This window comes from Martinezella sp. CNPSo 3959, assembly GCF_057784355.1.
On record NZ_JBXSOV010000006.1, the window covers coordinates 114,070 to 288,438 of the forward strand.

Below are 174,369 nucleotides of genomic sequence, written 5' to 3' on the forward strand. Positions count from 1 at the left end.
CGTCACCGCGGCGGGCTCCGACGAGGCACGCCTTCTCTCGCTCGCCGCCAGCCTGGAGCGCGGCTCCGAACACCCGCTCGCCGAAGCCATCGTTGCCGGCGCCGAGGAACGCGGTGCGCGCTTCGTCGAGATCTCCGGCTTCTCTGCGGTGACCGGCAAGGGCGTGGAGGGCCGCGCCGGCGAAACCGCGATCGCGCTCGGCAATGCCGCGATGATGTCCGATCTCGGCGTTTCGACCGCTGCCCTGAAAGCCGAGACGGAGCGCCTGCGCAGCGAGGGCAAGACCGTCATGTTCGTCGCCATCGACAGGAAGCTGGCCGGCCTCGTCGCCGTCGCCGACCGGATCAAGCCGACCACAGCCGCCGCCATCAAGGCACTGCATGAAAGCGGCCTGACGATCGTCATGGCGACCGGCGACAACGGCAAGACCGCCGCTGCCGTCGCCAGCGAGCTCGGCATCGACGAGGTGCGCGCGGACATGCTGCCGGAAGGCAAGAAGGCGCTGATCGACGAGTTGCGGGCCAAGGGCCGCATCGTTGCCATGGCGGGCGACGGCGTCAATGATGCTCCCGCGCTGGCATCGGCCGATGTCGGCATCGCCATGGGCACGGGCGCCGATGTCGCCATGGAAAGCGCCGGGATCACGCTGGTCAAGGGCGATCTCAACGGCATCGTCCGCGCCCGCCATCTCTCGGAAGCGACGATCCGCAACATCAAGCAGAACCTTGCCTTCGCCTTCGGCTACAATGCCCTCGGCGTGCCGCTGGCGGCCGGCGTGCTCTATCCGATCTTCGGCCTGCTGCTGTCGCCGATGATTGCGGCCGCCGCGATGAGCCTGTCGTCAGTCTCGGTGATCGGCAATGCACTGAGGCTGAGATTGGCGAAATAGCGTGATGCCGGGAAACTGGACACAGCAAATGGCCGATGCCAGTATCCATATCCGAGACAAGATAACGGATCTGGCATGAGTAGGGATCGATTTCAGCTGAAGCGCCGGAGCGATGATTTGGTCTATACGTTTCATCGCAAACAGCTGTCCGATGGAAGGATCGGCTACCGGCGTGAGGATGCCGATCTCTGGATCAGGTTTCAAGTTGGCTTCGGTTGGGGCACTTGGGATGATGAAGACGGAGCCTTGCTCGGCAGGCCGTGGAACGTGCCGTTTCCGGAACAAGACGCCGATTATCCACCTGAAGGCGAGTGGGTGAGCAAGAAGGGTTCGAAATCCTACGTCTACGAACTGGTCTATGTTTGACGGTATGGAGAGGGCATGCAACGCGGCCCCTCACCCCAGCCCTCTCCCCGCTAGCGGGGAGAGGGAGTTTTAGTTGATAGCCTACGATCTTTCACGCAAATTCGCCGCCTCGCGCGGTCGTCCCTTCTCCCCGCATGAGCGGGGAGAAGGCTAGGATGAGGGGCCACGCCCATACGTGCGGCATCGGCAGACGCACCTGACTTGCCCGAATTCGCTTACCCAACCCGCTCCACAGCAATCGCCGTTGCCTCGCCACCGCCGATGCAGAGCGCGGCAACACCACGCCGTGCCCCCTGGCGCTCCAGCGCATGCAGCAGCGTCACGATCAGCCGCGCGCCTGTAGCGCCGATGGGATGGCCGAGCGCGCAAGCACCGCCGTTGATATTGAGCCGGTCACGGGCAATGCCGAGCTCCTTTGCGGCCGCCATGGCGACGACGGCGAAGGCCTCGTTGATTTCGAAAAGATCGACATCGCCGATCTTCCAGCCGCTCTTGTCGAGCACCTTGCGGATCGCCGGGATCGGCGCGGTCGTATACCAGGCAGGCTCCTGAGAATGCGTGGCGTGCGCCTTGATTTCGGCAAGAATGGGCAATCCCTCGCGCTCGGCAAGCGAACGGCGCGTCAGGATGAGCGCGGCCGCACCGTCGGCATTGGCCGAGGCGCTGGCAGCCGTAATCGTGCCATCCTTGCGGAAGGCCGGCTTGAGCGTCGGGATCTTTTCAGGCGAAACCTTTTGCGGATGCTCATCCTTGGCGATTGTGACCGGGCCACCCTTGCCACTCACCGAGATCGGCGTGATTTCCGCTTCGAAAGCGCCGGTCTCGAGCGCGTTGCGAGCGCGCGACAACGTTTCGACCGCGTAAGCATCCTGATCGTCGCGGCTGAACTGATAGGCCTCGACCGCCAGCTCGCCGAAATCGCCCATGGAGCGACCCTTCTCATAGGCATCTTCCAGCCCGTCCAGCATCATGTGATCGAAGATGCGGTCATGGCCCATGCGATAGCCGCCGCGCGCCTTGGCGAGCAGATAGGGCGCATTCGACATGGATTCCATGCCGCCGGCGACCGCGATGGAGGCCGAGCCGGCGAGAAGGAGGTCATGTGCCAGCATGGTCGCCTTCATACCCGAACCGCAGACCTTGTTGATGGTGGTGGCGCCGACGGCATCCGGAAGGCCAGCCCCGCGCGCAGCTTGCCGGGCCGGCGCCTGCCCTTGCCCGGCAGGCAGGACGCAGCCGAACAGAACCTCATCCACTCTCTCGGCAGAAAGTCCGGCGCGCTCCAGCGCAGCACGGATGACATGCGCACCGAGCTCGGGTGCCTGCAGGGGCGAAAGATCCCCCTGGAAACGACCGAGCGGCGTGCGCGTGGCGGAAACGATGACAACGGGATCGATAGCGGGCATGACATCTCCTCACGATCAAGCAAACAGCTTGATGTCATTGCTAGCATGTTAGATGATGTTCGTCATCTAAATATCGATGCACACGGAACACAAGCAGGCAACAGATCCGATTGCCCTCAAACCAGACAGGCTCTAAGGATATCCGCAAAGATTCAAAGGATATCTCATGCCGCTTTACATCAAGGACGACGCCATCGACCGATTGGCGCGCCGCTATCAGGCGTTGACCAAGGCCACGACCAAGACGGAAGCCGTTCGGCTTGCCCTGCAGAAGGCGCTGGATGAGGAGCTGACCAAACCAGCCCTTGCCGATGTCGCCGTCGCCTTTTGCCGCAATCTCAAGCAGAAAGCCACCGCCAAGGGCGCCGGCACTCGCGCGACCGGAGAAGCCTGATGTTCATCGACGCTTCGGTGCTGTCAGCAATGATGACAGACGAGGAAGAGGCACACGCCTTTGCCATCCGCATGCAGCCGGCAACGGCACGCATGACCTCGCCGCTTGTCGCAGCGAATGCCGCGATCCTGGTCTCTGATGCTTTGGGATTGTCGCCGACCGAGGCAGGCGAAGCTGTCCGCACGTTTCTGCAGCTCATGAATATTCAGCTGCTCGCTGTGCCGCCTCGTGCCGCAGCTCTCGCGATCGAGGCTTATGAGCGCTATGGCCAAGGCGGCCAGACGGCTCGCCTCAGCCTTGACGATTGCATGACCTATGCCTGCGCTCGCTATTATCGCCAACCGCTATTGTCGAAAAGCGACCGCTTCAAGCAGACGGATATCGAGCTGGCCTAGAGCATGTCGCGTAAAAGTGTGCAGCAGTTTTGCGACGACGACATGCACAAAATCAAAGACCTAAAGCGTGAGAAGCGAATCTGAAAGATCGCGACCCGCTTTAGGTCAGCTCGAGCCATTACGCCATTACGGGCAAAGCGAAGCGGAGCCTGCACTATAGGTGCTCGAACGAGCACCGACGGAGTTAGGGGCAGCGGCGCATTGCAGGCGGGAAATGGAGTCGCCGGCACGAATCGGACCGGTCACCGACGGATCGGTGTTGATCGTGCCGTCCGGAAGGATCGCGTCCTTCGAATGGTCGACGCTGCCGACATCGGCCTGGAACGCCTCGACATTGACGCGCTTGGGGTGATGCTTGTGCACCTGCTCGGCCATGGCGGCACTGGATACGCCGACGACGAGAGCGGAGATAGCGAGGGTTCTGAGCAGCATGGGACTGCCTCCTGTGGGAGTTGACGCGAGTTTCATATGGGAACCGGCAGGCCATTTTACAGCGGCTTGCCTGTCAATATCATTAAGAATTTGAAGGTTTTGATCAGGTCTTCACTTTGTGGCGGGATACCTCTGCGCCGGCATCGTGCGGCAGGCTGATAAAACGCAATGCGGAGATGCCACCGATAAGGCCAATGATGAGGAAAGCCCAGCGAAAATCGATAAGCGAGAGCGTTTCCCCACCATGAATCGTGCGCGAGAGATTGAGAACGACGGCAGCGACGGCGACGCCCAGCAGCAGCGAAACCTGCTGCAGCATGCTCGACAATGTGGAAGCGGAGCTGCGCTGCGCGGCATGGATATCGACAAACCCCAGCGTATTCAGCGCCGTGAAGTTCATCGACCGCGACAGGCCGGCGATGAATAGCAGGCAATATATCAACGGATCTGGTGTCGAGGGAGACAGAAACGCGCATCCGGCAATGCTGGCCGACGAGATCAGCCCGTTGACGACGAGCACGTTGCGGAAGCCGAAGATCCTTAACATCTGCGTAGTGATCGCCTTCATGCCGAGATTGCCTGCGAAATAGAACAGCAGATAGGTGCCCGCGTCGATCGCCGTACGGCCGAAGCCGACCTGGAAGAGCAGCGGGATCAGGAAAGGCGTCGCGTTGATCGCCACACGGCTCGCCGTACCGGCGGAAAGCGTCGACATGGCGAAGGTCTGGATCTTGAAGGCGGAGAGATCGAGCAAGGGCGCATCGGCTGTCATGAAATGCCGGGTGGCGATGACGGAGAAAACCGCACCTGCAGCGATCAACCCAATGCTGAGCGCCAGCCCCGTCGTGCCCTGCACCACGAATTCGAGGCCGGCAAGCAGGAAGGTCAGCCCCGCCGCCGATTGCAGAAAGCCGATAAAATCGAGCCGCGCGACCTTTTCCTCCCGCGGATCCGGCACGAAGCGCAGAACGAGGCCGAGCCCGATGATGCCGATCGGGATATTGATCAGGAAGTTCCAATGCCAGCTGAGATAGGTGGTGATGAAGCTGCCGAGCACCGGACCGATGACCGGAGCGGTCAGCGCCGGCCAGGTGATCATCGACATCGCATGCACCAGATCGGATTTGCGAGCATTCTTCAGCACGATGATGCGTCCCACCGGCGTCATCAGCGCGCTGCCGATGCCCTGAACGGCACGGGCAATGATGAACTCGGTCAAATTGCCCGAGAGGCCGCAAAACAGCGACGCCACGGTGAAGATGGCAATGGATGCCAAGAACACCCGCCGGGCGCCATAGCGATCGCCAGCCCAGCCGGCGAGCGGCACGAAAGCCGCCATGGTGAGCAGATAGACCGTGATGCCGATGCTCATCGAGACCGGCTCGACGCCGAAACTTACCGCCATCTGCGGCAACGAGGTGGTGATGATCGTCCCGTCCAGAAACTGCATGAAAAAGGAAACGGCGACGACAAAGGCGATGATGCGGGACTGCCGACCGAAACTTGCTTTGGAGGGCTCTTCTATAGTCCGGGCAACGGTCATGAGACGAATTTCACTGAATGGCGTTCAAGGGAGCCGGTACTTCGGCGGCAATGATATGATCATTGAATACGCCCATGATGGTGGCTTGCAAAGCCACAAACCCGGCTGGCGCCACGAAAAATTGACACGGTGACATAAGAACTGCGGTTCGAGATAGCCAATCCAAGGCTCCTCACCCGCAGCGCTCCGGAAGCGTCAATCGTCCGAGTAGCGCTGCTCCCGCCATGGATCGCCGTACATGTGATAGCCGTTCTTCTCCCAGAAGCCGGCCCTGTCGGCGCCGATGAACTCGATACGGTTCAGCCACTTGGCGCTCTTCCAGAAATAGAGATGCGGCACGACGAGACGCATCGGGCCGCCATGTTCGCCGGTCAGAGGCTGACCTTCCCAGGCGGTCGCCAGGATCGCATCCTCGGCCGCGAAATCCGCAAGCGGCAGGTTGGTGGTATAGCCGTCATAGCTCGTCAGCAACACGTGATGCGCCTCTTCCGTGGGCATCGCGAGATCGAGGAGATCGCGCGTCGAAACGCCTTCCCAGCGATTGTCGTAGCGCGACCAGGTCGTCACGCAATGGATATCGCTGATGCGGGTGCTTTGCTCGATCGTCTGGAAAGCCGCCCAATCCAAGCTGAGCCGCTTTTCCACGAAGCCGATCACATCGAGCCGCCAGCTGGATAGCGAAATCTGCGGCTGTACGCCGAGATCCAGCACCGGCCAGTTCTTGACGAGATGCTGCCCCGGCGGCAGCCGCTCTGCCTCGGGCCGGCTGACATGCCCCGTCAGAAACTTGCCCTCCGCCGCCCAGCGGCGCTTGGAAGTCGTGAGCTTGCTATCGGCGGGGATCTGGTTGTCGCTCATGCCGGCTATCCTCTCTCTGCTGAGTAGAAATAGGATAATCGGTACGGGTTCATGTCAAGCCGAAGAACATCTCATAGCCGGCTATATTGCCTTAATGGTAATCCAGAACAGCTGCGCCTTGCCCGAAATGGACCGCTCTGCGACGTCACCCTCCGAGAAAAGCAGGCAATCGCCTGCGTTAAGCGCCGTCCCATCGATTTCAGCATCGCCGCGATGGCAAAGGACAAGGGTCGTCCCAGCCTCGAAGGCGACTTTGCTATTCCCATCGACCAAAACGCGCCTCACCGAATGCGTGAAATGCCCCCGCCGCGTCATCACATTGAGATCCGTAATCGTCCCGTCGATCAAGGTCGCCGAAGTCGACGCGTCGGCAGCAAAGGGCAGCGGCTCGCTCGCCTGCGTCAAGCGCTCGGGCGCACGCCCCTCGATGAAGAGGGTCATGCCTTCGCCATCAAGGATAGATAGCGTACGATCTATACCCGGAAAAACCGAAAACGGCCCGTCCGTCGCAACGGTTGCCATGCTGACGCGCCAGTCGAAGTCAGCAAGCCCGGTGCCCTCTGGCGAAACGGCGATCTCCACCGTTTCTCCGCCGCCGTTTTTCCACGGCATGCGACGGTGACTATCGCTGCGGAGAAGCGTGATTTTCGGCATTGCCATCTGTTTTTGTCCCCTCATTGCAATTCGTTTTAGAGTAAACTAAGTTTAGTGGACTAAGTCCATTCGGAGCCTGCTATGGAAACCGTCAACATTCATGAGGCGAAAACGCACTTGTCGCGGCTGATCGAAAAAGCCGCCAAGGGCGAAGCTTTCATCATCGCCAAGGCGGGCAAGCCGATGGTGAAGGTTGTGCCTCTTGAAGAAAAGGAGGCACCGAAGAAGCGCCGCATCGGTTTCATGGATGGCGAGATCATGGTTCCCGAAGATTTCGACACGATGATGGCCGATGAAATCGAAGAGATGTTTCATGGTAATCTCAATGATTTCAAAAGCATCAAAGGTCGATGAGATTTCTCCTGGACACGCATATTCTGCTCTGGGCGACGGCTGCTTCTCAGCGACTGCCGGAAAAAGCCCGCGACTTGATTGAAGACCTAGACAATAGAATTGCATTTTCGACCGCCAGTATATGGGAGGTGGCGATCAAGGCAGGGTTGGCGCGCCCCGACTTTGCGATTGATGCCCGCAGGCTCTACGAAAATCTGCTCGAAAACGGATATGAAGAATTACCCGTTTTCGGACAGCACGCGGCCGCGATCGCGGATCTGCCCGATATTCACAAAGACCCCTTTGATCGAATTCTTGTCGCCCAAGCCTTCGTTGAAGGTATTTCCCTGATCACCGCCGACAAGACCGTCGCAAGCTACGGCGGTCTTGTGCGGCTGGTGTAGGCCCTAGTTCCCCAGGATGGCCGGCAGGCGCAGGCCCTGCTGCTTAGCCCAGTCGAGTGCGATGTCGTAGCCGGCATCAGCGTGGCGCATGACGCCGGTTGCCGGGTCGTTCCAGAGAACCCGCTCCAGGCGCTTGGCCGCATCATCCGTGCCATCGGCGCAGATGACCATGCCGGAGTGCTGGCTGAAGCCCATGCCGACGCCGCCGCCATGGTGCAATGATACCCAGGTGGCACCCGATGCGGTGTTGAGCAGAGCGTTGAGCAGCGGCCAGTCGGAAACGGCATCCGAACCGTCCTTCATGGCTTCCGTCTCGCGGTTCGGCGAGGCGACCGAACCGGAATCGAGGTGGTCGCGGCCGATGACGACGGGAGCCTTCAGCTCGCCGTTCCTGACCATTTCGTTGAAGGCGAGGCCGAGGCGGTGGCGATCGCCGAGGCCAACCCAGCAAATGCGTGCCGGCAGGCCCTGGAAGGCGATGCGCTCACGCGCCATGTCCAGCCAGTTGTGCAGGTGCTTGTTGTCGGGCAGCAACTCCTTCACCTTGGCGTCGGTCTTGTAGATATCCTCCGGATCGCCCGAAAGAGCGGCCCAGCGGAACGGACCGATGCCGCGGCAGAAGAGCGGACGGATATAGGCCGGCACGAAGCCCGGGAAAGCGAAGGCGTTTTCAAAACCCTCTTCCTTGGCGACCTGACGGATGTTGTTGCCGTAATCGAGCGTCGGCACGCCGGCATCCCAGAAGGCGACCATGGCTTCGACATGCACCTTCATCGAGGCGCGGGCGGCGGCTTCGACGGCCTTCGGATCGCTCTCGCGTTTGGCCCGGTGTTCGGCCACCGTCCAGCCAATCGGCAGATAGCCGTTCAGTGGATCGTGGGCAGAGGTCTGGTCGGTGACGATATCCGGGCGCGGACCACCGGCCTTCATACGCTTCACGAGTTCCGGGAAGATTTCGGCGGCATTGCCGAGCAGACCGACAGACTTGGCTTCGCCGGCCTTCGTCCACTTGTCGATCAGGGCAAGTGCTTCATCCAGCGTCTTTGCCTTCTCGTCGACATAGCGGGTGCGCAGGCGGAAATCGATGCGGGTTTCGTCGGATTCGACGGCGAGGCAGCAGGCGCCGGCCATGACAGCCGCCAGCGGCTGCGCGCCGCCCATGCCACCGAGGCCGCCGGTCAGTATCCACTTGCCCTTCAGGTTGCCGTTATAGTGCTGGCGGCCGGCTTCGACGAAGGTCTCATAGGTGCCCTGCACGATGCCCTGTGTGCCGATGTAGATCCACGAGCCGGCCGTCATCTGGCCATACATGGCAAGGCCCTTCTTATCCAGCTCGTTGAAGTGATCCCAGGTCGCCCAATGCGGCACGAGGTTGGAGTTGGCGATCAGCACGCGCGGCGCGTCCTTGTGGGTGCGGAACACGGCGACCGGCTTACCGGACTGCACGAGCAGCGTCTCGTCTTCGTTGAGCGTCTTCAGCGTCGCAGCGATACGGTCGAAATCGTCCCAGGTGCGGGCGGCGCGGCCGATGCCGCCATAGACGACCAGCTCGTTCGGGTTCTCCGCAACGTCCGGGTCGAGGTTGTTCATCAGCATGCGCAGCGGCGCCTCGGTCAGCCAGCTCTTGGCGTTGAGCTCCGGACCACGAGGCGCGCGGATTTCGCGGATATTATGGCGTGGGTTGGTCATGTCACATCTCCAAGGAGGGCAGGATGTCGGTTGAAATCGAGGCATTAAGGGCGCCGGAGCCGACGAGGTCCGCGGCGGCCTTCAAGTCATTTGCCATGTAGCGGTCCTCTTCGAGCGACGGCACCGCGGCGCGGATCGAAGCAATGGCAAGGGTCAGTTCCGGGCTGGTCGCCAGCGGCGCGCGCAGCTCGACGCCTTGGGCAGCGGTCAGCGCTTCGATGCCGATAATGGCAAAGAGGTTTTCGGTCATCTGCAGCAGGCGACGGGCACCATGGCAGGCCATGGAGACGTGGTCTTCCTGGTTCGCCGAGGTCGGTGTGGAATCGACCGAGGCCGGATGCGACATCTGCTTGTTTTCAGACATCAGCGCGGCGGACGTCACTTCGGCGATCATCAGGCCGGAGTTCAAGCCCGGCTTCTTGGCAAGGAACGCCGGCAGGCCGTAGCTGAGCGCGGGATCGACGAGCAGCGCGATGCGGCGCTGTGCGATCGCGCCGATTTCGCAGACGGCGATGGCGATCTGGTCGGCGGCGAAGGCGACGGGCTCGGCATGAAAATTGCCGCCGGAAACGACGGAATTGTCCGAAAGCACGAGCGGATTGTCTGTCACGGCATTGGCTTCGATTTCGAGCGTGCGGCCGACGGAACGCAGAAGATCAAGGCAGGCGCCATCGACCTGCGGCTGGCAGCGGATGCAATAGGGGTCCTGCACACGCTCGTCGCCTTCGATATGGCTTTCGCGGATCACTGAGCCGGCCAGCAGGCCGCGAAGGGCGGCGGCGGTATCGATCTGGCCCTTATGACCGCGCAGCGTATGGATATCCGGATGGAACGGGGCGGAAGAGCCCATGGCCGCATCCGTCGACATCGCTCCGGTGATGAGAGCGGCCTGTGCGGCACGATGGGCGCGGAAGAGACCGGCAAGCGCCAGCGCGGTCGACACCTGCGTGCCGTTGATCAGCGCCAGCCCTTCTTTGGCAGCAAGCACGACCGGCTTCAGACCTGCCTTTTCGAGCGCTGCCGCGCCAGAGAGCTGCTCACCGGCATGGAAGGCCTCGCCATGACCCATCATGACAGCGGTCATATGCGCGAGCGGCGCCAGATCACCGGAAGCGCCAACCGAGCCCTTTTCGGGGATGACGGGCACGACGCCCTTTTCAAGCATGCCTTCGATCAGCCGTACCAGCTCCAGCCGCACGCCGGATGCGCCGCGGCCGAGCGAAATAAGCTTCAGCGACATGATGAGGCGAACGACGTTCTCAGGGAGCGGTTGGCCGACGCCGCAGCAATGCGAGAGGATGAGATTACGCTGCAGCGTCGCGACATCGGCACTGTCGATCTTGATCGACGCCAGTTTGCCGAAGCCGGTATTGATACCGTAGACCGGCGCGTTGCCGGCAGCGATCTCCGCGATGCGGGCCGCGGCCTTGGCAATGCCGGCATCAAAGGACGCATCGAGCTTCGCCGGCTCACCGCTCCAATAGATCGTCGCGAGCTGTTGCAGCGAGACGGAACCCGGATGGAGAACGACAGTCATCGGTTGAACCTCTTTCCCTTGAAAACATGTGCATGGAGGGGATTGAAGCCGATGCGGTAGACAAGCTCCGCCAGACTTTCGACATCCCAGATGGCAAAATCGGCCGACTTGCCGGCCTCGAGCGTGCCGGTTTCTGACAGCAGACCAAGGGCGCGGGCGCCTTCGCGCGTCGCGCCGGCAATGCATTCCTCGACCGTCAGGCGGAAAAGGGTGGCAGCCATGTTCATGGTCAAAAGCAGCGAGGTCAGCGGCGAAGTACCGGGATTGGAATCCGTGGCAATCGCGATCGAAACGCCCGTATCACGCAGGTCCTGAACCGGCGGCTTCTGCTTCTCGTTGATGGCATAGAAGGCACCTGGCAGCAGCACGGCAACCGTGCCAGCCGCAGCCATCGCCTTGACGCCATCCTCATCGAGATATTCGACGTGATCGGCTGATAAAGCACCATAGGAGGCGGCAAGCTTGGCACCGCCGAGATTGGAAAGCTGCTCCGCATGCAGCTTCACCGGAATGCCGAGCGCCTTGGCGAGATCGAAGACGCGGGCGATTTCCGCCGTCGAAAAGGCTATGCCTTCGCAGAAGCCATCAACAGCATCGACAAGACCTTCGGCATGCGCCTGTTTCAAGCCGGGCAGCACGACATCAGTAATATAATCGCCGTTGCGGCCCTTGTACTCCACCGGCGTCGCGTGCGCGCCGAGATAGGAGGTGACGACGCGAACTGGGCGAACTTCGCCGAGCTTGCGTGCGGCCCGCAGCATCTTCAATTCGGATTCAATGTTGAGGCCGTAGCCCGACTTCACCTCGATCGTCGTTACGCCTTCGGACAGCAGCGTGTCGAGGCGCGGCAAGGCAGCAGCAATAAGCTCATCCACTGATAGCGCCCGCGTCGCGTTGACGGAGGAAACGATGCCGCCGCCGGCACGGGCGATTTCTTCGTAGCTCGCGCCTTCCAGCCGCATCTCGAATTCGCGGGCGCGATTGCCGCCATAGACGATATGCGTGTGGCAATCGACGAGGCCGGGGGTCACCCAGCGCCCTTCGAGATCGATGATTTCAGCGCCTGATGTATCAGGCAGATCGGCTTCACCGCCGACAAAGACGATACGGCCGCCCTTGGTCAGGATCGCGCCCTTCTCGATCGTGCCGAGCCGAGCCTCGCCCTCTTTCAAGGTCGCAAGGCGAGCATTGCGCCAGACGCGGGTTGCGCCGTCACTTGCCTTACCATCTTCGGAAAATTTGTTCCCACCCATCAGCTTTACGCCTTTCCTCGTTGGCTCATAATGTATATACATAATCGAAAGGCTGACAAGAGGGATTTTGGACTCTGCGTCCGAAAGGAAAGGGTGAGACCATGACGAGACTTCATGCACGCACGGCTTTGCTTGCCGACGGATGGCACGAGAATGTGCGATTGACCCTCGAAGACGGCCGCATCGCCGAGATCGCGACCGATGTCGCTCCCGAAGACGGTGATGACAGGCAGGATGTTCTGGTTCCGGCGATGCCGAACCTGCACAGCCACGCCTTCCAGCGCGCCATGGCCGGCCTTGCCGAAGTCCGCGGCCCGGCCAACGACAGCTTCTGGAGCTGGCGCACCGTCATGTACAAGTTCGCCCTGTCGATGACCCCGGATCATGTCGAGGCCGTCGCCGCGCAGCTCTATATGGAAATGCTGGAAGCCGGCTTCTCCCGCGTCGGCGAATTCCACTATCTGCACCATGACAAGGACGGCAGGCATTATGCCAATATCGCCGAACTGGCCGAGCGCATCGGCGCCGCCAGCACTGAGACCGGCATCGCGCTGACTCTTCTACCCGTCTTCTATGCCCATTCCGGCTTCGGCGGCGCCGCTCCCATCGAGGGCCAGCGCCGCTTCATTAATTCGATCGAGAGCTTCGAGGCGCTGATGGCCGGCTGCCGTACGGTCACCAGCCGCCTCCCCGGCGCCGAACTCGGAATCGCGCCGCACAGCCTGCGCGCCGTGACACCGGAAGAGCTGGCCAAACTCGTGCCGATCGCCGGCGACGGACCGATCCATATCCACGTCGCCGAGCAGGTGAAAGAAGTGGAGGACTGCATCGCCTGGTCGGGTGCCCGCCCGGTGCAATGGCTGCTCGACAACGCTCCTGTGAACGAGCGCTGGTGCCTGATCCACGCCACGCACATGACTGAGGATGAAACTCGGCGCATGGCTAGGAGCGGCGCAGTCGCCGGCCTTTGCCCGATCACCGAGGCCAATCTCGGCGATGGCGTCTTTGCAGCACCGCTCTTCCTCGAAGAAGGCGGCCGCTACGGCGTCGGCTCGGATTCCAATATTCTGATCTCCATGCCTGAGGAGTTGCGGCAGCTCGAATATTCGCAGCGCCTGGCGCTGCGTGCCCGCAACGTCATCGCCACGACCGGCGGTTCGACCGCCCGCATGCTGTTCGACGGCGCGCTGGCGGGTGGCGGTGCGGCTCTGAAGGCGCCGGCCGGTCTTGCCGTCGGCAACCATGCCGACATCGTTTCGCTCGATGTGAGTGCAGTGCCTTATCTCTCCGGCGACCGTATTCTCGATCACTGGACTTTTGCCGACGGCGTCAAGGTCGTTGGCGTCTGGGCGCTGGGCCGCAAGCAGGTCGAAGGCGGCCGCCATCGCAAGAGAGAGGAAATTTCGGCGCGATTCCGCCAGGCTATGGCCGAGCTGATCGCTTAAAAGCCGCTTTTCCTCCCCTAAATTGGCCCCTAAATAACCTGCGGGAGATCCCATGTCTCACACGGAACAGACGGACGGTATGACCACAGGCAAAGAGGCGACCCTCCATCAGCGCATTCTCAGCGATATTGAGGGCCGGATCGTCTCCGGCGCCTGGCCTCCAGGGCATCGCATTCCATTCGAGATGGACCTGGCGGAACACTATGACTGCTCGCGCATGACGGTAAACAAGGTGCTGACACAGCTTGCGCGCGCCGGCCTGATCGAGCGGCGAAAGCGCTCGGGCAGCTTCGTCACGCATCCACAAGCGCAATCCGCCGTGCTTGAGATTCACGACATCAAGTCCGAGGTCCTATCACTCAATCTGCCCTATTCGCACCGGCTGATAAAGCTTGCCGAACGACGCGGACGGCCGGAGGACGCGCGCAGGCTGCAGTTCGTCGGCTCCATACCGGTGATGGAGATCACCTGCATCCACTATGCCGGTCCGCGCCCCTTCTGCCTGGAAAATCGCGTCATCAATCTCGATGCGGTGCCGGAAGCGGCGAAGGCAGACTTCGAGACATTGCCGCCAGGCCCCTGGCTGCTCAACCAGGTGCCGTGGAGTACCGCCGAACATCAGATCCGCGCCATATCGGCCGAAAGCGACGCCGCCGCCAATCTCGATATCCAAAAAGGGACGGCGTGCCTCGTCGTCGAACGGCGCACCTGGAGCGCCGCCGGCCCGATCACCCACGTTCGCCTGACCTATCCCGGTGATCGCCATAGCCTCGTGGCGCGCTTTACACCGGCAAGCTGACAGTTGCCCGCCCCGATTAAGGACGCTGCGGCGACTCTGTCGGCGGCGGAATGAGGCTGTCGGATTGACGGACAGGCGGAGCGGGATCGACCAGCAGGATACTGAGCGCAATCAGAACCAGTGCCAGAATCAGCAGGATTCCGATCAGAAGCGGGCGAATCGCGGTCATTTCGTTCTCCAATCTCCCCAGCCCAGCGCCAAGCGCGATAGGGAATTCGAGATAACCAGCGCAGTCTAACGGTAAACGTTAAGCAATGCTTGATGTTCTGCGAAAAAATGGGCCTTTTCCCGGAATTTCTGCCCACGCCGGACGAGACGGCAATCTCACGCTTGTTTGAATGGTGAGTGATGGAAGCGGCGCATAGGATCGCGATATCGATGGCTTCGAAGCCGTTCCGCGGCTTCCGTCGATCAATTCCAACCTTCTCATCAAGCACGACCGGCGCATCGCTCGGCCGATATCTCAAGGGAGACTCCACCCATGGATCGCAAACGTCTGATCGCGGCTGCGCTGACGCTCTCCGTCGCCACGCTTGCCGCGTTTCAAAGCGCCGAGGCCGCCGAGCGGGTAAGGGTGCGCGGCACCGTGGAAAGCCTCGATGGCGACACGCTCAAGGTCAAGTCCCGCGACGGCAAGGACATTACTGTTGCACTGAAATCCGGCTGGAACGTCGGTGGCGTCATCAAGGCCGCAGTCAGCGACATCAAGCCCGGCGATTTCGTCGGCATCGCCTCGCAGCCGACCGATAGCGGCATCAATGGCGCGATCGAAGTTGTCATCTTCCCGGCCTCGATGAAGGGAACGGGCGAAGGCGACCGCCCTTGGGATTCAGCGCCGAACAGCTCGATGACCAACGCCACGGTCGCCAATGCCGTGACCTCGGTCAACGGCCCGACATTGACGCTCACCTACAAGGGCGGCGAACGCAAGATCAATATCCCGGATGGCACGCCCGTCGTGACGCTGACGTCAGCAACGAAAACCGATCTGAAGCCCGGCGCCGGCGTCTTCATCACAGGCGAGCAAACCGGCGAGACCGCAGTCTCCGCCGACCGCGTTGCCGTCGGCCTCAACGGCACCGTACCGCCGATGTGATGGATTGGCGGCGGGCTAGATAACGACCCTCAGCCGATCGAGCAAGGCACAATCCGAATTCCGCATATCCCGGCTGAGGACGAGCATCAACAGCGTGTTCGCCATCACGATCCTTTTTTAGTTTTTCGATCGCAAAGATCGAAACACAATCGCACCATCAACGACGCCGCCGCCTACCCCATTCGATATTCGATGGAGGGCCTGCTGCTGGATGACGGCGATCAGACAATTCTTGGCTCGTCGATGTCGGTGAACGCCTGAATAGGCTGCCTTTTTGGGCTCTATTGCGCTGCGAAAATGACCGCCGATAGGCCATCCCCCAAAAGGCAAAAAAATGCAAACCCGATTGAAATATAGCCTATTGCATAATTCTTATATCGGTCGTATTTGTTTAGTAGCATCATAGCCCGATCCTCCCGGAGCCCCGCATGACGCAAGTTCAAGAAGCTGCAGCACAGCGGCAAGCATGGCGATTTGCCGGCCGCGATGAAGACGATCGTCCGAGCCTTCCCGAAGTCAATGCCACCGTCAGGGTTCCTCATGGCGGCAGCTGGATTCGGCGCCTGATCGCTTTCGTCGGTCCAGGCTATATGATTTCCGTCGGCTATATGGACCCCGGCAACTGGGCGACCGATCTCGCCGGCGGCGCGCAATTCGGCTATACGCTTCTCACCGTCATCATGCTGTCGAACCTGATGGCGATCCTTTTACAGGCGCTTTCGGCGAGATTAGGCATAGCCACCGGCCGCGATCTCGCACAGGCCTGTCGCGATCACTATCCGCGGCCGGTCAATCTGGCATTGTGGTTTGCCTGCGAACTCGCCATCATCGCCTGCGATCTCGCCGAGGTCATCGGCACGGCGATCGCATTGCAGCTGCTTTTCGGAATTCCGCTGATCGGCGGCGCATTGATCACCGCGCTGGACGCCTTTCTATTGCTGCTGCTGATGAGCAAGGGTTTCCGTTATCTCGAAGCGTTCGTCATCGCGCTGCTGATCGTCATTGCCACCTGTTTCGCCATCCAGATCGTCGCGGCCGCACCGCCGGTGGCAGCGATCCTCCAAGGCTTCATTCCCTCGCCGGAAATCGTCACCAATCACGAGATGCTCTACATCGCCATGGGCATTATCGGCGCGACGGTCATGCCGCATAATCTCTATCTGCACTCCTCCATCGTGCAGACCCGCGCCTACAAGCGCACGGACGAGGGTCGCCGCGATGCGATCAAATGGGCAACGATCGACAGCACGGTCGCCCTCATGCTGGCGCTCTTCGTCAATGCCGCGATCCTGATCGTCGCAGCCGCCGCCTTCCATACCAGCGGCCATTCCGACGTGGCCGAGATCGGCCAGGCCTACGAGCTGCTGTCGCCGCTACTCGGCCTCGGCATCGCTTCCACGTTATTTGCCGTCGCGCTGCTCGCCTCCGGTCTCAACTCCACCGTTACGGCGACGCTTGCCGGCCAGATCGTGATGGAAGGCTTTCTCAGGCTCAGGATTCCGCATTGGGCAAGACGGCTTTTGACGCGCGGCCTCGCAATTATTCCGGTTGTGTTCGTCACCGCTATTTATGGTGAAAAAGGCACTGCAAACCTGCTTGTTCTGAGCCAGGTCGTTCTCTCCATGCAACTGCCCTTTGCCGTCATTCCTCTGGTTCAATTCGTCACGAATCGCGAGAAAATGGGCAGTTTCGTCATATCGAGAAGCGTCGCCGTTCTCTCGTGGGTAGTCGCCGCGATCATCCTGGCGCTGAACTTCAAACTGCTCTACGACACCATCTTCGGTTGACGAATCACCCGGAACGCGCAAATCTCGCCCCTGTGGACGATCACGGCAATTAACTGACTCGTAATATTTGCCTAGATTTCGCCATGATTTGCCCTAGTTTGGGCCCACCGCAATCTGCAGGGTTCCTCACTTCATGGCCGAAAGTCCATTGCGCGTTCAATTTCCTGCAGAAGCCGCCATCCAGGCGCGGCCGCATCATGATTTTCACATTCCATTCCTGCCGCGCTCCGCGCATCTTCGCCATCTGATCGTCATCGGCCTCGCCGGCACCGCATCCTTCGGCCTGCTCGCCACTGTGCTCTATCCCTTGCTGGCCCGTAACACGATCGAGCGTGCAACGCCGGTGCGCACCGCTCAGCTCGCGCGCTCTCAGCCAGCCATGCGCAAAGCCGGCCGGCTGGCCGCGAAACAGCGTTTCGATGGCGCCCGTTTTGCGCAGGTGGCGGAAAAACTATCCAGCGGCGAAACCCGCATCTTCACCTATCATCGCACGACGCTGGTCTTCAAATCCGACGAAGCTGCCCTGGCGCGCGCAAGCGCCATCAATGCCTCCTATGGCGCAGAGCGTGCCGACAGCGAGCTATTTTCGCCCCCGTCGCTTTCGGATATCCGCCATGGCATCTATCCGCAGACAACACATTATGATGCCGTGCGCCGCTCTCGTTTTCCGGTTCGCGGCGTGCCGCTGAACGTCAGCGTAGCGCGCGCGACGACCGGTGAAGCCGGCCGCGAGTTCCACAGGCTCGTCTCCATGCCGAAGGATAAGCAGGATCTTCAGGATATCCTGGCGTCTGCGGGCCTCGGCAGCGACGCCGGCGACGAACTGCAGCGCGCGCTGGAAACCGATACGGTCTCCCCTGGCGACAGCCTGGAACTGCTGCTTGAGAAAAAAGGACCTAATGCCCGCCCGAAGCTGATCATGGCGCGCCTCAGCGGCGACAAGACGCGGGAGCGCGTCGTTGCCCGCGACGATGCCAACGGCTTCGTTCCGATGGCCAATGACAGGCTCTTTTCCACCCTCTACAGCGAAAGCCAGGCCGACGCTCCGTCTTCGACGGAGGTTGCCGCTGTTGATCTGAAAGGTGTCGACGAAAGCGATGAGCGGGCAGTCAGCGACAAGCTCGAAAGAGCCGGCCTGACCAAGGAATATGCCTCGCAGCTCATCAAGCTTGCCAAGGCCAAAGGCATTTCTCTCACCAGTATCGACGATGCTCCCGACAGCGTCGATCTGCTCTTCCGCAAGGCGGACGACGGCCGCAGTGAGCTGATGTTCATCGAATTCCACGCCGATGGCGACACGCATCGCTTCTATCTGCACAAAAACGACGGCGAAGGCCCTTCGGAATTCTACGACGAGCGTGGCCGTTCGATTGCCAAAGTGCTCGTGCATCGGCCCGTGCCGAACGGCACGCTCGGTGATGGCTTTGCCTGGCGAATCCACCCGATCCTGGGCGTGAAGAAATTCCACAATGGAGTCGATTTCCGCGCACCGATGGGCAGCCCCATCCAGGCCGGCGGCGACGGTGTCGTCGAGAAGATTTCCTGGGAAACCGGCTACGGCAAATATGTCCGCATCCGCCACGATGGCGGTTACGAAACCACTTATGCCCATATTTCGGCAACGCCGCCGGATCTGCGCGTCGGCCAGCGCGTCACCCAGGGCCAGACCATCGCCTATGTCGGCTCGACGGGCTACTCCACCGGCCCGCATCTCTATTACGAGCTGCGCGTCAACGGCCGTTACGAAAACCCGCTGACTGCGCAATTGCCTGCCGGCACCAATCTGACGGGCAAGTCGCTCGACAGCCTGCGTTCTCAGGTCAATCATGTCGAGAACATCATGAGCTATCTCGACGTTCCGCCCGCTGCCCACGGCAATGCGCCCACCGCCTTCGCCAACTTCGAGCAAGGCCCGAGCTTCGGGCCGAATTCAGGGCCAAACCTGGGACCAAGCTTCGGGCCGAACCATTTCGGCGCACCCTCTCCTTAAACAGACTAAAAAGCCGGCGCAGACGACTCCTTCCGATTCCGTCGGTCGGCAATAGCGCCTTGATGCCGAATACGGTAACAATCGTCCGGTACTTCGCCATGGAGAAGACGCTGCCGCGCACTATTTTTACCGCAGGGCCGGATATCGTCACGTGGCAATCCGTAAGGAGCAGACATTGGCGCGCAAGCCGTTGCCGGAACCGAGGAATATCGCGCCAAGCGAAAGCAGGCGTCTGCGCGCCGATGCGCGGCGCAACTATGACAAGCTGATCGAAGTAGCAGCACAAGCCTTCGCCAGCCACGGCACCGCCGCCTCCCTCGAAGACATAGCTCGCCGCGCGGATGTCGGGATCGGTACGCTCTATCGCCATTTTCCAAGCCGGGAACATCTGGTCGAAGCGGTTTATCGTCACGAGGTCGAAGCACTGTGCGATGCCGCGGAAGAGCTCTCGCGCGAGCGCGCACCGGATGAAGCTCTGGAAGAGTGGATGAACCGCTTCGTCGGTTATATCGCCACAAAAAGGGGGATGGCCGATAGCCTGCGCATCCTTCTCAGCAGCAACTCCAAGCTCTTTGCCGACAGTTACGGCCAGGTGCCGGTCGTGCTCTCGGGCCTGATTGATCGCGCGGTCGCCGCCGGTACGATCCGTGCCGATGTCGACAGTACCGACGTGCTGCAGGCATTGTCCGGCACCTATTCCATGCCCAATTCACCGGAATGGTACGACCGGTCCCGCCGCCTCGTGCGTCTGCTGATGGATGGGTTGCGTTGGGGTGCCCCGAAAATACGAGTGTCGCAAAAGACCTGACAATCGGCAGGATGCTTCCTATATGCATTTGAACTGAGAACGTCAGGTGAATCTGGTTCTGCCGCAGCTTATGTGGCTGGCCCCTCACCCTAGCCCTCTCCCCGCTAGCGGGGAGAGGGGACGACAGCGCAAAACACACGCTGCTCCATTGGGGCGGAAGCGCCTTAATCACCGTAAAGCCCCCTCTCCCCGCGACGCGGGGAGAGGGTTGGGGTGAGGGGCCGTGCACGAAGCCGCGGCAGAATTAAACTCCGCCGACTGCCATCAAAGCTGAGGAGAGCAGGAATGTCCGAAAGACCAGTCAAGATCCCCGGTCCGGATCATCCGATTACGATTGAGGACAAGCAGGCGCATGTCATCGTCTCCGTCGCCGGCAAGGTGATCGCCGATACGCATGAGGCGTTGTCGCTCAAGGAAGCATCCTATCCGGCCGTCATCTATATCCCGCGCAAGGATGTCGATATGTCGTTGCTGGAAAGGACCAGCCACGAAACCTATTGCCCCTACAAGGGTGAATGCTCCTATTACAGCATCCCGGCCGGCGGCGAGCGCTCGGTGAATGCCATCTGGACTTACGAAAACCCCTATGCATCCGTCAGCCGGATCAAGGACTACATGGCCTTCTATCCGGATCGCGTCGATTCGATCGACGTGAAGGCTTAAAGAGCAAGACCACTCGCGGCATCGAAGACGTAGACCTGGTCCGGGCTCACGGAGACATTCAGCGGTTGGCCATAACGCACCGGTGCCTCGCCATCGACGACGGCCGTCACCTGCTCTCCGGCGAGGTCGAAGAGCACATGCGTCTGCGCGCCGGTGGGCTCGACGAGCAGCGTCTGCCCGGTGAGCGGCGAACCGCCATTGGCAAGGCTCAGATGCTCGGGCCTTAAACCAACCTTCACGCTTTGGCCCGCCTTCACCTTGCGCTCCTCGGCAATGCGGATCGGCGTGCTGTCCTTCAGCCGCACGGCTGGCGAGCCCTCGACGCCCTCGACCACGCCGTCGAGGAAATTCATGGCCGGCGAGCCGATGAAGCCGGCGACGAAGAGGTTGGCCGGCTTGCGGTAAAGCTCGATCGGCGTGCCCTGCTGCTCGATCCGACCCTGGTTCAGCACCACGATACGGTCGGCCAGCGTCATCGCCTCGATCTGATCGTGTGTGACATAGATCGAGGTGGTCTGCACCTTCTGATGCAGCGCCTTGATTTCCGAACGCATTTGCACGCGCAGCTTCGCATCGAGGTTGGAAAGCGGCTCGTCGAACAGGAAGACGGCCGGGTTGCGCACGATGGCCCGGCCCATGGCGACGCGCTGGCGCTGGCCACCGGAAAGCTGCGCCGGCTTGCGGTCGAGCAGCTTGGTGAGATCGAGCATTCGCGCCGCTTCATTGACCCGCTGTTCGATGACCGGCTTGGTCTCGCCCGAGAGCTTCAGATTGAAGCCCATATTCTCGGCAACCGTCATGTGCGGGTAGAGCGCATAGGACTGGAAGACCATGGCGATGTTGCGCTCGCGCGGCGTCATGGCGTTGACCACCTGCCCGCCGATCGACACGTCGCCATCGGTAATCTCTTCCAGCCCGGCGATCATCCGCAGCAGCGTGGACTTGCCGCAGCCGGAGGGACCGACGAGCGCGATGAACTCGCCATCCTCGATCGACAGCGAGATATCGTGGATGACGGTCAGCGCCCCATAGGCCTTGTGGATGTTGTGCAGTTCGACGGATGCCATGTTGTTTGCGCTCCAGTAAGGCTCAGGATTTCACAGCGCCGGCGGTAAGGCCGGCAATGATGTGCTTCTGCGCCAGGAAGAAGACGATGACGGTGGGCAGGATGGTCAGCGTGATGAAGGCGAGCACCAGCTCCCATTCCGTGCCGAATTCGCCGCTATAGACCATCATGCCGAGCGGCCAGGGATAGATCGAATCCGAGTTCAGCATGATCAGCGGCAGGATGTAGCTGTTCCAGCTGCCGACGAAGGAGATGATGCTGACGGTCGCGATGATCGGCCGCGAAAGCGGCAGCGAGATATGCCAGAAGAAGCGGATATAGCCGCAGCCATCGACAAAAGCCGCCTGGAACAATTCTTCCGGGAGGTTTCGAAAATAGTTCCGGAAGAGCAGAATGCTCATGCCGAGGCCGAAAGCCACCTGCGGCAGCACCACGCCCCAATAGGTGTTAAGCAAACCGAGATCGCGGATGCGGATGAAGAGCGGCAGGATGGCGGTGGCGGCCGGGAACATCAGGCCAATGAGGAAATAATTGAGCAGGAAGTTCGAGCCGAAGAATTTTACATGCGCGAAGGCAAAGGCCGCCATGGCCGAGACGGACAGCGTCAGGAACACGGTGAGTACGGCGATGATCAAGGAATTCATCATCTGCCGCCAGTAGCGGTCGCCGAACAGGATGCCGGTATAATTCTCGAAATGCCACTCTGCCGGCAGGCCGAACGGATTTGTACGGAGATCGCCGAGGGTCTTGAAGCCGCCGAGCGCGGTCGTCAGCAGCGGGATCAGCACGATCGCGGCAATGATGGTCAGCGACACATAGAGATAGATCTTCGTGCCGGTGGTCAGTCGAACGGATGAGGCCAGATCAGTCATTGCGCATAAATATCCGTTTGTAGCCAAAGGCGAGGGTGACGCAGATCACGAACAGCACGACGCCGACGGCGCTGCCGAGGCCGACCTGCATGCGGGTGACGCCGAAATTGTAGAGGAAGGTCACCATCGTCTGGGTCGAGTTGAACGGGCCGCCGCCGGTGAGCGGCATGATCATGTCGAAGAGCTGCAGCGAACCGACGACCGCGAAGAAGACGGAAAGACGAAGCGTTGAGCCTAAGAGCGGCAGCGTCACGTAGCGGAATTTCTGCCAGCCGGTGGCACCATCGATTTCGGCTGCCTCCAAGACGCTCTTGTCGAGGGATTGCATGCCAGCGATGAACAGCATCATGTGAAAGCCGAAATATTTCCAGACGATCACGCCGAGCACGGCATACATCGCGAGATCCTTGTCGGCGAGCACATAGGGTGTCGGCGTGCCGAGGAAATGCGCGATCGCGGCGAACAGACCGTAATCGCCGTCATAGACGAAGCGCCAGATCAGGCCGGCGGCCACTTCGGCCAGCACATAGGGCAGAAAGAAGATCAGCCGGAAGAGCACGACGCCGCGAATGCGATGCGCCAGCATCGTCGCGAGCCAAATGGCAAGCGGCACCTGGACCGCAATCGACACGACGATGATCAAAGCATTGTTCTTGAGCGACGTCAGGAAAGCGCCGTTCTTGAAAAGAACCTGGAAATTGCGCAGCCCCACAAACTCCGTCGGCGGACCATAGCCGTTCCAGCGATAGAGGCTGTACCAGGCCGCTTCCCCCATCGGCAGGATGACGAAGATGGTGAAGAGCAGCAGCGCCGGCGGCAGAAACAGCAGGATGACGGGGAGGCGACCACGCGCAGCCGGCGATTTTCGCTTCGTTGCGGGTCTCGCTCTCGCGACGGAGGGCATGGCGGTCGTGGCGCTGACATCGGTCATGGGCAGTCTCGACAGTTGCAGTTCAAAGAAGAACCGGCGCCGGCACAAGGGAGAGGCCGGCGCCGGATGGCGCTAGAGCTGGTCCTGCTCGAAAGCGTCCTGGACCTGCTGCGCGCCATCCTTCGGCGAAATCTGGCCGGAGACGATGCCGACGGCCACATCGTTGACGACGCGGCCGACCGAGGGGCCGAGATCCTGGTCGAAGAAGTTCTGATGCCAGGTCGAATGCGCCAGCTGGTCGGCAGCCTCGTGCATCAGCGGACCCTTGACGCCGTCCTCAGCGCCGACGGCGACCGGGATAATCATGCCCGCCTGCGCCATGGCGCGCTCGTTTTCGGCATTGGTGAGATAGGCGAGGAAATCAAGCGCCTCGGGCGGAGCCTTCTTGGTGACGGCCCAGCCATTCAGGCCCCCGAGTGTATCGGTAGCAAGACCTGCCCCGCCGGTCACGGCCGGGAAAGCGAAGCGGCCGATATTGTCATTCGCCAGACCCTTGCCGTCGCCGGAATTGGTGCGCTGGTTGGCGACCGTATTTTCGAAGCCGAGGATCATCGCGGCCTTGCCATCGCCGAAGACGCCGAGCGCCTGCGGCCAGGTGGTGCCGAGATAGCCGGGCTGGAAGGGTTCGAGCTTGCCAAGCTCGGCAAGCTGTTCGCCGGCCTTGATGATCGCCGGATCGTTGAAACCATTACCCTTGCCATTCTTGGCGTCGTTGAAGACCTGCTGACCGCCGTCGCGCATCACCAGATAGCTCCAGTAGAAATGGATCGGCCACTTTTCGCCGCCACCGCCGGCGATCGGCGCGATGCCAGCAGCCTTGATCTTCTTGACCGCGGCCAGATAATCGTCCCAGGTCTTGATGGCGCCGGCATCGACGCCTGCCTTGGCGAACAAGGCCTTGTTATAGAAGAAGGAAACCGTGCCGAGCTTATAGGGCACGGCGCTGATCTTGTTATCGAAGGTCAGGCCCTTGACGGCTGCCTGATTGTAGCTCTTCAGCCAGGCGCCGTCCTTGGCGTTCATCGCCGCAGTCAGGTCCAGCAGCGTGCCCGTCGCCTGCTGCTGCTTGAGCACCCCGCCGCCCCAGCTGAAGAAGAAATCGGGAGCGTCCTTCGATTGCAGGAGCGTCGGCAGCTTCGCCTTGAAGGCTTCATTGGCCAGGAACTGCATCTCGATCTTCGTGCCGGGATGCTTGGCCTCATATTGATCCGCGATCTTGCGCCAGACCGCGACATAGTTCGGATCGGTTTCCAGATGCAGCCATTTGACAACGGTGTCGGCGGCAGCGCCCGTTGCGCCGGCGAGAATCGCCAGTCCGGTCGTCGCGGCAACAGCAGCAATGCGAAGGGCTTTGGCCCCACGTAGATGGATCATGATTTTCTCCTCCCAAGGGAACCAAGAGCCTCACTATTTTTTCCCTTATGCGGAATAATTCAACGGAGCTTTGCTAAAATGTCAACCGCCTTCGTTAAATTTTCGGCAGATTGCCTGCGAAATGGCTTGACATTGGGCAATGGCCATAGGTTATTTAATTCGCATTCCGTTAAAAATACCAGGCCGCCAGCCGAGCGGGTCCGTCATTCGGCGTCAATCTCATGAAAACAGCAGACCCCGAGCTTATGCGGGCGATAAACCGCTTCAATGTGCTGGATACGATCCGGCGGGCGGGCTCCATCGCGCGGATCGAAATCAGCGACCGCACCCAGCTTTCGACCACGACAGTCTCGGCAATTACAGCCTCGCTGCTGGATGACGGGCTGATTCTGGCCCGCACGGAAGGCGACTTGCGGGAGGCGGCCAGCCGCGGCCGACCCCGCGTCATGCTGGAACTCAATCCCGATGCCGCGCGCGTCGTCGGCGCGAAAATTGCCGCCAATCGCATGGTCTTCGTCGTGACGGACTTTTGCGGCGAGGTTCTTTCGACATTGACGCTGGCGCTGCGCGTCGACCGGCAGCCGATCGGTGTCATCGCCGATCTCATCGAGGATGGCGTGCGCCGCTGCGTCGTCGATGCCAATCTGGCGCTCGACGAAATCGATTCCGTCTGCCTCGGTCTACCCGGCGTCGTCGAGCACCGCACCGGCCATATCCGCACCAGTCCGATCTTCCGCGAGACGGGCGTCGATTTCGCCAAGGAAATGTCGGAGCGGCTGGGCGTGACCACCATCGTCGAAAGCGATGCGCATGCCATCACGCTCGCGCATCATTGGTTCGGCAAGGCGAGAGACCTCGACGACATGGTGCTGGTATCGCTGGAGCAGACGCTGGGTCTCGGCGTGCTGCATGGAGGCCAGCTGTTTCGCGGCGCCGGCGGCCTAAGCCACAATCTCGGCGACCTCGTGCTTGGCATAGGCTCGCAAGGCACCGTCAGATTGGCGAGCCTTGCCGGCGAAAGCGCCATTCTCGGCGATCAGCCAGGCGGCGGTCGCTTTGCCGAAGCCATCCGCCTCGGCCGTGGAATGGCGCACGCCAAGACGCTGATCGATGCTGAAGACACGTCGCTGATCAGCGCGGCAATCCGTGCCGGCGAAGCCTGCGGCATGGCGCTCGCCAACATCGTCACGCTGTTTGCTCCGCCGCGCGTCATTCTTGTGGGATCAAGCCTGGCGCTCGGCCAACCCTTCCTCGACAGCCTGCGGGAGGCCTATTCGCTGGCCATTCCGCCATCGATCAAGGGCGTGACCGAACTCGTTTTCGACCAATCGACCGACGAGACCTGGGCGCAGGGCGCCGCGGTCGTCGCACTGCGCGAACTCTACGAATCGCCCTGGGGAACAACGGGACCGGCACCGGCTCTCTGATTTCGCGGGACAGCACAGACAATTCATCTGGAGGAATCTTATGAACAAGGTCGGCATCGGCATCATCGGCTGCGGGAACATTTCCGGCGCCTATCTCACTGCCATGAAATCCTTTCCCATTCTCGACATCAAAGGTGTGGCCGACCTCAATCGCGAGCTCGCGGAGGCAAAGGCTGCCGAATTCGGCCTGAAGGCGGTCGATATCGCCACCCTTCTGGCGGACCCCTCGATCGAGATCATCGTCAACCTGACCATTCCGAAAGCACATGTCGCCGTCGGCCTGCAAGCGCTCGAAGCCGGCAAACACACCTATTCGGAAAAGCCGCTGGGCATCAATTTCGCCGAGGGCAAGACGCTTGCGGATGCTGCTGCGGCCAAGGGTCTGCGTATCGGCGCTGCCCCCGATACCTTCCTCGGCGGCGGCCACCAGACGGCGCGCGCCATCATCGACGAGGGTGCGATCGGCATCCCGGTCGGCGGCACCGCTACATTCATGTGTCCCGGCCATGAACGCTGGCATCCGAATCCGGCTTTCTATTACGAAGTCGGCGGCGGCCCGATGCTCGATATGGGTCCCTATTACATCACCGATCTCGTCAACCTGCTCGGCCCTGTCTCCCAGGTCGCCGGCTTTGCCGTCACGCCGCGCAAGGAACGCATCATCACCAGCGAACCGCGCAATGGCGAGCACATCCCCGTGCATGTGCCAACGCATGTTGCCGGCGTCATGGCCTTTGTGAGTGGCGCGGTCGTCCAGATCGGCATGAGCTTCGATGTCGCCGGCCACAAGCACGTGCCGCTCGAAGTCTACGGCACCGAAGGGACGCTGATCGTGCCTGATCCGAACCGTTTTGGCGGCCCGGTGGAGTTTCTGAAGAAGGGCGGTGAATTTGCCGAGCGCGAGATCACCGCGCCCTATGCGGACGGCAATTACCGCTCGCTCGGTGTCGCCGACATGGCGCACGCCATCCGCTCGAACCGTCCGCACCGCGTCAATGGCAGCCTCGCGCTGCATGTGCTCGAAGTCATGGAAGCCTTCCAGACGGCCTCCGACACCGGGCGCACGGTCGCCATCACGACGCAAACGGAGCGTCCGGCCCCTCTGTCCGAATCCCTGGTGGATGGGCAGATCGGCCGCTAACCAAGTAATTTCAGGAGGATTATCATGCGTGAAGCACTTATCGTCTGGGGCGGCTGGAGCGGCCATGAACCGCAGGAATGCGCCCATATCATCCGCGACATGCTGGAAGAGGACGGCTTCAAGGTCTATCTCGAAAACAGCACTGAGGCCTTTGCCGACCCTTCGATCCACGATCTCAGCCTGATCGTGCCGATCGTTACTATGTCGAAGATCGAGAAGGAGGAGGTGAAGAACCTCGCCGATGCGATCGAAAGCGGCGTCGGCATAGCCGGCTATCATGGCGGCGCAGGCGATAGTTTCCGCGAAAGCGTTGAGTATCAGTTCATCATCGGCGGCCAATGGGTCGCCCATCCCGGCAACATCATCGACTACACGGTCAATATCACCCGCCCGGACGATCCGATCATGGAGGGGATTACCGATTTTCCCTACACGTCGGAGCAATATTACATGCATGTCGACCCGTCGAACGAGGTGCTGGCGACCACGACTTTCACCGGCGACCATGCCTACTGGATCGACGGCGTCGTCATGCCGGTCGCCTGGAAGCGCAAATACGGCAAGGGCCGCGTCTTCTATTCCTCGCTCGGCCACCAGGCCAAGGAATTCGATGTGCCGCAGATGAAAACCATCTTCCGCCGCGGCGCCAATTGGGCGGCACGCTGACGACAGGCTTCCCGCCCGGAAGAACCGCCTCCTTGGATGCCTTTCCGCTTTTCTTCGAATCGCGAAAACGCTCTATCTCTTTGTTTCATGACGCATTCCGGACGGAAAACCGCTGCGCACTTTTCCTGGAAATGCTCTGGATCAGGATCTGACACCGTCCGCAGCACCTTGCCGCGGACGGTTTCCATATTTGGAAACCACCTTTATGGTCGCGTCTTGCGCATACGTACGAGAATTGGCCAGAAACCGGAGTTTCCGAACATATGCTTCATCATATTTCCCTCGGCGTCTCCAACATCGAGCGATCGGCGCGATTCTACGACGCGGTCGTTGCTCCGCTCGGATACCGCCGCGTTTGGGAGGATCTCAGACCGGGAGAACCTGGTCAGGCCGTTGGCTATGGCATTGCCGATGGCGAAGACAAGCTGGCGCTGAAGTTTTGCCCGCAAGATCAGCGGCCGCCTGGTCCGGGGTTTCATCTGGCTTTGGCAGCCCCAAGCAGACAAGCCGTTTCTGATTTTCACAAGGCGGCTGTCGAACACGGTGGAACGGACAACGGTGCCCCCGGCCTTCGGCCCGACTATGGACCGCATTATTTTGCGGCTTTCGTGATCGATCCCGACGGCCACCACATCGAAGCCGTCTTCAATTCTCCCGTTTGATCGCAAGAGGCAGGCACCTTGCCACCCTGGTCCGAACTGGTAGAATACTGCCTGCACGCCACAAACTCTTGTGCTGCTTGCGCTTTTTTGCTGCCATGGAGGATGGATGGATCAAGGCGCCATGGAAGCAACAAATACCTCGACCGTCAGCTACGGCATCGAACCGGGGTTGCGTTTCGCCTCCCTGCTCGACGGCCATGGCGGCTGCAGGCGGCAGCTCAATATGGACCAGGTCTGCGCCTGGAATCCCGCCGAGGGCGTCATCTGGCTGCATCTCGAACGCGACCATCCCGCCGCCGCCGACTGGATCGCCCATAAAAGCGGTCTCGATCCTTTTGTCATCGAAGCTCTGCTGGAGGAAGAATCCCGCCCGCGCGTCGAGCCGGTAGGCGACGGGCTGCTGATCATCCTGCGCGGCGTCTGCGCGACCTCGCCTGATGGCGCGACGCAGAAGCCCGCGGATATAGACTTGGTGCCCCTGCATCTATGGATCGACGCGAACCGCATCATATCGCTGCGCGACAGCGGCCACTACATCACGGCACTGCGCGATATCCGCCTGTCATTGGAGAAGAAGAAGGGGCCGCAGCGCTCTGGCGATCTGCTCGCCCTCATCGGCGACAAGCTGGTGCGCGATCTCGAACCGGTGCTTGACGCCATGGACGAAGAGGTGGACGAGCTCGACGAGCTGATCTTTCACGGCGAAGCCGGCCAGGTGCGCGAACGGCTGAAGCTGCTGCGCCGGCGCGCCGTGCAGCTTCGCCGCTATCTCGCCCCGCAGCGCGACGCGCTGAACCGTATCGAGCATGACGACGCACCCTGGCTTGCCGAACGCGACAAGCTGCGCATGCGCGAGGTCATCGACAAGCTGATGCGCTACATCGAATATCTCGACGCCATCCGCGACCGTACCAGCATCCTGCATGACGACCTCTCGACCGTCATCAGCGAGCGCATCGCCCGCAACTCCAACCGCCTAGCCGCCCTTGCCGCCCTGCTCCTGCCGCCGAGCGTGGTGGCCGGGCTCTTCGGCATGAATGTCGGCGGCATTCCCGGCGTCAACGACACCTGGGCCTTCATCATCATCGTCGCCTTCGTCACGATCACCTCGATCGCGACGCTCTGGGTGCTCAAACGTATCAACTGGCTTTAGGTCCGGCAATTTCGGCTACGCGCGGCGAAAAGGCGACCCTTTCGAATGGTGGAAACACCGCTCCCTCCGGCAATTCGCCCGACCGCCACGCGGACAAGGCGACGAAAGAAGCTCGAAACCATCGGTTTGTTTTTCGCGATCGACGCAAGGATTTCAGGCATTTCCAATCCCGATCAATCGCTTACCGATTTTGCCCCGCCCGCGGAAATATCGTCCTTCGACCTGGCTTTCGGCGGGCAATCGGGACTCGCCTAATTTTCGTTTGACATTCCTTTAGCTTCATTTATCGTCATTATAGTTTCGGTTTTAGCTTGAGGAGTAGAAACCGAAACAGGGGGAGAGATCATTGTCCAAAGCTCGAAACGACAAGACAGACGGCATCGATTGCGCCGCAGGCCGCAATCCTTTCGAGCAGGCTTGCCGTATCCTTGCACGACGAATGGAGCTTTCCGCTTTGCATGGTGCGAAGCCTATCGATGATGATCGCCTGCGGCGCGAATCGCCCGCACGCGGCTCGCCGCAATTCGCGTCTGTGCGACTACTTAATTCTTATCAATTTGTTGAAAACGCATGGCATTCTGCCCCTATGCCGATCTTGGCCGAAGGCACCGCTTCGTGACGCAGCCGATCGCCATTCAATGGGCAAAAAACAGGCCTTGCGGCCAGCAGTCCGTCGCGGCTCCGGCATGTGGCGTGTAGAAGGAGCCTATCGTGCTTGAACTCAGAAACGTGTCGAAGTCGGTGGGCGGCGAGACGCATATCGCAGAAACGAACCTGACGCTGCAGCGCGGCACGCTGAATGTGCTGCTCGGGCCGACGCTTTCGGGCAAGACCTCGCTGATGCGGCTGATGGCCGGGCTCGACAAGCCGACCACGGGCACGATCCATGTCGATGGGAAAGATGTCACCGGCCTGCAGGTGCAGCGCCGCAACGTCGCCATGGTCTACCAGCAATTCATCAACTATCCCGCGATGACCGTCTACGACAATATCGCCTCGCCGATGCGGCTGAGCGGCAAAAGCGCGGCGTCCATCGACAAGGAAGTAAAAAAGGCAGCCGATCTTTTGCGGCTTGGTCCCTTCCTTGATCGCCTCCCCTTGAGCCTTTCCGGCGGCCAGCAACAGCGTACGGCCCTTGCCCGCGCCATCGTCAAGAATGCTGGCCTCGTGCTGCTCGACGAGCCGCTCGCCAATCTCGACTACAAGCTGCGCGAGGAACTACGCGCCGAATTGCCGAAGATCTTCGCTGAATCCGGCGCGATTTTCGTCTACGCCACCACCGAACCTTCCGAGGCGCTGCTTCTGGGAGGTAACACCGCGGCCCTGGCAGAAGGCCGCATCACGCAATTCGGATCGACGATCGATGTCTTCCGCAATCCTCGCGACCTGATTACCGCGACCACTTTTGCCGATCCGCCGCTGAACACGATGACGCTCGATAAGCGCGGCCGGGAATTCGTGCTCGACAGCAACATCCGCCTGCCCGTACCGAGGGGTTTGGAGGACCGGACGGATGGCCGCTACACGATCGCCTTCCAGCCGCATCATCTGGCGCTTGCGCCGCAGACGCCGGAGGCGGTCGCTGCCCCGGCACGGGTGATGGTGAGCGAGATCACGGGCTCGGAGAGCTTCATCCATATCGATTTTGCCGGCCAGCGCTGGGTAATGCTGACCCAGGGCGTGCAGGATATCGATGTCGACGATGCGATCGACGTCTATATAGACCCGCGCCACATCATGGTCTTCGACGCCGATGGTGCCGCCGTCACTCCCGCCCTGCAACAAGCCGCCTGAGGAGGGACTATGGCCCGCATCGATCTCGACCACATCCGGCACGCCTACAACGACCACCCGAAATCCGACGCCGACTATGCGCTGAAGGAAGTCAATCACAGCTGGGAAGACGGCAGCGCCTACGCTCTGCTCGGCCCCTCGGGCTGCGGCAAGACCACGCTTCTCAACATCGTTTCCGGTCTGGTACAGGCTTCCGAAGGCCGCATCCTCTTCGACGGCAAGGACGTGACCCGGCTGTCGACCCAGGAACGCAACATCGCCCAGGTCTTCCAGTTCCCGGTCGTCTACGACACGATGACCGTCTACGACAATCTCGCCTTCCCACTGCGCAACCGGCATGTTCCGGAGGCCGAAGTGAAGCGCAAGGTCGATGAAATCATCGAGATGATCGGCCTTTCCGACAGCGCCCACCGCAAGGCGCGCGGTCTGACCGCCGACGCCAAACAGAAGATCTCGCTCGGCCGCGGCCTCGTGCGCTCCGACGTCAACGCCATCCTCTTCGACGAGCCGCTGACCGTCATCGACCCGCACATGAAATGGGTGCTGCGCTCGCAGCTGAAGCAACTGCACCGCCGCTTCGGCTTCACCATGGTCTATGTCACCCACGACCAGACGGAAGCGTTGACCTTCGCCGACAAGGTCGTGGTCATGTACAATGGCGAAGTGGTGCAGATCGGCACGCCGAACGACCTTTTCGAGCGTCCGCGCCACACCTTCGTCGGCTATTTCATCGGCTCGCCCGGCATGAATGTCATGCCCGTCGAAATCGAAGGCAGCAGCGCGCGCATCGGCAACCGCACGATCACACTGCCCGGCGCGCCTAAAGAGAAGCGGTTCGGCCGTTCCGAGCTCGGCATCCGCCCCGAATTCGTCCGCATCGGCCGCGAAGGCATGCCCGCCACCGTCACCAAGGTCGAGGATCTCGGCCGCCGCAAGGTGGTCCGCGCCAAGCTCGACGGCCAGGATATCGTCGCCGTGATCGGCGAGGACCAGACGGTGCCGGCCGAGCCGCACATCGCCTTCGATCCGGCCGGCATCAATATCTACGCCGACTCCTGGCGCATCGAGATGGGAGCCTGATGATGGACAAGACCTGGAACAACAAAGCCTGGTTCATGCTCATTCCGGTTCTGCTGCTGGTCGGCTTTTCCGCCGTCATTCCGCTGATGACGGTCGTGAACTATTCGGTGCAGGACACGTTCGGCAACAACGTCTTCTTCTGGGCGGGCACACAATGGTTTGAAGAGATCCTCCATTCCGGGCGTTTCTGGGATTCGATGATCCGCAACCTGATCTTCTCCTTCGTCATCCTGGCGATCGAGGTGCCGCTCGGCATCTTCATTGCGCTCAACATGCCGAAGAAGGGCATCGGCGTTCCCGTCTGCCTCGTGCTAATGGCCTTGCCTCTGCTGATCCCGTGGAACGTCGTCGGCACGATCTGGCAGGTCTTCGGTCGTAGTGACATCGGGCTGATGGGCTACGTCCTCGTCAATCTCGGCATCGACTACAACTATGTCTCCGATCCGGCAGACGCCTGGGCCACGATCATCATCATGGACGTCTGGCATTGGACAAGCCTCGTCGTGCTGCTGTGCTATGCCGGCCTCGCCTCCATTCCCGACGCCTTCTACCAGGCCGCCAAGATCGACGGCGCCTCGCGCTGGTCCGTCTTCCGCTACATCCAACTGCCGAAGATGAACCGCGTCCTGCTGATCGCCGTGCTGCTGCGCTTCATGGATAGCTTCATGATCTATACCGAACCTTTCGTCGTGACAGGCGGCGGCCCCGGCAACTCCACCACCTTCCTGTCGATCGACCTCGTGAAGATAGCGCTCGGCCAGTTCGACCTCGGCCCGGCCGCAGCCATGTCGCTGGTCTACTTCCTGATCGTGCTGCTGCTGTCCTGGGTCTTCTATACCGTCATGACCAATTACGATGCGGGAGCAAGCCGATGAGCGGCAAACCCCTTACCACCACGGCCGATGGCGCCGCGATGCACAAGATGGCCGCCTCGGATGCCGCCGCAAATGCGATTGTTGCGACGGGCACGCAAGTTGCCCGCCGTCACGGCGAAAAAGGCCGATGGTCCTGGCTTGTGCCGACGCTCTACATCGTCTTCCTGCTGCTGCCGATCTATTGGCTCGTCAATATGAGCTTCAAGACCAATGAGGAAATCATTGGCGGCCTGACCCTCTATCCGCACCAGCCGACGCTGCGCAATTATGCGATCATCTTCACGGATCCGTCCTGGTACAAGGGCTATATCAACTCCATCACCTATGTCGTCATGAACATGGTGATCTCGGTCGCCTGCGCGCTTCCCGCAGCCTACGCCTTCTCGCGCTACCGCTTCCTCGGCGACAAGCATGTCTTCTTCTGGCTGCTGACGAACCGAATGGCACCGCCGGCGGTCTTTGCGCTCCCCTTCTTCCAGCTCTATTCGGCCTTCGGCCTGATCGATACTCATATCGCCGTGGCGCTGGCGCACTGCCTGTTCAACGTGCCGCTGGCGGTCTGGATCCTCGAAGGCTTCATGTCCGGAGTGCCGAAGGAGATCGACGAAACCGCTTATATCGACGGCTATTCATTCCCGCGCTTCTTCATCAAGATCTTCATTCCCCTGATCGCAAGCGGCATCGGCGTCGCAGCCTTCTTCTGCTTCATGTTCTCCTGGGTGGAATTGCTGATCGCCCGCACCTTGACGACGACCGACGCCAAGCCGATCGCCGCCATCATGACGCGCACGGTCTCGGCCGCCGGCATGGACTGGGGCCTGCTTGCCGCCGCCGGCGTGCTCACCTTGGTTCCCGGCGCCCTCGTCATCTATTTCGTCCGCAACTACATCGCCAAGGGTTTCGCGCTCGGCCGCGTCTGAAGGAAAACCGCCATGAATACAGACTTTTCCTGGATGGCCTGGACACTGCCGACGGCGCTGTTTTTCGCGACGATATTGCTGCTTTTGATCGGCATGGCGGTCTGGGAATATTTTTCGCCCGGCGGCAATCCGCGCCTCGGCATTCTGCGCTTCGAAACGACGCGCGGCGACCGGCTGTTCATTTCGCTGCTCGGCGCCGCCTTCATCCATCTTGCTTGGCTGGGCCTGGGAGGCCCCAGCCTGTGGTGGGCTCTTGCTCTTTCCGTGGTCTACGCCGTCGGTGTCTTCCGTCTGGTCTGACGCGGAAATTCAACCCGTTACCGCCCCGTTGCCCATCCGGTCATACGGAGCAGTAAGGCAAATCGATACAGACGGCCGGAAATCCGGCTGGCTGACAATGCACTCGCAACCTGTAGGGAGGAATATATGCGACGGCATCTCTTGACGACAACGGCAGTTGCCTTGCTGGCCCTGGCCGGCACAGCCAACGCTGGCATGAACGAAGCCAAGACATTCCTGGACAAGGAGATCGGCGATCTCTCGACGCTCTCGCGCGCCGACCAGGAAAAGGAAATGCAATGGTTTATCGATGCGGCCAAGCCTTTCCAGGGCATGGAAATCAAAGTCGTGTCGGAAACGCTGACGACGCATCAGTATGAATCGCAGGTTCTCGCGCCGGCCTTCACTGCCATAACAGGCATCAAGGTCACCCACGACGTCATCCAGGAAGGCGACGTTGTCGAGAAGATCCAGACGCAGATGCAGACCGGCCAGAACCTCTATGACGGCTGGGTCAACGATTCCGACCTGATCGGCACGCATTGGCGCTACAAACAGGTGCGCAACCTGACCGACTGGATGGCTGGCGAGGGCAAGGACGTCACCAATCCGGGCATCGATATCGCCGATTTCATCGGCACCAGCTTTACGACTGCTCCGGACAAGAAGCTTTACCAGCTTCCCGACCAGCAGTTCGCCAACCTCTACTGGTTCCGTTACGACTGGTTCAACGACCCGAAGAACAAGGCCGATTTCAAGGCCAAGTATGGCTACGAGCTCGGCGTGCCGGTCAACTGGTCGGCCTATGAAGATATCGCCCAGTTCTTCACCGGTCGCGATGTCAACGGCAAGAAGGTCTTCGGCCATATGGACTATGGCAAGAAGGACCCGTCGCTCGGCTGGCGCTTCACCGATGCCTGGCTTTCCATGGCCGGCAACGGCGACAAGGGCCTCCCGAACGGCCTGCCGGTCGATGAATGGGGCATCAAGGTCGATGCCAATTCGCGTCCTGTCGGCTCCTGCGTCGCCCGCGGCGGCGATACCAACGGACCGGCCGCCGTCTATTCGATCCAGAAATATCTCGATTGGTTGAAGGCTTATGCTCCGGCGGAAGCACAGGGCATGACCTTCTCGGAATCCGGCCCGGTTCCGTCGCAAGGCAATATCGCCCAGCAGATCTTCTGGTACACGGCCTTCACCGCCGACATGGTCAAGCCCGGCCTGCCGGTCATGAATTCGGATGGCACGCCGAAGTGGCGCATGGCACCGTCTCCGCATGGCGTCTATTGGAAGGACGGCATGAAGCTCGGCTACCAGGATGTCGGTTCCTGGACGCTGATGAAATCGACTCCTGTCGATCGCGCCAAGGCCGCATGGCTCTATGCGCAGTTCGTCACCTCGAAGACGGTGGACGTGAAGAAGAGCCATGTCGGCCTCACCTTCATCCGCGAATCCACCATCCGCGACAAGAGCTTCACCAAGCGTGCACCGGAACTCGGCGGCCTTATCGAGTTCTATCGCTCACCGGCGCGTGTCCAATGGTCGCCGACCGGCACCAACGTTCCTGACTATCCGAAGCTCGCACAGCTCTGGTGGCAGGCGATCGGCGATGCCGCATCGGGTGCCAAGGATGCTCAAGGAGCCATGGATGCTCTCTGCGCCGATCAGGAAAAGGTGATGCAGCGCATCGAACGCGCGGGCGTTCAGGGCGACATCGGCCCGAAGCTCGCCGAAGAACACGATCTTGCCTATTGGAACGCCGATGCCGTGAAGAACGGTCATCTCGCTCCGCAGCTGAAGGTCGCCAGCGAAAAGGAAAAGCCGGTCACCGTCAACTACGACGAGCTGGTCAAGAGCTGGGCCGACGCGAAGAAATAAGTCGGGTACATAACGCGAAATGGGTGCCGGGGCTCGAAAGAGCTCCGGCATTTTTTCGTGGGGATGAAAGTTTCGCAAAAATAATGATGCGATGACTGTCACAGGCTTGACACATTTCCCGCGAGCACGAACTATCCTTATCCGGATCATGATGTCGACGCACATCAGAACCCATTGATATATTTCATGGATTTCTGCATAAGGAGAACAGCGTGAGAAACGGATATTTTGGGCACAGGACGCTCATCACCGCCATTGGCCTTGCTGCCGCCCTGCCGGCTCTCAGTGCCGATCTGCCGGCACCATCGCCAGACGACAATCTCAATGCCGTTCTTTGGGACCAGACATCGGTCGAGGCGCAGGCCAACGCGCTCGGCGCCTATACGCTCGGCCGTATCAGGCTCGATGAAGCCCTGGCCGACAAGGATTGGACCGCAGCTCCGGTCGAGCAAACAGGTAATTTCCAGGACTTTCCGCCCGCCATCATCCTCGATGTCGACGACACCATTCTTAACACCTCGCCCTATCAGGCGCGTAACATCACGGCAGGCACCAGCTTCAAGCCGGACACCTGGACGCAATATGTGAATGCCCAGCAGGACAAGCCGATCGCAGGCGCGGTGGAATTTACCCAATACGCGGCTTCGAAGGGCGTGAAGGTCTTCTACGTCACCAACCGCACCGCCGATGAGGAAGGTCCGACCGTCGAGGAAATGAAGCGCTTCGGTTTTCCGATGGGCGACAATGTCGACACGTTCCTGAGCGCCAAGGAGCAGCCGGACTGGGGTTCGGCCAAAGGCACGCGCCGCGCCTTCATCGCCAAGAACTATCGCATTCTCCTGATGTTTGGCGACAATTTCGGCGACTTCACGGACGACTACAAGGGGACCGTCGAGGAGCGCCAGAAAGTCTTCGAAGCCAACAAGGCGCATTTCGGCCACGACTGGATCGCCATCGCCAACCCGACCTATGGCTCATTCGAAAGCGCACCCTACAAGGGCGATTACAAGCTGCCGCCGGAAGAACAGCGCCGGATGAAGCAGGATGCACTGAAGGCCTGGGATGGGAAGTGACAGCAGAATTCTAGGAGGGGCAACACCCCCTCTGTCACTTCGTGACATCTCCCCCACAAGGGGGGAGATCGGTAACTCGTGGGCACGCTTTATCTCAAAGAAACATCGAATCTGCTGAAATTGCCGTTTATTGTTTTACGAGTGACGCGCGGCAAGCTCCCAACGATCTCCCCCCCATGTGGGGGAGATGTCCCGAAAGGGAGAGAGGGGGGTAGCAGCGGGTGCGGCATATAACAAAGCCCCTATAAACTCCAATCAGCTCTTCCGCTTCAACTTTGTCGCACCTTCTTCCACCAGCCTCTTCGCCGCCTCAGCCACCGTGATCTTGCCGAAGGCGAGTTGATCGGCGACAGGGCGGGCGACGTTCACGTCGAATTCCTGGGAGCCGAGCGGCGCCGGCACGGGATAGGTGCCGACCTGATCCTTCAATAGCTCGATATAGTGCACCGTCTGCTGTTCCACCGGATTGAGCGTTGGCAGGATGGCGGCCCGAACGGCAGGCGACATCGGCACGCCGCGCTCGACACCGAGGATCTTGCCGGCATCGATATCATTGACGAAGAAATTGATGAATTTCGCCGCCGCTTCGCCGTTCTTGCTGGTGGCGCCGACACTCCAGATCAGCGCCGGACGATAGTAATGGCCGGACGGGCCATCCTTCTTTTCGCGCGGCAGCATCGTAACGGCGAGCTTGCTCTTGACAACAAGCTGGTAGCCGACGAGCTGGTTGGAATAGGCCATGCCGATCGCCGATTTTCCAAGCGCCAGACAGTTGCTTTCGATGACGTTCTGGTCGAGCGTCTGCACATCGGCGGAGACCGTGCCGCCGCGTTTGCGCAGCTCTTCCCAGTAGTTGTACCATTCCTTAGCGTCGTCGACACTGAAGCCGAGACCGCCGTCTTCCGTAAAGAGGCTCTTGCCGCGCTGACGCAGCCAGACGTCGAGGACATAATTGTAGCGCGCGCCATACGGCCCGCCCCAATAGCCGCGCTTGCCGGCAGCCTTTGTCATTTCCACCGCGAGATCGGCATATTCGGCCCATGTCGTCGTCGGACCGGGCGGCGTCAGGCCGGTCTTCTTGAACATGTCCTCGTCATAGAACATCGCGAAAGAATTCAGCCCGAGGCCGACGCCATAAAGCTTGTTGTCGACCGTGGTCAACTTCAACACGTCCTTGCCGAAGCTGTCGATATTCAGCGTCGAGGGCACAAACTGGTCGAGCGGCATGCATGCGCCGCGTTTCGAATAATCCGAGATCGTGCTCGGCTCGAGCTGGAAAACGTCCGCGATGTTCTGGCTGGCCATTCCCGTGGCGAGCTTGGCCCAGTAGCCGTCGCCGCTGATGCTCTCGCCGATGACGGACAAATCAGGATTCTTACTGTGAAACAGTTCGGCAACCGCGACGGTACGCTTGCCGCGATCGGGCGAGCCCCACCACATCGCCCGGAGCTGCGTGGCATCGGCAAAGGCGGGCATTGCGCCTCCCCCGAAGGCAATGCCGGCCGCGGTCCCCGTGGCTCCGATCATGAAAGAACGACGATTCATGCGCATGAGATTCCTCCTTCTCTTGCGTTGCCATCCGCGGCGATCTCCCCGACGCCTTCAGCGGACAAGTCAGCGTGACGATATGCAACTTCATTGCACTGTGCAATAAAAAATCTTTCTGTTGCAAATTTGCATAATTTTGCATAGCGTTTGCGATATGAACGATATTCGCTCCAAACGCATCAGGCAGGCTGACATCGCCGCTGCCGCCGGTGTCTCCGTCTCGACGGTGTCGCGGGTCCTCACCAATGAACCCGGCATCAGCGACACGATCCGTCAGCACATTTTCAAGGTGGCGAGCGATCTCGGTTATCCACTGAAGACCGCAGCCGAGACGGCGGCCGGCGGCTTGGCATTGATCGCCAGCGACAGCGTCACAGGCGGGTTGAGCGTCTTCTATGAAGGCATTTTGGAGGGTCTTCGTGCAGGCGCTGCCGAGCGCGGCATGCGCTTCGATATCCGCCTCATCCGCGAGGCAAGGACCGAGCCGGAACTGGTGAAGGAATATCTGCAGACCGCGGGTGCCGAGGGCCTCTTTCTCGTCGGCATCGACCCATCGGAAGAGCTCTGCCGGTGGCTCGAAGCCAGCGGCACGCCGACCGTGCTCGTCAACGGCACCGATCCGAAGCTGCGCTTTGACGGCGTTTCACCCTCGAATTTCTTCGGCGCTTATAACGCAACCCGACGTCTGCTCGATGCCGGCCACCGCCGCATCCTGCACCTGACCGGCTCGCATCGCCAGACGATCCGCGAGCGCATCCGCGGCTTCGAGGCAGCGATCGCTTCGGTGGAAGGCGCTGAAGGCCGCATCGTACCAATGAATTTCAGGGGCAGCTCCAGCCACGAAGCCCAGGACAAGACCGCCGAGATCCTTGCGGCAGACAAAGGCTATACCGCCGCCTTCTGCATGAACGATTTCATCGCCGTCGGCGTGCTCGACGCCGTCATTGAAGCCGGCCTGCGGGTGCCGGAGGATTTCGCCATCGTCGGTTTCGACGATCTTCCCTGCGCCCTGATGACCAATCCTCGGCTGGCAACCATGCGCGTCGACCGCCCAGCGCTCGGACGCGAGGCCATCGCCCTGATGATCGCGCGCTTCCGCGACCGCGATGCGCCGGCCCGCCACATCTGTCACGGCGTCCAGCCGATCGCCGGCGGCACGCTGCCACCCGAAACCTGAAATTCAATCCACTGCGGAAACGATCGAGAAAGCCGAACCGATGATCTATGACCCCGCCAGCTCCAATCCGCTTGCCGGCAACCCGTTGAAAACCCTCCCGGACATGCGCCGCGCGCTGAACGATCTGTTCGATCCGCTGCTGCCTTATTTTTCCGAGGGTAACGCGCGCGTCCGGATCGATGCCGCCGGCGCTCATTTCGACCGCGCAGCCGCCGATCTCGAAGGTTTCGCCCGCCCGCTCTGGGGCTTGGCGCCGCTCGGCGCTGGTGGTGGTGATTTCCGCCATTGGGACCGCTATGCCGAAGGCCTCGCCAATGGCGTCGACCCGCAACATCCGGAATATTGGGGCACGATTAATGGCCGCGACCAGCGCATGGTCGAGCTGGCTGCCCTCGGCTTCGCGCTAGCTCTCGTGCCGGAAAAGATCTGGGAGCCGCTCGATCAACGCGCCCGCGGCAATCTGATTGCCTATCTCAAGCACGCCCGCACCTTCGATTATGCCGACAACAACTGGAAGTTCTTCCGCATCTTCGTCGATATTGCGCTCGATCGGCTCGGCGCGACCTTCGACCGCAGCCTGACGGAAACCTACCTCAACGAGCTGGACGGCTTCTATATCGCTGACGGCTGGTATCGCGACGGCAATGTCCGCCGCATCGATCACTACATTCCCTTCGCCATGCATTTCTATGGGCTGATCTATTCCAAGCTGGTGGATGATGATCGCGCCGAGCGCTACCGCGAGCGTGCAGCGCTCTTCGCCAGGGATTTCCGCCATTGGTTCGCGCCCGATGGCGCCACGATCCCGTTCGGCCGCAGCCTGACCTATCGCTTCGCCTGCGCCGGCTTCTGGTCGGCGCTCGCCTTTGCCGATGTCGAGGCGCTGCCATGGGGCGAGATCAAGGGCCTGTGCCTCCGGCACCTGCGCTGGTGGGCCGACAAGCCGATCGCCCATCGCGATGGCACCCTGCCGATCGGCTTTGCCTATCCCAACCTGCTGATGTCGGAGAACTATAATTCCGCCGGCTCACCCTATTGGGCTTTCAAGGCCTTCCTGCCCTTGGCGCTGCCTGAAACGCATCCATTCTGGACAGCCGAAGAAAAGGCTCCGGAAAATGAGCCGGCTATCATCCCGCAAAAGCATCCCGGCATGGTTTTGCTGCGCAGCAAGGATGATGTCGTGGCACTTTCCTCCGGCCAGGAAAACCAGCAGATGCGCTTCGGCGCCGAGAAATATTCGAAATTCGCCTATTCCGCACGCTACGGCTTCAGCGTCGAAAGCGACGAGCGCGTCTTTACCGGCGGCGCCTTCGACAGCATGCTCGCCTTCAGCGACGACGGCCTGCACTACCGCGTCCGTGAAACCAATGAAGAGGCGAAACTTGCCGGCGATACGCTCTATGCCAAATGGTCTCCCTATCCGGATGTGACGGTGGAGACCTGGCTGGTGCCGGCCGCGCCCTGGCACATCCGCCTGCACAAGATCATCACGCCGCGACCGCTGCAGACGGCCGAAGGCGGCTTTGCCATCGCACGGCGGGATTTCGAGGCCGACACGCTCTCCTCCACGACCGGTGCCGCCTATGCCATCGGCGAAGAGGATTTTAGCGGCATTCTCGACCTCGGCTCGACGATCGCACGCGAAGGTATCGCGCAGAAGGCGCCGCCGAATACCAATCTTATCGTCTCGAAGACCTTGGTGCCGCAGTTGCGCGGCCCGATTCCGATGGGCGAGACCGTTCTCGTCTCCGCCGTGCTTGCGGCGAAAGATCCATCAGCCATTGATCACGCCTGGAGCAAGCCGCCGGCCAAACCCGATATCGATGCGCTGCGCGCACTCATCAAGAACAAGGGCATCACGGTCAGCGCCATCGAGGCACCGGGTCGCCTGCCATGACGCCATCCCTCTCCAACCGCCCGGCCATCGCCTTTGCCATGCTGCCGTCGCGCACGCAGCATGTCCTTCCGAACGCACTTATTCAGCGCCTTAGAACAATCGGCCGCGTGCTCGATGCCGCACCGATGCAAAGTTTCGACGACGAGCGTGCGGCCAAACTGCTCGCGGAAACCGAAATCCTGATCACCGGCTGGGGTTCGCCGGCGATCGATGCCGCCGCGCTGGCGCAGGCGCCGCATCTGAAGCTGGTGGTGCACGCTGCCGGCACAGTGAAAGGCCTGCTCGGCGACAGCCTCTTCGATCGCGGCATCCTCGTCAGCCATGCCGCCCAGGCCAATGCCCTGCCGGTCGCCGAATTCACGCTGGCCGCCATCATCTTTGCCGGCAAGAAAGTCTTTCAGTTTCGTGATCTCTATGTCGCCGATCGCAACCGCAATCGGACGATACCGATGCACGCCGAGGCCATCGGCAATTATGGACGCACCATCGGCATCATCGGCGCCTCGCGGATCGGCCGGCGGGTGATCGAGCTGCTTGCTCCCTTCAATTACCGCATCCTGCTCTATGACCCGATGGTCGATGCGGCCGAAGCGACACGTCTCGGCGTCGAAAAGGCCGAACTGGACGCGCTTATGGCATCGGCCGACATCGTCTCGCTGCATGCGCCCTCGCTGCCCTCCACACGCCATATGATCGACGCCCGCCGCCTGTCGCTGATGAAGGATGGAGCGACGTTCATCAATACGGCACGCGGCGCGCTGGTCGACGAAGCCGCCCTGATCGCTGTGCTGAAGACCGGCCGGATCGACGCAATTATCGATGTCACCGATCCGGAAATTCCGGAGGCCGCATCGGCCTTCTACGACCTTCCGAACGTCTTCCTGACGCCGCATATTGCCGGTGCCGTCGGGCTGGAGCGGACCCGCCTTGGTGAGATGGCGGTGGATGAAGCCACCCGCTTTATCGAGGGCAAGCCGCTGCTCTATGAAATCCGCCGCGAGGATATGGCGCTGATGGCGTGACGCGGCGCAGCAAAACCATGAAAACACCCTGAAATCGCCCCATTTCGGCACAGGCAAACAACCCGTTTTTAATCATTCCGCGCTAGCAATCTCATAAGCGTGGGTCCGCCAAAAGCTCCGTTTCGAACTTTTGGAAAGGATCATGCGCCGGCAGGTTGTTGCTGCGTATCTCGTGCCACTGAAAGACGCACGGCGCAGCAATGAAGAGGTTCTAGTAATGCGTACCCGCGTCCTTTCCATTCTGGCCGTAATGCTGCTTGGCGTGCTGGCAGGCTGTGCCACCGCACCGTCGCGCACGCGCAACATCTGCGCGATCTTCGACCAGCGCGATGGCTGGTTCAACAACTGGCAGCGAGCTGCCGAACGCACGGAACGCAAATATGGCGTGCCGGTGCCGATCCTAATGGCGACGATCTATACCGAATCCGGCTTCCGGCCCCGCGCCCGTCCGCCGCGGCGCTATTTGCTCGGCTTCATTCCCTGGAAGCGCCCGACGACGGCTTACGGCTATTCACAGGCGCTTGACGGCACGTGGGACAAGTACAAGCGCGAGACAGGCAACTGGACGGCAAGCCGCACCAATTTCGCCGACGCCATCGACTTCGTTGGCTGGTATCATTACCAGACCCATCTGCAGACGGGCGTGGCCCTGAATAATTCCTACGATCTCTATCTCGCTTATTACTCAGGCCCGAAGGGCTACCTACAGGGATCGTGGCGCGGCAATTCGACCGCTCTCGCCGGCGCCAAGCGCTTCAACGGTATGACACGGATCTACGCTCAGCAACTGCCGAGCTGCAGCTGATCTCAAAACGAGAAGCTCAACGCCGCGGCCTTAAGGCCGCGGCTCCAGCAAATTCAACCCGCCATCCTCGCCCCAGATGTCGGCCACGGATACCTGCTGACCTGTACGGCTGCTCTGCAGCGCGGCAATGCCACAGAGGACCGACATCGCTCCTGCCCGCGAGCCGGCGCGCTGCTTGAGCTCGTCGTTCGGACCGGAGCGCAGGAGCATGTTACGCAGCCGGTCGTCGCCGCCATAGTGCCCGCCTGAGGAGTGCGGCACCCATATCCGCTCGACATCGCCGAAATTCTTCATGACGACGATCTCGTCCGCCGGCGGTGTCGTCCAGTTCTGCTTCTCATACTGCCGGAGCTCGATACGCCCCTTGTGACCGTTGAAGGCGATATGATGGCCTTCGATCGGCATATAGGTATTAAGGGAATAGGAGACATTGACGCCGTTGCGATAGCGGATGGAAGCAACCATCGTATCCGGAATATCGATATCCTCGCGAAAGACGCAGGCATCACGGACATAGCCATCGACGGTCGACGGATCCTCATAGAGGCTTTCGAGCAGCGGCGTCTCGCTGATGTCGAGATAATAGTCGCACTCGTCCTTGTACCGACAGCTTCGACAGCGCTCGCCGCGGAACGGACCCTTGCGGCCGTAATGCTTGAGATCGGCAAAGGCGGCGACCGTTTCCGGATCGGAATCCAGATACCAGTTCAAAAGGTCGAAATGATGCGTCGCCTTATGAACGAAGAGGCTACCGGAATTTTCGACGTAAGCATGCCAGCGGCGGAAGTAATCGGCACCATGGCTGGTGTCGAGATACCAATGGAAGTCGACAGAGGTGACATCGCCGATGACGCCCGAATTGATCAGCTCCTTGATCTTCGCAGCGGTCGGCGCAAAGCGATAGTTGAAGGAGATATCCAGCCGTTTGCCGGTGCGCGCCTCGGCATTGAGGATGCGCTTGATCTTATCGACGGTCGTCGTCATCGGCTTCTCGCTGATAACATCGGCGCCGGCCTCCATCGCCTTGACGATCAGATCGTCATGGGTGGAATCGCGGGTGCAGACGATGACGAGATCCGGCTTTTCCGTCCGCAGCAATTCGTCGAAGTCGGTATAGATAGGCACCGATGCGCTGATATAGTCGAGCGCCCGCTTCGCCCGCATGGCATTGAGATCGCAGACCGCGACGAGTTCGACCTCGTTGCTCCAGCGCTCCACAAGATCCTTGCCCCACATGGTCGCGCCACGATTTCCCGTGCCGACCAGAACGTAACGTTTCCTCGATGACTGCATCTGCTCCTCCACAATCTGCAAACAGCGATGATAGGCCCTGAGGCCTGAATTTACCTGGGTGAGGGGACAGGCACGAGGACCGGACAGCGACATGAAACCCTCGTGACCATGGCCAAAATCCTACGTCGGCGACCTCTCCATTGCCGTCCAGTCTGGCGCGACCGACGAACCGAGACCGATCGCACGGATAACCGAGCCGATCGCAAGCTGCCCCGCTTCGATCCGCAATCGTGTGCGGCCATTGCTGACGCGGTAGAGATCGGAATGCGCCCCGGCGAAATCAGCCTGCTCCGCCTCCGGCGCGCCGGCCATGCCGTCGACGTAGTGATGACCGTTGCGTTCGATATGCGTCATGCCGATGAGGGAAGCGAGCGCCAGATCCTGCTGCACGGCAAGGCCGCCCTGCGTCGTCAGGTCCTCCGCCGACATGAAATAGGGAATACCGTCCTCGGCGCTCCATTTGGCGACGCGGGCACGGTTCAATAGCGAGCGATAGAAACCCTTGCAGGATTTCGAGGATATGCCGGTATAGCCGAGCCCCCTCGCCGTAACGAAGGCATCGATATCGGCATCGGATTCGTCGATTTCCACCGGCTTGAAGGCAGCCAGCGCCTTCACCGGCTTCTCGAAAGCGTGGGCGCGGGCGATCGGCTGCTCGACAAACAGGATCGAGGAGGCGAAGGGCGCGAGCCTCGGCTCCTCCTTCACCCGGGTGAGCAGATCGGCAACCGCTTCGGCAGATGAAAATTGTTCGTTGCCATCGAGAGTCACTGAATAGCGGGGCACCTTGGCATCGATAACGGCAGCGATGCGGCAGAGACGATCGATATCGGCCTCGGGCGCTCCCGAAACCTTGACCTTGAAGAAGGTCAGGCCATAGGCGTCGATCGCCTCTTCGAAAGTCTCCGGCAGACCGTCATTCAGACGCTCGCTTGCCGGAATATCGCCTGATACGATGGCATCGACCAGACCGACCGTATGGCGGGCGGCAAGGCGTGCGGCCGGTTCCAGGGTCGAAAGGAAACCTGAGAGATCGAAGCCCGATAGATCGCGCGCGGTGGAGGCATCGATACCGATGCGGTTCGCCTTGATTGCTCTCGCGACCGTCAGCCCTTCCAGCCGGCAGAGCGCGTCGAGAACAGCCCGGTTTGCAAGCGCCAGGCCGAAGGATGCGACAAGCCCGTTCAGTTTCTCAGCCGCTGCTTGCGCATGATGCGAGGCCTCGACCGCGGCATGCAGGCCAAAAGCTGTTCCCGCACCCGCGCCTCTCAGGGAATCGAGCGCCAGAGCCAGCGAACGTCGCAGCTGATTTTCATTGTCGGCGTTAGAAAGCTCGGGCGATTTGTCGAACCATTTCGGCACCATCAGCTCGGCCGCCATGCCCTCGGCTGACCGTCCCTGTGCATCTTCGATGCGCACGCGCAGAAAAATCTGCCGCGCCTCCCGCAGGGTCGCCGCCCCGAAACGGAAGGGAAGCCGCAGCTTGACCGGGCGCTCGAATGTCTCGGCCTCGACAAGCCTGATTTTCAATGGATCGGTCATGATGCTGGTCGGCTCCTGTTATGGGTCAGGCAAGTCTATTCGTGTACGCATTGCATGCATGGCCCCTCACCCCAGCCCTCTCCCCGCAAGCGGGGAGAGGGAGTCTTCCAGTCTATATCCAGCCCGAAATTGAGATAGCGAGTTGGTTTGCTCTGTCGCCCCCTCTCGCCGTTTCAACGGGAAGAGGGCTGGGGTGAGGGGCTATTCAGTTCATTGCAGAAGCAGTTTACCGCAAGCCAATCGCATCGCCCTGTGGCAGGGGATAATCGTGTCGGTACGACAGACTTCATGATTTTCCTCCATGCCCGATTCCCTCCAGAATCAGGAAAAGCAAACGCTTGGTCGGCCGAGCAATGTAACCATATGGTTACAAGATCGCGCGTTACCTCCGGCCTTGTCAATCGCCTTTTGAAAATTTCTCGAAACCGCCGCACTGCCAAGCACTATGCGCGGATCGAAGCGAGCGTGACGGCAACGATGTGCTCACCCCACTCATTCAGCGCATCCGGGGCCGTCAGCTTGCGTGCAAAAATCGTCGACAGCGTATGGCGGTTCGACAGATAGAAGAAACCGAGCGCCGCGATCGTGAGATAAACGGATATCGGATCGACTGCCCGCCGGAAAATGCCGAGCGCCTCCCCGCGACGCAGCACATCGGAAAGCTCGTCGATCAGATGCGAATGCATGGCCGAGATTCTATCGGAGCGCTGCAGATAATGCGCGTGATGCAGGTTTTCGGTGGCAAGCAGGCTCAAAAACTCAGGATGCGCTAGGAAATGCCGCCAGGTGAACAAGGCCAGCTCCCGCATCCCCTCCTCTGGATGACGATGCGCCAGATCCAGCTGCTTTTCGGCATTGCGGATTGTCGCATAGCTCGCCTCCAGCACCGCGAGATAGAGCCCCTCCTTGTCGCCGAAATAGTGATAGAGCATCCGCTTATTGGTCTGTGCCCGCGCTGCGATCGCATCCACCCGGGCGCCGCCGAAACCATGCGCGGCAAATTCTTCCGTCGCCGCGTCCAGGATCGTGGCATGGGTGCGCTGCGGATTGCGCGATGCTTTTCTCGACCGCTTGTCCATGGTCTTGCCGGCATCCGCTTGTGCTTTATTTTCAGTCTCTTGTCTCGCCCTGCCCGCCATGGACGATCTCCTTCCGAATGGTAGCATTAGCGACGGACGCTGCCTGTTCCGGCATGCATCGTTTTGATTGCCGCGCGATTGGCGCTTGACAGCGGTCGCGTTTCTATCCAACTTGTAACCAAATAGTTATATCATGCAAAGCAGTTCGTAAATCATCGGTTCGCTGGGGAGGAGACCAGGATGACGTTGACGATCGACCGCCGGCAGTTGCTTGCCGGCATGGCAGCCACACTTGCTTTCAGCAGTATCGGACTTTCCCGCGCCAATGCGGCAACCGCCATGCGCCTTCTTTGGTGGGGGTCGAAGGAGCGCAGCGACCGGACATTTGCAGCGGTAAAGGCCTATCAGGCCAAGAACCCGGATATCACCATCGCCGGCGAATCCTTCGGCTGGGACAGCTATTGGACGCGCCTCGCCACCCAGACCGGGGGCGGCAATGCGCCCGACCTCATCCAGATGGATTATCGCTACATCTTCGAATATGCCCGCCGCGGCGCGCTGCTCGACATGACGCCCTATTTCGGCAAGAGCTTGAAGATCGAGGATTTCGGCCCGGCGAACATCGATTCCGGCAAGGTGGACAACAAGATTTACGGCGTCAGCCTCGGCGTGAACTCCTCGATGGTCGTCGTCAATATGGCCGCGTGGGACCAAGCCGGCGTCGAGCCGCCGCGTGACGGTATGACATGGGAGCAGCTCGGCGATGCCTGCGCCAAGGTCACGGCTGCCAAGAAGCGCCGCGGCTTTTACGGCACGGCGGACGCAAGTGGCGGCGAACCGGCTTTCGAATGCTGGCTGCGCCAGCGCGGCAAGGCGCTCTATACGGCCGACGGCAAGCTGGCTTTCGAGGCCAAGGACGCAACCGAATGGTTCGACTTCTGGGGCCATATGCGAGAGATCGGCGCTTGCACGCCAGCCGACGTTCAGGCGCTGGACCAGCAGACCCTCGAAACCGACATGCTCGTGACCAAGAAGGCAGCGGTCAGCTACGCCCATTCCAACCAGTTCGTCGCCATTCAGGGCCTGGTCAAGGAGAAGCTCGACCTAGTCGCCTATCCGAGCAACCCGGGCAGCAAGCCCGGTCAGTATCTGAAGCCGTCGATGCTGATGTCGGTTTCGGCAACATCCCAGAACAAGGATGCCGCCGTCGCCTTCGTCAACTACCTGGTCGAAGACCCGGAAGGCACGAAGGCACTCGGAGTCGAGCGCGGCGTTCCGCCTTCAAAAAAGATCCGCGATCTCCTGACGCCGGATCTGGATCCCGTTAGTAAACAGGTGGTCGATTATATCGGCCGGTTGACGCCGCATGTCGGCCCACTGCCGCCATCCCCGCCGAACGGCGCTGGCGAGAATGCATTCCTGCTGAAGAAGATCGCCGAGGAGGTGGCCTTCGGCAAAACCAGCGCACAGGACGCTGGCACCAAGTTCACCGAACAGGCAGCAGCAAACATCACGCGAGGCTGACACCGTGGGTACAAACAGCAAGAGCGTTGCCGGCGGCTTGACCGTCGGCGCGCGCGCGCCGTTGCGCGTGGAAACCGCCTATAAGGCGCCGAGCGCATTCGCGCGGAACGCACCCGGCTATCTCTTCCTTCTGCCGTGGTTCATCGGCTTCTTCGGACTGACCCTCGGCCCGGCGATCGCCTCGCTCTATCTCTCCTTCACCGATTACAATCTGCTGCAGTCGCCAAACCTCGTCGGTATGGAGAACTACGTGCGGATCGCGACGGCCGACGACAAATTTCTGTCGTCGATGAAGGTGACGCTGTTCTACGTCGTCTGTTCGGTGCCGCTGAAGCTCGCCTTCGCGCTGCTGGTGGCGCTGCTGCTCAACCGCGGCATCAAGGGCCTCCCGGTCTATCGCGCCATCTTCTACCTGCCGTCGCTGCTCGGCTCCAGCGTCGCGATCGCCGTGCTGTGGCGGCAGATCTTCGATGCCGACGGCATCGTCAACACCCTGCTTTGGTACGCCTTCGGCATCAACGGGCCGAGCTGGATCTCCAATCCCGATTATTCGCTCCATACGCTCATCATTCTGGCCATCTGGCAGTTCGGCTCGCCGATGATCATCTTCCTCGCCGGCCTGCGCCAGATCCCGACCGATCTCTACGAGGCCGCCAGCCTCGACGGCGCCTCCAAGGCGCGAATCTTCTTCAAGATCACCCTGCCGCTTTTGACACCGGTGATCTTCTTCAATGCCGTGGTCCAGACGATCGATGCCTTCAAGGCCTTCACGCCGGCCTATGTGATTTCCTCCGGCACGGGCGGGCCGATCGATTCGACGCTGTTCTATACGCTCTACCTCTACCAGGAAGCCTTCGGCTATTTCCGCATGGGATATGCCTCGGCGCTGGCCTGGATCCTTGTGATCATCATCGCAATCTTCACCGCCTTCTCCTTCCTCTCCGCTCGTTATTGGGTCCACTACGATGACTGACGCGAAGCTCACCCATTTTGCCGAGGACATGAAACCCCCGCGCGAGCGCCCGTGGTTCTTCTCCATCCTCATCCACGCCGCTCTCATCGCCGCGTCGATCGTGATGCTCTATCCGCTGCTGTGGATGCTCTCAGGCTCGATCAAGGACCAGAACGAGATCTTCGGCACGGCCTCGCTGATCCCCTCGCAATTCGACTTCAGCTCCTATGCCCGCGGCTGGTTCGGCGGCCAGGTTACCTTCGGCAAATTCGTCTGGAATTCAGCCCTCATCGCCGTGCTGTCGGTCATCGGCAACGTGATTTCCTGCTCGCTGGCGGCCTACGCCTTCGCGCGGTTGAACTTCTGGGGCAAGAATTTCTGGTTCGCGCTGATGCTGGGCACGCTGATGCTGCCCTATCACGTCACGCTGATCCCGCAATATATTCTCTTCCTGAAGCTCGGCTGGGTGAAGACCATGCTGCCACTCGTCGTGCCGAAATTCCTCGCCGTCGACGCCTTCTTCATCTTCCTGATGGTGCAGTTCTTCCGCGGCATTCCCCGCGAGCTGGACGAGGCGGCCATGATGGATGGCTGCAGCCCATGGCGCATCTACTGGCGCATCATGTTGCCTCTGTCGCTTCCGGTTCTGGCAACGGCCGCCATCTTCTCCTTCATCTGGACCTGGGACGATTTCTTCGGGCCGCTGATCTATCTCTCCGATATCAATACCTACACAGTGCAACTCGGCTTGCGCTCCTTCGTGGATTCCACCGGAAGTTCCGACTGGAGCAGCCTGTTTGCCATGTCGAGCCTGTCGCTGATCCCGGTCTTTCTGATCTTCCTCTTCTTCCAGAGGCTATTGATCGACGGCATCGCGACCGCCGGCCTCAAACGCTGATTATGAACCCAGCAGTCCCGAATACCCAAGATTTGGGGCTGCGAACCAACAAACCCACGAAAGGAAATGTCGCATGAGCGCGCTGCGCTTCGCCGCCATCGGCCTCAATCACGATCATATCTACGGGCAGGTCAACGTTATGCTGCGGGCCGGCGCCGAACTCGTCGCCTTCCACGCAGTGGAAGACGATCTTGCCGCTGTCTTCGCCGAGCGTTTCCCGCAGGCACGACGCGTTGTCGACAAAAGGGAAATCCTCGAGGACAGCTCCATCGCGCTGATCGTCAGCGCCGCGATTTCCAGCGAGCGCGCCGGCCTTGCCATCGAGGCCATGCGCCACGGCAAGGACGTGATGCTCGACAAGCCCGGCATGGTGACGCTGGATCAGCTGGCAGACGTCAAAAAGGTACAGGCCGAGACCAAGCGTATCGTCTCCATCCTTTACTCCGAGCACTTCGAAACGGCATCGACAGTCAAGGCCGGTGAGCTGGTCAAGGCCGGCGCCATCGGCAAGGTCATTCACACGACGGGCCTCGGACCGCACCGTCTGCGCAAGCCGACCCGGCCGGACTGGTTCTTCGACCGCAAGCGCTATGGCGGCATCATCGCCGACATCGCCTCGCATCAATGCGAGCAGTTCTTGTTTTTCGCTAACTCGCTCGAAGCAGAGGTCTTGTCGGCCACAGTGTCCAATCGCGCCAATCCGGAAACACCGGGCCTGCAGGACTATGGCGATTTCCATGTGAGGACGCCTGATGTGACGGGCTATGTCCGTGTCGACTGGTTCACGCCGGACGGGCTTTCCACCTGGGGCGACGGCCGCTTGTTCATCGTCGGCACGGAAGGGACGATCGAGCTGCGCAAATATATCGACGTCGCCGGCCGGCCCGGCACCGACCACCTTTTCCTCACCGACCGCAAGGGCATGCAGCATATCGATTGCAGCGGAGTGGAGCTGCCCTATGGCCGCCAGCTCGTAGCCGACATAAGAGACCGCACCGAAACGGCCATGGGCCAGGAACATTGCTTCAAGGCCATGGAGTTGGCGCTGAAGGCGCAGGCGCTCGCCGAGGCAACATCCCTCAAGAACATTCAGAGGTAATTGCGACATGTCCGACATCAAGAAAGTCGCGATCATCGGCCTCGGCATCGGCCGCTCCCACATTGTCGAAGGCTATCTGCCGCATCCGGACCGTTTCGAGGTCGCCGTTCTCTGCGATCTCAACGACGAACGCCTGAACACGGTCGGCGATGAATTCGGCATCGCGAGACGCCTCAAGGATTTCTCCGAAGTCCTCAACATGCCCGATATCGACATCATCGATATCTGTACGCCGCCCGGCTCGCATTTCCAGCTGATCATGCAGGCGCTTGCCGCCGGCAAGCATGTAGTCTGCGAAAAGCCGCTCGTGGGATCGCTGGCCGATGTCGATGCGGTCATCGAGGCCGAAAAGACGGCCAAAGGGCGGCTAATGCCGATTTTCCAGTATCGCTATGGCGACGGTATCCAGAAGGCCAAGCGCATCATCGCTTCAGGCATCGCTGGCAAGGCCTATGTAGCGACGTCCGAGACGCATTGGGTGCGCGGCGCCGACTATTATGCGGTCCCCTGGCGCGGTAAGTGGGACACCGAACTCGGCGGCGTTCTGATGACGCACTCCATCCATCTGCACGATATGCTCACTTATCTAATGGGGCCGATCGCGGGCCTCTTCGGCCGCGTCGCCACCCGCGTCAACGATATCGAGGTCGAGGATTGCGCCAGCGCCAGCCTGCTGATGGAAAACGGTGCACTCGCCACCATCAGCGCGACGCTCGGCTCGCAGGAGCAGATCAGCCGCCTGCGCCTCGCCTTCGAAAACGTCCTGATCGAAAGCAACCACGAGCCCTACAGCCCCGGCCAGGACCCCTGGAAGATCATTCCCGCCAATGACGAGATCGGCGCGAAGATCGATGCGCTGCTCGCCGACTGGTCGCCGATCCCCAACCGTTTCAACACGCAGATGAGGCTGTTCCACGACGCGCTGGTGTCCGGCGGACCGCTGCCGGTAACCACAGTCGATGCCCGCCAGGCGCTGGAACTGGTCACCGCATTCTATGAATCGTCGGAAACCCGCACCGAAGTCCGCTTCCCTGTCGGGCCGGAAGCCAAGAAATACAAGAGCTGGAGGCCGTCATGAACGTTGCCTCGCGAGCCATCGGAACCAAGAAGGAGGAAGCGCCCATGGCGACAAGCGTATCGCTGCAGAAGGTTATCAAGCGCTATGGCGAGCTTCAGGTGGTTCACGGGATCGACCTCGAAATCGAGCCGGGGGAATTCACCGTCTTCGTTGGTCCCTCCGGCTGCGGCAAGTCCACGCTGCTACGCATGATCGCCGGGCTGGAGCCGATTTCCGGCGGCGGGCTCTATCTCGACGGCAGCCGCATGAACGATGTACCCGCTTCCAAGCGCGGCATCGCCATGGTCTTCCAGTCCTATGCGCTCTATCCGCATATGACCGTCTACAAGAACCTCGCCTTCGGCCTCGAAACCGCGGGCATGAAGAAGCAGGACATCCAGCCGCGCGTCGAAAAGGCGGCCGAGATCCTGCAGATCAAGCAGCTGCTGCAACGCAAGCCGAAGCAGCTTTCCGGCGGCCAGCGCCAGCGCGTCGCCATCGGCCGCGCCATCGTGCGCGAGCCCAACATCTTCCTCTTCGACGAGCCGCTCTCGAACCTCGATGCCGAACTGCGCGTGCAGATGCGCGTCGAGATTGCCCGCCTGCACCAGCGGCTCGGCAATACCATGATCTACGTCACCCACGACCAGACCGAAGCCATGACCATGGCCGACAAGATCGTCGTGCTCAATGGCGGCAAGATCGAGCAGGTCGGCGCTCCCCTTGACCTCTACAACAGGCCGAAGAACAAATTCGTTGCCGGCTTCATCGGCTCGCCGAAAATGAACTTTCTCGATGCGAAGATCGTCGCTTCCGACGACGGCTCCGCCGTCATCGATCTCGCCGGCCAGACCGTACGCCTGCCGCGCCGGCTCGGTGGTCTCCAGCCCGGACAGCCCGTGACACTTGGCGCGCGCCCGGAACATTTGAACGTCGGCGATCGCGGCTTAGGGCTCGGCAATGCCCGCGTCGATCTCGTCGAGCACCTCGGCGGGCAGACAATCCTCTACGTCACACTGCATGGCGGCCAGGCACTGACGGTCGCGCTCGAAGATCAGCAGGCGATCCGCGCCGGCGAAACAGTCAGCATCCACATCGATCCCGAGCGTTGCCATTTGTTCGGGCCGGATGGGATGACTTTGTAGGAGCATCTTGAAGCAGGTGGGGCCTATCTCGCCCCTGGCGGGCGAGATAGTAAAAACTTGGGATTAGGCGCGGGCTCGTCCCTCGTCTAATTCTTAGTTTTTACAAGAGCGGGGTAGGCATGGACGCAATCAGTGTCCAGTTTATTGGTGCAAGAAGCGGACCCCCTCTCTTGCAATTTCAATGGCTTAGAAATTGCGCTGAGCTTTTGAGCACGCTGAGCCTCCGGTGTCGCAATTCCTAAACCAGTGAAATTGCTTTCTCGCCCGCCAGGGGCGAGATGCCCCCCTCACACCTCAACGACCCGCTGGCTGCCGATAGCGCGGATTTGCCCGGATGGAATGACATCGGCCGGAACGCCTTCCCGCCTATACAGGCGAAGCCGCCGGCTGCCCGGCGCAAGATGGAACCAGTCATCCTCCGCCCGATAGGCTTCCAGATCGATCTGCACCGATTGCGCCAACCGGTCGGTGCTCAGATCAAGGAACCAGTCCTCGCCCTCCTGCACCGCCGACGCCGTGATTTCGGCATCGTGGAACGCCTTGGTGCGCCCAAGCGGGAAGTAAAAAGCCTGGGCGATAACAGCGCCGGTCGCCGAGGCTGTCAGCCGCGCGACCGTGACATCATGCGATGGCGGTCCGAAGCGGAAAGCGTATGTCGTGTCGAAGAAGGCGCCGAAAAGTTCAGTGCAGGCTATCTTTTGCTTACCGCGCGCTTCGAGCGTCAGATCACGGCCCCCGCCGACGACGATCTGACGGCCATCGCGCAAGCAGGAGACCTCGACGGTCAGATCGAGCGCCGCATCGCTCTCGTTGATGACATGCACATCGAGGCCGTTCGTGCCTTCATCCATGAGCAGCACCTGCACCGGCCGGAAGGCTCGGCGCAGCCCGTACCAGACCGGCTTCGGCTCCCCCGTCGAATCGATCACGCCCCAACCGGCGCCGGGAAGCAGGTCCTGCAGCGTCCAGACAAGCGCACCGTTGCAACTGGAACCTTGGCGGCGCCACTCCGCATAGGTCTCCTCGACGACTTCGCCGGTCACCGCGCGTGAAAGGTTGAGATAAAGATCGGGATCTTCGCGCCGAAGCTTGTTGGGCTCGAAACCGTAGAGTTCCTGAAGATAATGATCGCGCACATCCTCGAAATCCCAGGATGCGCCGCGATCACGCGGCACGCGCTCTTTCCATAGTGGGCTATGGACTGCCGGAACCGGCAGGTGCTGGCCGAGCGTGCGGGCTTGCGGCACGTGCGCGAAGGCCAGGCTCTCGGCGGCGAAGCGAACATCGGCGCGGCGGCCATCGGCGAGCGGCCGCATATAGGCGCCGACGCCATAATAATGCGTGACGCCGGCATTCGGTGAAAACGGCATCGGCCGGCCCGACGGCGAATTGACGACATAGGGTACATCCGGCCGTAGCGATTGCACCAGCGGCGGGATGATTTCCTCGACGATAGGACTTTTCCAGAACTGCTCGGGCAGGCCCATCATGGCTGCCTGCTGGTGGATCTCGCTGCCACCGCAAAGGATAGCCAGTGAGGGCGACAGCCGGGTACCGCTGAGAAGCTGCGAAACCTCCGTCTCGACATGGGCATTGAACGCCTTGTCGTTCTTCGGATAGTCGAAATTGGCAAACATGAAATCCTGCCAGACCATCAGGCCAAGTTCGTCGCACAGACGGTAGAACTCCGGCGTCTCGTAAGCCATGGTGCCGCCGATGCGGATCATGTTCATGCCGGCCTCGGCCGCCAGCCGCAGCCAACTCTCGTAATCCTCGCGATCGCCGGGCAGGCGCACGATATCCGCCGTGGTCCAGACCGCGCCGCGGCAAAAGATCCGCTCGCCGTTGACGATCAAAGCGAAATCCTGTCCTTCGGCGCCACGATCGACCGACAGCCGGCGAAAACCGGTCTGCCCCAGCGCGCGCTCGACGCCATTGACGACGAGGGTGACGTCATGGAGTTGCGGAACGCCATGCGTATGCGGCCACCAGGGCGCCACATCGGGAATTTTCAGGATAGCGGTATAGCGGCCGGCACCGGCCTTCTCGAAAGCCTGTTCAGCATCGCCGCACCGTAGTGTCAGCTGTTCGATATCACCTTCAATCGAAAGCGAGGCATAGAGCCTGCCCTCGCCATTCTCGAGCAGCTCCGGCCGCAAGGAGAGATCGCGGATCACAGGAGCACCGGGACGCAGCAGCGAAATCGACCGCCACGGGCCGACGGCCTGAACCTCAGGGCACCAGCCGGGCATATGGCCGAGCAGCGTCGTACGCACCATCCGCAAGCCCTGTGGCGTGATCATCTGGGGCCGCCAACGGGCGCGTGGGCCGGGTTCCAAAAGCTTCGGCTCCAGCGCACGGAAGCAGAGAGCCAGTTCGTCACCGCCAAGCAAGGTGACATCGACGTCGTGAGCCTCGAACATGCTTTCGGACACAAGGATTTGCTGGCCGTTGAGGAAGACTTCGCAAAGCGTCGCGAGCCCCTCGAGCCGCAAGACCGCCTCACCGGCGCCAGCATCCACCAGACGGCAGATGTACCAGGCATCGCGGTCATGAAGAGGCTGCGGCTTCGTCCGGTCGAAGCGTCCGGCCTTTTCCAGGGCTTCCGCCACCGTGCCGGGCACGGGCGCCGGGATAAAGCCGGACGTCAGCGGCACATCGGAGGGCGAGAGGCAGGTGCCCGCCTCCGTCAATACCAGATTCCATCCCTCGCTCAGCCGCATTCCACCGCCGAGATCCGCCAAGCGCCCGCCCATGACATTTTTCGAGGGATTGCCCCCCGCCCCAATATGTTCAGAAATAACCCAGCCGCATGGCGATCCAACGGAAGCCGATTAGAGCTTCCGTTCGAGCTTGCTCACCATGAAATCCCACGCATCTGCGGCAGGATCAAGCGCCGTCCGCAGCGGCTCGAATTTCTTGCGCGTAATGGCCCGGGCCAGCTGGAACTGCACCGACTTCGCCGTCTCGGAAATTTTCCGTGCCTCGGCTGCCGCATCGGACAAATCGGCTGAAAGCCAGTCGAAATGGCTGCCGGCAAGCTCGAAATTGGCGCCGAGCTGACGCAGCGTGTTGAAGGCATACTTATGGAAGAAGCCGAAAGGCCGTTCGGCGACCGCTTCCACCTGCGCCGGGAAGACTTCCGCGAAGGCGCGGATCGGATTGGCCAGCGGACGACGGCGGAAATGGAAAGACAGAAGCTGTCGGGCCGTCTGACGGATCGCAGCCTCACCCGGTGCCTTCTCCGGAAATTTCGCAAATTCCGTATAGGGCAGGAAGGGCAGATCCTCATCCGTCAGATGCAGCTGGAAGAGCCCGTCGAAGTCCTCGCCCGACAACTGGAAGAACCCGCCATTGTGGAAGTAGTCGAGCGTGCGGCCCTGCATGTCGAGCCGGTTGATCGCCACCGTCGTCTTGCCGTGTTCGCGGCGATAGCCGACCCCTTGAGTATCCGGCATGAAGAAGGAATCCATCTCCACCAGGCAGAGCCGGCCGCGGCCGATCTGCTCGGCAACATGGTTCTGAACCTTGTCGTAGATCGCAAGCTCGGTGCAGCGCACGCCATAGAGCGCTTCCAGATCCTCGAGCGGCACCTTGAAGAAGGTGAACTGATCGCCCTCGAAATCCTGTGTCAGCGTAAAGCCGAGCATGGCTTCCGGCGGCAGCTTCAGGCTCGAAAGAACCTCGATCCAGAGATCGATGTAGCAGTTGGTCTCGGGCCACATGCGCTCACTGTCGTGCAACGCATGTGGCTTGTAGACGGCGGGATCCAGTCCCTGAAACACGGCAGCCATGGGTGCGATCAGCCCCAAAGCGTCTTGCGCACGCTCTCGGGCCATTCCCTAGTGTCGAGACCGTGGGTGTGGAACAGCGCCAGCGCGATGCGCTCCAGGCCGAAGCCGACGCAGGCCGTATGCACGACGCGGCCATCGGCAAAATTCAGGCCCCATTTCGTGCCAAAGGCATCCTGATGATAGTTGAAGCTCATGCAGGCTGTGGGATTGGCGACGGAGGTGATCGGAATCAACAGCTCGAACTTCAGGTTCTGGTCGCGCTGGTTGTTGGCGAGCATCTTGCCGGCGCGACCGAAGAACGGATCGTTGGCGACATCGATGGTTACATCGAGACCGACGGCCTTCATCATCTCGACACCGCGATCCATCCAGCTCTGGCGGAAATCCGTCACATGCTTTTCGCTGCCCATGCAGACATATTCGCGCATGCGGAACAGCTGCTGGCGGGCCGGGTCCTTCGAGGGCTCATGTCGGAAGCAATAGGACTGCAGATCGTAAAGCGCGCCGTTTTCCGGAATGGCACCGCGCTTGGCAACCGTCGGATAGAGCGGATAGCAAGCCGCCGGCGTCAGCACGATATCGGTCGCCTGCTGGTCTTTCGTCCAGTCGTCGCCGACTTCCATGCACTTCAGCAGGCTCATATGGTCGAGCTCGTTGCCGCAGAAGCTGTGCACCGTGCCGGCCAGTTGCGGGAAGCTCTTCATATAGCCGCTTGTCTCAAAGAAGGCGCGGTTCATGCCGGGCGGAAAACGGATGGCTTCGGCGCCATCGGCGCCGCCGAACGTGTCGATCAAGCGCTCGAAAGCGGAAATCACGTCTTCGAACTGGCCGCTGCGGCCATAGAGACCATCAACGCCGGTGTCGATCAGCAGGCCAGAATCGAAAAGGCGGTCGAGAAACGATGTTTGCATATCCATGACGGTTACCCCAACAGGCTGGTATCTTGTTTGTGGACGAGCAGCATGGTCGACGTATTGCCGAGAATGCGGTCATTCGAGATCATCAATTGCGCCGAGTGCGCATCGCGCAGGTGGCGGCCGAGGCTGTAGGGCGTACCGTTCTTGTACCCCATGATGCCGCAGATGAGCATTGCGTGGTTAATGATCGGCAGGATCATCTCCGACGACGCGATCTTGACGTTGTTCATCGCCACGGCGAAGGCCATCGACGACAGGCGGTCCGCATCGAGCTTCGCCTCTTCATAGGCCTTCAGCCCGGCAACCACATTGGATTTCACCATCTGCAGCATGCTGGAGGCTTCGGCGAGGCGCAGCGCGCCGGGCGGCTGTACGCCAGGAGACTTGCGAGCGGCGGCTCGCACGAACGCCTGCGCGCGGGAAACCGCGTCGGCGGCAATGCCGTACCACACGCCGCTCCAAAGCAGGTGCGAGCTTGCGAGCATCGACTGTGCAGCGATCTCGGCAAACGGCTTTGGCAGGATCTGCTTGGCCGGAGCTTTACCTTTGAACAGGAAACCGTCGGAACAGGTGCCACGCATGCCGAGCGTGTTCCACTCGACGGTGCGCTTGATGTCGTATTGATCTTTCAGGAAGCAGGTCAGCACCTGATCGGAGGACGCCGCCTCGGCATGGCTGCGCGAGGTGATCAGAATGGCGTCGGCATGGGCGCCATAGGAAATAACTGTCGCATCCTTTTCGAGGGTGCAGGTATCGCCTTCGACATTGATGGCGCAGATGCTGTTGCGTAGATTGCCGCCGATCCCGCCCTCGGTCGTCGCCGACGCAAGCAGCAGCTGTTCCCTGGCGATGCGGCGCATGAAGTCGCGGTGCCAATCGCTATCGACGCCGTGCTCGACCAGGCTCGAAAGCTTGATCTGATGCATGGCGAAGACCATGGCGCTGGCCGCGCAAGCCTGACCGAGGATCGAGCAAAGCTCGGCGATTTCGGTCATCGACGCGCCTTCGCCGCCGAGATCGGCGGGGATCTGGATGGAGAGCAGCTTTTCGGCGCGCATCGCGTCGACGGCTTCGCGCGGGAAACGGCCCTCGGCATCGACGGCATCGGCGTGTTGGCTGGCGATCGCTGCGACGCGGGCGGCGCGCACCGCCGCTCCCTCGCCCGTCCCAACCTCGAGTAGAGCGACCGCCGCAGTCATCAGGCGACCTTTCTGCTGTCCAGGATCATGCCGACGGTTCTTTCGATCGCGGCGATGCTGGCGAAGGACTTGCGGTTCAGCAGGTTGTCGGGAAATTCGATGTCGAAGGCTTCCTCGATGCCGAGCATCAGCTGCACGGAAGCGAAGGAAGACAGCCCCGTCGCATAAAGATCAGCGTCATCTTCGATCTGATCGATAGCAACGGGAAGCGTACCGAACTTGGCCAGCAAATCGCGAATCGTCTTGTTCATAGTCTAGTCCCTTCTGGCAATGGCAAGCATAACCGCAGTTACGCAGTCTTATTCTTCGCCGAGAAGTAACAGGCAAAATAGAAAATTCCGCTAAGCGACGTGGTAAATGAAAACAACTTATACTTGGTGGGAAAGTGCTATATTCTAGACTTTTCCGATTGAAATTCACCAAACGTTAGTCATCTAAATCGCGGCCCGCGCATTAATATTATGTATTCCTGTTATAAAGGCGTGGCGCTTTTTTGGAAAGCCGCAGGTCTCACGTCGGTTAACGTGCCAAAATTCGTCACAACGTTTGCGCTAGAAATACAATCCCAATCGGAGCGCCGGCAAAAGTATAGACCCTTTGTAACGAGTGCTAACCTTCCGGCGGATAGATGTGGTCACCGCCCCTGTAATCCGAAATCGAATAGCAACCCTCGCCCAGTTCGCGAACCGCGCTTCGACCGATGTCGACCTTGCCGTAGCCGCCGGGAATATCGAGAATGTAGGTCGGCTGGCAAAGGCCGGAAATCCGGCCGCGCAGGCTTGCTACGATTGCCTGCCCTTCGGCGATCGTGAGGCGGAAGTGGCTGGTGCCGGGCGCAAGGTCCGGATGATGCAGATAATATGGCTTCACCCGCGTTTCGACAAAAGCCCTCATCAGCGCCGCCAGCACCTCCGGATCGTCATTGACGCCCTTCAACAGAACCGACTGGCTGATAAGCACGATTCCCGCATCGACCAGCCGGCCGCAGGCAGCGCGCGCCTCCTCCGTCATCTCCCGCGGATGATTGGCATGCAGCGCTACATAGATGATCTTACCGCTCGCCTTCAGTGCCGCAATCAGCGCCGCATCGACCCGCAAAGGATCTACGACGGGGATGCGGGTATGGAAGCGGACGATCTTCACATGCTCGATATCGGCAAGCTGCCCGAGAATCTCTTCCAGGCGCCGCGGTGAAAGCACCAGCGGATCGCCGCCGGTCAGAATGACCTCCCAGATCTCCTTGTGCTCGCGGATATAGGCAAAGGCGCCGTCAAGCGCAGCGCCATCCAGCGTCCCGAGCCCCTGCGGTCCGACCATCTCGCGGCGGAAGCAAAAACGGCAATAGACCGGGCAGATATGCACGGCCTTCAGAAGCACACGGTCGGGATAGCGGTGGACGATGCCCTCGACCGGGCTATGCGCGTGATCGCCGATCGGATCGGCGCGCTCCTCGGGCATGACGACGAGTTCCGCCGGATCAGGCACGAACTGCCGGGCAATGGGATCGGCGGGGTTTTCGGCGTCGATCAGTCGCGTCACGGTCGGCGTCAGGGCGACGGCATAGCGCTCCGCCACGGCTTCGAGCGCCACTGCCTGATCGGCGTCGATCAGCCCGGCGCGCTCAAGTTCGCCGATAGTCCGGATTGGGCGCATCACGTTCATGCGTCATACTCCGCGACCGGCGCCCACAGCACCTGCTCGATCCGCGAAGCGCCGGTTGCCAACATCACGAGCCGGTCGAAGCCCAGCGCAATACCGCTTGCGTCAGGCATGACGGCAAGCGCCTGCAGAAAATCCTCGTCCAGCGGATAGGTCTCGCCATAGACGCGCTGCTTTTCCGCCATCTCGATCTCGAAGCGGCGCCGCTGCTCCTCGGCATTGGTAAGCTCGCCAAAGGCATTGGCAAGCTCAACGCCGCAGGCATAGAGCTCGAAACGCTCGGCAACGCGGTGGTCGGCTGCCGACGGCCGGGCAAGGGCTGCCTCGGAAACGGGATATTCGTCAAGAATGGTCACACGCCCGAAGCCGAGATTGGGTTCGATCTTCTCGACCAGCACCCGGCTGAAAAGATCCTGCCAAAGATCGTCGTCGGCAACGCGGATGCCAGCCTGCCGCATATCCGCCGCCAAGCGCTCGCGATCCGTCGATCCGTCGAGACCGATGGACGCAAAGAGATCGATGCCGGCATAACGTTCGAAAGCGGCTGCGACGCTGATGCGCTCGGGCTGGAGGAACGGATCGGTTTCTGCACCGCGGTAGCTGAATTTCTTCGCCCCGACCGTCTCGGCCGCAAGCCCCAGGATTGCGGCGCAATCGGCCATCAGGGCCTCGTAGCTCTCGCCTGCCCGGTACCATTCCAGCATGGTGAATTCCGGATGATGCAGCGGCCCGCGCTCACGGTTGCGATAGACATGGGCAAAGCAGGCGATGCGCTCCTCGCCCGCCGCTAGTAGCTTCTTGCAAGCAAATTCCGGTGAGGTGTGCAGATAGAGGGGCAGCGTTTTGCCATCCGTCGTCACTGCCTCGGTCGTGAAAGCATGCAGATGGGCCTCGTTGCCGGGTGACACCTGCAGCGTTGCCGTATCGACCTCGATGAAGTCGTTGCGCGCAAAGAAAACACGCAAGGCAGCCTGAATGGCATTGCGGCCGATGAGGAACGGCCGCCGGTCCGCATGGACATTGCGGGTCCACCAGGGGGACGCTTTGCTCGTCTTCGGCTTCATTCCTAGCTTTCTTCCGCGCACCTGCCACGTTGGGGGGTGGCAATTTCCATTGATTTAGGGTAGTTGCGCCCCCAAGCAAACAATTGCTGCGTCTCGGAGAGCATTCAGACAGTCCCTCTACGACGCAAAACGCAGCGTTACAAGGAAGTCTTATGGTCAAGGTCATCGCCTCTTCGGTCCGCAAGGGCAACGTTCTCGACGTCGACGGCAAGCTCTACGTCGTTCTCACCGCTCAGAACTTTCATCCGGGCAAGGGTACGCCGGTTACCCAGGTCGACATGCGCCGCATCGTCGACGGCGTGAAGGTCTCCGAGCGTTGGCGCACGACCGAACAGGTCGAGCGCGCCTTCGTCGAAGACGTGAACTTCCAGTACCTCTATGAAGACGGCGAAGGCTTCCACTTCATGAACCCGGCCACCTACGACCAGGTCGTGGTCGATGTCGAAACCATGGGCGACCAGAAGGCCTATCTCCAGGAAGGCATGACCTGCATCCTGTCGATCCACGAAGGCATCCCACTCGCGATCGAACTGCCGCGCCATGTCACGCTCGAAATCAGCGAGACAGAGCCGGTCGTGAAGGGCCAGACGGCATCCTCTTCCTACAAGCCTGCCATACTGTCGAACGGCATCCGCACCCTGGTGCCGCCGCACATTACCGCCGGCACCCGCGTCGTCATCGCCACGGAAGACAATTCCTACGTCGAGCGCGCCAAGGACTGAGCTTCAAGCTCATAGCTTGCATGAAGAACGCCTCGTCCTCGCGACGGGGCGTTTTGCGTTTTGGGCGGTTGAAGCCAGAGGATCGCATGAAGATGGATCCCACTGTCTTAGGGAGCACTGGCCTTTTTCTCGCCCGCCCGCATTGCGCTGGCAGCTTCGGGAGGCGTTTGCATATCGGTACTGTGCTCATGCGGAGCGAGGGACTGCAGATGCAGGATGCGCGGCGACATGGAGTTCATAAAGGCATCGGAGCGGCCGATGTAGATCAGGGTCGCACCCTCCAGTTCAGTGAGCATAGCGAACGCCTTCGCCTGAACTTCAGCCTCGAGCCCTTCCATGGCATCGTCGAAGACGATCCATTTCGGCTTCGCGAGCAGCAGATGCGCAAAGCCGACAGCCTTCTGCTCTTCGGTATCGAGCAATCGATCCCAGCGGGCCTGCGTATCGAGACGGCTCTTCAGCCGGCCGAGCCCCACCTTGTCGATGACGGCCTCGACAGCGGCATCGTCGTAGGCGTCCGGATCATCCGGAAAACAGATTGCCTCCCTGAGCGTGCCGGTCGGCACATAGGGCGTATGTGGCACGAAGAGCATGTCGTCCATCGGCGGCAGGCTGACCGTGCCCGAGCCGCTGTACCACTGGTGCGCCAGCACCTCGAACAGCAGCCTGCGGTTTACGCCGTGATCGCCATTGATCATCACATGCTCGCCGGCATTGATGGTGACCGTCCCCTCCGCGATCCGGAAGCCGTTTTCGGTCGCATCGTCGCTGGTCTTCGTCGAAATCTCCAGATCGGTCCAAACCATCGTCCCAGGTGCCGCTTTCTCAAAGACGAGGGTGTGCGGCATCGGCGTCTTGTCGTCCATCTCCGTCAGCGCCTTACGGAAATCGGTCACGCGCATCAGCGTCGCGCGCCATTCGGCGATCGGGCCGAAATTGGCGACATACCAGCGCAGCGCCGAATTGACCTGATTGAAGGCGCCGACCGCAACCATCAGCTGACCGAAGGTCAAGCCTCCGGAGAAATAGGCGGGCGCGGCAACGAGGATCGGAATGATCAGCACCAGCCAGCCATAGCCGGCCGATACCCAGGTGAGATTGGTATTGGCGATGGCAAGCTGCCGGATGACGGCAAGCACGGCCGATATATCGAGATTGATCCGCCGGCGTTCGTTCTCTTCGCCGCCGGCAATCGTGATCGCCGGCATATGCTCGTTGGCATGCATGAGCGCAAAGCGCAGCTCGGCCTCTTTCGAATAGCGATCCGCATTCAGCCGCACGAGGCGGCGGCCGACGAATTGGCTGAGGAACGATGCCGATCCGGCATAGAGGATTGCCGCCCAGACCATGTAGCCGGGGATGGCAAAACTCATGCCGTTGACTTTGAATACCATGCCGCTGGAAAGCTCCCAGAGCACGCCGATAAAGCTCAGCAGCAGGATCGTCGCCTGCACCAGACCGATGGCGAGCCCGGTCGTGCTTTCCGCGAGGTTGCGGGCATCTTCATGCAGACGCTGGTCGGGATTGACGCCGATCAGGCCGGAAGAGGCGAGACGAAGCGCGCGCTTCGCCTGAAGCCACTGATTGACGAGATCACGCGCCAGACCCTCGCGCATGTACAGCGCGGTCATCTGGTTGAGCCAGGCCTGGATGACGTTGAGGACCAGAAGCGAACCGGCGATGATGCCGAAGACGCCGAGCTGATGGAAGAAAGCGGTAATATCGCGCCTTGCCAGCGAATCGTAAAAGGGCGCGTTCCAATTGTTGAGCAGCACCTGAACATAGGCCGTGACGAGAATGATTGCGAAAAGCGCGACGACAAGGATAATGAGCCTGATGCGGACCGGCGAATTCCAGAACGCGGAAAACATCATCCTCAACCGAAAGAAGAGGCTCAAATCGTATCCGACCTGCTCGTTCCCCTGCCCATTCGGCTTGGCTTGCGTATCAACTGCCATCAGCACTTCCCTGCCACGCGTCCCGTCAGTTAATCATGAGCCGCCCTCATGTCCACCCTTGCAATAGATCGGTGGGATCACATTCCTATATACACGGTTTCGCGTCTTGAACCGAATAAGGCCAGCAATTAGCTTGCGCTTGAAAGATTGAGAAAGCCTTCCGATGCAATTTCAGGGAACTGCCGACTATATTGCCGACAAGGATCTGATGGTCGCCGTCAATGCTGCCATAAGGCTGGAGCGTCCGCTTCTCGTAAAGGGCGAACCCGGTACGGGCAAGACCGAACTCGCACGCCAGGTGGCCACCGCGCTCGGCCTTGACCTGATCGAGTGGAATGTCAAATCGACGACGAAGGCCCAGCAGGGTCTCTACGAATATGATGCGGTTTCGCGCCTGCGCGACAGCCAGCTCGGCGACATCAGAGTTCATGATGTCAGCAACTATATCCGTCAGGGCAAGCTTTGGCAGGCCTTCACCTCGCCGACGAAGTGCGTGCTGCTGATCGACGAGATCGACAAGGCCGATATCGAATTCCCGAACGATCTCCTGCAGGAACTCGACCGCATGGAATTCCATGTCTACGAGACCGGTGAGACGATCCGGGCCGCCGTCCGCCCGATCGTCATCATCACCTCGAACAACGAGAAGGAGCTGCCGGACGCCTTCCTGCGCCGCTGTTTCTTTCATTATATCCGCTTCCCAGACATGGAGACGCTGACGCGCATCGTCGAGGTGCACTATCCCGGCATCAAGCAGACGCTCGTCCATGCGGCACTGACGCAATTCTTCGAAATCCGCGACGTGCCGGGCTTGAAGAAGAAGCCCTCGACCTCGGAAGCGCTCGACTGGATCCGCCTGCTGGTCGCAGACGATATCGAGCCGGAAACATTGCGCGCCGATGCGAAGAACGTATTGCCGAAACTCCATGGTGCGCTTCTGAAGAACGAGCAGGATGTGCACCTCTTCGAGCGGCTGGCCTTCATGGCGCGTGGGCAGGGTAGATAATGCAACCCGATGCCGTAAAGGTTTTGATCTATGCCGTTCGGGATGGGCATCTGCTGGTATTCGATGAGCCAGACTTCCCCGCCGTCCAGCTCCAGATTCCTGGTGGCACTGTCGAATCCGGTGAGGACATTGTAGCGGCCGCAGCGCGCGAATTTGAGGAGGAGACCGGTTTTGCGCCGCGCGAACTCCATCCGCTTGGCGTCCACGACTACCGTTTCGAAAAGAACGGCCGCGATTACTATCACCAACGGCACTATTTCCGCTGCGGTATCTCCGAGCGAGCGCCTGCCACTTGGCTCCACCACGAAATGACGCCTTTCGACGGTGGCGACCCGATCGGCTTCCGCTTCTTCTGGCTACCGATCGAGACCGCCAGCCAGCGCCTCGGTTATGGCATGGAAGCTCTCATTAAACATCTGTAGGCCGTATCGCGCCTCTGGACTCAACCCACCGACTTCCATCGACGCTTGTCCCCATTGACCCGCCGAGATGACAGGTCTATTGAATTTCCCTCGTGGTGATTTGGCCGGCCGGCTTGCAGCCACGTTAAATAAGTCGCTAAAGGGCCGCGTGCGGACCGGTAGCGATTCATCGCGGCCGGTTTTTTTGTATTTGGCGAGTGAAAAGATGCCCATCAAGATTCCCGATACGCTCCCCGCGTTTGAAACCCTTCAGAACGAAGGTGTGCGGGTGATGACCGAAACGGTGGCGTTCCGTCAGGATATCCGCCCTCTTCAGATCGGGCTTCTCAACCTCATGCCGAACAAGATCAAGACCGAGGTCCAGATGGCGCGCCTGGTCGGCGCATCGCCGCTGCAGGTGGAGTTTTCCCTGGTGCGTGTTGGCGCGCACAAGGCCAAGAACACCTCCGAAGAGCATCTCCTCGCCTTTTACCAAACGTGGGAAGAGGTGAAGCACCGCAAGTTCGACGGCTTCATCATCACGGGTGCGCCGATCGAGCTGCTGGAATATGAGGACGTCACCTATTGGAACGAGATGCAGGAGATCTTGGACTGGACGACGACCAACGTCCATTCGACGATGAACGTCTGCTGGGGCGCGATGGCGGCGATCTATCATTTCCACAAGGTGCCGAAATACACGCTGAAGGAAAAGGCTTTCGGCGTCTATCGTCACCAGAACCTGAAGCCCTCCTCGGTCTATCTCAACGGCTTCTCCGACGATTTCGCCATTCCGGTGTCGCGCTGGACCGAAGTGCGCCGCGCCGATATCGAAAAGGTGCCTGGCCTGCAGATCCTGATGGATTCGAGCGAGATGGGCGTCTGCCTCGTGCATGAGCAGGCTTGTAACCGGCTCTACATGTTCAATCACGTGGAGTATGATTCCACCTCGCTGGCGGATGAGTATTTCCGCGATGTGAATGCGGGCGTGCCGATCAAGATGCCGCACAACTATTTCCCGCACAACGATCCGGAAATTCCTCCGCAGAACCGGTGGCGCAGCCACGCGCATCTGTTCTTCGGCAACTGGATCAACGAGATCTACCAGACCACGCCATATGATCTGGAGGAGATCGGTCAGGAAAGGACTTGAGGCTTGTTCATTCCCTTCTTCCTGAAGCTAAGGCAAGCGAAGGTTCCGGTGACGCTCCGGGAATTCCTGTCGCTGCTTGAAGGAATGGAAGAAGGGATTGCTGATTACGACGTCGAGGCCTTCTACTATCTGGCGCGCGCGACGCTGATCAAGGACGAGCGCTTCATCGACCGTTTCGACCAGGTCTTCGCCGATTACTTTCGTGGCGTCGAGGCGATCGCCAGCAATGCCGATGGAGAAGCGGTGGAGCCGACCGCCATTCCTGAAGAATGGCTGCGCAAGCTCGCCGAGCGGCATCTGACGGAAGAGGAAAGACGGCAGATCGAGGCACTCGGCGGCTTCGACAAGCTGATGGAGACGCTGCGCGAGCTGCTGGCCGAGCAGAAGGGCGGGCATCAGGGCGGCTCGAAATGGATCGGCACGGCGGGCACCTCGCCCTTCGGCGCCTACGGCTATAACCCCGAAGGCGTGCGCATCGGCCAGGAAACCTCGCGCAATCGCCGCGCGGTAAAAGTCTGGGACCGGCGCGACTTCAAGAACCTCGATGACGGCGTAGAGCTTGGCACCCGCAATATCAAGGTGGCGCTGAAGCGCCTGCGCCGCTGGGTTCGCGAGGGGGCAGCCGAGGAACTGGATCTTTCCGGCACCATCCGCTCCACCGCCGAGCATGGCTATCTCGATGTCCAGACACGGCCGGAGCGCCGCAACGCCGTCAAACTTCTGATGTTCTTCGATGTCGGCGGCTCGATGGACGACCATATCCGCGTCGTGGAGGAACTCTTCTCCGCCGCCCGCGCGGAGTTCCGCCACATGGAGTATTTCTACTTTCACAACTGCCTCTACGAGGGCGTGTGGAAGGACAATCGTCGCCGGCGCGTCGATATCACGGCGACGACCGATCTCATCCGCACCTTCGGCCCCGACTACCGTGTCGTCTTCGTCGGCGACGCATCTATGAGCCCCTATGAGATCTCTCAGCCGGGCGGCTCGGTGGAGCATTGGAACAAGGAGACCGGCGAGACCTGGCTCGCCCGAATGACCGGCCATTTCCGCAAATGCATCTGGATCAATCCGGTGCCGGAAAACTATTGGGGCCATACGACCTCCATTTCCCTCATCCGCCGCCTGATGAACGACCGCATGTACCCGCTGACGCTCGGCGGGCTGGAAAAGGCGACAAGGGAATTGTCGCGCTGAGGCTGGATCAGTCTGGGTTTTGCAATGGTCAGGCGCGCACTGTTCTGCCGCGCCCTCGTGCCTGGCCCCTCACCCCAACCCTCTCCCCGCTTGCGGGAAGAGGGAGTTCGACAGTGCCTCAAACTCTCTTCGCAATCCGAGTGGTCAATCCGGCTGGCTCGGTCGTCCCCTCTCCCCGCAAGCGGGGAGAGGGCTAGGGTGAGGGGCCGTTACAGAATCGACCCGCTCTGTCATAGGCATTGCATACTTCCGGCGCAGCGTAGTGTCTCTAAAGCCAAACGGAGCCTTGATCCCCCGCTGCTCACCTCTAAATTTCGCCATCGAACTGGTTGCGGAACGGCGCGAATGGAGGCAGGGTCTGGCCTCGCATACTCAAAAGCAATGGATGAGCTGATATGACGGAAAGCACTTTGCAGCGGGAACATTTTGGGACGACGGCGAATGGAGATACCGTTTATCGCGTCAAGATCGTCGGTGGCGGCCTGACCGCCCATATCATGTCCTGGGGGGCAGTCATCCAGGATCTGCGCCTCGACGGCCACGAGCCCTCGCTTCTGCTCGGCTTCGACAATTTCGCCGATTATCCGGCCCATTCCTCCTATTTCGGCGCCACGCCCGGCCGCTGCGCCAACCGCATCGGCGCTGGCCGCTTCACGCTCGACGGCAAGCAGTATCAGCTGGAGCTCAATGAAAAGGGCGTCACCCATCTGCATGGCGGCAAGGACAATATCGCCAAGCGCAACTGGACCATCGTCGAGCACGATACCGACCGTGTCGTCCTGAAGATTGTCGACCCCGATGGCCGCGCCGGCTATCCCGGCAATTGCACGATCCAGGCAACCTATTGGGTGCATGGCAATGGCGAATTGTCGGTCACCTACGAATCGACCACCGATCAGCCCACTCTCGCCAATGTCTGCCAGCACGCCTATTTCAACCTCGACGGCCGCGACGATGCGCTCGGTCACGACATCATGATCGCCGCCGATCACTACACACCGACGGACGACAAACAGATACCGACAGGGGAAATCCGCTCTGTCGAAGGCACTGCCTTCGATTTCCGCGAGATGTCGCCGATGAAGCGTTTCGAAGGAAGTGATCAGGCGCTCTACGATCATAATTTCTGCCTCTCCAGCGAGCGCACCGCCAAACGCTCCGTCGTGCTCGCCCGCAGCGTCAATTCCGGCGTATCGCTTGAGGTCCGCACCACCGAGCCCGGCGTGCAGTTCTATGCCGGCTTCAAGCTCGATGTGCCGGTTCCCGGTCATGACGGCCGCAAGATCGGCCCGTTTGCCGGCTTCTGCCTGGAAACGCAGGTTTGGCCCGATGCCATCAACCATGAAGGCTTCCCCAATGCCGTGCTCCGCCCGGGCGAGGTATTGCGGCAGGAAACGGATTACATTTTCACGAAGAACTAAGCCGGGCACGCCCTGCTCACACTAATCGGCCGGGCGTCCAAAGCGCCCGGCCGATTCTTTTTTGCACTGCGGACAGATTCATCTTGTGAATTGGTTCTAAATAGGTTCTATATGACGACCATGGATAGAACCAGTTTGATCGCCGAATTGAACAATCGCGGCCTCAGCGACGGGACTGGGAGCGGGCCGCTGTACAAGCGCCTAGCACAAGCGCTGACGGGTCTGATCCAAGAGGGCCTGCTGAAACCGGGCACGGCACTTCCGGGCGAACGCGACCTCGCCAGCGCACTGGAAATCGGCCGCATCACGGTCAGAACCGCCTATCGCGACCTGCTCACTTCAGGCGTCATCGAATCCCGCCACGGCAGCGGCACCTTCGTCTCGCAGCATGTGGAGCGCATCGAGCAGCCGCTCTGGCGCCTCTCCTCCTTTTCCGCAGATATGCGCTCTCGCGGCCGCGAACCGGCAGCACGCATTCTGTCCCGCACCGTCAGCGCGCCCGCGCCGGAGGAATCCTTCCTGCTGGGCCTCGGCCTTGATGAACCCGTGTTGCGGCTCGATCGACTGCGCCTGGCTGATGGCCAGCCGCTCGCCATCGAGCGCGCCGTCGTTCCCATCAAATTCCTGGGTGAGGAGGCCATATCCGAGGGGTCGCTTTACGACGCCCTGGCCGCCAAAGGCTTCAAGCCCGTCCGCGCCCAGCAGAGGCTGACCGCCGTGACGCTCGACCCGACCTCCGCCTCGATCCTGACCGTGAAGGCCGGAGCGCCCGCGCTTCTGATCGAGCGCGTTTCCCGCCTCGCGGACCAGCGCGTCGTTGAATATACCCGCTCGCATTACCGCGGCGATGCCTATGATTTTGTTGCTGAATTGAGAATTGGAGATGACCTATGAGCGAGACCCAATCCCTGATGCTGACGGAAGCCGGCCAATCGCCTGAGGTGGTTGCGACGCTGCTTGAAAAGGAAAAGCCTGCTTTTGCCGAGATCGCGAAGCTCTTCTCGACCGGTCGCCCGTCGCTGATCACGACGGCCGCGCGCGGCTCGTCCGACCACGCCGCCACCTTCTTCAAATATCTCTTCGAAATCTCCTGCGGCATCCCGGTCGCTTCCGTCGGCCCGTCGATCGCCTCCGTTTATGGCGCTCCGCTGCACCTGAAGGGCGGCATTCACTTCACGGTCTCCCAGTCCGGCGGCAGCCCCGATATCATCGCCATGCAGGCCGCCGCCAAGAAGGGCGGCGCCACCACGATCGCCGTCGTCAACGTCACCGACAGCCCGCTCGCCAAGGAGGCCGACATCGTGCTCGGCCTGAACGCCGGCAAGGAACAGAGCGTCGCCGCGACCAAATCCTTCATCGCCTCGGTTGCCGCTCTTGCCGGCGTCACGGCTGCAGTGTCGCAGGATAAGGCGCTGATCGATGGTCTCGCCAAGCTGCCGAAGGCGCTTGCTGCGACCTCGGGCATCGACGGCAAGGCGGCCGAAGATGTGCTCTTCGATGCCTCCTCGCTCTATACCGGCGGCCGCGGTCCGGCTTTCGCCATTGCGCTCGAAGCGGCCTTGAAGGCGAAGGAAACCGCCGGCCTTCATGCCGAAGCCTTTTCGCTGGCGGAGCTCATGCACGGCCCGATGCGCCTCGTGCAGCCGGGCTTCCCCATCGTCGCCTTCTCGCCCGATGATGCAGCCTTCGCCAACAATGCCCAGGCCTTGGAACGGCTTCAGAAGCTCGGCGCCACCGCCGTCTCCTTCTCGACCGCGCCGCTCGCCGGCATCAATCTGCGCATGCCAACGACAGGCAACGGCCTGCTCGACCCGCTCGTGTCGCTGCTGTGCTACTATCGCCTCATCGAGTCGGTGACCCGCCGCAAGGGCTTCGACCCGGATAAGCCGGCTAATCTTCTCAAGGTAACGGAGACCATGTGATGGACTACAAGGTCTTTACCGGCGCCCGCATCTTCGATGGCGACCGGTTTCACGAGGATAGCGCGTTGGTGATCGGCAATGGCCGTATCCATGCCATCACCGGCATCAACGATGTGCCCGATAATGCCGAAACCATTCAGCTGAAAGGCGGCGTTCTCTCTCCGGGCTTCATCGACGCGCAGGTCAACGGCGGCGGCGGCCGCATGCTGAATGACGAGCCCTCGCCCGCGTCCATGTACATGATCGCCGAGGGGCATCGCCCCTACGGCACGACGTCGGTGCTGCCGACGCTCATCACCGATGTCGCAGCCGCAACGACGGCCGCGATCGAAGCGGCCATCGAAGCCGTGAAAGCCAATCGCGGCGTCGCCGGCCTGCATCTGGAAGGCCCGCATCTGGCGCCTGCCCGCAAGGGTGCGCATCTGGCCGAATTGATGCGTCCGGTCGACGACAGCGACGTCAAGACTTTCATCCGCGCCCGCGAAGCGATCGGCACGCTGCTGGTCACCATGGCGGCCGAGCAGGTGACGGAGCGACAGGTGCAGGCGCTCGCCGAAGGCGGCGTCATCGTCAGCATCGGCCATAGCGATTGCACGGCTGAAGCCGCCGATGCGCGCTTCGATGCCGGCGCCCGCGGCGTTACCCACCTTTTCAATGCCATGAGCCAGATGGGCCATCGTGCGCCCGGCCTCGTCGGTGCAGCGATCGACCATCCCGCCCCCTGGTGCGGCATCATCGCAGATGGTCATCACGTCGAGCCGACGGCGCTCAGGGTTGCACTGCGCGCGAAACGCGGCGAAGGTCGTCTGTTCTTCGTCACCGATGCCATGTCGCTGGTCGGCACCGACCTGCCGAGTTTCACGCTGAACGGCCGCACGGTCTATCGCACCAAGGGCGGCTATTGCTCCAAGCTGACGCTCGATGATGGTACGCTGGCGGGTTCCGATGTCGATATGGCCTCCACGATCCGCTATGGCGTCAATATTCTCGAGCTGCCGCTGGCGGAAGCTCTGCGCATGGCGACCTCCTACCCCGCCCGCTTCCTGCGGCTTGCCGATCGCGGCCATTTGGCGCCGGGAATGCGTGCCGATCTCGTTCACATCAACGACGGCATCGAAGTCACGGAAACATGGATCTCAGGTCAAGCTTCGGCCTGACACAGCATATGAGGAAGCTCGGCATGAGCGCAGTCACGGACAGCTATTTCTCCGCTCTCATTGGTCGGTTGGAGACCCTGCGCGAAACGCTGGCGGAGCCCATGTCCACAGCTTCGGCTGCTATCTGTGCCGCCGCACGCGCCGACCGCCGCGTCTATGTCTTCGGCACCGGCCACTCGCATATGCTGGCCGAAGAGGTGCATTATCGCGCCGGCGGCCTCGCCTTCACCATTCCCGTGCTCGTGGGCTCCGCCATGCTGCATGAAGGCGCCGTTATCAGTTCGGTCTATGAACGCACCGAAGGCCTTATCCGCCCGGTCTTCGAGCGCTACGGCATGCAGCCGGGCGATGTGCTGATCATAGCCTCCAATTCCGGCGTCAACGCAGCACCGATCGAGGCGGCGGACTATGGCCGCGAGATCGGCGCAACGGTCATCGCCATCACATCGCTCGCCTATTCGGCCGCCATCGCCAATGGACGTAGAAAGCTCGCCGATATCGCCAATATCGTGCTGGACAACGGGCTGCCGCCCGGGGACGCGATGATCGAGCTGCCGGGAACGGAGCTGAAGGTCGGGCCGGCCTCAACAGCCGTCGGCGCCACGGTGCTGAACGCCATCTTCGCCGATGTCGCCGCCGAACTCTGTAAGGATGGCAATCCGCCCGTCTACCTCAGCGCCAACATGCCAGGCGCCAAGGAAACCAATCAGCGCCTGGTCAAGAAATATAGACCGCGCAATCCGCATCTCTAAAGCAATCAGCGAAAAAGCATCGAACGGCTTTGCGTCTGGCATTGCCTGAAAGCAGCCAGATAAAGAGGCCGAGCGGTTCCCGTGAAACGCTCGGCCTCTCCTCTGTTAGATATCATTGTGCTGCGGCATCTGTGGCCGAGGGCTCCTGCGCGGCTTCCGCCTGCTTGCGCCGCCTGCGCAGGACGACATAGAAGACCGGCGTCAGGAACAGGCCGAACAGCGTCACGCCGAGCATGCCGGAGAAAACGGCCGTACCGAGCGACTGACGCATTTCGGCGCCGGGACCGGTGGCGATCATCAGTGGCACGACGCCGAAGATGAAGGCGAAGGCCGTCATCAGGATCGGGCGCAGACGCAGATGACTGGCCTCGATAGCCGCCTCCACCGCACTCTTTCCCTCGGCCTGTGCCTGCCGGGCAAACTCGACGATCAGGATTGCGTTCTTGGCCGCAAGACCGATCAGCACGATCAGCCCGATCTGCGTCAGGATGTTGTTGTCCATCCCTCGCAGATACACGCCGATCAATGCCGCCAGAACCGCCAGCGGCACGATGAGGATGATCGCAAGCGGCAGGATCCAGCTTTCATACTGCGCCGACAGTGCCAGGAAGACAAAGATGACCGACAAAGCGAAGATGTAGATCGCCGTATTGCCGGTATGCTTTTCCTGATAGGCGAGTTCGGTCCATTCGAAGGTCGTGCCCGAGGGCAAGAGGTTCTTGGCCAGCCCCTCCATGGTGTCGAGTGCCGTACCCGTGGAAACCCCCAGGCCCGGATTGCCCTGCAGGGGGACCGAGACATACATATTGTAGCGCTGGACGAGCGCCGGCCCGGTCGTATCGCGGATATCGACCAGCGTGCCGAGCGGCACCAGCGCGCCCGTTGCCGAGCGTACCTTCAGCGCCAGAATATCCTCGCGATCCATGCGATATTGCTGGTCTGCCTGCGCCCGCACCTGGTAGACGCGGCCGAAGGCGTTGAAGTCGTTGACATAGGACGTGCCGAGGTTGATCGACAGCGTCTCGAAGATATTCGGGATCGGCACATTGAGTGCGCGCGCCTTGTCACGGTCGATCGCCAGGAAATATTGCGGGCTGTTGGCGGAGAAAGTGGTGAAGACGCCGCTGACACCCTTGTTCTGTGCGGCAACGCCCATCATCTGATAGGCGAGCGGCAGGATGCGGCGCATGTCCGGATTTTCCCGGTCCATGATCTGCATCTTGAAGCCGCCGGAATTGCCGACGCCGCGGATCGAAGGCGGCGGAATGGCGATGATGAAGGCTTCCTGGATACCCTGGAGGCTGCCGAAGAGCTGGCCGATAATCTTGGTCGCCGTATCTCCTGTTTTCAACCGTTCCTCGAATGGCTTGAACGGCGTGAAGATGACACCCGAATTCGAGGCATTGGTGAAAGTCGCACCGTTGAAACCCGCGAAGGCGACGGCATTGGCGATACCAGGCGTCTTGCTGATGATATCGGTCGCCTTCTGGATGACGGCATTGGTGCGCGCAAGCGACGCGCCGTCAGGCAGTTGCACAACGACAATGGCATAGCCCTGATCCATGGTTGGAACGAAGCCTTGCGGGACGATCCTGCCCATATACCAGGTTCCCGCCAGCAGCCCCGCGAAGACGAGAAGTGCACAGGCCAGCGCCGCCCAGGTTGTCACAAGGTGCCGGATGATCCACGAATAGCCGCTGCTCATCCGCTCGAAGCCGCGGTTGAACCCGTCACCCAAGGCGCGGCCGAACCGCGCGAAGACATTGTTGGATTTCTCATGACTGTGGGGGCGCAACACGATCGCGGCGATCGCCGGCGAGAGCGTCAGCGAGTTCAGGCACGAAATCGCCGTCGCGACCGAAATCGTCACTGCGAACTGCCGGTAGAATTGGCCTGAGATGCCGGGGATAAAGGCTGTCGGCACGAAGACGGCGATCAGCACCAGCGAGATTGCCAGAACCGCCGTACCCACCTCGTTCATCGTCACATGCGACGCCTCTTTTGGCGTCATGCCGAGCGCGAGGTTTCGCTCGACATTCTCAACGACGACGATCGCGTCATCGACGACAATGCCGATGGCAAGCACCAGGCCGAACAGCGTCAGCATGTTCAGCGAGAAGCCGAAGGCGAGCAGGAAGGCGAAGGTGCCGATCAGCGATACCGGTATGGCGACGATTGGAATGATCGCCGTCCGCCAGGACTGCAGGAAGACCAGCACGACGATGGCAACGAGGATAGCTGCCTCGAAGATCGTCTTGTAGACCTCGTGGATGGATTCGGCGATGAACTCCGTTGGGTTATAGATGATGCGATATTCGAGCCCCTGCGGGAAATCCTGCGCCAGGCTTTCCATCGTCTTTTGAATATCGGCAGCGGCATCGAGCGCGTTCGTGCCCGGGCGAGCGAAGACGCCGAGCGCCACCGCCGGGCTGCCATTCAGATAGCTGTTTGTGACATAGTCCTGCGCGCCGAGCTCGATGCGAGCGACATCCTGCAGCTGCACGAGACGACCGTTGCCCGTCGCCTTCACGATGACGTAGCGGAATTGCCGCGCATCGGAAAAACGCCCCTGCGTGGTGACGGTATATTGGAAGGCGTTGGTGCCGGATACCGGTGGCCCGCCAATCGTACCGCCGGAAACCTGAACGTTCTGATCGCGAAGCGCCTGAACGATGTCGCCGGCAGTCATGCCGTAGGCGGCGAGCTTTTCCGGATCCAGCCAGATGCGCAGCGAATATTGGCGCTCGCCGAAGAGCTGGACGTCACCGACGCCATCGAGACGAACGAGAAGATCGCGGATGCGCGTACGGGCATAGTTGGAAATATAGAGCTGGTCGTAGCGATTGTTCGGCGAGAGGAGATGCACGACCATCATCAGGTCGGGCGAGCTCTTGACCGTCGTGATGCCGATGCGGCGGACATCATCGGGCAGTCGCGGTTCGGCAATGGCGACGCGGTTCTGCACCAGCACCTGTGCCTTGTCGAGATCGGTGCCGAGCTTGAAGGTGATCGTCAGCGCCATGGAGCCGTCGGCGCTGGAATAGGAGGACATATAGAGCATGTCCTCGACGCCGTTGATTTCCTGCTCGATCGGCGTCGCCACCGTATCGGCAATCGTCTGTGCGTCAGCGCCCGGATAGGAGGTACGCACGACGATGGTCGGCGGCGCGACTTCGGGATATTGCGCCACCGGCAGCTGGAAATAGGCGATGCCGCCAACGATCAGCAGCACGATAGATAGGACCGATGCAAAGATCGGCCGATCGACGAAGAAGTGGGAAAACCTCATTGGCTGGTCCCCTGTGCATCGGCCTGGGCTGGCGGCTCATCATTCGTCGCCTGCTGCGGCAGTTCGATCAGCTGCGGCGTTACCTTGACGCCTGGGCGGATGCGTATCAGTCCGTTGACGACGATCGTCTCGTCACCGGTCATGCCATCGCGGATGACGCGATAGCCATAGAGCTTCGGCCCGAGACGCACGGATTTCGGCGTGATGTTGCCTGCGGTATCGACGGTATAGACGACGCGTTGGTTTTGATCCGAACCAATCGCTTCATCCGGCACTAGAATCGCCTTGTAGCTGTTGGATCCCTGCACCTGAACACGTCCGAAAAGGCCGGGCTGCAGAATAAGATTGGGATTGGGGAAGCGGGCACGGACGCGGATGGTTCCGGTCTCGTTATCGACGCGGTTTTCGGCGAAGTCGAGCTTGCCCTTGAACGGCTTCTGCTTGGAATCGGCAATCGTAACAGTCACATCGAGACCGCCGCCGCCCTGCTGCAGAGCACTGCCATTCTTGCGGGCCTCATCGGCGTAGGAAAGCAGCCGGCGCTCATCGACATCGAAATAGAAGTCGATGGGATCGAGCGACACGATGGTCGTCAGCACTGTCTGATCGGCCTGCACGAGGTTGCCGACCGAGATCAGGCGTCGGTCGATGCGGCCGCTGAGCGGCGCGGTAATCCTGGTGAAATCCATGTCCAGATTGGCGCGATCGACCGTCGCCTGAGCACCGCGCACATTCGCCTGCGCCGAAATGAGATCGCGGCGTCGGTCATCGAGCGTCGAAGCCGATTGGCTGCCCGTCGTCGACAGGGATTCCGCCCGCTTGTATTGCGCATCTGCAAGCGTCAGGGACGATTTTGCCACTTCCAGCGCCGCCGTCGCCTCGTTCAGCGTGGTGATGAAGGGCCGCTGGTCGATGACAAAAAGCAGATCTCCCTGCTTGACGATAGCGCCATCCTGGAAATGCACCTCCTGCAGGTAACCGCCAACCCGCGAGCGCACGGACACCTCATCGACTGCCTGAAAGCGCCCGATGAACTCGTCGCTATCGACGACATCGCGAACCACAGGCTTGGCGACAGTAACAGGGGGCGCCGGCGGCGCACCTTGCGCAAGTGCCTGGGCACTCGAGAAAACGACAATAGCACAGCTCAACAAGACGGCACGCGGCAGCATCGGCATGAAGCCCCCCTTGAAAAACCGCATGCGGCAGTAGGCGCCATCATCACGGTACGCTCACGAAATTTATCTGCAACTTTCCACGAAGAACCCGCCGCCATAGGCGCAGTGAAATCAGGTCGCTTCGGACTTCCCCAACTTGCGCCACGGGCCACACGGGCCCGGGGGTATCAACCGGAGCGTGGTCCGGCAACATGCGTTTATGTATAAACGGTTTATCGGATTCGACAACAGGGAATGAACGGTCGCGACCGAGCGCAACCGATTGTTTTTACTGCATAGTAAAGACGCGCATAGGATGAGCCAATTTGAGCGTCAGCCCTCCAGCTCCTCGCGCAGCATTTCGAGCTCCAGCCATTCCTCTTCCATCTTTATCAGGCTTTCGCGCAGCTTTTCCATTTCCGCAGCAAGGCGGTTGAAGGTTGCGGGATCCTTGGAAAAGAGGTTCGGATCGGCCATTTTCTTTTCGCGGACGGCAATTTCGGCTTCCGCCTTCGCCATTTCCTTCGGCAGGTTTTCGAGCGCAAATTTCTGTTTGTAAGAAAGCTTGCCCTTTCCCTTCGAGCTCTCGCCGGCCGGCACCGAAGCTTCGGTCGATTTCGGCTTTTCGGCTGCTTTTTCTGCCCGCCTGCGCTCCTCGATCGCCCCCTTGCGTTGAGCGAGCATGTCGGAATAGCCGCCGGCATATTCAATCCAGCGGCCATCGGGCTCTTCCGGATCGGCGGGCGCAATCGTCGAGGTCACGGTACGGTCGAGGAAATCGCGGTCGTGGCTGACGAGGATGACCGTGCCGGCGAAACCGGAGACGATTTCCTGCAGCAGGTCGAGCGTCTCGATGTCGAGATCGTTCGTCGGTTCGTCGAGGATCAAAAGATTGGTCGGCCGCGATAGGATACGGGCCAGCATCAACCGGGCGCGCTCGCCGCCGGAGAGATTCTTGATCGGCGTGCGCGCCTGCTCCGGCTGGAACAGGAATTCCTTCATATAGCCGGTCACATGCCGCTGCTCACCATTGACGAGCAGGTTCTCGCCGCGACCGTCGGTCAGATAGTTGGCGAGCGTATCTTCCGGGTTCAGCTCCTCGCGCTTCTGGTCGAGCGTGGCGATTTCCAGATTGGTGCCGAGCTTTACAGTGCCGCTGTCCGGCTCCAGCTGACCGGTCAGCATCTTCAGAAGCGTGGTCTTGCCGGCGCCGTTCGGGCCGACGAGGCCGATGCAATCGCCGCGATGCACGCGGATCGAGAACGGCGCGACGATGAGCCGCTCGTTATAGGACTTGGTGATCTTGTCCGCCTCGATCACCAGCTTGCCGCTTTCCTGCGCATCGGAAGCTGCCGCCTGCACCGTGCCCAAAGCACCTTTGTGACCGCGATAGCGCGAGCGCATATCCTGCAATTCACCGAGGCGGCGCATGTTGCGCTTGCGCCGCGCCGTCACGCCGTAGCGCAGCCAATGCTCTTCGCGCTCGATCTGCTTGCCGAGCTTGTGCTGCTCCAGCTCTTCGGCCTCCAGTACCTGATCGCGCCAGGCTTCGAAATGGCCAAAGCCCCTATCCAGACGACGCGAAGTGCCGCGATCCAACCAGACGGTCGCGGTCGAAACCTTCTCCAGGAAGCGCCGGTCATGCGAGATCAGCACGAGCGCGCTGCGGCTCTTCTGCAATTCGCCTTCCAGCCATTCGATGGTCGGCAGGTCCAGATGGTTCGTCGGCTCGTCGAGCAGCAGGATATCCGGCTCCGGCGCCAGAACGCGCGCCAGTGCCGCGCGGCGCGCTTCACCGCCGGAAAGGTTCTTCGGATCCTCCTCCCCGGTCAGGCCGAGATGGGAGAGCAGATAGGTGACGCGATAGGGATCATCGCCAGGCCCGAGACCGGCCTCGGCATAGGCCGCCACCGTCTTGTAACCGGCAAAATCGGGTGCCTGCTCGAGATAGCGCACGGTCGACGATGGATGACGGAAGACTTCGCCTGACTGCGCTTCGACAAGGCCGGCGGCGATCTTCAGGAGCGTCGACTTGCCGGAACCGTTGCGTCCGACAAGGCAGATCTTGTCGCCCGGCTCCACCTGCAGGCCGGCACCGGCGAGCAAGGGCGCGCCGCCGAAGCTCAGAAAGATGTCGTCGAGTTTCAGAATGGGAGGGGCCAAGATCAGACTCCGGAAAGGTCATAAGGGCGGGCAAGAACGATGGCCCTGCCGCTGCCGAGCGAAAAGCGCACATCGCCTTCCGCCACGTTGGAAATGGTGCGCGATGCGCCGAAGGGCAAATGAAAATCGCGCAAGGGGTAACGGGCATTGTCGATGAACAGGCCCGTCAGATCGCTGAAACCAAGAACGGAGAACAACGAGCCTGATGGTAGCGCCAGCGTGAGTTCGCCTGGCGGAAGCGGCACCGCCTCCTCGTCACCCGATGTCAGCAGCACGTCGACGCCTTTTTCGGCGAGCTGGATACCATAAAGCAGGTGCTGGATCGCATGGTCGGAGCGCTCGCCGCCCATGGCGCCCGCCAGGATCAGTCTCGTGGCGCCGCGAGCGATGGCTTCCGAGACGGCGATCTCGCCATCCGTCGCAGCCTTCGCCGCCGGATAGGGCTGTCTGGGCACATTCGGAAAGGCTCCCTGCAGATCGGCAGGCGTGGAATCAAAATCGCCGACCCACAGCTGCGGTTCCACCCCAATCGCGAGGGCATGGCGCATGCCGCCGTCGGCCGCGATGAAGCGGCTGCCGGAAACCGCAGCGCGCAATCGCTCCGTCAGGCGAAGCTCGCCGCCGAGCAGGATGGTGAAGGTAGTGGACTGGCTCATGAGGCAAGCCCATAGCGCAAAGTCCTATCTCTAGGGAAGAGCGCCGTTACTGGAACGGTGCCGCCGAGCCGATCATTCGGTCGTTTCCTTCATGGCGGTCTGGACGACACGTTCATAGCCGCTGACATAACGATCGAACAGAAACGAAAAGCTCTCGATGTCTTCGGGCGACCAATCAGCAAAGATGCTTCCGATAACGGCGTATTTCTGCACCTGGATTTCCGACAGCAAGCGCTGCCCGAGTGCGGTCAGCACCACGACGATACGCCGCGCATCCGCCTGCGATGCCTTACGGCGCAACACACCGCGCGCCACCATGTCGGCAGTGATGCGGCTCGCGCGCGATGGATCGATGCGCAAGAGCTCGGCAATCGTGCCGACGGTCACTTCGCCCGTATCTTCCGCCCGCCGCACGACATCGAGCACATCGAGATGCGAAAGCTCAAGCCCCGGGGCCACGTGTTGAATGGCGAGCCTGCCGATCATGCGACGGCCCGTCAGCAAGCGCATGCGCATCATCGCCTGACCGATGCGTAGAAACTTCTCGTCTTCGGCCAGCGTCGGAACTTCGATATCTTTTGTATTCGGCGCAGATGTCATCCCTAAAGCATAGCAGAGGTCGCGAGGAAACAAAACATGCAAATGGCATTCACCTGCCATTGACAATTATATGCTAATAGCACATATATTCACTCATGAAGACCGGGCGTCCCGCGCATTCGTTCGATAGCGCAGCGTTCCGGCCCAGTTCGGGTTCTTGCTCCATGGACATGCAGACAAGCTTCACACCGCTCGTGGCGGATCACAAACGGCGGCTTATTCTTTTCCTCTTTCTGATGACTGCCATGTTCATGGCAACGCTCGACAACCAGATCGTCTCAACGGCACTGCCGACGATCGTCGGCGAGTTCGGGCATCTGGATCGCTTCGGCTGGATCGGCTCGGCCTATCTTCTCTCGCTTTCCGCCGTCATGCCCGTCTACGGCAAGCTCGGTGATCTCTTCGGCCGCAAATATGTGATGATGACGGCGATCGCGATCTTCACGGTCGGCTCTGCCGTCTGCGGCCTGGCCGTCTCGATGGATACGCTGATCGCCGCCCGCGTCCTTCAAGGCTTCGGCGGTGGCGGCATCATGGTCTCGATCTTTGCTGTCAACGCCGATCTCTTCGAGCCGCGCGAGCGCGCACGCTACCAGAGCTATTCAAGCCTCGTGCTGATGGCGTCGGGCGCCATCGGCCCCGTTCTCGGCGGCACGATGAGCGATCTTTTCGGCTGGCGTTCGATCTTCCTCGTCAACGTGCCGATCGGCTTCATCGTGCTTGCCGGCCTCGCCTTCATGCTGCCCTACCGCAAGCCTGCCCGCCGTCCGAAGATCGATTATGCCGGCGCCATCGTCCTTGCCCTGACGACGACAAGCATTGTGCTTGCTGCCGACGGAAGCGAACTCTTCGGGTCGCTGCTATCGCCGCAATGCCTCGGTATTATTGCCTTCGGGGTAATCTGCGCCATCGCCTGGGTCTTCATCGAGCGCCGCGCACCCGAGCCGATTGTGCCGATGACGCTGTTCCGCAATCCGACATTCGGCCTTCTGCTGATCCTCTCGATCACCAGCGGTGCCGTCGCTATCGGCATGGTCAATTACTTCGCGCTCTTCCTGCAGACGACGACAGGCCTTTCGCCCTCCATGGCCGGGCTGCTGTTCATTCTCCTGACCGGCGGCATCGTCTGCGGCTCGCTCTCCGCCGGCCGGCTGATCGCGGCCAAAGGCCGTTACAAGCCGTTTGCCGTCGCCAGCGCCACCTGCAGCACCATCGCATTCGCTTCGCTCGCCTTCGTCCATGCCGGCACGCCCATCGTCCTCATTGGCGGCCTGATGCTGCTGCACGGCATCGGCATCGGCCTTGCCCAGCAGGTGCCCGTTATCGGCGTACAGAATGCAGCGGCAGCGCGCGACGTCGGCGCTGCGACCGGCGCCGTCACGCTGTCGCGCATGGGCGGCGCCTCCATCGCCATCTCCATTTACGGCGCCATCATCGCCGCCAAACTCGGCAATGTTGGTGTCTCCATATCCGGCGTACCGAACATCGAGGAGCTGACGCCGAAGATGATGGCCGCCTTGCCCGAGATAACCCGCGAGGCCGTCGCCAACGCCTATGCGAGCGCCTTCAGTCCGTTGTTCATGACGGCAGCCGGCATTTGCATGCTTGGTCTCCTGACCTCGCTGACGCTGAAGAATGTGCAGCTCCCGAGTGCCGCGAAGAAATTCGAAAGCCCGGCGGTCGCGGAGGCTGCCGAGTAAATCCTTCATGCTGCAATCGGCAAGGGAATCATTTCCCTTGTCATCCCTCCGTCACAGGGCTAAATCTGCCGACGCTCTAACGGGGTGCCTTATGTCCTTCAGGACATTTGGCTGAGAGGCTTTCACCGGCCAACCCGCGGAACCTGATCCGGCTAACACCGGCGGAGGGATTAGACGCGTGACGAAATCATAGCGCCCTTTCCCCTTCAGACGAAACCCAGAGCATGATGCCGAAAAACGGAAACGGTTTTCGGACGACATCATGCCCTAATTATTTGATTTTAGAGCAGATTCAGATTTTAGGTCGGTAGACCTGGAATCATCCGGCTCTAGGAGGAGGCGCGACCATGCATAACCGTTCGCTATTGTCATTCTTCGCCGGCCTGGCCCTTGCCGCCGGAACGACCTTTTTTGCCGCGCAGCCTGCCGCTGCAGCCGACAAGACCCTGACCATCTACACCTATGAGAGCTTCACCGCCGACTGGGGTCCTGGCGCCAAGGTCAAGGCCGCCTTCGAAAAGACCTGCGGCTGCACGGTCAATTACGTCGCCGTCACCGATGGCGTTGCACTTCTCTCCCGGCTCAAGCTGGAAGGAACGGGCACCAAGGCCGATGTCGTTCTCGGCCTCGACACCAATCTCATCGACGAAGCCAAGGATACCGGCCTCTTCGACGCAAGCGGCGTCGACACCTCGGCCCTCAAGGTTCCCGGCGGTTTCAAGGACGACGTCTTCGTGCCCTACGACTACGGCCATTTCGCCGTGATCTATGACAGCCAGACGGTCAAGAACCCGCCCAAGAGCATGAAGGATCTCGTCGAGGGCGATCCCGCGCAGAAGATCGTCATCGAGGATCCGCGCACCTCGACGCCGGGTCTCGGCCTGCTGCTCTGGGTCAAGTCGATCTATGGCGACAAATCCGCAGATGCCTGGGCGAAGCTCAAAGGCCGCATCCTGACGGTCACCCCCGGCTGGTCGGAAGCCTATGATCTCTTCACCAAGGGCGAAGCGCCGATGGTGCTCTCCTACACGACGTCGCCGGCCTATCACATGATCGAGGACAAGACCGATCGCTATCGGGCCGCCGCCTTCTCGGAAGGGCATTATATCCAGATCGAGGTCGCCGGCCTCATCAAGTCCTCGCCGAACAAGGAACTTGCCCGCGATTTCCTGAAATTCATGATCTCCACCGGCTTCCAGGACATCATTCCGACAAGCAACTGGATGATGCCGGCCGCCGACACTTCCGAGCCGCTGCCGGATGCCTTCAGCAAGCTCGTGGTGCCGTCGAAGACCTTCCTGATGAGCCCTGCCGACGTCGACAAGAACCGCAAGGCCTGGATCGACGAATGGCTGACCGCCACCAGCGGCAACTGATGCCTTGATCATACTCACGGCACCCGAGCGAAGACGCGCTATTTCCGGCGGGGCGTTCAGCCTCGGCAGCATTGCGCTCTTCGTCGGGATCGCCGTTCTTGTTCTCCTCTCCGCCGGCATCGAATCCGGCGGCGACACCTCGCTCACAGACCCATATCTGCTGCGCATCCTGCGCTTCACACTGCTGCAGGCGGTGCTTTCGACACTGCTCTCCATTGTGCTCGCCATTCCGGTCGCCCGCGCATTGGCGCGCCAGCCGCGCTTTCCCGGCCGGCTGTGGCTGATCCGGCTGATGGCCGTGCCGATGGGCCTGCCAGTGCTGATCGGTGCACTCGGCCTGCTCGGCATATGGGGCCGGCAGGGCCTCATCAATCAGGCGCTATCAGCACTCGGCCTGTCGCAGCCCGTCAGCATCTATGGCCTGGCCGGTATCCTGCTTGCGCATGTCTTCTTCAACATGCCGCTCGCCTGCCGGCTTATGCTGGCCGGACTGGAGCGTGTGCCAGCGGAATATTGGCTCGTGGCCGGCGGACTCGGCATGCGGCCCATCTCGGTCTTCCGCTTCATCGAATGGCCTATCCTGCGCGGCCTCATTCCCGGCATCGCCGGCCTGATCTTCATGCTCTGCGCCACCAGCTTCACGCTTGTCCTGATCCTCGGCGGCGGTCCGGCCGCAACGACGCTGGAAGTGGCGATCTACCAGGCGCTCCGCTTCGATTTCGATCCCGGCCGCGCCGTAATGCTGTCGCTGCTGCAGATCGTCGTCACCCTCCTTGTGCTTGGCGCCATGACGCTGTTTCGCGCTCCCGACGATCATGGCCTCACCGGCGGGCGTGCGCTGCGCCGCATCGATGGACAGGGCATGGCTGCGCGATGCATCGATGCTGCGCTGCTGGCGGCCGCGACGCTCTTTCTGGGCATGCCGCTCGCCTCGGTCGTCGTGACCGGCCTCGCGGCCAATCTTTTCAAGCTCGTCTCCCAGCCGATCTTCCTGCAGGCGGCAGTCACAAGTCTCGCAATCGCGCTTGCTGCGGGCCTTCTGGCCGTGCTGGCATCCTTCGCGATCATTCGCGCCCGCTCGGTGATATCGGCCGATCGCCGAAAGTCCCTCGGTCCACGCAGCCTGGCGCTCGCATTAGGCGCAAGCTCCTCCCTCATCCTGCTGGTGCCACCGATCGTGCTGGCAACCGGCTGGTTCCTGGCACTCAGGCCATTTGGCGATCCCAGCCGCTTTGCGGCCGTCCTCATCATTGTCATCAATGCGCTGATGGCGCTGCCCTTCGTCATGCGCGTCATCGAGCCGGCCTATACGGTCCATGTCAGCCGCACCGGGCGGCTGGCGGCAAGCCTCGGCCTTCACGGCATTGCGCGCCTGCGCATGGTCGATTGGCCGGGTCTGCGCAAACCGTTCTTCACGGCGCTCTCCTTCGCCATGGCCCTGTCGCTCGGCGATCTCGGCGCAGTCGCGCTCTTCGGCTCAGACAGTCTGATGACCCTGCCCTGGCTGGTCTACAGCAAGCTCGGCAGCTACCGCACCAACGACGCCGACGGATATGCCTTGATCCTCGGCCTGGTATGCCTTCTCCTGACCATAGCCGGAACCGCGGGCCAGGGCGCGCCGGATGACGAAAGCAGGCGAAATGACTGACGGCAGCATCATGAAGGCGGAAGACATCAGCATGGAAGGGGTCGAACTGCGCCTCGGCACGCATGACTTCCGCTTCGATTGCGCATTGCCGCAGGGCAAGATCATCGCCATTGCCGGACCCTCGGGATCGGGCAAATCGACCTTCCTCAATTTGCTGGCAGGCTTCGAGCAACCTGACCGCGGCCGTATCCTGCTCGCAGGACAGGACGTGAGCGGCCAGCATCCCGCCGAACGGCCGGTGTCTCTCGTCTTCCAGGACAACAACCTCTTCGCTCATCTCGATCTCTTCACCAATGTCGGCCTTGGCATCAGCCCGTCAGTGAGGCTTTCGAAGGAGGATCGGCAAAAGGTCTCGGAGGCTTTGGCGCGGGTCGGACTAGCCGGTTTTGAAAAGCGCAAGCCGGGAACGCTTTCCGGCGGCGAGCGCCAGCGCGCCGCTTTCGCTCGGGCTCTGGTGCGCGACAAGCCAATCCTGTTGCTGGACGAGCCTTTCGCCGCGCTCGATCCCGGCCTGCGCTCCGGCATGGTCGAACTTCTGAAAACTCTGCATCGCGAAACCGGCAATACGGTGCTGATCGTCTCGCATGACCCGGCCGAAGTGCGGCGCCTTGCCGACCACGCCGTCTTCATCGACGGCGGCACGATCAAGCTTACCGCGCCCATCGAAACCTTCCTGCAAGCGGACGGGATTCCGGCATTGACCACATTTCTGCAACATTGATTGTGTCATGGCAGCTTGCCGCCGGCTTTGCCTTAATTTCGTCTAGCGAAGCGGCTGAAAGTCCTCGGAAATGCTTGCTAAAATACAACGCTGCCACATTTAAACGGAGTCTCGCTATGCAACCGGTGCCAAAATCGGCTACAGCAAGAGGTGGAAGCCGTCCGGGTAACGGCAGATCGATGGGGGCGAAAACAACCTCTATTGGCGCACGACCATGATCGGCCCGGTAAGGATCAACCGGATTTGGCGCCGAGCCGGCATGACAGCGAAATGAGTAGGATGCAGGTCCTGAAGCAGAGCAAGCGAGCAGAACGAAGGATCGATGCGACCGTCGCAGCCCGTTTGCGCCGTTTTGTGCCTTTCCTTGCAGCCGCAGCAATGTTGAACAGCTGCCAGACGGTGATGGATCAGTCCTATCAGCCGAGCGTTTCGCCCTCCGCCAATCCGCAGATCGTTTCCGAAGTGCAGAAGAACGACCCGCGCGCGCAGATGGGCGCCCGCGAGCATCCGCGCATCCTCGCAAGCTATGGCGGAGAATACAAGGATGCCAAGACCGAGAGGCTCGTTGCCCGCATCGCCGGCGCCTTGACCAGCGTGTCGGAGAATCCGCAGCAGTCCTACCGCATCACCATTCTCAACTCGCCCTCGATCAACGCCTTTGCCCTGCCCGGTGGCTATCTCTATGTGACGCGCGGCCTTCTGGCGCTTGCCAATGATGCGTCCGAAGTCGCCGCGGTGCTGTCGCACGAGATGGCGCACGTAACCGCCAATCACGGCATCGAGCGGCAGAAACGCGAAGAAGCCGAAGTCATCGCCAGCCGCGTCGTTTCGGAAGTCCTGTCGAGCGATCTGGCCGGCAAGCAGGCGCTTGCCCGCGGCAAGCTGCGTCTTGCCGCCTTCTCGCGCCAGCAGGAACTCCAGGCCGACGAGATCGGCATTCGCACATTGGGCCAGGCCGGCTACGATCCTTACGCCGCTGCGCGCTTCCTGAACGCGATGGAGGACTATAGCCGCTTCATGTCGGCCAATTCCGACGTCGACCAGAGCCTGGACTTCCTTTCGAGCCACCCGAGCACGCCGCAGCGTATCGATCTTGCCAAGGCGCACGCGCGCGAATTCGGCGAGGAAGGTAAGGTCGGCGACATCGGCCGCGACTATTATCTCAACGGCATCGACGGCCTGCTCTATGGCGACAGCCCCGAAGAAGGCTATGTGCGTGGCCAGACCTTCCTGCATGGCGGCCTCGGCATCCGCTTCGACGTCCCGCCCGATTTCCGTATCGACAACAAGGTCGAAGCCGTCATGGCGACCGGCCCCGGCGACATTGCCATCCGCTTCGACGGCGTGGCCGACACGCAGAACCAGAATCTGACGAACTATATCTCCAGCGGCTGGGTCACCGGCCTCGATCCCTCCTCGATCAGGTCGATCACCGTTAACGGCATGCCGGCCGCCACTGCGCGCGCCTCGGCCGACCGCTGGGATTTCGATGTGACTGTGATCCGCGACCGCACGCAGATATTCCGCTTCCTGACGGCGGTGCCGAAGGGGAATATCGCTCAGCTCGATCAGACCGCCAATGTGCTGCGTGCGAGCTTCCGGCATATGAACCCGGAAGAGGCGGCCTCGCTGAAGCCGCTGCGTGTTCGCGTCGTTACCGTCAAGCCCGGCGACACCATCACCACGCTCGCCGCCCGCATGATGGGCACAGACCGCAAGCTCGACCTGTTCAAACTGATAAATGCCCTGCCAACCGGGGCAAACATTGCACCGGGCGACAAGGTCAAGATCATTTCGGAATAATAGCGGGGCGACTTCTCCCGGACGGGAGAAGCGCGCACTCAGGCGTAGCTGGCCATGCGGGGATCCGCATCCACCAGGGCGTTGCGGAGCTTGTCCATCGCGCGGCTTTCGATCTGGCGCACGCGCTCCTTGGAAATGCCAAGATCGGCACCGAGCTCTTCGAGCGTCGCGCCGTCTTCGACCAGGCGGCGCGCTTGGATGATCTTCATTTCACGTTCGTTGAGATGTTTCAGCGCCGACGCCAGCCAAACGCGGCGGCGCTCGCCGTCGATCATGTCGGACACCTGCTCGTCGGGAAGCGGCTCGTCGCTGATCAGGAAATCGATGCGCTCGGCACTTTCGGAATCGCCAGCAATGGAGGGGGCCTGCAGGGAGGTATCGCTACTGGAGAGGCGCGCATCCATCGTCTGCACATCCGTAAGGCTGACGCCGAGCGTCACGGCGATTTCCTCATGGATGGACTGGACGGTGACGTTGGAATTGCTGCGGGCAAGCTTGGCGCGCAAACGGCGCAGATTGAAGAACAGCGCCTTCTGGGCGGAACTCGTGCCGCCGCGCACGATTGACCAATTGCGTAGGATATAGTCCTGGATCGAAGCGCGGATCCACCAGCTTGCATAGGTGGAGAAACGAACTTCCCGCTCTGGTTCGAAGCGGGCGGCCGCTTCCAGCAGGCCGACATAGCCTTCCTGCACCAGATCGCTCATCGGCAGTCCGAAGTTACGAAACTTCCCCGCCATGGAAATGACGAGGCGCATATGGGCAGTTGCGATCTGATTGCGGGCGCCGCGATCGTCGTGGTCTTTCCAGCGTATGGCGAGATCGTGTTCTTCGTCGCGATCGAGATAGGGAGCAGCCATCGCAACTTTGATCATGCGCCGATCTGCAGACATATTCGTCATATGCATCTCCTGGGTTTCGGCCTCAAATCGTCTCTATGCCGCGGTCGACGAAAAGGGCAGCAAGCATCGTTTCCGAACATCGCTGTTCGGATGGAAATCAATGAATGAAATTGCAAATTGGAAACCGATTATCCGGGCCACCGGATGATCGATGACTAGTCTAGTTCGATCTCATCGAACGGGTCTGACGATTGAATCATCTTCAGATCGCCGGGGAGCTTCGAGTGAAAACGCATAGGCCGGTCCTCGTGAATATCTATAAAACGGCCTGTCTGAATACCCCTCTCCACAGGAGTGTACCCACACGGACCGCCAACACAGGGACTTAAACGCATCAGAACGGAAAAGGTTCCAAAGAAAAAACCCGGCACGAAGGCCGGGTTTTTTGAAGCGATATTGGCGTGTGGCCTTATGCGGCTTCGTCCTGCGAATCGTCTTCTTCGACGACCTTGCCGCGCTTCGGTCCCTTGTTCAGGTTGGTTTCGACAAGGCGAACGGCTTCGGTTTCCGACATCTTGTTGACAGCCGCGATTTCGCGCGCCATGCGGTCAAGTGCTGCTTCATAAAGCTGACGTTCGGAATAGGACTGTTCCGGCTGATTCTCGGCGCGATAGAGATCGCGAACGACCTCTGCGATCGAGATCAGATCGCCGGAATTGATCTTGGCATCGTATTCCTGCGCGCGGCGCGACCACATGGTGCGCTTGACGCGGGCTTTGCCCTGCACGACCTTCAATGCACGCTCGACGAAATCGGTCTCGGAAAGTTTGCGCATGCCGATGCTCATGGCCTTGGCCACCGGAACCTTCAGGCGCATCTTGTCTTTCTCGAAGTCGATCACGAACAGCTCGAGCTTCATGCCTGCGACTTCCTGTTCTTCGATCGCAGTGATCGTGCCGACACCGTGGGCCGGATAAACGATCGCTTCACCAGTCTTGAAGCCATGGCGTGCTGCTGAAGGTTTTTTCTGCTGGGTCGTCATTCTTTTCAAAAACTCCCTGTTATGCGCCCCGTTAGGGCCGGGGTGCCGGGTCAGTCAGGCCCGGATGAGACGGACGTACCGTCGGGTCACTTCATCCTGGTCCAGCCAGACTTATGCAAACAGAAACCCACCCATCGCGATCAGGGACCCGACAACACAATACGTTGATATGTCAAGGAAACCGCGTACGGATTGGTGATTTGCTTTCGTGATGGTTTTGGGCACGCGAAATGCCGCTGTGGATCAGTGTGACGACCCTATCACAAAAATCTGAGGAAATCAATAATTTGCTGCACACGCGCCAAATTGGCCATGTTGACCAGCCTGTGGCCCAATGGCAGTGATTCGCTTTCTGCAATATCGGCTACACCTTTATCGAGGGCCTGTCACGGCCTTCGATCAGTCGCCCGTACCGGGATTGGCCGAGAAATACTTCTCGAATTTTCCCTGTTCGCCATCCATTTCCTTGGCTTCCGGCATCGGGTCACGCTTGACCGTGATGTTCGGCCAGATGGCAGCATATTCCGCATTGACCTTCAGCCACTTGTCGAGACCCGGTTCCGTATCGGGCTTGATCGCCTCGGCGGGACATTCCGGTTCGCAGACGCCGCAATCGATGCATTCGTCGGGATGGATGACGAGGAAGTTTTCGCCTTCGTAGAAGCAGTCTACAGGGCAGACTTCCACACAATCGGTATATTTGCAGCGGATGCAATTGTCGGTCACGACATATGTCATGAAGCACTCCAGGAATGTATCTAGCTTCCGCGGATGCGCAACCTGGAACGTCGCGCCCTTTCCACGGAGCCGAACGGGCAGACGAATGCATCATACGCAAACGCGCCGTCCGGCTGGTTACCGGCAGGTTGATGGTGAGGTATCGACTTTGTCAGCCAATTTCAAGGACAAACAATCGCAAAACCCCTCCGCAACAGGCAGAGTTTTCTAATCATCGTCGGAGGTGAGGCGATCGATCGCACGCCGATCCCTTTTTGTGGGCCTGCCGCTGCCGGGTGCCCGCAACGCCTGCTCGAATGGGGTGAGGCGTTTTGTCTCATCCGGCGGAGGCGTCAGATCTTCGTAAAGCAGCCTGGCTTCTTCGAAGGGACCTCTGCGCTCGCCGGCCGACCGCACGATCAACACTATGTCCCGCCGCTCCAGCGAGAGCTCGATGCGGTCACCAGCCTTGACGCCGAAACTCGGCTGCACGACCCGCTCGCCATTCACCCGGACGCTGCCGTTCTGCACATAGACCTGCGCCAATGAGCGGGATTTCACCATGCGGGCAAAGAACAGCCATTTGTCGATGCGCTGGCGCGAACCGGAAAATGGCTGTTTCTCGTCTGTCATGACCTATTTCTTCATCTGCTCCTTGAGGGCAGCGAGCTTGGCGAAAGGAGAATCCGGATCGATCGGCTTTTCCTTGCGCGGCGGCTTGGCTTCGAAGCGCAACGGCTGCGAGGCACCGCGATTGTTGCGATCATTCCGGTCGCCACGTTCCTGACGATCACCGCGTTCGCCGCGGTTGCCCTGATGCTGCGGACGGCCGCCCTCGCGATTGCCACGCGGACCCTTGTCATTGCCACGAGCCTCACGATTGTCGCGTCCATCGCGGCGATCACGACCGCCTTCGCGATTGCCTTCACCGGCTGCCTGCTCGCCACCACGACGATTGCCCTGCTGACCGCGCGCCTCGCCCTGCTGGCCGCGACGATCGCCATGGCCGCGGCCACCTTGCCGCTGCTGATGGTCGTTGCGGCCACCCAGACGCCAGAGCAGAACAGGCTTCGGTTCCGTCGGCTCTGCGGCGACTTCTGCAACGGCAACAGGCTCGGCAGCTACGGCAACTTCCGTCTCAGCAGGTGCCTCGGCGGGAGCGGTTGTTTCCGGCGAAACGGCTTCTACTTCCTTAGCCGGCTCGTCAGTCGCAGTGTCGGCGTCATCATGATCGGCTTTTTCGGCTGTGGCGTCCCCTGCCGGTGCGGCGGGCGCCGCAGCCGCATCCTGCTGAGCGAGGAAGGCCGTAGCCTCCTCCGCCTTCACCGCATCGGCACGATAGCCGAGACCCTTCAGAATTTCTTCCATGTCCTCGAGCGTCGCGCCGAGAATGGAGAGCATCGCGGTCGTCGTCGTGAAACGACGGCCATCATAAGCGCCGTCAGGGCGCGAAGCCTGGCCGGGCTTCCACTGCAGCAGCGGACGGATGAGGTCCGCCAGGCGCTCGAGGATGTCGATGCGCACCGCACGCTTGCCGAGGAACCGGAAGCCGGCAAGCTTGTAGAATGTGCGCTCATAGCCCGGATCGGTGACGACCGAGGTACGGCCAGCGGCCAGAACCGGGATCAGATCGCCATAGCCCGGTTTGTCCAGGCCATCGTTCTTCAGCGCCCAGAGGAGCGTGATGAGCTCGGCCGGAGCCGGCTTCAGCAGGGCGGGCACGAAAATATGGTACGCGCCGAAACGAACGCCGTAGCGGCGCATCGAGGCACGCCCGTCCTGATCCAGCGATTTCACTTCTTCCGTGACGTCACGGCGGAACAGAACGCCGAGATTCTCCACCAGCTGGAAAGCCAGCCCCTTGGCAAGGCCCTGCAGATCTTCGGCACGCTGGAGATCGTCCAGCGGCTTCAGGATCGTGCTGATATGATGGTTCACGAAACGCTCGATACGGGCGGCGACATGATCGCGCGCATTGCCGGTCAGCTGTTCGTCGGCCAGCAGGATGACGCGCGGACGCATGACATGATCGCTGCCTGACAGGCGCGCGACGGGGTCGCCGAGCCAGCGCACGAGGCCATCGGCACTGATCGCGAGATCGCCGTTGCCGGCCGCATGCAGACGTGCGGCACGTGCCTCGAACTCCAGCCCGAGCGCCTTCTGCGAGGCGGTCTGGACAGCCTTGGCATCCGGCCCCTCGGTCCCTGCGATAGGCGTGAACCGGAATCCGGTCAACTGTCCCACATGATGCCCCTCTACGAAGACATCTCCATTCACACTGATTTCAGCTTCCAGCATCGCATTCTCTCTCAGGCGCTTCATGAGCACAGATGTCCTGCGATCAACAAAGCGTTTCGTCAACCTCTCATGTAACGCGTCGGACAATCGATCTTCGATTTCCCGCGTCTTTTCTTGCCAGTGTGTCGGATCGGCAAGCCAGCCGGGCCGGTTCGACACATAGGTCCAAGTCCTTATCTGCGCGATTCGCGCCGAAAGCGTGTCGATCTCGCCATCCGTCCGATCGGCGCGATGCACCTGTTCGGCCAGGAAGTCCTCTTTCACCGTGCCATAGCGCACGAGATCAGAAAAGAGGGTGGCGATGAGATCAGCATGCTGGGCAGGCGTGATGCGCCGATAGTCGGGAAGCGCACAGGCCTCCCACAATTTCTCAACCCGAGCCGGGTTGCTGGCAAGATCGACTATCTCCAGATCGCGTGACAGATATTCCAATGCCTGCTGGTCTACCGCAGGCAGCGCCCGCGTCAAGCCCTGCACGCGAGGCGCGTCTTCCAAACTGCTACGCAACGCCGCGATCGAAGCGAAATCCAGTTCTTTGGTGCGCCATTGCAGCACCTTGACCATGTCGAATTCGTGTCCCTCGATCCGGCGCACGAGTTCGTCGTCGAAAGGATCGACCTGTCCCGTCACCCCGAAGGTGCCGTCCTTGAGATGGCGGCCGGCGCGACCTGCGATCTGACCGAGCTCGGCCGGATTGAGATTGCGGAATTGATAGCCGTCGAACTTGCGGTCCTGCGCAAAAGCGACGTGATCCACATCGAGGTTGAGCCCCATGCCGATCGCATCGGTCGCAACCAGATATTCGACATCGCCGGCCTGATAGAGAGCCACCTGCGCATTGCGGGTACGCGGGCTGAGCGCCCCGAGGACGACGGCAGCGCCACCGCGCTGGCGGCGGATAAGCTCAGCGATCGCATAAACCTCGTCGGCGGAAAAGGCGACGATGGCCGTGCGCTGCGGCAGCCGCGTGATCTTCTTCTGCCCGGCGTAGAAAAGATGCGATAGCCTCGGCCGTTCGAGGACGGTAATTCCAGGCAGAAGTTGTTCAAGGATCGGCCGCATCGTGCCGGCGCCGAGCAGCAGGGTTTCATCGCGGCCGCGCAGATGCAGAAGGCGGTCGGTAAAAATATGTCCGCGCTCCAGATCGCCGGCAAGCTGCACTTCATCGATCGCAACGAAGGAGGCGCGCGTCTGGCGCGGCATGGCCTCCACCGTGCAGACCGAATAGCGCGCATTGGGCGGCGATATCTTTTCCTCTCCGGTCACCAGCGCGACATTGTGCGCGCCGACCTTCTCGACGACGCGCGTATACACCTCACGGGCAAGCAGCCGCAGCGGCAGGCCGATCACGCCGCTGCCGTGTGCCACCATGCGCTCGATGGCATAATGGGTCTTGCCGGTATTGGTCGGTCCGAGCACTGCGGTCACGCCGCGTCCGCTCAGGATCATGGGCTGCGAAGTCTGAGTCATAGGTCCGTGCATAGGCGAGAAACAGCCGTCTTCCGATCAGCCAGTTCCTCCTGGAGGAAACGAACAGATGACGACCATATGTGACAAAGGCAAGACCCGAATGAAAAAACAGATGCGGCAACATTCGATTTCATATTTGAGCGCCTCAACCATAAGCTACATTTACGTTGCATCCCATGCGAGTCCGGGCGATTCCGGAACAGCTTGAGAACGAATCGGAGACGAATCGCTGACTCCGTCATGTTCCTTATTTGTTCACGACTACATATGGATTTCAATGAAGATTCCCACCAAATGCTGAATCTCGTTTACACGGCTTTCCGCAGGAAAAAGGAGTCAAGCGGAGAATCCTCAGCCAGAGAAATTTCGCGCCGCGCCATCGTTAACAATCTGTAAATAATAAAGTTTCGCATGAATCAGCGGACGACATCAACATCCAGGCCAAAGCCGGAACGAATCGGCGACGAATCGCAGATTCCAAGCAATTCTGTTTTTGTTCTCCACAATATCTAGCGTTTTCCCGGCAGGGACATACCGGACTCTGAATGGTTGAGATGCGAATCCGAGCCGAATCTGCGATTGCGGTTCGTCTTTTGACGAGCGCAGCTATAATGAATCGACAAATGCACGCAAAAGATGCAATCGTTAACACAACGATCAAAGCCCGGAACGAATCGGTGACGAATCGCGGATATCAGCGGGTATCGCATTTGTTCACGGCTACATGTTGTATTTCGCCGGAGCAGCATCGCGACATAGAGGTCAGCTTGAATGGCAATGCTGTTGCGGAGCTCGCTGCGAATTAACGAATCCGCCCACGGACACACCACCTGGACGATATTTGCCGGCGGCGCATCCTTGTATTCGGCATGTCGGCAAACGCTCGGCCGTTAACCAAAGTTCAAATGCAGAACGAATCGCCGACGAATCACGGACATCCGGTCTTTCCCGTTTCGTTCACCACAACCCATTGTATTTTAACGGTATTTTAACCATACAAATGAATTTGCTGCCGCGCCTGCAACCGTCACCCGATGCAATCTTTTTTAAGGGTTTGCTAAGCATCCCAACTGCTGCGCGCGTGCATTTTTATTTCTTAGCCGGAACAATTGTCGCGCATGCAAGTTTCTATGAGCAGAATTGAGGAATTCGTCCATTCACTGGAACAGTTTCGAGTGGGAAAGCTGGAAGGTTAACGCCATATCGAACAGCGATAACGGCGGGATATTCGAGCCGGACGGACATGGAGGAGACATATCATGCTTGGTACGGTATTGCTTGTCATACTGATTCTGCTGCTGGTTGGCGCACTTCCCAGCTGGGGTTACAGCCGGTCTTGGGGGTATGGCCCATCGGGTGGTCTCGGGCTTGTTCTCGTCATTGTCCTCATTCTGTTGTTAATGGGGCGCATCTGATCCGCCGACATTGTTCTAACCTCGCAACATCAGGGAGCTAACACCATGAAGAAGATTATCGTCGCGATCGCCCTCGTCGGCGCATTGGCGTCGTGCACGGCAACGGAAAAAGGTACGGCGATCGGCGCCGGTACCGGCGCGCTGATCGGTGGCGTCGCCACCCACAGCTGGGGCGGCGCCGCTGTCGGCGCGGTCGCTGGCGGCGTAGTCGGCAACCTCATCGGACGTTCGGAAGATCGTCGCGGCTACTGCATCTACCGCGACCGCTATGGTCACCGTTACGAGGCTCGCTGCCGCTAAGGCATTGCCTGACCGGTCGCCACCGGCGACCGGTCAGGATTCGCTCTCGGTACAAATTCAGGGAGCGGCAGTTCCCTCAACAAAATCTTCTTCCCGCGCCGTCGGTCACGGCGAGGCGGCAGTGTTTTGAGAAAGGAACGGCATCATGGCCGCAATCATCGCAAGCAGTGCAGCACTCGTGCTTACCGGCACCACTTTTTACGCGCTCGTAAGCGCGGCGAGAGCTCGAGACAGGGAGAAGCGGCAGGTCGCCCTTGAGGCCGTCATCCTGGAATTCAAGCCACGACATGGGCAGCAGGCCTCAACAAGAGGATGATTGCTGGCTGAGCTCAGTAATTCCGTTCGTAATGCGCTATACAGGCTGAAGCGGCTCGTCGCCTTGAACCGCTTCTTTTGTTACCCTTGCGCAGCTCCCAGCGGAAAACTGGCCGGCGCTTTTCCTGAATTGCCTAGACGAAGAGCTGGCCGCCATTGGCAGATATGGTCGATCCGGTAATGAAACCGGCATCGTCGCTGGCCAGGAAGACGGCGATGCGAGCGATTTCCTCGGGTTCGCCGAGGCGCCCCACGGGAATCTGCGGAACGATGCGCTCGTTCAGCACTTTCTCTGGAACCGCCAGCACCATCTCCGTGCCGATATAGCCGGGGCAAATCGCGTTGACCGTAATATTCTTGGCAGCACCTTCCTGCGCAAGAGCCTTGGTGAAGCCGAGATCGCCTGCCTTGGCCGCGGAGTAGTTCGCCTGCCCCATCTGCCCCTTCTGACCATTGATGGACGAGATATTGATGACGCGGCCGAAGCTGCGGTCGCGCATGCCCTGCCAGACGTGGTGCGTCATGTTGAAGAGGCCGGTAAGATTGGTATTGATGACCTCGTGCCATTGCTGCGGCGTCATCTTGTGGAACATGGCGTCGCGAGTGATGCCGGCATTGTTGACCAGAATGTCGACATGACCGAGATCATGCTCGATCTTGGCGATGCCCTTGCCGCAGGCCTCGTAGTCGGTGACATCCCACTTGTGAACGGAAATGCCGGTCACATCATGGAAGGCCCGGGCCTTCTCATCATTGCCGGCATAGGTTGCGGCCACCTTATAGCCCGCATTGTGCAGTGCCATCGAAATGGCAGCTCCGATGCCGCGCGTACCCCCGGTTACCAATGCCACTCTGCTCATGTGCCACTCCCCTTTTTTGTTGCAGAGGCGGGACGCCCGAAGGTCGGGTCGCCCGCTCGCTTTCACCACTTCTTCTGGAAATTCCCTTCAAGACGCCTTAGAGCATGATGCCGAAAAGTGTCATGCGGTTTTCGGGCGACATCATGCTCTATTTCTTTGATTCTAGAGCGCCTCGAAGCACATGGCGACACCCATGCCGCCGCCGATGCAAAGCGTGGCAAGTCCCTTGCGGGCACCGCGGCGCCTCATCTCGAACAGCAGCGTATTGAGGACGCGAGCACCCGAAGCACCGATCGGATGGCCGATGGCAATCGCGCCGCCATTGACATTGACGATCGACGTATCCCAGCCGAGATCCTTGTTGACGGCGCAGGCCTGGGCAGCAAACGCCTCATTGGCCTCAACGAGATCGAGGTCGTTGACGGACCAGCCGGCCTTTTCCAGCGCCTTGCGGGAGGCCGGTATCGGCCCCGTACCCATGATCTGCGGATCGACGCCGGCGGTTGCCCAGGAGACGATGCGAGCGAGCGGCTGGATTCCGCGGCGCGAGGCTTCCGCCTCGGTCATCAGCACGGCAGCGGCAGCACCGTCGTTGAGCCCGGAAGCGTTGCCGGCGGTGACGGAGCCCTCCTTGTCGAAGGCCGGACGCAGCTTCGCCATGGCCTCCATCGTCGCACCAAGGCGGATATATTCATCGGCATCGACCGTAACGTCGCCCTTGCGCGTCTGGATGGTGAAGGGAATGATCTCGCCCTTGAAGCGGCCGGCCTTCTGTGCGGCTTCCGCCTTGTTCTGCGAGGCAACGGCGAACTGATCCTGCTCTTCGCGCGACAGCTGCCACTGGCGGGCGATATTTTCGGCCGTGATGCCCATGTGGTAGCCGTAGAAGGCATCCGTCAGGCCGTCCTTGATCATGGTGTCGATCATCTTCATGTCACCCATCTTGGTGCCGGAGCGAAGATTAGCGGCATGTGGTGCCATCGACATGGATTCCTGGCCACCGGCAACGATGATCTTGGCGTCACCGGTTGCGATCTGCTGCAGGCCGAGCGCCACGGCACGCAGGCCCGAGCCGCACAGCTGGTTCACGCCCCATGCGGTCGCTTCCTGCGGAATGCCGGCCTTCATCGCGGCCTGGCGGGCCGGGTTCTGCCCTTCGCCGGCCTGAAGCACCTGTCCGAGGATCACTTCATCGACTTCCTTGGCTTCGACACCGGCGCGCTCCAGCGCACCCTTGATCGCGGCAGCGCCGAGTTCATGCGCCGGAACGGTCGCAAACGCGCCGTTGAACGAACCGACCGCAGTGCGGGCAGCGCTGGCGACAACGATGGATGAACTGCTCATGGAAGCCTCCTCACAGAATGAACACGTATATGAGGCGAAACTGTCAAAGCTTTGCTCCTGAGTCAAACAGCAAGAATTTTCATCGTACAGATTTCACGAAGCTGTCACCGCCTTCAAAAAATCCAATCAAAGGAAAGGCCTTGCCGCATCGCACAAACCGATTGTCACCAAGCTTCTTTTGCGTCTACACTCCGGAGTGGAGGAATATTCCATGCAATCAGACGGGGCCAGGAGACTGATAAATGGCAAAGAATGAGGGCCAGATCGTAATCAAGAAATACGCCAATCGCCGCTTATACAATACCGGCACCAGCACCTATGTGACGCTGGACGACCTGGCGGAGATGGTGAAGAAGGGCGAGGAATTCATCGTCCAGGACGCCAAGAGCGGTGATGATATTACGCATTCGGTCCTGACACAGATCATTTTCGAACAGGAATCGAAGACCGGCAATACGCTGCTGCCGATTTCCTTCCTCCGGCAGCTGATCGGCTATTATGGCGACCAGATGCAGATGGTCGTGCCGAGCTTCCTCGAGCACTCCATGCGTGCCTTCACCGAGCAGCAGACGCAGATGCGCGAACAGATCAATCGCGCATTCGGCGAGACGCCGCTCGGCAAGAACCTGCAACTGCCCATGCAGATGGTCGAGGAACAGGTCCGCCGCAATACCGAAATGTTCCAGCAGGCCATGCAGATGTTCTCGCCCTTCATGAAGCCGCCGGCCAAGGAAAGCCGCAAGGCCGAAGCCAAGGACATCGACGAATTGAAGGAACAGCTCCGCGCCATGCAGAGCAAGCTGGATAGTTTGTGAGATAAGACGGCACTGGAAAAGTGCCTGCGCGTTCATGGAGAGTTTTCACCCCCTCTGTCACTTCGTGACATCTCCCCCACAAGGGGGGAGATTGGTAATTCGCAGTACCTTCTCGCCACAAATCACAGGCGCATCTGCTGAAGCTGACCTATAAAGTTTATTCCAGGAAGAAGCGACATACTCCCAACGATCTCCCCCTTGTGGGGGAGATGTCCCGAAAGGGACAGAGGGGTATCAGCCGCACGGCACGCAAACAGCCGCCTCCCCCGCACAAACCCCAATCAAAACAGAAAAAGGCCGGCGAACCGCCAGCCCTTTCATTCATGCCATAAAGGCAGCGCTAGATTATGCGCTTTCCTTCGGCGTCAGAACCTGACGGCCGCGATACATGCCGGTCTTCAGGTCGATGTGGTGCGGACGACGCAGTTCGCCGGAGTTCTTGTCTTCGACGTAGGTCGAAGCCTTCAGGGCGTCAGCAGAGCGGCGCATACCGCGCTTGGACGGGCTCGTTTTTCTCTTCGGTACAGCCATTCTCGTTACTCCATGTACGGACGAAACATATCTACGGCCAGCAAGGCGGCCGAAACAGACATGCATCAATTTCGGAAATTGGGCGGGCTTATACATGGCTTACCGGGCTTTGACCAGTCCCTAATAGCATTTTTTGGCCGCCGCGCCAGATTCGCAGATATTCGAGACCGGATCAGTCCTCGTCCTCTGGCACGGTCCATGTTTCCTGCAATGCAGCTTCCTCCCATTTTTGCCAGGCAGGCAGCGCCTTCATGGCCGCCATATAGTCCCGCGTATCCGCCGCAACCGCGATGTCATACCGCTCCAGACGGCTGACGACGGGGGCAAACATGGCGTCCGCGCCGGAAAAATTGCCGAACAGGAAAGGCCCGCCAGAAAAGGCTCTCGCCTCGCGCCAGATGGCCTCGATACGCGCCACGTCCTCCATTACCCCATCGGGTAGATCGCGCCGGGCGACCGGACGGCGCATGTTCATTGGGCAGAAGTTGCGCAGGGCGTTGAAACCGGAAACCATTTCCATGCTGTAGGACCGCGCCAGCGCACGCGCCTGGCGATCTCTCGGCAAAAGCCCGGCATCCGGGAAAAGCTCAGCCGCATATTCGATGATGGCGAAGGATTCCCATACCTTGAAGCCGCCGTGAACCAGCATCGGCACCTTGCCCGTCGGCGACACCTCACGAATGCGCGGATTTCCACCTGGAAAATCGAAGGGTATCAGCACCTCTTCGAAGGGAATGCCGCACCCTTCAAGAGCAATCCACGGCCGAAACGACCAGGACGAATAGTTCTTATTGCCGATATAGAGGGTTAGCTTGCTCACGATCTTGTTCCCTTTTTAACGTCGGAATTCGAAGACGAAGAGTTCCTCGAAATGGTTCATGTCATGGAACGAGCAGAAGGCTGACGGCCGCAACTCAAGAAAGGGCACTTCGGCGCGAAGCGTATCGGCCACCTCATCCAGCATGACCTGCCAGCGCGGCAACGCCTCGTCGTCCAAGCGCTCGATGACATAAGCGAAAGTGATATGAAAAACATAAGTTTCGTGATCTGGATGGCGGTAGCCCAGAACATCCGCAAAGGCATCGCGCCAGTCGCGCATGGCCTTTCGATCCGTTTCGGTGGCGCCGGCAACCACCAGACCACTGGGGCGCGCCTTGACCACGGTCACCTCGAACGGATCGTGCCCGGAAAAGGTCTTCAGCCGTTCTGCCATGATCCCGGTCATCTCATCGATCGGCGTGTCAAGCGCGACATCCGCCGGCCAAAAGGGTTGGGCGCGGCGATATTCGATAATCCCCTGGAACAGGGTCATATGTAGGCTGGGCACTGGCGTGAAGGCAAATTGCTCAGCTTCCGGCATGTCGAGATATTTTTGCCGCGCCGCAACGATCGCGCTCTGCGTTATCGACCCCTCGAGCAGATGGCAGACGATGGTGTTGCCTGGTTCAGGCTGAAAGATACCGGAGCGGTCGTAGCGCCTGCCGAGATGGATTGGCGGTTCAGGATTCAGGCTCTTGGCGTATTTGAGCAGGTCGGGAGAGACGGTGGAGAAATCCATGCGCAGATCCGATCTTCGTTGGCAGACCATCCGCCCTTACGTCACGGTCAAGAATGCCAGATGACGACAAGCCGATCGAACGACAAGTTCTGATATCAGTCATAAAGGCATTTGATGTATGCGTCGGCATTGCGCGCGCGGCGCTGGATCAGCGAAGCGAGCTGGCTGAGCCCGCGTCCGGGCCTGCTCGCCACCCGGTCGATCGGGTTCGGGAGCGAAACGGCAAGGAGAGCCGCCTGACGTGCCGTGAGCTTAGAGGCCGGCACCTTGAAATGGTAGCGCGCCGCCGCCTCGATGCCGTAAATGCCCGGTCCCCATTCGGCAATATTGAGATAGATCTCCATCATCCGGCGTTTCGACCAGACGGTCGAGGCGGAAACCGCGAGCGGCAACTCCAGCGTCTTGCGTACGAAAGAGCGGCCGTTCCATAAAAACAGGTTCTTCACCGTCTGCATCGGGATCGTGCTGCCGCCGCGCGTGGACCTGCCGCGCAGCGTTTCCTGGACCAGCGCGCGCATTTCGCCCCAATCGACACCACCGTGAAAACAGAACTGCCCGTCTTCCGAGACCATGACGGATTTCACCAGCACCGGCGCAATTTTATCCAGCGGAACCCAGCGGCGGTCATATCCCTGAAGCGTAACGGCGTCGCCTACCATCAGGGTGGAAACGGGGTGAACGAACGGCAGCAGATAAAAGACGATGAAAAGGTAGGGCAGCAGGAGGACGCCAATCAATACGAGGATGACGCGCTGCCAAATTGGCCTTGCCTTGAAGCGCGCCAACGGGGAGGAGCGTTGCGGCACCTCGGCTTCCTCCTCCTCATTATCAGTCGATATGTCCAAATGCCTGACGTCCACGATCGCTCCATCCCGGTACAACCCCTTAATGCATCCGGGAAACGCTCTGATGCTGCATCCCGTCATACCGTCTACATAAAGCGATGACCAGAGTGCGGCGCAATTCCCACCCCGCCGTCGACGATTGTCATTGCCAGCAACGGCCTCTCATGCCAAACAGCGCCCATGGACAGCACCTATTCCTCATTCGAGAACCGCCTGAAGGACAATGCCGGCAGGATCGAAGCTCTGCTGAACCGGCTTCTCGCCGACGGCAGCCTGAATGATGAGATCGTCCGCCCCGACAGGCTGCTGAGGGCCATGCGCCATGGCGTCCTGAACGGCGGCAAGCGGCTGCGTCCCTTCCTGGTCATGGAATCGGCGGCGCTTCTCGGCGGCAATGCCGAGGCCGCACTGAGGGTCGGCGCAGCACTCGAATGCGTGCACTGCTATTCCCTCGTCCATGACGATCTTCCCGCCATGGACGACGACGACCTGCGCCGCGGCCAGCCGACCGTGCACATCGCCTTCGATTACGCCACGGCGATTCTGGCCGGCGACAGCCTGCTGACCTACGCCTTCGACATTATCGCCGCCCCCGAGACGGAGCTGCCGGCGGATCAAAAAATGGCGCTCGTGCTGGCACTGTCGCGCGCAGCCGGCATCGGCGGCATGGCCGGCGGCCAGGCGCTTGACCTCGCTGCCGAGAAGGAACCGCCCGACGAAAAGGGCATTACCACGCTGCAGGCGATGAAGACGGGAGCGCTGATCCGCTTTGCCTGCGAAGCCGGCGCCATCATCTCAGGTTCACCTGTCGAAGACCGCGAACGCCTCAGGACCTTCGGCGAAAAGATCGGCCTTGCCTTCCAGCTCGCTGACGATCTTCTCGACCTCACGGCCGATGCCGCCACCATGGGCAAGGCAACCGGCAAGGATGCCAGCCGCGGCAAGGGTACGCTTGTCGCCCTGCACGGCCAGGAATGGGCCGAAACGACGCTCGCGAAGCTGGTGAACGACGCTGCCGACCTGCTGTCCGGCTATGGCGACAAGGCGGATGTCCTGACGGAAACCGCCCGCTTCGTCGCAAACCGTAGAAGCTGATCCCTAAGCACCTTCATGGTGTTGCCCAAGGGTGAGCCCATCCACGCGGCACCGGCTACCGGCCCATGCCCGTTCAGCTATGCCCGTTCAGCCATGGCCATCCATTCAGCCATGAAATGTCACCATCACAAGAATCCATGATTGTGCCGGGTGATTTCGGTCGTGTTTTATGACAAGTTGGCGATCCGAGTTGGCCGACAACGCAGAATTCTTCGCGCCGGCCGACACCCCCCGGAAATCTTCCATGCACGAGACCCTTGCCTATCTGCCGCAGATCCTGCCGGCCTATATCGCCTACCTCATCGCCGTCGCCAGTCCCGGCCCCGCCATCATGGCCATCATCGCCACCTCGATGACCCATGGCCGCAAGGCCGGCATGACGATTTCGCTCGGGATTTTCGGGGGATCGATGACCTGGGCGATTGCCGCAGCGGCAGGTCTCGCAACGCTGCTGCAGACCTATGCGATGGCGCTGGAGCTTCTGAAGATCTTCGGCGGCATCTACCTGCTATATCTCGCCTACAAGGCATTCCGTGCCGTGCGTGCCGGCGGCGAGCTGCCGACCGCTGTCGAAGGCCCGAAAACGCCCAGCTTCAAATCGCTGGTCCTGCGCGGCTATGGCATTCACGTCACCAATCCGAAGGCGATCTTCGCCTGGCTCGCCATCATCGCGCTCGGCATGCCGCAGGGCGCGCCCGCTTCCGTGGCGGTGCTGATCATCGCCGTCTGCGGCACGACCGGTCTTCTGGCGTTCATGGGCTATGCGATCCTGTTTTCGACATCGCATGCGCTGAAAGTATATCGCAATGCCCGGCGCTGGATCGAGGGCGCCATGGCCGGGTTCTATTGCTTTGCCGGCATCAAGCTGCTGACGAGCAATATCTGATCCGGCCTCGCTTTAAGCGGCGGATCACTCCGCCGCGACGGTCTTCTGGCCGAACCGCTTCTCGATATAATCGGTCACCAGCGCTTCGAAATCGGAAGCGATGTTCGGGCCGCGCAGCGTCATAGCCTTTTGGCCGTCGATGAAGACGGGAGCCGCCGGCGTCTCGCCGGTGCCGGGCAGCGAAATGCCGATATCGGCATGCTTGCTTTCGCCCGGACCGTTGACGATGCAGCCCATGACGGCGACGTTCAGCGCTTCGACGCCCGGATATTTCTCGCGCCAGACCGGCATGTTCTTGCGGATGTCGTTCTGAATATTCTGCGCCAGTTCCTGGAAGACCGTCGACGTCGTGCGACCGCAGCCGGGACATGCCGCAACGACGGGAATGAACTGCCGGAAGCCCATAACCTGCAGCAGCTCCTGCGCCACCTGCACTTCGCGGGTACGGTCGCCATTCGGCTCCGGCGTCAGCGAAACACGGATGGTGTCGCCGATGCCATGCTGCAGCACATAGCCCATGGCGGCGGACGAGGCGACAATGCCCTTCGAGCCCATGCCGGCCTCGGTGAGACCGAGATGCAGCGCATGGTCGGAACGCTCCGACAGCATGGAATAAACGGCGATCAGATCCTGCACCTGGCTGACCTTGGCCGAGAGAATGATGCGGTTGCGCGGCAGGCCGATCTCCTCGGCAAGATCCGCCGAGATCAGCGCCGACTGCACGATCGTTTCGCGCGTCACCTGCCGGGCCGAGAGCGGCGAGCCTTCGGCAGCGTTCTTGTCCATCAGTGCGGTCAAAAGATCCTGATCGAGCGAGCCCCAATTGACGCCGATGCGCACCGGCTTGTCGTAGCGGATCGCCATCTCGATGATTTCGGCGAACTGCTTGTCCTTCTTGTCCTTGAAGCCGACATTGCCGGGATTGATGCGGTATTTCGCCAGCGCCTCGGCGCAGGCCGGGTGATCGGCGAGCAGCTTGTGGCCGATATAATGGAAATCGCCGATGAGCGGCACGTCCATGCCGAGACGCAATAGCCGCTCGCGGATCTTCGGCACGGCGGCAGCGCTTTCATCGCGATCGACCGTAATGCGCACCAGCTCGGAGCCGGCTTTGTAGAGGGCGGCGACCTGGGCGACGGTCGAATCAATATCGGCCGTGTCGGTATTGGTCATGGACTGCACGACGACGGGGGCACCGCCGCCGACAATCACGCCGCCGACATCGACGGCAACGGAGGAACGGCGCGGTTTCGGATCGAAATCGGTGGCGGACGACATGGAAAGCTCTCGCAGGCCTCGAAAATGGGTGCCTTTCAGGTGGATCACGAAGCGGTCGTTGTCAACCGCTCCGGCGATCTCTTTTGATCGGACGGAGCTTAGCCGTTACCGAGCAAAAGCGACGAAATTAATGCTTGGCATCCCCGATGCCGTCAGCGTAGCGCGCGAGCGACGAGAAGGCCAGCACGACGAGCAGCAGCACCGGCAGCGTCATCAGGACCGGCGAGAAGCCGACATGCTCGGCGGCAAAACCGATGGCCGATGGCGCGACCAGCATGCCGGAATAGCCGAGCGTCGTGACGACGGAAATGCTGATCCCTGGCTGCAGGCCCGGAATATTGCCGGCTGCGGAAAAGGCGATCGGCACCATGTTGGAAATACCGATGCCACAGAGCGCAAAGCCGAGAATGGCGATCTCCGCATTCGGCGCCAGCGCCGCGGTCAGCATGCCGACGATGGCAAAGACCGTGCAGATGCGCAGCGTTCTGATGGCGCCCAGCCAATCGCGCACGAAATCGCCGGCAAAGCGCATGGTCGCCATGGTGGCGGAGAAAGCAGCGTAGCCGAAACCCGATAGCGCCACCGACGCACCTTTTTCCTGGCTGAGATAGAGAGCGCTCCAATCCAGGACCGCGCCTTCCGGCACCATGCAGAACAGCGCAACGATGCCGAGCAGCCACGGCAGCGGAATCATCGGCAGCTTTGCCTTTGGCTTGGCCTCATCGTGATGTGGCTGATCGCCAAGCACCATCGGCCAGGCAATGGCGACGAAAAGCACGGCAATCGCGGTCGAGGCCTCGGCATGACCGAGAATGCCCCAGCGCGAAATCAAGAGCCCGCCGATCGCCGCGCCCAAAAGGCCGCCAAGACTCCAGAAGGCATGGCAGGAGGACATGATCGCCCGACGCATGGATTTTTCGACCGAGACGGCATTGGCGTTCATGGCCACATCCATGGCGCCGATGAAACCGCCAAAGAGGAAGAGAGCGACGGCCGCGGTCCAGACATTCGGCGCAAGCGTCAGCGCCAGGATCATCGGCAGCAGCAATACCGCAAAGGCGCGCACGACAATGCGCGAACCGCGCACGGCGATCTGCGCGCCGGCAAGCGGCATCATCACGAGCGAGCCGACGCCGAAGGCGAGGATCATCAACCCAAGCTCGAATTTCGTCAGTTGCAGCCGCTCGGCGAATTCGGGAATTTTCGGTGCCCAGCAACCAACCATGAAGCCATTCATCAGGAACATCAGCGAGACGGCTGCGCGCGATTTGGTGAAAAATGAGCTCCTGCGCTCCTTCAAACCCTCCATTCTCGTTCCGTTGTCCATAAAAACTCCTCCCAAATCTGTGTCGCAGTCTATTTAAATCGATTGAAATCTCAACAATCGAAAAAGCCGCGTCAGTCACATTTCGTCTCCGTCTGTTAAAGTGGGGGCGATGGCGCTACAACCCCGAATAAATAACACTGCCGGGCGTCACCCTATTAAAATGTCCTATTGACGGCGTAAAATTAGGCTCCTATCGGTTGAGACCTGAAAGATTCTTTGGCCGGCCTCGAGTCGGGTCATCCTCTGGTGCATCCCCGTGAAAAACTCCATCAGCTATGGCATCCTGCTTACGGTGTTTGCCTACATGCTGTTCACCGCCCACGATTCGGCGGTGAAGCTGCTCGTCGCCTCCATCCCCGTCTGGCAGGTGCTGTTCATCCGAAGCTGCACCATCCTTGCCGGCTGCTTCGTCTTCGAAGGCCCCTCGCTCGTTCAGAAAGTGGCGCGCTCGCCGATCATCAAGCCGATGATCCTGCGCAGCGTCATCATCCTGATCGCCTGGATTTCCTATTACTCGGCAGCCTCCTACCTGCAGCTCGCCGAGGTGACGACGCTCTATTACGCAGCACCGATCGTCGGTACTATCCTCGCAACCATCGTGCTGCGTGAAAAAGTCACCGTCGCCCGCTGGATGGCGGTCGGCGTCGGATTCTGCGGCGTGGTGATCGCCTCCAATCCCGTAGGGCTATCGATTTCCTGGCCGGTCTATCTGGCGCTGCAGGCCGCCGTCCTCTGGGCAAGCGGCATGGTGCTGCTGCGCAAGACCGCGCTGCACGAGAAAAGCCATATCCAGATGGCCGTCTCCAATATCCTGTTCATCATTCTGACCGCCGGCATGGCGATCGCCCACTGGCACACGCCGACGCCCTTCCAGATCGTGCTGCTGGCGCTGACAGGCATCATTGCCGGCGCCGGCCAGTTCGCCCTCTTCGAAGGCATGCGCCAGGCGCCCGTCTCGGTGCTGGCGCCGTTCGAATATACTTCGCTCGTCTGGGCCTTCCTGCTCGGCTATCTGATCTGGGGCGACATCCCCGGCCCCAACACCTTCATCGGTGCCGTCCTGATCCTGAGCGCGGGGTTCATCATCATTATCAGCGAACGGATGAAGCGGCGGACAGCGGCGGCTTGAACTGCCTCGATGTGCTTTCGGCAGGTACAAGCCAGGGAGCGTGTCGCAAGCAAACGCTTCCACCGCCGGCGGATAGCCGTCACTCCGCCGGAGCGACGGTCTGTTCGATGGGCTTCGGCTGCCGCATCAAAAGAGCCTGCATCGGCCGCTCGAAGAACTTGAGGAGCACCACCGAAATCCCAATCGTGCAAAGCGTGACCACCAGCAATATTCCGGTCACAAAGGGTAGGGAGAGATGCTTGCCCAACAGCTTGAGCGGAAGCTGCAGCGTGTAGGGGTGGATGAGATAGAGCGAATAGGAGGCGTCTCCCAGCAGAACCAGAATGGCCCATATTCTCCCGGCTGGCATCCGCATGAGCAGGAAGCCCGAGACGAGCAGGACGGCAAGCAGGCTTGAGGCGAAAAGGCTAGGGCCGACGAATGTCACGATGAAGAAATGAGCCCCGCAGGCCAGAAGAATGAGCAGAGCGGCGGCTATATTCGATCCGCTTCTGAAGGCGCTGTATGCTGAATATGCCTTATGAAGCATCATGCCGAGAACGAATTCGATCAATATCGGATTTGTATAGAAACGCCATTCGACTGATCCCTCCGGCCAAATCTCATGCAGCGCGATCAGGAAGAGAACGGCTGCGGAGGCGAACCAGGTTGCCCTGGCGCCAAAGATCAGACAGACGCCATAAATTATGTAGAAGAACACCTCGTAACAAAGCGTCCAGCCCAGGAAAAGGATCGGCTGCACGGCGCCGCCCGTTTTCTGATAGGGGACGAAAAGAAGAGATTTGACGATCGTTTCCACCGTCACGATCGTCGAATTGAGCAGGCTGGGTTTCACAAGCGCAATCAAGACGACCACGAATGTCAACAGCCAGTAGAGCGGAACGATTCTGGCAATGCGCTTGCGTGCGAAATAGGCAAGTCCGCGCGCCGGATTGGAGGAGTAGCTGATGATGAAGCCGCTGAGAACGAAGAAAACGTCGACGCCGGTCGCACCCATGAAGAAATAATTTCGATCGAGATGGTATTCGATCGCAAGGCCGCTTCCGAAATGGAAGAGAAGGACGGAAAAGGCAGCCACGAACCGTAGAAACTGGAGAGAATCCAATTGTTTCAAGTTTGACCGCCGAATGGAAAGCGTCTGTTCGTCAATCATGAAGGCCCCAATCCGCTCTGATAGCTTGCTCCAACAAGGTTGCCATTGCCGCATTGGTGCTGCGGCTTGGATGCCAATCGCATCCGAAGTCCTTCGGTTTGACGCGTAAATTCAGATATCGCAGGCGAGTTTCGCCTTTCGTGGCGCTCGCCTGCACGACGGCCTCGATTGCTTTCTCGGCCACATCGAAATCCTTCTGGGACATCATCGGACCGAGAGCGGCGTACAGATACGCCTTTGGAAACTGATATCTGAGCCTGAAGATGAGCTTGACGTATTCGTCGATGAAATCGCTGGGATTCCTGTTATCCGAAAAGTCGTTCGTCCCCAGATTGACGACCACTGCGGAAACGCCTTCGTCAGGAAGAGCGGGCACGCCCTTTCTCAACGGCGTCACGCTGTCGATGACATCAAGCATGGTTTTCGCATTCTTGCCTGCACGCGAAAGGCCGATTCCGGAAACAGCGAGCGTCGTAAGTTCCATCCCGAGGCTGCGCGCCGCGACCGCGGCATATGTCAGGTATTGATTTTCCGTTCCGGGGCTGAATTTACATCCGGGACCAACACCCTCGAGGCCATAGCCTGCGGTAATGGAGTCCCCGATTGCCACCAGCTTTGTGGCCGGTGTTTCCGCGGGCAGGAACGACCCATCGGTTTCGGCGGAAACGAATATGGTATCGCCGATCCATCCCTCGGTGCGACGCGTCGCGCGAATCTCATGGGCGCCTTGCGGCAAGCCATCGGCAAACTGGTATCGGTGCTGCCCCGCTTGCAGATCAAGGCGCTGGGGAACGCCGTCCAGTTCGACCTCAAGGCTATTTTTCCCGGTATCAACGAGGGTAACCGAGAGCGACGTGCCTTCGAAACGCAACGCAAAACCACTGCCCGGCCAACCGAAAGCCGCATCGCTGGCAGCGACGCGGCCGATCCATTTCGATGGCCGCTCGATCGTTTCTGCCGCAAAGCACGGCATGAATGTGCATAAACTCAGAAAAAGAAACGCAATCGCGACATCAAACCTCATGACCGGCCATGGCCGGCAGCGCGCAATGATGGGCAATTCATCACCTCTTCGGGCTGCGTCAGATCAATTTTGCACTTTAAATTTCTAGTAGAATCGCAGTTTGATTGCTGCCGATGTCTCGCGGCAAACTACCGGGACACATTAATGGAGGCGCATGCGCATGCCTGGAATGAAAGGTGCCGCGCCAAGACATCGATGAGATGACGAAATGGGGCAACATTAAGAATAATAGGGCAGCATTGAGAATTGTCACTATGCCGCACTGCACAATTGATCAGCGATGGTTGGCGGTGACGGATGCAGCGGCTTCTTCGACGCTCCGATCGCAATTTCTTGAGAAAAATATTCGCATTTGCCCTTTTATCTTGCAGTTTTCTACGCTTTCGCGGTGCAAATTTTCTGCGATGTATGCGACATTGAATGAAACCGCTCCAGAAACGGAAGAAAACGATGAACTGGTTGAAGACTGTTGCCGCCGCCGCCCTCGTGCAGGCTGCGTTCCTGCTCCCCGCCCATGCCGGCGAAAACCTCAAGGCGATTCAGTCGGCCGGCGTATTCAAGGTCGGCACGGAAGGCACCTATGCGCCTTTCACCTTTCATGATGAGAGCGGCAAGCTGACCGGCTTCGATGTCGAGATCGCGGAGGCCATCGCCGGCAAGCTCGGCGTCAAGGCGCAGTTCCTGGAAGGCAAGTGGGATGGCCTGATCGCCGGTCTCGACGCCAACCGCTACGATGCCGTCATCAACGAAGTCGGCGTCACCGAAGCCCGCAAGAAGAAGTATGACTTCTCCGAGCCCTACATCGCCTCCAAGGCCGTGCTGATCGTCAAGGACAGCAACAGCGGCATCAAGGATTTCGCCGATCTCAAGGGCAAGAAGGCGGCACAGTCGCTGACCAGCAACTTCGGCAAGCTCGCAACCGAAGCCGGCGCCGAACTCGTCGGCACCGACGGCTTCGACCAGTCGATCCAGCTCGTGCTGACCGGCCGCGCCGACGCGACCATCAATGACAGCCTTTCCTTCCTCGATTTCAAGAAGCACAAGCCCGACGCGCCGGTGAAGATCGTCGCCCAGCAGGCCAATGCCGATTTCTCCGCCGTCATCATCCGCAAGGGCGAGCCGGAACTGCTTGCTGCGATCAACAAGGCGCTGGCCGATATCAAGGCCGACGGCACCTATGACAAGATCTCCAAGAAATATTTCGGCCAGGACGTTTCGAAGTAACAAGGCATAGGCAGGGACATAAATCTGTGAAAAAGATGCGTCCGGGGTCACCTCCGGACGCATTCTGTTATCGAAAGGCTTCTCCTTGGAGCATTGGCTGCAACTGATGTGGGAGTCACTGGGCACGCTGCTTTGGGCGGGGCTCGTCTTCACCATCCCGCTTACCTTGATCACCTTCGTTCTCGGCCTTCTGCTCGGCCTACTCACCGCCGTCGTCAGGCTGTTCGCCCCGGCGCCGTTCGTGGCCATCGCCCGCTTCTACGTCTGGGTGATCCGCGGCACGCCGCTTCTGGTGCAGCTCTTCGTCATCTTCTACGGCCTGCCGAGCCTCGGCATCCTGCTCGATGCTTTCCCCGCCGCCATCATCGGCTTTACGCTCAGCGTCGGTGCCTATACGTCCGAAATCATTCGCGCCGTCATTTCCTCCGTGCCGAAGGGTCAGTGGGAAGCCGCCTATTCGATCGGCATGAACTGGCGCCAGGCCATGAGCCGCACCATCCTGCCGCAGGCAGCGCGCGTCGCCGTGCCGCCGCTGTCCAACACCTTCATTTCGCTGGTCAAGGATACGTCGCTCGCCGCCGCCATCACCGTGCCGGAGCTGTTCCAAGCCGCGCAGCGCATCGTGGCAACGACCTATGAGCCGCTGATCCTCTATATCGAGGCCGCCATCATCTATCTCGTGCTCAGCACCTTTCTTTCGACGCTGCAGGGTTACCTCGAACGCCGCTTCGCCCGCTCGGGCGGCACACTGGAGGCACAGGCATGATCGAGCTTTCGCATATCGAAAAGCGCTTCGGCGACAATGTCATCCTCAAGGATATCAGCCTGATGATCCCGGAGGGGACGGTGACGGCGCTTGTGGGGCCTTCGGGCGGTGGCAAGAGCACGCTGCTTCGCTGCATCAACCTTTTGGAAATCCCGACCGCCGGAACGATCCGCATCGGCGGGGAGACGGCCACCTTCCAGCCGGGCAAGAAGCCATCCTGGCAGGATATCCAGAAGATCCGCCGTCAGACGGGCATGGTCTTCCAGAATTTCCAGCTCTTTCCGCATCAGACCGCGATCGGCAACGTCATGGAAGGGCTGACCACCGTGCTGCGCTGGCCGGCAGACAAGGCACGCGCCCGTGCCGTCGAGCTTTTGACCAAGGTTGGCATGGCCCACAAGATCGACGCCTGGCCCTCGACGCTTTCGGGCGGCCAGCAGCAGCGTGTCGCCATCGCCCGCGCGCTCGCCCCCTCGCCGCGTGTGCTGCTCTGCGACGAACCCACCTCGGCGCTCGATCCGGAACTGGCGGCCGAAGTCGTCGATGTGCTGGGCAAGCTCGCCAACGAAGGCACGACGATGGTCATGGCAACGCATGACCTGCGCCTGGCATCGAAGATTGCCAACAATGTCGTGTTCCTCGAAGCGGGCAACATCGTCGAGACCGGTTCTTCCCGCAGCATCTTCGGTGCCCCGGCGCAGGAGCGGACCAAGCAGTTCATCTCGACGCTGAATGCCGGCCACAGCTACGACATTTAAGCCGCCGACCTGGGTCGAAAGCCCCGATGTTGGGGTAAGCCGCGCATTGACGCTGCGCAGCTTTGCGGTTAGCTCTAATGCCATGAACACGGCACTCGTTATCGTAGTGGTAGGAAGGCGCATGGGCAGGATGGCGTAGCCATCCGGCGAAAGCACCCATGCGCGGTAAACAGGCTCCTGACGGGGCCTTTTTTATTGCCCGGATTCCGGGCGGCGCCTCGTCAGATCCCCTCGACTTCCCATCCACACAACGGACAAGGCCATGACGCGCACCGAAAGCCGCATCGACCATTCAGCCAGGCAAGCAACCGATGACCGGCCCCTCGCATCAACCGTCGCACAGCCGCGGCTGATAACCCTCATCCTGCTCTCGGCGCTTGCCGTGCTGCCTGTGAATATGATCCTGCCGTCTCTGTCGAAGATATCGGCGGCATTCCATGCCGATTTCGCTCTCGTGAACCTCTCCGTCGCTGGCTTTTCCATCGTGACTGCGTTCCTGGAAGCAATTGGGGGAGCGATATCGGACCGGTTTGGACGCCGGCCGGTTGTCCTGACGGCGCTCGCGATCTTCATCATCGCCTCGATCGGCTGTGTTCTCGCTCCGACTATCGGCATTTTTCTGCTGTGCCGCATGATGCAGGCCTGCATCGGACCGTGCTATTCCGTCGCCCTCGTCATCATCAAGGAAACATCGGACGAGCGTCAGGCTGCCAGCAAGTTCGGCTATCTCGCTATGGGTTGGGCATTGGCGCCCATGGTCGGACCGCTGTTCGGCGGATCTTTGGATGAGCTTTTCGGCTGGCGGGCAAGCTTCATCGTCCTTGCGATCTTCGGTAGCGCCGCCTTCCTCCTGTCCCTGCACGAACTGAAGGGATCGAAAGCGCCCGTCTCAGCTGCCCGCAGAAACTATCTCGCCTCCTACGCCTTGCTTTTGCGTTCGGCGCGTTTCTGGGCCTATACGCTCTGCATGGCCTGCTCGATGGGCGTGCTCTATATCTTCCTCGGCGGAGCGCCGCTGACGATAGGCGATGCACTCGGCCGCTCGAGCGCCAAACTCGGCTTCTACATGGGCATGGTTCCCGCCGGCTTCATTCTCGGCAGCTATCTCGCGGGTCGCTATGGCGCAAAAATCCCCGTCGGCACAATCCTCATCATCGCGCGGCTGCTGACCTGCATCGGATTGACTGTAGGCCTCGCCTTGTCGCTGTCGGGCATGGCGGGGGTTCTGGCGCTCTTCGGCCCCTGCATCTTCATCGGCATCGGCAATGGCCTGACCATGCCAGCCGCCAACAGCGGCGCCATGTCGGTCAGATCGGATATTGTGGGAACGGCAGCAGGGCTCGCCGCCGCCATGCGGATATCGGGCGGCGCGCTCATCGGCTCGATCGGCGGCTTGTTCATCGCGCGATCGCCAACGATCCATACGCTCTTCGCCTTGATGCTGGCATCGGCGTTGCTCGCGCTGCTGGCAGCAATCTGGGCCGCCATCGTCGAGCGGCATACCCGCAAGCCGCGCTAAAGGCACTGCTGCCGCAAAACCGACTGCAACAGTCAGGCTTTGCAGCAGAAGATAGTCAGCATCTCAGTCCCGCTCAGGCGCCATAGACGACGAGCAGATCCTTGGCGTCGATCTGGTCGCCGGCGCGCACCAGCACCTCGGAGATCGTACCATCCTTTTCCGCGTGTAACGCGGTCTCCATCTTCATGGCCTCGATGGAAACAAGCACGTCGCCGGCCTTGATCGCCTGGCCGGGCGAAACGAAGACCGTGGAGATGACACCCGGCATCGGCGCGCCGACATGGGCGGCATTGCCGGTCTCGGCCTTGCGGCGCACCGCGCTGCCGGAGGCCCCGTGGGCGCGATCCGGCACCTTGATGCGGCGCGGCTGGCCGTTGAGTTCGAAGAACACCGTCACCATGCCCTTCTCGTCGGTTGCCGTCATCGCTTGGTTGACGATGACGAGCGTCTTGCCCTTCTCGATCTCGGCAAAGAGCTCATCGCCTTCCTTGAGACCGTAGAAATAGGCCGGCGTCGGCAATACCGAGACAGGTCCGTATGTGTCGGCAGCCAGTGCATAGTCGGTGAAGACCTTCGGATACATCAGGTAGGAGGCGAATTCGAAATCGTCGACCGTGCGCTCCAGCTTCGTCTCGATGACCTTGCGCTCCGCATCGAGATCGGCCTCGGCAAGCAGCGAACCGGGACGAACGACATAGGGCTTATCGCCCTTCAGAGCCTTTTTCTGCAGCGCTTGCGGCCATCCGGATGGCGGCTGGCCGAGATCGCCCTTGAGCATGGAAACAACCGAATCCGGGAAAGCGATATCCTTCGCCGGGTTCTCGACATCCGCGACCGTCAGGTCCTGGCTCACCATCATCAGCGCCATGTCGCCGACGACCTTGGAGGACGGCGTCACCTTGACGATATCGCCGAACATCTGGTTGGCATCGGCATAGGCCTGCGCCACCTGGTGCCAGCGGGTCTCAAGACCGAGCGAACGCGCCTGTTCCTTGAGGTTGGTGAACTGCCCGCCGGGCATTTCGTGCAGATAGACTTCCGAAGCCGGTCCCTTGAGATCGCTTTCGAAGGCGGCATACTGATGACGCACGGCCTCCCAGTAGAAGGAGATGCGGCGAATCCATTCGGGATCGAGGCCCGGATCACGCTCGGAGCCTTTCAGCGCCTCCACGATCGAGCCGAGGCAGGGCTGCGAGGTATTGCCGGACAGCGCATCCATCGCCGCATCGACGGCATCGACGCCGGCATCGACCGCAGCGAGCACCGTCGCAGCCGCAATACCCGACGTATCATGCGTGTGGAAGTGGATCGGCAGACCGGTCGCCTCGCGCAGCGCCTTGAACAGCACCTTGGCGGCCGCCGGCTTCAGCAAGCCCGCCATATCCTTCAGCGCGATGATATGGGCGCCTGCCTTTTCCAGCTCGACGGCAAGATCGGTGTAATATTTCAGATCGTATTTCGGCCGCGCGGAATTGAGGATATCGCCCGTATAGCAGATCGCCGCCTCGCAGAGCTTGTTCTCCTCGGCAACCGCATCCATCGACACGCGCATGTTCTCGACCCAGTTCAGGCAGTCGAAGACGCGGAAGAGATCGACGCCGCCTTTGGCCGCCTGGCGGACGAAGTACTTCACGACATTGTCGGGATAGTTCGTATAGCCGACGCCATTGGCGCCGCGCAAAAGCATCTGCAGCAGCAGGTTCGGCGCACCCTCACGGATCAGCGCCAGGCGCTCCCACGGGTCTTCCGTGAGGAAGCGCATGGAAACGTCGAAGGTGGCGCCGCCCCAGCATTCGAGCGACAGGAGCTGCGGCAAAGCGCGCGCATAGGTGCCGGCGACGCTGGCGATGTCATAGGTGCGCATACGGGTCGCAAGCAGCGACTGGTGGCCGTCGCGCATCGTCGTGTCGGTCATCAACACACGCTTTTCATTGCGCATCCATTCGGCGAATTTCTGCGGACCGAGCTTGTCCAGCAACTGCTTGGTGCCGTCGGGGATATTGCCGTCGATATAGGGCAGCACAGGCTGCGCCACCTTGGGCGAAGGTACCGGACGACCGCGTGTTTCCGGATGGCCGTTGACAGTGACGTCAGCGAGATAGGTCAGAAGCTTGGTGGCACGATCCTGGCGCTTGACCTGCTGGAACAGTTCTGGCGTCGTGTCGATGAAGCGCGTCGTATAGCTGTTGTCGCGGAATTTCTCGTGCGTGATGATCGCTTCGAGGAAGGTGAGGTTCGTCGCCACACCACGGATGCGGAATTCGCGGAGCGCGCGATACATACGGGCGATCGCCTCTTGCGGGTTCGGAGCCCAGGCGGTCACCTTTACCAGCAACGGATCGTAATAACGGGTGATGATCGCACCGGTATAGGAGGTACCGCCGTCAAGACGGATACCAAAGCCGGATGCCGAGCGATAGGCAGTGATGCGGCCGTAATCCGGAATGAAGTTATGTTCCGGATCTTCCGTCGTGACGCGGCACTGCAAGGCATGGCCGTTGAGGCGAATATCTTCCTGCTTCGGAACACCGGATTCCGGCGTACCGATGGCGAAACCGTCGAGAATATGGATCTGCGCCTTGACGATATCGATGCCGGTGACGACTTCGGTGACGGTGTGCTCGACCTGGATGCGCGGATTGACTTCGATGAAGTAGAATTTGCCCGTGTCGGCATCCATCAGATATTCGACGGTGCCGGCGCCGACATAATTCGTCGCGTTGGCGATCTTCAGCGAATAGGCGGCCAGTTCCTGGCGCTGCGCTTCCGTGAGATAGGGGGCCGGCGCGCGCTCAACGACCTTCTGGTTGCGGCGCTGGACTGAACAGTCGCGCTCGAACAAGTGTACGACGTTGCCGTGCGTGTCGCCGAGAATCTGGCTTTCGACGTGGCGCGCGCGCTCGACGAGCTTTTCGAGATAGACCTCGTCCTTGCCGAAGGCCGCCTTCGCCTCGCGCTTGGCTTCCGTCACTTCTTTGGCAAGGTCCGCCTCGGAACGGATGACACGCATACCGCGGCCGCCGCCACCCCAGGAGGCCTTGAGCATCACCGGATAGCCGATCTCGGCCGCCATCTTGGCGACTTCGGCCATGTCGTCAGGCAAGGGATCGGTGGCCGGCACGACGGGCACGCCGACCGAGATTGCGAGATTGCGCGCCGCGACCTTGTTGCCGAGCTGGCGCATCGTATCGGCGCGAGGCCCGATGAAGATGATGCCGGCGGCATCGCAGGCATCGACGAATTCGGGGCTTTCCGACAGCAGGCCATAGCCGGGATGGATAGCATCGGCGCCAGAGAGCTTGGCGACGCGGATGACTTCCTCGATCGACAGATAGCTCTCGATCGGCCCGAGGTCACGGGCAAGATGTGGGCCGCGGCCCACCTGATAGCTCTCGTCCGCCTTGAAGCGATGCAGCGCGAGTTTGTCTTCCTCGGCCCAGATGGCCACCGTTTTTATGCCAAGTTCGTTGGCGGCGCGGAATACGCGGATGGCGATTTCGGAACGGTTGGCAACCAGGATCTTGGAAATGGGCAATGCTGTCTCCTCACGGCATCGAAACGGGCAATGCTGCACCCGCGAAGAGAATTCTTAACTTCTTGTCACAGGAAGTTCAATTTCTCCTGCGACATCCGGCATCAAAATAGTTGCCTTTACGGAATAAGTCCGTTTCTGAAGGCGATTGCCACGATATGCTGCCGATTTCTGGCCTTCAGCTTGTCCTGGATACTGTTCATGTACCAGTCGACGGTGTGATTGGAAATCTTCAGCAGCCGGCTGATCTCGATCGAGGTCATACCGTCGGCCAGATGGCTGAGCACTTCCATCTCACGCTTGGTCAGCTTCAGCTCGGCCGCTCCCGCTCTCTCAAGGTATTGGGCCTCGTCTCGAAACTCCAGAAGTCGCCAGAAGACCTTTTTGGCGACCGCATCGAAAATGGAAATCTCGGTTGGAGAGAGATCGACCGCTTCGCCGCCGATCGTCATGCTTCCCAGCAGGCCGTTGCGACCATGGATCGGGAAGAGATAGCCGTCGGCAAGCCCGTTGGCGCGGGCATCCGCCATCATCTGCTCCATGCGCCGCCGCAGCGGGTCCTTCTTCAGCGCCGCTACGGCATCGCTCCAGCGGAAAGGGCGTTGCGCCTGGGCCGCATAGCGCGCGACCGGATCGACGAGCATGTACCTCTTGCGGACATAAGTCAGCGGCCACTGATCGGGCCAGCGTCCCGCCAGCATGAAATGCGCAACATCGACATTCGGCCGCGCCCGTTTCAAGACGCCATAGAAATCGAACTTATAGGAGCGAAGCGCGAGTTCAAGTTCGGCCACGACGTCCTCCGCGAGCTTGCATTCCTCGATCACGACAAGCAATTGTATTAGCGAATGGATATTCACAGTTACCCCTTGGCCTCGCAGCCTGAATGATTGGCGGATGAGCTTTGTCATCCTGCTCGCCCGGTCCCCTAGCCGAGCTTAATCGGCGGCAACATACTCAGGCCGACGCAAAATTGAACGCCTTTGGCGATTTTTTTACCGCGCAACCCTGAATAGCCGTCCTTTGCGTGACTTAAAGGTAACGGTTAACGCGGCGGTGGATTCATTTCCAAACTGTCATATTTCTGCGGCGAACGATAGCACCACTTTCCGCGGCAACGCGTCTGACGCGAGAAATTCCCCTTAAAAAACAGCTTCTGATTCCGTTAATCGCCGGTTCAGGTACCGATCTGTAGTGTCGCAACATTCCGAGTTTTGCTGATGCACAGAGGGTGCCTGACGTGTCACTGTTCAAAGTCTATGCAAGAGCCCTGAAGTATCTTGGCGCGTATCGATACCGCGTATGGATGGTCGTGATCGCAAACATCGCGCTTGCGATGACCACCATCTACGAACCGGTTCTGTTCGGCCGTATCTTCGACGCCATTGCCAAGAAGGAAGCCGTCACGCCGACCATGATGCTGTGGGCGGGCTTCGCCGTCTTCAGTGCTGTCGCCTTCATCGTGGTGTCCCGCGAGGCCGATCGCCTTGCACATGGCCGCCGCGCCTCCCTGCTCACCGAAGCATTCGGCCGCATCATCTCGATGCCGCTTTCCTGGCATAGCCAGCGCGGCACGGCGAGCGCCCTGAACACGCTGCTTCGCGCCTGCGAAGCGCTGTTCGGCCTGTGGCTCGAATTCATGCGCAACCATCTCACGACCGCCGTCGCACTCGTCATCATGATCCCGACGGCCATGGCCATGGACCTGCGCCTGTCCGCAGTCCTCGTCCTGCTCGGCGTCTTCTACTGGATCATCGGCCGTCTGGTCATGAACCGCACGAAGGATGGCCAGACTTCGGTCGAAAGCCACTACAACACTGTTTTCTCGCATGTGAGCGACTCGATCAGCAACGTGTCGGTGCTGCACAGCTACAACCGCATCGAAGCTGAAACCAAGGCACTGAAGTCCTTCACCGAACGCCTGCTGGAGGCTCAGTATCCGGTCCTCGACTGGTGGGCGCTTGCCGGCGCATTGAACCGCACGGCCTCGACCGTTGCCATGATGGCGATCCTGATGATCGGTACCGTTCTCGTCCAGGATGGCAGCCTGAGCCTCGGCGCGCTCATCACCTTTATTGCCTTTGCCAACGTGCTGATCGGCCGCCTGGAGCAGCTGCGCAACTTCGCCAACCAGATTTTCGAGGCCCGCGCCAAGCTCGAAGACTTCTACACGCTGGAAGATTCGGTTCGCGACCGCGAAGAGCCGGCCGGCCTTGCCGAAATCAAGGACGTCAAGGGCGAAGTGGAATTCCGCGATGTCTCCTTCGGCTTCGCCAACTCGTCGCAGGGCCTGCACGACATCTCCTTCAAGGTGAAGGCCGGCCAGACCGTCGCCATCGTCGGCCCGACCGGCGCCGGCAAGACGACGCTCGTCAACCTGCTGCAGCGTGTCTTCGATCCGCAGAGCGGCCAGATCCTGGTCGATGGTCACGACATCACCAAGGTGACCCGCAAGTCGCTGCGCCGCTTCATCGCCACCGTCTTCCAGGATGCAGGCCTGCTGAACCGTTCGATCAGCGACAACATCCGTCTCGGCCGCGAAGGTGCGACGCAGGAGGAAATGATCCGAGCCGCCCAGGCCGCCGCTGCCAACGACTTCATCGAAACCCGCGAAAGCGGCTACGATACCCGCGTCGGCGAGCGTGGCAACAAGCTCTCGGGTGGTGAACGCCAGCGTATCGCCATCGCCCGCGCAATCCTGAAGGATGCACCGATCCTCGTGCTCGATGAAGCGACAAGCGCGCTCGACGTCGAAACCGAAAACCGGGTCAAGACGGCGATCGACAACCTGCGCCAGAACCGCACGACCTTCATCATTGCGCACCGTCTGTCGACGGTCCGCGAGGCCGACATGGTCCTCTTCCTGGACAACGGCCGTATCATCGAGAACGGCAGCTTCAACGAGCTCAGCCAGAGCAACGGTCGCTTCGCCGCTCTGCTACGCGCCAGCGGCATCCTGACGGACGAGGAAGTCCGCAAGGCACACACGACGGAAACCGAAGCAGCCTGATCTTCGCAAGGGGCCCAAGATCGAAGCCGGGAGAGCGATGCTCTTCCGGCTTTTTGCTGTCGAGGCTGTGGGCGTGGTAACGATTGTCGCTCAGGCGCGATGGCATGTTCAATGTACGCCCCTCACCCCCGCCCTCTCCCCGCAAGCGGGGCGAGGGAGTTTACCGCGCAAGATCAGCACCTTTATCCGCACGTGCCACGAACACGGAACAGGTCCCCTCTCCCCGTTTCAACGCGGAGAGGGCTAGAGTGAGGGGCTTTGCCTGTAAGAAGCCCAACTCCGGAAAACATAGCCCCTCAAATACGAAGAAAGACCCGGCGGGAAAACCGGGCCTTTCCGTTTTCTGATCGGAGGTCAATACGGGGGAATGCCCACTGGAGTTAGGGCCGGCCCCGTTCGGTATCGGATAAGAACTTGCACTCGAAGCTTAAGTAGGCCCGTCTAGTTGTCAGTGCCGATCCATTTAGTCGAGCCGCCGCTCCCTCGGCGACTGCGGAAAAATCGATAGGCCAACCCGCGCGGGCACGCGGTGCGGCTGAGCCCTCAGTGACGCTTTCCGAAATGAGCAGGCATTGCGACCGGCCTCGCAGGTGCTTTCACCGTGCGCTGGCCAGCAAGCTGAAGCCTCTTGTGCTCAAGATGGTAGGCATAGAGGAATTGTGCTGCAATGCCGAAGACGACATAGATGGCACCGACGACGGAGCTCTTATTGGTCACGTAGAGAAGGACCTGGCCGGCCATGGCGAGGATGGTGCCGGCAACGAAGATGTTCAGTGAATGCCGCCCGAGGATCGTCAATGGGTGGCTTGCCGACCGGCGCAGGAACGCCGAAATGGCGGGGATGCTAACGATCAGATAGGCGAGCGCCAGAACATGCAGCAGCCGCGGCAGCGACAGGAAGGTCTTGTCGAAGCCGGTGACGACGGTCGGCAGGCCAAGCATGGCGAGGTAGTCGCCGAGTATCCATAGCTTGTCGGTCACCCAGATGAAGGACACGAGCACATAGGCGCTAGCCAGCGCGATCAGAACCGGATGGGCAGGGATTTTCCCGCCGCGCTTAACATGCATGCTGGCGATGAAGCCGATGACGAAAAGTAGTTGCCAGGATAGCGGATTGAGGAACCAGAAGCCGTCAAGCAGCGTCGTGTGTGGCGCGATGTAATAGATGCCGGATACCAGCCAGACGCCGACCGAAATTCCGAGCAGAAGCAACGGGCTCCTCGCCTCCAGCAACATGATCAGCGGCAGCATGAGAAACAGGGCGCCGTACATCGGAAGAATATTGTTGTAGCCGATCTGATGTCCGAGCGTCAGCAGCGCGGGAATGCCGCGCGCCGGATCCATCAGCAGAGCCAGGATATTCACTTCGCAAAGCAAACCCTTCTGGTGGAAAATCCATGCGCCGGAGATGAAGAGCACCAGGGTCACGAAGGTCGTGATCATATGCGCCGTATAGAGCGTGAAGGCCCGTTTGATCGCCTTCCATGCCATCTTCAGCCGATTACCCGGAAGAAATCTCGTTCCATAGGCAAGGCCGACCGACATGCCGGAAATCAGCACAAAGGCTTCGGCACCATCAGAGAAGCCGAAATTCTTCGACGTGAAATCCTCGAAAATCTGCCCCGGCACATGGTTTATGAAGATCATGATCAGAGCCAGAGCTCTGAGAACATCCAGTCGGGTGTCCCTCTGGGAGGCCGGCTTCGGCAAACTCACGCGTTGTGCCGCCACCGGGCTCATATCCGCCCTCGAATTCATAAAACTCTCCTGTTCCGACACTCAAATGCAATCGGGGCCAAAGAGTTCCCCCTTTTGGCCCCGATCGTCGAAGCGAAACAGTGCAGAAACGCTACTGTCCGATCGGATAGCCCTCTTCGGGATGGGCGACCGCCCTGTCATTAATGGTGACCGAGTATCCCGCCGCATCGGGCGCTTTTGAGACGGAAATACGGTAATTTCCGCTCGGCAGTTCGATATCTGCCGCAAAGCCATCCCAGTTCGAAGGCAATGCCGGCTTGACGAATAGTCGTCCGTTTTTCACCCGGATACCGAGAATGCCTTCGACAGCGACGCGATAGAGCCAGCCGGCGGATCCCGTATACCAGGTCCAGCCGCCACGGCCCGTCAACTGTCCTTCGCCGTAGATATCAGCAGCAACTACATAGGGCTCTACACGATAGGTATCGGCCTGATCACGATCGCGTGCATGGTTGATCGGGTTCAGCATGTCGAAGCAATGCCAGGCATCGTCGCCGCGATCCATCTCCGCTAGCGCCATCACGACCCAGGTGGCCGCATGGGTATACTGGCCGCCATTTTCGCGCACGCCCGGCGGATAGGACTTGATGTAGCCCGGATCGCGCGCCGACTTGGCAAAGGGCGGCGTGAACAGCCGGATGATGCGGTTTTCGTCATCCACCAGCTTCTCGAGCACGGCATTCATCGCCTTCTCGCCGCGCGCCCTGTCGCCTTCGCCGGAGAGAATGTTCCACGACTGCGCGATCGAATCGATCTGGCACTCGAAATTCTCGCTGGAGCCGAGCGGGCTGCCATCGTCGAAATAGCCGCGGCGATAATGGCCGCCATCCCAGCCGGCAGATTCCAGCGCCTTGCGCAGTTCCGGCAGGTGATCGGACCAGCGCTTGACGCGCTCCTTGTCGCCGCGTGCTTCGGCGTAGGGCAGGAAAGCGGTGAGCATGCCGGCCAGGAACCAGCCGAGCCAGACGCTCTCGCCGCGCCCCTGGATGCCGACGCGGTTCATGCCGTCATTCCAGTCGCCGCCGAGGATCAGCGGCAGGCCATTGCCGCCCTTGCGCTTGATCGCGAGATCGAGAGCCAGAGCCGCATGCTCGTAGACGCTGACTTTGTCCTTCGACACGGTCGGCTGGTAGAAGACGTCATGCGTGCCGGGCATCAGCGCCGCACCTTCGACGAAGGCAAGTTCCTCATCGAGGAGCGACTTGTCGCCCGTCACCGTGCAGTACTGGTCGATGGCATAGGCAAGCCAGACGACGTCGTCCGAGATATGCGTACGCACGCCGGCGCCGCTGCCCGGCAGCCACCAATGCTGCACGTCGCCTTCGCGGAATTGACGCTGGGCCGCATTGAGGATCTGGTTGCGGGCAAGTTCCGGCTTGTGCAACAGGAATGCCAGCGTATCCTGCAGCTGGTCGCGGAAGCCGAAGGCACCCGACGACTGGTAGAAGGCGGTACGCGACATGATGCGGCAGCCAAGGCTCTGATAGGGCAGCCAGGCGTTGATCATGTTGTTCATCGCCTTGTCCGGCGTCGAGATCTTCACATGGCCGGTGAAGCCGTCCCAGAACTCACGGCCCGCCGTAAGCACGGCCTCGAAATCCGCCTTGCGGATTTCCGACACCAGCGCGCGGGCTTCTTCGACGGTCGCCGTATCGCCCATATAGAAGCAGATCTCTTTCTGCTCGCCGGCGGCAATCGTCACGTCGAAGGCCAGAGCGCCGCAGGGATCGCCGTCGAGATCGGTCGAATTGGAGAGCTGCGCAGCCGTCACGACGGCTTCCGGCATCTGGATCGTGCCATGGCGGCCCATGAACTCGCGACGGCTTGCCGAGAAGCTCGAATGCGTCTCGCTCGCCGCCATGAAGGCGGTCCGCTTGAAGTAGTCGATGCTGTAGGGATTGTTGGCAAACAGCGCACCGGTCTCCTCATCCAGCGTCGACAGGATGAAGGGTCTGGTCTTGTTCTGATTGGTGCCGAGCACCCATTCCGCATAGTTGTAAATTCGCAGGCGTCGGCTGCCGGCACCCTTGTTGCTGAGCCGGAGGCGGAAGAGCTTGACCGGGCGCTCGCGATCGACCGTCTGAGTGAGCTCCAGCGCCACGCCATCGTCTTCGCTCGAGAAGACGGAATAGCCTAGACCGTGACGCGCCTCGAAACGGACCTTCGCATTGCGCGACAGGCCGGCATAAGGCGTCATGACCTTGCTGCTGTCGAGGTCGGCGACATAGAGCGCCTCGCCCGGACGGTTGGTGACCATGTCGTTGGTCCACGGCGTCAGCTGATAGTCGCGCGAATTGTGGCTCCAGGTGAAGCCGCCGCCTTCGGCGGGAACGTGGAAGCCGAAGCGCTCGTTCGAGATGACATTGATCCACGGATGCGGCGTCGACTGACCGCCCGGCAGACGCACGACATATTCGCGGCCGTCCTTGGAGAAGCCACCGTAACCGTTCCAGAAATCGAGATCGTCCTGCGCCTCGATAGGCTCGGCCGCAAAAACGGAATCCTGCAGCGCGAGTGGTACGGAGAGACGATTGACCGGCGTCGTTTCATCGGACTGCGTCGAGGCAAAAAGCGTCGCCGCGCGCGCGATCTGATCGACGAGCTTGCCGTTGCGGGCATGGAAGATCACCCGCGATGCGGCAAGGATCTCCTGGTAGGTCTCGTTTTCGATCTGGTCCTTGCGAACCGAGAAGATGTTCTGCCTGAGACCGTCGCCCTGGTTGTGACGCACATGCTCGACGAGCTTGTCCAGCTCGCGCTGCATGTCCTGGGCTTGCTCGACAGCGCGTTCGTTGACGATCACCAGATCGGCGCTGATGCCGCGCGACCGCAGATATTCCGCCGCCATCAGCGCTTCCCGGGCGATTTCGAGGTCGATATCGTCGTTGATGCGCAGGGTGAAGATCGGGAAATCGCCCGAGATCGTCACCGGCCAGAGCGCGGACTGCGAATGCAGGCCGGCCTGCACGGTGGCGCCGTCGGCGCGCAGGTGCATATCCGGGTAGACGAGATAGCGCGCGAGCTTCTGGAAGGCGGCCGCCTGCTGCGAGGTAACGCCGACATGGCGCATCTGCATCTGCGTGCGGGTCCACGCCTGCGTCAGCTCGATGCCGAAGGTGTCGGGATTGCGGTAGCGCTCGACGGCCTTGTCGACCTCTTCGCGGTTCGGCGCGGCAATGGTCCAGAAGATGACACTGACCTTCTTGCCGGCGGGAACGCGCACGACGCGACGCAGCGACAGGCAGGCATCCATGGTGAAGCCGTCCGTGCCGGAGAGCGTCGCGCCCGGATCGAAGGCCGCAGCTTCCGCAAGCGTGCGGCCGCGGCCGAGGAACTTGCGGCGGTCGGTTTCGAATTCGGTCGGACGTTCCGATCCAGCATTGTCGACGACCAGGTGGGCGACCGACATGTCAGGCTCGTTATAGTCGCGCTTGTTGCGCTCGGCGCGGATCACGTCACCGCTGTTGCCGATCTCTGTGCGCACGAACATGCGTGTGAAGACCGGGTGACCGGAATCGACGTCGTCACTCGCCAGCGCCGGCTCGAGATAGGAGGTCACTTCGATGAAGCGGTCCTCCGCACCCATGTTGAGTAGCGTCACACGGCGGCCTTCGGCATCATGCTCGGTGGCGACGATGCACTCCACATCACTGGTGAGATCGCCGACCGTCTTGCTGTACTCGACCTTTTCATCGCTGAAGGCGACCTTGGCCTTTTCCCCTTCGATGCTGCGCGGTTCCGCGGTCGCCGACCACCATTGGCCGGAGGCGGTATCGCGCAGGAAGATGAAGGTGCCCCAGCGGTCTTCCGTCGGGTCGGCCCGCCAGCGCGAGACCGTCAGGCCGTTCCAGCGCGAATAGCCGGCACCGGTTGCGGTCAGCATGACCGAATAGTGACCGTTGGAAAGGAAGGCGAGCTCGCGATCCTGCGTCGCCGGATCGGCGATCTTGCGGATTTCCGGACGCAGCATGTCTTCCTGGATATTGGCTGGCTGGTCGCTCTCATGCTTGGCGGCCATGACCGGAATATCGCGCGGCGCCTTTTCCTGCAGCAGCAGTTCGGCGGCTTCGATCACCGGATCGGCATGGAAGAGTTCGCGCAGGCGGCCGTTGAAGGCAACGTTGGCGATCGCGGCGATCGACATGCCGTGATGGTGCGCATAGTAGTTGTAGACCACCGCGCACTTCTTGCCTTCGGGAACGCGGGTCGGCGTGAAATCGACGGCGTCGTGGAAGCCGTAGATGCCGAGCGCACCCACCTTGCGCAGCTTCTGCAGGTTTTCGAGCGCCGCGGCCGGGCGATACTGGCTCGCGAGGATCGAGGCATAAGGTGCGATGACGGCGTTCTGGCCGAGGCCGCGCTTGAGGCCAAGGGAAGGCACGCCGAAATTGGTGTACTGGTAGTGCATATAGTGGTCGCGGGCGTTGAAGGCCGCTTCCGAAATGCCCCAGGGGATATCGGAGCCAAGGCGCTTGGCGTAGTTCATCTGCTCCTGCACGACCAGATTATTCGTCTGGTTGAGGATACCGCCCTGGCGCTCCTGCATGACGAGCGGCGGCATCAGATATTCGAACATCGAGCCCGACCACGAAACCAGCGCGCCGCGCGAGCCGACAGGCACGACCTGGCGACCGAGGCGATACCAGTGCTCCGTCGGCAGATCGCCCTTGGCGATGGCGAAAAGGCTGGTGAGGCGTGCTTCGGAGGCCAGAAGGTCGTAGCAGGCGGCATCGAGCTCATTGGTTTCGACGCGGAAGCCGATGGAAAGCAGGCGCCGCTCCGGACGATAGAGGAAGGCGTATTCCATGCCGAAGGCGAGTTCGCGCATCTGGTCGCGCAATTTCGCCAGACGCTGGCGCAGCGAATCTACATTGGCAAGATCGAAGATGCTGTCGGCGATATGGCCTTCGCAAACCTTCACCAGCGATTGCGACCAGGTGAGCACCTCGCCGCTCTGCGTCGACTTCACCTCATGGTCGAGGTTTGCCGCAAGCTTCTGGATGTCCTGCGCCAGAACCGACAGGTTGATGACGCGGATGGAAGCGAACTCGTGCTCGCGCTTGACGGCAGCAAGCGCGTTCTGGAAGCCGACGATGCGCTCTTCCAGGCGGCGACGCAGCGGGCGAACCGTCTTGCGGTCATCCGGAAGCTCGGCAAGAGTTTCGGCGAGAATGCCGGCGACATCGCCGATACCATCGAGATTGCCCTGCATATGTGCAGACGGTGCTTCCGCCCAGATGCGGCAAGCGGACGAGACAGCGATCAGATGGCCGGCGAAGTTGCCGCTATCGACAGCCGAGATGTAGCGAGCGCCCATCGGCTTGAGCGTATCGGTGTGATACCAGTTGCACAGGTGCCCGCGGAACTTTTCGAGCTTTGCCACGGTCGCCATGGTCTTTTCCATGCGATCGATGGTTTCCTCGAAGGAGGTCCAGCCGAAATGGCGCGCCGAGATGACCGAAAGCAGGTAGACGCCGATATTGGTCGGGGACGTGCGTGATGCCACGACCGCATTCGGGGTCTGCTGCACATTGTCCGGCGGCAGATGGTTCTGCTGTTCGACGACGAAGGTTTCGAAATAACGCCAGGTGCGCCGCGCGATCTTACGCAGTTCGAACGAAACGCTTTCCGGCACTTCGAGCCGGTCTTCAGTCTCGGCCGACTGGCTGACATACCAGGCGATCGCCGGCGACAGGACCCAGAGCAGCGCAAAGGGAATGCCGACGAAGAAGGCGTTGTCGCCGGAAAGCGACGCGAAGGCAAGTGCCAGCAGCGCAAGCACTGGCGCATGCCACATGACGCGGTAGTGGCCGAGAATGGTCGTTTGCGCGGCAGCCTGGGCGCTGGCGGCGGTCCGCCATTGCAGCATCAGCTTGCGGCTGACGAAGGCGCGGTAGAGCGAACGGCCGATGGCATCGGCCATGACGCAGGCGGCGTCGGCGATGAAGACGATGCGCAGCGCGACCTGGGCATTGGCGGCACGGATATCCGACCAGACCGTGTAGAGATGCGCACGCGCTACGATATCGCTGCTGCGCGGAATGATGCCGTTGATGAGCGACAGCGTTGGCGCGACGAACAGGCAGAAGATCAGCAGGATCTGCCAGATGAGCGCCGCCAGCGGCTCCATGAAATACCAGCCGAGCACGGAGGCGAAGAACCAGGCGATCGGCGTCAGCGAGCGACGCAGATTGTCCATCATCTTCCAGCGGCCGAGGCCGGTGACGCCGCGCTTGGGGTTGAAGAGATAGGGAAGCAGCTGCCAGTCACCACGCGCCCAGCGATGCTGGCGCGAGACCTCGACTTCGTAACGGATCGGGAAATCTTCGACCAGTTCGCAGTCCGTGACGAGGGCGCAACGCGCCATCGAGCCTTCGAGCAAATCGTGGCTGAGGACGGCGTTTTCGTCGATCTTGCCTTTTAGCGACGCTTCGAAGGCATCGACATGATAGAGACCCTTGCCGGTGAAGGTGCCTTCTTCGACCAGATCCTGATAGACGTCGGACACGGCGAAGACGTACGGGTCGAGACCGCGATTAACCGAGAAGACGCGCTGGAACACCGACGCATCCTTGCCCGTGGTCAAGGACGGGGTGACGCGCGGCTGCAGCACGCCATAGCCGCGCACGACGCGCTTGCTTTCAGGATCGAAGACCGGGCGGTTGATGGGGTGATGCAGCTTTCCGACGAGCTTCGTCACGGTATCGCGCACCAGGCGCGTATCCGAATCGAGCGTCATGACATACTGCACGTCCTTCGGCACGATATTGGCGCCGGGCAGGAAGGTGGTGTCGCGGTCGCCGCGCAGCAGCATGTTCAGCTCATGCAACTTGCCGCGCTTGCGCTCCCAGCCCATCCAGGCGCCTTCGGACGGATTGTAGAGGCGGCGGCGATGCAGCAGATAGAAGCGCTGAATGCCATCCTCATCATAGCGGGCGGCCAGATTGGCGACTTCGCGGCGGGCGTAATCGAGGATTTCCAGATCGCGCTCGCTCTCTTCCTCCTGGCTGTCGGGCCAGTCGCTGAGCAGCGCGTAGTAGATCTCGCCGCCCGGATTGGCGAGGTAATGGACTTCGAGATTGCGCACGAGTTCGTCGACGCTGTCGCGGTTGCCGATCAGCGTCGGCACGACGACCAGCGTGCGGGCCTCTTCCGGAATACCTTCCTTGAATTCGTAGCCGACCAGACGCGCCGGCGTGAGATACATGGTGACGAAGAAATTGAAGAGACCGGTGGCGCCTTCCGATGCCGGCAGCGAGAACATCAGCAGCAAGAGGATGGTCTCGGCCCAGCCCATGCCGGCATGTAGCATGAAGTAGCCGACGATACCGAGCGCCACGACGGTCAGGAACAGCACCGGGGCTGCAATCGACAGCCAGTTGAGCTTACGCCATTGACGCACGAAGCTCACCGAAAGGGGCGCACGGTAGCCGATTGCCTTTTCCAGCTTCTGGGTCTGCTGACCCATGATGAAATCGCCGATATTCGGCTCACGCGCCTGCCCTTCGCCCGATGCCTTGGCGGCTTCGGTCATCGCCATGGCGACCTGGGCGATTTCCATTTCGGTCTTGTCGGAACGGCGGGCGAGCTTTTCGATACGGCGGCGGTAGCTGTTGCGCGAACCCGGATCGAGCTTGGCGTAGTCGGTTTCGTCCCAGAGCAGCTTGTCGACAGCGCTGACCTCTTCGACCCAGACGGACCAATCGGTATCGTCGATCAGACGCAGGCTCTTGATGATGTTGCCCATCGTCACGTTGCCGGATGACAGGCGATTGTGCTCCGCCATCATGACGCTTTCGGCGTCGGTGCCCGCCTCGGCAAGCCGCTTCTCAAGCCAGGTGACGGCGAGGCCCGACGTATGCGAACCGTCGCGCAGACGGTAGAGGAACTGCGTGGCGAAGGTATTGTCCGAGGTCAAGGGCTCGAGCGTCTTCAGGAATTCTTCGACCTTGGCGTCGTCGTTCAGACGGATCAGCTCATCGACGGCGGCATTCGCCTTCTTGCGGGTGATGCGGCTCTGCTCGACGCGGCTCGAAATGCGGCGCAGGTTTTCGACCAGGATATACCGCACCAGCGAGGGAACGGCCCAAAGCTCGCCAATCTTCAGCATCTCCACCGACTGGAAACCTTCGACGAGCGCCAGCAGGCCTTGATTGGATACGGTGCTATGCGTGTGGGCGACGTAGAGCCAGGCAAGCGCCATGGTGCGCGGCATGACCATGCCGTCGATGGTCAGCGTCTGCAGCTGGTCATAGAATTTCTTCGGAAAGTCGCGGCGGACTTCCTGAATGGCTTCTTCGATGATGTAGTGGTTGTCGAGCAACCATTCGGCGGCCGGCGTGATCGACTCGCCAGCATCGACATCGGCATTGGCCGAGCGGTAGACGCGCAGGATCTCTTTCTCGTTTTCCTTGTGCCGGGCGAAGAAATCGAAGGGCGCAAAGCCTGGTAGCTTTGTTTTCGCGCCGTTGCGGGCGAAGGCCGCGCCGCATTCCTTTATCTGCTCATTGGAGAAATAAGTGGCGCGGATCGCATCGTTATGATCGATCTGCTTGGCTTCAGAATCGCGCGGCGTAACGGTGGAGAGATTTTGAGATGTCATGGATTCGGGTTCTGGGTCCAAACAGAGTGAGTGGCATTGTCGCCTTTATCGTTTTTGCCCTGCCCGACGCAAGAATTCACGCATTTGGACCCTTTTGCTTCGCTTCCCGGCGGGCGAAGGGGGTGAATTCGAAGTGACGGCTTAGAACAAACATATACAGGCGAAGATTTTCACGGGGCGTTCTTAAAGATTGCGGCGACTATTCGTCATCATCCAAAAGGGTGTCCGTGAAACTGGATACGCGACCGAATGGTTCCGGCAGCGATCCGCAGAGGTCAACGACAATCGATCAAGGTCATGAGGCATTCTCCCTGGGCTGATTCATCCCGTTTCGGAAATTCAGCATGGTTCGGCATATTGAATCCTCCATATCCCGCAGAAGATGAACTTAAACTGAACCCCATAAAAAGATTCGCAAATTCGTGCCGGAGCGCGTCGCTTTTCGAAGCTTCGCAGAAGAGAGCGGCATACCTGCCTGTGAATGGCAACTCCGCAGGGCCAAGACACATCCTCCCTGTCATGCCATCGCAGCGATTCGCCTTCACTCCGGAAAGAGAGGCAATACGCAATAGCATAGCGTCCCGCCGAGCTGCCGAATGGCAACGCGCCAACCGCTTATGCGAGCGTATTTTGGGGGAAGTTTACTGTTTTCACACGGCACATTCTATCGGCAGGGCAAATTTCTTTGCGCAGCAAAAATGACGCCAGGAAAACAAACGTGGAATTTACCGGGGCGCCGAGAAGTCGGCCGAACAAGCGGCAGTATTGCCTGCCGCTTCCAAAGGCATCACCTTAAACGACGATGCCGCAAACAATAGCCGCAACAAAGAGGAATGCAGCCGAAAACAGGACGACGTGAACCGCCGTTTGAATCTTTTGCCGCGTATTCGCAGCGCGCTTGGAACCATCGAACTGATTCACATGCGTATTCGAAATACCCAAATTCGCCATGTGTCGCCTCCGTTCGTTTCTTATATGTTTCTCAGGCCAAGCCCGGGACGAATATTCATACATTTCCTATCAATTAGGTAGAGATGAATTTCCGTCCAGAATGCGAGCCGAGAAAAATTAAACCATTTGAAGTCGAGGACCCGAAAGATCGGCAACGCCTAATCAGCAGAGAATGCGGCGGGCCCAAATCAAGCTGCGCTCGATGGCGCTGGTATCGGCCGTCTGCTCTTCGGCAGGTCCGGCTTGGAGGCGGCTGTTTTCGTCAGAAAGAGTAGCGGACCGTGCACCTTCCCGTTTCGCCGGAACCGGCGGATGAAGATAGCCCATGGTCATGCCACCCATGAAAAACATGCCTGCCTCCACTTAACGTCTAACCCCTCATCGGGATCACGAAAGTTAACTGCCATTAACGAGATCATGACAGAATTGCGGCAGGTGTCAATAGTCTATACGATTGGTCGTGTTTAAACGGCCGATTCGTTAACGCGCCGCTGAGATAAAAGTCGCCCATTCAGGCGCGCACGAACCCCTTGCTGGCGATCATCAGATTGCGCGTATAATCTTCCTTCACGTCGCCTGCCGAAAGCTCCTTTGCCGTCAGCCTCTCGACAACGGCACCATTGCGCATGACGGCCAGACGCTCGCACATATGGGTGATGACGCCGAGATCGTGGCTCACCATCACGAAGGTCAGATGGCGGTCCTTGCGCACCTGTTCGAGCAGGTTCAGAACTTCGGCTTGCACCGAGGCATCCAACGCCGAGGTCGGCTCGTCGAGCAGCAGGATCGACGGTTCGACGATCAGCGCGCGGGCAATGGCGACACGCTGGCGCTGGCCGCCGGAGAGCTGGTGCGGGTAGCGAAAGCGGAAGCCCTTTCCGAGGCCGACTTCGTCCAGTGCCCTGGCGATCCGGGTTTCCGTGTCACCGATCCCATGAATCGATAGAGGTTCCAGCAGCAGCCGATCGATCGTCTGGCGCGGATGCAGGGAGCCATAGGGGTCCTGGAACACCATCTGCACCTGGCGATAGAAGGCCTTGCTGCGCCTGGCGCCCTTCAGCTGCTCGCCGCCAACCTGGATCTTGCCGTCCGTGACGGGCGCAAGACCGGCAACGGCACGCAGTAGCGTCGATTTGCCGGAACCGGACTCGCCGACCAAACCGAAGGATTCACCCCTGTTTACCTCGACGCCGACGGCATCGAGCGCGTAGTAGCCGTCATAGACGACGCTTAGGCCATCAACTACGAGTGCTGTCGTCATGCCGCCCACTCCGGCTTGCGGTCGAGCACCGGCAGCGGATGCCGGTTTTCTCCGACGACGGGCATGCAGTTCAGCAGGCCGCGCGTATAGGGATGCTGGGCATTGTTCAATTCGGAAGCCTTGAGCTCTTCCACGACCTTACCTGCATACATGACGATCACGCGGTCGCAGAAGGAGGACACCAGCCGCAGATCGTGCGAGACGAAAATCAGCCCCATGCCGCGCTCGGAGACGAGCTTATCCATGATCTTGAGCACATCGAGCTGCACCGTGACATCGAGCGCCGAGGTCGGCTCGTCGGCAATCAGCAACTCCGGTCCGGCGATCAGCATCATGGCGATCATGACGCGCTGTCCCATGCCGCCCGAGACTTCATGCGGATGCAGGTCGTAGACACGACCGGGATCGCGAATCTGCACCGCTTCCAGCATGGCAAGCGCGCGGTCACGCGCTTCGGCCTTGCTCACCTTCTCATGTGTGCGCAGCGTCTCGGTGATCTGCTTGCCAATAGTCATGACCGGGTCGAGCGAATATTTCGGGTCCTGAAGCACCATGGCGATGCGCTTGCCGCGCAGCGACCGGCGTTCCCTGGCCGAAATCGACAGGAGGTCGATGCCGCTGAAATTGAGCGTGTCGGCGGTGACGATGCCATGCGGCGGCGTTAGCCCCATGATGGCGCGGCCGGTCTGCGATTTGCCGGAACCGCTCTCGCCGACGATACCAAGCCGCTCGCGGCCGAGCGTGAAGGAGACGCCGCGCACGGCATCGATGACGCCGGTACGAGTCGGATAGCGAACCCTGAGGTTCTCGACGGTCAAAAGTGTCGTCATTGCCCGCTCTCCTTCGGATCGAGCGCATCGCGCAGGCCATCGCCGAGCAGGTTAAAGCCGAGGCTGACGATGAGGATCGCGATACCGGGCATGGCCGCCACCCACCATTGATCGAGATAGTATTTAAAGCCACTTGCGATCATCACGCCCCACTCCGGCAGCGGCGGCTGTGCGCCGAGACCGAGGAAACCGAGGCCGGCCGCCGTCAGGATGACGCCGGCCATGTCGAGCGTGACGCGGACGATCACCGAGGAGATGCAAAGCGGCATGACATGGCGAAAGATGATACGCAACGGCGAGGCACCCATGAGCTGCACGGCGGCGATATAGTCCGAACGCCGCACCGTCATCGTCTCGGCCCGCGCCAGGCGCGCATAGGGGGGCCACGAGGTGATGGCGATCGCGATGACGGCGTTCTCGATGCCCGCGCCGAGCGCGCCGGCGAAGGCAAGCGCCAGCACCAGTTTCGGGAAGGCGAGGAAGATATCGGTAATGCGCATCAGAATCACATCGACCCAGCCGCCAAGATAGCCCGACACCATGCCGATGATCAGTCCGATCGGCGCCGAGATGATCGCGACCAGAACGACGATATAAAGCGTCCAGCGCGACCCGTAGATGAGCCGCGAAAGGATATCGCGCCCGAGATCGTCGGTGCCGAGAAGATAGCCCGGCGTGCCGGGAGGCTTCAGATAGGCATTGGTCAGGTCGCCGATAACAGGCGAATGCGGTGCGATGACATCGGCAAGTGCTGCCACCAGCACGAGGGCGATAATGATGAGCAGCCCGATCACGGCCAAACGATTGGCGGAAAACTGCCGCCACGTGACATAGGCACGCCCAAGTCTCGCCTGCCGGCGCGACTGCGGCCGGTCGGAGAGCAGCCAGTCCCTCAAGCTGGGTTGGGTGGTCTCGACAGTCATTTACGTCGCGTCCTTGGGTCGAGCGTCCGATACAGAAGATCGGAAATTAGATTGATGCCGATGAACACTGTGCCGACGACGATCGTGCCGCCGAGAACGGCATTCATGTCGGCATTGCGCAGCGAGCTGGTGATATAGAAGCCGATGCCCGGCCAGGAGAACACGATCTCCGTCAGCACGGATCCCTCGAGCAGACCGGCATAGGAGAGCGCGATTACGGTAATTAGCGGCACCGCGGCGCTGCGCAGGGCATGCCCCCAGATTACCCTCGTTTCGGAAAGCCCCTTGGCGCGAGCGGCCACGATATATTCCTGGCCCAGTTCGTTCAGCATGAAGCTGCGGGTCATGCGGCTGATATAGGCAAGCGAGAAATAGCCGAGCAGCGACGCCGGCAGGATGATGTGGCGGAACACGTCCCAAAAGACATCCCACTGCCCCTGAAGAGCGCTGTCGAGCAGGAAAAAGCCCGTAATCGGCGTGAAACTATATTCATAGGCGATGTCGATGCGGCCGGGATAGGCCACCCAGTTCAGCTTCGCATAGAAAATGACGAGCGAGACCATAGCCAGCCAGAAGACTGGCACAGAATAGCCGACGAGGCCGATGACGCGCACGATCTGGTCGATGATGCTGTTGCGACGCACCGCGGCAAGTACGCCGAACGGAACCCCGAACAAGGCCCCAATGATCGTGCCGACGGTGGCAAGCTCCATCGTCGCCGGAAAGACGCGCCTGATGTCATCCATGACCGGATTGGTTGTTAGAACCGACGTACCGAAATCGCCTCTGAGCGCGCTCACGAGGTAATAATAAAATTGCAGATAAAGCGGCTGGTCGAGATGCATCTCGCGCCGCAGGCGCTCCAATATCTGCTGCGGTGCGTGATCGCCGGCGATCGCCAGCGCCGGATCGATCGGAATGACGCGTCCGATGAAGAAGGTGACGGCCAGAAGACCGAGATAGGTGGTGACGGCCACGACCAAAAATCGCAGCAGACCCATGAAGAATGGAGCGGCACGGCCCTTCTTGGGCCGCACCTGCATTTTTCGTTCGACAGTGCTCAAAGACCTAGTCCTGCCGGATCATCACTTGGAGATCGGCCAGACGAAGTTGTTGTCGAAGCTCGGACCGAGCTTGAAGTCCTTCACGTCCTTGCGATAGCCGGCGACTTCCGTCTGCTGATAGAGGATGATGAAGGGGCTCGCTTCCAGGAATTTCTTCTGGATGTCCTGATACATGGCGCCGCGCTTGGCCGCATCGCCTTCGAAGAGCGCTGCCTTGGCGAGCTTCTCCAGTTCGGGAGAGGTCCAGGTGTTGCGCCAGACCAGCGTCTTATTGCTGCTGGTATCGGAATTGTCGTCATTGGTGGTGAAAGTATCGGCGTTGGAATGGGGGTCCCAATAATCCGGGCCCCAGTTGCCGAAGTAGATATCGTGGTTGCGGGCACGATACTTCGTCAGCTTCTGCTTGCCATCGCCGGGGATGATCTCGACCTTGATGCCAGCCTGGCCGAGCGTCTGCTGGATCGCGGTCGCGATGCCGGTATCTGGCTCGATGCTGCGCACGTCCATGGTGATCGAGAAGCCATTGGGCAGGCCTGCCTTGGCCAGCAATTCCTTGGCCTTCGCGACGTCGAGCTTGAACGGATTTTCATCCAGCGAGCCGAGCATGCCCTTCGGTTCGAAGGTCTGGTGGATTTCGCCGATGCCCTTGATCAGCGTTTTGCCGATCGCATCGTAATCGACCAGATACTTGAACGCCTGCTGCACTTCCGGCTTGGCCAGATTGGCGTTCTTCTGGTTGAGGCTCATATAATAGATGGTGCCCTTCGGCGCGCTGGTCGAAGCGAGCTGCGCGTTCTTCTCGACAGCCTGAAGGTCGGTCGGAGACAGGTTGCGGGCGATATCGATATCGCCGTTTTCAAGCGCCAGGCGCTGTGCCGAGCTTTCCTTCATGAAGCGATAGATGACGCGGTTCAGCTTGGCTTTTTCGCCATAGTAATTGTCGTTGCGCTCCAGCACGACGGCCTCGTTGGCGCGCCATTCGCGCAGCTTGAACGGACCGGAACCGGCAAAGCCGGTCTTCAGCCAGCTGTTGCCGAAATCGTTGTCATATTTGTAATCGGCAGTCGGCGTTGCCGGCTTTACATGCTGCAGAACCAGCTTCTTGTCGACCACTTCGGCAACGGTTGCCGTCAGGCAGTTCAGCACGAAGCTCGGTGCATAAGGCTTGTCGACGGTAAAGGTGAAGGTGTTCGCGTCGGTTGCCTTGGCCTTCTCCGTCACGTTGTCGCCGGTGAGGCCGAACTGGGTGAGAATGAAGGCCGGGCTCTTGTTGAGCTTGACGACGCGCTCGAAGGACCATGCAACGTCTTCAGCCGTGATGGGGTTGCCGGATGCAAACTTCAGGCCGGGCTTCAGCTTGAACGTATAGGTCAGGTGATCGTCGGAGACCGACCAGCTCTCGGCAAGATCGCTCTTGATCTTGGAGGTATCGTTGATGTCGAGACGGACCAGCAGGCTGTAGGTGTTGCCGGTGATTTCGGCAGCCGACAGCTCATAGGCTTCGGCCGGATCCATGCTCAGAATATCATCGAAGGCAAAGCCCTCGACCAGCGTGTCCTTGGGCGTCGCAGCATATGCGTTCGGCGCCGCCATCAGCAGAAGCGAGAGAGCCACGCCGGCAGACAGTGCGCGCAAACCGCGGTTCATCTTGGTCATCATCATTGTTTTCATTCCCCTTTTTTAAACTCTACGCAATATTCAGGACGCACTCTAACGGCTGCCTTCCTTCCAAGCGGACGCGAGGACGCGAAGCCAGTTCTCCCTGCACAGCTTTGCAAGATCGGCTTCACCATAACCAGCGTTCCGAAGGGCTTCAATCAGCTTCTGATTGCCTGCCGCATCGCCGATCTCAGCCGGGATTGTGGCGCCGTCGAAATCCGATCCGAGGCCCACGCAATCGATGCCAAGGCGGCCGACGAGATGATCGACATGCCGCACCATCGCCTCGAGCGGCGTATCGGCATCCGAGCGCGCATCGTCGCGCAGCATGGCCGTCGCATAGTTGAGGCCGACGATGCCGCGGCTCTCCTTGATGGCATCGAGCTGCTTGTCAGTGAGGTTGCGCGCGACAGGCGTCAGCGCATGCGCATTGGAGTGGCTCGCGACCAGCGGCTGATCCGAGGTCTTCGCCACATCCCAGAAGCCTTTCTCGGTGATGTGGGCGAGATCGACGAGGATGCCGAGCTGATTGCAGGCGCGGACCAGCGCAAAGCCGGCGTCGGTCAGGCCAGGTCCTGTGTCCGGGGAGCTCGGATAGACGAAGGGCACACCATGGGCAAAGACGTTGTTGCGGCTCCAGACGGGACCGAGCGAACGCAGGCCGGCAGCATAGAAGGTTTCAAGTGCGACGAGATCGGCGTCGAGCGCTTCGCAGCCTTCCATATGCATCACGGCCGCGAAAATTCTTTTCTCCATGCAATCGCGAATCTCGGCGGTGGAACGGCAGAGCTTCCAGGCGCCGGCCCGGTCGAGCCGCAGCGCGATGGCCGCCATTTCGAGAGCGATATCAAGGGAAGGCGCACGCTCCAACGGAGCCGCCAAAGGCGTGGCATAGTGGCCATTGCTATCGGGATCGGCAAAGACGAGATCGCCCGACGGGATGTAAATGGCGCAAAGACCACCCGCGAGGGCGCCCGCACGCGCCCGCGGAGCATCGATATGGCCGCTCGGCGTCCCGTCCTTGAATTCGGCAACCGGATCGGCGCCATCGCGCGCGTGATGCCAGAGCCTCAAGAGAACGTCGTTGTGACCATCGAATACGGCTTGCATTGTCTATCCCGGATGAAGCGCTCGAGTGAGCGAATGGAAAGCGGCCAGAATAGAAAAGCTGACAGGATTCGCCATACCCAAATGAAAAAAATTTGCATTTGCATGGAACGGCATATTCGAATGGAAAAAGGCGGGGTAAAAACCCCGCCTTGAGAGCATGTTTCAGGACGCTGATGATGTGTCGGGCATTTCAGCGCTTGGCCCGCTTCTTCTGGCGGTAGACGTCGATGGCAACGGCCGCGACGATGATGAAGCCCTTGGCGATTTCCTGGTAATAGGCATCGACGTTGAGGAAGGTGAAGCCGGAGATCATCACACCGAGAATGACGGTGCCGATGACGGTGCCGGCGATGCGGCCGACGCCGCCGGTCAGCGACGTGCCGCCGATGACAGCAGCTGCGATCGCATCCAGCTCATAGTTCACACCCATGCCGGCCTGCGCCGTCTGCACACGGGCGGCGGTGATGATACCGGCAAGGCCCGCCAGAAGCCCGGCGATCGCATAGACCTTGACCAGATGCGCCTCGACATTGATGCCCGAGACGCGCGCCGCCTGCACGTTGGCGCCGATGGCGTAGGTGAACTTGCCGTAGCGCGTATAGCGCAGCACGATGTGGAAGAGGACGGCAATGATGAGGAAAACGACGACCGGCCAGATTCCCGACCCGATGAAATTGAACTGGTCGGTGAGGCCCGAAATCGGCTGGCCCTTGGTATAGAGCTTCGACAGGCCACGGGCCGAGACCATCATGCCGAGCGTCGCGATAAAGGGCGGGATCTTCGTCTTGGTGATCAGCTGCCCGTTGATGAAGCCGGCAAGGAGGCCGATCAGCAGGCCGATGCCGATCGGGACGAAGAAGGGCATGTCGGTCAGCGCAGGATAGACGGCCCTCGCCCATGTCGACGACTGGGCGAAGCTTGCGGCGACCATGGCCGTGAGGCCGACAACGGAGCCGGACGAGAGGTCGATACCGCCTGTGATGATGACCTGCGTCACGCCGACCGAGATGATGCCGATGACCGAGACCTGCAGGATCATGATCTTCAGGCGCTGCAGGTTCATCAGGAAGCTCTGGCCGACGAAGATCCAGCCGAGGATCTCGCAGAGCAGCGCAATGCCGATCAGCACCAGGAAGATGCCGAGTTCGGGCGGCACGCGGCGACGTCTTGGCCGTGTGACTGCCGGGGCGGTCGCCTCTGCAACTTTGCTAACCATGGTTCAATCCTCCCTTGCGATGATTGGCGGCGTCACTGCGCGGCCAGCTCCATCACCTTCACTTGAGTTGCTTCCGCGCGATCCAGGAATCCGGTGACCCGTCCTTCATGCATGACCATGATGCGGTCGCTCATGCCGAGCACCTCGGGCATTTCCGAAGAGATCATGATGACGGCGACGCCGTTGCGCGCCATTTCGGTGACGAGACGGTGGATTTCCGCCTTGGCGCCGACATCGATGCCGCGCGTGGGCTCATCCAGGATCAGAATGCGGGGATTGGTGAGCATCCACCGGCCGATCAGCGCCTTCTGCTGATTGCCGCCAGACAGGTTTTCGATGCGTTCGTCGAGGTTCGGCGTCTTGACGCGCAGCTTCCTCGCCATCTCCTCGCAAGCCTCTTCGATCGCGCCTTCCTGCACGAAGCCACCGCGCACGAACTGGTCATGCAGCACCGCGACCTGCATGTTCTCCAGCACGCTGAGGATGAGAAGACAGCCCGTATCCTTGCGGTCCTCCGTCAGAAAGGCCATGCCGTGGCGGATCGCCGCCGCCGGCGAGGAAATCTCTGTCTTCTTGCCGAAAAGCTCGATCGTGCCGGACGATGCCGGCGTCACGCCGAAGATGGTCTCCGCGACATTGGACCGGCCCGATCCGACAAGCCCGGCCACGCCGAGAATTTCGCCGGCCCTGACGTCGAAGGACACGTTGGAGAAGACGCCGTCGAGGCTCAAATCCTTGACCGACAGCACGGTCTCGCCGATCGGCACCTCTTCCTTCGGGAACATCTGCGTGATCTCGCGGCCGACCATCATGCGGATGATATCGTCCCGGGTCACATCGGTCGAAGCATGCGTGCCGATATATTTGCCGTCGCGGAAAACCGAGAACTCGTCGGCGATCTCGAACAGCTCATTCATCTTGTGGGTGATATAGACGATGCCGATGCCCTGGGCGCGCAGGTCGCGGATGATCTGGAAGAGATGCGCAACCTCGCGCTCCGTCAGCGCCGAGGTCGGCTCATCCATGATCAGCACGTCGGAATTATAGGAGACCGCCTTGGCGATTTCGACCATCTGCCGGCTCGCGACGGAAAGCTCACGCACCTGGATCTCGGGATCGATAGAAATGTTGAGGCGCTGGAAGAGCTCCTCGGTCTTGCGGCTCATCTCCGCATGGTCGACGAGGCCGAAGCGGTTCTTCGGCTCACGCCGGATCCAGATATTCTCGGCAACGGTCATTAAAGGCATCAGGTTCAGCTCCTGATGGATCATGGCAATACCGTTTTCCAGCGCGTCAAGCGGCGATTTCAGCCGGATCTCGACGCCCTTGAGGCGCACTTCCCCCTGATCGGGAATATAGATGCCGGCAAGGATCTTCATCAGGGTCGATTTGCCCGCACCGTTTTCACCCATCAGCGCATGCACCGTCCCGCGCTTCAGGCGGAAGGAAACGTCGTCGAGGGCGACCACGCCGGGAAATTCCTTGCGAATGCCTTCAGCGCTCAACAGATAGGTGGCGTTGGGAACAACGCCGCTGGCGCGCACCGCCGCCATGGTGGATGGGCTCACAACCATTTTTCCCTCCCGGGCAGATCGGATTTCAAAGGATGCGGGCTTTTCAAGCCCGCATCCGTCGATCATTTTCGTCCTCAGTTCTTCTTGACGAAGTCCTTGACGTTGGTGGGCGTAACGAGCTGGAAGGGGATATAGACCTTTTTCTCGATCTTATCGCCCTTGGCGAGCTTGAGTGCGGCGTCCACTGCGCCCTTACCCTGGCCGGCAGCATCCTGGAACACGGTGACCTTCAGGTCGCCGGCCTGCATGGCGGCAAGCGCGTCCTGCGTCGCATCAACGCCGGCAACGATGATCTTGTCGAGCGACTTGCCGGAAGCCTTCAGCGCCTGAATGGCGCCGATCGCCATTTCGTCGTTGTTGGAGATGACGGCATCGAATTCGATGCCGCTGGAGAGCCAGTTGGTCATCAGGTCGGCACCCTGGGTGCGCTGCCAGTTGGCGGTCTGCTCCTGAACGATCTTGATGCCCTTGCACTCATCGGTCGCCACGACATCATGGACGTCCTTGGTGCGCATGCGGGCAGCCTGGTTGGAAAGTTCGCCCATCATGATGACGGCCTTGCCCTTGCCACCCAGCAACCGGCAGACTTCCTTGGCTTCCAGCGTACCGGATTCCTGTTCGTTGGAGGCGACGAAAGCTTGCTTGTCCGGAAGGCTGTCGACGTTTGCCGGCTCGCGGTTGACGTAGACGAGCGGGATCTTGGCATCGGCGGCAAGCTTGGAAATCGCTGCCGTCGCGTCGGTGTCGACCGGATTCACGATAATGGCATCGACCTTACTGGCGATGAAGTTCTGGATCTGGCTCTGCTGCTTGGCGATATCGTTCTGCGCGTCTTCAACCTGCAGGGTGACGCCCTTGTCCTTTGCGTAATCCTGCATGCCGTTGCGCAGAACCGTCAGGAAGTTGTCGTCGAAGAGCGCCATGGAAACGCCGATGGTTTCGGCATGGGCAGCGGTCGACAACATAAGCGCCATCGCAGAGCCAAGGATAAATTTCTTCATGTTTTCCTCCCAGATACGGTGCCCGGCCACACCCCTCCTGAATGCCGGAGCCCCCGGTTTCGACCGCGGGGCCTTTATTCAATCGGCTGCCACTCCCATGGCAGCCATATCGAAAACGGAACAAACAAACCGTAAAATTCTTTATCCGGAATATTCATTCCATTTTTCAAGACAAAGGTCAACAGCAAATTCTCGCCCCCCGAAAGGGCGCGGGCGACGACGAGTTTCTCGTCTCTGCTGCTGCAAGAAACGGCGGCCAAACCCTACATACGGGCGCCGGCACCATGGAACGGTTATTCCATCGACATGGGATTGGAACAGAATGTCGGCGAACCAACCGGCCGCGCCGCGGCCCGCAATGGAGAATAAGCATGCCCTCGATGTACAGTTTCTCGGTCCCGATCTTTCAGCGCGGCCTGCAAAACCTTTCGGTCTATCTCGACAAGATCGAAGCCTATGCGGCGGAAAAAGGCATTGCGGCGGAGGAACTCGTTTCCGCGCGGCTGATCGACGACATGCTGCCGCTCTCCGGCCAGTACCAGCGCGCCTCCGATACGGCGAAACTCGCCATCGCCCGTCTTGCCGGCATCGATGCGCCGCGTTTCGAAGATAACGAGACGACCGTCGCAGACCTGCGCGAACGTCTGAAGAAAACGCAGGATTTCCTGGCGACGGTTACCCCAGCGACGATGGAAGGAAGCGAGGTACGGGAAGTGACGATCACGCCCGGAGGCAACAAAATCGTTTTCAAAGGTGAAGATTACCTGGCGAAATTCGCGCTGCCGAATTTCTTCTTCCATGTCACCACGGCGCACGACATTCTGCGCAGCCGCGGCTTAGCGGTGGGCAAGATGAATTATCTCGGTGCACTCAGCTAGAATTATTCAGGGCCGGCGTGACACCGGCCCTTTTTCCGTCAGCTCCGTATAGGTAAGCGTCTGGTCCAGATGCTCTGCCCGAAGAGAAAGCAGCTTTTCGGCATAGGCAAGCCTGGTTGCCGCGTAGGTGCTGTCATTGGCGACATTGGAAAGCTCGGCCGGATCCTTCGCCAGATCGAAGAGCAGCGGCGGAAGACCGGCGCAATGGACGTATTTGAAATGCTCGTCGCGCACGACGGCCAGATTGCAGGCATTGGACCGCAAGCCGAAATGCCGCTCCGGAATGCCTTCGGCGATATCGCGGAAATCGAACTCCCAGAAGGCGGCATCGCGCCAGTGAGTTGGTTCGGATCCTGCGAGGAACGGCAGTAGGCTTTCGCCATCGACATGGTTTGCCGGCGCGATGCCAAGCCGGTCGCACAGGCTCGGGAAAATATCCGCGGCGCTGGTGAAACGCTCCACTTGCCGGCCATACGTGCCGGGCTGGCCGGGATCGCGAATAACGAGCGGCACATGATAGCTGCCATCGAAGAAGCCGCCCTTGCCAAGCATCCAGTGATCGCCCATCATCTCGGCATGGTCCGAGGTGAAGACGATGACAGTGTCGTCCCAGGCGCCTGCATCCTTCAATGCCTGCCAGATCCGGCCAAGCTGCGCGTCGACTTCGGCGATCATGCCGTAATAGATGGCGCGGATCGCCGCAAAATCCTCCGGCGTCCACTCATTGATGGAGCCCTTGCCACCATACACGAAGTTGCCCTTGGCGATCAGCGGCAGGCCGAAGGCGAGCAGCGGATGCGAGGCCATCTCCGTTTCGCGGTCGGCCGCGCGTGCGAAAGCCGGACCGTCAGCCGCCGAAAACATGCGGTTATAGGGTTCTGGCACCGAGAAAGGCGGATGCGGCCGCAGGAAGGAAACATGCGCGAACCAGGGCTGATCCTGTTCTCCAAGCCAGCGGATGAACTCGCCGGCCAGAAAGGCCGTCTGCGTCTCGTCCTTGGAATAGGCAGGCGCATTGCTCGAAATCTCGCCGGGCGCGGCCCCGACTGGAATATGAATATTGCGGCTGATGGCATTGGCATGGCCGCACGACCGTAGCCAGGAGAGCCATTGTTTCTCATGTTCGGGCAGAAGCTGTCGCGCCGTGAAACCCGGCAATACGCCCTCATAGGTCGTCAGATGCGGATCGTGGGGGTCACGGCCACGCGGATCCGGCGCCGTATCCGTATAGCCGAACAGCGTCGGCTCGTAGCCGGCCCGGCGTGCAGCAAGCGCGACATTGTCGAAACGGGCATCCAGCGGCGAACCATTGCGGCAAACACGATGGTTCATCTGGTAAAGGCCGGTATAGAGCGTCGCCCGCGCCGGCGAACAGGGCGCTGTACCGGCATAGTGCCGCCGAAACAGCACACCTTCCCGCGCCAACGCATCGACATTCGGCGTCTGGACGCATTGATGACCGACGGCGGAGAGGCAATCTCCCCGCCATTGATCGGCTGAGATCAGCAGAACGTTCGGGCGTTTACTCCCAACACCCGCGACAGAACGCCGTTCAGAGCGTGATGCCGAAAAGTGTAGGCGGTTTTCGGACGACATCACGCTCTACTTCCTTGATTCTAGAGCGGATTCAGATTTTAGGTCGAACAGACCTAAAATCATCCGGCTCTAGTGCTGGTTGGACTTGGCATGCCAGTTCCAGGCCGATTGGATGATCTCGGTCAGATCGTATTGCGGCGACCAGCCGAGAATATCGCGGGCTTTGTCATTATTGGCCACCAGCGTCGTCGAATCGCCCTCACGACGGCCGACATATTCGACCGGAAACGGCCGGTTCGAGACGGTCTCGATCGTCCCAAGCAGTTCCTTCACCGTCGTGCCCGTACCCGTGCCGAGATTAAGCGCGACGGAATCGCCGCCATCGAGCAGATATTCCACGGCACGGACATGGGCATCGGCAAGATCGAGCACATGGATATAGTCGCGGACGCAGGTGCCGTCGCGCGTATCATAATCGCTGCCGAACACCTTGAAGCCCTGACGGCGGCCGAGGGCGGCGTCGATGGCAAGCGGGATTGCATGGGTTTCCGGCGTATGCCATTCGCCGATGCGCCCCTCGAAATCGGCGCCGGCAGCATTGAAATAGCGCAATATGACGGAGCGCAGCCCCTTGTATTGGTCGTAATCGGCCAGCGCCTGCTCGACGATATATTTCGTGCGGCCATAGGGGTTGATCGGCACCTGCTGGTGGCTTTCGTCGAGCGGCACACTTTGCGGCAGGCCGTAGGTGGCGCAGGTCGAGGAGAAGACAAAAGCCTTCACGCCGGCGGCCTGGGCTGCCGAAAGCAGGGTCAACGTGCCAATGACGTTGTTCTCATAGAAGGAAACAGGATCCTTGACCGACTCGCCGACCTCGATCAGCGCGGCAAAATGCAGAATAGCGGCAGGCTTGTGTTTGGCCAGCACCTCATCGAGACGGGCGCGATCGCGGATATCGCCTTCCTCGGCCGGACCCCATTTGACGAATTCGCGATGACCGTTGGAGAAATTGTCGTAGACGACGGGCTTGAACCCCTTGTTCGCCAGATCCAGACAAGTGTGCGAACCGATATATCCGGCTCCGCCGACCACAAGCACCGTTTCTCCTGCCATGACCATCCCTTCTCGACTGACGACGACTTACCGCCCCAAAGCGGCGGACCGGGTTCGATCCGACGCGTACACTTAGAGAGCTGTAGCCGACTTGCAAGGCGGGAGAAAGGAGCAAGATTGGTCGTATCGAGAACAGGCCCAGGCGAAAAGCTAAGCCGGCTTCACCTCCGCCTTGCCGATATGCGTGAGAATTCCGGCAAGTGCCAGAACGGGAGGCAGCAGGAAACAGGCCATGCCGACAAACAGGAAAAGGGCCGCCGCCAGCGCACAACCGAAGGCAAAGCCGCCGACAGAGACCCCCATGCGGCGAAGCCGCGCCTTCATTGCCGCCTTTTCCTCGGGTTTGGCACCATGGAGCAGATCGGTGATATCGATCATGATCTGCGTCGTCGTGCCCGTCATCATCGTCGTCGGTGGCGTCGAGCCGAGATGAATGCGATGTGCGGTCGTCTGGATGGCCATCGCCGCGACAAGCGTCATGCCGATCAGAAGCGGCTGCCAGCCATCCCCATCACCAAATGGGCCGAAGCGCATGGCGAGGATCGCCGCAAAGGCTAATAGCAGCAATTTCAGCGTCAGAATGATCTGCAGCGTCGGCAGATTGCGCCGCGAGAGATCGCCGCCAATGAGACGGGCGAGGATGACGACGATGCAGAAGACCGGCAGCGCCAGAAGCTTGGCCAGCGCGCCTGAGGTTCCGAGTGCCAGGGAAGCGCCGAGCGTGACGAAATTGCCCGTCACATGCGCCGTGAACAGGCCGTGCAGGGCCAGAAATCCGGCGGTATCGACATAGCCGCCATTGATGCTCAGAAGGGTAGGCAGGCTCGGCTTCATCGCTTTCTCGCTCGCTTTGATCGTCTCCGACCTTATCGCGCCGAAAGGCCACCAATGTCGAGATACTTGCGTGGCCGCGAAACGAAACACCGCCGTGTAACGCCAACCGGACGGCGACGGCATGCTGCAGATCAAGGTTGCATCGACTTGCTTAACGGAGTTGTGTTTTACTGGCCGCCCGTCATAAAGATGCTGGGAGGCATCGCTTCATGATTCCAGTAGTTTTCTCGCATCTTGCGCGCCTCCTTGTCCAAAACTGTCGGCTAGGGGCTGCAGCAGGACTGGCGCTCTTTACCTTGGCGCCGGTGGCAGCAGCTCAGGTACCGGGCGCACCCATGCAGTTCATGCTGGTCCATGCCGATCCCGGCTCCGGCAGCTGTCGACCCGAGGGCTGCGTCGACTGGATTGCCGCAGAAGGCATGATCGATGCGAAATCTCCTGGCGATCTGCGCAAACTTCTGGCCAGTATCGGCAGCAGGAAGCTGCCCATAATCGTGAACTCGCCCGGCGGAAATGTAGAGGCTGCGATGGAAATGGGGGAGATCATCCGAAAGCGCGGCCTGTCGGTGGCTGTGGGCGGCACGAGACTTCGATCCTGCCCGAACGACCAGCCACTCTGTGGCGATGGCTGGCACGCCGGCGCAAAAGGCGTCGTCTATTCCGCTGGCGCCAGATGTTTCTCGGCCTGCCCTTTCGTACTGGCAGCCGGCGTCAGGCGTGTCATCAGCCCTTTCGGTATCGTAGGCGTGCATCAAGTCAAGACGACCTATGATCGGGAGCGGATACTCTACCGGATGAAATATCAGATCGTTAACGGCAAGAAGCGCCTCATCAGTCGCCAGGAAATCAGCCGCAAGTTTATCGGGCTGCGCGACAGCACGACGCTGTCGAAATCACAGCGATCAAAATTTCTCGCTTACTTCAAGGAAATGGGCATCGATCGGTCGATCCTCGACATGGCAATGAGTGCCGCTCCGAGTTCGATACGGCTGCTTACGCCGGACGAAGCGATGAAAATCAGGCTGATGACCGATCAAGCCTCCGCTGACGACCTGATAAAGGCCGGAGCCTGCGCGGCTGGCCAGCCGTTTTCGGCCTGCCAAGCACCGGTATCCACGGATTCGGCGGCTCTTTTCGCCAATCCACCCTTTGCGGATTGGCAACTGAATCCCATACAGGACTTCCTTGCACCTTCTATCGCACCGAGTACCGACCGAAGCTCGCAAGGCAGCGACTGCGTTCAGCAATCGTCCGACTATTCACCCCATTGGGTTTCAAGTTCGGTGATTTCATCAGACAGTTCCGCGATGCGTTGCCGCAGCTCCGCCTCCGTGCCGTCGTCCACCTCTTCGTCGCCGAAACAATAGCGGGCTATATGCAGCTCGAGCTTGGCTTCAAGCTGCTCGCGCTGGGTGCGTAGATGCTTGATATAGCTGTTTCGCATTGCGAACCACGCTTTCCAAAAAAATTAGGTCTCACCCAAATAAATGGGGTCGAAACCAGAAAGTTTCGATAGGCATCCTATGCATCTGCGTCAAAGGTGAGGCGCAGTATGCGACAAGGCTGCACGCCCGGGCCATTGCAAAGCCGCTGACCGGTCATCACATTCATGCGACCCACAGCTGAAATGATCCTGAAAGCAAATATTAGGCGCTGACATCCGCTTCGTATTTGCGCTAATTCAGGCGGAGTGTTCGAGGTATGTTGTGTTGAACGAAAAAATTGCCGTTATCGGCCTCGGCTATGTGGGCCTGCCCGTCGCGATCGCGCTTGCCGAAAAATTCCCTGATGTGGTCGGTTTCGACATCAAGGCCTCCCGTGTCGCCGCCTTGAAGCTTGGCGAGGACGATACCCGGGAGATTTCTGCCGAGCGGCTGAAGTCGAGCGGGCTGCGCATCAGCAGCGAGATCGAGGATCTCAGGGATCGCGATATCTTCATCGTTGCCGTCCCGACGCCGATCGACCGAAACCGCCAACCCGATTTGCGGCCGATGATTTCCGCCTCACGCACGGTCGGCAGGGTTTTGCGCAAAGGTTCGATCGTCGTCTATGAGTCCACTGTCTATCCCGGCGTTACCGAAGAGGTCTGCGGCCCGGTGCTAGCTGAAGTTTCCGGACTGCGGCAGGGCGAGGATTTCCATGTCGGCTATTCGCCGGAGCGCATCAATCCCGGCGATAAGGAGCACACCTTCGAGCGCATCGTGAAGGTCGTCGCCGGCGATGATGCGCAAACGCTGGAAAGGATCGCTGCGATCTATGGCGCTGTGGTCGAGGCCGGCGTCCACCGCGCCCCCAGCATCAAGGTGGCCGAGGCCGCCAAGGTGATCGAGAACACCCAGCGCGACGTCAATATTGCATTGATGAACGAGCTTTCGATCATTTTTGAGAAAATGGACATCCGCACCGCCGATGTGCTCAAGGCGGCGCGCACGAAATGGAATTTCCTGCCCTTCACCCCGGGCCTTGTCGGCGGCCACTGCATTGGCGTCGATCCCTATTATCTAACGGCCAAGGCTGAAGAGCTCGGCTATCACCCGGAAGTCATCCTGTCCGGCCGCCGCATCAATGACGGCATGGGCGCTTTCATTGCCCAGAAGCTCATCAAGATGCTGGTCGCGGCGAAAAAGCCGATCAATGGCGCCCGGATCGGCATATTCGGCCTGACCTTCAAGGAAAACGTGCCCGACCTGCGCAACAGCCGCGTTCCTGACATTATAAGCGAACTGCATCAGTTCGGCCTGGAACCGCTAGTGCACGACCCGATGGCGAGCCACCGGGAGGCCGAGGAGGAATATGGCATCCGCCTGATGGAGCTAAAGGATTTCAGCAAGCTTGATGCCGTCGTGCTTGCCGTTCCCCACAAATCCTATCTGGCCGAAGGTGCTGCAGAGATCCTCGCTCTTTTGAGCGAAAACGGCGTCGTCGTTGACGTCAAGGCGGCACTCGATCGAGCCAATCCTCTGCTGGAAGGTCATTCGGTCTGGAGCCTATAAGGCCGAAAGACCAGTTCAGCGCGCCTTCGCCCCCGCACCGGCAACCGTCGCCGCCAATCCCTCTTCGACCGAGTAGGGCGGCGACCAGCCGGTGACCGCCCGCGTCTCGCCGACATCGACCTGAAGCGAGCCAAGCAACCGCTGCGCGGCGGCTCGACGGCCCAGCAGCGCGGCAAGTCCCTCGAGCAGCGCAGGCGGCACCGGCAGCATCCAAGCCTTGCGTCCCGCGGCCAGAGATAGTTTGGCGATCAGCTGGCCGATCGAAAGATCTTCGCCGTCGCTGATCAAAAATATGCGGCTTCCAACCGAGGAATGGTTGGCGCAGAGCAGCATGAAATCGACGAGATTGCCGACATAAACGAGCGACCTGCGGTTTCGAACCGCCCCGAAGGGCCAGGGAAATGGCCGCGTAGCCCACTTCATCAGGCTTGCGAAATTCGCCTTGACGCCAGGACCATACACGAGCGGCGGCCGAATGATGACGACCTCCATGCCCGCTTCCGCTGATATGGCGAGCAAGGCCTCCTCCGCCTCCAGTTTCGAGCGACCATAGGCATCTTCCGGATGCGGCACGTCCGAGGCTCTGAAGGCCTTACCCGCCGATGTCCCTTCGCCGTTGACCTTGATCGAGCTCAGGAAGATGAAGCGTTTCACGCCCGCGGCCGCTGCCTGCCGCGCCAGGTTTACCGTTGCATCCACATTGACGGCGCGAAACGCGGCCAACGGATCGGCGGCGCTCTCATTCATAACGTGGACACGGGCCGCAAGATGCATGACGACCTCGACGCCGGCAAGCGCATCGGACCAATCCGTATGGCTATCCATAGCCCCGATGGCAACGAAGCCCGGGCGGAAGCTACGGCTGACCGGGCGATAATCCATCCGCCGGCGGGAAAGCTCCGTGCACAGCGCCTGTCCGACAAAACCCGTCGCACCCGTTACCAGGATCATCCGCGCACTGCCTCCGCTTTCCGCACCATGATTTGTTGAGATATGCTTTGCACGGGATATCCGCTCGGAACAAGGGCGAGGAATCTTGCCGCGGATGGTTGTGCTTGAAATCGCGATATGAGATGGACGGAGCATTGACGACCTTCATCACCCTCAGAACACAGGGCGATGCAACGACAAGAGACGATGCTTTATACAATCGCCAAGCGCCTTTTCGATTTTCTCGCCGCTTTAGCCGCGACCATCGTTTTTTTCATTCCGATCCTGATCGTTGCTCTCGCAGTGCGCCTGACCTCGCCAGGTCCGATCCTCTATTGGTCCGATCGGATCGGCCGGAAAAATAAGATCTTCCGCATGCCGAAATTCCGCAGCATGCGCACCGACACGCCGGCGGTCGCGACCCATCTGCTGAAGGACCCGAATATCTATCTGACGCCGATCGGCTCGTTCCTGCGCAAATCGAGCCTCGACGAGCTACCGCAGCTTTGGTGCATCCTCAAGGGTGAGATGAGCATCGTCGGCCCGCGCCCTGCCCTTTTTAATCAGCACGACCTTATAACCCTGCGCACGGAGCGCGGCGTCGATGCTTTGCTGCCTGGCCTGACCGGCTGGGCGCAGGTCAACGGCCGCGACGAATTGCCGATCCCCGAGAAGGTGGCGCTGGACGAAGAGTATATGCGTCGACGCTCTTTTTTCTTCGACCTCAAGATCATTTTCCTGACGGCATTGAAAGTGGTCAAACGCGACGGAGTTGCGCATTAACAAACATTCGGTGAAATCGACATTATCGACACAACGGCGTGGGAAAATTGCCGTATTCCTGCCCCTTTGCGACCATAGGGGCCGTCATGGGGGCGAGAAATGCCGGATGATGAACCGAACCTGGATGAAGGCGGACGACATTGGACGACTCGCGCATGAACAAACCGCATGCTGACCTTGCAGCCGAACCGATCGGCGTCGCGAAGGCCGGAAGCAACATGACGAAACCGCTCGCCATCATCGGCGGCATTCTCTGGCTGCTGGTCGCCTCCCCGACCGTGGTCGAGAGCGACGCCTATCGCTACGCCACCGCGCTCCTCTCTTTGATCGCCCTCTATTACTATATGAAGGCACCGATACGGCCGCGCACGGACTGGATCGGCTGGCTCTGCATGGGCTGGGCCTTCTATGTCATGGCGCGCTTCTTCATCACTTTCTGGCTGACGCCGCAGCACGATATCGGCGCCTCGGATTGGCTCTATGCCTTCCCCTTCTTCTTCCCCATCATGGGCGTCGCCTTCCTGCTCTATGAAGAGCTGATGGAGAAGATCGTCGCGGCTTATTTCGCGGTGGTCCTCATCATGCTTGTGGCAACACAGCATCTGCGCGAGGTCTTTGCCGGCGAGACCATCCGCCCGCTGATCATGAACAACCAGATCCACGGCGCCGTCGCCTGCGGCATGATCGTGATCTTCACCCTGTTCTGGCTGCTGCATTACCTGACGGACAAATCGAGCGACCGCCGCATCGCCCGCTTCGCCTACATCGTTTCGCCCTTCATCTTCGCCCTCTGTTTCATCGCCATCTATGGTGCCAAATCGAAAGGCGTCTGGCTGGCACTCGGCATAACACTGCCTGTCCTGGCGCTCATTACGCTCACCTACCTGCGCCTGAAGAGCGGCGTGATCATCATCATCGCCGTCGCAGCCCTGTTGATCGCCGGGATCTATGGCGTCAGGCACAATCTCGACAAAACGGCCGGCCCGACTTTGTCGGCGGCCCTTTCCATGGTCGAAAATGTGGCCAACGGCCATGAGATGGGCGGCGTGGTTTCGAACGCCATCAGTTCCAGCAATACGCCGGTGTCGATGGACGAACGCCTGCAACTCTGGTCGAACAGCTGGGAAGTCTTTTCCTCCGCACCGATCTTCGGCTGGGGCAACCGGTGGCTCGAACGCTGGGCCGAGACGCGCTACTCGCATGTCCAATACACGCTGCTGCACAACGGCTACCTGGAAATCCTGGTGCGCTACGGCCTCTTCGGCGCTGCGATCATGGGCTTCATGCTCGCCACCTTCATCCGCGCCGTCTGGCGCGCCCGCAAGGCCGGCATTATCCCGCGCGCAGCATGGCACGCATACATCGCCTGCCTTTTCTTCTTCTCATTGACGCTCCTCAGCAACTCCAACAACCGCCTGGCGATCGGCGAAAGCCTGGCCTTCGCAAGCTCCGCCTTCGCCTGCTGGTGCCATATGCGGCTGAAGGGGGAGTATTTGGCGATGTCGAGGGTGGAAGGGAAAGAAGCGGCGGTGAGAGCGTGATCATAACAGTTGCACGACAGCCTCTTTGCGGGCTCCGGCGGCTTCAAGACGACCAGCAATGTCATCCTGGCGGCGCTGCGCTACAGGGGCCGCTGACCTGTCTCGATCCATCGACCGAAGTCGCGCCGATGATTCTCGAGCATCCATGTGCTCGGCCGCGAAGTCATGGTACTCGATCCGACCAATCCAGTCATAGGCTTCAACGTTCTTGATGGGATCGAGAGATCGATGCGTAGGGAAGAGGACATCGTTGGGATCGCCCATATGCTTTTGTCGGAAAGCCTCCGCTTCGACACCTCGGCTGGCTCCTATTTCCAGAACCAGGCGCACAATCTGTTAACCGGGCTTTTGGCGCATGTGATGCTATCGCCCGATTACGCCGGCCGCCGCAACCTGCGTAGCCCTGCGTCTGATCGTTTCCGAGCCGGAACCGTCGGTGCTGGCCATGTTGCGCGACATTCAGGAAAATTCCGCGTCCGCTTTTATCCGCGAGACGCTCGGCGTCTTCACCAACATGACGGAGCAGACCTTCTCCGGGGTATATTCGACCGCATCCAAGGATACGCAATGGCTGTCGCTCGACAATTATGCCGCACTGGTCTGCAGTAATGTGTTCAAATCGAGCGACATCGCCTCCGGGCGGACGGACGTCTTCCTCAACATCCCTGCGTCAATCCTGCGTTCCTATCCGAGCATTGGCCGGGTCATCAGCGGCTCACTGATCAATGCCATGATCCGGGCCGACGGCGACTTCCGCCACCGCGCGCTCTTCATGCTCGACGAGGTCGATCTGCTAGGTTACATGCGTATTCTTGAAGAAGCGCGCGACCGCGGGCGTAAGTATGGCATCACACTGATGTTGATGTACCAATCCGTCGGCCAGCTCGAGCGTCACTTCGGAAAAGATGGAGCGACCTCCTGGATCGAAGGCTGCGCCTTCACATCCTACGCCGCAATCAAGGCGCTCGATACAGCACGCAATGTCTCGGCCCAATGCGGAGACATGACGGTCGAAGTGCAGGGGCGTACGCGCGATACCGGCTGGAGCAAATCGAATAGCGGCGGCCGCAAATCCGAAAGCATCAGTTTCCAGCGCCGGCCGCTGATCATGCCGCACGAAATCACCCAGTCGATGCGCAAGGACGAGCAGATCATCATTGTCCAGGGCCGTAGGCCCATTCGTTGCGGACGAGCAATCTATTTCTGCCGCAAGGAGCTGGATGAGAGGCAAAGGTCAATCGCTTTTTTAAGCTCTAGGGTGAGGTGTTGACCGCGAAGCCAACAGCAAATTTCGGCAGCTAGCGATCATAGAGTGTGACCTTGCATTGATTTCAAAACATCCTTGAAATTATGTCTCGAAGGCGCCCAAGATATCGGTGCCTACCCGCGGCTTTTGCATCCACTGCTGGAAAGGCTTGCTGCAGCGCAGTTACAAAAAGTGCTGACTCGTGGCCATATTTTCGCAATATCTGCTCAATCCGACTGGTTTCTCCCCAGCCCCTCACGCCATACAGAAGATACTTCGCTTCCTCTTTCAACAAAAAGGGAAAGTTACGTTGTATGACGCTACAGGCCTCCGCTATGATTTCTTCCGGATTCGTCGACGACGTGCCCTCTGTTCCAAACTCGACGAAGACCTGTTCAATCTTGCGGCATGATATATCCGATTTGATCGCGCGATGAACCCACTCCGCATCGGCACAAATTCGATAGGCTAGATCATACAACCCAACCTTCCGATAAGCCTCTTGGGAAGCGAACATTGCGTTGTGACCAAATGGAATGCCGCTGATCAACGCCGCCGGCCTATATTGTTCGTCCGCCCGTAGTTGCCCGTCGATCAGGGTCAAGCCTGCGACGATCTCTGCCCCTCGCGAAGCATTTTTCTTCACGACCGAAAGTACGTTCGGCTTGTAGACATCGTCCGCGCCAAGAACACCGATCATTCCGCCTTGCCCGCGCGAAACACCCTTGTTGATCGCATCGTAGATGCCTCGGTCGGGTTCGGAAATAATAGTAAGGTTTGCTGATGAAAATCCCTGCACGATGGAGACTGTCGCGTCCGGCGATCCTCCATCGACGACAATGATCTCCGTGGACACGCCCTGCTGGGAAAGAACTGACTCTAGACATTGTCCGACAGTCTTTTCAGCCTTGAATGTTGGGATAACGACCGTGATATCGAACTCAGGCATACTCCGCCCCTTGCCAGTATTCTCAACTAAAAAATCGGTTAAGCCGCTCGCTCATTCGAGCGGTCTGGCATCCAACATTACGTGCCGAAACAAATAGAGTACGTGTAGCGGAAAGAGGAAATACCGTGCCGAACGACTAGTATAGCGATTCCGAACGTGCCGCATTTCCCGCTTGCCGGCTGTGAGTGCTGCCTGTGTCTTTTGGGAAGCATGAACCCTGAAGGCACCCGTAAAAACAGGAACATGAGCGATATTCGCGCCAACAGATTGGAATTTCAGCACGAGATCCCAGTCCATCGCGAATTGCAAGGTATCGTCGAGTTTTCCGCCCGCTCGTTCCCACAGGCTGCGGCGCCAGAATAAGGTTTCCTGCGGCACGTAGTCGACGACGCGCGTTACTGCCGAACTATGGGCGGGCAGCCGCCAGTGGCCGATAACGTTACTCTGCTCATCGATTATGAGGCGATCCGCGTAGAGCGCATCGACATCCGGATTGGCTTCGAAATACGCGGCCACCTGTGTCAAGGCATCCGGAAGAAGAAGATCGTCGGAATTTAGATAGGCCATGATGTCTCCGCTCGTGCGGAGGAAACCACGATTTATCGCATTGGCCTGACCAGTGTCCTTTTCATAGAAGGCCCTTAAGCGTGGATCATGGAAAGATGCAATCACCTCAGGCGTTTCATCCGCCGAGAGCGAGTCCTGGATGACATATTCGAGAAGCGGATAACTTTGTGAAAGAACACTGTTGATTGTTTCGCCGATGTAACGCCCTTGATTATAGGATGGCGTCACGAGGGAAAATGTCAGCCTCGCCCGCTCGGCAACGGGCAAAACACATGTGCGCACCCCGTTCAACGGTCGCGCGTCATAAAGGTAAAATAGCCCAAGTGAGACACCCAGTTTCTGCTTTAGACGGGCGACAAACCGTGAATCCCTACGCTGCTGGCTATGCATCCGAGCCCTTCCTAGCTACAGCCAAATGCGATTGTGAGGGAAGGCCCGCCAGACCGTAAAATGGTTGCGCAGTGTAGCCACCGCCGGTTTTTCCCACCACCGAGAAGCTGGTCGCCCCTGTGACCACACTATGCCGTGCGGCCGTTCCCTCCAGCTCGATGGCAGGAATGGCATTCTGCCTCGCATAAACATCTGGCGGAAAACTGGAAAAACCCAAATCAACGACATACTCACCTACCGATACGTCCAGCTTAAGCTCATGAACCACCCGAACCGCAGCACCATTGGGGATCGACCTCGGCACAGCGACATTGGTCTGCGCCGTGTGACGCCCATGAACGACGACGCCCTTGTCCGTTCGCACGACAAAACCGCCACAGGGTGATCCGATATCACTCTGTGTCCGATATTCGGCAAGCAAATGCATCGTATCACCCTGACGAAATACGTTCTTTGCCTGGCCCGCGTCGTCCTGCATTCGAATGGCTGTACAAACGACTTTTCCATCCCCTGTCTGACGATCAGGCGCTACGCTGGAAAAGCCGTCATTTGGCCATGCGGCGGGTAGCATAATCCTATCGGCCTGCATTTCCTGGTCGTCTTCACCGATCCATGCAGTCACTTCTTTTGCCTCAGCTGGAGCGCTCATATGCCCAAGCTCATAGTAACGGTTGACAGCGTCGGTGGGGTCACCACAGAAGAGTGCGTTGCCGTGATCGAGTAGCAACGCACGATCACAGTAATACATTATATCTTCAGAGCTATGCGTTACCAGGATTACCGTCGTGCCGTTCGCTTTGAGTGCGTTGAGGCGATCATAGCACTTTATGCGGAAAAAAATGTCGCCAACGGCAAGAGCTTCGTCGATAATGAGGATATCCGGGTTGATCGCGGTCTGGACTGCGAAAGCTAGCCGGACGAACATACCACTCGAATACGTCATGACGGGTCGGTCGATAAAGTCGCCAATATCCGCGAACTTTTCGATCTCAGGCATCGCTGCGGTTATGTCCGCATTCGATAGACCGAGTATCTGCGCATTGAGGCGCGCATTTTCACGCCCTGTAAACTCTGGATTGAATCCGGCACCGAGTTCCAGCATAGCCCCTACACGACCGTTGACATGAATATGCCCACTCGTTGGAGGTATAATACCCGATATCATCTGAAGGAGGGTCGATTTACCGCTTCCGTTACGTCCGATAATTCCAAAGAATTCCCCTTTTTTGATTTCAATATCGAGCGAATTCAAAGCGGTGAAGCGCTTGATATGGCTAGCACCGAAAATCAGACTTCGAAGCCGCTGAGCGCTGCTGTTATAGAGACCATAACTCTTCGAAACCCCGCGACAGATAATCGCCGTCTCATAGGACATCTGCAAAACCTACTCTCAATTTCTGGAAGAAGAGATATCCCGTGACCATAATTACCGCAGCTATCAAGCAATAGATGCCGAGAACGTCGAAACTAAAATCGCCGCCGAAAATCATAGCGCGAATGGTTTCGACCGGAATGGTCAGCGGATTGAATCGCAACAGCCGGCCGAATTGTTCAGGCACCATAGTCTTCGGATAACAGATAGGGGCGGTGAAGAGCAGGATTGTGCTTAGGAACGGTGTTATCTGATTGATATCTCTGAAATAAACACCCAGCGCCGCCATGTACCAACCAATTCCGAGCGCCATACAGGCCAAGGCAAGTAAGGGGACGATGATCAGCGGAGTCCACATCGATACGTGACCGATAAAGCCGATCGAAATCAATACGACGAGTGCCAGAGCGATAGCGGCGAGAACAAGCGCGCTGAAAACGACGATCATGGGCAGAAGAGCGAGGGGAAAAACAACCTTTTTCACATACGAGGTACTGCTCGAAATGATGGCTGGGCACCGGATTAGTGCATCCGCAAGCAAGGTGTATACACTTAGCCCCGTAAACAGAATAAGCCCTACCGGAACATTGCCGTTCGAAAACGCGGCATCTTGCCATCGCACGCGCATGACGACTTGGAAGACAAACGAATATACGAGCAGAAGAAACAAGGGTTGCAGCACGAGCCAGAGAAAGCTGAACGCGGACTGCCTGAAGCGCATCGTAATGTCACGATGCACCAAGCTGTAAATCAGGCTTCGATATCGCTTAGCCTGTATCAATAACGCGAGCGGATTTCCTTTTCCTCCAAGTCCTATCGACATTCAAACGCCTCCGCTTACATTCGTGACGATATTCATAAAGCTCTCAGCGAACTCGCGTCTGCGTGCAGCGTAGTCGATGGGGATATTCTCACTAGGATCAGCGAGGCGTTGTTTGATGGCCTTCGCGAGATCCATCGGGTTGTGCGGATCGAAGAAAAGGGCATTCTCGAGAAGCTGCTCGCGATGAACCGCAATATCCGACGCAATAATGAATTGAGACTTCGATTTCGCTTCTTCCACGACGGTGGACCAGCCTTCAAAGAGCGACGGCTGCAACAAGGCGTTGGCCCGCTCGATAAGAACATATTGGTCTTCCTTGCTAATAAACCCGAGAAATTTAATGCGATCTGCAAGTCCAAGCTCGGCGACCCTAGTCTTCAAATTCGTTACATGCATTGGATCTCGACGATCAAGCTCCTTCCCGGAGAAAGCGACTGTGATCTCTATCCCCTCCTGCGCAAGCAAATGCACAGCCTCGATCACCAACTTATGGTTCTTGTGCATCCAGAACTGATTTGGGCAATAGAAGAAAGTATCAGGAAGCTGAAGACGCTTAAGTACCGATACATGATCTCGACTATCAGGGACATTTGCTACGGCGAATTGCATCACATGTTTTGTATTTTTTGCATCTGGATAATATTTTTCGAAATCGTCTTTCGCCGCATAGCTGCTGAATAATATATTATTGAAATTATTAATATAATACAGGTGCTGTTCCGTTCGATATGCGAGCTCCTCTTTCGAAAAGAGATGCGGAAGTGCCCTCTCCTGAAAATCAGGGATCCAGCAAATAGTCTTGTGCCGCTCTTTCGTATCGATGGGAAACGGGAAGATCGCATCATAGGCGATCTTCCTTTTGACGAAACGCGGCAGCAATTTCGACAGAATCCGCAGCCTCTTAAACAAACCGCCGTCGATATCGCTTATCATTAGCGACGAGATCCAGCGCAACCTGGGATAGTTAGATGATTGAGCGACAAAATCGAACGATGCACGGTTGTGACTTAGAATGTAAACTTCCGGCTGCCGGATTGCCGGAATGCTGTTCAGCGATGAGACCAGGTTGGAAATATAATAATTCCCTCCGGTCCAACCCTCATCGTAATTAAATGGAATTATTATTCTTGTTCTTTTAGCCATTGGGCCGTCGCCTTGATCCCATCGATGAGTGATGTTCTGTTTTCGAAGCCTAGGGCTTTCAGGGTTGTAATATTGGCGCACCAAGAATCCGGATCGCCCTCGCGTTTCTGACCTACAAAATCGGCCTGGTGCGCACCACCCAGTTCCTTCAATAGCAATGTGACAATTTCACGGATGGAAATGGCCGTTCCGCTCGCTATATTGATGCTTTCACCGCTAAATCCGGCTCTCTCCACCACCGCCCGTATGGCTTCGCAGACATCATCGATGAAGATGAAGTCCCGCGTCTCGTCGCCTGTGCCAAACAGTTTGACGTCGGTGGAATCACGCCATTTGCAGTAGGTGTCCCAAAGAAGCTGCTTCCGCAGGCCCGGTCCGTAGGCGGAAAAAATCCGCAACGATACGGTCTTGATGCCATAGATGCTTGAAAACTCTTGGCAAAACTGTTCAGCCGCTAATTTATGGTAGCCGTACGGCGATACGGGGTTCAGCGGCGCACTTTCCGCTATGGGAAGTGTGACAGGGCTTCCATAAACCGCCGCACTCGACAGATGAACGAACCGAGTCCCAGGACTCTCCTGCCGTATCGCAGCCAGCATTTCATAAACGCTCGCAGTATTCATCTCGAAATCGTTAAGAGGATTGCTGAATGAGCTTGGAACATGGGCTGCCCCCGAACAATTTACGCAAATGTCAGGCTGGATACTCGCAAATAATTGTGTGAGACGTTGCTTCCGATCATCTCCTTGAAGCGAAGACAAGCTTACAGCTACAACCTCACCGAAGTTGGCCATGTACTCTTTTAGGTGCGAGCCTATAAAGCCCCGCGCTCCGACGATCAACGTTTTCATTTCGACCGCCCAGGTTTGACTGCTACAAAAGTGTAGGGACGTCCGGCGATATCGCGCTCATCCAACTTCTGTGCCATTTCACGAGAATGCGGTTCGTAGTTGATAGGGCTATCACCAAACTTGAGCACTTTCTCAACGACTAGACCGCTCTTCTTGATGAAATCAATATACTCTTCCACAGTGTAGGCATTTTCACCGCCATAGAATTTTTGAAACGGATGGCCTTTCAAAAATGCCTGTTTGTCGTCGGCGTCGAAAACAACGTGCTCACGGACGAAGAGCGCGGTTCCACCCGGCTTGAGCAGATTGAAAATATTCTGAACAGCAAGATGTGGATCGGAAAAATGATGTAGGGCCTGACGGCACAAAACCGCGTCGAAGCGCTTTTCTGTCTGGTATGTGAGAATGTCAGCTCTTTCCCAGCTCAATCTGTCAAATATCGTTGAATCAATCCAAGCGCCGTGCTTAGCCATTGTCTCAACGGCATCAATACCGCCTATGGGACCCTCCCCTGGCTCGATAGCAACGACCTCTTGATTTTCAAGCGCAAAGGCTACGGAACAAACGCCATTCCCGGCGCCTACGTCTAGAATGCTAGCAGGTTGCTCGTGCCGATCGGCGACTATCCGGGCCAACTCCCGAAACTCCTCACTATGACGGTATCTGTGGAGCGTGCCGCCATGATCTTTATGGATGTAGCTGTGCCGCAGTGTATCTCGCATCGCTGGGTCACCATGCGCTGCCGCCAGCGTATCTTCCCAATTCCACTCACCGCGCGGCACGTAAGAAATGAAAGACGCTGGATTTCCTCCGACGATAGTGAACGGGGCAACATCCTTGGTTACAACAGATCTCGATGCGACAATCGCGCCCCTGCCAATAGTAACACCCTTCATGATCGTTGAACCAAATCCGATCCATGCACGATCTTCAATGATGATCGGCGCAGCCGCTACATCCTGCCAGTCCTTGAACGCGCCGTAGTGGCCCGCCTCTATGCCCAATAACCAATCGAAAGCGTCGCCAGCCCTCAACTCTGGATCGAGCGGATGGGAGTTGCTATCGATGACGGTCACATCCCAGGAAATCAAAACTTGATTACCGATTTTGATGCCTTCCGGCTGGGTACAGATCATCATCGTCCCGTGCCCAACAGAACTGAAGTCACCGATCGAGATAGTGCCAACACCCCGTTCGAAAACGTAACTGCCGCCAACGAGACTGTGATTTCCAACCACAAGGTAATCACGTTGCTCAGATTGAAGACGGACATCGACCCGCGCATGCTCAAGTCTGGAACCGGTCCCCAGACGGTAGTTCAGGGCGGGAACATGGCCGGCTTCGATAAGCTGACGTGCCTGTACTCCAAAAGACCGTGTTTTACGCAAAAAACGCCGTAACAATCCAATCAGGCGATTCCTGAGGGCAAGACGCAAACGAGTGCGCCCCCCGGCCGACATCAAAAGCTTGATCCGACGTATGGTTGCCTTTTCCGGCTTCGGCAATCGGCCAGCAATAGCGCCGCGAACGAAATCTATGCGAACCGGATCGCCCAGCTTTTCAAGCAAGGCTTGGTCTTCAGGCGTAATCAGTTTTCCCAGACGCTCGACAAATTCCTGGCGGAACGACTCCGCGACATGTGCGTCGTAGAAGTTGCGGGGCGAGACATAAGAAGAGGCCAGTTCGCTGAACTCTTCGAATTTGCCAAAACGCTTGAAAAGATCAATGGATAGCTGCCGAACCGTCAGAAAATCGAACGCTTTGCGGTCATTGGCGTGCGTGGTCGAGCCGGGACGCTGGAAATATGCATAAGAGGCTGGAGGATAGATGAAAACCCGTTCCGCTACCAACATCAAGTGAATCGCGAACGGGTGATCCTCGTAGAAGACACCCTCTGCGAATACGATACCGTGATCGAGAAGCAGTTGCCTCTTGCAAACTAGGCGCCAGGGAGGCGTATTCCAGCAGGACACGGAGGCGAACACATTTTCTTTTTCGGCTGGCTTTATGACCTTTCCAAGCAGTTCAGGCGCGATATTGGACCTCGGGATATAACGACCGTCATCATATGCGTTGACGTAGTTCAGAACAACGACGTCCGGCGAATACGCGCCCGTCACCTTCGCCACGCGCGAAACGGCACCATCGAGCAACCAATCGTCGCTGTCGACAAACCAGATATATTCGCCCCGCGCGGCCCTTACCCCTGCGTTTCTCGCGGCACCTTGCCCGTTATTAGCTTGGTTGAGCGGACGAATAGCCGAAAAACGCCGCGCCAATCCTTCGATTATCTCCGCAGAACCATCCGTAGAACCATCATTGATGATAATGATCTCGTAGTCGGAAAAGCTGTTGGCCGTGATGGATGCAACACATTTCTCCAGAAGGCTACCAGTGTTGTATACCGGGATGACGAATGAAAATTTCATTTCTCAATTCCATTTCGGCTAGTGGAGCTACATCCATATCCACAAAGTCTTGAAAGCGGCCGTTCTTGTGCTTGCTGCGATTTCCTGGTCAAATCCTGCCCATATTCATCGCTGGATGACATTGAAGAGGCCCTTGTACCAGACGGCATATGGCTGCGCGAGCCACCACTTTAGCGGTACGCGGCCATAGTGCTTTCTCACGGTCGTGATGGCTTCCCGGTAATGGCGCCGCCTCTGTGAGCTGGTCTTTGTGAGTTCGTGTTCCCGGTTAACTGCGACGAATTTGTCGACATAGCACAACGGTCCACCGAAACGATAAAGCCGCCACCACAGGTCATAATCCATAACCATGTGGAGACTTTCGTCGAGGCCGTTCACGCCTTCCCAACAGGAGCGTCTCACCAACGTCGCGGGTTGCGAAATGATGCAACGTACCGCCATTCGCTCAACAGAAAACGGCTCGGTCCAAATGGGCCGCTTCGAACTGGTCTTTTCTTTAACATTCCAAGCCCGGCCGTAAACGGCCGGTGCCGTTGGATTCTTGTTGCAAGATTCCAAAAGCGTACGCAGTCCGTCGGGAAGAAACCAATCGTCGCTGTTAAGCCAACAGACGAAGGGCGCGCTCCCCCTAGCAATCCCTTCGTTGATGGCAGCAGCTTGCCCGCGATCATTATGACTTCGCCATCCAGCGAGCCGGTGCTCCCATCGACGAATGACGTCCAGGGAGTTGTCAGTCGAACCGCCGTCGATCACAAAAACTTCTACTGGTACGTCCTGCTCGAAGATCGAGCGCAGGGCGTGCTCCAGAAACTGCCCTTGATTGAAGGATGGAACGGCGACGGTGACAATTGCTGCAGTCATATCAGGAGCTGATACCCTGAGACCGGAAATCAGCATAGGCCTTTGAAATGCCGTCTCGCAGCGACGTTTTCGCCTTCCAGCCAAGCTCGTTTATGCGGTCGACATTCAGAAGCTTGCGCGGCGTGCCGTCGGGCTTGGAGCGATCAAATACGATTTCTCCTGTAAAGCCGACGACATCCATGACGATTTCGGCAAGCTCCCGGATAGTCACATCGGTACCCGTGCCTATATTGAACAATCCGGCGGGAATCCCTTTCTCCATCAAGTACACGCAGGCTTCCGCCATATCGTCGACGTAGAGAAATTCTCGCATGGGTGTACCGGAGCCCCAGACCACAAATTGCGTGTCTCCACGCATCTTCGCCTCATGAGCTTTCCGGATGAGTGCTGGAAGCACATGACTCTTGTTCAAGTCATAATTGTCATTCGGCCCATACAAATTCGTGGGCATAGCCGAAACATATTGCGTCCCGTATTGCGCATTAAAGCTATCACAGAGTTTCACCCCTGCGATTTTGGCGATCGCGTAAGGCTCGTTCGTCTGCTCAAGTAGCCCAGTGAGAAGATAGTCCTCCCGGATGGGCTGCGGGCAGTCACGGGGATAAATACAACTGGACCCCAAAAAGAGCATCCGGTCGACGCCGGCTTTGTAAGCCGCCCCGATAACATTGGCCTCTATCAGGAGGTTCTCATAGATAAAGTCGGCTCGGTAAGTGTTGTTCGCGTGAATGCCCCCCACCTTAGCTGCCGCCATGAACACATAATCCGGCTTCTCGATGGCAAAAAATTCCGTCACCGACCATTGATTCACCAGATCAAGCTCATCGTGCGTCCTCGTCACGATGTTTGTATAGCCGTTTCCCTGAAGCCGCCTAACGATCGCGGACCCAACCATTCCGCGGTGGCCTGCGACATAAATCTTGGCATTTTTTTGCATGTTTCACTCGTGATAATCGTATGCCGAAAAGCCGTGACGCTTCACCAGCTCGTCGCGCTCCGCCGCCTTCATGTCTTCCAGCATCATCTCAGAGACCAGCTCGTTAAAAGTGATCTTCGGCGTCCACCCGAGTTTCTGCTGCGCTTTGGTGGGATCGCCCAGCAATGTTTCTACTTCCGTCGGACGGAAATAACGCGGATCAACCGACACGATGCATTTGCCGCTTTCGTCATATCCCTTTTCGTCGACGCCTTCGCCCTTCCATGTTACGACAATCCCGATTTCGCGGGCGGCGGTGTCCACAAACTCGCGGACGCTGTATTGCACACCTGTCGCGATCACGAAATCCTCCGGCTGCTCTTGTTGAAGCATCAGCCACTGCATTTCAACATAGTCTTTCGCGTGCCCCCAGTCGCGACGCGCATCGAGGTTACCGAGGTACAGGCAATCCTGGAGACCTAGTTTGATGCGGGCCAACGCGCGCGTGATCTTGCGCGTTACGAACGTCTCGCCGCGAACCGGGCTCTCATGATTAAACAGAATGCCATTACATGCGTACATGCCATACGCTTCGCGATAATTGACCGTTATCCAGTAAGCGTAAAGCTTCGCAACTGCATAAGGCGAGCGCGGATAAAATGGAGTCGTCTCTCGCTGCGGTATCTCTTGAACCAAACCGTATAATTCCGAGGTCGAAGCTTGGTAGAAGCGCGTCTTTTTCTCAAGCTTCAAAATTCGAATGGCTTCGAGTATGCGCAATGCACCCAGAGCATCCGAATTGGCCGTGTATTCCGGCTCCTCAAACGAAACCGCCACATGGGATTGCGCGGCAAGGTTGTATATTTCGTCAGGCTGCACCTGTTGGATGATCCGCACCAAACTGGAAGAGTCGGTCATGTCACCATAGTGGAGGACAAATCGACGATCCTCATCGTGTGGATCCTGATAGAGATGATCGATGCGATCCGTGTTGAAGATCGAAGACCGCCTTTTGATACCATGAACTTCATAGCCCTTTTCAAGCAAAAGCGATGCGAGATAAGAGCCGTCTTGACCCGTTACACCAGTGATAAGCGCTTTTTTCATCCGTAGTCTACTTTCTTGATATCAACTCTTGAACTCGGTCTTTCTGATCGGTTCGCTTCGCTGGGGAAATACTGCGTCTAACGCGGCGGTGTCAACGAACGAGGCATCACGTGACATAAATCGGCTTGGCGGACATTGCGTAAAACGTCCGATAGTGCGCCAGATCGCCGGATTTCATGAACAATCTAGCGTCACCTGTGAAATCACATTCTCTGTAATCTGGAAAAAATCGTTTACTCCATATCCATCGCTCGATCGCGCCAAGAATATAACGCCTTCATTTTGCGGAACATTCTGCACATACAGAATCACACAAAATCGAAACCACCCAATATCGCAAAAAGACAATGCCGCTCGGGCGCGATTGTGGTGGGTCTAGCGAGAATGAACAAGACCGAATATCTCGTAGATAGATCCTCGGCAAACACTGATTTCTTGCGATTGTGTTCCTGAGAGTAGCGCCACCATTCGTTTTGAAGCCCGCCTGTCTCCGCTACCTAAGCATGCCCGTAGCATTTTCGCCGCCGAAAGAGCAACTCGGTTCGCGAATTTAACAACACAGGAGAAGCAAAAACTCAGCGTCCACCCAGAATGCAGTGATTGAGTCAACGAGATCTCCCAGGCAAAACTGCCGCGTTCATCGGGAAGTGCACTTGCCTTGGTATAAGCCAAACACCCATTTTGTCCCTCGCGCGTGTATTGGCCTCCCCATTTCGTCTCCTCGATGCGTGCGTGCCGTCATTTCACGCTTGAGAGCTGCCGCGGAAACTGAGCACAAATTGTCGATCATCCGCGAGGCGAAGCTTCTCGTCTTCGGTCGTAGCAGCGTCAATCATTTGTCGCGCTCTATGTCGGTTGGCGACCTGGCCATGATGCGGCGGATCGATGAACTACACCTCGATCACCCCCGTTTGTTGGAGTCGGATGTTGCAAGGGCTTTTGAAAGCAGATGGGCCTCAGATCGGACGGCTTCACGTCGCGACGCTGACGAGGAAGATCGGCATCGAGGCGATTTTCCTTCGCACCAACCATATTCCGACAGCGCGGGGCTTTGTTTATCTCTGCGCTGTCGTCGATTGATTCAGTCATCGGCTTCTGTCGATCACGATGGAGATCGTCTTCTGTATCGAAGCGGTCGAGGAAGCGCTTTCCCGATGTGATAAACCTGAATATTAAATGCCGATCAGGGGCCGCAGTTCACCTCAGCGGACTTCACGGCGGTGCTGAAGAAGGCGGAAATCGCTATTTCAATGGACGCAGAGGCGTGGCGGGGGCATTTCGTCGAGCGGCTCTGGCGGTCGATCAAATACGAGGAAGTCTATCTCCACGGCTACAAAACCGTTTCCGAGGCGCGCGTTGGCATTGATCGCTATCTGACCATTTACGATACCCGACACCCACCTTTATCGCTTGATCAGCAGACACCAGATCAGCCTTACTTCACCGCGCTGACACCGATGATGGCGGCGGCATAATCGAGGCGGAAATCCACTTAGCAAAGCACTCGAAACTATTTAGACAAACCGAGTTAGCTCTTTGTGTTTGACCCGCAATGCCGTTACCAGCGCATTCTTCGCGTTTCATCTCCATTCTTGCCGCATCCGCTCGACCCGGTGGCACTAAGTTCATGGAACGCTACCGAGCGTGCCAGACTTGGCTATTGATTTCCTAGCGCCATTTCGCCCCATAAGACCTGAAAACGACCAAGAGCAATTTCGCTCTGAATGCGATCCTCGATCGGCGCAAAAGTCCTTGTGGGAAATCGGTGTCCTTACCTCTTGCTGTATGCATCAATGCTTTACAAGACATCGGGCAAATTGAAGCCTCGTAGGCTGATCAATCCGAGCTTGCGGTCCACAAGGACCGTACCCACACAGGCAAAGATCCGCTAATACAGATCAGAGGCATCTCCGTCGATAGTGTTGAGCCGACTACGGAACCACACAAACATCAGATCACGCACGAGCTCTCGCTAAAACATGAATGTGCGTCGTCGATGTTCAGCTCACAATGGAGCCAGTCAACTCGCAATAGAGACGATAATATTCGGAACACATCTTCTCTGCCGTGAAACATTCGAGATAGCGATTTCGTGCTGCGGCACCTAGCGCGGCAACCTCTTTCTCATTTCCCCAGATGGACTTCATTGCCTTCGACAAAGCATCTACATCGTTCGGCGGCACCACAAAGCCGGTCTCCCTGTCCAGATTGACATAAGTTGTCCCCGTACCGATCTCACACGAAATCATTGGCTTGCCGAACATTGCCGCCTCAACGAGAGAAAGCCCGAAGGCCTCGGAACGAAGATGCGACGGAAATACAAACCCTGTACAAAGTCCGAGCAGGGCAATCTTGTCCTCGTCTGACAACGATCCAAGAAAATGGATATTCTTGGAATTTTGCCCCGCGATCCGCTTCAGTTCCGCCTCCATCGGCCCATTGCCGACAATCACAACGTGCAGACCATTGCACTTCGCAGCCTCCAGCAAAATGTGGACCCCTTTATAGTATCGCAGGACGCCAACGAATAAAAGGAAGCGGTCGGGAAACTTACCGCGCCAGCGTGCTAGCGTCGCTTCATCTGCCTTTGGATAGTCCGCTTCATCCAGACCCAACGAGATCACCCTCGTTTTGGATTTGAACCTTTCCAGGACATCGCTCGACATTGCGTAATTCGGAGACGTCGCAACTATGCAGTCGACGCTTTTGAGAAAGCGAGACATCAACGGCTTGTAGAATTGCAGCAACACCTTCTGCTTCACGATGTCGGAATGATAAGTCACGACAGTCGGCTTACCGGGGGGAACGGTCAGATGGACGATATCCATCACCGGCCACGGAAAGTGATAGTGGACGATATCAGCTTTCCGACTCAACTCCCGAAAACGGCCAAACACCTCGCGCGAGAAGCCAGTGGACGCGAATTCAAAATCGAGCTTGACCTTGTGAGCTATGTGACCGTCGAATTCGACGCTGTTTTCGATCGGCGTTTCGCTCAGCGATAGAACATCAGATTCCACACCATATTTGGCGGTGCCCTTGGCAATCGCATGGATCGTCCGTTCAACCCCACCGAATGTGTCGGGCCAATATGTTTTGAAGAAATGTAAGACGCGCATTCCACTCCTGTATCGAAAAGCAATTGCTACGTCACCTGGGACATTGTGGAGCCGAAACAGATTCGACTGGAGCGCGCAAAGTGGGCTCTTTGTCGGCATCGGCGAAAAAATCTTGCTTTGCCGGCGCCGCTAGACTAATGCCGCGAATAATTTTCGGCCGGCGGCCGATCGACTTTTCGCGGAGTAGATTTCGTTGAAATCCGGAAGCTTTTACAAGATTGGCGACAATGATCAGCGCCCTTGGGGCACATGGCATGTGCTCGATATCGGTGATCGGCATGTCGTTAAACGCATCGTCGTAAACCCCGGCGAGCGGTTGTCGTTGCAGTATCACAACCATCGTTCGGAGCGTTGGACCGCCGTCTCGGGACAGGGCATTGCCGAGATCGACGGAATCGAACACTCTCTGCAACTTGGGCATACGGTTGATATTCCGCTCAAGGCAACGCACCGCGCTTCATGCACCGGTGATACACCGCTGGTTTTCATCGAGATCCAATATGGTCAACTGCTTGATGAGAGCGACATCATCCGGCTCAGCGACGATTACAATCGGGTCTGATATCGAAGCCGTATCAATCGAACAGCTCGGCATCAGCCAACAACGGTTGCTGCTGATCCTTGGAGGAGAGCGTGAGGGCTTCCGTCACCTTCCAATCGATGGCGATCTGCGAATCGTCCCAGCGGATGCCGCGATCGCTCTCCGGCGCGTAATAGTTGGTGGTCTTGTAGAGAAACTCCACATGGTCGCTCAATGTCAGGAAGCCATGGGCGAAGCCTTCTGGGATCCAGAGCTGGCGCTTGTTTTCCGCAGACAGAAGAACGCCGACCCATTTGCCGAATGTGGGCGAGGATTTCCTGATGTCGACGGCAACATCATAGACTTCGCCGGCCACCACTCGCACCAGCTTGGCCTGCGCATGCGGCGGCAGCTGATAGTGGAGACCGCGTAGGACACCCCTGCCCGACCGGCTGTGATTGTCCTGCACGAAATCGGCACTTCGGCCGATCGCTGCTTCGAACTTCGCCTGATTGAAGCTTTCGAAGAAGAAGCCGCGATCGTCTGCAAACACCGTCGGTTCGATAATCTTGACATCGGGAATAGCGGTATCGATGGCTTTCATTCGTCGTCCTGTTCGGATTGTTTGCGAGGGAGAAGCGGCGGCATAAAGCGCGTAGGTTAGAATATCTGCTCGCGCAAGATCCCAAGGAGATATTGCCCATAGGCATTCTTCTTCAGCGGGTTCGCCAGCGCCTCGACATCAGATGCACTGATCCAGCCGCTGCGATAGGCGATCTCCTCGGGGCAGGCGACCTTCAGGCCCTGCCGGTTTTCGATCGTCGCAATGTAATGGCTCGCCTCCAGCATCGATTCATGCGTTCCGGTGTCGAGCCAGGCATAGCCGCGGCCCATGGTCTGCACGTCCAGCTGGCCGGCCTGCAGATAGTGAACATTGACATCGGTAATCTCCAACTCGCCACGCGGCGACGGACGGATCGATTTAGCAACGTCGACGACGCTTTCGTCATAGAAGTAGAGGCCGGTCACCGCATAGTTGCTCTTCGGCATCCTCGGCTTTTCCTCTAGGCTGATCGCCCGGCCGCTCTGATCGAACTCGACCACGCCATAGCGATGCGGGTCCTGCACGTGATAGGCAAAGACGGTCGCACCCGTTTCCTTGGCGCCCGCCTCGTGCAGCAATCGGGTAAAATCATGCCCGTAAAAGATGTTGTCTCCCAGAACCAGGGCAGACGGCGCGCCATTCAGAAACGTTTCGCCGATCAGGAAGGCCTGGGCAAGACCGTCGGGGCTGGGCTGAACGGCATAGTCAAGCTTTATGCCCCATTGGCTGCCATCACCGAGCAATTGCTCGAAGCGAGGTGTATCCTGCGGCGTCGAGATGATGAGGATCTCGCGGATACCCGCCAACATCAAAGTCGTCAGCGGATAGTAGATCATCGGCTTGTCGTAGATCGGCAGAAGCTGCTTGCTGACCGCAAGTGTCAGCGGATAGAGCCGTGTTCCCGATCCGCCGGCGAGTATGATTCCTTTGCGTGCCTTCGTCATGATCCTGCGTCTCGTCCTTAGTTTATCTGCCACTGTCTCACCGGCGGGAGGACATGGCCGGAAATCATCGGCAACATTACGGTTTTCAATTCCCCGCAGCCCGCAATCTCGCCAGGACTTCATCGACGCCCTCCTGCCAGGGAGGAAGAGCAATATCAAAGCGGTCCATCAGCTTTCGACAATCCAGCCGCGAATTGGCCGGCCGCTTGGCAGGGGTCGGATATTCAGCTGTCGATATCGGTTTCAGCGCATCGAGAGACAACGCAAGCCTAACGTTTGCCGCCAATGCCTCACGAACGATATGCGCGGCATAACCATACCAGGAGGTGCTGCCCTGTGCCGTGAGATGATAGGTCCCCGAGAGGTCGCCTGGAGCTCGCGAAGCCACGATGCGCTCGATCACCGTGCGTGTAACATCGGCAATCAAGGCCGCCGATGTCGGCGCACCAACCTGGTCGGCAACGATGTTCAGTGCGCTTCTTTCACCGGCCAGCCGAAGAATAGTCTTCGGGA

Annotated in this window: 144 protein-coding genes, 4 pseudogenes and 2 riboswitches (1 of these 150 only partly in view); of the genes and pseudogenes, 68 read left to right on the forward strand and 80 right to left on the reverse strand. The window is 59.7% G+C overall.

The features are described from left to right. Both AC13RE_RS15625 and AC13RE_RS15630 read left to right on the forward strand, forming a co-directional pair. A protein-coding gene (locus AC13RE_RS15625) for a heavy metal translocating P-type ATPase (RefSeq protein ID WP_488563598.1) crosses the window boundary here: on the forward strand, positions 1–889 show its final stretch. 1,610 nt of this gene lie to the left of the window's left edge; 889 of the gene's 2,499 nt are visible here — the last part of the coding sequence; its start codon lies off the left edge, out of view; its stop codon occupies positions 887–889. Between the two features lie 75 nt (positions 890–964). Then, on the forward strand, positions 965–1,255 hold the full coding sequence (locus tag AC13RE_RS15630; RefSeq protein WP_488563599.1) for a hypothetical protein: 291 nt from the start codon (positions 965–967) through the stop codon (positions 1,253–1,255). Positions 1,256–1,470: 215 nt separating this feature from the next. Here AC13RE_RS15630 and AC13RE_RS15635 read toward each other — a convergent pair whose 3' ends face one another. Next, positions 1,471–2,661, reverse strand: a complete 1,191-nt coding sequence (locus tag AC13RE_RS15635) for an acetyl-CoA C-acyltransferase (protein WP_488563600.1) — start codon at positions 2,659–2,661, stop codon at positions 1,471–1,473. A gap of 166 nt (positions 2,662–2,827) precedes the next feature. Here AC13RE_RS15635 and AC13RE_RS15640 point away from each other — a divergent pair, with 166 nt between their 5' ends. Both AC13RE_RS15640 and AC13RE_RS15645 read left to right on the forward strand, forming a co-directional pair. Next, positions 2,828–3,055, forward strand: coding sequence for a type II toxin-antitoxin system VapB family antitoxin (locus tag AC13RE_RS15640; RefSeq protein WP_488563601.1), 228 nt, complete (start codon positions 2,828–2,830; stop codon positions 3,053–3,055). Continuing rightward, positions 3,055–3,450 (forward strand): type II toxin-antitoxin system VapC family toxin, encoded by a 396-nt coding sequence (locus tag AC13RE_RS15645; RefSeq protein ID WP_488563602.1) that lies wholly within the window; start codon positions 3,055–3,057, stop codon positions 3,448–3,450. The genes AC13RE_RS15640 and AC13RE_RS15645 overlap by 1 nt, the downstream gene beginning before the upstream one ends. A gap of 126 nt (positions 3,451–3,576) precedes the next feature. Here the strand turns inward: AC13RE_RS15645 and AC13RE_RS15650 are convergent, their stop codons facing one another. The 4 genes from AC13RE_RS15650 to AC13RE_RS15665 all read right to left on the reverse strand — a co-directional run bounded on the left by AC13RE_RS15650 (position 3,577) and on the right by AC13RE_RS15665 (position 6,943). After that, entirely contained in the window at positions 3,577–3,882 is a 306-nt protein-coding gene (locus tag AC13RE_RS15650) for a hypothetical protein (protein WP_015341559.1), read from the reverse strand. A 103-nt stretch (positions 3,883–3,985) separates the two neighbouring features. Next, positions 3,986–5,425, reverse strand: a complete 1,440-nt coding sequence (locus AC13RE_RS15655; RefSeq protein WP_488563603.1) for an MFS transporter — start codon at positions 5,423–5,425, stop codon at positions 3,986–3,988. Positions 5,426–5,620: 195 nt separating this feature from the next. Further along, complete coding sequence (locus AC13RE_RS15660; protein WP_488563604.1) at positions 5,621–6,283, reverse strand: sulfite oxidase-like oxidoreductase; 663 nt, start codon at positions 6,281–6,283, stop codon at positions 5,621–5,623. Positions 6,284–6,364: 81 nt separating this feature from the next. Beyond that, positions 6,365–6,943, reverse strand: a complete 579-nt coding sequence (locus AC13RE_RS15665; protein ID WP_488563605.1) for a HutD/Ves family protein — start codon at positions 6,941–6,943, stop codon at positions 6,365–6,367. 75 nt (positions 6,944–7,018) lie between these two features. On the opposite strand from AC13RE_RS15665, the gene AC13RE_RS15670 reads away from it, so the two are divergent. After that, a complete protein-coding gene (locus AC13RE_RS15670; protein WP_488484513.1) occupies positions 7,019–7,291 on the forward strand; it encodes a type II toxin-antitoxin system Phd/YefM family antitoxin in 273 nt (90 codons plus the stop codon). Further along, positions 7,288–7,674: a type II toxin-antitoxin system VapC family toxin gene (locus tag AC13RE_RS15675; protein ID WP_488484512.1), complete on the forward strand. Its 387-nt coding sequence runs from the start codon at positions 7,288–7,290 to the stop codon at positions 7,672–7,674. Before AC13RE_RS15670 ends, AC13RE_RS15675 begins: the two co-directional genes overlap by 4 nt. Before the next feature lie 3 nt (positions 7,675–7,677). Here AC13RE_RS15675 and hutU read toward each other — a convergent pair whose 3' ends face one another. Genes hutU through hutI form a run of 3 tightly spaced genes read right to left on the reverse strand, consistent with a single transcriptional unit; the run spans position 7,678 to position 12,153 of the window. Then, the gene (gene hutU / locus AC13RE_RS15680; protein WP_481412063.1) at positions 7,678–9,363 is read right to left on the reverse strand and encodes a urocanate hydratase; all 1,686 of its coding nucleotides are present in this window, start codon (positions 9,361–9,363) and stop codon (positions 7,678–7,680) included. A 1-nt stretch (position 9,364) separates the two neighbouring features. Next, on the reverse strand, positions 9,365–10,900 hold the full coding sequence (gene hutH / locus AC13RE_RS15685) for a histidine ammonia-lyase (RefSeq protein ID WP_488563606.1): 1,536 nt from the start codon (positions 10,898–10,900) through the stop codon (positions 9,365–9,367). Next, positions 10,897–12,153 carry an imidazolonepropionase gene (gene hutI / locus AC13RE_RS15690; protein ID WP_488563607.1) on the reverse strand — a complete coding sequence of 419 codons (1,257 nt, stop codon included), beginning with the start codon at positions 12,151–12,153 and terminating at the stop codon, positions 10,897–10,899. The genes hutH and hutI overlap by 4 nt, the downstream gene beginning before the upstream one ends. A gap of 101 nt (positions 12,154–12,254) precedes the next feature. Between hutI and AC13RE_RS15695 the strand changes: the two genes are divergently transcribed. Continuing rightward, positions 12,255–13,598: a formimidoylglutamate deiminase gene (locus AC13RE_RS15695; protein WP_488563608.1), complete on the forward strand. Its 1,344-nt coding sequence runs from the start codon at positions 12,255–12,257 to the stop codon at positions 13,596–13,598. Positions 13,599–13,677: 79 nt separating this feature from the next. Next, positions 13,678–14,397, forward strand: coding sequence for a histidine utilization transcriptional repressor HutC (hutC, locus tag AC13RE_RS15700; protein ID WP_488563700.1), 720 nt, complete (start codon positions 13,678–13,680; stop codon positions 14,395–14,397). A 16-nt stretch (positions 14,398–14,413) separates the two neighbouring features. On the opposite strand, the gene AC13RE_RS15705 is transcribed toward hutC, so the two are convergent. After that, on the reverse strand, positions 14,414–14,566 hold the full coding sequence (locus AC13RE_RS15705; RefSeq protein ID WP_165915281.1) for a hypothetical protein: 153 nt from the start codon (positions 14,564–14,566) through the stop codon (positions 14,414–14,416). Positions 14,567–14,878: 312 nt separating this feature from the next. On the opposite strand from AC13RE_RS15705, the gene AC13RE_RS15710 reads away from it, so the two are divergent. The 5 genes from AC13RE_RS15710 (at position 14,879) to AC13RE_RS15730 (ending at position 20,741) form a co-directional block, all read left to right on the forward strand. Further along, positions 14,879–15,493, forward strand: coding sequence for a single stranded DNA-binding domain-containing protein (locus AC13RE_RS15710; protein ID WP_488563609.1), 615 nt, complete (start codon positions 14,879–14,881; stop codon positions 15,491–15,493). A gap of 428 nt (positions 15,494–15,921) precedes the next feature. After that, positions 15,922–17,280, forward strand: coding sequence for an Nramp family divalent metal transporter (locus AC13RE_RS15715; RefSeq protein WP_488563610.1), 1,359 nt, complete (start codon positions 15,922–15,924; stop codon positions 17,278–17,280). A gap of 133 nt (positions 17,281–17,413) precedes the next feature. Further along, positions 17,414–19,270 (forward strand): peptidoglycan DD-metalloendopeptidase family protein, encoded by a 1,857-nt coding sequence (locus AC13RE_RS15720; protein ID WP_488563611.1) that lies wholly within the window; start codon positions 17,414–17,416, stop codon positions 19,268–19,270. A gap of 175 nt (positions 19,271–19,445) precedes the next feature. Further along, entirely contained in the window at positions 19,446–20,078 is a 633-nt protein-coding gene (locus AC13RE_RS15725) for a TetR/AcrR family transcriptional regulator (protein WP_488563701.1), read from the forward strand. Positions 20,079–20,363: 285 nt separating this feature from the next. Then, a complete protein-coding gene (locus AC13RE_RS15730) occupies positions 20,364–20,741 on the forward strand; it encodes a DUF427 domain-containing protein (RefSeq protein WP_488563612.1) in 378 nt (125 codons plus the stop codon). Here AC13RE_RS15730 and AC13RE_RS15735 read toward each other — a convergent pair. From AC13RE_RS15735 to AC13RE_RS15750, 4 genes are all read right to left on the reverse strand, one after another. Next, the gene (locus AC13RE_RS15735) at positions 20,738–21,808 is read right to left on the reverse strand and encodes an ABC transporter ATP-binding protein (RefSeq protein WP_488563613.1); all 1,071 of its coding nucleotides are present in this window, start codon (positions 21,806–21,808) and stop codon (positions 20,738–20,740) included. The two genes, AC13RE_RS15730 and AC13RE_RS15735, sit on opposite strands and share 4 nt — an antisense overlap. A gap of 22 nt (positions 21,809–21,830) precedes the next feature. Further along, positions 21,831–22,679, reverse strand: coding sequence for a carbohydrate ABC transporter permease (locus tag AC13RE_RS15740; RefSeq protein ID WP_015341575.1), 849 nt, complete (start codon positions 22,677–22,679; stop codon positions 21,831–21,833). Further along, positions 22,672–23,610: a carbohydrate ABC transporter permease gene (locus AC13RE_RS15745; RefSeq protein WP_132719944.1), complete on the reverse strand. Its 939-nt coding sequence runs from the start codon at positions 23,608–23,610 to the stop codon at positions 22,672–22,674. The genes AC13RE_RS15740 and AC13RE_RS15745 overlap by 8 nt, the downstream gene beginning before the upstream one ends. 72 nt (positions 23,611–23,682) lie before the next feature. After that, the gene (locus AC13RE_RS15750; protein ID WP_488563614.1) at positions 23,683–24,984 is read right to left on the reverse strand and encodes an ABC transporter substrate-binding protein; all 1,302 of its coding nucleotides are present in this window, start codon (positions 24,982–24,984) and stop codon (positions 23,683–23,685) included. A gap of 221 nt (positions 24,985–25,205) precedes the next feature. Between AC13RE_RS15750 and AC13RE_RS15755 the strand changes: the two genes are divergently transcribed. The 12 genes from AC13RE_RS15755 (at position 25,206) to AC13RE_RS15810 (ending at position 37,932) form a co-directional block, all read left to right on the forward strand. Further along, positions 25,206–26,411 carry an ROK family protein gene (locus AC13RE_RS15755; RefSeq protein ID WP_488484501.1) on the forward strand — a complete coding sequence of 402 codons (1,206 nt, stop codon included), beginning with the start codon at positions 25,206–25,208 and terminating at the stop codon, positions 26,409–26,411. 40 nt (positions 26,412–26,451) lie between these two features. Further along, a complete protein-coding gene (locus AC13RE_RS15760; protein WP_488563615.1) occupies positions 26,452–27,552 on the forward strand; it encodes a Gfo/Idh/MocA family protein in 1,101 nt (366 codons plus the stop codon). Positions 27,553–27,576: 24 nt separating this feature from the next. Continuing rightward, on the forward strand, positions 27,577–28,218 hold the full coding sequence (locus tag AC13RE_RS15765) for a ThuA domain-containing protein (protein WP_068389995.1): 642 nt from the start codon (positions 27,577–27,579) through the stop codon (positions 28,216–28,218). Positions 28,219–28,481: 263 nt separating this feature from the next. Beyond that, positions 28,482–28,880: a VOC family protein gene (locus tag AC13RE_RS15770; protein ID WP_488563616.1), complete on the forward strand. Its 399-nt coding sequence runs from the start codon at positions 28,482–28,484 to the stop codon at positions 28,878–28,880. Positions 28,881–29,001: 121 nt separating this feature from the next. Next, complete coding sequence (locus tag AC13RE_RS15775; protein WP_488563617.1) at positions 29,002–30,033, forward strand: zinc transporter ZntB; 1,032 nt, start codon at positions 29,002–29,004, stop codon at positions 30,031–30,033. A 711-nt stretch (positions 30,034–30,744) separates the two neighbouring features. Then, positions 30,745–31,827, forward strand: a complete 1,083-nt coding sequence (locus tag AC13RE_RS15780; RefSeq protein WP_488563618.1) for an ABC transporter ATP-binding protein — start codon at positions 30,745–30,747, stop codon at positions 31,825–31,827. Positions 31,828–31,836: 9 nt separating this feature from the next. After that, the gene (locus AC13RE_RS15785) at positions 31,837–32,907 is read left to right on the forward strand and encodes an ABC transporter ATP-binding protein (RefSeq protein ID WP_132719937.1); all 1,071 of its coding nucleotides are present in this window, start codon (positions 31,837–31,839) and stop codon (positions 32,905–32,907) included. Positions 32,908–32,909: 2 nt separating this feature from the next. After that, the gene (locus AC13RE_RS15790) at positions 32,910–33,782 is read left to right on the forward strand and encodes a carbohydrate ABC transporter permease (RefSeq protein ID WP_132719936.1); all 873 of its coding nucleotides are present in this window, start codon (positions 32,910–32,912) and stop codon (positions 33,780–33,782) included. A gap of 47 nt (positions 33,783–33,829) precedes the next feature. Further along, positions 33,830–34,702, forward strand: a complete 873-nt coding sequence (locus AC13RE_RS15795; protein WP_488484582.1) for a carbohydrate ABC transporter permease — start codon at positions 33,830–33,832, stop codon at positions 34,700–34,702. Between the two features lie 12 nt (positions 34,703–34,714). Then, complete coding sequence (locus AC13RE_RS15800; protein ID WP_112336221.1) at positions 34,715–35,002, forward strand: DUF2160 domain-containing protein; 288 nt, start codon at positions 34,715–34,717, stop codon at positions 35,000–35,002. 126 nt (positions 35,003–35,128) lie between these two features. Continuing rightward, positions 35,129–36,859, forward strand: coding sequence for an ABC transporter substrate-binding protein (locus AC13RE_RS15805; RefSeq protein ID WP_132719934.1), 1,731 nt, complete (start codon positions 35,129–35,131; stop codon positions 36,857–36,859). A 212-nt stretch (positions 36,860–37,071) separates the two neighbouring features. Beyond that, positions 37,072–37,932 carry a 5'-nucleotidase, lipoprotein e(P4) family gene (locus AC13RE_RS15810; protein ID WP_488563619.1) on the forward strand — a complete coding sequence of 287 codons (861 nt, stop codon included), beginning with the start codon at positions 37,072–37,074 and terminating at the stop codon, positions 37,930–37,932. 255 nt (positions 37,933–38,187) lie between these two features. Here the strand turns inward: AC13RE_RS15810 and AC13RE_RS15815 are convergent, their stop codons facing one another. Continuing rightward, entirely contained in the window at positions 38,188–39,483 is a 1,296-nt protein-coding gene (locus AC13RE_RS15815; RefSeq protein ID WP_488563620.1) for an ABC transporter substrate-binding protein, read from the reverse strand. Between the two features lie 151 nt (positions 39,484–39,634). On the opposite strand from AC13RE_RS15815, the gene AC13RE_RS15820 reads away from it, so the two are divergent. The 4 genes from AC13RE_RS15820 to AC13RE_RS15835 all read left to right on the forward strand — a co-directional run bounded on the left by AC13RE_RS15820 (position 39,635) and on the right by AC13RE_RS15835 (position 44,381). Further along, positions 39,635–40,657, forward strand: coding sequence for a LacI family DNA-binding transcriptional regulator (locus tag AC13RE_RS15820; protein ID WP_488563621.1), 1,023 nt, complete (start codon positions 39,635–39,637; stop codon positions 40,655–40,657). A 40-nt stretch (positions 40,658–40,697) separates the two neighbouring features. Further along, positions 40,698–42,554, forward strand: coding sequence for a DUF2264 domain-containing protein (locus AC13RE_RS15825; protein ID WP_488563622.1), 1,857 nt, complete (start codon positions 40,698–40,700; stop codon positions 42,552–42,554). Then, entirely contained in the window at positions 42,551–43,576 is a 1,026-nt protein-coding gene (locus AC13RE_RS15830) for a hydroxyacid dehydrogenase (protein WP_488563623.1), read from the forward strand. Before AC13RE_RS15825 ends, AC13RE_RS15830 begins: the two co-directional genes overlap by 4 nt. Positions 43,577–43,793: 217 nt before the next feature. Next, complete coding sequence (locus AC13RE_RS15835) at positions 43,794–44,381, forward strand: transglycosylase SLT domain-containing protein (protein WP_132720073.1); 588 nt, start codon at positions 43,794–43,796, stop codon at positions 44,379–44,381. Between the two features lie 30 nt (positions 44,382–44,411). On the opposite strand, the gene AC13RE_RS15840 is transcribed toward AC13RE_RS15835, so the two are convergent. The 3 genes from AC13RE_RS15840 to AC13RE_RS15850 all read right to left on the reverse strand — a co-directional run bounded on the left by AC13RE_RS15840 (position 44,412) and on the right by AC13RE_RS15850 (position 48,355). Further along, positions 44,412–45,674 (reverse strand): Gfo/Idh/MocA family protein, encoded by a 1,263-nt coding sequence (locus AC13RE_RS15840; RefSeq protein ID WP_488563624.1) that lies wholly within the window; start codon positions 45,672–45,674, stop codon positions 44,412–44,414. 120 nt (positions 45,675–45,794) lie between these two features. Further along, a complete protein-coding gene (locus AC13RE_RS15845) occupies positions 45,795–47,216 on the reverse strand; it encodes a mandelate racemase (protein ID WP_488563625.1) in 1,422 nt (473 codons plus the stop codon). 443 nt (positions 47,217–47,659) lie between these two features. Further along, the gene (locus tag AC13RE_RS15850; RefSeq protein ID WP_488563626.1) at positions 47,660–48,355 is read right to left on the reverse strand and encodes a TetR/AcrR family transcriptional regulator; all 696 of its coding nucleotides are present in this window, start codon (positions 48,353–48,355) and stop codon (positions 47,660–47,662) included. Positions 48,356–48,535: 180 nt separating this feature from the next. Between AC13RE_RS15850 and AC13RE_RS15855 the strand changes: the two genes are divergently transcribed. From AC13RE_RS15855 to AC13RE_RS15880, 6 genes are all read left to right on the forward strand, one after another. Then, complete coding sequence (locus AC13RE_RS15855; RefSeq protein ID WP_488563627.1) at positions 48,536–49,819, forward strand: ABC transporter substrate-binding protein; 1,284 nt, start codon at positions 48,536–48,538, stop codon at positions 49,817–49,819. Between the two features lie 61 nt (positions 49,820–49,880). Continuing rightward, positions 49,881–50,792: a carbohydrate ABC transporter permease gene (locus AC13RE_RS15860; RefSeq protein ID WP_488563702.1), complete on the forward strand. Its 912-nt coding sequence runs from the start codon at positions 49,881–49,883 to the stop codon at positions 50,790–50,792. Then, positions 50,785–51,669 (forward strand): carbohydrate ABC transporter permease, encoded by an 885-nt coding sequence (locus tag AC13RE_RS15865; protein WP_488484487.1) that lies wholly within the window; start codon positions 50,785–50,787, stop codon positions 51,667–51,669. The genes AC13RE_RS15860 and AC13RE_RS15865 overlap by 8 nt, the downstream gene beginning before the upstream one ends. A 73-nt stretch (positions 51,670–51,742) precedes the next feature. Continuing rightward, complete coding sequence (locus tag AC13RE_RS15870) at positions 51,743–52,768, forward strand: Gfo/Idh/MocA family protein (RefSeq protein ID WP_488563628.1); 1,026 nt, start codon at positions 51,743–51,745, stop codon at positions 52,766–52,768. Between the two features lie 7 nt (positions 52,769–52,775). Beyond that, positions 52,776–53,846: a Gfo/Idh/MocA family protein gene (locus AC13RE_RS15875; protein WP_488563629.1), complete on the forward strand. Its 1,071-nt coding sequence runs from the start codon at positions 52,776–52,778 to the stop codon at positions 53,844–53,846. Between the two features lie 44 nt (positions 53,847–53,890). Continuing rightward, complete coding sequence (locus tag AC13RE_RS15880) at positions 53,891–54,970, forward strand: ABC transporter ATP-binding protein (protein WP_488484580.1); 1,080 nt, start codon at positions 53,891–53,893, stop codon at positions 54,968–54,970. A 287-nt stretch (positions 54,971–55,257) separates the two neighbouring features. On the opposite strand, the gene AC13RE_RS15885 is transcribed toward AC13RE_RS15880, so the two are convergent. From AC13RE_RS15885 to epmA, 7 genes are all read right to left on the reverse strand, one after another. Then, entirely contained in the window at positions 55,258–57,726 is a 2,469-nt protein-coding gene (locus tag AC13RE_RS15885; protein WP_488563630.1) for a glycoside hydrolase family 2 protein, read from the reverse strand. A 78-nt stretch (positions 57,727–57,804) separates the two neighbouring features. Then, entirely contained in the window at positions 57,805–58,764 is a 960-nt protein-coding gene (locus AC13RE_RS15890; RefSeq protein ID WP_488563631.1) for a DUF1839 family protein, read from the reverse strand. Between the two features lie 8 nt (positions 58,765–58,772). Beyond that, positions 58,773–59,681, reverse strand: a complete 909-nt coding sequence (locus AC13RE_RS15895; protein ID WP_488563632.1) for an amino acid--[acyl-carrier-protein] ligase — start codon at positions 59,679–59,681, stop codon at positions 58,773–58,775. Positions 59,682–59,686: 5 nt separating this feature from the next. Then, positions 59,687–60,880 (reverse strand): acyl-CoA dehydrogenase family protein, encoded by a 1,194-nt coding sequence (locus AC13RE_RS15900; protein ID WP_112336203.1) that lies wholly within the window; start codon positions 60,878–60,880, stop codon positions 59,687–59,689. After that, the gene (locus tag AC13RE_RS15905; protein WP_132719908.1) at positions 60,880–61,131 is read right to left on the reverse strand and encodes an acyl carrier protein; all 252 of its coding nucleotides are present in this window, start codon (positions 61,129–61,131) and stop codon (positions 60,880–60,882) included. Before AC13RE_RS15905 ends, AC13RE_RS15900 begins: the two co-directional genes overlap by 1 nt. Before the next feature lie 358 nt (positions 61,132–61,489). Beyond that, the gene (locus AC13RE_RS15910) at positions 61,490–62,542 is read right to left on the reverse strand and encodes a lysine-2,3-aminomutase-like protein (protein WP_488563633.1); all 1,053 of its coding nucleotides are present in this window, start codon (positions 62,540–62,542) and stop codon (positions 61,490–61,492) included. Further along, the gene (gene epmA, locus AC13RE_RS15915) at positions 62,539–63,603 is read right to left on the reverse strand and encodes an EF-P lysine aminoacylase EpmA (RefSeq protein ID WP_488563634.1); all 1,065 of its coding nucleotides are present in this window, start codon (positions 63,601–63,603) and stop codon (positions 62,539–62,541) included. Before epmA ends, AC13RE_RS15910 begins: the two co-directional genes overlap by 4 nt. Positions 63,604–63,755: 152 nt before the next feature. Here epmA and efp point away from each other — a divergent pair, with 152 nt between their 5' ends. Beyond that, complete coding sequence (efp, locus tag AC13RE_RS15920) at positions 63,756–64,325, forward strand: elongation factor P (protein WP_015341611.1); 570 nt, start codon at positions 63,756–63,758, stop codon at positions 64,323–64,325. A gap of 107 nt (positions 64,326–64,432) precedes the next feature. Here efp and AC13RE_RS15925 read toward each other — a convergent pair whose 3' ends face one another. Beyond that, positions 64,433–66,283 carry an ABC transporter ATP-binding protein/permease gene (locus AC13RE_RS15925; protein WP_488563635.1) on the reverse strand — a complete coding sequence of 617 codons (1,851 nt, stop codon included), beginning with the start codon at positions 66,281–66,283 and terminating at the stop codon, positions 64,433–64,435. A 163-nt stretch (positions 66,284–66,446) separates the two neighbouring features. On the opposite strand from AC13RE_RS15925, the gene AC13RE_RS15930 reads away from it, so the two are divergent. From AC13RE_RS15930 to AC13RE_RS15970, 9 genes are all read left to right on the forward strand, one after another. Continuing rightward, on the forward strand, positions 66,447–67,289 hold the full coding sequence (locus AC13RE_RS15930; RefSeq protein WP_488563636.1) for an AAA family ATPase: 843 nt from the start codon (positions 66,447–66,449) through the stop codon (positions 67,287–67,289). Then, on the forward strand, positions 67,289–67,711 hold the full coding sequence (locus tag AC13RE_RS15935; protein ID WP_488563637.1) for an NUDIX domain-containing protein: 423 nt from the start codon (positions 67,289–67,291) through the stop codon (positions 67,709–67,711). The genes AC13RE_RS15930 and AC13RE_RS15935 overlap by 1 nt, the downstream gene beginning before the upstream one ends. An 82-nt stretch (positions 67,712–67,793) precedes the next feature. After that, positions 67,794–67,871: riboswitch (SAM riboswitch) on the forward strand. Positions 67,872–67,916: 45 nt separating this feature from the next. Next, positions 67,917–68,843, forward strand: a complete 927-nt coding sequence (gene metA, locus AC13RE_RS15940; protein ID WP_488563638.1) for a homoserine O-acetyltransferase MetA — start codon at positions 67,917–67,919, stop codon at positions 68,841–68,843. A 3-nt stretch (positions 68,844–68,846) separates the two neighbouring features. Beyond that, complete coding sequence (locus tag AC13RE_RS15945; RefSeq protein ID WP_488563639.1) at positions 68,847–70,040, forward strand: vWA domain-containing protein; 1,194 nt, start codon at positions 68,847–68,849, stop codon at positions 70,038–70,040. Positions 70,041–70,435: 395 nt separating this feature from the next. Next, on the forward strand, positions 70,436–71,461 hold the full coding sequence (locus AC13RE_RS15950; RefSeq protein WP_488563640.1) for an aldose epimerase family protein: 1,026 nt from the start codon (positions 70,436–70,438) through the stop codon (positions 71,459–71,461). A gap of 120 nt (positions 71,462–71,581) precedes the next feature. Further along, entirely contained in the window at positions 71,582–72,355 is a 774-nt protein-coding gene (locus AC13RE_RS15955) for a GntR family transcriptional regulator (protein ID WP_132719890.1), read from the forward strand. Continuing rightward, positions 72,352–73,383 carry an SIS domain-containing protein gene (locus AC13RE_RS15960; protein WP_488563641.1) on the forward strand — a complete coding sequence of 344 codons (1,032 nt, stop codon included), beginning with the start codon at positions 72,352–72,354 and terminating at the stop codon, positions 73,381–73,383. Before AC13RE_RS15955 ends, AC13RE_RS15960 begins: the two co-directional genes overlap by 4 nt. After that, positions 73,383–74,540, forward strand: a complete 1,158-nt coding sequence (gene nagA, locus AC13RE_RS15965; RefSeq protein ID WP_488484473.1) for an N-acetylglucosamine-6-phosphate deacetylase — start codon at positions 73,383–73,385, stop codon at positions 74,538–74,540. The genes AC13RE_RS15960 and nagA overlap by 1 nt, the downstream gene beginning before the upstream one ends. 23 nt (positions 74,541–74,563) lie before the next feature. Then, positions 74,564–75,292, forward strand: coding sequence for an SIS domain-containing protein (locus tag AC13RE_RS15970; RefSeq protein ID WP_488563642.1), 729 nt, complete (start codon positions 74,564–74,566; stop codon positions 75,290–75,292). 112 nt (positions 75,293–75,404) lie between these two features. Here AC13RE_RS15970 and AC13RE_RS15975 read toward each other — a convergent pair whose 3' ends face one another. The 5 genes from AC13RE_RS15975 to AC13RE_RS15995 form a co-directional block, all read right to left on the reverse strand. Continuing rightward, on the reverse strand, positions 75,405–78,581 hold the full coding sequence (locus tag AC13RE_RS15975; RefSeq protein WP_488563643.1) for an efflux RND transporter permease subunit: 3,177 nt from the start codon (positions 78,579–78,581) through the stop codon (positions 75,405–75,407). Then, positions 78,578–79,753 carry an efflux RND transporter periplasmic adaptor subunit gene (locus tag AC13RE_RS15980; RefSeq protein ID WP_488563703.1) on the reverse strand — a complete coding sequence of 392 codons (1,176 nt, stop codon included), beginning with the start codon at positions 79,751–79,753 and terminating at the stop codon, positions 78,578–78,580. The genes AC13RE_RS15975 and AC13RE_RS15980 overlap by 4 nt, the downstream gene beginning before the upstream one ends. 318 nt (positions 79,754–80,071) lie before the next feature. Beyond that, complete coding sequence (locus AC13RE_RS15985; RefSeq protein ID WP_488563644.1) at positions 80,072–81,901, reverse strand: ABC-F family ATP-binding cassette domain-containing protein; 1,830 nt, start codon at positions 81,899–81,901, stop codon at positions 80,072–80,074. Between the two features lie 2 nt (positions 81,902–81,903). Then, positions 81,904–82,557: a thiamine diphosphokinase gene (locus AC13RE_RS15990; RefSeq protein WP_488563645.1), complete on the reverse strand. Its 654-nt coding sequence runs from the start codon at positions 82,555–82,557 to the stop codon at positions 81,904–81,906. 72 nt (positions 82,558–82,629) lie between these two features. Further along, positions 82,630–83,157 (reverse strand): MarR family winged helix-turn-helix transcriptional regulator, encoded by a 528-nt coding sequence (locus tag AC13RE_RS15995; RefSeq protein WP_183874868.1) that lies wholly within the window; start codon positions 83,155–83,157, stop codon positions 82,630–82,632. 164 nt (positions 83,158–83,321) lie between these two features. Between AC13RE_RS15995 and AC13RE_RS16000 the strand changes: the two genes are divergently transcribed. The 5 genes from AC13RE_RS16000 to AC13RE_RS16020 all read left to right on the forward strand — a co-directional run bounded on the left by AC13RE_RS16000 (position 83,322) and on the right by AC13RE_RS16020 (position 90,405). Then, entirely contained in the window at positions 83,322–84,857 is a 1,536-nt protein-coding gene (locus AC13RE_RS16000) for an MDR family MFS transporter (RefSeq protein ID WP_488563646.1), read from the forward strand. A gap of 70 nt (positions 84,858–84,927) precedes the next feature. Further along, positions 84,928–85,044, forward strand: a riboswitch (TPP riboswitch). A 160-nt stretch (positions 85,045–85,204) separates the two neighbouring features. Further along, a complete protein-coding gene (gene thiB / locus AC13RE_RS16005; protein ID WP_488563647.1) occupies positions 85,205–86,233 on the forward strand; it encodes a thiamine ABC transporter substrate binding subunit in 1,029 nt (342 codons plus the stop codon). Positions 86,234–86,240: 7 nt separating this feature from the next. Continuing rightward, on the forward strand, positions 86,241–87,881 hold the full coding sequence (gene thiP, locus AC13RE_RS16010) for a thiamine/thiamine pyrophosphate ABC transporter permease ThiP (protein ID WP_488563704.1): 1,641 nt from the start codon (positions 86,241–86,243) through the stop codon (positions 87,879–87,881). Beyond that, positions 87,874–88,602, forward strand: coding sequence for a thiamine ABC transporter ATP-binding protein (locus AC13RE_RS16015; RefSeq protein WP_488563648.1), 729 nt, complete (start codon positions 87,874–87,876; stop codon positions 88,600–88,602). Before thiP ends, AC13RE_RS16015 begins: the two co-directional genes overlap by 8 nt. A gap of 378 nt (positions 88,603–88,980) precedes the next feature. Beyond that, positions 88,981–90,405: a M48 family metalloprotease gene (locus tag AC13RE_RS16020; protein WP_132720070.1), complete on the forward strand. Its 1,425-nt coding sequence runs from the start codon at positions 88,981–88,983 to the stop codon at positions 90,403–90,405. Positions 90,406–90,443: 38 nt separating this feature from the next. Here the strand turns inward: AC13RE_RS16020 and AC13RE_RS16025 are convergent, their stop codons facing one another. The 5 genes from AC13RE_RS16025 to AC13RE_RS16045 all read right to left on the reverse strand — a co-directional run bounded on the left by AC13RE_RS16025 (position 90,444) and on the right by AC13RE_RS16045 (position 96,774). Next, positions 90,444–91,307 (reverse strand): RNA polymerase factor sigma-32, encoded by an 864-nt coding sequence (locus AC13RE_RS16025; RefSeq protein ID WP_132719866.1) that lies wholly within the window; start codon positions 91,305–91,307, stop codon positions 90,444–90,446. Between the two features lie 409 nt (positions 91,308–91,716). Further along, entirely contained in the window at positions 91,717–92,289 is a 573-nt protein-coding gene (locus tag AC13RE_RS16030) for a CarD family transcriptional regulator (RefSeq protein WP_015341634.1), read from the reverse strand. 399 nt (positions 92,290–92,688) lie between these two features. Continuing rightward, positions 92,689–93,027 (reverse strand): ferredoxin FdxA, encoded by a 339-nt coding sequence (gene fdxA, locus AC13RE_RS16035; protein WP_015341635.1) that lies wholly within the window; start codon positions 93,025–93,027, stop codon positions 92,689–92,691. 207 nt (positions 93,028–93,234) lie between these two features. Then, positions 93,235–93,639 carry an RNA-binding S4 domain-containing protein gene (locus AC13RE_RS16040; protein ID WP_132719864.1) on the reverse strand — a complete coding sequence of 135 codons (405 nt, stop codon included), beginning with the start codon at positions 93,637–93,639 and terminating at the stop codon, positions 93,235–93,237. Positions 93,640–93,642: 3 nt separating this feature from the next. Beyond that, positions 93,643–96,774 (reverse strand): helicase-related protein, encoded by a 3,132-nt coding sequence (locus tag AC13RE_RS16045; RefSeq protein WP_488563649.1) that lies wholly within the window; start codon positions 96,772–96,774, stop codon positions 93,643–93,645. 1,259 nt (positions 96,775–98,033) lie between these two features. Here AC13RE_RS16045 and AC13RE_RS16050 point away from each other — a divergent pair. Beyond that, positions 98,034–98,189 carry a DUF3309 family protein gene (locus AC13RE_RS16050; RefSeq protein ID WP_015341639.1) on the forward strand — a complete coding sequence of 52 codons (156 nt, stop codon included), beginning with the start codon at positions 98,034–98,036 and terminating at the stop codon, positions 98,187–98,189. A gap of 45 nt (positions 98,190–98,234) precedes the next feature. After that, positions 98,235–98,489: a YMGG-like glycine zipper-containing protein gene (locus tag AC13RE_RS16055; RefSeq protein WP_112336180.1), complete on the forward strand. Its 255-nt coding sequence runs from the start codon at positions 98,235–98,237 to the stop codon at positions 98,487–98,489. Between the two features lie 449 nt (positions 98,490–98,938). On the opposite strand, the gene phbB is transcribed toward AC13RE_RS16055, so the two are convergent. Then, entirely contained in the window at positions 98,939–99,664 is a 726-nt protein-coding gene (phbB, locus tag AC13RE_RS16060) for an acetoacetyl-CoA reductase (protein ID WP_488563650.1), read from the reverse strand. A gap of 162 nt (positions 99,665–99,826) precedes the next feature. After that, positions 99,827–101,008 (reverse strand): acetyl-CoA C-acetyltransferase, encoded by a 1,182-nt coding sequence (locus AC13RE_RS16065; RefSeq protein WP_488563651.1) that lies wholly within the window; start codon positions 101,006–101,008, stop codon positions 99,827–99,829. Positions 101,009–101,250: 242 nt separating this feature from the next. Between AC13RE_RS16065 and phaR the strand changes: the two genes are divergently transcribed. Continuing rightward, positions 101,251–101,823, forward strand: coding sequence for a polyhydroxyalkanoate synthesis repressor PhaR (gene phaR, locus AC13RE_RS16070; RefSeq protein ID WP_015341644.1), 573 nt, complete (start codon positions 101,251–101,253; stop codon positions 101,821–101,823). A 345-nt stretch (positions 101,824–102,168) separates the two neighbouring features. Here phaR and rpmF read toward each other — a convergent pair whose 3' ends face one another. The 4 genes from rpmF to mtgA all read right to left on the reverse strand — a co-directional run bounded on the left by rpmF (position 102,169) and on the right by mtgA (position 104,838). After that, positions 102,169–102,354 carry a 50S ribosomal protein L32 gene (gene rpmF / locus AC13RE_RS16075; protein WP_006724402.1) on the reverse strand — a complete coding sequence of 62 codons (186 nt, stop codon included), beginning with the start codon at positions 102,352–102,354 and terminating at the stop codon, positions 102,169–102,171. Positions 102,355–102,526: 172 nt separating this feature from the next. Beyond that, positions 102,527–103,174: a glutathione S-transferase family protein gene (locus AC13RE_RS16080; protein ID WP_488563652.1), complete on the reverse strand. Its 648-nt coding sequence runs from the start codon at positions 103,172–103,174 to the stop codon at positions 102,527–102,529. A 15-nt stretch (positions 103,175–103,189) separates the two neighbouring features. Then, positions 103,190–103,912 carry a DUF1868 domain-containing protein gene (locus AC13RE_RS16085; RefSeq protein WP_488563653.1) on the reverse strand — a complete coding sequence of 241 codons (723 nt, stop codon included), beginning with the start codon at positions 103,910–103,912 and terminating at the stop codon, positions 103,190–103,192. A gap of 95 nt (positions 103,913–104,007) precedes the next feature. Next, positions 104,008–104,838: a monofunctional biosynthetic peptidoglycan transglycosylase gene (mtgA, locus tag AC13RE_RS16090; RefSeq protein WP_488563654.1), complete on the reverse strand. Its 831-nt coding sequence runs from the start codon at positions 104,836–104,838 to the stop codon at positions 104,008–104,010. A 99-nt stretch (positions 104,839–104,937) separates the two neighbouring features. On the opposite strand from mtgA, the gene AC13RE_RS16095 reads away from it, so the two are divergent. Both AC13RE_RS16095 and AC13RE_RS16100 read left to right on the forward strand, forming a co-directional pair. Next, the gene (locus AC13RE_RS16095) at positions 104,938–105,852 is read left to right on the forward strand and encodes a polyprenyl synthetase family protein (RefSeq protein WP_488563655.1); all 915 of its coding nucleotides are present in this window, start codon (positions 104,938–104,940) and stop codon (positions 105,850–105,852) included. Positions 105,853–106,096: 244 nt separating this feature from the next. Continuing rightward, a complete protein-coding gene (locus AC13RE_RS16100; RefSeq protein ID WP_488563656.1) occupies positions 106,097–106,738 on the forward strand; it encodes a LysE family translocator in 642 nt (213 codons plus the stop codon). Positions 106,739–106,762: 24 nt separating this feature from the next. Here AC13RE_RS16100 and ispG read toward each other — a convergent pair whose 3' ends face one another. After that, positions 106,763–108,016: a flavodoxin-dependent (E)-4-hydroxy-3-methylbut-2-enyl-diphosphate synthase gene (gene ispG / locus AC13RE_RS16105; protein WP_120666123.1), complete on the reverse strand. Its 1,254-nt coding sequence runs from the start codon at positions 108,014–108,016 to the stop codon at positions 106,763–106,765. 127 nt (positions 108,017–108,143) lie between these two features. Next, positions 108,144–109,343 carry an MFS transporter gene (locus tag AC13RE_RS16110; RefSeq protein ID WP_488563657.1) on the reverse strand — a complete coding sequence of 400 codons (1,200 nt, stop codon included), beginning with the start codon at positions 109,341–109,343 and terminating at the stop codon, positions 108,144–108,146. Positions 109,344–109,599: 256 nt separating this feature from the next. Here AC13RE_RS16110 and AC13RE_RS16115 point away from each other — a divergent pair, with 256 nt between their 5' ends. Continuing rightward, complete coding sequence (locus AC13RE_RS16115; RefSeq protein WP_488563658.1) at positions 109,600–110,472, forward strand: DMT family transporter; 873 nt, start codon at positions 109,600–109,602, stop codon at positions 110,470–110,472. Positions 110,473–110,551: 79 nt separating this feature from the next. Here AC13RE_RS16115 and AC13RE_RS16120 read toward each other — a convergent pair whose 3' ends face one another. Together AC13RE_RS16120 and AC13RE_RS16125 are read right to left on the reverse strand one after the other, a co-directional pair. Next, positions 110,552–111,586 carry an acyltransferase family protein gene (locus AC13RE_RS16120; RefSeq protein WP_488563659.1) on the reverse strand — a complete coding sequence of 345 codons (1,035 nt, stop codon included), beginning with the start codon at positions 111,584–111,586 and terminating at the stop codon, positions 110,552–110,554. 31 nt (positions 111,587–111,617) lie between these two features. Continuing rightward, entirely contained in the window at positions 111,618–112,598 is a 981-nt protein-coding gene (locus AC13RE_RS16125; protein ID WP_488563660.1) for an SGNH/GDSL hydrolase family protein, read from the reverse strand. Positions 112,599–113,099: 501 nt separating this feature from the next. Here AC13RE_RS16125 and AC13RE_RS16130 point away from each other — a divergent pair. From AC13RE_RS16130 to AC13RE_RS16145, 4 genes are all read left to right on the forward strand, one after another. Continuing rightward, positions 113,100–113,873, forward strand: coding sequence for an amino acid ABC transporter substrate-binding protein (locus AC13RE_RS16130; protein ID WP_488563661.1), 774 nt, complete (start codon positions 113,100–113,102; stop codon positions 113,871–113,873). An 85-nt stretch (positions 113,874–113,958) separates the two neighbouring features. Further along, entirely contained in the window at positions 113,959–114,639 is a 681-nt protein-coding gene (locus tag AC13RE_RS16135; protein ID WP_015341657.1) for an amino acid ABC transporter permease, read from the forward strand. After that, the gene (locus AC13RE_RS16140; RefSeq protein WP_112336166.1) at positions 114,636–115,397 is read left to right on the forward strand and encodes an amino acid ABC transporter ATP-binding protein; all 762 of its coding nucleotides are present in this window, start codon (positions 114,636–114,638) and stop codon (positions 115,395–115,397) included. Before AC13RE_RS16135 ends, AC13RE_RS16140 begins: the two co-directional genes overlap by 4 nt. A 262-nt stretch (positions 115,398–115,659) precedes the next feature. Then, positions 115,660–116,916, forward strand: coding sequence for a multidrug effflux MFS transporter (locus tag AC13RE_RS16145; RefSeq protein ID WP_488563662.1), 1,257 nt, complete (start codon positions 115,660–115,662; stop codon positions 116,914–116,916). 73 nt (positions 116,917–116,989) lie between these two features. On the opposite strand, the gene pyc is transcribed toward AC13RE_RS16145, so the two are convergent. Together pyc and AC13RE_RS16155 are read right to left on the reverse strand one after the other, a co-directional pair. Then, positions 116,990–120,451 (reverse strand): pyruvate carboxylase, encoded by a 3,462-nt coding sequence (pyc, locus tag AC13RE_RS16150; protein ID WP_488563663.1) that lies wholly within the window; start codon positions 120,449–120,451, stop codon positions 116,990–116,992. A 116-nt stretch (positions 120,452–120,567) separates the two neighbouring features. Further along, positions 120,568–121,308 (reverse strand): helix-turn-helix transcriptional regulator, encoded by a 741-nt coding sequence (locus AC13RE_RS16155; protein WP_488563664.1) that lies wholly within the window; start codon positions 121,306–121,308, stop codon positions 120,568–120,570. 380 nt (positions 121,309–121,688) lie between these two features. Between AC13RE_RS16155 and AC13RE_RS16160 the strand changes: the two genes are divergently transcribed. After that, positions 121,689–123,458 carry a glucan ABC transporter ATP-binding protein/ permease gene (locus tag AC13RE_RS16160; protein WP_488563665.1) on the forward strand — a complete coding sequence of 590 codons (1,770 nt, stop codon included), beginning with the start codon at positions 121,689–121,691 and terminating at the stop codon, positions 123,456–123,458. A gap of 543 nt (positions 123,459–124,001) precedes the next feature. On the opposite strand, the gene AC13RE_RS16165 is transcribed toward AC13RE_RS16160, so the two are convergent. The 12 genes from AC13RE_RS16165 to AC13RE_RS16220 form a co-directional block, all read right to left on the reverse strand. Further along, positions 124,002–125,216 (reverse strand): OpgC family protein, encoded by a 1,215-nt coding sequence (locus AC13RE_RS16165; protein WP_488563666.1) that lies wholly within the window; start codon positions 125,214–125,216, stop codon positions 124,002–124,004. 91 nt (positions 125,217–125,307) lie between these two features. Further along, complete coding sequence (locus AC13RE_RS16170; protein ID WP_488563667.1) at positions 125,308–133,818, reverse strand: glycoside hydrolase family 94 protein; 8,511 nt, start codon at positions 133,816–133,818, stop codon at positions 125,308–125,310. Positions 133,819–134,931: 1,113 nt separating this feature from the next. After that, on the reverse strand, positions 134,932–135,120 hold the full coding sequence (locus AC13RE_RS16175; RefSeq protein WP_488563668.1) for a hypothetical protein: 189 nt from the start codon (positions 135,118–135,120) through the stop codon (positions 134,932–134,934). 160 nt (positions 135,121–135,280) lie between these two features. Then, positions 135,281–136,030: an ABC transporter ATP-binding protein gene (locus tag AC13RE_RS16180; RefSeq protein ID WP_488563669.1), complete on the reverse strand. Its 750-nt coding sequence runs from the start codon at positions 136,028–136,030 to the stop codon at positions 135,281–135,283. Next, entirely contained in the window at positions 136,027–136,860 is an 834-nt protein-coding gene (locus tag AC13RE_RS16185; RefSeq protein WP_488563670.1) for an ABC transporter ATP-binding protein, read from the reverse strand. Before AC13RE_RS16185 ends, AC13RE_RS16180 begins: the two co-directional genes overlap by 4 nt. Continuing rightward, positions 136,857–137,783, reverse strand: a complete 927-nt coding sequence (locus tag AC13RE_RS16190; RefSeq protein ID WP_041677726.1) for an ABC transporter permease — start codon at positions 137,781–137,783, stop codon at positions 136,857–136,859. The genes AC13RE_RS16185 and AC13RE_RS16190 overlap by 4 nt, the downstream gene beginning before the upstream one ends. Beyond that, positions 137,780–138,847 carry an ABC transporter permease gene (locus AC13RE_RS16195; RefSeq protein ID WP_488563671.1) on the reverse strand — a complete coding sequence of 356 codons (1,068 nt, stop codon included), beginning with the start codon at positions 138,845–138,847 and terminating at the stop codon, positions 137,780–137,782. The genes AC13RE_RS16190 and AC13RE_RS16195 overlap by 4 nt, the downstream gene beginning before the upstream one ends. 21 nt (positions 138,848–138,868) lie before the next feature. Then, complete coding sequence (locus AC13RE_RS16200) at positions 138,869–140,509, reverse strand: ABC transporter substrate-binding protein (RefSeq protein WP_488563672.1); 1,641 nt, start codon at positions 140,507–140,509, stop codon at positions 138,869–138,871. Positions 140,510–140,557: 48 nt separating this feature from the next. Further along, positions 140,558–141,616, reverse strand: a complete 1,059-nt coding sequence (locus tag AC13RE_RS16205; protein WP_488563673.1) for a dipeptidase — start codon at positions 141,614–141,616, stop codon at positions 140,558–140,560. A gap of 190 nt (positions 141,617–141,806) precedes the next feature. Beyond that, complete coding sequence (locus tag AC13RE_RS16210; protein WP_132719817.1) at positions 141,807–142,832, reverse strand: ABC transporter permease; 1,026 nt, start codon at positions 142,830–142,832, stop codon at positions 141,807–141,809. 32 nt (positions 142,833–142,864) lie between these two features. Further along, complete coding sequence (locus tag AC13RE_RS16215; protein ID WP_488563674.1) at positions 142,865–144,406, reverse strand: sugar ABC transporter ATP-binding protein; 1,542 nt, start codon at positions 144,404–144,406, stop codon at positions 142,865–142,867. A 74-nt stretch (positions 144,407–144,480) separates the two neighbouring features. After that, the gene (locus tag AC13RE_RS16220; protein ID WP_488563675.1) at positions 144,481–145,407 is read right to left on the reverse strand and encodes a sugar ABC transporter substrate-binding protein; all 927 of its coding nucleotides are present in this window, start codon (positions 145,405–145,407) and stop codon (positions 144,481–144,483) included. A gap of 371 nt (positions 145,408–145,778) precedes the next feature. Between AC13RE_RS16220 and AC13RE_RS16225 the strand changes: the two genes are divergently transcribed. Beyond that, complete coding sequence (locus AC13RE_RS16225; protein ID WP_488563676.1) at positions 145,779–146,285, forward strand: DUF1993 domain-containing protein; 507 nt, start codon at positions 145,779–145,781, stop codon at positions 146,283–146,285. A 6-nt stretch (positions 146,286–146,291) separates the two neighbouring features. Here AC13RE_RS16225 and AC13RE_RS16230 read toward each other — a convergent pair whose 3' ends face one another. The 4 genes from AC13RE_RS16230 to AC13RE_RS16245 form a co-directional block, all read right to left on the reverse strand. Beyond that, positions 146,292–147,881: an alkaline phosphatase family protein gene (locus AC13RE_RS16230; RefSeq protein WP_488563677.1), complete on the reverse strand. Its 1,590-nt coding sequence runs from the start codon at positions 147,879–147,881 to the stop codon at positions 146,292–146,294. Between the two features lie 69 nt (positions 147,882–147,950). Then, the gene (gene galE / locus AC13RE_RS16235) at positions 147,951–148,934 is read right to left on the reverse strand and encodes a UDP-glucose 4-epimerase GalE (protein ID WP_113231646.1); all 984 of its coding nucleotides are present in this window, start codon (positions 148,932–148,934) and stop codon (positions 147,951–147,953) included. Positions 148,935–149,084: 150 nt separating this feature from the next. Further along, complete coding sequence (locus AC13RE_RS16240; RefSeq protein ID WP_488563678.1) at positions 149,085–149,768, reverse strand: YoaK family protein; 684 nt, start codon at positions 149,766–149,768, stop codon at positions 149,085–149,087. Positions 149,769–151,023: 1,255 nt separating this feature from the next. Then, positions 151,024–151,212 carry a hypothetical protein gene (locus tag AC13RE_RS16245; RefSeq protein ID WP_488563679.1) on the reverse strand — a complete coding sequence of 63 codons (189 nt, stop codon included), beginning with the start codon at positions 151,210–151,212 and terminating at the stop codon, positions 151,024–151,026. A gap of 262 nt (positions 151,213–151,474) precedes the next feature. Here AC13RE_RS16245 and AC13RE_RS16250 point away from each other — a divergent pair, with 262 nt between their 5' ends. Continuing rightward, positions 151,475–152,761, forward strand: a complete 1,287-nt coding sequence (locus AC13RE_RS16250) for a nucleotide sugar dehydrogenase (protein ID WP_488563680.1) — start codon at positions 151,475–151,477, stop codon at positions 152,759–152,761. 15 nt (positions 152,762–152,776) lie between these two features. Here AC13RE_RS16250 and AC13RE_RS16255 read toward each other — a convergent pair whose 3' ends face one another. Continuing rightward, entirely contained in the window at positions 152,777–153,712 is a 936-nt protein-coding gene (locus tag AC13RE_RS16255; protein WP_488563681.1) for a UDP-glucose 4-epimerase family protein, read from the reverse strand. 186 nt (positions 153,713–153,898) lie between these two features. On the opposite strand from AC13RE_RS16255, the gene AC13RE_RS16260 reads away from it, so the two are divergent. The 3 genes and pseudogenes from AC13RE_RS16260 to traG all read left to right on the forward strand — a co-directional run. Next, positions 153,899–154,474 carry a sugar transferase gene (locus tag AC13RE_RS16260; RefSeq protein WP_488563682.1) on the forward strand — a complete coding sequence of 192 codons (576 nt, stop codon included), beginning with the start codon at positions 153,899–153,901 and terminating at the stop codon, positions 154,472–154,474. 155 nt (positions 154,475–154,629) lie between these two features. Next, a complete protein-coding gene (locus tag AC13RE_RS16265) occupies positions 154,630–156,015 on the forward strand; it encodes an O-antigen ligase family protein (protein ID WP_488563683.1) in 1,386 nt (461 codons plus the stop codon). Between the two features lie 12 nt (positions 156,016–156,027). Then, a pseudogene (traG, locus tag AC13RE_RS16270) lies at positions 156,028–157,272 on the forward strand (Ti-type conjugative transfer system protein TraG); the annotation flags it as partial. 74 nt (positions 157,273–157,346) lie between these two features. Here traG and AC13RE_RS16275 read toward each other — a convergent pair. From AC13RE_RS16275 to gmd, 12 genes and pseudogenes are all read right to left on the reverse strand, one after another. Continuing rightward, positions 157,347–158,210 (reverse strand): glycosyltransferase, encoded by an 864-nt coding sequence (locus AC13RE_RS16275; RefSeq protein ID WP_488563684.1) that lies wholly within the window; start codon positions 158,208–158,210, stop codon positions 157,347–157,349. 51 nt (positions 158,211–158,261) lie between these two features. Continuing rightward, a complete protein-coding gene (locus tag AC13RE_RS16280) occupies positions 158,262–159,167 on the reverse strand; it encodes a glycosyltransferase family 2 protein (protein WP_488563685.1) in 906 nt (301 codons plus the stop codon). After that, the gene (locus AC13RE_RS16285) at positions 159,160–160,542 is read right to left on the reverse strand and encodes an ABC transporter ATP-binding protein (RefSeq protein WP_488563686.1); all 1,383 of its coding nucleotides are present in this window, start codon (positions 160,540–160,542) and stop codon (positions 159,160–159,162) included. The genes AC13RE_RS16280 and AC13RE_RS16285 overlap by 8 nt, the downstream gene beginning before the upstream one ends. Further along, positions 160,532–161,362: an ABC transporter permease gene (locus AC13RE_RS16290; protein WP_488563687.1), complete on the reverse strand. Its 831-nt coding sequence runs from the start codon at positions 161,360–161,362 to the stop codon at positions 160,532–160,534. The genes AC13RE_RS16285 and AC13RE_RS16290 overlap by 11 nt, the downstream gene beginning before the upstream one ends. Further along, positions 161,363–162,505, reverse strand: coding sequence for a glycosyltransferase family 4 protein (locus AC13RE_RS16295; protein WP_488563688.1), 1,143 nt, complete (start codon positions 162,503–162,505; stop codon positions 161,363–161,365). Then, on the reverse strand, positions 162,484–163,356 hold the full coding sequence (locus AC13RE_RS16300; protein WP_488563689.1) for an NAD-dependent epimerase/dehydratase family protein: 873 nt from the start codon (positions 163,354–163,356) through the stop codon (positions 162,484–162,486). The genes AC13RE_RS16295 and AC13RE_RS16300 overlap by 22 nt, the downstream gene beginning before the upstream one ends. After that, positions 163,353–164,078 (reverse strand): class I SAM-dependent methyltransferase, encoded by a 726-nt coding sequence (locus AC13RE_RS16305; protein ID WP_488563705.1) that lies wholly within the window; start codon positions 164,076–164,078, stop codon positions 163,353–163,355. The genes AC13RE_RS16300 and AC13RE_RS16305 overlap by 4 nt, the downstream gene beginning before the upstream one ends. Positions 164,079–164,144: 66 nt before the next feature. After that, positions 164,145–164,474: pseudogene (locus AC13RE_RS16310) on the reverse strand (acyltransferase); the annotation flags it as partial. Positions 164,475–165,401: 927 nt separating this feature from the next. Further along, a pseudogene (locus AC13RE_RS16315) lies at positions 165,402–165,785 on the reverse strand (glycosyltransferase family 2 protein); the annotation flags it as partial. A 105-nt stretch (positions 165,786–165,890) separates the two neighbouring features. Then, positions 165,891–166,646 carry a glycosyltransferase family 2 protein gene (locus AC13RE_RS16320; RefSeq protein ID WP_488563690.1) on the reverse strand — a complete coding sequence of 252 codons (756 nt, stop codon included), beginning with the start codon at positions 166,644–166,646 and terminating at the stop codon, positions 165,891–165,893. A gap of 1 nt (position 166,647) precedes the next feature. Then, positions 166,648–167,583, reverse strand: coding sequence for a GDP-L-fucose synthase family protein (locus tag AC13RE_RS16325; RefSeq protein ID WP_488563691.1), 936 nt, complete (start codon positions 167,581–167,583; stop codon positions 166,648–166,650). A 3-nt stretch (positions 167,584–167,586) separates the two neighbouring features. Then, complete coding sequence (gene gmd, locus AC13RE_RS16330; RefSeq protein ID WP_488563692.1) at positions 167,587–168,669, reverse strand: GDP-mannose 4,6-dehydratase; 1,083 nt, start codon at positions 168,667–168,669, stop codon at positions 167,587–167,589. Between the two features lie 773 nt (positions 168,670–169,442). Between gmd and AC13RE_RS16335 the strand changes: the two are divergent. Continuing rightward, positions 169,443–170,144 (forward strand): annotated as a pseudogene (locus AC13RE_RS16335) (transposase); the annotation flags it as partial. Positions 170,145–170,669: 525 nt separating this feature from the next. Here the strand turns inward: AC13RE_RS16335 and AC13RE_RS16340 are convergent. After that, positions 170,670–171,788: a glycosyltransferase family 4 protein gene (locus AC13RE_RS16340; protein WP_488563693.1), complete on the reverse strand. Its 1,119-nt coding sequence runs from the start codon at positions 171,786–171,788 to the stop codon at positions 170,670–170,672. Positions 171,789–171,981: 193 nt separating this feature from the next. On the opposite strand from AC13RE_RS16340, the gene AC13RE_RS16345 reads away from it, so the two are divergent. After that, positions 171,982–172,350: a phosphomannose isomerase type II C-terminal cupin domain gene (locus AC13RE_RS16345; protein WP_132719789.1), complete on the forward strand. Its 369-nt coding sequence runs from the start codon at positions 171,982–171,984 to the stop codon at positions 172,348–172,350. Positions 172,351–172,363: 13 nt separating this feature from the next. Here the strand turns inward: AC13RE_RS16345 and rfbC are convergent, their stop codons facing one another. The 3 genes from rfbC to AC13RE_RS16360 form a co-directional block, all read right to left on the reverse strand. Next, positions 172,364–172,912: a dTDP-4-dehydrorhamnose 3,5-epimerase gene (gene rfbC, locus AC13RE_RS16350; protein ID WP_132719787.1), complete on the reverse strand. Its 549-nt coding sequence runs from the start codon at positions 172,910–172,912 to the stop codon at positions 172,364–172,366. 56 nt (positions 172,913–172,968) lie between these two features. Beyond that, complete coding sequence (gene rfbA / locus AC13RE_RS16355) at positions 172,969–173,856, reverse strand: glucose-1-phosphate thymidylyltransferase RfbA (RefSeq protein ID WP_488563694.1); 888 nt, start codon at positions 173,854–173,856, stop codon at positions 172,969–172,971. 85 nt (positions 173,857–173,941) lie between these two features. Then, a partial coding sequence (locus AC13RE_RS16360; protein ID WP_488563695.1) for an SDR family oxidoreductase occupies positions 173,942–174,369 on the reverse strand: 428 nt, incomplete at its 5' end.

Coding starts and splice junctions, on each gene's coding strand:
- rfbC (WP_132719787.1), bottom strand. CDS start 172,912: ATGAAAGCCATCGATACCGCTATTCCCGATGTCAAGATTATCGAACCG.
- AC13RE_RS16125 (WP_488563660.1), bottom strand. CDS start 112,598: ATGCCGTGCTTTGCGGCAGAAACGATCGAGCGGCCATCGAAATGGATC.
- AC13RE_RS15795 (WP_488484582.1), top strand. CDS start 33,830: ATGGCCGCCTCGGATGCCGCCGCAAATGCGATTGTTGCGACGGGCACG.
- AC13RE_RS15710 (WP_488563609.1), top strand. CDS start 14,879: ATGGATCGCAAACGTCTGATCGCGGCTGCGCTGACGCTCTCCGTCGCC.
- AC13RE_RS15660 (WP_488563604.1), bottom strand. CDS start 6,283: ATGAGCGACAACCAGATCCCCGCCGATAGCAAGCTCACGACTTCCAAG.
- AC13RE_RS16215 (WP_488563674.1), bottom strand. CDS start 144,406: ATGGTTGTGAGCCCATCCACCATGGCGGCGGTGCGCGCCAGCGGCGTT.
- AC13RE_RS16220 (WP_488563675.1), bottom strand. CDS start 145,407: ATGAAGAAATTTATCCTTGGCTCTGCGATGGCGCTTATGTTGTCGACC.
- AC13RE_RS15635 (WP_488563600.1), bottom strand. CDS start 2,661: ATGCCCGCTATCGATCCCGTTGTCATCGTTTCCGCCACGCGCACGCCG.
- AC13RE_RS15695 (WP_488563608.1), top strand. CDS start 12,255: ATGACGAGACTTCATGCACGCACGGCTTTGCTTGCCGACGGATGGCAC.
- AC13RE_RS16140 (WP_112336166.1), top strand. CDS start 114,636: ATGATCGAGCTTTCGCATATCGAAAAGCGCTTCGGCGACAATGTCATC.
- AC13RE_RS16100 (WP_488563656.1), top strand. CDS start 106,097: ATGCACGAGACCCTTGCCTATCTGCCGCAGATCCTGCCGGCCTATATC.
- AC13RE_RS16320 (WP_488563690.1), bottom strand. CDS start 166,646: ATGACTGCAGCAATTGTCACCGTCGCCGTTCCATCCTTCAATCAAGGG.
- AC13RE_RS16020 (WP_132720070.1), top strand. CDS start 88,981: ATGTTGAACAGCTGCCAGACGGTGATGGATCAGTCCTATCAGCCGAGC.
- nagA (WP_488484473.1), top strand. CDS start 73,383: ATGGACTACAAGGTCTTTACCGGCGCCCGCATCTTCGATGGCGACCGG.
- AC13RE_RS16025 (WP_132719866.1), bottom strand. CDS start 91,307: ATGACGAATATGTCTGCAGATCGGCGCATGATCAAAGTTGCGATGGCT.
- AC13RE_RS15930 (WP_488563636.1), top strand. CDS start 66,447: ATGCAATTTCAGGGAACTGCCGACTATATTGCCGACAAGGATCTGATG.
- AC13RE_RS15850 (WP_488563626.1), bottom strand. CDS start 48,355: ATGGCGGGCAGGGCGAGACAAGAGACTGAAAATAAAGCACAAGCGGAT.
- AC13RE_RS15995 (WP_183874868.1), bottom strand. CDS start 83,157: ATGACATCTGCGCCGAATACAAAAGATATCGAAGTTCCGACGCTGGCC.
- AC13RE_RS15910 (WP_488563633.1), bottom strand. CDS start 62,542: ATGAACGTGATGCGCCCAATCCGGACTATCGGCGAACTTGAGCGCGCC.
- AC13RE_RS15705 (WP_165915281.1), bottom strand. CDS start 14,566: ATGACCGCGATTCGCCCGCTTCTGATCGGAATCCTGCTGATTCTGGCA.
- AC13RE_RS16015 (WP_488563648.1), top strand. CDS start 87,874: ATGACTGACGGCAGCATCATGAAGGCGGAAGACATCAGCATGGAAGGG.
- AC13RE_RS15640 (WP_488563601.1), top strand. CDS start 2,828: ATGCCGCTTTACATCAAGGACGACGCCATCGACCGATTGGCGCGCCGC.
- AC13RE_RS16230 (WP_488563677.1), bottom strand. CDS start 147,881: ATGTCGTCCGAAAACCGCCTACACTTTTCGGCATCACGCTCTGAACGG.
- AC13RE_RS15670 (WP_488484513.1), top strand. CDS start 7,019: ATGGAAACCGTCAACATTCATGAGGCGAAAACGCACTTGTCGCGGCTG.
- AC13RE_RS16145 (WP_488563662.1), top strand. CDS start 115,660: ATGACGCGCACCGAAAGCCGCATCGACCATTCAGCCAGGCAAGCAACC.
- AC13RE_RS15645 (WP_488563602.1), top strand. CDS start 3,055: ATGTTCATCGACGCTTCGGTGCTGTCAGCAATGATGACAGACGAGGAA.
- AC13RE_RS15875 (WP_488563629.1), top strand. CDS start 52,776: ATGTCCGACATCAAGAAAGTCGCGATCATCGGCCTCGGCATCGGCCGC.
- AC13RE_RS15830 (WP_488563623.1), top strand. CDS start 42,551: ATGACGCCATCCCTCTCCAACCGCCCGGCCATCGCCTTTGCCATGCTG.
- galE (WP_113231646.1), bottom strand. CDS start 148,934: ATGGCAGGAGAAACGGTGCTTGTGGTCGGCGGAGCCGGATATATCGGT.
- AC13RE_RS16065 (WP_488563651.1), bottom strand. CDS start 101,008: ATGAGCAGTTCATCCATCGTTGTCGCCAGCGCTGCCCGCACTGCGGTC.
- AC13RE_RS15905 (WP_132719908.1), bottom strand. CDS start 61,131: ATGAACAAGACGATTCGCGATTTGCTGGCCAAGTTCGGTACGCTTCCC.
- AC13RE_RS15805 (WP_132719934.1), top strand. CDS start 35,129: ATGCGACGGCATCTCTTGACGACAACGGCAGTTGCCTTGCTGGCCCTG.
- AC13RE_RS15865 (WP_488484487.1), top strand. CDS start 50,785: ATGACTGACGCGAAGCTCACCCATTTTGCCGAGGACATGAAACCCCCG.
- AC13RE_RS15840 (WP_488563624.1), bottom strand. CDS start 45,674: ATGCAGTCATCGAGGAAACGTTACGTTCTGGTCGGCACGGGAAATCGT.
- AC13RE_RS15790 (WP_132719936.1), top strand. CDS start 32,910: ATGGACAAGACCTGGAACAACAAAGCCTGGTTCATGCTCATTCCGGTT.
- AC13RE_RS16205 (WP_488563673.1), bottom strand. CDS start 141,616: ATGCAAGCCGTATTCGATGGTCACAACGACGTTCTCTTGAGGCTCTGG.
- AC13RE_RS15740 (WP_015341575.1), bottom strand. CDS start 22,679: ATGACTGATCTGGCCTCATCCGTTCGACTGACCACCGGCACGAAGATC.
- AC13RE_RS16040 (WP_132719864.1), bottom strand. CDS start 93,639: ATGACAGACGAGAAACAGCCATTTTCCGGTTCGCGCCAGCGCATCGAC.
- AC13RE_RS16030 (WP_015341634.1), bottom strand. CDS start 92,289: ATGACGACCCAGCAGAAAAAACCTTCAGCAGCACGCCATGGCTTCAAG.
- AC13RE_RS15775 (WP_488563617.1), top strand. CDS start 29,002: ATGGAAGCAACAAATACCTCGACCGTCAGCTACGGCATCGAACCGGGG.
- phaR (WP_015341644.1), top strand. CDS start 101,251: ATGGCAAAGAATGAGGGCCAGATCGTAATCAAGAAATACGCCAATCGC.
- epmA (WP_488563634.1), bottom strand. CDS start 63,603: ATGAAGCCGAAGACGAGCAAAGCGTCCCCCTGGTGGACCCGCAATGTC.
- AC13RE_RS15900 (WP_112336203.1), bottom strand. CDS start 60,880: ATGACTGCGGCGGTCGCTCTACTCGAGGTTGGGACGGGCGAGGGAGCG.
- AC13RE_RS15890 (WP_488563631.1), bottom strand. CDS start 58,764: ATGGCTGCCGTGTTTCAGGGACTGGATCCCGCCGTCTACAAGCCACAT.
- AC13RE_RS15835 (WP_132720073.1), top strand. CDS start 43,794: ATGCGTACCCGCGTCCTTTCCATTCTGGCCGTAATGCTGCTTGGCGTG.
- AC13RE_RS16180 (WP_488563669.1), bottom strand. CDS start 136,030: ATGACGACAGCACTCGTAGTTGATGGCCTAAGCGTCGTCTATGACGGC.
- AC13RE_RS15745 (WP_132719944.1), bottom strand. CDS start 23,610: ATGACCGATGTCAGCGCCACGACCGCCATGCCCTCCGTCGCGAGAGCG.
- thiB (WP_488563647.1), top strand. CDS start 85,205: ATGCATAACCGTTCGCTATTGTCATTCTTCGCCGGCCTGGCCCTTGCC.
- metA (WP_488563638.1), top strand. CDS start 67,917: ATGCCCATCAAGATTCCCGATACGCTCCCCGCGTTTGAAACCCTTCAG.
- AC13RE_RS16185 (WP_488563670.1), bottom strand. CDS start 136,860: ATGACGACACTTTTGACCGTCGAGAACCTCAGGGTTCGCTATCCGACT.
- AC13RE_RS16170 (WP_488563667.1), bottom strand. CDS start 133,818: ATGACATCTCAAAATCTCTCCACCGTTACGCCGCGCGATTCTGAAGCC.
- AC13RE_RS15960 (WP_488563641.1), top strand. CDS start 72,352: ATGAGCGAGACCCAATCCCTGATGCTGACGGAAGCCGGCCAATCGCCT.
- AC13RE_RS15760 (WP_488563615.1), top strand. CDS start 26,452: ATGAACAAGGTCGGCATCGGCATCATCGGCTGCGGGAACATTTCCGGC.
- AC13RE_RS16210 (WP_132719817.1), bottom strand. CDS start 142,832: ATGGTTAGCAAAGTTGCAGAGGCGACCGCCCCGGCAGTCACACGGCCA.
- AC13RE_RS15655 (WP_488563603.1), bottom strand. CDS start 5,425: ATGACCGTTGCCCGGACTATAGAAGAGCCCTCCAAAGCAAGTTTCGGT.
- AC13RE_RS15720 (WP_488563611.1), top strand. CDS start 17,414: ATGGCCGAAAGTCCATTGCGCGTTCAATTTCCTGCAGAAGCCGCCATC.
- AC13RE_RS15970 (WP_488563642.1), top strand. CDS start 74,564: ATGAGCGCAGTCACGGACAGCTATTTCTCCGCTCTCATTGGTCGGTTG.
- AC13RE_RS15895 (WP_488563632.1), bottom strand. CDS start 59,681: ATGGATATGCAAACATCGTTTCTCGACCGCCTTTTCGATTCTGGCCTG.
- AC13RE_RS15755 (WP_488484501.1), top strand. CDS start 25,206: ATGAAAACAGCAGACCCCGAGCTTATGCGGGCGATAAACCGCTTCAAT.
- hutC (WP_488563700.1), top strand. CDS start 13,678: ATGACCACAGGCAAAGAGGCGACCCTCCATCAGCGCATTCTCAGCGAT.
- hutI (WP_488563607.1), bottom strand. CDS start 12,153: ATGGGTGGGAACAAATTTTCCGAAGATGGTAAGGCAAGTGACGGCGCA.
- AC13RE_RS15955 (WP_132719890.1), top strand. CDS start 71,582: ATGGATAGAACCAGTTTGATCGCCGAATTGAACAATCGCGGCCTCAGC.
- AC13RE_RS16110 (WP_488563657.1), bottom strand. CDS start 109,343: ATGGACAACGGAACGAGAATGGAGGGTTTGAAGGAGCGCAGGAGCTCA.
- AC13RE_RS16280 (WP_488563685.1), bottom strand. CDS start 159,167: ATGCATAGCCAGCAGCGTAGGGATTCACGGTTTGTCGCCCGTCTAAAG.
- AC13RE_RS15820 (WP_488563621.1), top strand. CDS start 39,635: ATGAACGATATTCGCTCCAAACGCATCAGGCAGGCTGACATCGCCGCT.
- AC13RE_RS15650 (WP_015341559.1), bottom strand. CDS start 3,882: ATGCTGCTCAGAACCCTCGCTATCTCCGCTCTCGTCGTCGGCGTATCC.
- AC13RE_RS16200 (WP_488563672.1), bottom strand. CDS start 140,509: ATGATGATGACCAAGATGAACCGCGGTTTGCGCGCACTGTCTGCCGGC.
- gmd (WP_488563692.1), bottom strand. CDS start 168,669: ATGAAAAAAGCGCTTATCACTGGTGTAACGGGTCAAGACGGCTCTTAT.
- AC13RE_RS16225 (WP_488563676.1), top strand. CDS start 145,779: ATGCCCTCGATGTACAGTTTCTCGGTCCCGATCTTTCAGCGCGGCCTG.
- AC13RE_RS15880 (WP_488484580.1), top strand. CDS start 53,891: ATGGCGACAAGCGTATCGCTGCAGAAGGTTATCAAGCGCTATGGCGAG.
- AC13RE_RS15770 (WP_488563616.1), top strand. CDS start 28,482: ATGCTTCATCATATTTCCCTCGGCGTCTCCAACATCGAGCGATCGGCG.
- AC13RE_RS16050 (WP_015341639.1), top strand. CDS start 98,034: ATGCTTGGTACGGTATTGCTTGTCATACTGATTCTGCTGCTGGTTGGC.
- AC13RE_RS16340 (WP_488563693.1), bottom strand. CDS start 171,788: ATGCGCGTCTTACATTTCTTCAAAACATATTGGCCCGACACATTCGGT.
- AC13RE_RS15990 (WP_488563645.1), bottom strand. CDS start 82,557: ATGAGCCAGTCCACTACCTTCACCATCCTGCTCGGCGGCGAGCTTCGC.
- AC13RE_RS15735 (WP_488563613.1), bottom strand. CDS start 21,808: ATGGCATCCGTCGAACTGCACAACATCCACAAGGCCTATGGGGCGCTG.
- AC13RE_RS15715 (WP_488563610.1), top strand. CDS start 15,922: ATGACGCAAGTTCAAGAAGCTGCAGCACAGCGGCAAGCATGGCGATTT.
- AC13RE_RS16190 (WP_041677726.1), bottom strand. CDS start 137,783: ATGACTGTCGAGACCACCCAACCCAGCTTGAGGGACTGGCTGCTCTCC.
- AC13RE_RS16245 (WP_488563679.1), bottom strand. CDS start 151,212: ATGCGAAACAGCTATATCAAGCATCTACGCACCCAGCGCGAGCAGCTT.
- AC13RE_RS15785 (WP_132719937.1), top strand. CDS start 31,837: ATGGCCCGCATCGATCTCGACCACATCCGGCACGCCTACAACGACCAC.
- AC13RE_RS15935 (WP_488563637.1), top strand. CDS start 67,289: ATGCAACCCGATGCCGTAAAGGTTTTGATCTATGCCGTTCGGGATGGG.
- AC13RE_RS15815 (WP_488563620.1), bottom strand. CDS start 39,483: ATGCGCATGAATCGTCGTTCTTTCATGATCGGAGCCACGGGGACCGCG.
- AC13RE_RS15925 (WP_488563635.1), bottom strand. CDS start 66,283: ATGGCAGTTGATACGCAAGCCAAGCCGAATGGGCAGGGGAACGAGCAG.
- AC13RE_RS15885 (WP_488563630.1), bottom strand. CDS start 57,726: ATGGGCGGGCGCTTGGCGGATCTCGGCGGTGGAATGCGGCTGAGCGAG.
- AC13RE_RS16085 (WP_488563653.1), bottom strand. CDS start 103,912: ATGGATTTCTCCACCGTCTCTCCCGACCTGCTCAAATACGCCAAGAGC.
- fdxA (WP_015341635.1), bottom strand. CDS start 93,027: ATGACATATGTCGTGACCGACAATTGCATCCGCTGCAAATATACCGAT.
- AC13RE_RS16305 (WP_488563705.1), bottom strand. CDS start 164,078: ATGCGAGATACACTGCGGCACAGCTACATCCATAAAGATCATGGCGGC.
- AC13RE_RS15765 (WP_068389995.1), top strand. CDS start 27,577: ATGCGTGAAGCACTTATCGTCTGGGGCGGCTGGAGCGGCCATGAACCG.
- AC13RE_RS16240 (WP_488563678.1), bottom strand. CDS start 149,768: ATGAAGCCGAGCCTGCCTACCCTTCTGAGCATCAATGGCGGCTATGTC.
- AC13RE_RS15870 (WP_488563628.1), top strand. CDS start 51,743: ATGAGCGCGCTGCGCTTCGCCGCCATCGGCCTCAATCACGATCATATC.
- AC13RE_RS16255 (WP_488563681.1), bottom strand. CDS start 153,712: ATGATCCTGGTAACGGGTGCGACGGGTTTTGTCGGACAGGCGCTGTGC.
- phbB (WP_488563650.1), bottom strand. CDS start 99,664: ATGAGCAGAGTGGCATTGGTAACCGGGGGTACGCGCGGCATCGGAGCT.
- efp (WP_015341611.1), top strand. CDS start 63,756: ATGGTCAAGGTCATCGCCTCTTCGGTCCGCAAGGGCAACGTTCTCGAC.
- hutH (WP_488563606.1), bottom strand. CDS start 10,900: ATGACTGTCGTTCTCCATCCGGGTTCCGTCTCGCTGCAACAGCTCGCG.
- AC13RE_RS15750 (WP_488563614.1), bottom strand. CDS start 24,984: ATGATCCATCTACGTGGGGCCAAAGCCCTTCGCATTGCTGCTGTTGCC.
- AC13RE_RS16290 (WP_488563687.1), bottom strand. CDS start 161,362: ATGTCGATAGGACTTGGAGGAAAAGGAAATCCGCTCGCGTTATTGATA.
- AC13RE_RS16055 (WP_112336180.1), top strand. CDS start 98,235: ATGAAGAAGATTATCGTCGCGATCGCCCTCGTCGGCGCATTGGCGTCG.
- mtgA (WP_488563654.1), bottom strand. CDS start 104,838: ATGACGGGATGCAGCATCAGAGCGTTTCCCGGATGCATTAAGGGGTTG.
- AC13RE_RS15825 (WP_488563622.1), top strand. CDS start 40,698: ATGATCTATGACCCCGCCAGCTCCAATCCGCTTGCCGGCAACCCGTTG.
- AC13RE_RS16260 (WP_488563682.1), top strand. CDS start 153,899: ATGCTTTATACAATCGCCAAGCGCCTTTTCGATTTTCTCGCCGCTTTA.
- AC13RE_RS16095 (WP_488563655.1), top strand. CDS start 104,938: ATGGACAGCACCTATTCCTCATTCGAGAACCGCCTGAAGGACAATGCC.
- AC13RE_RS16045 (WP_488563649.1), bottom strand. CDS start 96,774: ATGACTCAGACTTCGCAGCCCATGATCCTGAGCGGACGCGGCGTGACC.
- AC13RE_RS15950 (WP_488563640.1), top strand. CDS start 70,436: ATGACGGAAAGCACTTTGCAGCGGGAACATTTTGGGACGACGGCGAAT.
- AC13RE_RS16285 (WP_488563686.1), bottom strand. CDS start 160,542: ATGTCCTATGAGACGGCGATTATCTGTCGCGGGGTTTCGAAGAGTTAT.
- AC13RE_RS15630 (WP_488563599.1), top strand. CDS start 965: ATGAGTAGGGATCGATTTCAGCTGAAGCGCCGGAGCGATGATTTGGTC.
- rpmF (WP_006724402.1), bottom strand. CDS start 102,354: ATGGCTGTACCGAAGAGAAAAACGAGCCCGTCCAAGCGCGGTATGCGC.
- AC13RE_RS16165 (WP_488563666.1), bottom strand. CDS start 125,216: ATGAATTCGAGGGCGGATATGAGCCCGGTGGCGGCACAACGCGTGAGT.
- AC13RE_RS15975 (WP_488563643.1), bottom strand. CDS start 78,581: ATGAGGTTTTCCCACTTCTTCGTCGATCGGCCGATCTTTGCATCGGTC.
- AC13RE_RS15665 (WP_488563605.1), bottom strand. CDS start 6,943: ATGGCAATGCCGAAAATCACGCTTCTCCGCAGCGATAGTCACCGTCGC.
- AC13RE_RS16275 (WP_488563684.1), bottom strand. CDS start 158,210: ATGCCTGAGTTCGATATCACGGTCGTTATCCCAACATTCAAGGCTGAA.
- rfbA (WP_488563694.1), bottom strand. CDS start 173,856: ATGACGAAGGCACGCAAAGGAATCATACTCGCCGGCGGATCGGGAACA.
- AC13RE_RS15730 (WP_488563612.1), top strand. CDS start 20,364: ATGTCCGAAAGACCAGTCAAGATCCCCGGTCCGGATCATCCGATTACG.
- AC13RE_RS16130 (WP_488563661.1), top strand. CDS start 113,100: ATGAACTGGTTGAAGACTGTTGCCGCCGCCGCCCTCGTGCAGGCTGCG.
- AC13RE_RS15980 (WP_488563703.1), bottom strand. CDS start 79,753: ATGCTGCCGCGTGCCGTCTTGTTGAGCTGTGCTATTGTCGTTTTCTCG.
- AC13RE_RS15855 (WP_488563627.1), top strand. CDS start 48,536: ATGACGTTGACGATCGACCGCCGGCAGTTGCTTGCCGGCATGGCAGCC.
- ispG (WP_120666123.1), bottom strand. CDS start 108,016: ATGTCGTCCGCCACCGATTTCGATCCGAAACCGCGCCGTTCCTCCGTT.
- AC13RE_RS15675 (WP_488484512.1), top strand. CDS start 7,288: ATGAGATTTCTCCTGGACACGCATATTCTGCTCTGGGCGACGGCTGCT.
- AC13RE_RS16000 (WP_488563646.1), top strand. CDS start 83,322: ATGGACATGCAGACAAGCTTCACACCGCTCGTGGCGGATCACAAACGG.
- AC13RE_RS16175 (WP_488563668.1), bottom strand. CDS start 135,120: ATGTTTTTCATGGGTGGCATGACCATGGGCTATCTTCATCCGCCGGTT.
- AC13RE_RS16300 (WP_488563689.1), bottom strand. CDS start 163,356: ATGAAAACGTTGATCGTCGGAGCGCGGGGCTTTATAGGCTCGCACCTA.
- AC13RE_RS15800 (WP_112336221.1), top strand. CDS start 34,715: ATGAATACAGACTTTTCCTGGATGGCCTGGACACTGCCGACGGCGCTG.
- hutU (WP_481412063.1), bottom strand. CDS start 9,363: ATGACCAACCCACGCCATAATATCCGCGAAATCCGCGCGCCTCGTGGT.
- AC13RE_RS16295 (WP_488563688.1), bottom strand. CDS start 162,505: ATGGCTAAAAGAACAAGAATAATAATTCCATTTAATTACGATGAGGGT.
- AC13RE_RS16325 (WP_488563691.1), bottom strand. CDS start 167,583: ATGCAAAAAAATGCCAAGATTTATGTCGCAGGCCACCGCGGAATGGTT.
- AC13RE_RS15845 (WP_488563625.1), bottom strand. CDS start 47,216: ATGACCGATCCATTGAAAATCAGGCTTGTCGAGGCCGAGACATTCGAG.
- AC13RE_RS16265 (WP_488563683.1), top strand. CDS start 154,630: ATGAACAAACCGCATGCTGACCTTGCAGCCGAACCGATCGGCGTCGCG.